Source organism: Acidovorax sp. Leaf78 (genome assembly GCF_001422735.1).
Taxonomy (GTDB): Bacteria; Pseudomonadota; Gammaproteobacteria; order Burkholderiales; family Burkholderiaceae_C; genus Acidovorax.
This window is the reverse complement of record NZ_LMLZ01000012.1, coordinates 227,856-455,192: the sequence shown is the minus strand read 5'-3', so window position 1 is coordinate 455,192 and position 227,337 is coordinate 227,856. Positions and strand designations below refer to the sequence as shown.

At 65.4% G+C, this 227,337-nt stretch carries 209 protein-coding genes and 5 pseudogenes (2 of these 214 running past the window's edge); 102 read left to right on the top strand and 112 right to left on the bottom strand.

What is annotated here, in order from left to right:
* Together paoA and ASF16_RS10490 are read right to left on the bottom strand one after the other, a co-directional pair.
* A protein-coding gene (paoA, locus tag ASF16_RS10495) for an aldehyde dehydrogenase iron-sulfur subunit PaoA (RefSeq protein ID WP_056166541.1) crosses the window boundary here: on the bottom strand, window positions 1-48 show its start. The gene continues 597 nt to the left of window position 1, outside the view; only the first 48 of its 645 coding nucleotides appear in the window; its start codon is at window positions 46-48; its stop codon lies off the left edge, out of view.
* Window positions 49-367: 319 nt separating this feature from the next.
* Window positions 368-1,084 carry a LuxR family transcriptional regulator gene (locus ASF16_RS10490; protein WP_162241068.1) on the bottom strand — a complete coding sequence of 239 codons (717 nt, stop codon included), beginning with the start codon at window positions 1,082-1,084 and terminating at the stop codon, window positions 368-370.
* A gap of 51 nt (window positions 1,085-1,135) precedes the next feature.
* Here ASF16_RS10490 and ASF16_RS10485 point away from each other — a divergent pair, with 51 nt between their 5' ends.
* Window positions 1,136-1,519 (top strand): DUF4902 domain-containing protein, encoded by a 384-nt coding sequence (locus tag ASF16_RS10485; RefSeq protein WP_056166136.1) that lies wholly within the window; start codon window positions 1,136-1,138, stop codon window positions 1,517-1,519.
* Here ASF16_RS10485 and ASF16_RS10480 read toward each other — a convergent pair whose 3' ends face one another.
* The gene (locus tag ASF16_RS10480) at window positions 1,520-2,113 is read right to left on the bottom strand and encodes an acyl-homoserine-lactone synthase (RefSeq protein WP_056166131.1); all 594 of its coding nucleotides are present in this window, start codon (window positions 2,111-2,113) and stop codon (window positions 1,520-1,522) included.
* A 423-nt stretch (window positions 2,114-2,536) separates the two neighbouring features.
* On the opposite strand from ASF16_RS10480, the gene ASF16_RS10475 reads away from it, so the two are divergent.
* A complete protein-coding gene (locus ASF16_RS10475) occupies window positions 2,537-3,136 on the top strand; it encodes a hypothetical protein (protein WP_156372019.1) in 600 nt (199 codons plus the stop codon).
* Window positions 3,137-3,181: 45 nt separating this feature from the next.
* Here the strand turns inward: ASF16_RS10475 and ASF16_RS10470 are convergent, their stop codons facing one another.
* From ASF16_RS10470 to ASF16_RS10460, 3 genes are read right to left on the bottom strand one after another with little or no spacing between them, the layout of a single operon-like run.
* Entirely contained in the window at window positions 3,182-3,604 is a 423-nt protein-coding gene (locus ASF16_RS10470; RefSeq protein WP_056166538.1) for a DUF6691 family protein, read from the bottom strand.
* A 17-nt stretch (window positions 3,605-3,621) separates the two neighbouring features.
* Window positions 3,622-4,050: a YeeE/YedE family protein gene (locus ASF16_RS10465; protein WP_056166126.1), complete on the bottom strand. Its 429-nt coding sequence runs from the start codon at window positions 4,048-4,050 to the stop codon at window positions 3,622-3,624.
* Window positions 4,051-4,052: 2 nt separating this feature from the next.
* Window positions 4,053-4,373 (bottom strand): helix-turn-helix transcriptional regulator, encoded by a 321-nt coding sequence (locus ASF16_RS10460; RefSeq protein WP_056166123.1) that lies wholly within the window; start codon window positions 4,371-4,373, stop codon window positions 4,053-4,055.
* A 75-nt stretch (window positions 4,374-4,448) separates the two neighbouring features.
* On the opposite strand from ASF16_RS10460, the gene ASF16_RS10455 reads away from it, so the two are divergent.
* Entirely contained in the window at window positions 4,449-5,327 is an 879-nt protein-coding gene (locus ASF16_RS10455; protein ID WP_056166119.1) for an MBL fold metallo-hydrolase, read from the top strand.
* Window positions 5,328-5,511: 184 nt separating this feature from the next.
* Here ASF16_RS10455 and ASF16_RS10450 read toward each other — a convergent pair whose 3' ends face one another.
* From ASF16_RS10450 to ASF16_RS10425, 6 genes are read right to left on the bottom strand one after another with little or no spacing between them, the layout of a single operon-like run.
* Window positions 5,512-7,446 carry a response regulator gene (locus ASF16_RS10450; protein WP_369817135.1) on the bottom strand — a complete coding sequence of 645 codons (1,935 nt, stop codon included), beginning with the start codon at window positions 7,444-7,446 and terminating at the stop codon, window positions 5,512-5,514.
* A 23-nt stretch (window positions 7,447-7,469) separates the two neighbouring features.
* Window positions 7,470-8,324: a sensor histidine kinase gene (locus ASF16_RS10445; protein ID WP_369817137.1), complete on the bottom strand. Its 855-nt coding sequence runs from the start codon at window positions 8,322-8,324 to the stop codon at window positions 7,470-7,472.
* A gap of 16 nt (window positions 8,325-8,340) precedes the next feature.
* Entirely contained in the window at window positions 8,341-9,312 is a 972-nt protein-coding gene (locus ASF16_RS10440) for an ATP-binding protein (RefSeq protein WP_056166534.1), read from the bottom strand.
* A 29-nt stretch (window positions 9,313-9,341) separates the two neighbouring features.
* On the bottom strand, window positions 9,342-9,746 hold the full coding sequence (locus tag ASF16_RS10435; protein WP_056166110.1) for an anti-sigma regulatory factor: 405 nt from the start codon (window positions 9,744-9,746) through the stop codon (window positions 9,342-9,344).
* Entirely contained in the window at window positions 9,736-10,110 is a 375-nt protein-coding gene (locus ASF16_RS10430; RefSeq protein ID WP_056166108.1) for an STAS domain-containing protein, read from the bottom strand. The genes ASF16_RS10435 and ASF16_RS10430 overlap by 11 nt, the downstream gene beginning before the upstream one ends.
* A gap of 18 nt (window positions 10,111-10,128) precedes the next feature.
* Window positions 10,129-10,983, bottom strand: coding sequence for an STAS domain-containing protein (locus ASF16_RS10425; RefSeq protein WP_056166105.1), 855 nt, complete (start codon window positions 10,981-10,983; stop codon window positions 10,129-10,131).
* 346 nt (window positions 10,984-11,329) lie between these two features.
* Here ASF16_RS10425 and ASF16_RS10420 point away from each other — a divergent pair, with 346 nt between their 5' ends.
* A complete protein-coding gene (locus ASF16_RS10420; protein ID WP_056166102.1) occupies window positions 11,330-13,009 on the top strand; it encodes a histidine kinase famiy protein in 1,680 nt (559 codons plus the stop codon).
* Window positions 13,010-13,125: 116 nt separating this feature from the next.
* Here ASF16_RS10420 and ASF16_RS10415 read toward each other — a convergent pair whose 3' ends face one another.
* The 4 genes from ASF16_RS10415 to ASF16_RS10400 are packed head-to-tail and all read right to left on the bottom strand — an operon-like array spanning window position 13,126 to window position 16,076.
* Window positions 13,126-13,650 (bottom strand): hypothetical protein, encoded by a 525-nt coding sequence (locus ASF16_RS10415; RefSeq protein WP_056166099.1) that lies wholly within the window; start codon window positions 13,648-13,650, stop codon window positions 13,126-13,128.
* A gap of 31 nt (window positions 13,651-13,681) precedes the next feature.
* Complete coding sequence (locus ASF16_RS10410) at window positions 13,682-14,509, bottom strand: MetQ/NlpA family ABC transporter substrate-binding protein (RefSeq protein ID WP_056166096.1); 828 nt, start codon at window positions 14,507-14,509, stop codon at window positions 13,682-13,684.
* A 33-nt stretch (window positions 14,510-14,542) separates the two neighbouring features.
* Window positions 14,543-15,205: a methionine ABC transporter permease gene (locus ASF16_RS10405; protein ID WP_056166091.1), complete on the bottom strand. Its 663-nt coding sequence runs from the start codon at window positions 15,203-15,205 to the stop codon at window positions 14,543-14,545.
* Window positions 15,198-16,076, bottom strand: coding sequence for a methionine ABC transporter ATP-binding protein (locus tag ASF16_RS10400; protein ID WP_056166086.1), 879 nt, complete (start codon window positions 16,074-16,076; stop codon window positions 15,198-15,200). Before ASF16_RS10400 ends, ASF16_RS10405 begins: the two co-directional genes overlap by 8 nt.
* Before the next feature lie 296 nt (window positions 16,077-16,372).
* On the opposite strand from ASF16_RS10400, the gene ASF16_RS10395 reads away from it, so the two are divergent.
* The 4 genes from ASF16_RS10395 to ASF16_RS10380 all read left to right on the top strand — a co-directional run bounded on the left by ASF16_RS10395 (window position 16,373) and on the right by ASF16_RS10380 (window position 19,873).
* On the top strand, window positions 16,373-17,197 hold the full coding sequence (locus tag ASF16_RS10395; RefSeq protein ID WP_056166531.1) for a MetQ/NlpA family ABC transporter substrate-binding protein: 825 nt from the start codon (window positions 16,373-16,375) through the stop codon (window positions 17,195-17,197).
* 87 nt (window positions 17,198-17,284) lie between these two features.
* Window positions 17,285-18,274: an aliphatic sulfonate ABC transporter substrate-binding protein gene (locus tag ASF16_RS10390; RefSeq protein WP_056166084.1), complete on the top strand. Its 990-nt coding sequence runs from the start codon at window positions 17,285-17,287 to the stop codon at window positions 18,272-18,274.
* 7 nt (window positions 18,275-18,281) lie between these two features.
* Window positions 18,282-19,130: an ABC transporter permease gene (locus ASF16_RS10385; RefSeq protein WP_082516839.1), complete on the top strand. Its 849-nt coding sequence runs from the start codon at window positions 18,282-18,284 to the stop codon at window positions 19,128-19,130.
* Window positions 19,127-19,873, top strand: coding sequence for an ABC transporter ATP-binding protein (locus tag ASF16_RS10380; protein ID WP_056166080.1), 747 nt, complete (start codon window positions 19,127-19,129; stop codon window positions 19,871-19,873). The genes ASF16_RS10385 and ASF16_RS10380 overlap by 4 nt, the downstream gene beginning before the upstream one ends.
* Window positions 19,874-19,912: 39 nt before the next feature.
* On the opposite strand, the gene ASF16_RS10375 is transcribed toward ASF16_RS10380, so the two are convergent.
* From ASF16_RS10375 to msuE, 5 genes are all read right to left on the bottom strand, one after another.
* The gene (locus ASF16_RS10375; protein ID WP_056166076.1) at window positions 19,913-21,334 is read right to left on the bottom strand and encodes an LLM class flavin-dependent oxidoreductase; all 1,422 of its coding nucleotides are present in this window, start codon (window positions 21,332-21,334) and stop codon (window positions 19,913-19,915) included.
* A 4-nt stretch (window positions 21,335-21,338) separates the two neighbouring features.
* Window positions 21,339-22,151 carry a MetQ/NlpA family ABC transporter substrate-binding protein gene (locus ASF16_RS10370; protein WP_369817136.1) on the bottom strand — a complete coding sequence of 271 codons (813 nt, stop codon included), beginning with the start codon at window positions 22,149-22,151 and terminating at the stop codon, window positions 21,339-21,341.
* Between the two features lie 90 nt (window positions 22,152-22,241).
* Complete coding sequence (locus ASF16_RS10365; protein ID WP_082516838.1) at window positions 22,242-23,525, bottom strand: SfnB family sulfur acquisition oxidoreductase; 1,284 nt, start codon at window positions 23,523-23,525, stop codon at window positions 22,242-22,244.
* A 155-nt stretch (window positions 23,526-23,680) separates the two neighbouring features.
* Window positions 23,681-24,934 carry an SfnB family sulfur acquisition oxidoreductase gene (locus tag ASF16_RS10360; protein ID WP_056166070.1) on the bottom strand — a complete coding sequence of 418 codons (1,254 nt, stop codon included), beginning with the start codon at window positions 24,932-24,934 and terminating at the stop codon, window positions 23,681-23,683.
* Between the two features lie 78 nt (window positions 24,935-25,012).
* The gene (msuE, locus tag ASF16_RS10355) at window positions 25,013-25,591 is read right to left on the bottom strand and encodes an FMN reductase (protein ID WP_056166068.1); all 579 of its coding nucleotides are present in this window, start codon (window positions 25,589-25,591) and stop codon (window positions 25,013-25,015) included.
* Between the two features lie 318 nt (window positions 25,592-25,909).
* Between msuE and ASF16_RS10350 the strand changes: the two genes are divergently transcribed.
* Window positions 25,910-27,154, top strand: coding sequence for an acyl-CoA dehydrogenase family protein (locus tag ASF16_RS10350; protein WP_056166523.1), 1,245 nt, complete (start codon window positions 25,910-25,912; stop codon window positions 27,152-27,154).
* A 107-nt stretch (window positions 27,155-27,261) separates the two neighbouring features.
* Here the strand turns inward: ASF16_RS10350 and bioB are convergent, their stop codons facing one another.
* The 11 genes and pseudogenes from bioB to scpA form a co-directional block, all read right to left on the bottom strand.
* Entirely contained in the window at window positions 27,262-28,317 is a 1,056-nt protein-coding gene (gene bioB / locus ASF16_RS10345) for a biotin synthase BioB (RefSeq protein WP_056166065.1), read from the bottom strand.
* 466 nt (window positions 28,318-28,783) lie between these two features.
* Window positions 28,784-29,188, bottom strand: coding sequence for a hypothetical protein (locus tag ASF16_RS10340; protein ID WP_056166062.1), 405 nt, complete (start codon window positions 29,186-29,188; stop codon window positions 28,784-28,786).
* A gap of 23 nt (window positions 29,189-29,211) precedes the next feature.
* Window positions 29,212-29,712 (bottom strand): YegJ family protein, encoded by a 501-nt coding sequence (locus tag ASF16_RS10335; RefSeq protein ID WP_056166059.1) that lies wholly within the window; start codon window positions 29,710-29,712, stop codon window positions 29,212-29,214.
* 229 nt (window positions 29,713-29,941) lie between these two features.
* Window positions 29,942-30,412, bottom strand: a complete 471-nt coding sequence (locus tag ASF16_RS10330) for a VOC family protein (protein ID WP_056166056.1) — start codon at window positions 30,410-30,412, stop codon at window positions 29,942-29,944.
* A 37-nt stretch (window positions 30,413-30,449) separates the two neighbouring features.
* A complete protein-coding gene (locus ASF16_RS10325) occupies window positions 30,450-31,208 on the bottom strand; it encodes a YdcF family protein (RefSeq protein ID WP_235507325.1) in 759 nt (252 codons plus the stop codon).
* Window positions 31,209-31,303: 95 nt separating this feature from the next.
* Window positions 31,304-33,352 (bottom strand): acetyl/propionyl/methylcrotonyl-CoA carboxylase subunit alpha, encoded by a 2,049-nt coding sequence (locus tag ASF16_RS10320; RefSeq protein ID WP_056166054.1) that lies wholly within the window; start codon window positions 33,350-33,352, stop codon window positions 31,304-31,306.
* 21 nt (window positions 33,353-33,373) lie between these two features.
* A complete protein-coding gene (locus ASF16_RS10315) occupies window positions 33,374-33,835 on the bottom strand; it encodes a PH domain-containing protein (protein ID WP_056166051.1) in 462 nt (153 codons plus the stop codon).
* Window positions 33,836-33,859: 24 nt separating this feature from the next.
* Complete coding sequence (locus ASF16_RS10310) at window positions 33,860-35,392, bottom strand: acyl-CoA carboxylase subunit beta (RefSeq protein WP_056166047.1); 1,533 nt, start codon at window positions 35,390-35,392, stop codon at window positions 33,860-33,862.
* 52 nt (window positions 35,393-35,444) lie between these two features.
* Window positions 35,445-36,464 (bottom strand): methylmalonyl Co-A mutase-associated GTPase MeaB, encoded by a 1,020-nt coding sequence (gene meaB / locus ASF16_RS10305; RefSeq protein ID WP_056166511.1) that lies wholly within the window; start codon window positions 36,462-36,464, stop codon window positions 35,445-35,447.
* A gap of 198 nt (window positions 36,465-36,662) precedes the next feature.
* Window positions 36,663-36,872 (bottom strand): annotated as a pseudogene (locus ASF16_RS26970) (GIY-YIG nuclease family protein); the annotation flags it as partial.
* Between the two features lie 161 nt (window positions 36,873-37,033).
* Window positions 37,034-39,220: a methylmalonyl-CoA mutase gene (scpA, locus tag ASF16_RS10300; RefSeq protein ID WP_056166045.1), complete on the bottom strand. Its 2,187-nt coding sequence runs from the start codon at window positions 39,218-39,220 to the stop codon at window positions 37,034-37,036.
* Between the two features lie 145 nt (window positions 39,221-39,365).
* Here scpA and ASF16_RS10295 point away from each other — a divergent pair, with 145 nt between their 5' ends.
* Window positions 39,366-40,001: a GntR family transcriptional regulator gene (locus tag ASF16_RS10295; RefSeq protein ID WP_056166040.1), complete on the top strand. Its 636-nt coding sequence runs from the start codon at window positions 39,366-39,368 to the stop codon at window positions 39,999-40,001.
* 57 nt (window positions 40,002-40,058) lie between these two features.
* Here ASF16_RS10295 and ASF16_RS10290 read toward each other — a convergent pair whose 3' ends face one another.
* Entirely contained in the window at window positions 40,059-41,222 is a 1,164-nt protein-coding gene (locus tag ASF16_RS10290; RefSeq protein WP_056166036.1) for a diguanylate cyclase, read from the bottom strand.
* 444 nt (window positions 41,223-41,666) lie between these two features.
* On the opposite strand from ASF16_RS10290, the gene ASF16_RS10285 reads away from it, so the two are divergent.
* Window positions 41,667-43,526 (top strand): long-chain fatty acid--CoA ligase, encoded by a 1,860-nt coding sequence (locus tag ASF16_RS10285; RefSeq protein ID WP_056166035.1) that lies wholly within the window; start codon window positions 41,667-41,669, stop codon window positions 43,524-43,526.
* Here the strand turns inward: ASF16_RS10285 and ASF16_RS10280 are convergent.
* Together ASF16_RS10280 and ASF16_RS10275 are read right to left on the bottom strand one after the other, a co-directional pair.
* Window positions 43,523-44,482: a GSU2403 family nucleotidyltransferase fold protein gene (locus tag ASF16_RS10280; protein WP_056166030.1), complete on the bottom strand. Its 960-nt coding sequence runs from the start codon at window positions 44,480-44,482 to the stop codon at window positions 43,523-43,525. The genes ASF16_RS10285 and ASF16_RS10280 overlap by 4 nt on opposite strands.
* A gap of 71 nt (window positions 44,483-44,553) precedes the next feature.
* The gene (locus tag ASF16_RS10275) at window positions 44,554-45,705 is read right to left on the bottom strand and encodes a saccharopine dehydrogenase family protein (RefSeq protein WP_056166027.1); all 1,152 of its coding nucleotides are present in this window, start codon (window positions 45,703-45,705) and stop codon (window positions 44,554-44,556) included.
* Window positions 45,706-45,883: 178 nt separating this feature from the next.
* Between ASF16_RS10275 and ASF16_RS10270 the strand changes: the two genes are divergently transcribed.
* Window positions 45,884-46,330: an Lrp/AsnC family transcriptional regulator gene (locus tag ASF16_RS10270; protein WP_056166024.1), complete on the top strand. Its 447-nt coding sequence runs from the start codon at window positions 45,884-45,886 to the stop codon at window positions 46,328-46,330.
* Between the two features lie 131 nt (window positions 46,331-46,461).
* On the opposite strand, the gene ASF16_RS10265 is transcribed toward ASF16_RS10270, so the two are convergent.
* From ASF16_RS10265 to ASF16_RS10255, 3 genes are all read right to left on the bottom strand, one after another.
* The gene (locus ASF16_RS10265; RefSeq protein ID WP_056166021.1) at window positions 46,462-47,049 is read right to left on the bottom strand and encodes a lysophospholipid acyltransferase family protein; all 588 of its coding nucleotides are present in this window, start codon (window positions 47,047-47,049) and stop codon (window positions 46,462-46,464) included.
* 521 nt (window positions 47,050-47,570) lie between these two features.
* Entirely contained in the window at window positions 47,571-47,870 is a 300-nt protein-coding gene (locus ASF16_RS10260; RefSeq protein ID WP_056166018.1) for a hypothetical protein, read from the bottom strand.
* Window positions 47,871-47,875: 5 nt separating this feature from the next.
* Window positions 47,876-48,586, bottom strand: coding sequence for an SOS response-associated peptidase family protein (locus ASF16_RS10255; protein ID WP_056166016.1), 711 nt, complete (start codon window positions 48,584-48,586; stop codon window positions 47,876-47,878).
* A 137-nt stretch (window positions 48,587-48,723) separates the two neighbouring features.
* On the opposite strand from ASF16_RS10255, the gene ASF16_RS10250 reads away from it, so the two are divergent.
* The 4 genes from ASF16_RS10250 (at window position 48,724) to ASF16_RS25415 (ending at window position 52,129) form a co-directional block, all read left to right on the top strand.
* Entirely contained in the window at window positions 48,724-49,104 is a 381-nt protein-coding gene (locus ASF16_RS10250; RefSeq protein WP_369817134.1) for a LexA family protein, read from the top strand.
* Window positions 49,101-49,244 (top strand): LexA family protein, encoded by a 144-nt coding sequence (locus ASF16_RS27130; protein WP_369817133.1) that lies wholly within the window; start codon window positions 49,101-49,103, stop codon window positions 49,242-49,244. The genes ASF16_RS10250 and ASF16_RS27130 overlap by 4 nt, the downstream gene beginning before the upstream one ends.
* Window positions 49,245-49,270: 26 nt before the next feature.
* Complete coding sequence (locus tag ASF16_RS10245) at window positions 49,271-50,572, top strand: Y-family DNA polymerase (protein WP_056166508.1); 1,302 nt, start codon at window positions 49,271-49,273, stop codon at window positions 50,570-50,572.
* A 69-nt stretch (window positions 50,573-50,641) separates the two neighbouring features.
* On the top strand, window positions 50,642-52,129 hold the full coding sequence (locus tag ASF16_RS25415; RefSeq protein WP_082516836.1) for a P-loop NTPase fold protein: 1,488 nt from the start codon (window positions 50,642-50,644) through the stop codon (window positions 52,127-52,129).
* On the opposite strand, the gene ASF16_RS10240 is transcribed toward ASF16_RS25415, so the two are convergent.
* The 31 genes and pseudogenes from ASF16_RS10240 to ASF16_RS10100 form a co-directional block, all read right to left on the bottom strand.
* Window positions 52,130-52,642 carry a hypothetical protein gene (locus tag ASF16_RS10240; RefSeq protein ID WP_056166013.1) on the bottom strand — a complete coding sequence of 171 codons (513 nt, stop codon included), beginning with the start codon at window positions 52,640-52,642 and terminating at the stop codon, window positions 52,130-52,132. It lies immediately after the preceding gene.
* The gene (locus tag ASF16_RS10235) at window positions 52,639-53,247 is read right to left on the bottom strand and encodes a glycoside hydrolase family protein (RefSeq protein ID WP_056166010.1); all 609 of its coding nucleotides are present in this window, start codon (window positions 53,245-53,247) and stop codon (window positions 52,639-52,641) included. The genes ASF16_RS10240 and ASF16_RS10235 overlap by 4 nt, the downstream gene beginning before the upstream one ends.
* Window positions 53,244-53,561, bottom strand: coding sequence for a hypothetical protein (locus tag ASF16_RS10230; RefSeq protein WP_056166007.1), 318 nt, complete (start codon window positions 53,559-53,561; stop codon window positions 53,244-53,246). The genes ASF16_RS10235 and ASF16_RS10230 overlap by 4 nt, the downstream gene beginning before the upstream one ends.
* A gap of 39 nt (window positions 53,562-53,600) precedes the next feature.
* Window positions 53,601-53,978 (bottom strand): hypothetical protein, encoded by a 378-nt coding sequence (locus ASF16_RS26530; protein ID WP_200926887.1) that lies wholly within the window; start codon window positions 53,976-53,978, stop codon window positions 53,601-53,603.
* Window positions 53,938-54,624, bottom strand: a complete 687-nt coding sequence (locus tag ASF16_RS10220; RefSeq protein ID WP_235507324.1) for a DUF4376 domain-containing protein — start codon at window positions 54,622-54,624, stop codon at window positions 53,938-53,940. Before ASF16_RS10220 ends, ASF16_RS26530 begins: the two co-directional genes overlap by 41 nt.
* A complete protein-coding gene (locus ASF16_RS26105) occupies window positions 54,588-55,100 on the bottom strand; it encodes a discoidin domain-containing protein (RefSeq protein ID WP_156372018.1) in 513 nt (170 codons plus the stop codon). The genes ASF16_RS10220 and ASF16_RS26105 overlap by 37 nt, the downstream gene beginning before the upstream one ends.
* Window positions 55,101-55,102: 2 nt before the next feature.
* Window positions 55,103-55,570: a hypothetical protein gene (locus tag ASF16_RS10215; protein WP_056165999.1), complete on the bottom strand. Its 468-nt coding sequence runs from the start codon at window positions 55,568-55,570 to the stop codon at window positions 55,103-55,105.
* Between the two features lie 2 nt (window positions 55,571-55,572).
* Complete coding sequence (locus tag ASF16_RS10210) at window positions 55,573-56,295, bottom strand: hypothetical protein (protein WP_056165997.1); 723 nt, start codon at window positions 56,293-56,295, stop codon at window positions 55,573-55,575.
* A 16-nt stretch (window positions 56,296-56,311) separates the two neighbouring features.
* Complete coding sequence (locus ASF16_RS10205) at window positions 56,312-56,632, bottom strand: hypothetical protein (RefSeq protein ID WP_056165994.1); 321 nt, start codon at window positions 56,630-56,632, stop codon at window positions 56,312-56,314.
* The gene (locus ASF16_RS10200; protein ID WP_056165992.1) at window positions 56,625-56,954 is read right to left on the bottom strand and encodes a hypothetical protein; all 330 of its coding nucleotides are present in this window, start codon (window positions 56,952-56,954) and stop codon (window positions 56,625-56,627) included. The genes ASF16_RS10205 and ASF16_RS10200 overlap by 8 nt, the downstream gene beginning before the upstream one ends.
* Before the next feature lie 10 nt (window positions 56,955-56,964).
* Window positions 56,965-57,585, bottom strand: a complete 621-nt coding sequence (locus tag ASF16_RS10195) for a hypothetical protein (protein WP_056165989.1) — start codon at window positions 57,583-57,585, stop codon at window positions 56,965-56,967.
* Entirely contained in the window at window positions 57,582-58,856 is a 1,275-nt protein-coding gene (locus tag ASF16_RS10190; protein WP_056165986.1) for a carboxypeptidase-like regulatory domain-containing protein, read from the bottom strand. Before ASF16_RS10190 ends, ASF16_RS10195 begins: the two co-directional genes overlap by 4 nt.
* A gap of 2 nt (window positions 58,857-58,858) precedes the next feature.
* Window positions 58,859-59,134 (bottom strand): hypothetical protein, encoded by a 276-nt coding sequence (locus ASF16_RS10185; RefSeq protein ID WP_056165983.1) that lies wholly within the window; start codon window positions 59,132-59,134, stop codon window positions 58,859-58,861.
* A 2-nt stretch (window positions 59,135-59,136) separates the two neighbouring features.
* Entirely contained in the window at window positions 59,137-62,208 is a 3,072-nt protein-coding gene (locus ASF16_RS10180; protein WP_056165980.1) for a hypothetical protein, read from the bottom strand.
* 5 nt (window positions 62,209-62,213) lie between these two features.
* Window positions 62,214-64,973, bottom strand: coding sequence for a tape measure protein (locus tag ASF16_RS10175; protein ID WP_082516835.1), 2,760 nt, complete (start codon window positions 64,971-64,973; stop codon window positions 62,214-62,216).
* A 113-nt stretch (window positions 64,974-65,086) separates the two neighbouring features.
* Window positions 65,087-65,866 carry a hypothetical protein gene (locus tag ASF16_RS10170; protein ID WP_056165972.1) on the bottom strand — a complete coding sequence of 260 codons (780 nt, stop codon included), beginning with the start codon at window positions 65,864-65,866 and terminating at the stop codon, window positions 65,087-65,089.
* A gap of 38 nt (window positions 65,867-65,904) precedes the next feature.
* Window positions 65,905-66,099, bottom strand: a complete 195-nt coding sequence (locus ASF16_RS10165) for a hypothetical protein (RefSeq protein WP_056165968.1) — start codon at window positions 66,097-66,099, stop codon at window positions 65,905-65,907.
* A gap of 18 nt (window positions 66,100-66,117) precedes the next feature.
* Window positions 66,118-66,546: a hypothetical protein gene (locus ASF16_RS10160; RefSeq protein WP_056165966.1), complete on the bottom strand. Its 429-nt coding sequence runs from the start codon at window positions 66,544-66,546 to the stop codon at window positions 66,118-66,120.
* A gap of 4 nt (window positions 66,547-66,550) precedes the next feature.
* The gene (locus ASF16_RS10155) at window positions 66,551-66,874 is read right to left on the bottom strand and encodes a hypothetical protein (protein ID WP_156372017.1); all 324 of its coding nucleotides are present in this window, start codon (window positions 66,872-66,874) and stop codon (window positions 66,551-66,553) included.
* An 8-nt stretch (window positions 66,875-66,882) separates the two neighbouring features.
* On the bottom strand, window positions 66,883-67,245 hold the full coding sequence (locus ASF16_RS10150) for a DUF2190 family protein (RefSeq protein WP_056165960.1): 363 nt from the start codon (window positions 67,243-67,245) through the stop codon (window positions 66,883-66,885).
* Between the two features lie 64 nt (window positions 67,246-67,309).
* Window positions 67,310-69,394, bottom strand: a complete 2,085-nt coding sequence (locus tag ASF16_RS10145; RefSeq protein WP_056165956.1) for a prohead protease/major capsid protein fusion protein — start codon at window positions 69,392-69,394, stop codon at window positions 67,310-67,312.
* Window positions 69,395-69,443: 49 nt separating this feature from the next.
* Window positions 69,444-70,958: a phage portal protein gene (locus ASF16_RS10140; protein WP_056165953.1), complete on the bottom strand. Its 1,515-nt coding sequence runs from the start codon at window positions 70,956-70,958 to the stop codon at window positions 69,444-69,446.
* A gap of 5 nt (window positions 70,959-70,963) precedes the next feature.
* Window positions 70,964-71,185: a phage head-tail joining protein gene (locus ASF16_RS10135; protein WP_056165952.1), complete on the bottom strand. Its 222-nt coding sequence runs from the start codon at window positions 71,183-71,185 to the stop codon at window positions 70,964-70,966.
* 45 nt (window positions 71,186-71,230) lie between these two features.
* The gene (locus ASF16_RS10130) at window positions 71,231-71,551 is read right to left on the bottom strand and encodes a helix-turn-helix domain-containing protein (RefSeq protein ID WP_056165949.1); all 321 of its coding nucleotides are present in this window, start codon (window positions 71,549-71,551) and stop codon (window positions 71,231-71,233) included.
* 3 nt (window positions 71,552-71,554) lie between these two features.
* On the bottom strand, window positions 71,555-73,573 hold the full coding sequence (locus tag ASF16_RS10125; protein WP_235507335.1) for a phage terminase large subunit family protein: 2,019 nt from the start codon (window positions 73,571-73,573) through the stop codon (window positions 71,555-71,557).
* Between the two features lie 59 nt (window positions 73,574-73,632).
* On the bottom strand, window positions 73,633-74,178 hold the full coding sequence (locus ASF16_RS10120; RefSeq protein WP_235507323.1) for a hypothetical protein: 546 nt from the start codon (window positions 74,176-74,178) through the stop codon (window positions 73,633-73,635).
* Between the two features lie 215 nt (window positions 74,179-74,393).
* On the bottom strand, window positions 74,394-74,975 hold the full coding sequence (locus tag ASF16_RS10115; protein WP_200926886.1) for a hypothetical protein: 582 nt from the start codon (window positions 74,973-74,975) through the stop codon (window positions 74,394-74,396).
* A complete protein-coding gene (locus tag ASF16_RS26730; RefSeq protein ID WP_056165937.1) occupies window positions 74,968-75,300 on the bottom strand; it encodes a hypothetical protein in 333 nt (110 codons plus the stop codon). The genes ASF16_RS10115 and ASF16_RS26730 overlap by 8 nt, the downstream gene beginning before the upstream one ends.
* 219 nt (window positions 75,301-75,519) lie before the next feature.
* Window positions 75,520-75,663, bottom strand: a pseudogene (locus tag ASF16_RS26725) (helix-turn-helix domain-containing protein); the annotation flags it as partial.
* 38 nt (window positions 75,664-75,701) lie between these two features.
* Window positions 75,702-76,400 (bottom strand): hypothetical protein, encoded by a 699-nt coding sequence (locus ASF16_RS10105; RefSeq protein ID WP_235507322.1) that lies wholly within the window; start codon window positions 76,398-76,400, stop codon window positions 75,702-75,704.
* Between the two features lie 101 nt (window positions 76,401-76,501).
* Complete coding sequence (locus tag ASF16_RS10100; protein ID WP_056165931.1) at window positions 76,502-77,005, bottom strand: phage regulatory CII family protein; 504 nt, start codon at window positions 77,003-77,005, stop codon at window positions 76,502-76,504.
* Window positions 77,006-77,057: 52 nt separating this feature from the next.
* Between ASF16_RS10100 and ASF16_RS10095 the strand changes: the two genes are divergently transcribed.
* Both ASF16_RS10095 and ASF16_RS10090 read left to right on the top strand, forming a co-directional pair.
* Window positions 77,058-77,309: a hypothetical protein gene (locus ASF16_RS10095; RefSeq protein WP_056165926.1), complete on the top strand. Its 252-nt coding sequence runs from the start codon at window positions 77,058-77,060 to the stop codon at window positions 77,307-77,309.
* 66 nt (window positions 77,310-77,375) lie between these two features.
* The gene (locus tag ASF16_RS10090; protein WP_056165923.1) at window positions 77,376-77,744 is read left to right on the top strand and encodes a hypothetical protein; all 369 of its coding nucleotides are present in this window, start codon (window positions 77,376-77,378) and stop codon (window positions 77,742-77,744) included.
* Between the two features lie 8 nt (window positions 77,745-77,752).
* On the opposite strand, the gene ASF16_RS10085 is transcribed toward ASF16_RS10090, so the two are convergent.
* Window positions 77,753-78,040, bottom strand: a complete 288-nt coding sequence (locus ASF16_RS10085) for a YdaS family helix-turn-helix protein (RefSeq protein ID WP_056165920.1) — start codon at window positions 78,038-78,040, stop codon at window positions 77,753-77,755.
* An 89-nt stretch (window positions 78,041-78,129) separates the two neighbouring features.
* Between ASF16_RS10085 and ASF16_RS10080 the strand changes: the two genes are divergently transcribed.
* From ASF16_RS10080 to ASF16_RS25405, 20 genes are all read left to right on the top strand, one after another.
* Entirely contained in the window at window positions 78,130-78,639 is a 510-nt protein-coding gene (locus ASF16_RS10080; protein WP_056165917.1) for a helix-turn-helix transcriptional regulator, read from the top strand.
* Between the two features lie 772 nt (window positions 78,640-79,411).
* Window positions 79,412-80,068 (top strand): hypothetical protein, encoded by a 657-nt coding sequence (locus ASF16_RS10075; RefSeq protein ID WP_056165914.1) that lies wholly within the window; start codon window positions 79,412-79,414, stop codon window positions 80,066-80,068.
* Window positions 80,065-80,202 (top strand): hypothetical protein, encoded by a 138-nt coding sequence (locus ASF16_RS26100; protein ID WP_156372016.1) that lies wholly within the window; start codon window positions 80,065-80,067, stop codon window positions 80,200-80,202. The genes ASF16_RS10075 and ASF16_RS26100 overlap by 4 nt, the downstream gene beginning before the upstream one ends.
* A gap of 11 nt (window positions 80,203-80,213) precedes the next feature.
* Complete coding sequence (locus tag ASF16_RS26965) at window positions 80,214-80,348, top strand: hypothetical protein (protein ID WP_255354947.1); 135 nt, start codon at window positions 80,214-80,216, stop codon at window positions 80,346-80,348.
* The gene (locus ASF16_RS10070; RefSeq protein WP_056165911.1) at window positions 80,345-80,578 is read left to right on the top strand and encodes a hypothetical protein; all 234 of its coding nucleotides are present in this window, start codon (window positions 80,345-80,347) and stop codon (window positions 80,576-80,578) included. Before ASF16_RS26965 ends, ASF16_RS10070 begins: the two co-directional genes overlap by 4 nt.
* Before the next feature lie 45 nt (window positions 80,579-80,623).
* Entirely contained in the window at window positions 80,624-81,343 is a 720-nt protein-coding gene (locus tag ASF16_RS10065) for a hypothetical protein (RefSeq protein ID WP_056165908.1), read from the top strand.
* A 50-nt stretch (window positions 81,344-81,393) separates the two neighbouring features.
* Window positions 81,394-81,714, top strand: a complete 321-nt coding sequence (locus ASF16_RS10060; RefSeq protein WP_162241067.1) for a hypothetical protein — start codon at window positions 81,394-81,396, stop codon at window positions 81,712-81,714.
* Window positions 81,715-81,772: 58 nt separating this feature from the next.
* Complete coding sequence (locus ASF16_RS10055) at window positions 81,773-82,225, top strand: DUF6378 domain-containing protein (RefSeq protein WP_056165901.1); 453 nt, start codon at window positions 81,773-81,775, stop codon at window positions 82,223-82,225.
* A 16-nt stretch (window positions 82,226-82,241) separates the two neighbouring features.
* Window positions 82,242-82,469 carry a hypothetical protein gene (locus ASF16_RS10050; RefSeq protein WP_056165899.1) on the top strand — a complete coding sequence of 76 codons (228 nt, stop codon included), beginning with the start codon at window positions 82,242-82,244 and terminating at the stop codon, window positions 82,467-82,469.
* A 2-nt stretch (window positions 82,470-82,471) separates the two neighbouring features.
* Window positions 82,472-83,107: a hypothetical protein gene (locus ASF16_RS10045; protein ID WP_056165896.1), complete on the top strand. Its 636-nt coding sequence runs from the start codon at window positions 82,472-82,474 to the stop codon at window positions 83,105-83,107.
* Complete coding sequence (locus ASF16_RS10040; RefSeq protein ID WP_056165892.1) at window positions 83,104-83,400, top strand: hypothetical protein; 297 nt, start codon at window positions 83,104-83,106, stop codon at window positions 83,398-83,400. The genes ASF16_RS10045 and ASF16_RS10040 overlap by 4 nt, the downstream gene beginning before the upstream one ends.
* A complete protein-coding gene (locus ASF16_RS10035) occupies window positions 83,397-83,933 on the top strand; it encodes a hypothetical protein (protein ID WP_056165891.1) in 537 nt (178 codons plus the stop codon). Before ASF16_RS10040 ends, ASF16_RS10035 begins: the two co-directional genes overlap by 4 nt.
* Window positions 83,934-83,998: 65 nt before the next feature.
* On the top strand, window positions 83,999-85,135 hold the full coding sequence (locus ASF16_RS10030; protein ID WP_235507321.1) for a site-specific DNA-methyltransferase: 1,137 nt from the start codon (window positions 83,999-84,001) through the stop codon (window positions 85,133-85,135).
* Window positions 85,132-87,510, top strand: a complete 2,379-nt coding sequence (locus ASF16_RS10025) for a DNA cytosine methyltransferase (RefSeq protein WP_056165886.1) — start codon at window positions 85,132-85,134, stop codon at window positions 87,508-87,510. The genes ASF16_RS10030 and ASF16_RS10025 overlap by 4 nt, the downstream gene beginning before the upstream one ends.
* A complete protein-coding gene (locus tag ASF16_RS10020) occupies window positions 87,507-87,758 on the top strand; it encodes a hypothetical protein (protein WP_056165884.1) in 252 nt (83 codons plus the stop codon). Before ASF16_RS10025 ends, ASF16_RS10020 begins: the two co-directional genes overlap by 4 nt.
* 7 nt (window positions 87,759-87,765) lie before the next feature.
* Window positions 87,766-89,139, top strand: coding sequence for a hypothetical protein (locus ASF16_RS10015; protein ID WP_056165881.1), 1,374 nt, complete (start codon window positions 87,766-87,768; stop codon window positions 89,137-89,139).
* Complete coding sequence (locus tag ASF16_RS10010; protein WP_056165878.1) at window positions 89,136-89,381, top strand: hypothetical protein; 246 nt, start codon at window positions 89,136-89,138, stop codon at window positions 89,379-89,381. The genes ASF16_RS10015 and ASF16_RS10010 overlap by 4 nt, the downstream gene beginning before the upstream one ends.
* Window positions 89,371-89,733, top strand: a complete 363-nt coding sequence (locus tag ASF16_RS10005) for a hypothetical protein (RefSeq protein WP_056165874.1) — start codon at window positions 89,371-89,373, stop codon at window positions 89,731-89,733. The genes ASF16_RS10010 and ASF16_RS10005 overlap by 11 nt, the downstream gene beginning before the upstream one ends.
* A 2-nt stretch (window positions 89,734-89,735) precedes the next feature.
* On the top strand, window positions 89,736-89,951 hold the full coding sequence (locus ASF16_RS10000) for a hypothetical protein (RefSeq protein WP_056165871.1): 216 nt from the start codon (window positions 89,736-89,738) through the stop codon (window positions 89,949-89,951).
* Entirely contained in the window at window positions 89,948-90,211 is a 264-nt protein-coding gene (locus ASF16_RS25405) for a pyocin activator PrtN family protein (RefSeq protein ID WP_082516833.1), read from the top strand. Before ASF16_RS10000 ends, ASF16_RS25405 begins: the two co-directional genes overlap by 4 nt.
* On the opposite strand, the gene ASF16_RS26095 is transcribed toward ASF16_RS25405, so the two are convergent.
* Together ASF16_RS26095 and ASF16_RS09995 are read right to left on the bottom strand one after the other, a co-directional pair.
* A complete protein-coding gene (locus ASF16_RS26095) occupies window positions 90,197-90,892 on the bottom strand; it encodes a hypothetical protein (RefSeq protein WP_156372015.1) in 696 nt (231 codons plus the stop codon). The two genes, ASF16_RS25405 and ASF16_RS26095, sit on opposite strands and share 15 nt — an antisense overlap.
* 13 nt (window positions 90,893-90,905) lie before the next feature.
* Window positions 90,906-91,967 (bottom strand): site-specific integrase, encoded by a 1,062-nt coding sequence (locus tag ASF16_RS09995; protein ID WP_056165868.1) that lies wholly within the window; start codon window positions 91,965-91,967, stop codon window positions 90,906-90,908.
* Between the two features lie 105 nt (window positions 91,968-92,072).
* On the opposite strand from ASF16_RS09995, the gene dusA reads away from it, so the two are divergent.
* The 5 genes from dusA (at window position 92,073) to rsxB (ending at window position 97,710) form a co-directional block, all read left to right on the top strand.
* Window positions 92,073-93,146: a tRNA dihydrouridine(20/20a) synthase DusA gene (gene dusA / locus ASF16_RS09990; RefSeq protein ID WP_082516832.1), complete on the top strand. Its 1,074-nt coding sequence runs from the start codon at window positions 92,073-92,075 to the stop codon at window positions 93,144-93,146.
* Between the two features lie 69 nt (window positions 93,147-93,215).
* Window positions 93,216-93,716, top strand: a complete 501-nt coding sequence (locus ASF16_RS09985; RefSeq protein ID WP_235507319.1) for a GNAT family N-acetyltransferase — start codon at window positions 93,216-93,218, stop codon at window positions 93,714-93,716.
* A gap of 191 nt (window positions 93,717-93,907) precedes the next feature.
* The gene (locus ASF16_RS09980; protein WP_056165861.1) at window positions 93,908-95,008 is read left to right on the top strand and encodes a GTP pyrophosphokinase family protein; all 1,101 of its coding nucleotides are present in this window, start codon (window positions 93,908-93,910) and stop codon (window positions 95,006-95,008) included.
* Between the two features lie 207 nt (window positions 95,009-95,215).
* Window positions 95,216-96,976: a polyhydroxyalkanoate depolymerase gene (locus ASF16_RS09975; protein WP_056165859.1), complete on the top strand. Its 1,761-nt coding sequence runs from the start codon at window positions 95,216-95,218 to the stop codon at window positions 96,974-96,976.
* Complete coding sequence (gene rsxB / locus ASF16_RS09970; RefSeq protein ID WP_056166504.1) at window positions 96,976-97,710, top strand: electron transport complex subunit RsxB; 735 nt, start codon at window positions 96,976-96,978, stop codon at window positions 97,708-97,710. Before ASF16_RS09975 ends, rsxB begins: the two co-directional genes overlap by 1 nt.
* An 87-nt stretch (window positions 97,711-97,797) precedes the next feature.
* On the opposite strand, the gene ASF16_RS09965 is transcribed toward rsxB, so the two are convergent.
* Entirely contained in the window at window positions 97,798-99,288 is a 1,491-nt protein-coding gene (locus ASF16_RS09965; protein ID WP_056165856.1) for a methyl-accepting chemotaxis protein, read from the bottom strand.
* Window positions 99,289-99,439: 151 nt separating this feature from the next.
* Between ASF16_RS09965 and dapC the strand changes: the two genes are divergently transcribed.
* The 7 genes from dapC (at window position 99,440) to ASF16_RS09930 (ending at window position 109,601) form a co-directional block, all read left to right on the top strand.
* On the top strand, window positions 99,440-100,645 hold the full coding sequence (gene dapC, locus ASF16_RS09960) for a succinyldiaminopimelate transaminase (RefSeq protein WP_056165853.1): 1,206 nt from the start codon (window positions 99,440-99,442) through the stop codon (window positions 100,643-100,645).
* 75 nt (window positions 100,646-100,720) lie between these two features.
* Entirely contained in the window at window positions 100,721-101,554 is an 834-nt protein-coding gene (gene dapD / locus ASF16_RS09955; RefSeq protein WP_056165851.1) for a 2,3,4,5-tetrahydropyridine-2,6-dicarboxylate N-succinyltransferase, read from the top strand.
* 87 nt (window positions 101,555-101,641) lie between these two features.
* A complete protein-coding gene (locus ASF16_RS09950) occupies window positions 101,642-102,805 on the top strand; it encodes a PilT/PilU family type 4a pilus ATPase (protein WP_056165847.1) in 1,164 nt (387 codons plus the stop codon).
* Window positions 102,806-102,826: 21 nt separating this feature from the next.
* A complete protein-coding gene (gene dapE / locus ASF16_RS09945) occupies window positions 102,827-104,008 on the top strand; it encodes a succinyl-diaminopimelate desuccinylase (RefSeq protein WP_056165845.1) in 1,182 nt (393 codons plus the stop codon).
* A complete protein-coding gene (gene prmB / locus ASF16_RS09940; RefSeq protein ID WP_056165842.1) occupies window positions 104,005-104,874 on the top strand; it encodes a 50S ribosomal protein L3 N(5)-glutamine methyltransferase in 870 nt (289 codons plus the stop codon). The genes dapE and prmB overlap by 4 nt, the downstream gene beginning before the upstream one ends.
* A gap of 153 nt (window positions 104,875-105,027) precedes the next feature.
* Window positions 105,028-107,553: a hypothetical protein gene (locus ASF16_RS09935; RefSeq protein ID WP_156372014.1), complete on the top strand. Its 2,526-nt coding sequence runs from the start codon at window positions 105,028-105,030 to the stop codon at window positions 107,551-107,553.
* Window positions 107,550-109,601 carry an ABC-F family ATP-binding cassette domain-containing protein gene (locus tag ASF16_RS09930; RefSeq protein ID WP_056165837.1) on the top strand — a complete coding sequence of 684 codons (2,052 nt, stop codon included), beginning with the start codon at window positions 107,550-107,552 and terminating at the stop codon, window positions 109,599-109,601. The genes ASF16_RS09935 and ASF16_RS09930 overlap by 4 nt, the downstream gene beginning before the upstream one ends.
* A 532-nt stretch (window positions 109,602-110,133) precedes the next feature.
* On the opposite strand, the gene phbB is transcribed toward ASF16_RS09930, so the two are convergent.
* From phbB to ASF16_RS09915, 3 genes are all read right to left on the bottom strand, one after another.
* Window positions 110,134-110,871: an acetoacetyl-CoA reductase gene (gene phbB / locus ASF16_RS09925; RefSeq protein WP_056165834.1), complete on the bottom strand. Its 738-nt coding sequence runs from the start codon at window positions 110,869-110,871 to the stop codon at window positions 110,134-110,136.
* 296 nt (window positions 110,872-111,167) lie between these two features.
* Entirely contained in the window at window positions 111,168-112,346 is a 1,179-nt protein-coding gene (locus ASF16_RS09920; protein WP_056165832.1) for an acetyl-CoA C-acetyltransferase, read from the bottom strand.
* Window positions 112,347-112,458: 112 nt separating this feature from the next.
* Window positions 112,459-114,171, bottom strand: coding sequence for an alpha/beta hydrolase (locus ASF16_RS09915; protein ID WP_056165828.1), 1,713 nt, complete (start codon window positions 114,169-114,171; stop codon window positions 112,459-112,461).
* Window positions 114,172-114,322: 151 nt separating this feature from the next.
* On the opposite strand from ASF16_RS09915, the gene ASF16_RS25400 reads away from it, so the two are divergent.
* Complete coding sequence (locus ASF16_RS25400; protein ID WP_082516831.1) at window positions 114,323-114,688, top strand: hypothetical protein; 366 nt, start codon at window positions 114,323-114,325, stop codon at window positions 114,686-114,688.
* On the opposite strand, the gene ASF16_RS09910 is transcribed toward ASF16_RS25400, so the two are convergent.
* The 3 genes from ASF16_RS09910 to ASF16_RS09900 all read right to left on the bottom strand — a co-directional run bounded on the left by ASF16_RS09910 (window position 114,608) and on the right by ASF16_RS09900 (window position 116,773).
* A complete protein-coding gene (locus ASF16_RS09910; protein WP_056165825.1) occupies window positions 114,608-115,501 on the bottom strand; it encodes a polyphenol oxidase family protein in 894 nt (297 codons plus the stop codon). The genes ASF16_RS25400 and ASF16_RS09910 overlap by 81 nt on opposite strands.
* A complete protein-coding gene (gene maiA, locus ASF16_RS09905; RefSeq protein ID WP_056165822.1) occupies window positions 115,498-116,166 on the bottom strand; it encodes a maleylacetoacetate isomerase in 669 nt (222 codons plus the stop codon). The genes ASF16_RS09910 and maiA overlap by 4 nt, the downstream gene beginning before the upstream one ends.
* A gap of 151 nt (window positions 116,167-116,317) precedes the next feature.
* Window positions 116,318-116,773, bottom strand: coding sequence for a MarR family winged helix-turn-helix transcriptional regulator (locus tag ASF16_RS09900; RefSeq protein ID WP_056165819.1), 456 nt, complete (start codon window positions 116,771-116,773; stop codon window positions 116,318-116,320).
* A 186-nt stretch (window positions 116,774-116,959) separates the two neighbouring features.
* Between ASF16_RS09900 and ASF16_RS09895 the strand changes: the two genes are divergently transcribed.
* From ASF16_RS09895 to ASF16_RS09885, 3 genes are all read left to right on the top strand, one after another.
* Window positions 116,960-117,655, top strand: a complete 696-nt coding sequence (locus tag ASF16_RS09895; RefSeq protein WP_056165815.1) for a fumarylacetoacetate hydrolase family protein — start codon at window positions 116,960-116,962, stop codon at window positions 117,653-117,655.
* Between the two features lie 161 nt (window positions 117,656-117,816).
* The gene (locus ASF16_RS09890; RefSeq protein WP_056165812.1) at window positions 117,817-118,368 is read left to right on the top strand and encodes an NUDIX hydrolase; all 552 of its coding nucleotides are present in this window, start codon (window positions 117,817-117,819) and stop codon (window positions 118,366-118,368) included.
* A 57-nt stretch (window positions 118,369-118,425) separates the two neighbouring features.
* A complete protein-coding gene (locus ASF16_RS09885; RefSeq protein ID WP_056165809.1) occupies window positions 118,426-118,650 on the top strand; it encodes a DUF1737 domain-containing protein in 225 nt (74 codons plus the stop codon).
* Window positions 118,651-118,717: 67 nt separating this feature from the next.
* Here ASF16_RS09885 and ASF16_RS09880 read toward each other — a convergent pair whose 3' ends face one another.
* From ASF16_RS09880 to ASF16_RS09850, 7 genes are all read right to left on the bottom strand, one after another.
* A complete protein-coding gene (locus ASF16_RS09880) occupies window positions 118,718-121,045 on the bottom strand; it encodes a penicillin-binding protein 1A (RefSeq protein WP_056165806.1) in 2,328 nt (775 codons plus the stop codon).
* Window positions 121,046-121,072: 27 nt separating this feature from the next.
* Entirely contained in the window at window positions 121,073-123,181 is a 2,109-nt protein-coding gene (gene ligA, locus ASF16_RS09875) for an NAD-dependent DNA ligase LigA (protein WP_056165803.1), read from the bottom strand.
* 14 nt (window positions 123,182-123,195) lie between these two features.
* Window positions 123,196-124,350, bottom strand: coding sequence for a hypothetical protein (locus tag ASF16_RS09870; protein ID WP_056165800.1), 1,155 nt, complete (start codon window positions 124,348-124,350; stop codon window positions 123,196-123,198).
* Window positions 124,351-124,507: 157 nt separating this feature from the next.
* Complete coding sequence (gene smc / locus ASF16_RS09865; protein WP_056165797.1) at window positions 124,508-128,032, bottom strand: chromosome segregation protein SMC; 3,525 nt, start codon at window positions 128,030-128,032, stop codon at window positions 124,508-124,510.
* 286 nt (window positions 128,033-128,318) lie between these two features.
* Entirely contained in the window at window positions 128,319-129,407 is a 1,089-nt protein-coding gene (locus ASF16_RS09860) for a diguanylate cyclase (RefSeq protein ID WP_056165794.1), read from the bottom strand.
* Window positions 129,408-129,464: 57 nt separating this feature from the next.
* On the bottom strand, window positions 129,465-132,608 hold the full coding sequence (locus ASF16_RS09855) for an EAL domain-containing protein (RefSeq protein ID WP_056165791.1): 3,144 nt from the start codon (window positions 132,606-132,608) through the stop codon (window positions 129,465-129,467).
* A gap of 249 nt (window positions 132,609-132,857) precedes the next feature.
* Window positions 132,858-134,345 carry a short-chain fatty acyl-CoA regulator family protein gene (locus tag ASF16_RS09850; protein WP_056165788.1) on the bottom strand — a complete coding sequence of 496 codons (1,488 nt, stop codon included), beginning with the start codon at window positions 134,343-134,345 and terminating at the stop codon, window positions 132,858-132,860.
* A 117-nt stretch (window positions 134,346-134,462) separates the two neighbouring features.
* Here ASF16_RS09850 and ASF16_RS09845 point away from each other — a divergent pair, with 117 nt between their 5' ends.
* The 5 genes from ASF16_RS09845 (at window position 134,463) to ASF16_RS09825 (ending at window position 141,082) form a co-directional block, all read left to right on the top strand.
* Complete coding sequence (locus ASF16_RS09845; RefSeq protein WP_056165784.1) at window positions 134,463-134,852, top strand: acyl-CoA thioesterase; 390 nt, start codon at window positions 134,463-134,465, stop codon at window positions 134,850-134,852.
* Between the two features lie 16 nt (window positions 134,853-134,868).
* On the top strand, window positions 134,869-136,032 hold the full coding sequence (gene prpC / locus ASF16_RS09840; RefSeq protein ID WP_056165780.1) for a 2-methylcitrate synthase: 1,164 nt from the start codon (window positions 134,869-134,871) through the stop codon (window positions 136,030-136,032).
* Window positions 136,033-136,154: 122 nt separating this feature from the next.
* Window positions 136,155-138,839 (top strand): Fe/S-dependent 2-methylisocitrate dehydratase AcnD, encoded by a 2,685-nt coding sequence (acnD, locus tag ASF16_RS09835; RefSeq protein WP_082516859.1) that lies wholly within the window; start codon window positions 136,155-136,157, stop codon window positions 138,837-138,839.
* 179 nt (window positions 138,840-139,018) lie between these two features.
* A complete protein-coding gene (gene prpF, locus ASF16_RS09830; RefSeq protein WP_056165777.1) occupies window positions 139,019-140,209 on the top strand; it encodes a 2-methylaconitate cis-trans isomerase PrpF in 1,191 nt (396 codons plus the stop codon).
* Between the two features lie 9 nt (window positions 140,210-140,218).
* Entirely contained in the window at window positions 140,219-141,082 is an 864-nt protein-coding gene (locus ASF16_RS09825; protein WP_056165774.1) for an oxaloacetate decarboxylase, read from the top strand.
* A gap of 236 nt (window positions 141,083-141,318) precedes the next feature.
* Here ASF16_RS09825 and ASF16_RS09820 read toward each other — a convergent pair whose 3' ends face one another.
* The 4 genes from ASF16_RS09820 to ASF16_RS09805 form a co-directional block, all read right to left on the bottom strand.
* Complete coding sequence (locus ASF16_RS09820) at window positions 141,319-142,584, bottom strand: HlyD family efflux transporter periplasmic adaptor subunit (protein WP_235507317.1); 1,266 nt, start codon at window positions 142,582-142,584, stop codon at window positions 141,319-141,321.
* A complete protein-coding gene (locus tag ASF16_RS09815; RefSeq protein ID WP_235507316.1) occupies window positions 142,581-144,584 on the bottom strand; it encodes an ATP-binding cassette domain-containing protein in 2,004 nt (667 codons plus the stop codon). Before ASF16_RS09815 ends, ASF16_RS09820 begins: the two co-directional genes overlap by 4 nt.
* Before the next feature lie 308 nt (window positions 144,585-144,892).
* Window positions 144,893-146,134, bottom strand: a complete 1,242-nt coding sequence (locus ASF16_RS09810; protein WP_162241066.1) for a TolC family protein — start codon at window positions 146,132-146,134, stop codon at window positions 144,893-144,895.
* 198 nt (window positions 146,135-146,332) lie between these two features.
* Entirely contained in the window at window positions 146,333-159,418 is a 13,086-nt protein-coding gene (locus ASF16_RS09805; RefSeq protein ID WP_162241065.1) for an Ig-like domain-containing protein, read from the bottom strand.
* Between the two features lie 1,368 nt (window positions 159,419-160,786).
* On the opposite strand from ASF16_RS09805, the gene ASF16_RS09800 reads away from it, so the two are divergent.
* The 5 genes from ASF16_RS09800 (at window position 160,787) to ASF16_RS09780 (ending at window position 166,469) form a co-directional block, all read left to right on the top strand.
* Window positions 160,787-162,151, top strand: coding sequence for a diguanylate cyclase domain-containing protein (locus tag ASF16_RS09800; RefSeq protein WP_056165762.1), 1,365 nt, complete (start codon window positions 160,787-160,789; stop codon window positions 162,149-162,151).
* Between the two features lie 272 nt (window positions 162,152-162,423).
* Window positions 162,424-162,891, top strand: coding sequence for a CopD family protein (locus ASF16_RS09795; RefSeq protein WP_056165759.1), 468 nt, complete (start codon window positions 162,424-162,426; stop codon window positions 162,889-162,891).
* A gap of 475 nt (window positions 162,892-163,366) precedes the next feature.
* Window positions 163,367-165,196 carry an ABC transporter ATP-binding protein gene (locus ASF16_RS09790; RefSeq protein ID WP_056165755.1) on the top strand — a complete coding sequence of 610 codons (1,830 nt, stop codon included), beginning with the start codon at window positions 163,367-163,369 and terminating at the stop codon, window positions 165,194-165,196.
* A 237-nt stretch (window positions 165,197-165,433) separates the two neighbouring features.
* Entirely contained in the window at window positions 165,434-165,928 is a 495-nt protein-coding gene (locus tag ASF16_RS09785; RefSeq protein WP_056165750.1) for a hypothetical protein, read from the top strand.
* Between the two features lie 211 nt (window positions 165,929-166,139).
* On the top strand, window positions 166,140-166,469 hold the full coding sequence (locus ASF16_RS09780; RefSeq protein WP_056165747.1) for an EthD family reductase: 330 nt from the start codon (window positions 166,140-166,142) through the stop codon (window positions 166,467-166,469).
* A 72-nt stretch (window positions 166,470-166,541) separates the two neighbouring features.
* Here the strand turns inward: ASF16_RS09780 and ASF16_RS09775 are convergent, their stop codons facing one another.
* Window positions 166,542-168,593: a tetratricopeptide repeat protein gene (locus ASF16_RS09775; RefSeq protein WP_056165744.1), complete on the bottom strand. Its 2,052-nt coding sequence runs from the start codon at window positions 168,591-168,593 to the stop codon at window positions 166,542-166,544.
* Between the two features lie 230 nt (window positions 168,594-168,823).
* Between ASF16_RS09775 and ASF16_RS09770 the strand changes: the two genes are divergently transcribed.
* Entirely contained in the window at window positions 168,824-169,129 is a 306-nt protein-coding gene (locus ASF16_RS09770; protein ID WP_056165741.1) for a helix-turn-helix transcriptional regulator, read from the top strand.
* A 71-nt stretch (window positions 169,130-169,200) separates the two neighbouring features.
* Here the strand turns inward: ASF16_RS09770 and ASF16_RS09765 are convergent, their stop codons facing one another.
* The 3 genes from ASF16_RS09765 to ASF16_RS09755 form a co-directional block, all read right to left on the bottom strand.
* Entirely contained in the window at window positions 169,201-170,193 is a 993-nt protein-coding gene (locus tag ASF16_RS09765; protein WP_056165738.1) for a tripartite tricarboxylate transporter substrate binding protein, read from the bottom strand.
* 86 nt (window positions 170,194-170,279) lie between these two features.
* Window positions 170,280-171,377, bottom strand: a complete 1,098-nt coding sequence (locus tag ASF16_RS09760; RefSeq protein ID WP_082516829.1) for an SMP-30/gluconolactonase/LRE family protein — start codon at window positions 171,375-171,377, stop codon at window positions 170,280-170,282.
* A 66-nt stretch (window positions 171,378-171,443) separates the two neighbouring features.
* Window positions 171,444-172,550, bottom strand: a complete 1,107-nt coding sequence (locus ASF16_RS09755) for a beta-propeller fold lactonase family protein (protein WP_056165735.1) — start codon at window positions 172,548-172,550, stop codon at window positions 171,444-171,446.
* Window positions 172,551-172,932: 382 nt separating this feature from the next.
* Between ASF16_RS09755 and ASF16_RS09750 the strand changes: the two genes are divergently transcribed.
* The 5 genes and pseudogenes from ASF16_RS09750 (at window position 172,933) to ASF16_RS09735 (ending at window position 176,594) form a co-directional block, all read left to right on the top strand.
* The gene (locus ASF16_RS09750) at window positions 172,933-173,907 is read left to right on the top strand and encodes a tripartite tricarboxylate transporter substrate binding protein (protein WP_056165732.1); all 975 of its coding nucleotides are present in this window, start codon (window positions 172,933-172,935) and stop codon (window positions 173,905-173,907) included.
* A 48-nt stretch (window positions 173,908-173,955) separates the two neighbouring features.
* Window positions 173,956-174,763 (top strand): annotated as a pseudogene (locus ASF16_RS09745) (5-dehydro-4-deoxyglucarate dehydratase).
* A pseudogene (locus ASF16_RS26090) lies at window positions 174,697-174,891 on the top strand (5-dehydro-4-deoxyglucarate dehydratase); the annotation flags it as partial. The pseudogenes ASF16_RS09745 and ASF16_RS26090, both read left to right, overlap by 67 nt.
* Window positions 174,892-175,079: 188 nt before the next feature.
* Window positions 175,080-175,541, top strand: coding sequence for a nuclear transport factor 2 family protein (locus tag ASF16_RS09740; protein ID WP_056165729.1), 462 nt, complete (start codon window positions 175,080-175,082; stop codon window positions 175,539-175,541).
* Between the two features lie 81 nt (window positions 175,542-175,622).
* Window positions 175,623-176,594: a 2-hydroxyacid dehydrogenase gene (locus ASF16_RS09735; protein ID WP_056165726.1), complete on the top strand. Its 972-nt coding sequence runs from the start codon at window positions 175,623-175,625 to the stop codon at window positions 176,592-176,594.
* 213 nt (window positions 176,595-176,807) lie between these two features.
* On the opposite strand, the gene ASF16_RS25395 is transcribed toward ASF16_RS09735, so the two are convergent.
* The 3 genes and pseudogenes from ASF16_RS25395 to ASF16_RS09725 form a co-directional block, all read right to left on the bottom strand.
* Window positions 176,808-177,593: an NPP1 family protein gene (locus ASF16_RS25395; protein ID WP_082516828.1), complete on the bottom strand. Its 786-nt coding sequence runs from the start codon at window positions 177,591-177,593 to the stop codon at window positions 176,808-176,810.
* Window positions 177,594-177,922: 329 nt separating this feature from the next.
* Window positions 177,923-179,871: pseudogene (locus ASF16_RS09730) on the bottom strand (phosphatase PAP2 family protein).
* Window positions 179,872-180,192: 321 nt separating this feature from the next.
* Window positions 180,193-181,080 (bottom strand): LysR family transcriptional regulator, encoded by an 888-nt coding sequence (locus tag ASF16_RS09725; protein WP_056165723.1) that lies wholly within the window; start codon window positions 181,078-181,080, stop codon window positions 180,193-180,195.
* 95 nt (window positions 181,081-181,175) lie between these two features.
* On the opposite strand from ASF16_RS09725, the gene ASF16_RS09720 reads away from it, so the two are divergent.
* The 10 genes from ASF16_RS09720 (at window position 181,176) to ASF16_RS25390 (ending at window position 190,071) form a co-directional block, all read left to right on the top strand.
* Window positions 181,176-181,586 (top strand): nuclear transport factor 2 family protein, encoded by a 411-nt coding sequence (locus ASF16_RS09720; RefSeq protein ID WP_056165720.1) that lies wholly within the window; start codon window positions 181,176-181,178, stop codon window positions 181,584-181,586.
* 115 nt (window positions 181,587-181,701) lie between these two features.
* On the top strand, window positions 181,702-182,043 hold the full coding sequence (locus tag ASF16_RS09715; protein ID WP_056165717.1) for a hypothetical protein: 342 nt from the start codon (window positions 181,702-181,704) through the stop codon (window positions 182,041-182,043).
* A 23-nt stretch (window positions 182,044-182,066) separates the two neighbouring features.
* Window positions 182,067-182,486, top strand: a complete 420-nt coding sequence (locus ASF16_RS26720) for a zeta toxin family protein (protein WP_235507334.1) — start codon at window positions 182,067-182,069, stop codon at window positions 182,484-182,486.
* Between the two features lie 12 nt (window positions 182,487-182,498).
* Window positions 182,499-182,705: a hypothetical protein gene (locus tag ASF16_RS26715; RefSeq protein WP_235507315.1), complete on the top strand. Its 207-nt coding sequence runs from the start codon at window positions 182,499-182,501 to the stop codon at window positions 182,703-182,705.
* Window positions 182,706-182,924: 219 nt separating this feature from the next.
* Entirely contained in the window at window positions 182,925-183,455 is a 531-nt protein-coding gene (locus ASF16_RS09705; protein WP_056165714.1) for a MarR family winged helix-turn-helix transcriptional regulator, read from the top strand.
* An 85-nt stretch (window positions 183,456-183,540) separates the two neighbouring features.
* Window positions 183,541-185,022, top strand: a complete 1,482-nt coding sequence (locus ASF16_RS09700; protein ID WP_235507314.1) for an efflux transporter outer membrane subunit — start codon at window positions 183,541-183,543, stop codon at window positions 185,020-185,022.
* 199 nt (window positions 185,023-185,221) lie between these two features.
* Entirely contained in the window at window positions 185,222-186,592 is a 1,371-nt protein-coding gene (locus ASF16_RS09695) for an HlyD family efflux transporter periplasmic adaptor subunit (RefSeq protein WP_056165711.1), read from the top strand.
* Between the two features lie 12 nt (window positions 186,593-186,604).
* Window positions 186,605-188,248 carry a DHA2 family efflux MFS transporter permease subunit gene (locus ASF16_RS09690; RefSeq protein ID WP_056165708.1) on the top strand — a complete coding sequence of 548 codons (1,644 nt, stop codon included), beginning with the start codon at window positions 186,605-186,607 and terminating at the stop codon, window positions 188,246-188,248.
* Between the two features lie 375 nt (window positions 188,249-188,623).
* Window positions 188,624-189,754: a HAMP domain-containing sensor histidine kinase gene (locus ASF16_RS09685; RefSeq protein WP_056165704.1), complete on the top strand. Its 1,131-nt coding sequence runs from the start codon at window positions 188,624-188,626 to the stop codon at window positions 189,752-189,754.
* Between the two features lie 158 nt (window positions 189,755-189,912).
* Complete coding sequence (locus ASF16_RS25390; protein WP_082516826.1) at window positions 189,913-190,071, top strand: DUF3309 family protein; 159 nt, start codon at window positions 189,913-189,915, stop codon at window positions 190,069-190,071.
* Window positions 190,072-190,306: 235 nt separating this feature from the next.
* Here ASF16_RS25390 and ASF16_RS09680 read toward each other — a convergent pair whose 3' ends face one another.
* From ASF16_RS09680 to ASF16_RS09660, 5 genes are all read right to left on the bottom strand, one after another.
* Window positions 190,307-190,879, bottom strand: coding sequence for a hypothetical protein (locus ASF16_RS09680; RefSeq protein ID WP_056166490.1), 573 nt, complete (start codon window positions 190,877-190,879; stop codon window positions 190,307-190,309).
* 141 nt (window positions 190,880-191,020) lie between these two features.
* The gene (locus tag ASF16_RS09675) at window positions 191,021-191,398 is read right to left on the bottom strand and encodes a PH domain-containing protein (protein WP_056165702.1); all 378 of its coding nucleotides are present in this window, start codon (window positions 191,396-191,398) and stop codon (window positions 191,021-191,023) included.
* A gap of 51 nt (window positions 191,399-191,449) precedes the next feature.
* Window positions 191,450-191,911 (bottom strand): YiiD C-terminal domain-containing protein, encoded by a 462-nt coding sequence (locus ASF16_RS09670; RefSeq protein WP_056165700.1) that lies wholly within the window; start codon window positions 191,909-191,911, stop codon window positions 191,450-191,452.
* Window positions 191,908-192,432 (bottom strand): NUDIX hydrolase, encoded by a 525-nt coding sequence (locus ASF16_RS09665; protein ID WP_235507313.1) that lies wholly within the window; start codon window positions 192,430-192,432, stop codon window positions 191,908-191,910. The genes ASF16_RS09670 and ASF16_RS09665 overlap by 4 nt, the downstream gene beginning before the upstream one ends.
* 79 nt (window positions 192,433-192,511) lie before the next feature.
* Window positions 192,512-193,402 carry a LysR family transcriptional regulator gene (locus ASF16_RS09660; protein WP_056165698.1) on the bottom strand — a complete coding sequence of 297 codons (891 nt, stop codon included), beginning with the start codon at window positions 193,400-193,402 and terminating at the stop codon, window positions 192,512-192,514.
* 161 nt (window positions 193,403-193,563) lie between these two features.
* On the opposite strand from ASF16_RS09660, the gene ASF16_RS09655 reads away from it, so the two are divergent.
* The 6 genes from ASF16_RS09655 (at window position 193,564) to mmsB (ending at window position 199,119) form a co-directional block, all read left to right on the top strand.
* On the top strand, window positions 193,564-195,087 hold the full coding sequence (locus ASF16_RS09655) for a CoA-acylating methylmalonate-semialdehyde dehydrogenase (RefSeq protein WP_056165697.1): 1,524 nt from the start codon (window positions 193,564-193,566) through the stop codon (window positions 195,085-195,087).
* Between the two features lie 355 nt (window positions 195,088-195,442).
* A complete protein-coding gene (locus tag ASF16_RS09650) occupies window positions 195,443-195,790 on the top strand; it encodes a lysozyme inhibitor LprI family protein (RefSeq protein ID WP_235507312.1) in 348 nt (115 codons plus the stop codon).
* A gap of 42 nt (window positions 195,791-195,832) precedes the next feature.
* On the top strand, window positions 195,833-196,999 hold the full coding sequence (locus tag ASF16_RS09645; RefSeq protein WP_056165693.1) for an acyl-CoA dehydrogenase family protein: 1,167 nt from the start codon (window positions 195,833-195,835) through the stop codon (window positions 196,997-196,999).
* A 66-nt stretch (window positions 197,000-197,065) separates the two neighbouring features.
* Window positions 197,066-197,584, top strand: a complete 519-nt coding sequence (locus tag ASF16_RS09640; protein ID WP_056165692.1) for a TfoX/Sxy family protein — start codon at window positions 197,066-197,068, stop codon at window positions 197,582-197,584.
* Window positions 197,585-197,644: 60 nt separating this feature from the next.
* Window positions 197,645-198,046, top strand: coding sequence for a DUF488 domain-containing protein (locus ASF16_RS09635; RefSeq protein ID WP_056165689.1), 402 nt, complete (start codon window positions 197,645-197,647; stop codon window positions 198,044-198,046).
* Window positions 198,047-198,225: 179 nt separating this feature from the next.
* A complete protein-coding gene (gene mmsB, locus ASF16_RS09630; protein ID WP_056165686.1) occupies window positions 198,226-199,119 on the top strand; it encodes a 3-hydroxyisobutyrate dehydrogenase in 894 nt (297 codons plus the stop codon).
* A 126-nt stretch (window positions 199,120-199,245) separates the two neighbouring features.
* On the opposite strand, the gene ASF16_RS25385 is transcribed toward mmsB, so the two are convergent.
* The gene (locus ASF16_RS25385; protein WP_082516857.1) at window positions 199,246-199,845 is read right to left on the bottom strand and encodes a hypothetical protein; all 600 of its coding nucleotides are present in this window, start codon (window positions 199,843-199,845) and stop codon (window positions 199,246-199,248) included.
* A 395-nt stretch (window positions 199,846-200,240) separates the two neighbouring features.
* Between ASF16_RS25385 and ASF16_RS27125 the strand changes: the two genes are divergently transcribed.
* The 7 genes from ASF16_RS27125 to ASF16_RS09590 all read left to right on the top strand — a co-directional run bounded on the left by ASF16_RS27125 (window position 200,241) and on the right by ASF16_RS09590 (window position 208,726).
* Window positions 200,241-200,633: a DUF2946 family protein gene (locus ASF16_RS27125; protein WP_056165683.1), complete on the top strand. Its 393-nt coding sequence runs from the start codon at window positions 200,241-200,243 to the stop codon at window positions 200,631-200,633.
* Between the two features lie 185 nt (window positions 200,634-200,818).
* Window positions 200,819-203,005 carry a TonB-dependent siderophore receptor gene (locus tag ASF16_RS09615; RefSeq protein ID WP_082516856.1) on the top strand — a complete coding sequence of 729 codons (2,187 nt, stop codon included), beginning with the start codon at window positions 200,819-200,821 and terminating at the stop codon, window positions 203,003-203,005.
* Window positions 203,006-203,009: 4 nt separating this feature from the next.
* Complete coding sequence (locus ASF16_RS09610; RefSeq protein WP_200926884.1) at window positions 203,010-204,632, top strand: ABC transporter substrate-binding protein; 1,623 nt, start codon at window positions 203,010-203,012, stop codon at window positions 204,630-204,632.
* Window positions 204,629-205,594, top strand: a complete 966-nt coding sequence (locus ASF16_RS09605) for an ABC transporter permease (RefSeq protein WP_082516824.1) — start codon at window positions 204,629-204,631, stop codon at window positions 205,592-205,594. Before ASF16_RS09610 ends, ASF16_RS09605 begins: the two co-directional genes overlap by 4 nt.
* Window positions 205,591-206,439 carry an ABC transporter permease gene (locus ASF16_RS09600; RefSeq protein WP_056165676.1) on the top strand — a complete coding sequence of 283 codons (849 nt, stop codon included), beginning with the start codon at window positions 205,591-205,593 and terminating at the stop codon, window positions 206,437-206,439. The genes ASF16_RS09605 and ASF16_RS09600 overlap by 4 nt, the downstream gene beginning before the upstream one ends.
* A complete protein-coding gene (locus tag ASF16_RS09595; RefSeq protein WP_056165673.1) occupies window positions 206,436-207,914 on the top strand; it encodes an ABC transporter ATP-binding protein in 1,479 nt (492 codons plus the stop codon). The genes ASF16_RS09600 and ASF16_RS09595 overlap by 4 nt, the downstream gene beginning before the upstream one ends.
* Window positions 207,911-208,726 (top strand): glutamine amidotransferase, encoded by an 816-nt coding sequence (locus ASF16_RS09590; protein ID WP_056165670.1) that lies wholly within the window; start codon window positions 207,911-207,913, stop codon window positions 208,724-208,726. The genes ASF16_RS09595 and ASF16_RS09590 overlap by 4 nt, the downstream gene beginning before the upstream one ends.
* Window positions 208,727-208,756: 30 nt before the next feature.
* On the opposite strand, the gene ASF16_RS09585 is transcribed toward ASF16_RS09590, so the two are convergent.
* The 4 genes from ASF16_RS09585 to icd form a co-directional block, all read right to left on the bottom strand.
* Window positions 208,757-212,392 (bottom strand): EAL domain-containing protein, encoded by a 3,636-nt coding sequence (locus ASF16_RS09585; protein WP_056165666.1) that lies wholly within the window; start codon window positions 212,390-212,392, stop codon window positions 208,757-208,759.
* Between the two features lie 15 nt (window positions 212,393-212,407).
* Complete coding sequence (locus tag ASF16_RS09580) at window positions 212,408-212,809, bottom strand: response regulator (protein ID WP_056165663.1); 402 nt, start codon at window positions 212,807-212,809, stop codon at window positions 212,408-212,410.
* The gene (locus ASF16_RS09575; protein WP_056165662.1) at window positions 212,806-214,656 is read right to left on the bottom strand and encodes a PAS domain S-box protein; all 1,851 of its coding nucleotides are present in this window, start codon (window positions 214,654-214,656) and stop codon (window positions 212,806-212,808) included. Before ASF16_RS09575 ends, ASF16_RS09580 begins: the two co-directional genes overlap by 4 nt.
* A 317-nt stretch (window positions 214,657-214,973) precedes the next feature.
* Window positions 214,974-216,233, bottom strand: coding sequence for an NADP-dependent isocitrate dehydrogenase (gene icd / locus ASF16_RS09570; protein WP_056165661.1), 1,260 nt, complete (start codon window positions 216,231-216,233; stop codon window positions 214,974-214,976).
* Between the two features lie 200 nt (window positions 216,234-216,433).
* Between icd and ASF16_RS25380 the strand changes: the two genes are divergently transcribed.
* Together ASF16_RS25380 and ASF16_RS09565 are read left to right on the top strand one after the other, a co-directional pair.
* Window positions 216,434-216,649 carry a hypothetical protein gene (locus tag ASF16_RS25380; protein WP_082516823.1) on the top strand — a complete coding sequence of 72 codons (216 nt, stop codon included), beginning with the start codon at window positions 216,434-216,436 and terminating at the stop codon, window positions 216,647-216,649.
* 273 nt (window positions 216,650-216,922) lie between these two features.
* Window positions 216,923-217,411, top strand: coding sequence for a DUF192 domain-containing protein (locus ASF16_RS09565; protein ID WP_056165659.1), 489 nt, complete (start codon window positions 216,923-216,925; stop codon window positions 217,409-217,411).
* A gap of 222 nt (window positions 217,412-217,633) precedes the next feature.
* On the opposite strand, the gene ASF16_RS09560 is transcribed toward ASF16_RS09565, so the two are convergent.
* Together ASF16_RS09560 and xseA are read right to left on the bottom strand one after the other, a co-directional pair.
* Window positions 217,634-218,215 carry a superoxide dismutase gene (locus ASF16_RS09560; protein WP_056165657.1) on the bottom strand — a complete coding sequence of 194 codons (582 nt, stop codon included), beginning with the start codon at window positions 218,213-218,215 and terminating at the stop codon, window positions 217,634-217,636.
* A gap of 231 nt (window positions 218,216-218,446) precedes the next feature.
* Complete coding sequence (gene xseA, locus ASF16_RS09555) at window positions 218,447-219,775, bottom strand: exodeoxyribonuclease VII large subunit (RefSeq protein ID WP_056165655.1); 1,329 nt, start codon at window positions 219,773-219,775, stop codon at window positions 218,447-218,449.
* A gap of 362 nt (window positions 219,776-220,137) precedes the next feature.
* Here xseA and ASF16_RS09550 point away from each other — a divergent pair, with 362 nt between their 5' ends.
* From ASF16_RS09550 to adk, 6 genes are all read left to right on the top strand, one after another.
* Window positions 220,138-220,782 (top strand): MotA/TolQ/ExbB proton channel family protein, encoded by a 645-nt coding sequence (locus ASF16_RS09550; protein WP_056165654.1) that lies wholly within the window; start codon window positions 220,138-220,140, stop codon window positions 220,780-220,782.
* 171 nt (window positions 220,783-220,953) lie between these two features.
* Window positions 220,954-221,388 carry a biopolymer transporter ExbD gene (locus tag ASF16_RS09545; protein WP_056165652.1) on the top strand — a complete coding sequence of 145 codons (435 nt, stop codon included), beginning with the start codon at window positions 220,954-220,956 and terminating at the stop codon, window positions 221,386-221,388.
* Between the two features lie 172 nt (window positions 221,389-221,560).
* Window positions 221,561-222,658 carry a tetraacyldisaccharide 4'-kinase gene (lpxK, locus tag ASF16_RS09540; protein ID WP_082516822.1) on the top strand — a complete coding sequence of 366 codons (1,098 nt, stop codon included), beginning with the start codon at window positions 221,561-221,563 and terminating at the stop codon, window positions 222,656-222,658.
* Window positions 222,659-222,756: 98 nt separating this feature from the next.
* A complete protein-coding gene (locus ASF16_RS09535; RefSeq protein WP_056165650.1) occupies window positions 222,757-222,939 on the top strand; it encodes a Trm112 family protein in 183 nt (60 codons plus the stop codon).
* Window positions 222,936-223,763, top strand: coding sequence for a 3-deoxy-manno-octulosonate cytidylyltransferase (gene kdsB, locus ASF16_RS09530; RefSeq protein WP_255354945.1), 828 nt, complete (start codon window positions 222,936-222,938; stop codon window positions 223,761-223,763). Before ASF16_RS09535 ends, kdsB begins: the two co-directional genes overlap by 4 nt.
* A 449-nt stretch (window positions 223,764-224,212) precedes the next feature.
* Window positions 224,213-224,869, top strand: a complete 657-nt coding sequence (gene adk / locus ASF16_RS09525) for an adenylate kinase (RefSeq protein WP_056165649.1) — start codon at window positions 224,213-224,215, stop codon at window positions 224,867-224,869.
* 347 nt (window positions 224,870-225,216) lie between these two features.
* Here adk and ASF16_RS09520 read toward each other — a convergent pair whose 3' ends face one another.
* From ASF16_RS09520 to ASF16_RS09510, 3 genes are all read right to left on the bottom strand, one after another.
* Window positions 225,217-225,687 carry a DUF6152 family protein gene (locus tag ASF16_RS09520; protein ID WP_056165646.1) on the bottom strand — a complete coding sequence of 157 codons (471 nt, stop codon included), beginning with the start codon at window positions 225,685-225,687 and terminating at the stop codon, window positions 225,217-225,219.
* A 61-nt stretch (window positions 225,688-225,748) separates the two neighbouring features.
* Window positions 225,749-226,174: a hypothetical protein gene (locus ASF16_RS09515; RefSeq protein ID WP_056165644.1), complete on the bottom strand. Its 426-nt coding sequence runs from the start codon at window positions 226,172-226,174 to the stop codon at window positions 225,749-225,751.
* A 37-nt stretch (window positions 226,175-226,211) separates the two neighbouring features.
* A complete protein-coding gene (locus ASF16_RS09510; RefSeq protein WP_056165642.1) occupies window positions 226,212-227,174 on the bottom strand; it encodes an asparaginase in 963 nt (320 codons plus the stop codon).
* Window positions 227,175-227,256: 82 nt separating this feature from the next.
* Between ASF16_RS09510 and lexA the strand changes: the two genes are divergently transcribed.
* Window positions 227,257-227,337, top strand: the 5' end (the start) of a protein-coding gene (gene lexA, locus ASF16_RS09505; protein WP_056165640.1) for a transcriptional repressor LexA. It continues 594 nt past the right edge of the window; only the first 81 of its 675 coding nucleotides appear in the window; it begins with the start codon at window positions 227,257-227,259; its stop codon lies beyond the right edge, outside the window.

The following is a 227,337-nucleotide window of genomic DNA, read 5'->3' as shown; positions in this document are numbered from 1 at the left end:
AATCAGCAGGCCCCTCCGCGTCACGTGAAGTTGGGAGTGGGGGTCCATGGGATGTCCATCTTGTTCGTCGCAGTCGTGGGGAATGTGCAGGCCGAGGCAAGCACACGACACAAGCATCACCCAAGGAACCAAGTTTTTGTGTAGGTCGAAAGCGCACGGTCGACTTCACAACGCGGCATGCACAGCACGATTTGCGGCCGGTTTGCCTACCGCCTTAACGCAAGACGTCTGTTCGCTGGCGGTGGATTTCTAGCTGCGAACCAGCAACACGACGCCTAGCAAAAATGATAGCCCTCTCATTCCTGATGGTGGCGCTTGCGGCGGGCGGTGCGTAAAGTCTGACCAAATGACCACGTTCGGGACAAAACTACGTCAGCAATCCCAAGCGAAATGCCACCGCAATCGCTTGCGATCGGTTTTTCACGTCGAGCTTTTCCATCACATTCTTGACGTGAAACACCACGGTGGGCTCCGCGATGGACATGATCTGACCGATCTCTGCAGATGTCTTGCCCAATGCCACCCAGTTGAGACACTGGGATTCTTGTGCCGAAATCGGTGGTTTGGCAGCCCGTGCGGCTTCGCTGGCGATCAGGCCCCGGTGCGCAAAGTGCGCGCAACTGGCCAGCACCTTGCCGATGGCCAGCAGTTGCTGTTGCTCTCGTGGGTCCGAAATGGGTTTGTCGCGTGCCAGACTGATCATGCTTTTGACGCCATGTGCTTCATGCACAGGGACGCTGAGGCCGAATCCCAGTCCGTGAGACCGCGCCTCTTCAAAAAAATCGAGCGTTCCAGACTTGGCAAAAAAATCCTCGGTCCAGACAATCGCACCCGTGCTGGTCTGACAATGGCGGACCGTGGGATCGAGCTCCGCATACTGCCGCTCGGCGTAAATGCGTTGCCAGCCAGTGGGGTAGCCGCTGGCAATCTTGTAAACGGGGGCACCGTTGTCGTCAAACCACTGGGTGCCAACCATAAATCGCTCAAACCCTATGTCACGAGAGATCGCAGCCATCGTCGAGAAAAACTCTTCATCTGTCGAGGCATCAAATATCTTCGACACGAGGTCGATGGAACCGGGCATTGAAACGCCTGTCGACATTGGATACTCCACCGCTCAGTTGGTAACAACTCCATGATAGGCGTCAACAGACCAAACCACGACTACTATGTGCGCATGTCCCTAGACGCCGTCAACGGTATAGGGCTGGAGCACCACGCGACAGAAGTCAACTGCGGATCTGCGGCTAGCGGATTTACGGAGTGGATAGCGCAGTGGAATACGGCGCTTTTAGTGGTGAGTTGGGACTGGACTCGCCTGGACGACGGCATCATCGTGCAGCCGCACCCGCGTACGGTGCTGTCCAATCTGATGCTGCTGAATGACTACGCCTTCGACCAAGGGGTCGATGCGACCGAAGCAGCCTTGATGCGCCTGGTGGATCGGCTGGATTGGAAACCTGCGGTAGCCAGGACGTGCGACTGCTTGATGGCCAGAATGCCCGCCCCGGCTGTGTAATCAATGTGCGGCTTGAGATCCGATGGCGGAAAGAGTGATGTGGTCGATCTCGACGATCAAGGCCACCGCCGAAGCGACCCCAATGCGGATGGAGGGCCCCATCCTGTGAACATGCAGGCCTTGATGGCGAAGCATTCTTTCCATGACAGGCGTCGTCACCGTCACATAGCGGCTGATGTTGTTCTCCAGCGCAAACTGGGCGGACTGGCGCATCAGGGCCATGGGCATGTCGCCAAAGGTCGCATTGGCAGTCCCCACACGGTCGGTCGCCACCGCGAAGCGGCTGAGCTCCCAACAATCGTCGCTGTGGGGCGCTGGCTGGCCGTGAAGCAGTTCAGGGAAACTGTCCCTTAGCATGTAAGCGCCAGTGGTTGGAAGGAGTCTCCAGCAGGCATCCACAGAACCGTTGGGGTGCTTGGCCAGGACATAGGCGACTTCCGGGAGGTCATCGAACTCGTCTCTTTCCATGCCGTCCTGCGATTTCACGTCCCAGCCGAGCCTTTCGTGAAATACGGAATACCGGAGTTTGAACATGGCTCGCAGGTCGCCACGGTCGATGTGCGCAGGCGTAAAAATTTTGATGTCGTAGTTCATCTGGCTTTTGCGGTGGTATGTGCAAAAGCTATTGAACCCAGCGAAGCATCGTGTAGAAACTGTCAGAAGAGGTAGCTTGTGCTTGCCTTCCGCTTGGTGCTGCAAAGCCGTTTTAACCGCTTTTCAAGTGGAGGCAGAGTGTGCTGCTGAGGTGAGAGCCGCAGTGCGAAATGCGCCTATCGACTGTTTTTCCGGAGCGCTGTAATGGCGCTGTGGTAAGGCTGCCAGGCAGTCACGACATGCACTCTCGACAGCTGCAACAACTCGCTGAATGACATCGGCTTGACGCCTCGCCGGTGTACATACAAGACCCATAACTTCGTACTTTGAGCGCCGCTGAAGAGCGCCTGACCACCTGCGCAGCGGTATGCTGGGCATCCAGCGCTCGCTGGAAGTTCTTGGATTCCCTTCACCGTCTTGACCATGTCTTTCACCAACCCGCCCCGCCGCACTGCCTTCCATCTCTTCCAGTGTCTGGCCGCCATCGCCTTATTTTTGCTTACCGCACTACCTGCTGCCCACGCTGCGCCAACGGTTATCTACAACAAGGATGGTGTGAGCTTTGAGCATCCCGTGGAGTGGAAAGTGGCCGAAGACGTTGTCGCGCAGGACGGAACCCGCCTGCGCAGCATCGATGTGGAGGGGCCCGACGAAGCCGTCGTAACCTTGATGTTCAGCCCACTGTTGGCCACCCAGGACATCGAAAAGTTTGCGGCCACGGCAGCGCGCAATCGCGAGAACGCAGCACGTGCCAACACCGCACAGCAGGTCCGAATGGGCGCCACGACTGCCACACCTGTTACCCGCCAAGTGGCGGGCCAGGACAACAAGGGCGTCTCCCAGCGCTTTGTGGTCAGCCTGTTGGGCCAGGACCTGCCGCACGAGGCGCGCTTCTTCAAAGCGAGCCTGGGCGATACCACGGTGATCGTCATGACCCAGGTGGCAGATGAAAATGCCAAAGCCGCGGAGCCCGCGTTGGTGATGGTGCTCGGGAGGCTGCGCTACAGCGGCAGCAAGCGCTGAGCTCTGGCACACAAGGCCGCACCTTGGACGGCGCCGATGGCTGGATCAGCGCGCGGCCTTCCAACGCTCCATCAGTTCGAAAATGCCCATGCCGACAAGCATCGCCGCGACAAAGATGATGGCTTTGGCCTCGCCCATTCCGACGGCCACCAGTGCGGGCCCGGGACAAAACCCCGCCACGCCCCAGCCGACGCCAAACAGCAGGCTACCGCTGACCAGGCGGCGATCGATGCCGCGGGCGTCCGGAAGCTTCATCGGCGTACCCAAAAACGACTGCGTCCTGCGCTTGGCAATGGCAAAGGCCACCAGCCCGATGCCAATGGCGCCTGCCATCACAAAACCCAATGACGGGTCCCAAGGTCCGGCCAGATCGAGAAAGCCAAGTACCTTGTTTGGATCGGCCATGCCGGACACGATGAGCCCGATGCCGAACACCAGGCCAGACACGAAGGCAGTAAGAAGAAGCATGGTGAAGACCTCCTGATTCAAAACAGGTGCCGGACAACGAACACCGTCGCAAACCCAGCGGCCATGAACAGCAACGTGGTCACCAACGACCGCAATGACAGCCGGGAGAGTCCACACACCCCGTGGCCGCTGGTGCAGCCCGCGCCGTAACGCGTACCGACGCCGACCAGGACGCCGGCCAGAACCAATGCTGCTGTGTCCGCATCTATCTGAGGCCGCGGTAGGTCACGGCACAGCGCGAACACCAGCGGCGCGGTCAGCAGGCCCGCGATAAACGTCGCCCTCCACGCCCCCTCCCCTTTTGAAGGTTTGAGCATGCCCCCCAGGATCCCGCTGATCCCGGCGATGCGCCCATTGAACAAAACCAGCAGCGCGGCTGCGGCGCCAATCAGCATGCCGCCCGCCAGCGACGACCACGGGGTGAAAGCATTCCAGTCGATGGCCATGGTCAATCCTTCGGGCAGTACAGGCGGTAGAGCACCGCCAGGATGTCAAGCAACGCCGCATCTGCGACAGAGTAGTAAATGTTCTTGCCCTGACGTCGCGTGGACACGACCTCTTCTGATCGCAGTACGCCCAGCTGCTGAGACAAGGTTGGCTGGCGAATGCCCAGGGCCTCTTCCATTTCGCTCACGCACATTTCGCCCTGCGAAAGCTGGCACAGCAAAAGCAGCCGGTCCTCGTTGGCGAGGACCTTGAGGGTGGCCACGGCCTGCCCAGCGGCGCTTCGCAATGCCTGCGGGTCAAGGGTGAGAGACTGGTTTGCCATGTGATCGCATTGGGTAGCTGGGAAACAATATATTAAAATATATAATCAAAGTCAACATACTGAAGCGAGCCGATCATGAGCCGGATCTCCATCCAATCGTTCTTCGACACCACAACCGGCACGGTCTCGTATGTGGTGACCGACGCGGCGAGCCGGCGCGCCGCCATCATCGACCCCGTTCTGGACTACGACTCCAAGTCAGGCCACACCAGCACGAAGTCCGCCGATGCATTGCTCGACTACGTTCGCGCGAACGAGATCACCGTGGAGTGGATTCTTGAAACGCATGCCCATGCGGACCACCTCTCTGGCGCCCACTATGTTCAGGAGCAGGTCGGCGGCAAGATCGCCATCGGAGAGCGCATCCGCGAGGTGCAGGCAACGTTCAAGCAGCTGTACAACCTGGGGCCCGCGTTCTTGCCCGATGGCAACCAGTTCGATCACCTGCTCAAAGACGGAGAGGTCTTCCACATCGGTGACGTGAAAGCCACTGCCCTGTGGGTGCCGGGGCATACTCCAGCCGACCTCGCGTACGTGATCGAAGACGCCGTTTTCACCGGCGACACGCTGTTCATGCCGGACGTCGGCACCGCGCGTGCAGACTTTCCAGGTGGTAACGCGCATACGCTGTATCGATCAATCCACCGCCTGCTCGAACTCCCATCGGAGACGCGCGTGTTTGTATGCCACGACTATCCCCCGGAAGTCCGCGACGCGGCGTGGGAAACAACGGTTGCGGAGCAGCGCGCGTCCAATATCCATGTGCGCGACGGAGTCAGCGAAGACGAGTTCGTAGCGCTGCGGAATGCCCGGGATGCGACGCTCGAAATGCCCACGCTCATTCTGCCGTCGATCCAGGTCAACATCCGTGCGGGGCAGTTGCCACCGGCAGAAGACAACGGCGTGGCGTATCTGCGCATCCCGCTCAATGTCCTCGCCCAGCACAGACAGTAGTAGCCGCAGCGGACCACCTGAGTGGCCGCATTGCCCTCATCTTGCCCCGACTTGCGGTGCCCGCACTTTTCGTACGCGCAATCATCCTGACTTTGGGGAACGTTCGTACGACTGTGCGGCAAGTGCACTTGCCCTGTGCGTGCCCCTGCGTCCCGCGTCAGGCTTTCTGAGGTGGTCCGGCGGCCTAGGACAGGGCCTGCAACAGCAAGTGGGGTTGCAGCGGCTTGCCCAGGTGCTGATCAAAGCCCGCCGCCAGTGCCCGGTCGCGATCCTGGGGCCGCGCAAAGGCGGTAAGCGCAATTGACCGCAAGTGCGGTCGACCAGCAGCCGCCTCAAGCTCCCGCACTTTGGCGATGAGGTCGTAGCCGTCACGGCCCGGCAGGCCGATGTCGCTCACGAACAGATCGGGCCACGCCAAGTCGAACTGGGCCAGGGCGGCCTCGTAGCTGTCGGCTACGCGCACCCGCGCCCCTTCGTCGGAGAGAACGATGCTGAGCATCTCGCTGGTGTCGGCGTTGTCGTCCACGACCAGGACGTCCTTGCCCTGCAAAATGCGAGATTCATGAACCGGTGAGGCCACTTGCCCATCGTCGGAAGCTGCCTGGGCCTCTTCGTATCCCACCATGAGCCGCGCCGTCATGGTCGTGCCATGGCCGGCGCCTTGGCTGGACGCGGAAATGGTGCCGGCATGCAAATCCACCAGATGCTTGACAATGGACAAGCCCAGGCCCAGGCCGCCGTGGGCTCGGTTTCCCGGAGCACCACTCTGCGTAAACCGCTGAAACAGATAGGGCACAAAAGCCGCGTCGATGCCCGCACCGTGGTCTTGCACGACCAATGTGAGTTCGTCTCCGTCGTGTTGCAGTCGCACCTGCACCAAGCCGCCTGATTCTGAGAACTTGATGGCATTGGTGACCAGGTTCCACACGATCTGTTGAAACCGCGTGACATCAAGCCAGGCCGGCTCATCGACGTCCCCGCTCATCACCTCCAGGGTGATCTGCTTGGCTTGCGCCTGGTCGCGCACGGCGTCGATGGAGACGCGCACCAATTCCCCCGGTTTGGCCCATTCGCGGTGCAGCCGCAACTTGCCAGAGGCAATGCGCGAGACATCCAGGATGTCCGAAATGATGCGTCCCTGCGCCTTGGCCCCTCGCTCGATCGCGTCGATACCACGCGCCAGCATTTCGGGTTTGGTGTTGGGCCGTTTGAGCATGTGCACCCAGCCCGTAATGAGCGTGAGCGGAGTGCGCAGTTCATGCGACAGCACCGCCACAAAGTCGTCCTTGGTGCGGCTGTGGCGCTCCGCCAGCACCCGCGCAGCCTGCTCGCGCTCCAGCAGTTCTTCGCGCCGGCGCTCGAAGTCGATGCGCTCGGACAGGTCCGTGGCGATGCCGATGCGCAAGCCCGGCTCGACGTGATCGGACATGCTCCAGTCAAGCAACACCTCCTTCCCGTCGCCCCGAATAAGCGGGAACTCGCCCTTCCAGTCCACCGCAGACCCGGCTTCCATGCAGCTCTGCACAAAAGCCTGCCATCCCGAGGGTGCCAGCGACGTTACCACCTGCCCGATAAGATCGCCGCGCGGGCGCTGCAGCAGCGCCTCTGCGGCGGGATTCAGGTCGGCGAAGCGGCCTGCTTCGTCGATGAGCATCATGGCCACCGGCGCTTGGTCGTAAATGGCGCGAAACCTTGTCTCGCTGCGCCGCAGCTTTTCTTCGGCCGTGCGTGCACGGATCAGCGCCTGCAGCGTGGCCACCATCAGTGCGGGCTCGGCAGGGTGCACCATGTACGCATCGGCCCCGGCATTGAGTCCCGCCACCTTGTGCTCACTCTGCACATAGGTGGCAGACAGGTGAATGATGGGCGTCAGCTCGGTCTTCGCGTCGGCGCGCAGCACTCGGCAGACTTCAAAACCGTCCATGTCCGGCAGATGCACATCCAGCACTACCGCGGAGATATCGCGCTGAGCCGCGGAAATGGCCGCCGAGCCGGTGTCCGCCTCTTCGGTATGAAACCCCGCGGCACGAATCACCCGTGCCGTCGCATACCGGGTGACGGGGTTGTCGTCGACCACAAGGACCGTGTGCAAGCTGCGGTCTATGGTCGGCGAAATCATGGCGGATGTAGGCATGTTGTGGATCAGCTCTCGATGCCGTCCTTGCCAGGGAGCATCTGGACAGGAACGATGACGGAAAAGACCGACCCCTCACCCACCACGCTGTGCACGCTGACATAGCCGCCCAGCAACACGGCCAGTTGTTTGGACAGTGCGAGGCCCAGACCCGTGCCGCGCAGCCGCTTTTGAATGGGGGCGTTGACCTGGGAGAAGTCGTTGAACAGGCTCTCCAGGTGCTCGGGCGCAATGCCGATGCCAGTATCGGACACCGAAAAGCGCACCATGTTCCCGCTTTCCAGCGTGGCCGACACCCTGACTTCGCCGCGCGCCGTGAACTTGAGGGCGTTGGAGACGAAGTTGCGCAGAATCTGTGAGAGCTTGCGGTCATCGGTAAACAGCCGCGGCAGGCCCATGGGCTCCTCGAACACCAGATTGAGTTCGTCATTGTCCAAGAGCGGCTTGAACATTCCACGCAGCGCTGCGAACAGGTCCATCATCTCGAACCAGGCTGGCGAGACGTCGAGCCGGCCAGCTTCGATCTTGGCCAGATCCAGCAGGTCGTCCACCATCACCGAAAACTCTTCGCAGGTGCTCTGGATGAAGCGCACCTGGCGCTCCTGCTCCGCGGTGAGCGGGCCGTCCACATGGTCGAGCAGCAGGCGGGCGATGCTCAGCGTGGCGCCTATGGGCGTGCGGAACTCGTGGCTCATGTACGAAAGGAAGCGGCTTTTGAGCTGCGTGGCGTGGCGCAACTGCTCGGCCTGCTCGTCCAGCTCGGCATACAGTGCCACGACGCCGCGGTTGGTTTCCTCCAGCTCGGCCCGCAGGGCCTGCACCTCGCCCTGCAGGGCCAGCGCCTCGGCCTGGCTTTGGTCCAGCCGGGTTGTCAGATCGTCACTCAAGAACATTCCCCTGTTTCACCACCAGCACGGTGGCATCGTCGCGACCACGTATCTGCCGCCACAGCAACGAGGCCGCGATCAGCGTGGGGTCGCGCTGCAGCAGCGGCACCACTTCGGCCGCCTTCCAGCGCGAGGTGATGCCATCGCTGTGCAGCACCGCCAGAGCATGCTGGGGCATGTCCTGCGTGGTGACCTCCGTCTTGCGCAACTGCACGCCCACCGTGCCGTGCTGTGTGAGCATCGAGCGGTCGTACACGCCAGACAGCACGCGCCCCACCACGTTGCCCGCCCCAGCGTAGTGCAACTGACCGGCATCCATCCGCAAGGCGAACAGCGCTGCTCCGCGGGTTGTCTGCAACCCCCGGTGCGCATCCTGAACCAAGGTCTCCAGCGGATCGAAAGGGGCCGCAGCAAACGCGGCCAGCGCAGCATCGGACGCCTGTGCAGCGTGCGGTCCATGCCCCAAGCCGTCGGACACCACGGCAGCCAGCCTGTTGCCTTCCTCCGCCACCGCCCAGCCATCCCCACACACTGTCTCGCCAGGTGCCGCGATGCTCACGGCGCCCCAGCGGCGCTCGGACGCGGGCGGCTGCCCTGAGGCACGCATCCGCACCAGGCACACCGTGCCTTCCGGCGCGGAATGGATGTCGAAATCGCTCGCCAAACGGCGTATGGCGCCCAGGCCTGTGCCTGGCGACCCCGTTCCGGTGGATATGCCGTCCAGGCTGGACCGCTGCACGTCCGCCATGCCAGGGCCCTTGTCCAGTGCGATCAGTTCCACCTCGTGCCGGGCAGGCACCACAGCAATCCACAACTGCCCCTGCTCTGCGTGCCGTACGAGGTTGGTGCCCAGCTCGGTGACCACAATGGACAGGCGCCCCGCGTCCAGCTCGCTCCATCCCCAGTCGAGCACCGTGCGTGCACAGAACCGCCGCGCGTCCCCCACGCAACTGGCGTCCGTCATGGGAAAGGGTCGATGGCTCCACCCCAGGCTCACTTCCACTTGGTGATGCTCACGCGAGTGCCTTTTCCAGGCGCAGAATCCACCGTAAAGTCGCTGACCAAGCGCTTGCTGCCCGGCAGGCCCAGTCCCATGCCACCCCCCGACGTCCAGCCGTCAGTCATGGCCAGCTTCATGTCGGCGATGCCAGGGCCATCGTCCTCGAAGTGCAGGGCAAGACCCGTCTTCGCACCGGCCTCCAGCACCTCCCAGCGCATGCGGCCGCCACCGCCGTGGATCAGCGTGTTGCGAGACAGCTCGCTGGCCGCGGTGATCATCTTGGTCTGCTCGACCAGCGAAAATTTGAGCAGTTGGCACAGCGAGCGCACGGTCTGGCGTGTGGCCACGATGTGTTGCTCGGACTCCAGCGGCAGCGTGCCGGCGCGTTCAACTGACAAAACCGGCCTCCTTGCGCGCGCGGTCGAGCAGCGCCAGGCCTCGTTCCACGTTCAGGGCGGTCTTCACGCCGTCCAGAGACAGTCCCAGTTCCACCAGGGTGATGGCCACTGCAGGCTGCATGCCCACCACCACCGTAGTGGCTGACAAGATGCGGGCAATGCCAGAGATGCTGGCCAGCATGCGGCCGACAAAGGAATCCACGATCTCCAGCGCCGAGATATCGATCATCACGCCGCTGGCGCCGGTCTTGGCAATGCGGTCTGCCAGGTCGTCCTGCAGCGCCAGTGCAGTCTGGTCCTGCATGTCCACCTGGATGGTGACCAGCAGGGTCGAGCCCATGCGCAAAATTGGTATACGGTCCATACGATTGCCGCGTCCCGATCAGGCGACCTGGCGGGCGATGCGCCAGCCGGTGCGCTGTAGCGCCAAGGCCAGCGCATCGGCCAGCGTGGCCTTGGTGCTGACGCCCTGAAGATCAATGCCCAGGTGCACGATGGTTTGCGCAATTTGCGGGCGAATGCCGCTGATGATGCAGTCCGCCCCCATGAGGCGAATGGCCGTCACGGTCTTGAGCAGATGCTGCGCTACCAGCGTATCCACGGTGGGCACGCCGGTGATGTCGATGATGGCGAGTTCGGAACCCGTGTCCACAATGGACTGCAGCAGCGTCTCCATCACGATCTGGGTGCGGTTGCTGTCCAGGGTACCGATCATCGGCACCGCCAGCACGCCGTCCCACAGCTTGACGACGGGCGTCGACAGCTCCAGCAGCTCTTCCTGCTGGCGGGTGATGATCTCTTCACGCGCACGCTGGAAGGTGGTCGCCGTGAACTGGGCCATGTTGTCCACCAATGTGGTCAGTCCCCAAAATGCCGACATGATCTGAAGACTGTCACTGCCTTGCAATTGACCGTGCAGGGCTGACAGCAGAGGCTTCTTCAGCGCCAGCACGAAAAGGCTGGTTTCCCCCGCACCTTGCCCTTGTGCCGCGCCGGACCGGGACAGCGCCGCAAGGACCTGCTGCAAAGCCGACCATTTTGGATCCGAGAAGGACTCAATGCTGGCCCCCTCGCCCAAGGACCGCGCCATGGCCGACGCCAGCTCTGCGGCATCCGTAGCGGCAGAGCGCGGAAGTCCGGCATTGCGGGTGCGCGCCTCGTCGATCCACTCGCGGATCAAAGCCTCCCGTTTGCTGTCATGCAGTGCGTCAAGGATCTGGGTCGTCAGGTTGGTCATAAATCTCTCGGCATGGGGAATCGGCCCTGCCAACAAATCTGGCAGGGTGTAAATCATTGTAGAGGGGCGGCCGTTACAACCTCAGCGACGCCCTCCAGCAACGTTTATGTCGGCGCGTTGTCCTACGTGATTAGCGGTAGGCAGCCAACAACACGACCCAGAGCCTGTTGCCTCAATGCTTCGGCGGCTGGCTCGCTGATTCAGTTCGAGGTGGTGGGGCTGGTGCACCGGCGGAGGTTGGTGACCCGCAAGGCAGTGCAATCCGTGCGTCTCGTCCATACAACGATCGGCGTTTTTCAGGCCCTTGTCCTGCATGCCGCCCGCGTCTTTTTCGGTCTAATGCCGCATGAGTTCTGAACCCGAAAAGCCGCCCATCACCGGATCCGCCGCACCCGAGGTGTCGCTGCTCGGTTCCAACGTGACCACCATATCGGATCACGACGACGATATCTTTTTCACGGCGATTGAAACCACGCGCATGCCCATGCTCGTGACGGACCCAAGGCAACCCGACAACCCTGTTGTGTTTGCCAACCGCGCGTTCCTGTCCATGAGCGGCTATTCGCGCGATGAAGTCTTGGGCGCGAATTGCCGGTTTCTGCAGGGTTCCGGTACCGACCGCGCCACAGTCGCGTCGGTACGGCAAGCGATTGCCGACCGCACAGAGATAACGACCGAAATTCTCAACTACCGCAAGGACGGCACGTCGTTCTGGAATGCGCTGTACATCTCGCCTGTCTACAACAAGAACAAAGAGCTTGTTTACTTCTTCGCCTCCCAACTCGACGTGAGTCGCCGCCGCGATGCAGAGCAGGCGCTGGCGCAGGCTCAGAAGATGGAGGCACTGGGCCAGTTGACGGGCGGTATCTCGCACGACTTCAACAACCTGCTGCAAGTGATCTCCGGCCACCTGGAAATCCTCAAGCGCCGCGTCAAGACCCACAAGGGCGATGAGTCTGTCCTGGCCAGCGCCGACAGTGCCGCAGCGGCCGTCAAGAAAGCTTCCACCCTAACCCAGCAACTGCTGGCGTTCGCACGCAAGCAACGCCTTGAGGGGCGCCCGATCAACCTGAACGCTGCAGCCGAGAACATTCGCAACCTGATCGAAGACACCGTGGACGGCGGCATCGAGTTGCACATGGACCTGGCGCCAGACCTGGCCAACTGCCAGGTCGACCCGACGCAGCTCGAACTGGCCATCCTCAACATCATCACCAATGCCAGGGACGCGATGCCGCACGGTGGACGGGTGACCGTATCCACTTCCAACGTCCAGGTCACTGGGACGGACGTCACCGCGTTCGGTGGCCTGCGGCCCGGCCTTTATGTCTCGATGACCATCACCGATACCGGAGAAGGCATTCCGCCGGAGTTGATCAAGCAGGTGGTCAACCCGTTTTTCACCACCAAACCCGAGGGCAAGGGTACCGGGCTCGGCCTGTCCATGGTGTATGGCTTTGCCAAACAGTCCGGCGGCACCGTCAACCTGTATTCCGAAGTCGGCATCGGAACCACCGTGCGGCTTTACTTCCCTGCCACCACCCAGCCGTCAAACGCTCGGGAGATTCACGACGACGAGTCGTCGGAGCGCGGGGGCACAGAGCTGATTCTGGTGGTGGACGACCGCCGCGAAGTGGCCGATCTGGCAGGCGCGATGCTGGAAAGTCTGGGCTACAGCGTCCATATCGAGACCGACGCGGCCACCGCGCTGGCGTGGATCGGAGAGCCCGGCGGCGATACACGCAACCGGCCGGACATGGTTTTCTCGGATGTGCTGATGCCTGGCGGCATGAACGGATTCATGCTGGCCCGCCAACTGCGCAGCCGCCACCCCGGCATCGCAATTTTGCTCACCACAGGATATGCCGGCGATGGAAACATGACGGACGATATCGAAGGTGTTGAATTCGACATCCTGAAGAAGCCGTACGGAATGAAAGACCTGGCACGTCGCGTACGGCTGGCACTGGATGGCCACACCGGCGCGCGTGCCAGAAGGCAGGTGCCTCAGGGGCGCCCTGCTTAGCCCGCCGAACCTCAGCCGTAGGGTGTGTGTGCGACCTCAGAATTGAAATGCAGCCTTGACAAAGCTACTAGCCACTCGCTCGCAGGCTCAACGCTGACGGCCCCCACAGCGCCCCCTTACTCGTCGTTGGCGTACCCCGTCATCTCCAGCATGGTTTCGACGAAAGCCTCGTGCGAGGGAAGACTTGACGTAGACAGCTCCTGTCGTGCTGGAGGTGCCTTCACTGCGGCCAAAAATAGCAGAAGATCGACGTCTGACGTGCCGCCAGCGTCCAACGCACAGGCCAAACCCGCAGGTATCGAAATCCATTCGCCAGCCTCGCACAGCACACCCACATAGCCATCGCTGGCCTGCAGATAGACCAGCAATGTGCCCGACAGGACCCAATGCACGGCAAGGGCATCGGGAGGCGTTTGAGGCCGCGTGCCTTCACCTGCTCCCCACCGTACCCGTTCTACTGAGCTGGTGCCCCAGAGTCGGTGCAATGGTGCCAACACGTCAATATCCAGCTGCACGCCCGCTTCAATGTATTGCCGCCCCCAGCGCACTCCCAGAGCCTGCAGGTTGTGCTCCAGCAGGTGGTCGCAGACATGGGTCTGCCCCCAGGTGCCTTCAGCATCGAAGATCGCCAGCACGCACATACCGGGACAATCGGGTGTTTACCTGCTGCGCTTACTGCAGGAACGCGGGTTTGGCGTAGCCGCGGAATTTGCTGTCCACCACGGCCTGGAATTCCTTGGAGCGGTAGGCCTCCACCAGGTCCTTGGCCCAGGCCTCGTCCTTGTCGGTGCGCTTGACGGCCACCACGTTGAGGTAATGGTCGGGCGTCTTCTCCAGCGCCACGGCTTCGGTGAGCTTGAGGCCCGAGGAGATCGCGAAGTTGCCGTTGATGATGGCGTACTCGGTGTCGCCGAGCGAGCGCGGCAGCTGGGCAGCTTCGAGCGGGATGAACTTGAACTTGCGCGGGTTCTGCTCGATGTCCTTCTCGGACGCGCGGATGGGGTCGATCCCGCCCTTGAGCGTGATCAGCTTGTTCTGCTCCAGCAGCACCAGGGCCCGCGCCAGGTTGCTCGGGTCGTTGGGCAAGGTGAAACGGTCACCGTCCTTGGCCTCGGCCAGAGTCTTGCGCTGGGTGGAGTAAACGCCCAGCGGCGCGATGGGTCCTTGCACCAGCTCGACGATGTCGAGCTTCTGGTCGGCTGCGAACTTCTTCAAGTACACCAGATGCTGGAAAAAGTTGGCATCGAGCGAGCCTTGTGCGAGAGCCAGGTTGGGCTGCACATAGTCGTTGAACTCGACCAGCTTGACCTTGTAGCCCTTCTTTTCCAGCAGCGGCACGATGCCCTGCTTGAGCTGATCGATGTTGGAGCCAGCGGTACCGCCGATGGTGAGCTCCTTCTTCGCGGCCTGGGCATTGGCTTGCAGCGGCACCAGCACACCGATGGACAGTGCCACCAACGACAGGGAAAGGACGGAACGGCGGAGCAATGCGTTTTTCATGGATGTGACTCGAAATAGGAAAAGAAACAGGGTTCAGCGCTTGTCCAGGCGACGAGCGGCCGTGGTGCCCACAAACTGCAGAATCTGCACCAGCACCACGAGCAGGGCCACGGTCAGCACCATCACGTCGGTCTGGAAGCGGTAGTACCCGTAGCGGATGGCAAGGTCGCCGATGCCGCCACCGCCCACCACGCCGGCAATGGCGGAGTAGGAAAGAAAGCTCACCGACAGCACCGTGAACGCCAGCACCAGACCGGAGCGGGCCTCGACGATCAGCACGCGCCAGATGATCTGCAGCTCGCTCGCGCCCATGGCGTGCGCGGCCTCGATCACGCCCCGGGGTACCTCGCGCAGGCACTGGTCGACCAGGCGTGCCAGATAAGGGATGGCGGCCACCGACAGCGGCACCGCGGCAGCCAGCGGGCCGATGGACGTGCCCGCAATGAGACGCGTGAACGGCACCAGCGCCACCAGCAAAATGATGAACGGGAACGAACGCACGGTGTTCACGATCCAGTTGAGCACCAAAAACACCGGCTTGTTGGCCAACGACTGGCCTGGGCTCAGCAGGAACAGCAAAATGCCCAGCGGCCCGCCGATCAGCAGCGCGGCACTCAGGCCGATGGCCAGCATCAAAAAGGTCTGGCCAATGGCCACGCCCAGCTCGGGCAGGATGGCGACGATGTTCTCAGGCATACGCCACTCCTTGCGTGCCGTTGGCGCGTGCGGCATAGCCCGCAGCCGCGGCGGCGTCCTCCCGTGCATCGCGTTCGCGGCGGCGTACCAGGGTGTCGATCTCGCGGCCCAGCGCGGTCCGGCGCTGTGCGGGCGGCGCATCCACGGCAAACTGCTCGATCAGCTCGCCCTGCTCCAGGATGGCGACCTGGCGGCACAGCAACTCGACCACCGGCAACTCGTGCGTCACGATGACGATGGTCACGCCGATCTTCTGATTGATGTCGCGCAGCGTGGCCAGCAGCTCCTGGGTGGTCTCGCTGTCCAGGGCTGAAGTCGGCTCGTCGCACAGCAGCACCTTGGGGCGCGGAGCGAGCGCGCGGGCAATGGCCACGCGCTGTTTCTGGCCGCCTGACAGCTGGGCGGGATAGGTGTCGATCTTCGCCTCCAGCCCCACCAGCCTGAGGCATTCGCGCACGCGCTCCTGGATCTCGGCGCGCGTGTGGTGACCGTGGATCTTGAGCGGAAAAGCCACGTTGTCGGCCACCGTGGCGTTCTGGATCAGGTTGAATTGCTGGAAGATCATCCCCAGGCTCTGGCGCGTGTCGCGCAGCTCGCTGCGCGACAGCGTGGTCAGGTCGCGCCCGCCCACGATCACGCGGCCAGCGTCGGGGCGCTCCAACAGGTTGATCAGTCGCAGCAGCGTGGACTTGCCCGCGCCGCTCTTGCCGATCAGGCCAAAGATGTCGCCGGCATGGATGTCCAGAGACAACGAGCGCACGGCATCAAACCGCTCGCCGTTGGGCAGCGTGAAAGACTTCTGCACGGATTCGAGCCGGATCACCGGTACAGCGTTGTGCGCAGGGGGATGCAAGGGGGTGACAGCAGTCATGGAAAAGCAATGGCCCCGCGGCACGCCCACAACAGGTGCGCATGCCGGGCAGGCCCTGAACATCGAAGCAGCCGAGTATGGGAACGGGCAGCGCTAGAGGGAACGACGCATTCGGCGCGTGCTTATGCGGATTTCAAGTAAGAGGCCATAGCGAGCCGCCCGGGGTAGCAAAAATGGCCTATTCGCACACCGCGCTTGTGTGGCAGCCGCATAAGGTTGCGCGCATTTCTTCGTTGGGGAATGTGCCGTGCACGGCCACAGTCGGCGCCTTCTTACACACTTTCATGCCGACCACCATGCTGCACACAGTCCGCCGCCGCGCCGCGATGATCACTGCGATCTCGCTGGCCTCCGCCGCCCTCCTCGCCTCCCACGGCACCTTGCACGCGCAGGACAAGAAGACGCTCAAGGTGGGTGTCTCCGTCGGCAACGGCGACCAGATCTTCGAAGTGGTCAAGAAGGTCGCGGCCCGCGACGGCCTGGCCATCGAGGTCGTGGTCTTCAACGACTACCAGCTGCCCAATGCCGCCCTGGCGGCGGGCGACCTGGATGCCAACGCCTTCCAGCACCAGCCCTTCCTGGACAACCAGAACAAGGCACGCGGCTTCGACATCGTGCCCGTGGGCCTGACCATCACCGCGCCGCTGGGCTTCTACTCGCGCAAGATCAAGAGCATCGACGCGCTGCCCGAAGGCGCTACGGTGGGTATCCAGAACGACCCCTCCAACGGCAACCGCGCCCTGCTGCTGCTGCAGGAGGCCAAGCTGATCACCCTGAAGCCCGAGGCCGTGAAGAACAACAACGCCACGCCGCTCGACGTGGTGTCCAACCCCAAAAAGCTCAAGCTGGTGCCGCTCGACGCGGCGCAACTGCCGCGCTCGCTTGATGACCTGACGATCGCCTCGATCAACAACGACTATGCCGAAAAGGCCGGCCTCACCCTGGCCAAGGACGCCGTGATCAAGGAATCGCCCCAGGGCCCCTACGCCAACCTGATCGCCGTGCGCCGCGCCGACAAGGACAAGCCCTGGGCCAAGCAACTGGTCAAGGCTTATCAGTCGGCCGAAGTGAAGAGCTTCATCGAGACCAAGTTCAACGGCTCGCTCGTTCCAGCGTTCTAAGACCCTGTCGAGTATCCCCGGGCCCACGCCGTGATCCGGCGGGGCCTGGCTTTTTCTCCCCCCTTGTTGCCCTGCCGGAGCCTTGCCATGAAACGCCGTTCCGTCCTTCACGCTGCCGCCGCCGGCGCCACCACTTTTGCCCTGCCTGCCGTGGTGCGCGCGGCCGACGCGCCCAAGGAAGTGCGCCTGGACTACGCCTACTACTCGCCCACCAGCCTGGTGCTGCGCCGCTTCGGCTGGCTGGAGCAGGAGTTCAAGAAGGACGGCATCGACGTCAAATGGGTGCTCAGCGCCGGCAGCAACCGGGCGCTCGAATACCTCAACGCCAACAGCATCGACATCGGCTCGAGCGCCGGCCTGGCCGCCGTGCTTGCGCGCGCCAACGGCAACCCCATTCGTACGCCCTATATCTTTTCCCGGCCCGAATGGACTGCGCTGGTGGTGCGCCGTGATTCGCCCATCCGCACGCTGGCCGACCTCAAGGGCAAAAAGGTCGCCGCGACCAAAGGCACGGACCCCTATCTCTTCCTGCTGCGCGCCCTGCAGACCGTCAAGCTGCGCCGCAGCGACATCGAACACGTGGGCCTGCAGCACGCCGATGGCCGCGTGGCCCTGGAACAAGGGCGCGTGGACGCGTGGGCGGGCCTCGACCCGCTGATGGCGGCCAGCGAGCTTGACGCAGGCTCGCGCCTCATCTACCGCAACGTGGCCTTCAACACCTATGGGTTTCTCAACGTGCGCGAGGACTTCCAGGCGCGCCACCCGGCCGTGCTGCTGCGCGTGATCAGTGCGTACGAACGCGCACGCAAGTGGACGCAGGCCAACACCGTCGAGGCCGCGCGCATCCTGTCAGAAGAGGCCAAGGTCAGCCTGGAAGTGGCGCTGCTGCAACTCAAGCTGCGTACCGACCTGAGCAACCCGCTGCCATCGTCCGAACACGTCAAGGCACTGCAGGCGGCCTCGCCGATCCTGCTGGAGGAGCAATTGGTCAAACCCGGCACCAACCTGAACAAGGTCATCGCCGACCTGGTGGACACACAGTTCGCACGCGCCCATCTGGCGGGCGCTGCGGCCTGAACTGCCCATGAGCGCCGTCCCCCCGCTGGAGGCAACCAACGTCACCTCCCCTACCCTAGCGCGAGACCTGCGCACACAGCGTCCTCGGTCAGTACGCGGCACGCCCTCACGCTGGCTGGGCGCCGCGCTGCCCCTGGTGTTGCTCGCCGGGCTGGAGCTGGCGGTGCGCTTGGGGTGGGTGGCACCCCATCTGCTGCCCCCACCGAGCGAGATCGCACGCACGCTGCTGGCGTTGGCCGAGCAGGGCCTGGCAGGCCATGTGCTGGTCAGCACCGCGCGGGTGCTGGCCGGCTTTGTGCTGGGCGCTGGCCTGGCCATTGCCCTGGGCGTCTGGGTGGGCCTGAGCCGGCGCGCCGAGGCGGTGCTGGACCCGAGCTTCCAGGCCCTGCGCGCGATTCCTTCGCTGGCCTGGGTGCCGCTGCTGCTGCTGTGGCTGGGCATCGACGAAGGCGCCAAACTGGCGCTGATTGCCATTGGCGCTTTCTTCCCGGTCTACATGGGCGTGGCCTCGGGCCTTCGGGACGTGGACCGCAAGCTGGTCGAGGTGGCCGAGATGGCGGGCCTCGGGCCAATCGCCCTGGCCCGCCGCGTGCTGCTGCCTGCAGCGCTGCCCGCGGTGTGGACGGGCTTGCGCAACGGGCTGTCGCTGGCCTGGATGTTCATGGTCGCGGCGGAGCTGATCGCTGCCACGCGCGGCCTGGGCTACCTGCTGACCGACGGGCGCGAAACTGGACGCGCCGACATTGTTTTGGCGGCCATCGTGCTGCTGGCACTCATGGGCAAGCTCACCGACAGCGGCATGCAGGCGCTGGAGAACCGCTGGCTTGCCTGGCGCGACACGGTGGCCACGCGATGACGACCGCAACCCACCACCCCTTGCTCGACGTGCGCGTGCGGCGCAAGGAATTCGCCGGACACGAGGTGCTGCGCGACGTGCACCTGCAACTGCAGGAAGGCGAATGCGTTGCCTTGGTCGGGGCCAGCGGCTGCGGCAAAAGCACCCTGCTGCGCATTGCCGCCGGGCTGGAGCGCGACTACGACGGCCAGGTGCGCCTGGCGGGCCGGGCCACGGCCGGGCCCACGCGGGACATCCGCTTCGTCTTTCAGGAGCCGCGCCTCTTTCCGTGGTTGACCGTCGCCGGCAATGTCGCTTTCGACGGCGAGGAATCCACCGATGCCGCGCGCGTGGCGCAGTTGCTGGACGAGGTGGGCCTGGCCGGGTTCGGCGCCCGCCTGCCCAAGGAGCTGTCTGGCGGGCAGGCCCAGCGCGTGGCCATTGCGCGCGGACTGTTCGCGCAACCGCGAGTGCTGTTGCTGGACGAACCGTTTTCAGCCGTGGACGCCTTTACGCGCCTGAAGCTGCAGGACTTGCTGCTGCGCGTGGCGCGTGCACACCGCATCGCCGTATTGATGGTGACGCACGATATCGACGAGGCCGTGTACCTAGGCGACCGCGTGCTGGTGCTGGAGGCAGGCCCGGGCCGCATCAGCGCGTCGATCGGTATCGACCTGCCGCAGCCCAGGGACCGTGACGGGCCTGAGGTCGGGGCGGCGATTGCGGCGGTGCGCAACGCGCTGGAGCGCGTCCATGCTTTTTGAATAGCCGCAGTGGCCTGGAGGGTGGTTTACACCCCTCGCTCACACACTGATAGCTGACTTCTTCTCGCTGTCACTACCAGCACTGTCGCTGCCCGGTGCGCCCGGTCGCCGGTACTGCGCCCCCGCGTGGCGTGCGGGCAGATAGTCCGCCTCGCCAAACAGCTTCTTGCGCAGGCTGCCCTGCGCATACTGAGTCTTGTAGACACCTCGCGACTGCAGCTCCGGCACGATGAAGTCCACGAAGTCCTCATAGCTTTCGGGCACCACAGTGCGGCTCACATTGAAGCCGTCCACGCCGGTCTCGTCGATCCAGGATTGCAGCTCGTCGGCCACTTGGCCCGCATCGCCGACGATAGCCGGGTAGCGGCCGCCGAGCTCGAACAGTTCGAGCAGCTGCCGGCGCGTCCAGCCGTGCTGGGCGGCGGTGCGGGCCGCCGACTCGATGGCATTGGTGGCGCCGTAGACAATGGGCTCGTCCAGGTCGTAGCGGGCATAGTCCACGCCCGTGCTGGCTGCGAAGTGAGCCAGGCCGGCCTCGCGGCTGGCGTAGCGCTTGTAGTCCTCGTACTTCTCGCGCGCTTGCTGCTGCGTGGCGCCGGTTACCACGGCGGTGCCCATGAAGACCTTCACGTCGTCCGGCCGCCGGCCGGCGCGCACCAGCTCCTCGCGCAGCGCATCGACGCTCTTGCTCGCGGCGGCCTTGTTGGGTGGGGAGATGAAGACGCACTCGGCGTGCCGCCCGGCAAAAAGCTGGCCCCGGCCTGAGCTACCGGCCTGGAACAGCACGGGCGTGCGCTGCGGCGAGGGCTCGGCCAGGTGGTAGCCGTCCACCTGGTAATAGCGGCCCTGGTGCTGCACCTTGTGCACCTTGGCCGGGTCGGCGTACACGCGCCCGGCGCGGTCGCGCCGCACGGCGCCCTCTTCCCAGCTGCCCTCCCAGAGCTTGTAGAGCACTTCGAGGAATTCATCGGCCCGGTCGTAGCGTTCGTCGTGCGGCAGCTGCTCGGCGAGGCCCATGGCCCGCGCCGCGCTGTCGAGGTAGCCGGTGACGATGTTCCAGCCGATGCGCCCGCGCGTGAGGTGGTCCAGGGTCGAGAAGCGCCGCGCCAGCAGGTAGGGCAGCTCGTAGCCGAGGTTCACCGTGACGCCAAAGCCCAGGTTCTGCGTGACCGCCGCCATGGCCGAGATCAGCATCATCGGGTCGTTCACCGGCAGCTGGATCGATTCGCGCAGGGTCACATCGACGTTGGCCTGGTAGACGTCGTACACGCCCACGATGTCGGCGATGAACAGGCCGTCGAACAGCCCGCGCTCCAGCGTGCGTGCGATGCCGGTCCAGTGCTCGATGGTGTTGTAGGCAGCCGATTCGTCGCGCGGGTGCGTCCACAGGCCGTGGTTGATGTGGCCCACGCAGTTCATGTTGAACGCGTTGAGCAGGATCTGCTTCTTCGGGGTGGCCATGGTGTCAGAACGCCGGGATCACGCCGCCGCCGAAGGTCTTCACGATGAAATCGCGCACCTCCTCGGTCTGGTAGGCCTTGACCAGTTGCTGCACCCAGGGCTGCGCCTGGTCCTGCTCGCGCACTGCGATCAGGCAGGCGTAGGGGCCGTCCTTGTCCTCGACCAGGATGCCATCCTTGGCAGGATTGAGGCCGGCCTTGATCGCATAGTCGGCATTCACGGCGGAGGCGTCGGTATCGTCCAGCGTGCGTGGCAACTGGGCGGCCTCGATCTCCACGAAGCGCAGCTTCCTGGGGTTCTCGGTCACGTCGCGCGGCGTCGCGTTGATGCCTGCTATCGGGTCGATGCCGGTGCGCAGCTTGATGTGGCCAGCCTTTTGCAACAGCAGCAGAGTACGGCTCTCGTTGGCCGGGTCGTTCGGTATGGCCACCCGGGCGCCTTCGGGCAGCTCGGCGATGGACTTGTACTTCTTGGAGTAGATGGCGATCGGCCCGATCCAGGTGCGGCCGAACCCCACGATCTTGTAGCCACGCGCGCGCACCTGGGCCGCAAGGAAAGGCCGGTGCTGGAAGCTGTTGGCATCGAGGTCGCCGGCATCGAGCGCGGCGTTGGGCCGGCTGTAGTCGGTGAAAGGCACAATCTGGATCTTGAGCCCGTAGTCGCGCTCGGCAACACGCCGGGCCACCTCGAAGGTCTGCTCGTGCGGCCCGGTGGTCACGCCCACCTTGAGTACCTTGGTGGTACCTGGCTGCTCCTTCAGCGCTGCGGCCGCAGGCACACCCAGGCCCGCGAGGGCGATGGCAGATCCCGCCTGCAGCAGGCGGCGGCGCGAGGCCGCAGGGTCAGAAAAATCGGGACGGACGATCACATGCAACTCCTGATGGCAAAAAGACGTGGTGACAGGGCCCTACAGCGCGCCGTGGCGTGGCGGCAACTGGCCGTTGAGGTAGTAGTTGCCGATGGCGTGGTACTTCCAGCGCACCGGGTCGTGCAGGGTGTGGGTGCGTGCGTTGCGCCAGAAGCGGTCCAGACCCAGGCCGTCGAGCGTGGCGCCGGTGCCGGCGAGCTCGAACAGACGGTTGCCGGCGTCCAGCGATGCGGTGGTGGTCAACACGCGGGCCTCGGCCACAGCGATGGAGGCGGCACCCACGCTGGCCTCGCCGGGCGCAGCCTGGGCCTGGTCGACAAAGTGGCCGGCGCGCCGCAGCAGTGCCTGGGCGGCGCGCAGCCGCACCGCCACATCGCCCACCTGGCGGATCGTCAGCGGGTCGTCGCTGGCGCGGTCCACGCCGGCATCGATCCAGGGCCGGGACTGCTCGCGCACGAAGGGCAGCGTGGCCTGCAAGGCGCCCTGCCCGATTCCCAGGTCGATGGCCGCATGCAGCAGCTGCGCGAACGGGCCGATGGGGGTGGGCCGCTCGAACGAGGCAAGAAAGGGCACGACCCAGGCCGGGTCGACCGCCACCGCGTCGAACGACACGGAGCCGCTGCCGGTGACGCGCTGGCCAAAGCCATCCCAGTCGTCGACGATGGCGACACCCTCGGCCCGCCGAGGGATGAAAGCCAGCAGCGTCACATCGCGCCCATCCTGCTGCGCACTGACCAGAGTGGGGATCCAGTGCGCGAACAGCGCGCCGGTGCAGTAGAACTTCTGCCCGTCCACCCGCCACCCGGCAGGGTCGTCGGTGGTCAGGCGCGTGCGGCGCTTGAAATCCTTGTGGCCGATCTCGGCCAGGGCGTTGCCAAAGCGCTCGCCGTCGAGCGCGCGGCGGTAGAAGAAGGCCTTTTGCGCATCGCTGCCGCCCACGCGCAGCACTTCGAGCGCGTAGTAGTGGTTCTGCGGAATCTGGCCCAGCGAGCCGTCGGCCGCCGAGATGGTGGCGATGACCTCGGCCAGGGTGACGTTCGACACCCCTGCCCCGCCGTAGGCGCGCGGAACCGTGATGCCCCACAGGCCGCTGGCCGTGAAGCGGTCCAGTTCGTCCCAGGGCAGGAGGCGGTCGCGGTCGCGCACCACCGCATCGCGCGCGAAGTCAGCGGCCAGCGCGCGGGCGACTTCGAGGGCGTGCGCATCGTCGCGGATGCGCTGCACGGGCTGGGCTGGCGGGTGTGCAGGTGGCTCGCCAGCGGGACGTTTTTGTGGCGGCGCGCCCTGCGCGTCTTCAGATGGGTTCAACAATTCGAGGGCCATGTCAGATATCCGTTGAGCATTGCGCAACAGGCGCGGTCCAAGAAACTGGCGCGCTACAGGCCAGCGGCCGCCGTGCAAGGGCCGCCCCGCCGCAGGGGCGGCGTCCCCCTTCCAGGGGGAAGGCGCGAAGCGACTCAGGGGGTAGCCAAATCATTTCAGTTCCAGGAGTGCCGCCGTGGGGCGATACCGTTGAGCAGGTAGTTGCCGATCAGGTGCGCCTTCCAGCGCACGGGATCGTGCAGGGTGTGAGTGCGGGCGTTGCGCCAGTGGCGTCCCAGGTTGTGCGCCTCGCGCGTGGCGGACGAACCCGCCAGCTCCAGCAGCTTCTCGGAGGCATCGAGCGCGATCTGCGTGGTCAGCACCTTGGCTTCGGCCACGGCGACCGATGCGCGGGCGCTGTCCTCGGCCGTCACCGTGCCCGCGGCGCGGATGGCGTCCAGCAACTGGCCGGCTTCGCGCAGCACCTCGTGCGCGGCATGCAGGTCCACCTGCAGTCGGCCCACTTCCTGGATGATGTAGGGGTCGTCGGTCGCCTGTTGCAGCCCGGAGTCGATCCAGGGCCGCGCGCGTTCGCGCACGAAGGCCAGGGCGTCGGCCAGCGCCGCCTGGGCAATGCCCTGGTCGATGGCGGCCTGCACCAGCTGCGACGACGGTCCGAACAGCCCCGGCCGGTCGGCCAGTTGCCAGATGGGCAGCACATCGACCGCGTCGATGGCCACGTTGTCGAAGCGCACGGTGCCGCTGGCGGTGGTGCGCTGGCCGAAGGACGACCAGTCGTCGACCACCGTGAGCCCGGGCGCGCCGCGCGGCACCCAGACCTGCACGGCGCGGCCCTCGTCGTCCAACGCGCGCGTGGGCACCCGGTGGGCGAACAATGCGCCGGTGGAATAAAAGCGTTCTCCGCTCAGCCGCAAGCCCTGCGGCGTCTGCGCCAGGCGCGTCTGGCCATGCAGGATGGTCTTGGAGCGCCGCTCGGGCCCCGCATTGCCTAAGCGGTGGCCAGCCAGCACCTCGACGTAGAAACGCGCCTTCTGGGCGTCGGTGCCGACTTCGCGCAGCACGCCCAGCACGCCGAAATGGTTCTGCGGAATCTGCCCCAGCGCCGGGTCGGCTGCCGAAAGGATCACGAACACCTCGGCCAGCGTGGTGAAGGACACGTCCGCTCCGCCATAGGCGCGCGGCACAGTGATGCCGCCCAGCCCGCTTTCGGACCAGAGATCAAGCTCGGCCCACGGCAGGCGCCTCTCGCGGTCACGCCCGGAGGCGCCCGGCGCAAACAGCGCGGCCAGCCGGTGTGCGGCGTCCAGGGCCTCCTGGTCGCTGTGCAGCCGCTGCACGCGCGATGCGTCGGGCGCTCGGGGCCGCTGATCGGGTGTGGCCTGTGGTGGTGGGGATTGGGTATCTGTCATGCGGGATCACCGTCAAAAGGAAACCGGCATGCGGGCCGCGTGTGCGCTGCCCGCATGCCTCGCTGCGCGGAGGATGGGTCAGGCCAGCGAGAGAACCGGGATTTCCACAAGCCCGTGTGCCCGCTGGCGCAAAGCCGGCAGGGCGCGCTCAACGGCCAGGGCAATGCGTGCCCGCAGCGCATCGCTGCTCACCTGGTAGTTGTCGAACTCCTTGTCGGTCGCATACACGCCGATGGGCAGCGTGTGCGCCTGGAAGAAGCTGAACAGGGGCCGCAGCTGGTGGTCGATGGCCAGTGCATGCCGGTCGCTGCCGCCCGTGGCGGCCAGCAGCACGGGCACATCGATCAGCGCTTCGTGGTGCACGAAGTCGAACAGGTGCTTGAACAGCCCGGTGTAGGAGCCGCGGTAGATCGGGCTGGCCACCAGCAACAGGTCGGCGGATTCGATATCGCGCAGCACGGCTTCGATGGCGGGAGGCAGATGGGAGCGCTGCAGCACGCTGCCGAACTGGGGCACGAGCTCGCCCAACTCGATCAGCCGCGTGTCTACGGGCAAGGCATCCGACAGGCCCTTCAGCAGCTGCTGCACCAGCGCCAGGGTGCGGGAGGGGCGCTGCAGGCCGCCGGAGACGGCGACGATCTTGGGGGTTCTGGCCATGGCGAATGCAATCTTGAATAAAAACGGTGTAGACCGCCCGAATCGCAATGCCCAGGACGGCGCAAGAAGCCGTTGACTGTGCCCCCGGTTCAGCCCGCGCAGGGCATGGTCGCTAGAAGCTTTTCAGCTATCGATATGCGCAATGACCACAAGTACCGTAAGTACCGAAAGACGATCAAGACCTGCGCCAGCCCGCTGCTTATGCACCCGCCGCATTTGCAGTCGCACATTCCTTCGTTCGGGGTGCTGGGCGCGCTGCCTAGCATGGGCGCACACCATCGTGCGGGCCCCTGCTCGCCCCATCCCGAGAAGCTGCCCATGTCCCGCAATCCCCCGACGCACGACTTTCTCGTTGAGCGTTTTCACCCGATTTTCAAACGCATTGCCGAGCATGCTGCCCAGCGCGAACATGCGCGCGAGCTGGCCCACCAGCCCATTGGCTGGCTGCGCGAAGCCGGGTTCGGCGCACTGCGTGTGCCCATCGAGCACGGCGGCTTCGGCGCCACGCCCGAGCAGCTCTACGACCTGCTGATCGAGCTGGCCGAGGCCGACTCCAACCTGCCCCAGGCCCTGCGTGCGCATTTCGGCTTTGTGGAGCGCGTGATGGCCGAGTTCGAGCCCAATCAGCGCGCGCCCTGGCTGCGGCGCGTGGCCGATGGCTCCATCTTCGGCAACGCCACCACCGAACCGGGCGACGGTGCCCTGGGCCGGCTGCAGACCCGGCTGTTCCAGCAAGAAGACGGCACCTGGCTGTTGAGCGGCGAGAAGTACTACAGCACCGGCACGCTGTACGCCGACTGGGTGGCAGTCACCGCCGAGCGCGAGGGTGCCGACCCCGCGCAGGTACGCACCATCGCGCTGGTGCCCACCGATGCACCGGGCGTGGAGTGCATCGACGACTGGCGTGGCTTCGGCCAACGCCTGACGGCCTCGGGCACCACGCGCTTTGATCGGGTGGTGGTGGCGGCCAGCGACATCATCGACTTTGCGCGCAGCGGCACGACGCTGATGACCGCCGTGTTCCAGCTGTTCCACATCGCCACGCTGGCCGGCATCGCGCGTGCCATCGAGCGCGATGCGGTCGCCTTCGTGCAGCCGCGCCAGCGAGTGTTCAGCCATGCCAGCGGCGATGTGCCGCGCGAAGACCCGCTGGTGCAGCAGGTCATAGGCCACCTGGCGAGCACTGCCTTCATCGCCACGCTGGCCGCACGCGAGGTGGCGCGCGGTTTGGGCGAGCTGGACCGCTGGCGCCTGCGCGGCGAGCCCTTGCCCGAGGATTTGCTGGTCGACGTGGAGCTGCGCGCCGCCAAAGCCCAGGTCGCCGTGACCGAGGCGGTGCTGACCGCCGCCACGCGCCTGTTCGACGTGGGCGGCGCCAGCGCGCTGCAGGAGGACCGCCGCCTGGACCGCCACTGGCGCAATGCCCGCACGCTGGCCTCGCACAACCCGGTGATCTACAAGTCGCGCGTGATCGGAGAGCATGCGCTCAACGGCACGCGCCCCACGTTCTACTGGGCCGTAGGCACGCGTGGCTCCGCCAACGGGGCGCAGACATCTGGCTGACGCATCCGCAGCCTTGTCGAAGCGGTTCGCGAACGCAATAACGCCACACTGCGCAACTCCCCCAAGCAGGCGTGTGTTTCCGGGCCCGCTGTTGATTCAGGCGCGACTCAACTGTGCGCTGGCGCTGCGGCCCCCGTGCGATGGCCGTTCAGCCCCAGCTTGGCGAGCAATTGCACGTCCGCATCGACGTCCGGGTTGCCGGTCACCAGCAGCTTGTCACCGTAGAAGATCGAATTGGCGCCCGCCAGGAAACACAGCGCCTGAACAGCCTCCCCCATCTGCTGGCGGCCCGCCGACAGGCGCACCCGGGCTTTGGGCATGGTGATGCGGGCCACGGCAATCATCCGCACAAAGTCCAAAGGGTCGATGGGCTCGCTGTCCGCCAGCGGCGTGCCGGGCACACGCACCAGGCTGTTGATGGGCACGGACTCGGGGTACGGGTTCAGGTTGGCCAGCTGTGCAATCAGCCCTGCACGGTGAACCGGCGTTTCGCCCATGCCAACGATGCCGCCACAGCACACGCTGATGCCGGCGCCGCGCACGTTCTGCAGGGTGTCCAGCCGGTCCTGGTAGGCGCGGGTGCTGACGACATCGGTGTAGTACTCGAGCGCGGTGTCCAGGTTGTGGTTGTAGTAGTCGAGCCCGGCGTCCTTAAGAGCATGGGCTTGGTGAGGTTCCAGCATGCCCAGCGTGGCGCAGGTCTGCAGGCCCAGGTCCTTGACGGCCGTGATCAGCTCGCCTATCTTCTCGATGTCGCGGTCCTTGGGTGCGCGCCAGGCCGCCCCCATGCAGAAACGGGTGGCGCCCGCATCCTTGGCGGCCTGTGCGGCGCGCACCACCTCGTCCACCTCCATGAGCTTTTGCGCCTTCACTCCTGTGTCGAACTCGGCCGCCTGAGGGCAGTAGCCGCAGTTTTCGGGACAGCCACCGGTCTTGACCGACAGCAGCGTGGCCAGTTCGATATCGCCTGCGGGCCAGTGTTGCCGGTGCACGGTCTGCGCTTCGAACAGCAGGTCCATCAGCGGCTTGTCGAGCAGTGCCTGGATGGCCTGCAGCGACCATGCGTCTGCCGAAAGCTGGGGCCCATGGGCAGACGCCGTTGGTTTGCGATGCAACTGCACCGGTTGAGCGACGGCAGGTGAAGCGATGGTGGACGTGGTCATTGGCGGTTCTTCCCTTCAGTGCGTCCGCCCTGGTGGCTGCGCCAGGCAGTCTTCCTCAGGCGGGGAGGCGGGGTTTAGCAGCGCGATCAAGTGGCCTTCACAAACAAGCTTGCGCCGCAACGGACCGCGATTTTCAAACGAAAAACGGAGCAAAAGCAGGCTGCAGGGTCACAAAAAGTGCCCTCGAAACTGCGGCGACAACGCACGGCAAGTTCGCCGCACGTTCCGGCGCAGATGCCGGATTTTGGGATGCCGTTGACGCCCATTCAACGCAAGCCCGCGGACCATGCCCGCGGCGTGTCGGCAAGTGCGCCGATCGGCCGCGAACGCGCGGCCAACATCTGCGCCACCTGCATGAAGATGCGCGGTGTTGATGCACGAAGCCAAGCGCGTTTTGCGCGTGGATGTGCACATGCGAGGCTTTCGCAAGCAACGCTGTGCACCAATGCGTCAGCGCGTCAGGCGCTCAAGGTGACGACACCGTCTTGGCCCACGCGCACAAAGCATGCTTGTCGAGCGCATAGAACTGCGCAAGGAAAGTCCGCACCTGGTCCGTGCTCGCGCCGTCTACGGTGGGGCTTGCCGCATCCCGTCCGAAGAGTCCGAGCACACCCGGTCGGGCCACCACCTGGAGCATCACCAGAAACCGGTCGTCTCCCTCGCCCGACACGCTCAGGGTCGTGGTGGGCTCGCCGATGCGAACCCACCACAGGCACGGGAACTGACCGGTGACGTTCTGCGCCTTCGCTACCTCGCGCTGCCAGTCCTGGTTCTCCCAGACTGCGATGGCTTCGAACAGGTCGTTGGCGGTGGCGAGGTCTACACGCTGGCCTTCAGCCGTCACGAAGTAGCAGCTGGCGGTAAAACCCATGGTGTCTTCCGGTCAATGGTTGATCAGCACTCGAAGCCATAGTCGCGCCGGTACCGATTGGCGTCGGCAGCAGGCATGTGGTTGAACATCACACACACGGTGTAGCTGCCCTTTTGTTTGCCGTTCAGCGTGTAGCCCCAGTCGGTGATGTCTGCGCGGGTGAATGTCACGTTCTGCCCGTTGGACAGGCGGGTCACGTAACGCGGCTCACCGGCCAGCGTGCCTTTGAATCCCGTCTTGGTGGTCTGAAAAGGCGTGACCCAGATGTGCTCGGAGTTGCCGCCGCCCGTGAACATGACCTTGAGCTTGAACTCGTCTGCGCCCTTGGGCGGGTTGGCCTGGATTTTCAGAAAGTCGTCGAGCGTGGCCCGCGCTTTGGTGATGGCCGCGTCCATCTCTGCATCCTGGGATGAGATGTTGTAGGCCTTGTCCCGGATTTTTCCAACCTGGCCCTGGGCCAGGGTGGGGGCGGACAGGGCCAGAAAAATGGAAGTCGCAGTGAAGATCAGCGAGGTGGTTTTCATGGGCAATGACATGCAGCGGACGGAAGAACCCGCGAATGTAAAGCCCGAATGCAACGCAAATTCTTCCATCGCGGCGCTTTGCGCGCGATCTTGGTAACAAGACGCAATAAGACCCCGCCCCTGCGTCCGAACGCCCTGTCACTGGTTCATCCAGCCAAGACTTGCACCTGCGACGGCTGACTTCGAGGCCCGACCAGGGCTCAGTCTGCAGGTCGATCAGGCCGCGCCGTCAGCCCAGCGCCGCAATGACGTCAGGCGGTGCCTGCACCAGCTCGATGAGCACGCCTTCGCCCGCAATCGGAAACTCGCCATTGCTCTTGGGGTGCAGAAAGGTGATGTCGTACCCCGCCGCGCCCTTGCGAATCCCGCCCGGTGCAAACCGTACGCCCTGGGCGGTGAGCCACTCCACCGCCTTGGGCAGGTCGTCGATCCACAGGCCGATGTGGTTGAGCGGCGTGGTGTGCACTGCCGGCTTCTTGTCGATGTCCAGCGGCTGCATGATGTCGACCTCGACCTTGTAAGCCCCCTGCCCCATCGCCAGGATGTCTTCGTCGACGTTCTCGCGTTCGCTCTGGAAGGTGCCGGTCTGCGTGAGGCCGAGCATGTCCACCCACAGGGTTTTCATGCGCTGCTTGTCGGTGCCGCCGATGGCGACTTGCTGGATGCCCAGCACTTTGAAGGGGCGTGTGGAAATGGTCATGGACCTGTCTACCTCGTTGCAATCTTGTGAAAACCTGTCACACCTCGCGCAGCAACCAGCTGCTGGCCATGGCGAAATATTCGCGCAGCCAGGCGTTGTAGCGGATGTAGAGCGGTGTGGGTGCAGCCACCGGGATGGCCTGGGTGAAGCCCATCTTGCGGGCGATGCGCTGGGCGCGCACGGTGTGGAAGTCGCTGGTCACCACGGCCAGGGCCGAGTCCAGGCCCACGCCCTGCGCCTGCATCAGCGGCAGGCTGTACTGCAGGTTGAGCTCGGTGCTGGTGCTGCGCTCTTCCTGCAAGATGCGGCCCGGGGCCATTCCCTGCTCGCGCAGGTAGTTGCCCATGACCTGGCCTTCGCTCAGGGTCTCGCCAAAGTCCACGCCCCCGGACACCACCACCCACGCCTGAGGATGCAGCGCTGCCAATTCGCGCGCCTTGTCCAGACGCGCGCGCAGCGCAGGTGAAGGCTGTGCACGGGGTGTGCCGCTGCCCAGCACCACGATAGCCTTCAGGGGCGCAGCATTGGCAGCGCCCTCGAACTGGCGCACCTGCTGCGCCAGCCAAGCCCAGAACACCGCCACGCTGATGACCCACGCGGCCAGCACCAGCCAGCCTGCGCGCCAGATCAACCTGCCCCAGCGCCTGCCGGACAGCCAGGCCTGAACGCGTTGCCACGACAGGGCCAGTGCACACAGCGCCAGGCCCAGCACGCCCGGCAAGGTCACGCCGAGCATGAAGAAGCCTTGGCCCATGAGCGCCAGCGCATCGGCCAGCAGCACGCCACCTGCCAGCAAGCTGGCTGCGCGCGCCCAAGGCCAACGGCGCGGGGAGCCCGTGGGGCGCCCCGGGCGCAGGCCTAGAGGGGTCCGCGTTGACGATGCAGCCTGGGTCAAGCGAACTCCAAAATGACTTGGTCCACCGCCAGCGATTCACCCTTGCCCGCCATGACCTTGCCGACCACTCCGTCCTGTGCGGCGAAGAGGATGTTCTCCATCTTCATGGCTTCGATGACCGCCAGCTTTTCGCCGGCCTGTACCTTCTGGCCGGGCTGCACCGCCACGTCCACCAGCAGGCCGGGCATGGGCGACAGCAAGAACTTGGACAGATCCGGCGGTGCCTTGAAGGGCATCAGCTGGTGCAGGCGTGCCCCCAGCGGTGACAGCACGATGGCGTCGATCTGCGTGCCGTTGTGCGCAATGCGCAGCGCCAGCGGGTTCTTGCCCGCGCCCCGCTCCACCTGCGCGGTAAAGCCCACGCCGTTGCACTGGCCCTGCACGCGAATCTGGCCCAGCGTGGCGGCGCTACTGATTTGATAGCTTTTACCGCCCACTGCGACAACGCTGGAGCCGGATTTGTCCTGAAAGTCGGTCACCGACACGGCGTGGTGTTCGTTCTGGCCCTCGGCGCCCATCACCACCACCATGAACTGCTCGCCCACCTTCACCTCATGCCCTGCCAGCTGTCCGCTGATGCCGGATGCCCGCGCGCGGTAGCGGCGGTTCATGAAGGCGGCCAGCGCCACCAGGAACAGCGGGTCTTCGTGCGGCACGTCTTCGGCATGAAAGCCCTTGCCGTAGTGCTCGGCGATGAAACCGGTGTTGAACTCGCCGGTCACGAATTTCGGGTGGGCCAGCAGCGCTGCCTGAAAGGGGATGTTGCTGCTGATGCCGCGGATCACGAAGCCGTTGAGCGCCGCACGCATCTTGGCAATGGCGTGGTTGCGGTCGGTACCGTGCACGATGAGCTTGGCGATCATCGAGTCGTAGTACATCGGGATCTCGCCGCCTTCGTACACGCCCGTGTCCACGCGCACACCCAGCTTCTTGTCGGTGTCGCCCTGGAACATCGTCTCCTCGGGCGGCTGAAAGCGCACCAGGCGGCCTGTGGAAGGCAGGAAGTTGCGGAACGGGTCTTCGGCGTTGATGCGGCACTCGATGGCCCAGCCGTCGCGCTTCACGTCAGCCTGGGTCAACGGCAGTTTTTCACCCGCAGCCACGCGGATCATCAGCTCCACCAGGTCCAGGCCGGTGATGCATTCCGTCACCGGGTGCTCCACCTGCAGGCGCGTGTTCATCTCCAGGAAGTAAAAGTCCTGATCCTTGCCGACCACGAACTCCACCGTGCCGGCCGACTGGTACTTGACCGCCTTGGCCAGCTGCACCGCCTGCTCGCCCATGGCCTTGCGCGTGGCATCAGAGATGAAAGGCGATGGTGCCTCTTCGATCACCTTCTGGTGGCGGCGCTGGATGGAGCATTCGCGCTCGTTCAGGTAGATCACGTTGCCGTGGCTGTCGCCCAGCACCTGGATCTCAATGTGGCGCGGCTCCTGCACGAACTTCTCGATGAAGATGCGGTCGTCGCCAAAGCTGTTGCGGGCCTCGTTCTGGCAGCTGGTGAAGCCCTCGAACGCTTCCTTGTCGTTGTACGCCACCCGCAGGCCCTTGCCGCCGCCGCCAGCTGAGGCCTTGATCATCACGGGGTAGCCGATGCCCTTGGCGATCTCGACTGCCTGCTCGGGCCCGGCAATGGCGTCGTTGTAGCCGGGGATGGTGTTGACCTTGGCCTCGTTGGCCAGCTTCTTGGACGCGATCTTGTCGCCCATGGCCGCGATCGAATGCGCCTTGGGGCCGATGAAGGCGATGCCCTCGTCCTCGCAGCGCTTGGCGAAGGCTTCGTTCTCGGACAGGAAGCCGTAGCCGGGATGGATGGCCTGCGCGCCGGTCTCTTTGGCAGCGGCAATGATCTTGTCGGCCAACAGGTAGGACTCGCGGCTGGGTGCGGCACCGATGTGCACGGCCTCGTCGGCCAGCTTGACGTGGCGGGCTTCACGGTCGGCGTCGGAGTAGACGGCGACGGTGGCGATGCCCATTTTCTTGGCCGTGGCGATGACCCTACACGCTATTTCGCCCCGATTCGCAATCAGGATTTTTGTGAACATGACGAGTTCCTCAAAAGAAATTCAAAAACCAGTAACTAGTACAGATGGGCAGCGCTCGCGCAGAGCATCGATAAAGCGTTGCTTCTCGCGCGGCGATATCAGAATGCTGCGGCCTTGGCCGTAGCGGATGCGCAGTCGGTCCAGCGACAGCGCGGGCGAAGACGCCCAGCTGCGGGACGGCAACACCTCGCGCACGTCGCCGAGCGCAATGCGCCAGCGCAAGGGGCCACTGCGAACCAGCAGCTCCTCCGCGGTCAAGGTGTAGCTGGTGTCCAGCAGCAACCACAGGGGCAACACCAGGGTCAGAGCAAACACCACGGCGATCAGGCTCAGCATTGTCTTGTCGTGCAACACCCCGGCATTGAACGCCAGCGGCACCACCGTCACCGCCACCGAGGTGATGGCAAACAGGCCCGCCAGCGGACCGATGGCCAGTAGCCAGGAGTCCACCCGGGAAGTGAAGAATGCGCGGGACTGGGCCATGGCCTGACTTGTGGAGGCCAGCGTTTACAAAGGGATGTTCCCGTGCTTGCGCCACGGGTTCTCGAGCTTCTTGTCGCGCAGCATGACCAGCGAACGGCAGATGCGCTTGCGCGTCTCGTGCGGCAGGATCACGTCGTCAATAAAGCCCCGCGCACCCGCCACGAACGGGTTGGCAAAGCGTTCCTTGTATTCCGACTCGCGGGCGGCCAGCTTGACGGGGTCGTTCTTGTCTTCGCGGAAGATGATCTCCACCGCGCCCTTGGCGCCCATCACCGCGATTTCTGCCTGCGGCCAAGCCAAGTTCACGTCGCCGCGCAGGTGCTTGGAGCTCATCACGTCGTACGCGCCGCCGTAGGCCTTGCGGGTGATGACGGTGATCTTGGGCACGGTGCACTCGGCGTACGCGTACAGCAGCTTGGCGCCGTGCTTGATGATGCCGCCATATTCCTGGCTGGTGCCGGGCATGAAGCCGGGCACGTCGACAAAGGTGACCACCGGGATGTTGAACGCGTCGCAAAAGCGCACGAAGCGCGCGGCCTTGATGCTGGACTTGATGTCCAGGCAGCCGGCCAGCACCAGGGGCTGGTTGGCCACGATGCCCACGGTCTGGCCTTCCATGCGGGCCAGGCCGATGACGATGTTCTTGGCATAGTCGGGCTGCAGCTCGAAGAAGTCGCCGTCGTCCACCACCTTGGCGATCAGCTCCTTCATGTCGTAGGGCTTGTTGGCGTTCTCGGGCACCAGGGTGTCGAGGCTGCGGTCCATGCGGTCGGCCGGGTCGTTGCTCGGGCGCACGGGCGGCTTTTCGCGGTTGTTCAGCGGCAGGTAGTTGTACAGGCGGCGCAGCATCATCAGCGCCTCCACGTCGTTTTCGAACGCCATGTCGGCCACGCCGCTCTTGGTGGTGTGGGTGCTGGCGCCGCCCAGTTCCTCGGCCGTGACCTCTTCGTGCGTCACGGTCTTGACCACCTCGGGGCCGGTGACGAACATGTACGAGCTGTCCTTGACCATGAAGATGAAATCCGTCATGGCCGGGGAGTACACGGCGCCGCCGGCGCAGGGGCCCATGATCATGCTGATCTGCGGGATCACGCCGCTGGCCAGCACGTTCTTCTGGAACACGTCGGCATAGCCGCCCAGGCTGGCCACGCCTTCCTGGATGCGCGCGCCGCCGGAGTCGTTCAGCCCGATGACTGGCGCGCCGACCTTCATGGCCTGGTCCATCACCTTGCAGATCTTCTCGGCATGGGTTTCGCTCAGGGCGCCGCCGAACACGGTGAAGTCCTGGCTGAAGACGAACGCCAGGCGCCCGTTGATCATGCCGTAGCCGGTGACCACGCCGTCGCCGGGGATCTTGTTGGCCTCCATGCCGAAGTCGGTGCAGCGGTGCTCGACGAACATGTCCCATTCTTCGAAGGTGCCGTCGTCCATCAGCAGCTCGATGCGTTCGCGCGCGGTGAGCTTGCCCTTGGCGTGCTGCGCATCGATGCGCTTTTGCCCGCCACCCAGGCGTGCCTGGGCGCGCTTTTTCTCCAGTTGATCCAGGATGTCTTGCATGGTCGTCCTTTGGTGAAATTTCGGTGAAATGGTCAGGGTAGCTGATTGCTATTTATTTGATAGCTGGTGGCGCTTGCTGGGCTTGCGCAAGCAGCAAATTTCTTGCTGCAGTGGACGCGGCGATGCGCCCTGCGATCACGTCGGCCCGCATCTGGGGCAGCAGCTCTTGCACGGCGGGGTGCTGGCGGAACGCGAGCTTGAGGCCCGCGTCGATGCGCTCCCACATCCAGGCCAGCGATTGTTTTTCGCGCCGCGCTGCCAAGCGGCCGTTGGTGGACTGCATATCGCGGAACAACGCCACAGTGGTCCAGAAAGCATCCACCCCTTGCCCCAGCAAAGCGCTGATCTGCAGCACGCGCGGTTGCCACAGCGCGCCGTGCGTCGCGTGGTCAGGGTTGCCGTGCATGCCGAGCAGGCGCAGGCTGGAGGTGATCTGCGCCTCGGCCCGCGTGGCGGCGTTCTTGTCGATGTCCGCCTTGTTGATGACCACCAGGTCGGCGATCTCCATGACGCCCTTCTTGATGGCCTGCAAATCGTCGCCCGCGTTGGGCAGCTGCATGAGCACGAACATGTCCGTCATGCCCGCCACGGCGATCTCGCTCTGGCCCACGCCCACGGTCTCGACGATGACCACGTCGTAGCCCGCGGCCTCGCAGACCAGCATGGCCTCGCGGGTCTTCTCTGCCACTCCGCCCAGGGTGCCGCTCGACGGGCTGGGGCGGATGTAGGCCTTGTCGTGGACGGACAGGTGCTCCATGCGCGTCTTGTCGCCCAGGATGGAGCCGCCCGACACCGTGCTGGACGGGTCGATGGTGAGCACGGCCACGCGGTGGCCCAGGCCGATGAGGTAGAGGCCGAGGGCCTCGATGAAGGTGGACTTGCCGACGCCGGGCACGCCGCTGATGCCCAGGCGGAAGGCTTGGCCGGTGTGTGGCAGCAGCGCGGTGAGCAGCTCGTCCGCCTGCGCGCGGTGGTCGGCGCGGGTGGATTCGAGCAGTGTGATGGCCTTGGACATGGCGCGGCGCTGGATGGGGCCGGCGGGGCCGGTGATTCCATCGAGCAGTGAGTGCAATGGTTTGGGCTGGCCTTCGACAGGCTCAGGCTGAACGGTTGGGGGTGTGCAGGCGCCCGCGGCGATGGGCATGCGTCCACTCAACCGTTCGGGCTGAGCTTGTCGAAGCCGGGAGACATCCGCAACCTTGCCGCGTGAGCTTGCCAGCACCTGCAGACGCTCCCAATCACCCGCCATCAGCGCTTCCTTCTTGGCCCGAGACCAGCCTTTGACCTGCTGCTCAAACGCAATGGCGCCCTCACGGGTCTCAAACTCGCCCTGCCAGACAAGCTCCACAGGCTTTCGCAGCGACGTGTAGCCGATGTCTCCATTGGCATGCTGCTGCATGCGCGGATCCATGTCATCGGTGTGGCCCACGTAATAAGACCCGTCGGCACAACGAAGGATGTAGACGTAGAAGGGGCGCATGCTTCAGTGATTGACCAGACCGGACGTTAGCACCCCGCCACGGCGTTCAGTCCCAGCCACCCAAAGCCGTTCAGCCTGAGCCTGTCGAAGGCCATCAAAGGTCTGCGCCCTGGCTTCGACGAGCTCAGCCCGAACGGATGGGGTGAAAGCGAGCAGCTTCGTCACGCCGCCACCGCCTTGCGAATCTGCTCCAGCACATCCTTGGCACTGGCCGGGATGGGCGTGCCGGGGCCGTAGATGCCCTTCACGCCCGCTTCGTACAGGTGCTCATAGTCCTGCGCCGGTATCACCCCGCCCACGAACACGATGATGTCGTCCGCACCCTGGTCCTTGAGCGACTGGATGATGGCCGGCACCAGCGTCTTGTGGCCCGCAGCCAGCGTGCTCACGCCCACGGCGTGCACGTCGTTTTCAATCGCCTGGCGCGCGCACTCCTCGGGGGTCTGGAACAGCGGGCCCATGTCCACATCGAAGCCCAAGTCGGCAAAGGCCGTGGCCACCACCTTGGCGCCGCGGTCGTGGCCGTCCTGGCCCAGCTTGGCGATCATGACGCGGGGCCGGCGGCCCTCGGTGTCGGCAAATTGGGTGATTTCAGCCTTGAGCTTGTCCCAGCCCTCGGCCGAGTCATAGGCGGCTGCGTACACACCGGTCACCTTTTGCGTATCGGCGCGGTGGCGGCCGAAGACCTTCTCCAGCGCATCGCTCACCTCGCCCACCGTGGCGCGCAGGCGCACCGCCTTGATCGCCAGGTCGAGCAGGTTGCCGCTGCCGTCTTCTGCTGCAGAAGTGAGAGCATCCAGCGCTTGCTGGACAAGCGCTGGGTCGCGGCTGGCCCTGATGTTTTTCAGGCGCTCGATCTGCCCGTCGCGCACCTTCACGTTGTCGATCTGCAGGATGTCGACCGGGTCTTCCTTAGGCAACCTGTACTTGTTGACGCCGACGATCACGTCCTTGCCACTGTCGATGCGCGCCTGCTTTTCAGCCGCAGCGGCCTCGATCTTGAGCTTGGCCCAGCCGCTGTCTACGGCCTGGGTCATGCCGCCCATGGCCTCGACCTCTTCGATGATCTTCCAGGCGGCGTCCATCATGTCCTGGGTGAGCTTTTCCATCATGTAGCTGCCGGCCCAGGGGTCCACCACATTGGTGATGTGCGTCTCTTCCTGGATGATGAGCTGCGTGTTGCGCGCGATGCGCGAGCTGAATTCGGTGGGCAGCGCGATGGCTTCATCGAGCGCGTTGGTGTGCAGGCTCTGCGTGCCGCCAAACACCGCGGCCATGGCCTCGATGGTGGTGCGCACGATGTTGTTGTACGGGTCCTGCTCCGTCAGCGACCAGCCCGAGGTCTGGCAGTGGGTGCGCAGCATCAGGCTCTTGGGGTTCTTGGCGCCGGTCTCCTTCATGATGCGGCACCACAGCAGGCGCGCGGCGCGCATCTTGGCGACTTCGAGGTAGAAGTTCATGCCGATGGCCCAGAAGAAGCTCAGCCGCCCGGCGAACTCGTCCACGTCCAGGCCCGAGGCGATGGCCGTCTTCACGTACTCCTTGCCGTCGGCCAGGGTGAATGCCAGCTCCAGCGCCTGGTTGGCGCCCGCCTCCTGCATGTGGTAACCCGAGATCGAGATCGAGTTGAACTTGGGCATGTTGCGTGCCGTGTAGCCAATGATGTCGCCAATGATGCGCATGCTCGGCTTGGGCGGGTAGATGTAGGTGTTGCGCACCATGAACTCTTTCAGAATGTCGTTCTGAATGGTTCCCGAGAGCTGGTCTTGCGACACGCCCTGCTCTTCCGCCGCCACCACGTAGCCCGCCAGCACGGGCAGCACGGCGCCGTTCATGGTCATGGAGACGCTGACCTTGTCCAGCGGGATCTGGTCGAACAGGATCTTCATGTCCTCCACCGAATCGATGGCCACGCCGGCCTTGCCCACGTCGCCCGTCACGCGGGGGTGGTCGCTGTCGTAGCCGCGGTGGGTGGCCAAGTCGAACGCCACGCTCACACCCTGCCCGCCTGCGGCCAACGCCTTGCGGTAGAAGGCGTTCGATTCCTCGGCGGTGGAAAAGCCCGCGTACTGGCGGATGGTCCACGGGCGCACGGCGTACATGGTGGCCTGCGGGCCGCGCAGGTAGGGCTCGAAGCCCGGCAGCGTGTTGGCGTACGGCAGGCCTGCGGTGTCTTCGGCGGTGTACAGCGGCTTGACGGTGATGCCGTCGGGCGTCACCCAGTTGAGCGCTTCGACATTGCCACCAGGGGCGGACTTGGCTGCGGCCTTGGCCCAGGCCTGCAGCGACGCGGGTGCAAACTCGGGCGTCGGCGTTGCGGACGGTGCGTTGTGGGGCGTGTCACTCATGGCGAAGCGGTCTCCGAAGATGGCAGTGGGCTGGGGGCGGGCTATGCGCTGCAAGCTGCGCCGGGAGCCTCCCCCGATGTGGCGGCGAGTTTACATCATTCATAATTATTGATTCAAAATATTCTGCCCGGCTTACAATCTGCCCATGTCCGCTGTCACCCTCACGCCCCGCGCCCTCTATGAAGAAGTTGCTGAGCAACTGCGCCAGCGCATCTTCCGGCGCGAGCTGGAGCCCGGCAGCTGGATCGACGAGCTCAAGATCGCCGAAGAGTTCGGCATCAGCCGCACCCCCCTGCGCGAGGCATTGAAGGTGCTGGCCGCCGAGGGCCTGGTCACGATGAAGGTGCGCCGTGGCGCCTATGTGACCGAGATGAGCGAGAAGGATCTGCGCGACGTGTACCACCTGCTGAGCCTGCTGGAGAGCGATGCCGCCGGCGTGGTGGCCACCAGTGCCGACCCGGCGCAACTGCAGGCACTGCAGGACCTGCACGCCGAGCTGGAGGCCGCCGCCACCGAGCGCGAGCGCTTCTTTGCCGTCAACGAGCGTTTTCACATGCTGCTGCTGGAGCTGGCCGACAACCGCTGGCGCAGCCAGATGGTGGCCGACCTGCGCAAGGTGATGAAGCTCAACCGCCACAACTCGCTGTTCAAGCAAGGGCGTATCGAGGATTCGCTGAACGAGCACCGCGCCATCCTGGCCGCCATGGTGGCCCGCGATGCCAAGGCGACCATGAAGGCCATGCAGGCCCACTTTGCGCACGGGCTGGAAGCCGCGACCTGAATTGATCCACCCTCCTGCCCCGCCGGCAATGCAACCCCGGCTATGGGCCGCGGCGCATCAGCCCGCCATCTCCACCCTATTGCGCCCCGCGGCCTTGGCGATGTAAAGCGCCTCGTCCGCGCGGCGCAGCAAGTCGCTGAAGCTGCGGTCGCCCTCGCCCGCAGCGGCCACGCCCATCGACACGGTCATCGGGATCAGCGCGCCGCTCGCATGCAGCGGCTCCCGGGCCACCAGCGCACGCAGACGCTCGCCAGCGGTCAGCGCGGCGGCAGCGTCCAACCCATCCCACAGCACCACGAACTCCTCGCCGCCATGGCGCGCCGCCAGGTCGCTGCCGCGGCACGCGGCGCGCAGGTGCTCGGCCACATGGCGCAACGCCACGTCGCCCACCTCGTGGCCATGGCGGTCATTCACTTGCTTGAAGTGGTCGATGTCGATCACAGCCAGCGCCAGGCTGCGCCCCTGCGGGTGCTGCCGCTCGGCAAACCGCCGCTCTCCCACCGTGACCAGCGTGCGCCGGTTGGGCAGGCCGGTCAGGTAGTCGGTGGACGCCGCCAGTTCCCATTGCCGGCCGATGCGTTCGGAGCACATCATCAAGAAGGCCGTGGTGCCCACCACGGGCAGCAGCGCCGTGACCATGGGGCTGGCGATGTTGATCCAGGCCCCGTCGCCGGTGATGTCGAACGACGGGCTGACGCCGCGCCCCACGAAATACGCCGCCCGGAACACCATGAACCCCGCCACCAGGGCGAACAGGCCGGCCACCACGCGGCGGCTGTGCACGCCATCGGGCGCCTTCTGCGAGACCAGCAGCATGAAGCTTGCGAGCAGCAGGAAGGTGCAGCAGGCCGACAGGATGAACACGCGCATCCGGGTGTCGGGCGCAACCACGGCAAACCACAGGATGCCGATGAACCCGACCAGCGCCGGGGCAAAAAGCCAGCGTGGGTCGGGCAAGCCGTAGAACTGGCGCAGTGCGCGCAGGTAGCCCGTGCAGCCCAGCATGACCAGGCCGTTGGCCAGTGGCGACGCCAAGCCCAGCGGCATCTGGTACTGGAACGCGTACAGCACAGCGCTGCCCGCCAGCAGCAGCGTTGCGGTGCGCCAGGTCTCGGTACACGGGCGCAGCGCCGCGGGAAAGTCCTTGCGCATCAGGCCCAGCACCCACCCGTTGGCCAGCATCATCAGCATGACAACAATGAAGATGGTGACGGGATCCATGGCGATGACGGGGGATGTGGGCAGGGTGCTGTGGCGTCGGATACCAATGGGCGGGCGGTCAACGTCGTGGCGGCCCGGTGGCGGTGGCGCCCAAGGTGGGGCATTGTGGCCGACCCAGGCCCAGGCCACCACAGGCATTGGCGCGTGTCCCAGGGGCCCGAGGGCTATGCCGCCACACGGCGGAGCGGCATGAGTGTGACCAGACGCACGTCTGCCCGCGTCTTAGCACGCTTGCACGGAGCCACTGGTTTAGTAGCTCTGGCCCTGTGCGGCGGCACACCATGCTGCGGTCAGCCCGGCCGATCATTCCGAGAATCGGAACGCACCATTTGCAACACAAGAGCGGTCGGCAAAGGCGTTTTACCCGGGTGTGGTGGGTATGATCCCGCGGGTTTTCACCGAGGCGGTGCGTTTTTGACGTGCGCCGCCTTCACCGCAGGTTCCATGGTTTCCATTCCTTCCGATATCGCCAGCGTCCAGACGCTGCCGCAGCTTCTGGCCTACCGCGCAGCGCGCACTCCCGACGCAGAGGCCTACCGCGCCTTCGACAACCCCACCCAGACCTGGACCAGCCTGTCGTGGTCAGACACCGCCCAGCGCGTCGACCAGTGGGCCCACGCCCTGGCGGCCATGCAGTTGCCCCCGGCTGCGCGCGTGGCCATCCTGCTGCCCAACGGCCTGAACGCCATGTGCGCAGACCAGTCCACGCTGGCCACGGGCGGCGTACCTGTGCCGCTGCACGCCATCGACAACCCCGGCAGCATTGCCTACATCCTGTCGGACTGCGAAGCCTCGATGCTGATCGTGGGCCAGGCCGAGCAGTGGGCCAAGGTGCAGGCCGTGGGTACGCCGTTTCCGGCACTGCGGGCCGTGGTCATTGCCGACGACGACGCCGCGGCCATCGCGGCCCTGCCACCCACCCAGGGCGGGCCCATCGTCGGGTCGCTGGCGCAGTGGCTGGCCGGTGCGCAACAGGCCGCCGCGCCCGCCGCATGGACGCCCCCTACCGAAGACGACCTGGCCGCCATCGTCTACACCTCTGGCACCACCGGCAAGCCCAAGGGCGTGATGCTGACCCACCGCAATGTGGTGAGCGACGTGAAAGCCGTGCTCGAGCGCATCGCGCCCACGGTGGACGATGTGTTTTTGTCGTTCCTTCCGCTGTCGCACACCTTCGAACGCACGGGCGGCTACTACCTGCCGATTGCCGCAGGCAGCTGCGTGGCCTATTCGCGGTCGGTGGGGCAGTTGGGCGAAGACCTCAAGACCGTGCGCCCCACGGTGCTGGTGTCGGTGCCGCGCATCTACGAGCGCATCCACGCCAAGCTGCTCGAAAAGCTGTCGCCATCGCCCTGGAAGATGCAGCTGTACGAGGCCGCCCAGCACAAGGGCTGGACGCAGTTTTGCGCCACGCAGGCCCTGGCCGCGCCGGCGGCCGACGAGGGCCGGGCCGCCGGCTGGATGGCCGCCCTGCCCTGGCCGCTGCTGCAGATGCTGGTGGCCAAGCCGCTGCTCGCGCAGTTCGGCGGGCGCGTGCGCGTGGCCGTGAGCGGCGGCGCACCGCTGTCGCCCACCATTGCCAAGTGCTTTCTGGGCCTGGGCCTGCCGCTCATCCAGGGCTACGGCATGACCGAGACCGCGCCCGTGGTGTCGGTGAACTCGCTGGATGACAACGACCCGGCCTGCGTGGGCAAGGCCCTGCCGGGCGTGGAGGTGCGCATCGGCGAGAACCGCGAGTTGCAGGTGCGCGGCCCCATCGTGATGAAGGGCTACTGGAAGCGGCCCGAAGACACCGCCCGCATCCTGAGCGCCGACGGCTGGCTGGGCACGGGCGACCAGGCCGACATCGTGGGCGGTCGCATTTACATCAAGGGCCGCATCAAGGAGATCATCGTCACCTCCACCGGCGAAAAGGTGCCACCCGGCGACCTGGAACTGGCCCTGCTGGCCGACCCGCTGCTGGAGCAGGCCTTTGTCGTGGGCGAGAACCGCCCCTTCATCGCCTGCGTGGCGGTGCTCAAGCGTGACGATTGGCAACGGCTGGCCGCGGACCTGGGCCTGTCCGCGCAAGATGCCGACAGCCTGAACCACCCGAGCGTGCACCGCGCGGTGCTGGCCCGCATCGAGAAGAACACCGCCAGCTTTGCCCGCTACGCCGTGCCCCGGGCCGTGCACTGTACGCTGGAGCCGTGGACGATTGAAAACACCTTCATGACACCCACGCTCAAACTCAAGCGCAACAACCTGATGGCGTATTTTGCGCAGGCGATTGACGGGATGTACTTGAAGCCGGGTGGGCGTTAGTCTGCACCTCCGGCCTGCCATTGCGGCAGGTATTGCGCCACCATCGCCTCCACCACTTCGGCCTGCAGGGCATCACGTCGACGCTTGAGCGGGTCGCGATCGCCCTGCCCACTCATCCACCGCTTGAAACGCGCGAATGACAGTGGATGCAAGGTGTTCATGCGGGCCATGGCTCCGCTGGAAGCAACGACTACCGCGCTGAATGGAGGCGCGTCCATCAGCACATGGGCCTTGCGAGCCTGGGTGACCCAGAAGTCGTCTTCATCGTCGCTCATCCGGATGGGGTGTGGATCTTCGCCCTGCTGTTCACGCCGCAAGATGTCCACTTCAAAGCCGTCTTGGTTGACGGCGGTGTATTTGTCCAGGTCCTTGATGCGAAAGGACTTGTCCACTTTTCGAAGCAGTCCGATCATCGAGCTGTCCACGCGGGCCAAGGCCGTAGCAAAGTGCAATCGCTTGCGAACGTCCCACAGCAAATCGATGTCCCGCGTGGCAACTGCATCGTCGTCCACGACGACACCGGCTGCCGCTTCGTAGGCATAGAGCGCATGGGTGCCCACGACGCGAAAGAAATCGCTCAGCCCCGATGAAGTCATGCGGTCCAGCACCTTGACCACGATGGGGTCGACGCGGCCCACCCGCAGAGCACGGTTCATGCGCTCGTGCTCCTTGCGCTTTTCTGCCAGCGCAGTCAGGCGGTCTTGCGCCAGTTGCTTGCGCTCCAGAAAGCGGGCGTAGGTCCGCTCTGTCTCGGGGGTTTTGGGGCCCAGGCTTTTTTCCGCGCCCTTGGGGCTGGTTCGCACCAGGTAGACAGCCTCCGGAGCCGATGGCGCCCCCTTGTGCCAGTACATTCCGCCGCGTACTTGAGATGCTTCGCGCTCCGCATCTTCCCAAGCTTCGAACACCGAAACCGCATCGATGTATTGGCGGGCAACGTTGGGACGGATTTCAAGCATTCGGTATAAATTTCAAAAATACGAAAATATACCGAACTATCAATTAAATCAATAGGTTATTCAACCATCTATTAAGCAGAAACTGCCGAAGGAAGTGCGAACAACCCGTCATTGGCAAACGCCACCCCAAACCGGTTCGCCAAGAAGTCCCCCAGCCGCACCGCCTCTTGCCCCACAAACCCGTGCTGCGGCAACTGTCCCAGTGCCACCAGGTCCAGCGCCGTGCAGATACCCGCCGCGGTGGTGAGCTGGATGGCGCTGAGCCTGTGCCCGGCCACCTCGGTGCCCACGATGCGGGCCGAATACGAGTCCTGCACCAGCCGCCCGCCGCGCATGCCCGCCGCCGTGGCAAAGATGACGATCACGTCTTGGTCGGTGGTGGGCACCGCCGTCTCCAGAATGTCTTTCAGCAGGTCTCGCCGCTCGCGCAGGCGCAGGTCGTTGAGCAGCAGCTTCAGGATGGCGCAGTGGCCGGGGTAGCGGATGGATTGGTAGTCCACCTGCCGCGCCCTGCCCGCCAGGGTTTCGGTCAGCGTACCCAGGCCCCCTGAGGTGTTGAAGGCCTCGTATTCAACGCCATCCAGCGCAAAAGTCTCCAGCCCTTCCAGCGCCGGGACGGTGGTGCGTACACCGTCCACAATGGCTTCGCAGGGGTTGCAGTACTCGTTGATCAAGCCTTCGGTGCTCCAGGTCAGGTTGTAGCGCAGGGCGCCCTGCGGATAGCGCGGCAGCGCCCCAACGCGCATGCGCAAGGTGTGCAGAGTGTCGAACCGGCGGGCCAGATCGTTGCCCACGATGCCGATGAACCCCGGCGCCAGGCCACACTGGGGCATGAGCACGCTGCCTGCGCCAGCAGCCGCCAGCGAGCGGATGTCCTGCGTGCTCTGCACGTCCTCGGTCAGGTCGAAGTAGTGCACCCCGGCCTTCACACACAAAGTAGCCACTGGTACGGCACGGTGGAAAGGCAGTGCGTTCAGCACCGCGAATCGGCCTGCAATGGCGGCCTCCAGACTGGCGTCATCGGAAATCGACCGCGTAGCGACACCGAGGGCGGCCACCTCGGCCAGGCGTACGGGGTCCCGGTCGGCAACCTCGATGTCGTAGTCCCCAGACTGCTGCAGCAGCAATGCCATGGCGAAGCCGATGTGACCGGCGCCCAGTATGGTCACGGCAAGGCGCCCTGCTGACGGTTGGCCCTGTGATTGGAAGGATGTGGATTGCATGGCGTACTCCTGGTGGCATTGCCCCGGCCTGCATGTGGGGCCATCAAGGGGATAGTGCATTGATGCTAGGCGGGAGCACTGTCGATGTGTAGTACCTAAAACGTCGAAAACCCTTTAGTCTTAGGTCGTATCGGCGATTCCTATCGCCTCAATGACTTATTGATAGACGAAGGCCTGCATGACCCCCTTGGACGACACCGACCGCCAGTTGCTCAGCCTGCTGCAAGCCAATGCCCGCGAAGGCACTGCCAACCTCGCGCGCAAAATAGGATTGGCGCGCACCACCGTGGTAGCGCGCATTGCCCGCTTGGAGAGATCTGGCGTGGTGGCTGGCTATGGTGTGCGCCTGGGGCCGCAGCTGGAGGCTTTGGCCGTGCGGGCGTGGTGCTCTCTGAACGTCTTGCCCAGGACCGCACCGGCCGTGCTGCGCGCGCTGCAGGCCATGCCCGAGGTGGAAGAGGTCTCGGCCGTGAGCGGGCCGTTCGACTACTTGGTGTTTCTGCGCTGCACCAGCCACGAGCAGCTCGACACCCTGCTCGACCGCCTGGGCCAGCTCGACGGGGTGCACCAGACGCAGACCAGCATCGTGCTCAGCCGCAAGATCGACCGTCGAAGCGTGGGGTGACCGATCCAGGTCAGGCACCCCGGGGTAGATTCGATTGCTATCAATAAAATAGCTGTTAGCGCTTCACTAGCAAGCGGTAGAGGCTATTTTTACGCTCATAGAGGCCAGGCAGATCAGGCAGGCCGCGCGTATCACGCATCGAACTGCGTCGGGTTCTTGCCACGAATGGGCGCATAGAACGCCTTGATGCTCGCCATGTCGCGCTCCACATCACCCGTGGGTTCGAACACCGGCCCCAGCCCGCCCACCTTGCGGCCGTAGTCCACAAACGCCAGCACGATGGGCACGCCGGCCTGCTGGGCAATGTAGTAAAAACCCGTCTTCCAATGGCGCGTCTTGCCACGCGTGCCCTCGGGCGGCACGATGAGCTGCATGGGCCCGTCCGCATCCCGCATGGCCTGGGCCGAGTTGGCCACCAGGTTGTTCGCCTGACTCCGATTCACCGGAATGCCGCCCAGCCAGCGCATCACGCCGCCAAACGGCGCCCTGAACAGGCTCTGCTTGCCCATCCAGTACACCCGCAGGCGCAGCGAAAAAGCCAGCATCAGCGTGTACGGCAGGTCCCAGTTGCTGGTGTGCGGCGCGGCGATCAGCACGCTTTTGGCAGCATGGGCGGGCAAGGCGCCCTCCACCCGCCAACCCGTCAGGCGCAAGGTGGCGCGCGACAGGGCGCGCAGCAGGGTGTTGACAACCGGCGTGTCAAAAATCGTGTGGTGCATGGGGAATACAGCGGCAAGCAGGGCCGCAGGACGCGGCGGCACGACCGGTCCTGCAGACATCACAGGTCGTACATCAGAAGAAAAGCGCCGCGAGTATCGCCGATGCCGCCTTGGCCCTGCCTTGCGGCTGGACAAGGGCTGGAGTCATTATGGCGGTGTATACGCCAAGCACTACTGTTTTGATAGCTATTGGCGCTTGCCTAGCAAGCGGTAGCACCGAATTTTTCTCATATTCACAGGCTGGCGCGGCCGGCAAGCGGGTGGGATAATCGGGCCGTCCTTACCCCTGCAGCCTTGCGCGCGCCCTGCCGGTGTGCGCCGCTACAGCCCTCTCTTTTGTCTTGCTTCTATCTCCCTTGCCTTTTGTGACTGCCGTGGAATCCCCTGCTTTGAGCCCCTGGCGCATGTCCGTCGCGCCCATGATGGATTGGACGCGCAATCCATAAATTTGATTAAAAATCAAATAGTTGCGTCTTTCGACAGATGACGCGTAGCACTACAGCAGCTTCACCCTGTCGCCTCTACACCGTCTCGACGGGCTTGAGCGACAACCAAACCAGCTCCCCCGCGGCCTTACTGGCCGCATCCTGCAGGCGGTTGAACAGCTCCAGGCGTTCATCGAGATTGTCAGCGGCCTTCCCCAACTCCGCGCGCTGCTCCGGCGGGCAGTCATCCCAAGCCGTCAGGTAGTCCATAGCGGTGAGTGCGTCCCACACGCTGTGCCGACTGCCTTCGAGCACGCGGTCCACAGCGGCCGACGCCCGGGCGCGCTGGTCCGGGGTAACCTCCCCGCCCGCGCTCTTTCTGAATATCACTTCCATCGCTCTTACTCCTGCGGATCGAGGTCGCTCACGATTACGAGCTGCACCTCTTTTGTCGGATCTTGCGGGCCGTGTTTGAACAGCTCAACCGGCGGCAGCTGAATCAGGGCCTCGGCCTGCTCGATGGTGCCGTGCAGCCAGGTGTGCCAGTCGACTTTTTCCAGCGGCACCACGGTGCGCTTGTCCTGCATGTGGGGCGGGCGCTTGGGGTCGGGCCGGTGCATCAACCTCAGCAGTGGATGCACGTCGCAGTTCTGCGTGACCATGGTGAAGTTGAGCAACACCTCGCCCGTGGCCGGGTCTGTCCACTCGTTCCACAGGCCAGCCAGGCCCCACGGCTCGCCATCGGCGCGGGAGAACTGCCACGCGGTATGCACGCCGTCTTGCCAATACGGCTCGACGTAACTCTTCGCGGGGATGATGCAGCGCTGACCACGGCGCCACGGGCCGCCGTAGGTCCACGATTTGGCCATCCCCTCGCGCCTTGCGTTGACGGTCGACAAACGCTTGCCGTCCTTGCCCTTGGGAATGCTGGTTTGCGAGTCCGGCGGGATCATGCCCCACTGGCCCACAACAAGCTCTGCAGCCTGCCCGGCGCCCCGCAAGAACGGCCCACGGTACAGCGGGCTCATCTTGTCGCGCCACTCTTCCTCAGGCAGATCACCGAAGTGCAGAACAAGCTGCTCGCGGCCGGGGACGTCGTAGAAGGTGCACATGCAGCACATTCTGCCGCGCATCGGATACACTGTAAATATGTACAGTCTTTTGGATTCCCCGCTGCCGGTGCCCTACGACGTGGCCGTGCANGGTGCACATGCAGCACATTCTGCCGCGCATCGGATACACTGTAAATATGTACAGTCTTTTGGATTCCCCGCTGCCGGTGCCCTACGACGTGGCCGTGCAGTCGCTCGCTCTGCCGATCTGCGGCGTGAGCGTGCGCGCGGGGTTTCCATCACCTGCCGACGACTTCGTGGTCGAGCGGCTGGACATCATGCAGCTGCTGGTGGTGCACCCCCAAGCCACCTACTTCTGGCGAGTCAAAGGCGACTCCATGCGCGATGCCGGCATCGAGGACGGCAGCATCATTGCCGTGGACAAGGCAGTACGGCCGAAGCATGGGCTCATCGTCGTGGCAATCGTGGACGGCGAGTGCACGGTGAAGTACCTCTACCAACGCGCAGGCCGCATCAAGCTGCGCGCGGCGCAATCGTGGACGGCGAGTGCACGGTGAAGTACCTCTACCAACGCGCAGGCCGCATCAAGCTGCGCGCGGCCAATCCCACGTATCCGGACATCATCCCCCGCGACAGCCAGACGATTGACGTGTGGGGCGTGGTGCGTGGATGCGTGAAGATTTTCCCGACCAGCTAACCGAGGGCGCCAGCGAGTGCACTGCCATGTATGCCTTGGTCGATGGGAACAACTTCTACGTTTCGTGTGAACGGGTGTTCCGGCCGTCACTGAACGGCCGGCCCGTGGTGGTGCTGAGCAACAACGATGGGTGCGCAATCGCGCGGTCCAATGAAGCCAAGGCGCTGGGCATCAAGATGGGTGCGCCGTGGTTCCAGATCCAGCACATGGAAGACACGCACGGCCTGGTGGCCCTGAGCGCGAACTTCACTCTGTACGGTGACATGAGCAACCGGATGATGAGCCTGGCCGCAGGCCTCGGGCCCACGCAGGAGATTTACTCGATCGATGAAAGCTTCATCGGGCTGGAGGGCATGCGGGGCGATCTGACCCGGCGATCACAGGCCATCCGCGACCGCATCGACAGGTGGGTGGGCATACCCTGTGGGGTGGGCATTGCGCCCACGATGACCCTGGCCAAGCTGGCCAACCACATCGCCAAGACGGCCGAGCGCAAGCCCGGTAGCTACCCCAGCGAACTGGCCCAGGTCTGCAACCTGGCCGCCCTGCCCGCGCAGGACTTCGACGACGTGCTGGCCGCGACGCTGGTGGAAGAAGTGTGGGGCGTGGGCCGCAAGATCGGCGCGCAGTTGCACGCAGGCGGCATCCACACAGTGCTGGACCTTGTGCGCATGGACCCGGCCACCGTGCGCCGGCGCTGGAGCGTCGTGCTGGAGCGCACAGTGCGCGAGCTGCAAGGCATGCAATGCATGCAGCTGGACGATGCGCCGGACCCCAAGAAAGAAATTGCATGCACTCGATCATTCGGTAGCACCGTGACGGATCTCCCCCCGCTGGTCGAGGCCGTGAGTGAGTTTGCGAGTCGGGCCGCGGAAAAGCTGCGCAAGCAGGACAGCCTGGCCAGCCAGTTGCTCGTTTTCTGCCACACCTCACCGTTCCGCGACGGGCCGCGGTTCAACAAGTCGGTTGTGGTGCCGCTGCGCAGGCCCACGGCGGACACAGGGAACCTCGTATGGGCGGCGGCCGCCGGCATGCGGCGGATGTACGAGCCAGGCTATCGGATGGCGAAGGCCGGGGTGATGCTGCTGGACCTGATGCCTGGCAACGTGCTGCAGGGCGAGCTGGATCTGGAAGACGAGGACCACCGGGACCGCAGCAAGCTGTTCGAGACCATTGACGCACTCAACACGCGTTACGGCAAGGGGACCGTGCACTCAGCCGCTACTGGTGGCAGCAACAAGGCCGAAAAGGTGTGGGGAATGAAGCAGGAGAGGCGCACGCCGCAGTACACGACACGGTGGGAGGATGTGCCTATTGCGCGGGCTTAGGTTGTAAGCTAACTTTATGCGGAACCTTGCCGATGGCGGTCAAGTAATTAGTGCACGATAAGGGAGATTATGAATAAGGACCATTGGGGTGACGACCTCATGAAGAGGGAAGCATCTGGCAACTTTCTCTACAAGCTTGTTCAGGCTAAGTACAAGGCGATTGCGGCGTCCCCAAAAAGCGCATCCCTCACGTTTGCATTGGATGGAGGTTGGGGCACAGGAAAATCATTCTTTGTAGAGCGCTGGAGCAAAGACATCGAAAATCAACAACACGCAGTTATACGATTTGATGCCTGGAAAAATGATCTTAGCGACGATCCGTTAATCGGCTTCATGGCTGAGTTGAATTCAACTCTCAAACCGTTCATTGATGAAATACCTGCATTGAGCGAAGAATCAAAAAAGAAACTTCTAGCGCAAGCCAAAAAGGTAGTATCAAACAGCCGCAAAGCCATCTTTCCAGCATTGAAGCAACTAGGCAAGGGACTGGCAACGAGGTATATGACGTTAGAAGGCGCGGAACAAGTCCAAAGCATTCTAATGGAAGATGCCGATGCAAGTATCGAAATAAAAGAGCAGAAAAAAATTACCGACAAAGCAATTGAAAATTTTTTCAATGGTGTACTAAAGAGTCACACCAGTCAAAAAATGGCGATCGCTGATTTCATTTCTGAGCTTGAACGGCTCGCTTCATATCTAGAAAGCACAAATGAAATCAATCTTCCCATATACATTTTTATTGATGAATTGGACCGTTGCAGGCCAAGCTATGCGATTCGATTGCTCGAAGGAATAAAGCATGTTTTGAACGCACGAGGCGTCTGCTTTATTATAAGTACGAATTTAACTCAGCTATCGCATTCAATAAAATCAGTTTATGGAGCGGGGTTTGATGGGCAAAACTACCTAAAAAGGTTTTTCGATTTTGAATACAAATTGCCAGCTCCAGACAATCTGGCTCACGCACGCAATTTGCACGACAACAGTTCCTTTTTACTTAGACCTAATTTAATTACCGGACTCGAAACACTGGACGTGCATGGCAGAAAACAAATTGTAGAGCCGCGCGATATTTTTTCCTATATTGCAAATACTTTTGAACTAGACCTAAGAAGTCAGAAACAAGTTTTCACACAAGCGGAGGGGGCGATTGCCTCGATACCGGATAATGAAAATGTATATCTAACATACATTTTCGCACTTGCCGCCTTGGCACACAAATCACCTCAAGACATTGATGGAATATTAGACGGTCGCCTCGGCAAATTCCCCACTGATAAGCTAATCACAATCAATTTCAAAACAAAATATCACGACTCCAATGGAAGCCTGAGGGATAAACAATACTCGTTAAGTGAGATATTAAATTTTTATCACAACAACGCTTTCAACCCAATAGAAAAAGTTCGCGAACAATTTCGAAACTCCAATCTTTATGACTATCCTCAATCTATGTTGGAAGGTATGTTGAATGACAGTAGCGGCAAGAGCTATTTGAATATTAAAAAATATGTGAAACTGATTCGCTTGGCAGGAGACATATCTGCAGCTAATTAACTACTTTGCGGGAGGACCAGGCCAGGCAAGCTGCGTTAATCCCGCATCAGCAGCGTGCCCTTCAGCTTTGCGCGCGAGCTCTCCACCACGTTCCGCCAGTCGTCCACCTGCAGCTGCCAGGTCTTCGAATACGGCTGTGCAGGCTGCGGCGTACTCGGCGAGGGCGGGCTGGGCAGCTCGCTCGATGCGGGCTGGCAGGCCGGCAAAGTCGCCCCGCAGGCCTGCAGTAGAAGTGCGCAGCTCACGCAGGCTGCGGTCGAGATCTTGCTGCGCAGCGGCGTTGCGCTGGCCCGTCGCTTGAAAATTGGCGAGTGCATCGTTCAGTCCTTTCTGGAATCCGGCCATGTCCTTCACAGCCTGGTTGGCGCCGGCCAGCTGGTTGCTGGTGGCCTGGTGCTTGAGCTTCTCGATTTCCAGGCCGTAGCGGTTGCTCTGGCTCCACCAGGCGGCGCCGAAGCCCACGGTGGCCGCGACAGCTGCGGCGATGAGGTGCGTAGTAAGCAGCGGGATCATGGGCGCGCCTCCGCAATCAACCCTGCGCTGAAATGCCCATCCCTGCCCCACTCCGCGCACAGCTCGCGCGTGGTGCCGCGGCGGTCGACCAGGCCGGGCAGCACGGTGGACTGGCCGTTGACGGTCCCGCGCACCCAGCGCGGCATCTGCTGGCACATGCCCACCAAGTCGCCCGCATTGCCCAGGCGCACCAGGGTCGTGCCGTCCAGCACCGACGGGCCCAGGTTGTAGACCATGTCAATGATGCTGGCGCGTACCCAGACGTTGTACGTGCCCCAGTGCTTCAGCGCGGCCTTGGCGCGACGCTCGGCGTCGAGGTACTTGGGCAGCTCGAGGCGGTGGCAATCGTCGGGCGTGTAGTACGTGCCGGGCACCACCTCGGGACCGGTGACGCCGTTGCACACGGTCAGCGGCTGGCCCTTGCCGAGCTTGTCGACATAGGGCGTGCCGATGTGCCGGCCACTGCTCTCAAAGTGCGCGCCCAGCTCCATGGCCAGCAGCACCTCAGCGCTGGGCTGCTGGGCCTGGTAGGTGGCGACGCCGGCGGCGCCCATGGTGATGGCAAGGGCGGCCTGGATGAGCCGCTTGCGGATGGCTTCTTTCATCGGAAAAATCCTTTCACTGCTGACCACACCCCGATGGCTGCGGCTGTTGCTGTGGCGATGGCGCCGACTGGCTTGGCCACCTTGCCGATCCAGTTCAAGACCTTGAACGCGCCCTGCACCGCCTGGAAGAACTCCACCAGGTCGGCCGTGTTGGCCGCCACCTGGCGCGTGGCCTCGGTGTTGGCGGCCAGCTCTTCGCGCACGGCGGCCACGTCGCCCTCGATGCGGCCCATGCGCTGGTCGCCCGCGTCGAGCCGGGCGCTGATGCCGATGCCCGCGGGCGGCGCCACGGCGTTTCCAAAATCGTCTTGCATCACTGATGTCCCTCTCTGGTGTTGTTGGTGTGGTGTCGATTACTCGGGCGACGCTGCGCCCTGCCCACCGCTGCGCGAGGTGTAGCGCGGCTCATTCGGCGGGTGGTACTCGGTGGGGTAGTTCTTGCGCGCGAACTCCTTCGTGTACGCGTGCATGCAGTGGTCTGGCCCCTGCCAGAAGAACAGCAGGTTGATGGGCCGCATGAACAGGCGCCCGAACACTTTGCCGTCGCGGTGGGCCCGGTAGCACCGGGCGCTGAGTGTTTCATCGGCATAGCTGACCGTGCCATCCAGGGGCGGGATCAACGCGTTGGCGAGCTGGTCGACGGCGATGAAGACCTGCTCACCGTAGGCACGGGCCAGGGCGCCCACGCGCTCATGCCGCGTTGGCGCTGTCGAATTGGAATCCTGCGTCATGTGCTTCGTCCTCGATGGATGCGGGCCAGCCCGCGGTGAAGTCGTAGGCGCCCGGGTCTGGGCTGGCCTGCATGGTCATGCGGTGGATCTCCGCCGCGGTGAAGATGGCTGTGTCGCTGGCAGCGGTGGATTGCACGATGCCCACCGCGAGCGCGGGCGTCATCGGCACGAAGACGGGCGACGGGCCGAAGGTGAGCGTTTTCCACTGCAGGCCCGCGGGCACGGCCTGGCCCAGCAACACCAGGCCGAGCTGCTGGATGCGGCTTTTCTCATCGCTGTGGAACCAGTGCGCGCCGACCTTCACGCCCATTGCTGCGCGGCGATCGCGCTCGGCTTTGATCGCCGCCCAGGCCGTGGCCGTGCGCTCGGCAAAATCCGCAGCGGTCAGAGGCACGACCGCCCAGGCCGTGCGCCATGCGCCACCAGAGAAGACAGGCGCGATCTGCACGGTTTTGAAGCCTGTCGGGGGCACGGTGGCCGGCGTTTCCAGCAACGGCTGATACCCAAGGTCCGACAGGTCAGCACCTTCTGCTGGCATCGACACCTGCGGGTGCGCGCGGCGGAGTTCATCAAGCGTCGCAACGGCGAGCGTGGTGGTGTGGACGTACCTCATAGAGCGAAGCTCCTGAAAGCTGTGTTCGACCAAGCTGTTTGGCCGGTGAAGGCCTTCACATCCGTGAAATTGGTGCCATCGTTAGCCCCCTGGATGATGAAATTTCTTGGCGCATAAATGACACTGCCGATGCTGCTCCCCTCCTCGTCTGGTTTGCCTGAAGGATGAAGGGCAACCTCCCTCACGACCTGGGGCGTTCCCAGGTCGAAGCGAGCCCATTCCGGTGATCCCGTAGACGGTGTTCCGGTACTAGCCCATGGTGCCCCGAGCAAGAAGTTGTTCACCATCTGGGTGGGGCCATAGCCAGGGGCCAGGGTTGATGACGCCAAGGAGGGAGTGCTTGGCGATGTAAGGTCGGGCCCGCCTACGGTGGCACGCAGCTCAACCTCATTGATCTGCACACCACCTGAACCACCACCTGCATCGGTCAGGGTCACATAGATGCGCCAGTACCGATAAGCAACCGCAGCGGCCACCTGTTGCGCAAGGAGTTTTTGCCAGAGCAGCATGGTCACTTCCCGTAGACGGTGGAGCCCACCTTCCACAGCACGATGACTGTGAAGCCGGTGGTCCTGAGCGTGGGGGCGTTGCCGTCCGCGGTGAGCCAAGTCACGCCGATGGTGGACCAGGTGATGGTGTAGGCCGTGCCGTCGTCGACCATCAGCGTCATGCCCGTGCCCGCGTTCCAGCCGGTGGCCGTCGGCGTGCGATTCGCACCCAGCGTCCAGGTCTGGATGCTGCCGTTGGCAGGTGTTATGTTCACGCTGCCGCCGTCGGTGATCGCCACCACAGTCTCCACCACCTCTTTCACAGTCTGCTGGCCGGTCCAGGAGTTCGCCTGCGCAACCAGCCATGCCTGCAGCGTGGCTTTGAGGTTGGCCCAAGTGAGCCTTTTGAGCGCGCCAGATGCCGCACTGTCCTCAAGGAACAGGCCATCACCATCGACCGGCGTGGACTTGGATGCACCCAGAATGCGCATGCTCAGCCTTGCACGATGGCGCGGTACTGGCCGGAGCTTGGCGCCGTCCCGAACGTGAGCTGCACGGTGTTCACGCCGTTCGCGACGTTGTCCACCAGCACCTGCGCGCCCCCGGATACCTCGCGCACAGTCACCGTCACGTCGAGGGTGTTCAGGTTGTGGGTCACGGTGATGGTGGTGGCCGAACCATCGCCCACGTTCGCCGCGTACTTGCGCGTGACCACTGCGGCATCGACGGAGATGACGCCGCCAGAGATGCCGATGCCGTTGCCCGCGGTGTAGCTGGTGCCCCCGCCCACCTGGGCCCACACCAGGGCCGTGGTGCCGATGGTGACCGGGCCATCCGTGGTCATGTTCCACTGGCTGTTGCCATTGGCAGTGCCTTCGGACACGAACACCGCGGCGCCCACGACCTCGCTGGCGGCATCGAAGTCAGCCGCGCGCGACCAGGCGCCGGCCGCGGCTACGTAGATGCCGTTGGCAGAGCCGGCGGATTGGCTCTTGACCAGCACCCGGTCGCCAGCGATCACGCTGACGCCGTCGATAGTCTGCGCGCCGGACAGGGTGATGTTGGCCGTGGTGGCAGCCCGCACGGGCTCCTTCCACTTCCAGCCCTGCACAGCGGCATCCAGCTGCGCCTTGGTGACGGCGTCCTGTGGGCTGGTGCCATCCCCCATGTTGACGATCTTGTTGCCGTTGGCGTCGAGGTTGTTGGTGATTTTCATGATGGTCGGTCCTCAGTCAGTTGCAGTAAGCGAAACCAGTGATTGCGGTGCTGTGGGCGACCTGCACCAGGTCGTCATCGAGATAGCGGACATCAGCCAGCACCAGGTTGCCCAGGTGGTCGGTGACGGCCACCGACGGGCGGCGGCCCAGGTTGTGAGCCACGGTCCACACGGCAGCCGCCACGGTCTGCGTGTGCACGTAGGTGCTACCGCCTGGCGGCCCGGGCTTGCCAGCGATGACCGCCGCGATGTCCGCCGGCAGCACATCGGGCGGCAGCACCACGCGCAGCGCCAGCACATCCGGCAGCAGCAGCTCGAGCTCGATGGTTTCAGGCACCGGTGGCCCCCTTGACGATGTGGAAGTGCACGGCGGTGGTGAGCAGCACAAAGCCGTCAGGGGCCGTCAGCCGCACATCGAACCGCGCGGGGCCGATGGGCCAGGCATCGGTATTGAGGCTGCGTAGCACGAGCACGCGGGCGGTGGCGGGGTCTTCCCACTCGACATCAAGCGTGGCGACGGGCGCATCCTTGTCGGTGACCACCTGCGAGGTGGGCACCCAGGTGGAAAAGTGCCCGTCGGCAAAGCGCGAGGGGATGCGCGCCATCAGCTGAAAACTGGCGCCGCGCGTGTGGTTGAAGCTTGGGCTTTGGCAAGTCATGGATAGGCCTTCATGCGGCAATGCGTTGCGTGGTCAGCAGCAGCACGGCGATCTGGTCCGCGCCGGAGAATGCCCGGGCGGTGAGCGTTTCGACGGCGGTCGAACCGGTATCGGTGTTCTTGGTCTCGACCACCAACGTGCCGCCGTAGGCGATAGCGCGGTGCCCGGAAGCGGCCACGCCCGGATCACCTGGCGCTGAATCCCACTCCACCGTCCATGTGCCGCCGGTGGCCAGCGCCATGAAGCACCGGCCCGGGAAAAGCTTGTAGTACGTGGTGTCGATGGTGAGTTCTTCGCAGATGAACCCCGCGCCGGGTACGGGCCGGGCGCGGTCGAGCCCATCGGCCGCGACGGGCACGCCCACCCAGATGGAAGACTTCAGCCCGCTGTAGTCGATGCTGGTGTCTTCGTCGTAGTAGTCGCTGAAGATCTCCGTGCGGTCATCACCCAGGGGGGTAACGGTCAGCGCCACCTCGGGCGCGGCGGCCAGCTCAGGCACCAGCCAGCCGGTGCACACAACGTCACCCGATGGCACCACGCCGCCCCCGCCGCTGGCGGCGGGCGCCGGCGCGGCGAGGCGCTGCATGCGCACGGTCAAGCCTAGGTTGGGCGAGGTCTGCACGATGGTCATACAACAACCTCCAGCTGCAGTGGCGCGAAGCCTGGCATGCGTACGGTGAGCGTGTGGGCACCGCGCGGCGTGCGGAACTGCACTTGCCCCAGTGGGTTGGTGTTGGCAGTGACGAGGCCATCCAGCGTGACGGCAGCGCCCGCCATGGGCTGGCCCAGGTCATCGAGGATGGTGAAGGTGGCCACCCCGTCGCGGTAGGTGATCGGCGCGGCCTGCGTTGGCGAGGGCACGAGGGCAGAGCCGCGGCGTACCAGGTCCACGCGCGGGGCGCTGGTCGAATGCATCTCGGCCTTGAGCGTGTAGGCGCCCCGCTCCCGGTCGAGCGTGACGGACGTCAGCACGGCCAGGCCAGCAGGCACGTGCGGGTGCGACACCTGCACGGTCATGCCCACCAGTAGTTCGCCCACGCGGTCGGACACGTCGCTGGCATCCAGCACCCAGCGGGCCCGGGCGGCATCGGCCAGACGGGCCGAGGCGATGGCCAGCGCATCGCGGGCTGTGCGCACGGCGGGCAGATCGATCTGCATAGGCAGGTCGCCCCACACGTTGACGGCCTGGGGCGCAGCCAGGTTCATGGACGCCCGGGCAGCACCGGCGGCCCAGTCGTAGGCGTACGTGACGCGGGCGGTGGTGAACAACCTGGTGTTGTCTGCCCGGGCGGTGATGGTCTCCACAACCGAAGGATCCAGGGTGGCGGCTGGCAGGCCCGGCGCGCGGCGTGTGGCCCAGCCCGGGCGCCACATGGCGCCCAGCGGCTCCACGACGGCCGCAATGGCCTCGCGCAGCGCAACCTCATCGCCGAACACAATGCCCAGCGTGGTCTGGCCGTAATCGGCATCGAGGCCCGCCCAGGCGTCGCGCGGCTCGGTGTGGCCGCACAGGCGCAGCAGCTCGCGCACGATGGCGGCGGGGGTGGCCAGCAGCTCGCCCGTGTCCGGGTGACGGCGGCCCGCCACCGTGACGGCCACGGCCAGGGCGGTGGTGGGCTGCGCCAGGCGCAGCACGGAGATAGGCCGGTCGGTAGCGTCGAGCTGCTGCACCAGCTGCCAGCCCTCGGTGGGCAGGCCGCCTACGGTGACGCGATCAATGCCCGCAATGGGATGGTCGGCCACCAGCCACTCGGCGCCCAGCAGGTCCAGCGGCACGGGGTTGACCGTGGCGCGGCCAAAAACCCAGGGCAGCATGCGGCCCGCGGCCTCGGTGCGGTACAGGGGCAGATCCTCCACCCGGCGCAGGGGGAGCTTGTCGGAGTACAGGAGGGGTGCGGCCATGGTCAAGACTCCAGATCCAGCACGACGGACGCGCCCAGGGCGACGGCCTGCACCGCACCGGCAAATACCAGCACTCCGTCCTGGCGCAGCTCGGCGCGGTGGCGCAGCAAGTTGGCAGCGGCCAGCACCTGGGTGAGCTCGCCCCGGGCGTTGTCCAGAGTGACGGGCATGTTCGGCAGCTCGCCATTGATGGAAGCGTTGGATGCGCCCACGGATGCGACTGCAGCGCCCTCAAACACCAGGGGCGGCACGGTGAAGATGGTCAGTTCGAACAGCATGCTCACACCATCACGGGCCGCAGGGGCAGAGACAGAGACACGGCGCGGGTGGCGGTGGACTGCCAATCGGTGTCGTCGCTGGCCTCAATCTGCTCGCTGTCGATCGTGCACAGCGATGCGTTGCCCGGGCTGTCGAGGTCCGGCACCATGGCCAGGGCTTCGGCACCCTGCCGCGCAGCGTGGTCCAGCAGCTCGAAAAGCTCGGCGTAGCTGTCGGCCAGCAGCGCAGCCTCTTCGCCATCCAGGTTCCACGACCAGCTGCCAGCCACACCGGCGCCGCGATACAGCGCGCTGGCGTTGATGCCCGTGCCCCGGGACAGCGCCCAGGTGCGCGAGCGGGTCATGCGAGGGGTGACGGTGGGCTGCCACCCTACCCCGGCCCACAGCCAGCCGATGGAGCCGCCCGCCCCGGCGCCGGTGATCGCCACGCGCAGGTAACGCACGGCGGTGCTGTGGGCCGCATCCACCTGGGTGAGGGCCAGCACAGGGTGCAGCACCAGCGGCTGGCTCCACTCAGTGGGCGCAGCCAGGCCACCGGACACGGTGACGGCAGCGCCTGGCGCGATGTCATGCAGGGCCAGCATGACCGCCTCGACCGGCACGGCGGCGCCCAGGTCGATATCGAGCGTGGCCACAGGGCCATCCCACGCAAATGCGCGGCCCACGCGCGGCTGGCGCAGGCGGTCGGTGCCGTAGGTGGCCACGGCCCTGAACTGCCACGCATCGGCTGGCAGGAAAGACGGAGCGGGCCCGGCCGCGGCGGTCAGCAAGAGGCCGTCGCCCAGGTCCAGCGGCGGGCCATACAGGTCGGCGGTGGACCAGGCCCCGCCGTCGCGGCGCCACCGCAGCTCGCCGCCCTCAATGTCGAACGCCAGGGTGTCGCCCACCTCGAAGGGGATGCCACCAGGCAGCAGCGCCACGTCGGCCGGGCCTGCGGTGTATGCGGCCGGTGAAGCGGGGTCATACAGCCAGTCGGCCAGCGCACCCAGCACGGAGCTGCGCGCCGTCCAGGTCTGCACAGGGCTGCCGTCCGTGCCACCCGTCAGCGGCGCGCTGCCGGCGGCGATGACCGGAATGGTGAATTTGTCACCCTCGGACCAGGCTGCCTGGTTGTGGGTGTTGGAGATACGGATGATGATCTGGTCGCCCACCTTCAGGCGGTGCTCGCACTGAGTGACCAGGCCGATGCCGAACTCTTGGGTGCTCACGATCTTGCCCTCCACGTCGCGGATGACGCTGACATAGGGCTGGTTTGTGAACATGGGGAGATAGATACCCTCGGAGTGTTCCCACAGGAACGCGCCTCCAGGGTCACGCCAGCAGGGACTCCCCTGTGCACCGCTGGCGTCAGATTTTGGGAGGATGCCCGCGTGCACTCGGCACACGTCCATCGCTGCGCTGTACTTCCTGAGCAGGGCCGCGTCGAAACCCGGGGTCTCGGTGAGACCCGCGTTCGACAGGTCCGCGAAGGGCAGGAATTCCGCCTTCAGCTCCACCACAACAGCATCCCATTCGGTGAGCGCGTCGGTGTCTTCAAAGACCTCCAGCAGCGCGTCCTGGCAGTTCTGCACCACGGCATTCACCAGCGCCACGTCGTTGGCGTCCATCTGCACCACGGCAGCGTCAGGGTGCACCCCGTCGTTGTCAGGTGCCAGGGCGATGTTGGAGCCCAGGAACTCGGCGCGCCACTGCATCAGGTCCAGCAGACGGCTTTTTACGTCAGCGTGCATGGCTCCCTCGTCTTCGGGCAACAGGCCCAGGCATTGAAGGCTGACGGGCAGCGCGGGCAGTTGCGCGCAGCTGCAATCAGCCGGGGGGCGTTTCTTGTAGACAAAAGTGACCTCCTTGTCGGTCGCGGCGATGCCGAGGATCTGCGGCTTGAAGCAGATGGCGGGGAGCCCCTCACCCGTGTTGCGGGTGGTGGGCACGAAGCGGGATTGAATTGACGCCTGCGAGCTGACGCTGCTGATGGGCGTGGGGATGGTGAAACCCACGGGCCCAGCCGTGTACGGCACGCCCGTGAAGGCGGGCGGCAACTGGCCGCTGACCCCACCGCGCACGCTCCAGTACTGGGCGCCGCCGGTGGCCCGGCCTTCGTTGGTGACCACGATGTTCTCGGTGGGCGCCGTGGGCGACACGTCGCCGACCACCATGGACTGCGAGCGGCGAACGGACGCGATCACCGGCAGCGCGTGCGCGTCGGTGCGCAGCGGAATGTCGGTGACAGCCTGGCCACCTGGTGCGCGGTCTTCCGCCACCACGCCCAGCACCTGCAGCAGCGCGCTGCGGGCCTGCACCTGGCTCAGGAAGTCGAACATCGTGACCGCGGTGTAGGTCTCGGTGTCGGTGCCGTCGGTCACGGTCAGCGTGTAGTTGCCGGCCACCGCGCGCACGCGGGTGTTTTCGGGCACCTCGTACGCCACGGCCGGATCCAGGCGGTAGCTGAAGCGGCCTTTTTCCCAGATCTTCCAGGCGCGCAACACCTGGGGGATGCCGGCGAAGGCGATGCGCAGGGCGCCCGGGGGCACCTCGGCACCGTTGCCGGCGGGTTGGCCCCAATCGAACTGAGCGCCCTCGAAGGCGGTGGACCCCACAGGGATGCTCTGCAGCGTGGCGTAAGGCAGATCGGTGTAGACCAGGCTGCGGGTGACTGACAGCTCGATGCTGTTGCCAACGACACCAGGCGCGCGGGCGGCCAGCTGCACGCCGAAGAAGTCCAGCAGCGCGGGGGTGGAGGCCTTGCCAGCGTCCAGCAGCGAGAACCGCAGGGTCTGCGGCACGGCGCCCACGTCGATGCCCTGCACCTCCAGCGTGCCATTGCCCACGCCCTGCAGCACCGGGCTGGAGGCGCGCAGCGCGCCGTCTGGCCCGCCCAGCACCTCAACGTCCACCACCGTGTCGGCGCCGCCGGTGTAGGCGCCCGACAGGCCCACGGATCCATTGCCCGCGCGGTTCTGCGCCAGCAGGTGCACCGTGGTGCTGGCGCGCTGGGTGGAAGCCGTGATGGCAGCCGCGCGCACCTTGTTGTGCGCGTTGCCGAGGATGCGGGTGCGGGTGTAGGGGGTAGCAGCCATGGCGATCAGGAGCGCATGCCCCGGCGGTTCAGGTTTTCGATAACGGGAATCAGCTGGCGGGCCATGCGCTCAGCGTCGGCACGGTTGGACAGGTCCGCACCGGGGTACACGTTGATCGTGATGCCCGTGGACATGCCGCTACCGCCGCCCCGGCCGCTGGAGCCGCTGCTGCTGGTGGTGGCAGTGGTGGGCGCGGCAGGCCTGCTGCTGGATGAGCTGGTGCTGGACGATCCGCCGACGCCATTGAGCAGTCGGGCCTCAAGCTCTTGCAGCTCGCGGCGCATGGCGGCGATCTCATTGCTACTGCCCTGGTCGGAGACGTTGCCGCCGATCTGGGCCATGAGCTTGAGCATGGTGGCCAGCTGGCGGGCCCGCTGGGCATCAGGGTTGTCGACGTTGTCCTTGCCGTAACGCTCGGCAATGTCTTTGTCGACGTTCTCTTTCGTCTCGCCAGCCAGCACGCGCTCGCCGGCGGTGTTGAGGGAGTAGCCCTCTTTGTCGATGTTCAGGCGCTTGTTGCGGGCTTCGTTCTGGCGCTCGATAGCAGCGGTTTCGCGCTCGATCAGTGCTATTTGACGCTCGCTCATATTCGCGGTCATGGTGAAGCGCATGAGCATTTCTGCCATGGCGTCTGATTGATCGGCCAGCGCCACACGTTGACGCCCCAGGGCAGACGTCACGGACTCCAGCCCACTGACAGCGCGTCCGGCCTCAAAACCCAGCGATCGGTGAACGTCAGCCAAGTCCTTCAAGCCCTTTGCGGTGGCCTCGGCGATCTGCGCCTCTTTGATCTTGACCTGCGCGGACTTCTCGGCCGCGTCCAGCTCCAGACGCTTCACATCGGTCAATTGGCCGGATGCGATCAGCTCTGCCCGCTTGGCCGCCACAGCAGCCAGCGCCGCCTCGCCCTCTGCGCGCTTCGCACGCGCCGACAGCTCAGCCAGCTGGATCTCCAGCTTGCGCAGTTCGTTGGCGGCGCGGATAGCACCCGCTTCGTCCCCTCTAGCCCGCGCCAGTTCATACACCGCGCGCTGCTGGGCCATGGCGAGCTGCACAGAAGCAGCTTCCAGGTCCAGGCTGGCGCGCTGCGCATCGGCTTTGGCTTTGATGGCCTTGAGCTGGTCTGACAGGGCATCCCGATACAGCAGCGCGGCGCGACCTGCAGCCAGCTCGGCCTGCTCCACCTGCTTGAGCGAGGCCATGCCGCCAGCCTGCGCCACGACCATGCTGTTGAGCTCCGCACGGGCAGAGGCCCATGCGGCTCCCAGCTCAGCCACGCGCGCAGAGTTGTCGCTCAACGCTTCGGCCTGGGCCTTGGACTGCTCGGCCACCAGGCGCGCGGCCTGGGCTTGGGCCACTGCTTTGTCGGTGTCTTGCTGCCGCAGGGCAATCTGCTTTTCGAGCTCGGCCAGCTCTTTCGAGCGCTCATTGCTGATCTTGCCCTTTTCGACCGCCTCCTGCTTCAGTGCAGCAAGTTGCGCCTGCATGGTGGCCAGCTCGGTCTGGCGCAGCTGTGACAGGTTGTCGAGGGCTACCGCCTCAGCCTCGGCCGCAGCGGCTTGCGCGGCACGCTTTTCGGCCTCGGTACCGAACGCTGCGGCCAGGGCCACCGACGCCTTCCCTTCAGCTTCACGAGCGGCTACCGCTTTCTCTGCTGCGGCGATCTGGTCGCGCAAGCTCACCAGAACCTGGCCGTAACCGACATTGAGCTTGATCCACGAATCGGCAGATGCGCCTGCCTTGGCGCCGGCCTGGCTGGCGGCATCGCCTGCTTGTTGCTGGGCAAGCGCCATCTTCAGCGCCGCATCTGACGTCTGATTCAAGGCGGCGCGGAGCGTTTCATTGTGCGAGGCGGCCTTCAGCAGCTTGTCGCGGCCTTCTGCCTCGAGGTCAGCAAAGGATTGTTGCAGCCCCGAAAAGTCCCAGTTGGCAACAGCAGCAATCAGGATGCCGATACTCTTGCCCAGCGACACCACAGTGTGATCCAGCAGCACCAGGCCAGCCTGCGCAATCTCAGCCCCGGTCTTCAGCGCAGACAACCCGCCGGCATCGCCAATGCTGGACGCCATGTCCGTAAATGCATTCTTGACGTTTGCAAACTCCTGCGCCAGAGTTTGAGCGCCGCCAGTCGAGCCATACAGATCATTCAGGCCTTTGGCCAGCGCCGGGAACAGGTCTTCTGCAGTGATCTTTCCCTGCTCCACGAGCTCGGACAATTCCTTGGTGGTAACGCCCAGCCCGGCAGCGGCAGCATTCAGGGCGCCCGGCAGCGCCTCGCCAAGCTGGCCACGGAGCTCTTCCATCTGCACCTGTCCCTTGCCGGCCATCTGCGCCAGGGCCTGCAGGGCGTTGCTGGTCTCGGCACTGCCCTTACCAGCGCGCGCCATGGCAACTGTCACAGCCTCGAAGACCTGCCGGGTGGCCGCGCCTTCGACGGCGGTGCCCTTGGTAGCAGCGCTCAGGCTCAGGAACGCGCGCCCCGTCTCGACCACATCCACCCCGGCCACACTCGCCATGCGGCGGACGAATTCCATGTCCTTACCAGCCTGCTCGGCGCTGCCGCTCACCGCTTTCAGACCAGCTTGCAGTGTCTCGATATCCGCTGCTGCCTGCGCCATGTTGCCAATGGCGAAAACTGCAGCAAGACGCCCCGCCAGACTGCTTGCAAGGTCACCGATTGAGGACAGCCCGCTCCGGACGTTCGCAAACACGGCGCTTGCACCGTCTTTAGCGTTGATCAGGATCTCAATGGGCTTGAAGGCCATGGTGGGCGGTGATGTGTGAAGGGTTCAGGCAATGCAGCGGCTTCAACTGCCGCCTTTTGGGGCGGCACTTGGAGGCGCTCAGCGCCTACGGCGCTGGCGTTGGTGGGGGTGGGTTACGGGGCGGCCAGCCAGTCAACCCGGGCGAAGGACCCATAGAGCGGATCGCCCGCCAGCTCGGGCACGTACAAGGCCTCGCCGCTGAAGGTGAGAGAGGCCTCTTCATCCTGAATCCACGAGAAATCGCCGTCCATAGCGAGGTCCAGGCGCGGAACAATCAGCCGAGCCTTTCGGCCGTCATGGTTGATTCCGCTAAACACCATCCCGCGCTCGACGGTGCTGGGCTGCGAGAACGCGGCCATGCTTTCGTATGCGCCGTAGGCATAGTCGGCAAATATCGGCTGCGCGATGCCCGCAACCGACAACAGCCGGGCGGTGCCGTGAGCGGCGCTCAGGATCTCGTAGTGCGTGCCCTCGATCAGCGTGACGGGCGTGGCGGTGCTGTCTTCCAACACGATGCTGCTGGCGTTGGGGTGCTTCAGAAAGAAAGTGTCACCCACCGACAGCGTGGCGAACTGCTCAGCGGTCACGGTGCCATCGTCGTTCTCAGCCAGCTGCGAGAACAGCGCCGCCGCGAACATGGGGCCGTTGAACTCCACCAGCTCGAGCGATACGTTCATCGTCTTGGCACCGGGAATCGTCGCCAGCGTCAGCTTATTGCCTGAGCAGGTTTCCTTAATGGGCTTCTTTTCCTGGGTGAGGCTCATGGTCAACGTGCGAGTACTACAGCCGACCTCGCGCAGCTTGGTCAGGTAGGCCATGGCAGCCCGACCATTCACGCGGTCATAAATGCCGATCTCGACGGGGCCTTGGCCGGCCCAAATCATCTTTTCCATTGCGTGCTCCTGTTGAGTTGTGGGATGGGCTGGCGGGTTCAGGCGGTAGCGTTGCCGGCGTCGGCCTGGCTGTCCGCCTTGGAATCGGCCCCCACCTCTTTGGCCACCCTGGTGCCGATGAGCCAATCGGCCTTACCTTCGGGCAGCGTGAGTTCCGCACCCTTGGGGTAGGTACGGCCTGCGTGTTCGTGTTGCTTGCGCAGCTCGACCGTTTTCGTTTGTTGCTTCTTCATGATGTGATCCTTGTGAAATCAGCAGGCGCCACAGGCGCCCACCTCAAAGCGTTTGCCGAGAGTGAAGATGAGCTGGCAGCCCACCACCGAATCGAATGGATCCAGGGCTCGCACCTGGCCCAGAATCAAAGCCGTCCACAGGTCCTTCGTCTCATTGGCCCCTGGCACCTTGAACCCATGCAGCGCCTTAATGGCTGCGGCGAAAGCCGCATGCAAATCGGCCGCAGCATCCGGGCTGCGGGCTACGCCGATGGACACGGACACCACAGGCGAGACGTTGACCGACGAAGCGCCCTTGGCATCGCCCACGGTGGCACCCTCAAAGCGCACATCCACAAACGGCACCGCGTCGCGCGGCTCTGACGTCAGCCCGTCGCGAACGGACCACGACTGAAAGTGCGGCACGTTGCGCAGGTGCGTGGCGATGCCAGCGAGTGCGAGAAACATTGCGTCAGCTCCTGCGGAAAATGACCAGGCCAGAAGCCCAGCCGCTGGAGTCCGGCTGCACGCCGACACCGACGGTGTAAACCACGCCATCAATCACCAGCTGGCCGCCTTCAGCCAGGCCAGGGGCATGGGCTGCGACGTTGAGCGATACGGTGATCTCGGGCCCGTCCACCACCCCGCCCGCCCCGCCAAAGCCGTCGGTCTGGCCTTTTTCCAACTGCACACCGAACGGCTGACCACCCTCAAAGGTGGCGGTGGCGTTTGACAGGTGCGCCTCCACCGCCCGATTCAGACGGGCAGCACGGTCGGCGAAGGGCGCAAGGGTCATGGCGGCGATCAGGCGGTGACGGTGCCAGGGTTGCCAGCGAAGCGCACCAGGCCCAAGGTGTCCGCAGAGGCAGCAACCGCCCACGCGCTGGTGCCAGCACCGTTCACGTCGCCTGTCGCGGCAGTGGCCACCGGCGCGAAAGCGCTGGCGGATGCATCCCACATTAGCGTTTGACCCTGCGTCCACGCAGAGCCTGCCGCCTTGGGCACCTCATAGACGCCGTCGAGATTCAGCTCATACGGCTGACCGATGCCGGCGGGGGTTGCCGCCACGCCGATCAGGGAGCCAACGACCACGACCTGGCCGGAGGCAACAGCAGCCGCAGCAGCAGCCACGGACAGCACGTTGCCAGCTTGACGAAAATTCTTCATGGTTTCTCTCCGAGTAAATTAAGGAAGGCAGCTGGCGCCCGCAGCGCCAGCCGGGCCCGTGTGATCAGGACGTGCCGTTGGCCTTGGCCAGGCCGCGCCAGTCGATGACCTTCGCAGCAAAGTCCAGAGTGGCGCGAACCTTCACACCGTCGATGTCTTCGCTGGCAAAGGTCTCGGTGCGCACGCCTTCGGAGCCATCCACATAGGCGTATTCGACGGTGTCAATCTGACCGGAGCGCGCGGCCATGAACCAGGCGGCGGCACTGACTTCGTCCAGCAGCGGCTCCACGATGGGCTCCACCGCAGTGCGACCGCCAGCACGGAACTCATTGACGTCGGCCATAGTGGCCGGAGCGTAGTTCGAGCTGGTGAACTGATAGGCTGCCTGCTCAAGATCGGACGGAACGATCAGGTAGGCCGGCGCCAGGTTCAGCTGAGTCTTGCCGTCCAGATCCTTCTGCTTGCGCATCAACGCCCGAACCTTGCCCATGTTTTCGAGCGTCAAGGTGCTGGTGGCGGCCAACAGGTTGCCGTGGGTCGCATGGAACAGCGCAACACCGTCCTGCATCAGCGGGTTGCTGGTGATCTGGTCGTACACCAAGCGGTTTTCCAGACGGCGGGCAGACTCACCGAAGCGCTGCAGCAGTCGGTCGAACGCGCCCAGGTCGTCGTTGACGAACATTTGGCGAGTCATGGCGATGGCGCGGCCATAGCTGAAGGCGCGGTAGCTGGTGGCGTCTTCACTGATGGTGCCGTACGTGTATTCGCCTGCCTCATTGAGCTTTTTCAACTCAGGCGCGCCACCCACCGCGAGCACGTTCGTGATGCGGAAATCAGGCAGGTTGGGCGCACGGCGAGCCCACAGCTGGAATGTGGTGGGAGCCAGCTCATAAGCAGCGCGCAGGCGGCGCGCGCCGACACCGCCCAACAGGCCGGGGAAGTCGCCAGTAGTGTGATAGCCCGTGGCCCGCACCTGAAAGGCACGCGTGGCGATCTCGTTTCGAGACAGGCCACGCGTGGAGCAACCCAGACCTTCCAGCGCCTCGCGCGCCATTTCGGTCAGCGACAGGCCACGGTACTGGCGGCCCAAGTCGGTGAGCTGGGCGCGAGGGTCCAGGCGGCTCATGATGGCTTCTTCCATGCCACTCATGCGGGTGTCGTGCTCGTCACGAACGGTCTGCACGCTTACGGTGCTACCGCCACGCCGGCCCTGGTCGGCGGCGTCCATGCGGTCGAGGATCGCGGCGCGGGCCTGGTCAACGGTGGCATTTTGACGCAGGAGGTTCTCCGCCAGTTCCGTCGCGCCGTGTCGCTGGCACAAAGCCAAAACGTCGGCGGCGCGGGTGCCGTCACCGACCACGGCAACTACTGGCGCTGCGCCAGAGTTCGGTGCGGCGCGGTTGGCCGTGTTGTCGCCAGCGTTAGCGGCGGTTTGTTGGGTGTCGGCGGTGCCGCCGTCGCCCTGCGTGTTTGCTTGGGGCATGCGTTGCTCCTGAGTTGCGGATGGATGGGCGGCTGCCCGGACGAATTCGCACGGCAGGCCGCCCGGCTGGGCGCCCTGCTGTTGCGAGGCTTGGGGGGCGGACCGCGTGCCTGCGCCGGCGTCGGCGGGTACGGTCACGAAAGAAATTTCTTGCGGCATCCAGCGCACTGCGCGGTACAGATCGATGGTGCCGCCGTCAGTGCGCTGCGTGCCTGGGGTGATGGCGTACTGCTGCACGCTATAGCCAAAGCTGATGGCGCGGATGACACCGGCACGAATGTCAGCCACGATGCCTGCCACTTCGGGACGCTGACTCAGGCGGATGGTCGCCCGGCCTTCTCCATCGGCGATCCAGCCCCGCTCGGCAATGCCCAGGATGGCATTGACGCCGCCATAGACCCGGTGCCCGTCCAGCACTTGCACGGTGCCTGCGTCAAAACGGGTCATGTCGACCGCTTCGTCGGTGACGTCGAGCGCTTCGTCGTAGGGCCGGCCTTCCCAGTAGTCGTAACGGCGAACCGTGGCGCCTTGCGTCCAAACCACCTCTACGGTGTTGTCGGCTTCATTGAATGTTGCGGGCACCAGCGTGGCCGCGCGCACCTGCACCGGCAGGTCTCGCACGTCACGCTGATGGGTGGTGGGGTTGGGTGCTGCGGCTTGAGGCATGGGCCGCAGTGTTCCGGTTTAGCTGTGCCATTTCCCGGAAAAACTGTCACTATTTTTGGCCGTCTTTCTCGCCCCCGAGACTTGCCAACAGGTCGAGCGGGTTCTGAGCACCGAGCAACGCGGCCAGCAGGGGCAGGGTGCCATCGTTTTTCAATCGCTCAAGATCGCTTTTAAGTTCAGCGTGGACCAGTTCAGGGTCGTATCCGCGCTGGCGAATCTTTTCGCTGATGGACGAAAGACCCCCCTTTATCTCGGAGAGGTCGGCAGCCACGTCCTGCACGGGGTTCACGCTGGCCCATTTGGGCGTGGTCCAGTCTGGGTAGACATCAGGCGGCGCTGGAGATCCCACCAGGTCCATAAGCGACAGCCATCGCGTAGAAATGCGATCACAGAACATGGGGACCATCAGCGTCCACTGCTCACGCTCCACGTCCCGCTTGTATTGGTTGGTGCGAACGCGCGAGCTGCTGAAGTTCACCTCGCTCATGTCGCCGGTGACGAACTCATACGGCACACCCATGCCAGCAGCGATGATCTTTTGCCGATGCTTGACATAGTCCACGTAGCCAGGCGCGGCCGTAGGCTGCACGAAAGTCGGGTTGCGCATGCCCGGTGGCAGACCCACAATGCCCCCGCCTGCAAGCTCGCCCAGGTCCAGCATTGCAGGGACAGATCCCGCGCCATTGAGATTCTCAGGAACCTTCACACCATCGAGCAGCGACTCATCCCACTCCCCGATGGCGCCCATGCGTGCTTCAAGATTCTTGCGGGCTTGCTCTGCATCTTCGTACACCTGCAGGTCGCGCACGGTGGGAATGACTGGGGCCAAGGCCGAAATGCCAGCCTGTTGGCCTGGCCGGGCTGGGTTGAAAAGGTGAATGATTTCGTCCGCTGGAACTCGCTGACTTTCGCGCAGCGCAGTACGCAGGCCCACGTCCCCGGGATGGCGATCAAAAAGCCAATAGGCCACCCGCGCCCCTCGCTTGTCGTACTCAATACCCGCGATCACTTCGCTGGTGCCGCGCACCTCACAGCGCTCCACATCGAGCCAGTCAATCTCCAGCAGTTGGATCTGCAACGGCACCACGGTAGGGCCGATGCGCCGCTCGCGGAAACGCGCCAGCACCTCACCATCCACCTTCATGGTTCCCCAGGCCTTGCCCTGGAGACCGTTGATGTCAAGCAGGCCGTCATAGTCAGCCAGCTTGCCCCAGTCCTTCCAGCGCTTTGCAACGCGTCCGTCCAGGTCGTTGACCCACCGCGGCACGATGCCCGTACCGATGGTGCAGGACACCATGACATTGACGGCCTGGGCGATCACCGGGACGTTGCTGGCCAGTGCGCGGGCGCGGTGTCGCAGCTCACGCGCGTCGGCCAAATAGTCGGCGTGTGCACTGGCACCAGCACGTCGAGGGCGCCATCCGTCAGCGCGGCTGGCACCTTCGTACGCTCGGCCAAGCATTTCACGAGCACTGGCTCTGCGCAGGCCTGCGCGCGGGCTGATCCAGCCGATGGTGCGATCCAGCCAGGTGGGCGCTGCCCGCTTTTGCTTCTTGCCTGCCATGGTGTTTAGCCTCCGCGCAGGGTGGTGAATGTGGCGCGAGCCACCATGGCCCGGCGCCGCGTACCTACGGGCGCCATCTGCGCCTCCAGATCACGCCGCGCAACCATCATTTCATCGAGGCTGCGGTAGGTGACGGAGGCGCCTTTGGCGTCGGTGATAGTGCGCTCACCAGAGTGGATGGCGGCATTGAGGAGCGCAAGGCGCTGCTGTTGTTCGGGCGTGCTCATTCCCGCACGCTACCGAGATAGGTGTGACATTTCCCGGAAAAACTGTCACTCTTTTCCAGGCTGCTTCAGGTATCGATACACCGTGCGACGCGAGACGCCGAGGCGTCGTGCCACCTCAGAGGCATTGCGCCCGTTGAAGTGGCGCAGCACCTCGCTGGCAAGGTCACGGCTGGAGCGCTTTTGGATGTAGACCTCTTCCCCAGCGAACTCAGCGCGCACCGCGGTTTGCGCCTTCTGCAAGCGGCCAGCGTCGCCAGCGAGCTGGGGGAACTCGGCTAGTAGGTATTCAAAGATGCGGTCCACCAAATCGGGTTGGTCCGCCAGCAGTGCCTGCAGTTCCTTGGGGGTGGGGTGTGGCTGGGTCATGGGCTACCAGTTGCGAGAAAGAGGTTTACGAGCAGGCGCACGCGGAGTTGATGAAGCCTGCATCTGCTGCACTGGATTGCTATCTTTTTTATAGCCATCTTCAGTTGCTGTTGGATCGGTCGGAGCTGCCTCAACCACAATCTGCACGGGCTGGCTGAATAGATCTGCGGGCGGCTGCACCGCGTCCTCCAGCCGGCTCCACTCCATATCGGTCCACTTATGCATCCGCTGCGCCATCGCCGCATGAATTGCATAGTTGCGGTTATCGAGCTGCTCATTGCGGGGACGGCGCTTTACCCACCGGTACGCGTCGCGGCCGTTGACCTTGGCCAGCACGCGCTGCTCGGCGGTGAGCTGTTCATAGAACTCCCGGGACAGCTCGTCGCTGAAGTGGACGTACCCGGGGCCCGGGTTCTGGATGGCGAGTTGGCCCAGCAGCAAGTCCTTGGCAGCATCGACGCCCACGCGCCACAGCTTGACCCCGCGCGTAACCTTTTTGCCGCGCCAGTTCACCTCCTGCAGGCTGCTGGCGCCGAGGATGTTCACGGACTCGTTGCCGTCGCCCTTGATAGCGCGCAAGTTGGGCAGCACGTGCTGCGCCTTAGTCACCCAGTTGTAGACGGCCTGCGTCTGGTCAGACGAGTCGATGCTGGTGGCGCTGATGCCCAGGCTGCCACCGTGCCATTCCTGGCTGTACCGGCGCTGCAGCTGCTGGGTGACGGCGTCCCACTCTTCATCGACCGCGGGGTTCCCCTCGATCACGATCACGTCGACCACCCAGGACTCCATACCGCGGCCCCAGGCGTACACGGTGATTTCCCAGCGGTTGCGCTGCACGTCCACCCCAGCGGTCAGGTACAGGCCACCCTTGGGCACGGTGCACAGTTTGTAGGGCTCTGCCCGGGCCTGCAGGGCGTGCTCGTCGGTGCGCTCGCCTGCGAGCTCCCAGGTTTCACCCAGGGTTTCGTTGACGAAGGTCTGAAGTGGGGCCACGTCGCCCAGATCCTTCGCCTTCACCGCCCCTTCGAACTTCTCAATGATGTGTGACCAGGCGCGCTGCGGGCTGTACGCCGCCCACACGTGCAGGCCCAGAGTGCGAGGCGGACGGCAGGGCATGCCGGCAGAGTCGCGCCAGATGCGGTCTGGGCCGAGGCGTTTGCCGGTCCGATCACACACCCAGGCGCCGGACAAGGGCACACCGCCGGGCAGGTAGTCAGCCTGGGTGATGGCCTCCCGACAATGGGGGCAGACGTGGCGCACGCTGGCCGGGTTGCCGCGATCCCACTTGAACCCGTGCGCAACTTTCTTGCCGCCCCAAATCAGCGGGTGGTCCAGGCCGCAGCGTGGGCAGTCGATGTGAAATCGCACCCGGCCTTCAGCGTCGCCGATGCCGCGTTCTACGTGGCACAGCCCTTTCGTGCCGGGGGTGGATCCGCCGACAAACTTGGGGTACGCAGCGCCTTCGAGACGGCCCTTCGCCAATTCGTCGGGCGAGCCGCGTTTTTCGACTGACTGGTCGAATGCAGACCACTCATCCAGGATCACCACGGCCACGGTGATGCGCCGATATGCGCGCGCTGCCTTGCCACCCAACAGGTGCAGCACACTATCCCGAAACGGCTTGTACTTGACGGTTTCCTGGCTGGTTCCCTTGCCTGCCTTGCGCGCGGCATGGACGGACGGCACGCCCGAGATAGGGTCCAGCAGCGGGTCGATCTCGCTCTTGACGTAGCTGTCGCGGTCGTCGTCGGTGGGCTGCCACAGTGCCTGTTTGCGGCGGCGGTGCGCGATGTTGTAGCAAATGAAAGCGGTGACCATCTTGGTGTAGCCCACGCGCTTGGACTTCATGATCGACAGTTCTTCAATCCTGTCGTCGCTCATCATGTCCAGCATGCCGACCTGAAACGGCCACGCCACCCAGGCGCCTTTCTTGTGGCTGCTCTCGCCCGCCAGTTTGAAATGCTCCTGCGCCCAGTCCCCCAGCCGCTGCGGCGCCTCGGCCCGCAGGCTTGCCAAGCCCATGCGCACTGCGGCCTTGATGGCGGCGGCAGTGTCAGGGTGGACAGCAGGCAACACGGTGGTCATGGCTGCATGGCCTCCATGTCTTCAGTCTCACCATCGTCAGCGGTCAGCATCTCATCGACCGCGGCATCGACCAGCTGCGCCGTGGATTTGATCCACTCATTGCGGGCATCGGCGATCACCGTCAACACGGCCGTCTTCGCTTCTTCTGGCAGATCCGGGCAGGACTTCGCCAGCACGCCCTCCAGATGGTCGAAGCGATCCACCACGGCACTGGATGCCGTGCCCAGCACGTCAGCCAACAGACCCACAGGGCCGAACTCCTTGCGTGCCACCCCGTTCTTGATGGACTGCCCGATACGCTGCTCACGCGCCAGGGCGGCCCGCTCCTGCACCAGGTCCAGGCCGCCCACCTCCGAGCCAGCGCGGCCTGCAGCCTGGTCGCGCAGACGTTCGCAGTACGCCACCAGCCACTCCTGCGCCGTGTCACCACGCACGATCACCCCGTCGCCGACCAGCTGCGACACGCGAGCCTCGCTCAGACCGACCATCGCGGCGAACTCAGCCTGTGAAATCTGCTGCTCAAGGACAGGGATCACCTTCACGCGGCACCCCCGAACGCTACAAAAAATGAAGCATTGAACACAGCAGCCATCTTCACTTAACCCCCTTAGGAGGGTTGCGCAACAGTCCGAGAGCACGGTGCGAATTACCCGCACTGGAGGCTCCCCGGGAGGACCCGTTGAGGGAGGGGGTTTGTTGCATCGTCGCAACACCTTCGATGCACCGAGCTGGTGCAGATCGATGCGTTGCAATGGCGCTACGCATCGCCTGCCCCTTCGACCTGACCTGCACACTCAGCACGTCGATCAACACTCATCGGCACTTTGTGCAGAGCTGCAATCGCATGGTCACGCGCACCACGAGACACCGTGCGATCACCGGCTTTGGCGCGCGCAACGATCACACGAGCCCAGTCCACGCCGTCACCCATAGCCGCAATCGAAACCTTGATCGGCTCGAACCTAGGCGCAGGCAGGCGAGGCAAACCCTCAACCTCTGCGTGGGTCTTGCGTGGTGCGGCTGCCTCGCACAGCTTCTCGAACTGGGGGAGGTTCGGCGGGAAGTCAGGGTGCGCATGCCTGATGCGGCCTGCGGCCAGCTCGACTACACCAGGCTCGAACCGAGCCAGAGCCGCATCCCACACCATCATGGCCGCCCGTATACCCTTGTCCTTGCCCGCCCCATCGACCTCGCCAGTGGCGAACTTGGAAACGAACAGGTTGCCGTACGCCCCGTGCATCACAAGGAACAGCTTGCGCACCAGCGGCGATTCAGCGCGCTGCTGTTGCTGAGCAACTTGACGAACGGTCTGCTCAGCGAGCGTTGCAAGGTCAACCATTCATCACCCCCTCGAAAAGCGCCGCGTGTGCAGCCGCGTGTTTGTTCTGATTCGGCGCCCCGCGTTGCCGCGCCCCCCCCGCCACATCAGGCTTGAACAACCCTTGCCACCCCGCGATAGCCGCACTCTCCAGCGCCTTGGCGTAGTCAACGCCCTCATCTCGCCAGGCAGCCAGCTTGTCCACCGCCAGCTGCTTTTGCTCAGCGGTGGCTTTCTTTCGCTTCAGGCACGAATGCCACGCATCCCAGTGCTGCCGGTTGATCCAGTCCGGCACCTCAAAGGATTGCGCGGACTCGCGCGGTACCTTCTTTGGTTTTAGGTTCATTGATGGTTCACTGATGGTTTGGGTGCAGGATCTGCGGGGGTGGGGTGCATCTGCTGCGGGGGTGGGGTGCAGCATCTGCGGGGGTGGGGGTGCATTTGCTGCACCCTGGGGTGCATTTGCTGCGGGGTGCATTTCCTGCGGGGGTGCATATGCTGCGGGGGTGATCTGGTACACAGTAGACGTACCGCTGCGTTCACTCGACCGCAGCACTCCAGCCTCGCAAAGCCACCGAATGGCGCCCTGCACGGCTCGTTCAGACAGGCAGGTACGGACCGATATCGTTTTGATCGACGGCCAGCAATACCCGTCATCGTTCGATTGGTCGGCCAATGAAATGAGTACTGCCTTCTGTGCGGGCGACATGCCACCCAACGGCCAGCAGGCGCCCATGATTACGGTGCTCATACCCCCAAAGCCTCCCGCAAACGAAACCGCACACGCCGGTCCAGGTAATCCTGCAGCCCAGCTCCTCGAGCCACACGCTCCATGCTGATCCGCGGCTTGTACATAGGCCTGCGCACGAACATGAGCACCGGTCGCACATCGCTACCGTGCGTGCCCGACGCTGCCCATACACCCATAGCGAGGTGATGCCCTCGAAGACGCCCGTAGCTCACAAAATAGCGGCGCCCGGTCGTCTTGGCCGTGCCCTTGTGAATCTGCTTGCGACGCTTATCCGTCATGTTGGCCCGGTAGCCCTGCTCCGAGCTGGCCTGCAGATAGCTGATTAACTGTGCGACGAACGCCCCACGGATGTTGCCTCGCCCGTCATCACTGCCGGGGTATGGGTTTTCGGGCAGCGCTGTCTGAAATCCGTTCGGCAAGATACCCGCGCGCCGCAGCGCGACCTCGCTGCGCTTGTCCATGCGTCGCCCCCCAAACTCTTGGGCCTGCAGCACATCCTGCGGGTCGACACCCACCTTGCCGCCCGTCGTGCCCAGGCGCTTGGTGTGCAGCGTCGGCGCAATCGACACACTGAGGTCATCGGCCGTTGCAGTGAACACCTTTGGACTGCTGCGCACAAACGGCGTCACCCGGTCAAACTCATCCGTCAGCTCACGCTGCATTGCACGCCGACCTTGAAAGCCGGTGTCATTCATGGCTAACGCATAGGCCGTTCGGGCCTGCCTGCCTGACAACTTGCCAAGCAATTCGACTGCCAACTCTTGGTTCCGAATCACCAAACTCAGATCAACCCCACTCACGGCGCGCCCCCTTCGTCAGGGGCCTGGCGCATCGCGCCACGCAGAGAAGCCAGCAGAAATCCCACACTGGCGTGCACCTCCTGCGCCTGATACTCGGCCCGGCGCATTTCATTGGCCGTCACCTGCCTGGTGGGCTCAGCCTGCACACGCGCCAACGGCTCACCTACAGCGCGCACCAGCCCGGCAAAGTCCGTCTGCACACGCATGAAGGCCTCGATCACATCGCCGTCCGACTGGTCCGGCGTGGCCCTGTTCACCACATAGCCCAGGTGCTCTGCCATGGCATGCAGCACCGCCACATTGCCCGTGAAGTACATCAGGTCCAGCAATTGGCGCGGGTGAAACACGTGCTGCGTGTTGTTCTTGTTCGCCTTCTGGCGCAACGTCTCCAGCGGAATGCCCATGTGCACAGCCAGCACCGCCGTGCCCTCGGTGTAGCCGTGCACCGTGTGATAGATCACATCCACGATGTCCTGCCCCGCCGGGGGTCTGTCGGGCACGGCCTCGCCGCCGACATAGGCAAGGTGGTTCGGAATTGAGACAGTAGCCCTCATGACAAATCACACCCCCAGCCGCGCTGAAGCGGCCACAAATGAAGACAGCACCGCCCTGCCCCAACGCGTCGCCGCGCTGGAGCTGCTGGTGCAAAACCTGGTGTTCGTGCTGGACGCACAGGGCGCCATGGACGCAGACGCCTTTGGGCGCTGGATGGAAACGGCCATAGGCCGCATGGTGGCGACGTGCTGCGTGCCGGCAGGCACGGTGGCTGCGCTGGGCGCACTCACCGCGCAGGTAGCGCAATGACGGGCGCCCGCCCGCCCTTGGCATACGATGGGTGCTCCTACACAACCAACGCCAAGGAGGGCGGACATGACCGAAGAACAAGCGCTCAACGCAATGTTGTCCATCGCCGAGGAAATGGATGCGGACGCACTCGACAAATTGATCTCTGCCCTTGCCGAGGTGCGATCAAAGAAACTGCCCGCGGTCTCGCAGACGCGCCCGGGAATGGGAGACCCCTCAACTTTGGACACCATCATCACCATGGAAGACGACCCCTCGATGATGGCAATCAGGCTGCGCGATGGTCGGGTGCGAGTCTGGGCGCGCAGCAGCGGCTTCGGGTGGCTGGCGTTCAACCTCCCCATGACCAACGCGCTGCTGCTGAAGGACTGGTTCAATGCCAATCTGGATGGGAATTCCGACCTCCTCAGCGACAGCGGTGGTCAAGCTCACTAAGCGCAACATCAAATCACCTCCATAGCTTCGGAATTGATAGCTGCTGGCGCTTGCGCACATTGCGCCCCATCTTTTCCAGTCTCGCGCAGATACCGCCAATCGACCTCTGGCCGCAAGAATTCACACATCACACGTCCAGCGGACTCGCGCTCGATGTTGATACAGACCTCTGCTTTCAGACGCTGACCAACAGACACTGCCTTGCGCAGGTATCCCACGGTGGTGCCGCAGCGCTGGGCAAACGTGGCTTGCTCAGCCACGGGCAGGCTGTTGAGGTAATCCAGAAGGGGCTTCATGACACCGCACTATACCTGCAGGTAAACATACAAAGCAATACCTACAGCACATTTACCCAGCGGTATCTGACTTGCAGAATCGGCGCTCAATGAGCTTTACGGAACACTGGCGCCTTCGCCTGCAGGAACTACTCGCCAGCACTGGTCTGACACAGGCAGCCTTTGCGGAGCGTGCCGACGTCACTGCCGACTATCTTTCGCGGCTGCTGTATCCACTGGATAAGCCTGGTCGGAAGAATCTGGGCGCGCTCACCATGCGCAAGATCGGGATGGCGTTTGACTTGTCCCCGGGGTGGTTCGACGCCCCGCTGGGCACAGATCTACCCGGTGCGGGAAAAAACACTTCGCCTTACGCATCTGGCAGCCCACCAGGCAGAACGACCTTAACCGCCGAAGCAAATCTCGAAGACGCGCAACGCAAACGGGAGCCCGTGGACTGGCCATTCACCATCGTGACCTATCAACGGATGAGTCGCCTTCGCCAACACTTTGGCGCACGAGGCATGCCTCCTGCCCTTTCGGAAATTGACAAGCATCTCGACGTGCTGGTCACCCGATGGGAAAACGAGATGAACAAACAGAAAAGTTCCGCCGCTTAAGCGGCACAGCAACGTGCTGCCGTTCGTGCGTCGCCCTCGCGACTAAAGAACTATTCCGACAAGCGTTTCTTCGTAGCCACGGCAATTGGCGAGCTCGGGGGCACAAGCGCGGTGCCGCCACATTGCGAGCAAGTCTTGTACTTGTTTGCAAGCCGCCAGACCGAGTAAATCAGACCTGGCAAGAACAAGCACAGCCAGAGGACAAGCTCCACGGCCGTAGAACCGCGCGTCTTCGTTTTAGCCGCCCCTTCATGGCCACAGGTGGTACAGAACCGAGCCGGGCCTGATGTGCCACCAGAGCCCTTGATTGCAAAAACTAGGCCTGTTCCGATGCCTACGATGAGCATCCATGCCAGCATGGAAAGCCCGTCATTGCTTGCGCCTGAAACAGGCACCTTTGCGGCCCCATCCGAAACCACAGGCGCCGCCACAGGCTGCTGACTTGGCGGCGGCGCTGCCGTCACGGCCTGCGCTGTAGCTGCTCCGCCGGGCGTAATTTGCACCGCATCTCGCGGGCAGCCGCCAAGCTGCTGGGTGATCACAACCCCATTTGGCATTCGACATTGCACCTGTCCAGCGGCCGACGATGCAGCCGCTGCAAGGGCTATCACCAACACCACGTCAATCACCCTCGACATAGCAGCACCCCTCAACTGTTGTGGTGGCAGTGTAAATGCCACACCGTTCAAATCATATACCCACAGGTATTGACACGTACATATACCTGCAGGTAAATTACCTCCACGCGCCACCCCGGCGCCTTGGAGGAACGATGCAGATCACCACCCACCCCGACGCCGAGCGGGGCCAACAATTCACCCTGACGGCAGAGACGGACGCTGACCGCGAGCTGGTCGACGCCATCGACATGGACGGACCGCACGCACTGGTCCGCAAGCTCACCCACCGCGCACCCAGCCCCGATGGCGCGGGCTACATCAACACCGGCCTCACGCTGCTGGCAGACCGCCAACACCCGCAGGCACTAGAAATCCAGTCGGGTCGCCAGCTTCTCCGCGCCGCGCGCGAACTGTTCCGCCTGAGCCTTGGTGAGGAGGCACTCCACAGCCATATCGGCCTGAACACCGCCAATCCAGACACGCAGGAAAAGCTCGCCGCTCTTTTCGAGAAGCTCCACATCGTGCTTGATGCTGGGGTTCGAGCGATCGGACAAGGTGAAGGGGTCGGGAAGACAGTTGACACCACCCATGGCGGGCTCCTTTGCAGTTGCAATGCTTCGCAGGATAGTGCGCCCGCAACGTTGCAGGACTTTGCCGCCGCCTTCACCGCTTGGGAGCAGCAATACCGCAACGACCCCAGCGACTTCATGACAGCCGAAGAGTGCCGCGCAGCCGAGGTGGCAGAGCACGGCGAGCGCTGCGCGATCTACTTCAACGCCCTGTTGCGCCAAGTGCGAACGCCAGCATGATCCGCGCCGTCAACCTCTACGGCGTGCGCGTGGGCACCACCACGCACCGCATCTGGGCCACCGGCGGCTGCGACGCGATCGCCCAGGCCCTGGCCCTGGGCCTGCCCGCCACCAGCGCGCGGAGGCTGCCATGACCGGCCCGCGCATGCGCACCCCCACCCCGCTGCCTAGCGTGGCCGACGAAGCCGCCGCCGCGTTCCGCGCGGGCCTGAGCAACGGCATGGTCATCGGCGCAGTCCTGGGCCTGGCCCTGGCCGTTTTGGCGGGCTGGCTGCGATGAACACCGCCAGCCACACCCCCACCACCGAGCGCCGCGCCCGCGCACGCGGCCCGCACCTGTGCAGCTGCCAAGAGTGCCGCCGCTGCCGCACCGCCTGTCCCACCCCGCAGGCCTGCGAACTGCCCGACGAAGACCCGCCCACCGCCATGGAGCTGATCGGCTATGCGCTGGTGTTGGCGCTGTTCACGTGCGTCATCCTGCTGGCGGCCTACATGGGCGCTAGCGTTTGATGGGCAAGCGGTAGCAGCTATCAATTTCATACCACCGAGAAAACCATGAACATCAATATTGAGCTGGATCTCCCCGGAATCATTGCCCAGGCCTGCGCAGCCGATCGCCTGCAGCCACTGGTCGACAAAGCCATTGCCGATGCATTGAGGTCAGCCATCGACAGCGCCACCGGCTACCGCAGCGAGTTCCGCAAGGAGCTGGAGGTGCAGCTGGCACAAGCAATGCCCCACGGATTGCGCACCTCCGATATCGCCAAGTTTCAGCACGTACTGAACGAGGCCATCACAAGTCACGTGCGCGGCGCCAACGAAGAAACAGTGGCCGCGGCCATGGCGAAGGTCATGCAAAGTGCCATGCCCTCCGTGCCCGCTGTAGTCAAGATTTCAGAACTGCTGAAGATTGCACGCGACGCCTTCAGCAAAGAAGCGCACGAGGCCTTCTACGCGTACTGGGAACCCTCCACCTATGGCACGGGTGGATGGCTTTACCTCGACAGCGACGAGAACCCGAACAAACGGCCCTACAGCCAGACGCGCGATCGCGAAGACGTCAAGTACCAGGCACAGCACCGCATTGCGGTCAACGACTACGGGGCCGTGTACGCGCTTCGCATGGACGGCAAAGACGTCACCCCCGCCAGCCGCCCCGACGTCATCGGGGAATTCGACACCACCCTCATGGCGATGTATGTCGGCCGCACCAAGGTCGACATCGACATGGATGACGACGACGTGCGCAGCGCCGCATCTGCTCAATACGACTGACCCGCCACCCCAGGTAGGAGCCCACCATGCAGCACACCGGCACCCTGTTCATGAGCAAAGCCCGAGCCGAAGTCTCGAAGGCTGAGGACGGCGCATTTCAGCTCACCCTGCAGCTCATCGACAGCCTGGGCACGCACATGAAACAGGTGTACCGCGTGCGGTGGGAAGGCCCCGAAGCGCAAGCGTTTTGGAAGGCCCACGCCAATGACATGCAGCCCGGCGCCATTGTCGATGCACGCCTGACCCGCGTGTACCAGCACACCGGCGCCACCCACCCGCCACGCCCCGAGCTGCGCGCCACCGCCGTCAGCCTGCAGTACATGCCCAAGCGCACCCCAGCAGAGCGTGCCGCGGCTGAAACGCATGCCTGACCGCCACCACCCACCCCAACCCGTGGCCCAGCCACACAACCCAGCGAAAGCAACCACCATGTCCACATCCAGCAAGCGCAGCCGCGCCGCCACCAAGCCCGCAGCACGCGGCACCACCATTGCCAAAGCCCTGCCCGGCCACGCTGCGCCTGTCGCAGCCGCGTCCAACGTCGCATCCATCCGCACCGGCCCCAAGCTGGCGCAAGAGGTGCTGCGCGATGCCGCCGAAATCATCAACCACCGCGGCCACCAGCGCGACGGCACGCAGGGCATCGCCGTCACCCCGCAGGAGCGCAGCATGGCCGCCACCGTCGCCGCGTTCAACGCCATCGAGGACACCAGCCTCACCACCCGCCAGGGCTGGGCCTTCATGCAGACGCTGAAGCTCACCCGCGCCGCCGCCAGCGCGCGCAACGGCGTGTTCCACGCTGACGACTACACCGACGGCGCGGCCTATGCAGCCTTGGGCCACGAAGCGGCAGAGGACGAAGCCGCCCACGCCGTCAGCTGAGCCCAGACACGTCGACATGACCACCGCCACCGAACTGGTCGCATGGAGCGATGCCATGGACGCAGCTGGCAAGCGCGACGCCATGGGCTACCCCTTCTCGACCTGGGACGTCGCGGTGCGTCTTCCTGACGGTACTGCAGCGCGCGACCAGCACGGCCGCCAGATCTTCGAAACGCAAGCTGAATTCAAAGCGCGGCACCAGGCCCACCCTGTCGCCACCGGCCAAACCCTGAGCCTGTTCTGACCATGACCCCCTCCCACTGGATCCTCACCGCCGACGGCACCGACCAGCACATCAACGGCCTGCAGCTGCTTGTGCAGAACAAGGCCCCGCGCATTGAGGTCATTGCCCACAGCCTGGCGCAAATCAACCGATTCACGGGCCATGCCGCCCGCCCCTACAGCGTTGCAGAGCACAGCATTCTGGTAGCCGACATCCTCGACGCGCAGGGCCACAACTGTCATGTGCAGCGCCTGGGCCTGATGCACGACGCTCACGAATGCATGACAGGCGACGCGGCCAGCCCCGTGAAATGGGTGCTCAACCTCGCCTGGATCATGTTCGAGAACCCCCTGGCGAAGCTGGTGCGCCAGCACTACCACCTGCAGACCGCGCACACGGCTTATCGCCACCTGGTCAAGCATGCCGACCTGACAGCCCTGGCCACCGAACGCCGCGACCTGATGCCCTTCAAGGCTGCGCGAAACCTGCTCTGGGACGTGATCGACAGGCCGGGCCGCGAAGTGCCTGCACTTGAAGCAGTCAGCCTCAACACCCCGGTGCGCGAGGCCATGACGTGGAAGCACCACCGGGACACCTTCCTGCAGCGGTACGAGCTGCTGACGGCCCAGTGCCAACAGATGCCGGGAGCGACAGCATGACACTGCCCACACCAGAGCCCGGCAGCTACGAAGCCCGCCACCAGACCAGTGCCGAAAAACGCGCCGCCACCCTGGCCGCCAACGCCGCCCGCGAACGCGCCAACCAGGCCCGCATCGCCCGCGAGGCGCGCGAGCGCAGCCAGATGCTGCGCGGCGGCTCCTACACCTGCCCCGAGCTGCAGCGCAACCCCGGCCTGACCGATGGACGCTTTGCCGCCTTCGCCTTGCCCAGCCGCGTGGGCAACCGCCTGCACTTCCCCGATGGACGCATTGAAAAGGTCACCCAGCCATGAACCGCCAGCAAAAACGAGAAGCCCTGTTCAAGCGCGGCCAGCGCTACGGCAACGGGGCACACGCCGACAGCGACATCCTGCACAACCGCATCGCCCAGGCCCTGGTGCGCGCCCGCATCATGGACGAAGTGCGCCAGCTGCGCACCCGCGCGGGCCTGCAGGCCTACATCGGCAACGACGCCACCCTGGTGGCCGACGCCATGGGCCGGCTGGTGTACACCGTGGCGCACGCCGCAGGCCTGCACGGCCTGGGAGACACGCCAGAGGCGCGCATCCTGCTGGGCACCGCCAACGCCCTGGCAGACGTGGCCGCCACCCCCAGCGCGTTGGAGCAGCAGCGCGCGTCCATCACCAGCGGCCTGGCCGCCATCGAGCGCCTGCTGCCCCAGCTCCACGAATACAGCCTGGCCGCCGGCGCGCTGGAGCTGGACCGCATGCTGCAGCGCGGCCACCTGGGCACGGCGAGCGTGGAGCAGGCGCTGCGGCCCGTCTCAGGCGCGTCCGTGCAGGCGCTGGAGGCTTGCGCAGCATGAGCCGGGTCGCGCATATCGGAAACGCAACCCTGCACCTGGGTGATTGCCTGGATGTGTTGAAGGGTTTGCCCGACAACACTGTCGACAGCGTGGTGTGCGATCCACCGTACGGCCTCAGCTTCATGGGCAAGCGATGGGACTACGACGTTCCGAGTGTCGACGTGTGGGCTGAGTGCCTGCGCGTGCTCAAGCCAGGCGGCCATCTGCTGGCGTTTGCTGGCACCCGCACGCAGCACCGCATGGCCGTGCGCATCGAGGATGCCGGTTTTGAAATCCGCGACATGATCGCCTGGGTGTACGGATCGGGCTTCCCCAAGTCCCACAACGGTGACTGGGGTGGCACAGCCCTCAAACCCGCGCTTGAACCGATCACCCTGGCGCGCAAGCCCTTGAATGGCACCGTGGCCGAGAACTGGGGCGCCTACGGTACCGGCGCCCTGAACATAGCCGCCTGCCGAGTGGGCGATGAGGCGCGTACAGCGGCCTTCACGTCCTTTGCGGCATGCAGTAACAACGCCCTGGGCGCGCCGGGCACGGCCGCCGCACGGCGCGGCACGCAGGGCGATGCGCAGGAGTACGTGGGCCGATGGCCGGCCAACCTCGTGCATGACGGCAGCGACGAAGTACTCGAAGCGTTTCCGGCCGCGCCAGGCCAACTGGTCGCAGCCAGTACCAGCACCACGCCGCGCGACAACCAAAACGTTTACGGCGCCATGCAGCGAGGCCGTGGAGAGGAACCCAGCGCAGCCAGCGCTAACGGCGGAGCAGTCGGATTCAAGATGAAGCCCGGCATGCGCCGCGACGCCACCACCAGCGCCGCCCGATTCTTCTATTGCGCCAAAGCCAGCCGCGAGGACCGCAACGAAGGGCTCGAGAGCTTCGCGGCGCCTGCGGTCAGAACAGACGCCACGATGGGCGACCGCGAGCGCGCCTACTCGGCAGCGCGCAACGGCAACCACCACCCCACCGTCAAGCCCACCACGCTGATGGCCTATCTCGTGCGCCTGGTGACACCCGCCGGCGGTGTTGTGCTGGACCCCTTCATGGGGAGCGGCAGCACCGGCAAAGCAGCATTGCCCGAAGGCTTCCAGTTCATCGGCATCGAGCGCGAACCCGCCTATTTCGATATCGCCTGCCGACGGGTTGAACAGTCCATCGCGCAGGGCTCGCTTTTCGCACAACCTTGCCTGGAACACGCATGAAACGCGACGCCTTCACCCTCCCCCTCGCTTTCCCCGGCGAACTCATCATCGACAACTTCGCCGGCGGTGGCGGCACCAGCACCGGGCTCGAGCGCGCCTTTGGCCGTCCCGTGGACATCGCGATCAACCACGACCCCGAGGCGCTGGCGATGCACGCCATCAACCACCCGCACACGCTGCACCTGTGCGAATCGGTGTGGGATGTGGACCCCATCAAGGTCACGCGCAACCAGCCTGTGGGGCTGGTGTGGTTGTCGCCCGACTGCAAGCACTTCAGCAAGGCCAAAGGCGGCACGCCGGTGGCTAAGAACATCCGCGGCCTGGCCTGGATCGGCGTGCGCTGGGTGGTACGCACCAAACCCCGCGGCTTCATGCTGGAGAACGTGGAAGAGTTTCAGACCTGGGGCCCCCTCATGCAGGACGAGAAAGGCGACGACTACCCCGACCCGGCAAAGAAAGGCCAGACCTTCCGCCTGTTTCGGCAGATGCTCACCACTGGCGTGCCCCTGGACGAGCGCGAAGGGAACGAATCGATTGCCGACGCTCGTGAAGCCCTGTGCACTGGCCCACTGGCATTCAGCGAGGCCGAGTTCTCCATGGCGCTCGACGGCCTGCACTACACCGTGGAGTGCGCCGAGCTCAAAGCCTGCGACTACAACACCCCCACCATCCGCAAGCGGTTCTTCATGGTGGGCCGCCGCGATGGGCGCCCTACCGTCGCCCGCCCGGCAACCACCCACGGCGCGCCGGACAATAAACAGGTGCTGGCCGGCAAGCTGGCGCCCTACCGCACGGCGGCCGAGTGCATCGACTTCAGCCTGGACGCCGCCAGCATCTTTGACCGCAAGAAGGCCCTGGCCACCAACACTCAGCGCCGAGTGGCGAAGGGCCTGTGGCGGCACGTGCTGACCAGCGCCAACCCATTCATCGTGAGCACCGGCGCCGCCACGGTAGTGACCAACACCACCGGGCACCCTGGCGCACCTGTGTCGGGTCCGCTGCCGACGGTGACGACTGGCGGACACCATGCCGTTGCCACCGCGGCGCTGACGCCCTACCTCACCGAGCACGCCAACGCCAGCAACCAGCGCACCATGGCAGCTACCGAGCCGCTGCGCACGCAGTGCGCCCAGGTCAAGGGCGGTCACTTCTCGCTGGTGGCGCCCACCATCACCCCGCTGCGCGGCACTACCGAGGCCCACCTGGGCGGCCACGACGTGCAGGGCCCGCTTTCCACCGTGGCCGCCAGCGGCACGCACCACGCGCTCACCGCCGCATCGTTAATACCAGTGGCCCACGGCCAACGTCGCGAAGGCGAATCACGCACCGCAGACCTGAGCAACCCGATGGGCACCCTACACGCCGGGGGCGGCGCGTTTGCCATGGCTGGCGCGCACCTGGTTACCATCGGCTACGGCGAGCGCCCCGGCCAGGAGGCCCGCACCCAAGACATACGCGGCCCGCTGGGCACCGCGGTGGCCGGTGGCGTAAAGCAAGGCGTGGCGGCCGTGCATCTGACGCACCTAACCCACCACGGTGAGCGCAGCGGCCACAGCCCGGCCGAACCACTGCGCACCGTCACCGGCGCGCACCGCGGCGAGCAAGCCGTGGTGGCCGCCACCCTGGTGGACATGGGCCACGGCGAAAGCTGCAGCACCGGCGCCAAACGGTGGAGCAGCGGTGTACGTTCAATTGAGACGCCACTCAACTCAGTCACAGCCAGCAGCACCCCCAGCGCCCTGGTAACGGCCTGCCTCGAGCAAGCCAACGGCGGCTTCTACGACGGTGACGGCCGCGCGGCTGACGCACCGGTGTCCACCATCACTGCCGCGGGCAGCAACCAGCGCCTGATCACCGCCTACGCAGTGAAGTACTACAGCAGCGGCGGCCAGTGGCAGGGCCTGGGCGAGCCCATGCACACCCTGCCCACCAAGGGCCGCATGGGTCTGGTGCAGGCCGTGCAGGTGCATGCCGACTGCCTGGCGCCAGAGCAGCGCGCCCGCGCCCGGCAGTGCGCCGAGCTGCTGCACACCCACCTGCCCGAACACTTCCCCGAGCCCGCCGAGCTGGTGCTGATGTGGCACGTCGGCAGCTGGTGGGCGCTGGTCGACATCACCCTGCGCATGCTCAAGCCACGCGAACTATTCCGCGCCCAAGGCTTCCCCGAGGACTACGTGATCCACGAAATCCCCGACCCGGCGCTGCTGTTCAAAGACGGCAAGCAGGCCGCCCACCCGCTGGAGGTGCCCCGCATCCCCCTGACGGCAACCGCCCAGGTCCGCATGTGCGGCAACAGCGTCTGCCCACCGATGGCCGAGGCGCTGGTGCGGGCGAACTTTGGGCACGAGGCGTTGATTTACGGGGTGGCGGCATGAAAACCCCAGCGACCCCAGCCGAGGCCGAGGACCTGGCAAAGAAGGCTGTCGGCGACTACCTGACGGCCTGCCGCATGCAATCCCCCGAGAACATAGGCAACTACCTCATGAAGCTCTGCAGCGTGGCAGGGGTTGTGATGGCACAGGCCGAGGGCTCCGAGCCAGCCGCCGACCGCCTCGAGGGGACAGCTGCATTCATCCGCAAAAACATGCCGCGCACGCCAGCAACGCTGCGGCCCATCCAGTGAGGATTTCATGACCACATCCCCCGCCCAAGGCGAACACGCCCAGCCCGCACTCAGCTACGAGCAAGTCTGCGACCTGCTGAAGACCGGCAAACCCAGCGATGAAGAGTGCCGACTGATCCAACTTGGCTACAGCGCCGCTCAACCAGCACCAGTGGCGCAGGCCGGGTGGAAGCTGGTGCCGATAGAGCCCACAGATGCGATGTTGCAAGCCGCCGAGCTGGGCGACCGAGAGTACTCTCTGAGGAACTTCGGCGAAGGCGCGACCGTCATGCAAGGCCCGTACGACCACTGGGTCGCAATGATTGATGCAGCACCCGCAAAAACCGAACACGCCCCCGCTGTCGTGTCAACGATATCTTTGTCGCAAGGTCAGTGGTTTTCCTTCAAGGACAAAAAACCGCCACTTAGTGCGGCCATTGACGACAAGAAAGTAAAAACGGCCGATCGCGTCTTGGCAACCAACAACATCGGTGCCCGAGACCGGATGGGCCGTATGTCCCATGTTTGGTTCGCCGCCCCTATCAAGTCAGGTCAAGACTGGTGTGTTTTCGACGAGTCAGATCGGAAGATCGAATTCTTGACCCACTGGTTTGATCCGTTTGCCAACGTCGTCACGCAAACCCTCCGCGCCGCATCCCATGGGCAAGCACCAGCCGGGGCGGCGGACCGGTACATCGACGGCGTGAACGTCGAGCGGTTGCGCGAGGCTCTGGTCTTCCTTGGTTGCCGGGCAGAGGGCCAAGAGGCCATGGCCGCGAACCTCTCTCAGCACATCAATACCGTGACCCGCGCTGTGCTTTCCTGCAAGGAACTGCTCCGCCCCACGGCACAGGCGGCACCAGCCGGGGTAACCGAGGTGCGCGCAGTCTGCGATCAATTGAAATCCGAACTTGCCGGGTTGCACGAGCGGTTTCCCGAGACGCGCCCCACGGCACCAGCCGCTGGCGCAATTGTGGGGCGGAGACTGCTGGACGAGATCCAGCGCCTGGCGCAGTTCGCGGATACAGCGACACGCATGGGGCCTCGGCACATGCACAACAACATGGAGACGCTGGCTCAGGAGTTGAACAACCTGCTCGCCGCCGCGCCCACCCCAGCCGCCCAGGCGGACAGCCAGCCAGCGCCCGATATCTTCTCTGTGTTGGATGCTTTCGAGGGCAAGCAACGCGGCATCCCGCAAGCCCACATTGCGGCGGCACTGGTGCAAGAACTGCGAGCCGCCATCGAAGCCCGGTCGGCGGACAGCGGGGTGCAGGAGGATGAAATTGCCATGATCGACGCAGCCATGGTCGAGATGGCAAACATCCATCCCCCGCTCAAGCGCAGCGAGTGCGCCCGCTTGATCCGCGCAGCCCTGGCCGCGAAGAGAGAAACGCCATGACCACACTGGACAAAGTGGAAGGCATCAGCGTCTTCGTGAAGATCGACGGGCAATTCTGCGTGGCGCCCATCGCGGCAGAGAGCGCGGAAGCCTTCATCGGAATGCTGTCTGCATTCCAGTCTGGCAGCCCAAAGCAAACACGCCTTATTCGCTTGCCGGATGGTGTGACCGAGCACGTCAAAGCCGCCGGCGAGGCGCTGTACGCGGTAACAAGGAAGGAGGGCAACACCCATGGCAGCTGACACCACCCGCGCCGCCCTGCTCTGGGTGCTGTGGCACCACCAGGGCGCCAGCAGCCCCGTGGGCCAGCCCATCCGCCTGGCGCTGGGCATGGGCCCCTACGACCGGCTGACCGAGCTGGACGTGGTGGCCGCCAAGGAATGGGGCCAGCTGACCCGCAAAGGCACCGACGCCCAGCCCACCCAACGCACCCCCTGGGAAGCCATCTGGTCGGCCATCAACGACTGGCGCGAGTCGCCCCCAGGCGAAGCCAGCGCCGCCGCGGCCGACCAGGTGAACCGCGCCATTCACCAGCAGGTGCTGTCCTGGGTCGAAGCCGACCGCATCACCGCCGCACTGGCAGAAGGCACCTGACCATGGCCACCACCCCCATCATCCCCACCCTGCGCGCCGGCGGCGCCCTGAAATGCAGCCCGCGCACCAACCGGTTTTTCATCGTGCAGAACAGCCGCGATATCTCCATCGACCAGGCCGAGGCCCGCAAGCTGGCCAGCACCGGCGCGCTGCGGCCAAACGGCATCGACAGCCATGGAAATTATGTGTTTGCGCTGAGCGCTGAGCCAAAAAGATGAATACTTTTTTCGCACTAATGGCTGAATACGGCACAGCCCAGATTCCCGTTGATAGATGCGCCAATTTATTTGGATTGTCTCCAAAAAAAGCGGAAGAGTATGCCTGCCGTCAAAGACTACCTATACCTGCATATCGTCTTGGATCGCAAAAAAGCCCTTGGCTAGTCGATGCAGCGAAGCTTGCAGAATATGTTGATGAAACAAAACTAAAGGCAAAGAAAGAATGGGATAAAATAAACAACCAATCAATTAGCAGTTGAGCCATTACTAAATCGACCCATTGGATGCTTATAGCAATAATTCTTTATTGCAATTTCAGCCTTTTCATGGGCAACCAATATATCGCGACAAATACTAGTAAATTGCGATGTATACTCTTGGTGTGCCACTTGCACAAGAGAATAATTACGTTGACCAATAAGTTTAGGCAAATCAACGTTTGTCCATAGGCCAACACAACGCTTAAGATAATCAATCTCCCCCCAAGCTTCCGCAAGCAAAACTCCACCAGATGATGCTGAACGCGCTATATTAAGAAATTGCGACTCGGAAGGGGGAATAATTTTACCCAATTCAGCCTCCCATTCTTCCGCAACAGCACGGTACTTAGTGCTTTCCATGCTCGAATTTAGCAGCAGATATGTTCTTTTTAGTTGAATGGTATTAATGGTTATATTTGACAGCAAATTTATCGCAGTCACATACGCCACATGTTCATCTTCACGTTGTTTTACTCTCTGCTGGTGACTTGAAAAATATATTGCTACACCAACGGCCGCTAACCCTCCAATAAACTGAAACCAAGATGCCAGATCGGATGATGAGCTGGGATAATATTTGCTTGGCAATGGAAATGCAGAAAATAGAGCATACAAAGCCAATAAAATTGAGGTGCCAACTAGCAAACAAAGGCGAATATTAATTATGAAATTCACATGCATAATAATTATCTCCTTATCTTTCAGGCACATTCTCAGGCTGCAAATGCGTATACCTTTTTAGAGTAGCCCAACTTTCATGAAGCGTAAACTGGGCCACTTCCTGAATAGAGTAACCACGTTCGAATAGTCGGCTAGTGGCTTCATGACGAAGATCGTGAAAATGCAGGCCCTCAATCCCCAGCAGCTTGCATGATCTGGTAAACGCTGCACTTACTGAGCGGGCATTGAAAGGGAACACCAGGTCAGCGCCCTCACCCTTCACCTTGGACTGGCGTTGAATAATCTCCAGCGCTGACTTCAAAAGGCGAAACTTGCGCCGGTTTCCCTTCTTATGCCGCGGGTGCTTCACATCATCCAGCCAGGCCACACCGTTTTTATCGTCCACGTCCGCCCAGCGTAGCCGGCAAATCTCATCCTGCCTGCGTGTGCTGGACAGCGCAAAGCGCACGATGTCGGCCATAGGGATATCAGCCCGGGCGTCCCTGCTCTCAAAGTGCGCAAGCAGCTTGGCCTCCTCATCGGCCAGCAACCTGCGCGATCGCTGTTTCGCCTTGGCTACCACACGCACCCGCAGCAGCTCCTCACGCGCGCGGTCGAGCGCCACCAGCGGCGCAGGCAGATCTCTCCCAATGGCCGCCTGCATCAACACCTGGCGCAGCCACACCAGATCATTCAACACCGTGGCCGGGCCCGCACCGTCCACCGAGCGTCGCAACCGTGCATGCTCCATAAAATCCAGCGCTGTCAGCTTGGTGGCGTCTTTGGCAGCCAAGCCCGAGCGCTTGAGCCGGTTGATATCCGCTGTCTTACTACGCCCCCACGCGGTCACGTTTTCAGCCGCGCTGACATAATCCGCGATCAACGTTTCCAGCGTCACCCCCTTGGCTAGAGGCCGCCCGCTGGCACGCACTGCCTCCAGTTCCGACTCCCGGCGACGCTTCCATTCATCGGCCAAAGCCCTGCGGCTGAACGTTTGCGCCTCGCTGTGGATCACCTTGCCATCCCGCTTGATGCGGATCTGCGCGGTGTAAGAAGTAGTGCCGTCGGCGCGCTTGCGCGCAGTGATAGTGCCCATGTGGTGCGGTGCTACAAGCCCAAATTTGTAGCACCCACTGTAGCACCGCCAGACTGAAAACCAGTGAAAACGGGGAGTGACGATGGAAAACCAGACAGCGTATAAATGACACCTACCACCGATCAGAGCCGCGCCCAGCAAGGAACTCGGCAGAAACACAGCCCTTGGCGCATGTCCGTCGCGCCCATGATGGATTGGACTGACCGCCACTGCCGGTACTTCCACCGCCTGCTGACGCGCCAGACCCTGCTGTACACCGAGATGGTCAACGCTGGCGCCATCATCCACGGCGGTACCGAGCGCCACCTGCGCTTCAACACCGAAGAGCACCCGGTGGCCCTGCAGTTGGGCGGCAACGAGCCCGACAAACTGGCCCACGCCGCGCGGCTGGGCGAGGAATGGGGCTACGACGAGATCAACCTGAACTGCGGCTGCCCCAGCGACCGGGTGCAGCGCGGCGCCTTTGGCGCCAGCCTGATGAAGGCGCCACAGCTGGTGGCCGACTGCGTGAAGGCCATGAAGGACGTCGTGGATGTGCCGGTGACGGTCAAGCACCGCATAGGCATCGACAAGGCAGAAGACTACGGCTTCGTGCGCGACTTCATCGGCACCGTGGCCGAGGCGGGCTGCACCGTGTTCATCGTGCACGCACGCAACGCTTGGTTGCAGGGCCTGAGCCCGAAGGAAAACCGCGACATTCCGCCCCTGCGCTACGAGGTGGTGCACCAGCTCAAGGCCGAGTTTCCGCAGTTCACCATCGCCATCAACGGCGGCATCCAGACCGACGATGTGGTGCTGCAGCAGCTGGAGCACCTGGACGGCGTGATGATCGGCCGCGAGGCGTACCACAACCCCTGGTGGATGGCGCGCTGGGACCAGCTCTACTACGGCAGTCAGGGTGGTACGCCCTGCCCCCTGACCCGCGAAGAGGTGGAGCTGGCCATGGTTGAGTACATGGAGCGCGAGGCCGCCCTGTACGGCACCCCCTGGCCCCACATCGCCCGCCACATGCTGGGCCTGCGCCACAGCCTGCCCGGCGCCCGCATCTGGCGCCAGGTGTGGAGCAACCACCTGCTCAAGGACCGCCCTGCGCGAGAGGTGCATGCGTTGGCCATGGCGTCCTATGTCAACACCGCGCCGGACGCTGCTGCAGAACCAGTGGCTCAGGCCGTAGCCTGACGCGGCGTTTTGGCGGGATGCAAGGTGCTGGAATCCGGGCTTTCCGTAACACCAGGCGCGCAGCCCGCCGTGTTTGTGCGCCCGCCCATGGTGGCCGATGCGCCCCGCTTCATCGCGCTGGCCTGCCAAAGCCGTGCGCTGCACGCGCCCTGGACCACCGCACCGTGCGATGCAAAGGCGTTCTCGGACTTCCTGGCAATAATGGACTCGCGCAGCAACCACAGCTTTCTGGTGTGCCTGCGCTCCGCTGACGGCGCCGAAGAGATGGCCGGCGTGATCAACATCACCCAGATCGTGATGTCAGCGTTTTGCAGTGGTTATCTCGGGTACTACGCGTTCGCGGGCCATGAGCGGCAAGGGCGCATGCGCGCAGGCCTGCAGCAAGTGCTGCTGCACGCGTTTGAGGTCTTGAAGCTGCACCGCCTGGAGGCCAACATCCAGCCCGGCAACCTGCGCTCCATCGCACTGGTACGGTCCTGCGGGTTCGTGCAGGAGGGGTTTTCGCCGCGCTACCTGAAAATCGACGGACACTGGCGGGACCATGAGCGCTGGGCTGTTCTGGCGGACTGAGTGCTGTGGCGGGCCGTGACAGTGTCGGCCGGCGCGCCATGATGGGCCATCGTCCGGCACGGCGCCTTTGCATTTGCGAACACACTTGGTGAAGCGATCAACAAGGACGCTGGCAGCTATGCTCTGTGGGCGGGGAACCTGTGCCTGCGATTGCACTCTTCCCCATTCAACAACAACATCCGAGACACGGCATGCCATCGCTTGATTTCGATCTGGAGGAATCCAACTTCCGCGCGTTCTATGCGCAACAGTCCGCCGCGCTGGAGGATGCTTGTGCGGCGCTGACAGCGCTGGTGGCGGCCACCGTCACTCAGGCGGGCGGGGTGGACATCACCAAGGTCGAGGGCCGGGTGAAGGATGCCGACGAGTGCATCCGCAAGTTCATTCGCAAATACCGCCCGGCGCTGGAAGAAAGCAACACCCCGTACGACATCCAGAGCTACATCACCGACCTGATCGGCGTGCGCGTGGTGTGCCTGTACGAGGACGAGTTGGAGAAGATCGCCCAGATCATGCGTGCGCACTTCGCGGTGATCGACGTGACCGACAAGGTCAGCGCGGTGGAGAGCACCGAGGCGTCGTTCGGCTACAAGGGCCTGCACCTGGATTTGCGCCTTTCTGCCGCGGAGCGCTCATTGCCGGAGCATGCTGCCTATGCGCATCTGCCCTTCGAGCTGCAGGTGCGCACCATCATCCAAGACTCCTGGAGCGTGCTGGACCACCGCATCAAGTACAAAAAATCGATCCCGGGCCAGCTCAAGCGGCGCATCAATGTGCTGTCGGCCCTGTTCGAGCTGGCCGACCGCGAGTTTCGCCAGATTCGCGACGCCACCGCCGCCGAACTGCTGCAGGCGCCGGACGAAACCGCAGAGCCCCTGCCCGACGCTGAAGCAGACGGCGACGTGGACGGCGCGCGCGCACCTGCCAAGGTGGCTGCGGGGAGCAGCGAACTCAACGCCTTCACCTTCTTGAAGATCGCGACCCATTTTTTCAAGGAATTCGAGTTCGAACCGTCCAAAGTCGATAGCTTTGTGGACGACATCCAGGTGTGGTCGCCCAGCATGACGCGCGCACGCTTCAATGCGTTGATGCGGGAGACCGTGGGGGTGGTCAAGCGCTACAAGCAGCATTTTGAAGAGCACAACCCTAAAGCGAGCTTTAACCCGTACACGGTGATCCGGCACTGCTTGTACCTGAGTAACAAAACAGCATTTCGTCCGGCATTGCGCAACTCGGCAAGGGAATCTTTTGAATCTTGGCTACAGGAGCATGGCGAGCCGAAAGCACACTGAACAGAGTAAAACTGCGTGCAGCGAAGAACCACAAAGCGCCAACAGCTATAACTACGATAGCAACCAGATGATTGAAGGTGCAGGATCAGCACCCTTGAAAGCCCACACCAGCCCTGTCGCATAGGTGACTTGAAACTGGTGGTTATCCTCCATGCGCTTGTTACCAAGTGCTGCTATATTGCACTGCAACATAACGGAGTTTCGCCCATGCTGTACCACATCTACGAGACACAGCGCTCTTTGATGGAGCCCTTCACTGATTTCGCTCAAGCAGCTGCCAAGCTTTACAGCAATCCCTTGTCGCCGTTCAGCCAGAGCCACCTGGCGCAGCGCATGTCCGCTGGCTACGACCTGCTGTACCGCCTGGGCAAGGACTACGAAAAGCCATCGTTCGACATTCCCTCGGTAGATGTGGATGGCGTCGGCGTGGCGGTGCATGAACGCATCGAGGTGGATAAGCCATTTTGCGAGCTGCGCCGCTTCAAGCGCTTCTCGGACGACCCGGCGACCCTGGTCAAGCTCAAGGCCCAGCCTGTGGTGCTGATCGTGGCGCCCCTGTCGGGCCATTACGCCACGCTGTTGCGCGACACGGTGCGCACCATGCTCAAGGACCACAAGGTCTATATCACCGACTGGAAGAACGCCCGCCTGGTGCCCCTGGCCGACGGTGAGTTCCACCTGGACGACTATGTGAACTATGTGCAGGACTTCATCCGCCACCTGCAAGGCATTTACGGCAACTGCCACGTGATCAGCGTGTGCCAGCCCACGGTGCCGGTGCTGGCCGCCGTGTCGCTGATGGCCAGCCGGGGCGAGACCACGCCGCTGACCATGACCATGATGGGCGGCCCCATCGACGCGCGCAAGTCGCCCACGGCGGTGAACAACCTGGCCACGAACCGTAGTTACGAATGGTTCGAGAACAATGTGATCTACCGCGTGCCGGACAACTTCCCTGGCGCGGGCCGCCGCGTGTACCCCGGCTTTCTGCAGTACACAGGCTTCGTGGCCATGAACCCCGACCGGCATGCCACCAGTCACTACGACTACTTCAAGGACTTGATCAAGGGCGACGACGCGAGCGCGGAAGCCCACCGCAAGTTCTACGACGAGTACAACGCCGTGCTGGACATGGACGCGGACTACTACCTCGAAACCATCGAGACGGTGTTCCAGGAATACAAGCTGGTCCACGGCACCTGGGATGTGCGCTCGCCCGACGGCAAGATCGAGCGCGTGCGTCCGGAAGACATCAAGACCACGGCGCTGTTCACGGTCGAGGGTGAGCTCGATGACATCTCGGGCTCGGGCCAGACCGAAGCCGCGCACGGCCTGTGCAGCGGCATCGTGCACAAGGAGCGCCACCTGGAGGCCAAGGGCGCTGGCCACTACGGCATTTTCAGCGGCCGCCGCTGGCGCGAGGTGGTGTACCCGCAAGTACGCACCTTCATCCGCGAGTACGAAAAGCCCCAGAAGAAGGCAGTCGCGCGCGTGATCGAAACGCCCGACGACAACCCGCCTTTGCAAGCCACGTCGGCCCCGAAGGCCGTCGCAGCGGCCAAGCCTGCAGCACCCAAAGTGGCGGAGTCCAAGGCCGCGGCCAAAGCCACAGTGAAAACAACGGCCAAGGCAACAGCGAAAGCTTCAGCAAAACCTGCTGCGAAACCAGCAGCCAAGCCGGCAGCCAAACAACTGGCGACAAAACCAGCAGCCAAGGCCACGCCCAAGCCAGCGGCCAAAACTGCTGCCAAGGTTGACGACGTGGCGACAGCTGCATCGCCGGCATCGTCAGAGCCTGCCGTGGCTACCCGGTGGGTGACGCCGCCAGCAGCCGGTCGTACCAAGGCGACCGGTGCTGCCAGCCCCGCCGCAGCAGCACCCACTGCCGAGACGCCAGCACTGGCCAAGGCCTCTGTCACGGCCGCTGCCACGCCGCGCACCCGCCCCCGTGCGGCGCGCAAGGCTTGATCGCCGCACTGACGAGCACACCCCCGCCGCCCGCCGCCATTGCCGCGCTCGCGGCGCGGATCGACGCGGCCCTGCCGCAGACGCAGTGCACGCGCTGCGGCTACCCGGACTGCGCCTCGTATGCGCAAGCCATCGCATCAGGATCGGCGCCCATCAACCAATGCCCACCGGGTGGCGCCGAAGGCATTGCGCGGCTGGCGGCCATCATGGGCCAAGTCATTGCACCCCTGAGTGCCGAACACGGCCAGGAGGCGCCGCGCGCCGTGGCGTTCATCGACGAGGCCTGGTGCATAGGCTGCACCCTGTGCATCAAGGCCTGCCCTACCGATGCCATCGTTGGGGCCAACAAGGTGATGCACACGGTGATCGAGCCGTATTGCACCGGGTGCGAGCTGTGCATTCCGGTCTGCCCGGTGGACTGCATTCAGCTGGAGAACGTGACAGGCACTGCCACTGGTTGGGCAGCGTGGTCTCAGCCTTTGGCCCGGCAGGCTAAGCAGCGCTACGCGGCGCACCGCGAACGGTTGCCGCTGGAGGCTGTGGTGGAAGACGAAGACTCTGGCGGTGCCATGACGGCGGGACCATTGGTCGGTCATGCCACTGGCACAGGTGCTGGCTTTGAAGACTCTGCACCAGCACCAAATGACGCGGGCAAAGCCCAGGCCGCGCGCCAAGCCGCCATTGCTGCTGCCATGGAACGTGCCCGCCAGCGCCGCGCTCAGGGCCCGGGCTAGTAGCCAAAAGCAAGCCCAAGAGCCCACGAGCCATCACTCGCTGCACAGAAAGGTGGCCGCCGAAGCGCGGCTCCTGAGACCGAAGGCTCAGCGTGCCGCCAGCGTCTTGTACACACCGCAGCCCAGGTACAGGTCGCCCACGCGGCTCACATACGACATCTTGGTCTGCACCGCGCCGGAGGCCGGGTTGACGATGTCGTACTCCACCCAGCCCGGTGCATGGTCGGCCTGCGCCACGATATCGCTCACCAGCTGGTCACCCGCAATGCCCGGAATGTCCTGCACCCGCGTGCCCACCTTGGCAGGGTTGCCGCCGAAGGCCCGGTAGGTTCCGCCGGTGTCGAGCGCGAACACGTACATGTCGCGGTCGTGGTAGGGCTGGCTTTTGTCCGTGATGCTGCGCAGGAACTGCTCGCGCGAGGTGCTCTTGTGCAAGGCCACGGCCCGGTGCACCAGCGCCACGGCCTCCTCGGCTGTCCCCTGCTGCAGGCGAAACGCCGACACCGCGCGCGACAGCGTGGACGCGCGGCTTTCCAGCGCCTCGGCCTGCTGCACCGCCTGGCCCACCATCTGCGCGTTGTGCTGGGTGATCTGGTCGAGCTGCTGCACGGCAGCGCTGACCTCGCGCAGGCCGGTGCTTTGCTCGGTGCTGGACCCCGATATCTCGCTCATGCTGGCCGCCACGCTGCGGATCCCGCTGGCCATGTCCGCAATGCCCTCGCCCGCGGACCGGATCAGGCCGGCGCTGGTTTCCACCTGGCTCACCGATGCCCCGATCAATTCGCGGATCTCGCGGGCGGCATCGCCCGAGCGCTTGGCCAGGGTGCGCACCTCGGCCGCCACGACGGCAAAGCCGCGCCCCTGTTCCCCCGCACGGGCCGCCTCCACGGCGGCGTTCAGGGCCAGGATGTTGGTCTGGAATGCGATGCTGTCGATGACGCCGATGATCTCGGTCATGCGCCGCGCGCCCTGCTGGATCGCCTCCACCGATTGCACAGCGCGGTCCATCGCCTGCGCGCCCTGGTCGGCAGCTTGGCGCACCTGGGCGGCGCGCGCGTCGGCGCTCTGGGCTGTCTGGGCGTTGTTCTGCACGGCGGACGACAGCTGCTCCACACTGGCCGCGGTTTGCTCCAGGTTGGCGGCCTGCTGCTCGGTGCGGTCGGCCAGCGACCGGTTTCCCTCGGCCAGGCTTTGCCCTGCATGGGCCACCAGCGCCGCGTTGCTGCGGATGTCTGCCACCATCGACGACAGCGTGATCACCATGCGGTCGAGCGACCGCGCCATCTCGGCAGCTTCGTCGCGGCCGATGCTGGTGCGGGAGCGTGCGCACAGGTCGCCGCCACGCGTGCGCTCGATGGCATCGGCCAGCGTGGCCAGGTCCGTCGACAGGCTGGCATAGAGCGCCACCAGTGCATACAGCACCACGGCAGCTGCCAGCGCCAGCAACCACCAGGGCGCCCCGGCCACGGCGGCGGCCAGTGCCAACGCCATCAGCACGCCCAGCGTCAGCAGCTTTCCTGGCAAGCGCCATCTGCGCATCCACCCAAGTCCCGGCCTCAGCGGCAGAAATGCTGACATCTTGTCTCCTCTTATCGTTCTGGTGAGTGGCCGAAATCCTAGGGGGACGCACTTACTGTGAATTGACAGCGGGCGTCGCTGCGGGTTTGCACCAATGCGTGCGCCGGGCGTTCGGAAGGTGGGCCGCACCCATCGCCCATAATGACGCCCCATGAATCCCCTGCTTTCCCATCTACAGCCCTACCCGTTCGAGCGGTTGCGGCAGCTCTTTGCCGGGGTCACGCCGCCCGCCAACTACGGCCCCATCAGTTTGGGTATGGGTGAACCGCGCCATCCTACGCCGCAGTTCATCAAGGATGCACTCAGTAACAACCTCAATGGCCTGGCCAGTTATCCGGCCACGGCGGGGGATTTGAAGCTGCGCGAAGCCTTCACCGGCTGGCTGGAGCAGCGCTACGCGCTCAAGCTAGACCCCGCCACTCAGGTGCTGCCGGTCAACGGCTCGCGCGAGGCGCTGTTCGCGTTAGCGCAGACGGTCATCGACCCATCCAAAGGCCAGCCGCTGGTGGTCTGCCCCAATCCGTTCTATCAAATCTACGAAGGCGCAGCCTTGTTGGCGGGCGCCCAGCCGTACTACGCGGCGAGCGACCCGGCGCGCAATTTCGCGGTCAACTGGGATACCGTGCCCGAGGCGGTGTGGCAGCAAACGCAACTGCTGTTTGTGTGCTCGCCCGGCAACCCCACCGGCGCGGTGATGCCACTCAGTGAATGGCAAAAACTGTTTGAACTGAGCGACCGCTACGGGTTCATCATCGCCTCGGACGAGTGCTACAGCGAAATCTACTTCCGCGACGAACCCCCGCTGGGTGGCCTGCAGGCCGCAGAGCGGCTGGGCCGGCGCGATTTCAAGAACCTGATCTCTTTTACCAGCCTGTCCAAGCGCAGCAACGTGCCGGGCATGCGCAGCGGCTTCGTGGCGGGCGACGCTGCCCTGATCAAGGCCTTCTTGCTGTACCGCACCTACCACGGCAGTGCCATGAGCCCCATCGTGCAGGCCGCCAGCATTGCCGCCTGGGGTGACGAGCAGCACGTGGTGGAAAACCGCGCGCGCTACCGCAAGAAGTTCGCCCAGGTCACCCCGCTGCTGGCGGGCGTGATGGATGTGGCGCTGCCCGACGCCGGTTTTTACCTGTGGGCCAAGGTGCCCGACGCGCTGGGCATGACGGACGCCGAGTTCGCGCGGGCCCTTCTGGCTCAATACAATGTCACGGTGCTGCCCGGCAGCTACCTGGCCCGCGAGGCCCAGGGCAGCAACCCCGGCGCCCAGCGCGTGCGCATGGCCCTGGTGGCCGAAACCGAAGAATGCGTGGAAGCCGCGCTGCGCATCGTGCAATTCATCCAATCCCGTACTGCCTGATCCAATCTCCGATCCACAGACGACCGACTTACCGACAGATCAAATAGACCAACAGATCAATAGACCGACGACACCATGACACAACAACTGCAAACCCTCATCGACAACGCCTGGGACAACCGTGCCAGCCTCTCGCCTGCCGCCGCCCCCAAAGAAATCCAGGACGCTGTCGAGCACGTGATCGCCGAGCTGAACAACGGCACGCTGCGCGTCGCCACCCGTGAAGGCGTGGGACAGTGGACCGTGCACCAATGGATCAAGAAGGCCGTGCTGCTGTCGTTCCGCCTGAAGGACAATGAACTCGTGAAGGCCGGCGACCTGGGCTTCTATGACAAGGTGCAAACCAAGTTCGCCCACCTGACGGCCGATGAGATGAAGGCCACCGGCGTGCGCGTGGTGCCGCCAGCCGTCGCCCGCCGCGGCAGCTTCATCGCCAAGGGTGCGATCCTGATGCCGTCGTACGTGAACATCGGCGCCTACGTGGGCGAAGGCACCATGGTCGACACCTGGGCCACCGTGGGCTCGTGCGCGCAGATCGGTGCCAACGTCCACCTGTCGGGCGGCGTGGGCATCGGCGGCGTGCTGGAGCCCCTGCAGGCCGGCCCCACCATCATTGAAGACAACTGCTTCATCGGCGCGCGCTCTGAAGTCGTCGAAGGCGTGGTGGTCGAAGAGCACTCGGTGCTGGGCATGGGCGTGTACCTGGGCCAGAGCACCCCCATCTTCAACCGCGCCACGGGCGAGATCAGCTACGGCCGCGTGCCCACCGGCTCGGTGGTGGTGAGCGGCAACCTGCCCAAGACCGCCGCCAATGGCACGCCGTACAGCATGTACGCCGCCATCATCGTCAAGCAGGTGGATGCGCAAACCCGCTCCAAGACCAGCATCAACGACCTGCTGCGCGACTGACCGGGCAGCGAGTTATTGACCGCAGCACCCGCCGTGCGGCACGATCAGCGCCACAGACGATAAAGACGACAACCCGAGGGACACACCATGAGCACGATGGAACGGATTCTCCGCCTGATGGCCGAGAAAAAGGCGTCCGACGTCTACCTGTCGGCCAACGCGCCGGCGCTGATCAAGATCAACGGCGAGTGCGTGCCGATCAACAACCAGATCCTGCCCGCCGACGCGCCGCGCAACTTGCTGTCCGAAGTGGTCCCCCCGGACCGCATCGAAGAGCTGGAAGAAACCGGCGAGCTCAACATGGGCGTGCCGCTCAGCGGTGTGGGCCGGTTCCGCGTCAGCGCCATGCGCCAGCGCGGCAGCTACGCGGTGGTGATCCGCTTCATCTCGCAGCACATCCCTGAATTCGACTCGCTGGGCCTGCCGCCCGTGCTGCGCGACCTGATCATGGAAAAGCGCGGCCTGGTGCTGGTGGTGGGTGCCACGGGCTCGGGCAAGAGCACGACACTGGCGTCGATGATCGACACCCGCAACGAAGCGCTCACCGGCCACATCCTCACCATCGAGGACCCGGTCGAATACCAGTTCAAAAACAAGAAATCCATCGTCAACCAGCGCGAGATCGGCAGCGACACGCAGTCCCTGCAGACCGCGCTGAAGAACGCGCTGCGCCAGGCGCCTGACGTGATCCTGATCGGCGAAATCCGCGACCGCGAGACCATGTCGGCCGCTATTGCGTACGCGCAATCAGGCCACTTATGCCTGGCCACCCTGCACGGCAACAACAGCTACCACGCGCTCAACCGCATCCTGTCGTTCTACCCCGTCGAAGTGCGCCCCACGATGCTGGGCGACCTGGCGTCGGCGCTCAAGGCCATCGTCTCGCAGCGCCTGGTGCGCAAGACCGACGGCGGCCGCGTGCCGGCGGTGGAGGTCATGCTCAACTCCAAGCTCGTCTCCGAGTTGGTGGAAAAGGGTGATTTCTCGGGCGTGAAGGAAGCCATGGAAAAGTCCATGGCCGAAGGCTCGCAGACCTTTGAAGAAGCCTTGGCCCAGCTCATCATGGACGCCAAGATCGACCGCAAGGAAGGCATTGCCTACGCAGACTCGCCCACCAACCTGATGTGGCGCCTGCAAAACGACTTTTCGCTGGCCGCCAACGCCGCCAAAGCCCAGAAAGAAGCGCGTGACGCGCCGGACGACCAGCCCTCTTTCACCGAGATCGTGCTGGACGTCAAACCCACCGCTTGAACGACACCACTCCCGCCCCCGATGTCCCGCACACTGCACCTCGCTGAACAGCTCATTGCCCTGCCCTCCATCACCCCCGAAGACGCCGGGTGCCTTGAACTGCTCGCGACCCGCCTGGCACCCCTGGGGTTCGTGTGCGAACGCATCGACAGCGGCCCGGCAGATTTCCGCGTCAGCAATTTGTGGGCAAAAAGGCCTGTACCGCTGGATGGACGTGCGCAAGCAGCTATCAAAACCATAGTATTCGCTGGCCACACGGACGTGGTACCCACCGGGCCGCTGGCCCAGTGGAGCAGCGACCCGTTCGTGCCCACGCACCGGGACGGCAAGCTCTATGGCCGCGGCGCCAGCGACATGAAGACCTCGATTGCGGCCTTTGTGGTCGCGGTCGAGGAGTTTCTGGCCACCACGCCAGAGCCGCAGATCCAGCTGGCGTTTCTCCTGACCAGCGACGAAGAAGGTCCGTCGGTGGACGGCACCAAGGTAGTGATCGAGCAGCTCACCGCGCGCGGCGAAGCGCTGCACTACTGCATCGTGGGCGAACCCACCTCGGTCGAGCGCATGGGCGACATGATCAAGAACGGCCGCCGCGGCACCTTGAGCGGCAAACTCACCGTGCGCGGCATCCAGGGCCACATCGCGTACCCACAGCTGGCGCGCAACCCCATCCACCAGGCGCTGCCGGCATTGGCAGAGTTGGCCGCGACCGAATGGGACCAGGGCAATGCGTTCTTCCCGCCCACCAGTTGGCAGATCAGCAACATGCACGGCGGCACCGGTGCCACCAACGTGATTCCGGGCGACGTGGTGATCGACTTCAACTTCCGCTTCTCCACCGAGTCCACGGCCGAAGGCCTCAAGCAGCGCGTACATGCCCTGCTGGACCGCCACGGCCTGGAGTACGACCTGCGCTGGACCCTGGGCGGCCAGCCCTTCCTCACCACGCCGGGCGAACTGGTCAGCGCGGTGCAGCAGGCCATCACCGCCGAAACCGGCCTGACCACCGAGCTGTCCACCACCGGCGGCACCAGCGACGGCCGATTCATTGCGCAGGTGTGCCCCCAGGTGATCGAGATGGGGCCGCCCAACGCCACCATTCACAAGATCGACGAACACATCGTCGTGGCCGACATCGAGCCGCTCAAGAACATCTACCGCCGCACGCTGGAAAATCTGGATGCAGCGGTGAGGTCCGCAGCATGACGACCGTGCAAGAGCTCATCGACTCCGTCGCCGCACGCCTGGATGCAGCGGGGGTTGCCTTCGGTCACGGCACCACCAACGCCTTCGACGAGGCCGCCTGGCTGGTGCTCTGGCAGCTGGGCCTGCCCATCGATGACCTCGACAGCGTCGAAAACATGCCTATCACCGGGGAGCAGCGCGCCGAAGTGGAGTCACTGCTCAGCGACCGCATCGCCACACGCAAGCCTGCCGCCTACCTCACGCAAGAGGCTTGGCTGCAAGGCATACCCTTCTATGTGGACGAACGCGCCATCGTGCCGCGCAGCTTCATTGCCGAGCTGCTGGTCGATGGCAGCGTGGACGAATTCTTGAGCGAGAACACCCGCAGGGTGCTCGACTTGTGCACCGGCAACGGCAGCCTGGCCGTGCTGGCCGCTATGGCGTGGCCCGAAGTGGTGGTGACGGGTGCGGACATCTCGTCCGATGCCCTGGCCGTCGCGCGCATCAATGTCGACAAGCATGGCCTGCAAGACCGCATCACCCTGCAGCTGTCGGACGGCCTGGCCGCCCTGCCCGGCCCATGGGACCTGATTCTTTGCAACCCACCATATGTGAACGCAGCCAGCATGGCCGCACTGCCCGCGGAATACCGCGCAGAACCCGAACTGGCGCTGGCGGGCGGCACTGACGGCATGGACTTCATACGCCAGCTGTTTGCCGCAGCACCCGCCTGCATGAGCGAAGACGCTGTGATCGTTCTGGAGATCGGCAATGAGCGCGCGAACTTCGAAGCGGCGTTTCCCACGTTGCCCGCATACTGGATTGACACCAGTGCGGGCGAAGATCAAGTACTGCTGATTCAAAGAACCAGCCTCTTGCAGCTCTGATCCGTGGCCCACAGCACTTGGCCCGTGTTATCCACGGTAGCTGGCCCTGGCCAGACGTCGCCGGGCGTCGTGCTTGCTTGTACCGCAGTCACTTGCGCGCGTCAGTGGCTCTGTGGACTGATCCGGTCAGTGGGCACGCCATGGGCGATCGCCATGTTTGCCCTCCTTGCACTCGTTGTACTGCCCGCGCTGCAGGCACAGGAGCTGCCGCGCGGCGCCAGATTGTCGGAGCCTGTCGCTCGCGGATCCGTGGACTCCGTGATCTATGACCGCGACCAACGGAAAGTTCAGATTCAGGGCTGGAGCTTCAATGCATCAAATGCTGAGCCACCCTCCTCCTTCGTCGTACGCATCGACGGGCGCGAGGTTTCGATCATCGCCAAGCATCAGGTTGCGCGCGATGACGTCAACGCCAGTTTTCCGGGCGTGTCGCCCGCAATGGCTGGGTTCGTTCTCGACGTACAAACACCGAGGGATCTGAGCTGGGGGCAACATCCAGTCTCCGTCACCGCCAAGTGGAGCCATATCGAGCAAGACCTGGCCCCGGCGTCGGATCAAGCACGAGCATTTTCAACACTTGCCATTCCCGCTCGGCATTGGTGGCTCGCTGCATTGCTGACAGCATTTTTGGTCGTGCTGTTTGTGTGCAGCCGCATTTCGAGAGCGTCCGTTTTGGTGCGGCAACTCGATGCGGCACTTGCAAAGAATACCCGCCTGATTGCACTGCTGATCTTGGGAGCCTTCGCGATGCTGGTGGCGTCGGGATGGACTGGCGTGTCTTTGCAATTGCTGGTTGGCGATCCCGACAAGGCTGGATCGCATGCCTTTTTGGCACCTGAAAGCGGTATGCGGGCTGTAGCGCTGTCCCCACGTGCCATCCGGTCGGATGAGTGGCTGGTGATCACTCCCAGCGCTCTGGCCCAGGCGCACCATCAGCCCCCTTTCCCGATGATCAATCACCATCTGGGTAACGATGGCCAAAACATGATGATCATCGGGATGACTGGGGTGCCGGTACTTCATGTATCTGCTCTTGCACGGCCGGCTACCTGGGGCTTCTTCGTGCTACCGCTCCCCAACGCGCTGGCTTGGTATTGGTTTTTCCCCTTGTTTGCCTGTTTGCTGGCGTTGTGGGGGTTTCTGAACCAACTGGCCCCTACACGTTCATCCAGAAATTTGGTGCTGTCCCTTCTGTTCTGCTTGGCACCATATGCGACGGGATGGTCCTACTGGCCCTTGTACACAGTTTTTTTCGCTGTGGGCGCACTGTGGGCCATCATGTCGATGGTGCAGGCCGTCCAAGCAATGCGCATTTGGCTGCTGTCAGTGCTATTGGGTTTGTTCGCCGCGGGATTTGCATTGGTTCTGTATCCGCCTTGGCAAATTCCACTGGCTCTGCTGTGCTGCCTCTTGCTGCTCGCCTGGTGCGCAGACCAGCGACCAAAACCCCAGCGAATCTTTCTACCAGCACTTTTGCTGTCGGTAGCCATCGCTGCTGCACTGCTCGGGGTGTGGTGGTTCGATGCCAGAGATGCCATAGCCATCATGCAAGGCACGGTCTATCCGGGCGGGCGGGCAGCTCTGCAAGGTGGTGAGTTCCCTCTGTATTGGCTGACGCGCGGATACTCCAATCTGGACACACTGACGCATCTAGGGGCAAGCGAAACCAATGCGAGCGAGTTTGGAGCCTACTTTCTTCTACCCATTCCTTTGGCGCTCCTAGCTTGGCGACTGATTACGGGCCCCACAGGTCAACACCGATGGATGGCTTGCGCGTGGAGCGTGTTCACCGCCTGGACTTTGGTTTTTATCGTTTTTGGCGTACCGCTCTGGCTATCCAAAGCGTTGCTCTGGCATATCGTGCCATCCCATAGAGTAGATCTGGCGTTGGCACTGGGCTGCACGGTATTGCTCGCACTGGTACCCAGTGGGACACCTGCCCGCAACCATCAATACCGGTCAATCCACCTCTCGTCGCTGGCGACCGCCGCAGGCAGTGCATGCCTGATCACGGTCGCATTGCTGGCGCTGCCTGACGTTCTGTATCCCTCGCTCAGTCCAGTGTTCTTGACAACGATGGCCGTTGCAGGCTTTTTGATAGCTTACTGGCTATCTCTGGGCCAAATGTGGGCCGCCTTGTCGCTCCACCTGCTGCTGTACCTGATTGCAGCCGTAAGCTTCAATCCGATCGCTCGAGGCCCGGGTCAAATACAATTGCATCCAGCGGTACGTCCTTTCTTGCAGATTTCGGAGCCAGGAACCTCCGCTTCATGGAAGCGTGTGTTAACGGTCGGCATAGATAACGGCATGCGCGCCGCCATGTCGCTGGCTTCAGCGGGTGTCCCGGTGGTGAACGGTGTTTTCTACTATCCGCAGTTTTCACTGTGGGCAGAAATGCACCTCCCGCAAGCAGATATCCCTGTCGTCAATCGTTACCAGCATCTTTTTTTCGCTCCTGGGGAGGTCGAGCCTCCGAGCACATACCGCGTAAGTACCCGTTCACAGCTTTCGGACACGGTGTTCGTGACCATTGATGCAGCGCGCTTTGATTTCAAAGCGACCGGCGCTCAAGTGGTACTCACCAAAGAAGCTGATGCCGATCAATTTTTGAACAACCCTCAACTGCGGGTGCTCGGGAGGCACGCTGGTTGGGCGTGGTTTTCAGTACATCCTCAATGATTACCCTTAAAAACGTTACCCTGCGACGCGGCGCCAAAGTCGTGCTCGACAGTGTGTCTGCCACCATCAACCCAGGCGAAAACGTCGGTCTGGTGGGGCGCAATGGCGCGGGCAAATCCAGCCTGTTTGCGCTGCTGAGTGGCAAACTGCATGAAGACGGCGGCGACTTCCACATCCCCACCAGCTGGCGGATGGCCGAGGTGGCGCAGAACATGCCCGAGACCGATCAGTCGGCGACGGATTTTGTGCTGGAGGGTGACACCCGCTTGGCCGAGGTGCAGCAGCAGTTGCTGGACGCCGAGGCCAGTGACGACGGCATGGCCATCGCCCATGCGTATTCGGACCTGCACGATGCCGGCGCGCACGACGCGGTTGCGCGAGCGCAGGCTTTGATTCTGGGCCTGGGTTTCCGCGTCAGCGAGCTCGAGAACCCGGTCGACAGCTTCTCGGGCGGCTGGCGCATGCGCCTGCAGCTGGCGCGCGCGCTGATGTGTCCGAGCGACCTGCTGCTGCTCGACGAGCCCACCAACCACTTGGACTTGGACGCCCTGGTCTGGCTGGAAGCCTGGCTCAAACGCTACGCCGGCACCATGATCGTGATCAGCCATGACCGGGAGTTCCTGGACGCCATCACCAATGTCACCCTGCAGATCCAGACGGGCCAGTTGAACCGCTACGGCGGCAACTACAGCAAGTTCGAAGAGCTGCGCGCGCAGCAGCTCGAGTTGCAACAAGCCAGCTTTTCCAAGCAGCAGGAAAAGATGGCCCACCTGCAGAAGTTCATCGACCGCTTCAAGGCCAAGGCCAGCAAGGCCAAGCAGGCGCAAAGCCGCGTCAAGCAGCTGGACCGCATGGAAAAAATTGCGCCTGTGCTGGCTGAAGCCGACTTCACCTTCGAATTCAAGGAACCGGCCAACCTGCCCAACCCGATGCTGGCCATCAGCGACGCCTCGTTCGGCTATGTAGACGAGGACGGCGTGCCGACCACCATTTTGTCGAACGTCAATCGCTCGGTGCTGGCAGGCCAGCGCATCGGCATTCTGGGTGCCAACGGCCAGGGCAAGTCGACACTGGTCAAGACCATTGCCCGCACCATGAAGGCGCTGGACGGCAGCGTGACCGAAGGCAAGGGACTGAACATCGGCTACTTTGCGCAGCAAGAGCTCGATGTGTTGCGCCCGGCGGAAAACCCGCTGGAGCACATGATTCGCTTGGCCAAGGAGCTGGGCCCAGACCTCAAGCAACCGAGCCGCGAGCAGGACCTGCGCAGCTACCTGGGCACGTTCAACTTCACGGGCGACATGGTCAAGCAGGCCGTGGGCACCATGAGCGGCGGCGAAAAGGCCCGCTTGGTACTGGCGATGATCGTCTGGCAACGTCCCAACCTGCTGCTGCTGGACGAGCCTACCAACCACCTGGACCTGGCAACCCGCGAAGCCCTGGCCATGGCGCTCAACGACTTCGACGGCACCGTCATGCTGGTCAGCCATGACCGCGCGCTGCTGCGCTCGGTCTGCGAAGACTTCTGGATGGTGGGCCGTGGCGTGGTGGGGCCGTTTGACGGGGACCTGGACGCCTACCAGCGCTACCTGCTCGACGAATCTCGGCGCCTGCGAGAGGAAGCACGTCAGGCCGACCAGGCACAGACGTCAACAGCTCGTGCCGACGCCGCGCCAGTGGCTGCAGCGCCATCGGCTGCGCCCCCCCCAGTTTCTCCTGCGACAACCCCCAATGCGGCCCCTGCGGCCGCTCAACCCCCTGCCCGGGACGGTCGGGAGCAGCGCAAGCTCGATGCGCAGGCTCGCCTACAGCAATCTGAAAAAACCAAACCGCTCAAGAAGGAATTGGAAGCCATCGACAAGCGCCTGGCGGCACTGTCGGCTGAACGGGCGGACCTAGAGCGAAAGCTGACGGAGGCGCTGCCGCCATCCGACATTGCCGACTGCGGCAAACGCCTGAAAGCGGGACACGACGAGACAGCGCAACTGGAAGAACGGTGGCTCGAAATTTCTTCGTCGATCGAAGAAATTCAGACGGCCTCGGCCTGACCAAGATGTAAAACCATGTAAATTTAGCATGGTATTTTGATACTGTAGCGCTTGTCCACCAATGACAAGCAGCTACAAATTCAATAGCAAATTGGAATGTAAAGAACAGGGGCGGAGCGGTTGCATTTTTTTGCGAAAGGCTGTCAACGCAACCCGACAGGCCCGCGTTGTTGGTACATCACAGGAGTTTTTCAGATGAATACCACCGCAATCTTGTCCGCCTGGCCCGAAGACGAACGCGACCGCAAACGCGCTCCCGCTCGCTTCTGAGACCGCCTCGGCCCTGTTCAAAATCCAAATCCTCGGATTTGAAATCATGAAAGCCCCGACCTTAATCCGCAGACCGTGTTTTTGCAGCGGTGCGCCAGAAGGCCGGGCTTCGTCCAGGAGGCATCTTCGGTTGCAAGCGACCCCATAGCTTGCCCTCATGAATGTTCTCCCCAACAAAAAACCCCGCACTGCGGGGTTTTTGCTTTTGGCGGCACGCATTGCCGTTGCATGGTGCCCCCCGCGGAAGGGGGGCAGTGGGCCATCAGCCCATGTGCAAACCGCCGTTGACGGAGAAGTCAGCACCGGTGGCGTATCCACCCTCTTCCGAAGCCAGCCAGGCAATGATCGAAGCGATTTCGCTGGGTTCGCCCAGGCGCTTGACGGGCACGGTGGCGACAATCTTCTCCAGCACGTCAGGACGGATGGCCTTGACCATGTCGGTGCCGATGTATCCAGGGCTCACGGTGTTCACGGTCACACCCTTGGTGGCGAGCTCCTGGGCCAATGCCATCGAGAAACCATGCATACCGGCCTTGGCCGCCGAATAGTTAGTCTGACCGGCCTGCCCTTTTTCGCCGTTGACGGAACTGATGTTGATGATGCGGCCCCAGCCTTTTTCCACCATGTCTGCCACCACTTGTTTGGTGACGTTGAACATGCTGTTGAGGTTGGTTTCGATGACTGCGTCCCAGTCTTCGCGCGACATCTTGAGGAACATGCGGTCGCGGGTGATGCCGGCGTTGTTCACCAGCACGTCGATGGTGCCGTGCTCGGCCTTGGTCTTGCCGAAGGCTTCCACCGTGGAATCCCAATCCCCCACATTGCCCACGGACGCGTAGAAGCTGTAGCCCTGGGCCTTTTGTTCAGCCAGCCATTTGGCATGGTCACGGGTCGGGCCGCAGCCAGCGATGACCTTGAAGCCCTCTTTGTGCAGGCGCTGGCAGATGGCGGTGCCGATGCCGCCCATGCCGCCGGTGACGTATGCAACTTTCTGGCTCATGTGATTTCTCCTTGTTGATTGTGTGATGCGCTCACCGCCACTCTAACCAAGAATTCAGGCACTGCCGTGAAGGAAAACACTGAAGCCCCTTTCGTTTTCGACATATTGGTATGCCTGCAGCAAGCGCTATCCACGTCTCCTGCTGTTCGTCACTGTTTTGGTGCGTGTCTGCGCTTAAGCGCCGGCGACAACCGGAAACAAAAAAGCCGCGCCAAAGCGCGGCTTTTTCACGGCTGTCCCAGCGACAAAGGGATCGCAGAGGCTCCTGCGCGATCCCGGTCCCCAGTGGATGCCGATCAGCGTTCGAGGGCCAAGGACACGCCCATGCCACCGCCAATGCACAGTGCGGCGATGCCTTTCTTCGCGTTACGGCGCTGCATTTCATGCAGCAGCGTGACCAGGATGCGGCAGCCAGATGCGCCGATGGGGTGGCCGATGGCAATGGCGCCGCCGTTCACATTGACCTTGGACGGATCGATCCCCAGCTCTTTGTTCACCGCGCAGGCTTGCGCAGCGAAGGCTTCGTTCAGCTCGAACAGGTCCACGTCGGCGGCGTTCCAGCCGGCGCGCTCCAGCGCCCTGCGCGTGGCCGACACGGGGCCCATGCCCATGGTGGCGGGGTCGAGGCCCGTGGTGCCAAAGGACGCGATGCGGGCCAGGGGTTTGAGGCCGAGGGCCGCCGCCTTTTTGGCACTCATCACCACCACGGCGGCTGCGCCGTCGTTCAGGCCCGATGCATTGCCAGCGGTGACGCTTCCTGCCTTGTCGAAGGCGGGGCGCAGGCCGGCCAGGGCTTCTGCATTGGTCTTGCGGTTGAGGTATTCGTCGGCGTTGAAGAGGATGGGGTCGCCCTTCTTTTGCGCCAGGCTCACGCCCACGATCTCATCGGCAAACTTGCCGGCGTCCTGCGCGGCCGCAGCCTTTTGCTGGCTGCCCAGCGCCAGGGCGTCCTGCATGTCGCGGGTGATGCCGTATTGCTTGGCCACGTTCTCGGCGGTGATGCCCATGTGGTACTGGTTGTAGACGTCCCACAGGCCGTCCACGATCATGGTGTCGACGAGCTTCCAGTCGCCCATGCGCTGGCCGTCGCGCGAGCCGGGCAGCACGTGGGGGGCCAGGCTCATGCTTTCCTGTCCGCCCGCCACCACGATCTCGCTGTCGCCCCAGGCCACGGCCTGGGCGGCCAGCATCACAGCCTTGAGGCCCGAGCCGCACACGGCGTTGATGGTGAGGGCCGGAGTTTCCTTGGCCACACCGGCCTTGATGGAGGCCTGGCGGGCGGGGTTTTGCCCCACGCCGGCGGTCAGCACCTGGCCCATGATGACTTCGCCGATCTGGTCGGACGACAGGCCCGCGCGTGCGATGGCTTCGCGGATCACGATGGCGCCCAGTTCGGTCGCCGGGGTCTTGGCCAATGCGCCACCAAACTTGCCCACAGCAGTGCGGGTGGCCGAAACGATGACGATGTCTTCCATGGAATGTCCTTCTTTGTGGTTGGGTCGGTGCAGGCCCGCTGGCGAGCTTGTCTGGTTTGCGTGAATGGCGGTCTCGCCGGGTAATTCTCTCAGGCCTTCAAGTCAGGACTTTTCAGGACTTTTGCTTAACGTAGCTGCCTGGCGCGGGCTCGATGGCTTTGAACTTGGTGCCCTTGCCGTACGCCTTGGGCGCGGCGATCTGCTTGCCGGCATGGCCCTTGAGCCAGCCGGACCAGTCGGTCCACCAACTGCCAGGGTGCTCGGTGGCACCTTCGAGCCACTGGTCCAGCGTGGCCGGGAACTTGCCGTCGGCACGTATCCAGTGGCTGCGCTTTCCCTTGGAGGGCGGGTTGATCACGCCGGCGATGTGGCCCGATGCGCCCATCACGAAGCGCTTCTTGCCCGGCAGCACCTGGGTGGAGGCATAGGCCGCGGTGGCAGGCACGATGTGGTCCTCGCGAGAGCCGTAGATGTACACGGGCATGGTCAGCTGGCCCAGGTCCATCTTCTCGCTGCACACGGTGAGCTTACCGGGTTTGACCAGGCTGTTCTCCAGGTAGAAATTGCGCAGGTACCACGCGTAGAACGGGCCCGGCAGGTTGGTGCTGTCGCTGTTCCAGTACAGCAGGTCAAACGGTGGCGGCGTTTCGCCCTTGAGGTAGTTGCCCACCACGTAGTTCCACACCAGGTCGTTGGGGCGCAAGAAGCTGAAGGTCGATGCCAGGTCCTGCCCCTTCATCAGCCCACCTTGGCCCATCTGCATCTCGCGGAACTTGACGAAGGCTTCGTCGATGAACACATCCAGAATGCCGGTGTCCGAAAAGTCGATGAGCGTGGTGAGGAAGGTGGCGCTGGCCACGGGCTCTTCACCCCGCGCTGCCAGCACCGCCAGGGCGTTGCTCAGGATGGTGCCCCCCACGCAGAAACCCAGCGCATTGATCTGCTCGGCCCCGGTGATGCTCTGCACCACGTCGATGGCCGCCATGGCGCCGTCTTCGACATAGTCGTCCCAGGCCTTGTGTGCCAGGGTGTCGTCGGGGTTGCGCCAGCTGACCACGAAAGTGCGGTGGCCCTGGTCCACTGCGTAGCGAATGAGCGAGTTCTCGGGCTGCAGGTCGAGGATGTAGAACTTGTTGATGCAAGGCGGCACCAGCAAGAATGGGCGCTCGTACACCTTGGCGGTGAGCGGCTTGTATTCGAGCAGCTGGAACAGCTCGTTCTCGAACACCACGGCCCCTTCGGTAGTGGCCACATTGCGGCCCACCTCGAACAGGCTCTCGTCCGTCATGGAGACATGGCCTTGCGTGATGTCGTGCAGCAGGTTCTGCATGCCTTTGGCAATGCTCTCGCCCTTGGTCTCGATGGCTTTCTTCTGCGCTTCGGCGTTGAAGGCCAGGAAGTTGCTGGGCGCCATGGCGGCCATCCACTGCTCCACGCCGAAGCGGATGCGCGCCTTGGTCTTCTCGTCGGACTCCACCGCGTCGGCCAGGCCCATCAGGGTGCGTGCGTTGAGCAGGTAGGCTGCGGCAGAGAATGCGGCCACCGGGTTGGCGGCCCAGCCTTCGCCGGAAAACCGCCGGTCCTTGACCTCGGGCGTGCCCTGCAGGCCTTGCGCCCACAATTGTTTGGCTTCATCCAGGTACTGCTGCTGCAAGGCCTGCAGCTTGGACGGGGAGAACTGAAGCTGGGGAGCGGTGGGTGCGGAGGCAGATGTGGATGCTCCAAGATCCATCTTCTGGAACGACTGCAATGCCTGCGACCAGCTTTGCCCGAAAATCTGTTGGAACTGCTGGGCGCTCTCGGCCCAGGGTGATTCAGAATTCATGTTCTTTCCTCGGTGGTTGGTCGTTCGCAGCGGCTGGGCTTTGTCTCTCGACTTCATTGTTGCTTACCGACTTGTGCAAGGCAACGGCTTCAACCCATCTCGGAACGTGTTCTTACATCCAACCGCTTGTTCAATTCAATACCCGCAACCAATGTACCTGATCGTCATCGTCTGGACCTACGTCACTCTCATGATGGCCGTGGCCGAAGCCACCAGCCCCGTGGGCACAGTGCTGGGCGCGATCGTCACCTTTGTGCTGTATGGCCTGCTGCCCATGAGCATCCTGGTGTACATCCTCGGGACACCGTCACGCAAACGGAAGATCAAGGCGCGCCAGGCGGCTGAGCAGGCCGCGTACGACGCACAGCAGGCGGCAGCCCAACCAGTAAATGCAGGGGTCGACGGTGGTGTTGTTGACCCGACACCTGCATCAGGCTCAGTCGCGCCAGATACAGGCGGCGAAGCGCCCGCTGCTGCCCAGGGTACCGCTGTCGCGCCGGTGCGAAAAGAACCGTGAAGCATTGGTCACCGTGCACCAGGCGGGGCTGCTGTCATTGCCGTAGATACTGGTGATGCCCAGGGCCTCCAGCCGCAACCGCGCCAGTCCTGCCAGATCACACAGGTACTTGCCTGGCAGGCCGGCACGGGGCGTGAAGCAGCCCTGCGCGGCCGCAGACACATCGCAGAACGCTGCACGCACCTCGGCACCGACCTCGAACACGGTGGGCCCGATACAAGGGCCCAGCCAAACCATGGTGTCCGGTGCGGCACCAAGGGTCGCCCCCCCAGATGCTGCCAGCACGCTTGCTTCGATATTGATAGCGCCTGGCGCTTGATGGGCAAGCGCAAGGGCACCAAAACGCTTTACCACAGCCTCCAGCACACCCTGGCCCCCCTGCCCCGCCAAGCCCCGCCACCCTGCATGCGCTGCAGCCACCACAGCCCCCGAGCGGTGGGCCAGCAGCACCGGCAGGCAGTCGGCCACCATGATGGTGCAGGCCACGCCGGCTTCCGTGGCCACGCAGGCATCGGCATCCGTGCCATCGGCTGTGGCGCTGTCAAGCTGCACCACGCCGTCACCATGCACCTGGTTCAAGAAGACAGGCCGCACGCCCGCGGACACCGCCTGCACACGGGCCTCCAGTCGCAGCCGATTGGCGCGCACCGCCGCACGGTCGTCGCCAACGTGGATGCCCAGGTTCAGGCTGTCATAAGGCGGCTGGCTGACCCCGCCAGCGCGCGTGGTGCACAGTGCGTGCACGCCCGGGGGCACAGGCCAGTCGGGCACCAGCCAGTCAGCGGCCTCTGCGGTAGCGATGGCGTCAGTCAAGCTTCGTGGTCCGGACAGGCCGAAGGCTGGGCCTTCTGGAATGCCGGCAGGGCCAGGCACGCGGCGTGTACGCCCATGGTGAGCGGCAGGCCGTCCAGGTTCACTTTGAACCGCTGGGCATTGAAGATTTGCGGCACCAGGCAGCAGTCGGCCAGCGTGGGCGTGTCGCCCCAGCACAGCTGTGATGGCGGCAGGCCCTGGCTCTCGCGCTCCCGGGCCAGCAACGCCAGCTGGCGCTCGAAGGCCTCCAGGCCGCTGCGGGCCCAGTGGTGGTACCAGGCGTTCTTGGCGTCTTCTTCCACCTTCAGTTCGCGCACCAGGTACTTGAGCACCCGCAGGTTGTTAATGGGATGGATCTCGCACGCCACCATCTGCGCCAGCGCGCGCACGCGGGCCCGAGCCAGCGGGTCGGCGGGCAGCAGCGCGGGCGTGGGATGCGTTTCGTCCAGATACTCGATGATCGCCATCGACTGCACCAGCGCGGCGCCGTCGTCGGTCACCAGCGTGGGCACCAGGGCATCGCCGACGCGGGCGGTGTAGGCGGGCTGCTGGTGCTCGCCCTTGACGAGGTGCACGGGCAGGTAGTCGTAGTCCAGGCCCTTGATCGCCAGCGCTATGCGCACACGGTAAGAGGCCGAGGAGCGAAAGTAGTTGTAGAGCTGCATGCGGTATGGATGTCTTTGATTCGGCGCACCCGGCGCCACGGGTCAGTGGGCCATGCCTGCGGCGGACTGCCGCGAAGCGATCAGCCGTCCGGCTGGCAAAGTGATCTCAGGGCTGTGTCAGAGCGGTGTCAAAACGATTTCAGCGAGCCGGTCAGGCCCCCGAGGCGCCTGCCGGGTCCTGGTGCTGGTAGACCACCTTGGTCAGCATCGCCATCAGGTCGCTGCGCTCCTGCGCATCGAGCGGGGCCATCAGGCGCTCTTGCACGCGCTGCGCGGCGTCGCGCATCTGCAAGGCGGCGACCTCGCCTTCGGGCGTGATCCACAGCAGCTTGCGGCGGCGGTCGCGGGTGTCGGGTTCGCGGCGGATCCAGCCGCGTTTCTCCAGCCGGCCGATCACCGACCCCGACGTGGCCGCATCAAATGCCACGCGCGATGCGAGGGTGACCTGGTCTTCGCCCGGCTGGGCCAGCAGCTCATGCAGGATGGCGAACTGCACAGGCGTCACATCGAACCCGGCCGTCTCTTCCATGAAAAGGGCCACGGTGCGCTGGTGTGCGCGGCGCACCAGGTGGCCTGGCGTGTTGTGGAAATCGAAGCTCTTTGCCATGGGCGCGAGTGTAGCCTCTGGCTGCACGGGCCTTGCAGCCATGGCACACTGCCACTTTCGGGCTGGCTGCGGCGCCCCCCGGGTCCACAGACCCCCTCGCCGCACCTGTCGCGGCCCCTTGCGGCCCGTGGCGGCTGACAACGGCCCGGCCCCTCATTCACATCGAGCGACACAAGAAAGGCAGACATGAGCTACGTGTTTTCTCCCGCGCCAGTGGCCAGCGTGCCCGTGGTCGGCAGCGGCGACCGTTTCCCCGTCCACCGCATCTACTGCGTGGGCCGCAATTACGAAGAGCATGCCAAGGAGATGGGCTTCACCGGCCGCGAGCCGCCCTTCTTCTTCATGAAGCCGGCCGATGCCATCGTGGTGGTCAACGCGGGCGAAACGGGCCAGCTGCCCTACCCCACCCTCACCGCCAACCTGCACCACGAGATCGAGCTGGTGGTGGCCATTGGCAAGGGCGGCAAGAACATCGCTGCCGCCGACGCGCTCTCGCACATCTACGGCTACGCCGTGGGCCTGGACATGACGCGCCGCGACCTGCAGAACGACATGAAGAAGCAAGGCCGCCCCTGGTGCATCGGCAAGGGCTTTGACGCCAGCGCACCCATCGGCCCCATCACGCCCGCAGCCCAGGCGGGCGACGTCGCCAACGCCGGCATCTGGCTGCAGGTCAACGGTGCCGACAAGCAGCGCAGCACCGTGGCGCAGCTGATCTGGAACATCGCCGAGACCATCGAGCACCTGTCTGCAGCCTGGGAGCTGCAGCCCGGCGACCTGATCTACACAGGCACCCCCGAAGGCGTGGGCGCCGTGGTACGCGGTGATGTGCTGGAAGGTGGCGTGGAAGGCCTGGGCACGCTGCGCCTGACCGTGGTGTGACCACCGACGGCGCGTGCACCGTGGCCCGCTGTGCACGGCCTTGCATTGGCCGGCCCTGCGCACAGGCCTTGGCGCCCGCGCCGCCCGCTACACTATGCTTTTCATAGCTGCTTGCGCATGCTGAACAAGCGGTAGCGGCCTATTTGAACCAAAAACCACGCATGACCTTCCGCAGCCCCATCCAACACTGCCGCGCCTGCGGCACCGCCGTGGTCTACCGCCTGCCCGACGACGGCGATACCAAGCTGCGTGCCGTCTGCCCTGCCTGCAACACCGTGCACTACGAAAACCCGCTCAATGTGGTGGGCACGGTGCCCGTCATGGCGGATGGGCGCGTGCTGCTGTGCAAGCGCAACATCGAGCCGCGCTGGGGCAAGTGGACGCTGCCGGCCGGGTTCATGGAGCTGGAAGAAACCACGGCCCAGGGCGCCGCGCGCGAGACGGATGAGGAAGCCGGTGCGCAGATCGAGATGGGCCCGCTGTTCAGCCTGCTCAATGTGCCCCGCGTGGGGCAGGTGCATTTCTTCTACCGGGCCCACTTGCTCAGCGACCAGTTCAACCCGGGTTTCGAGACCATCGAGGCGCGCCTGTTCACCGAAGACGAGATCCCGTGGGACGAGATCGCCTTTCGCACGGTCAAGGAAACGCTGGAGGCCTACTTCGCGGACCGCAAGACGGGCAGCTTCGGACTGCACTGCATCGACATCGAGTAGCGAGCCGCACAGCGACACGCTGGCGGTCGCACCCCACCCCACCCTACCCTACCCACCATGCCCTTGCCTTCTGCCCCACCCACTGCGGCGGCACCACCGGACGGGATGCCCAGCTACCGGTTGCTCACCGGCCCCGACGATGCCGCGTTCTGCCGCCGGGTGAGCGATGCGCTGGCGCTGGGCTACGTGCTGCACGGCTCGCCCGCAGCCACGTTCAACGGCCAGACCGTGATCGTGGCGCAGGCGGTCATCTGGCCGGGCGTTCGGCACACAACGCTCTAGGCAGGGATCGGCGAGGCAACGCTGCCACGACCAGAGCGATGACTCCAGCGCTGCGCATGTCTGACCGCTAACCGCCCGTGCGTTCCTCGGCAGGCACCGGCGGTGCCGTCGAACCCGGTGGGTCGTGCGTCACCGGTGGCAGCCCACCGGGCCCTTGGCCCGGCATCTGGGGCTGCGATTGCGGGTCGCTGCCAAACAGCCCGCGGATCCAGTCGCGCATGGCGCCGAGCGGAGCATCCCCCGGTGGCGGCATTTGCGACGGCGGCGGTGTGGTGTCGAACTCGTCGAAGAACCGCTCCTGCCCATCCACCACCTTGGTGCGGATGGCCTGCTGCATGAACTCGCCCACCATGGGCAGCGCACTGCGGGCACCCTGCCCCCAATGGTCGCTGCGCAGCGTGATGCGGCCGTCGTTGAAGCCGGCCCAGGCGCCCGCCACCACATGGGGCTGCATCAGGATGAACCAGCCGTCCGTGTTGTCCTGCGTGGTGCCCGTCTTGCCCGCCACGTCGGCCTGGATGCCGTAGCGCGAGCGGATCGCCGTGGCCGTGCCCCGGTCCACCGCACCGCGCATGGTGTTGCGCAGCACCTGGGCGGCGCGCGCGTCGAAGACGGCCTCGGGCACGGGCTTGGCAAAGGTCTCCAGCACCTTGCCGTGGCGGTCCTCGATGCTGGTGATGAGCACCGGCTCCACATAGCGGCCCAGGTTCACGATGCTGCTGTAGGCCGAGATCATCTCCTTGAGCGTCACCGGGCTCGTGCCGAGTGCCAGCGAGGGCACTTCTTCCAGCGGCGACTGGCGCACGCCCAGCGCCCGCGCCACCTCGGCCACGCGGGCCGGGCCCACCTGGTGCATCACCTGGGCGGTGATGGTGTTCTTGGACAGCGCCAGGCCGTCGGCCAGGCTCATCGGCTGGTCGCTCGGCGGGCCGCCGTCGGTGGGGCGCCACACGCGGCCGCCGCCCAAGGGGATTTCCACCGCAGCGTCCATCAGCATGTCGGTGGGCTGGGCGCCCTGCGCAAACGCGGCGCCGTAGACGAAGGGCTTGAAGGTGGAGCCCGGCTGGCGGCGCGCTGCCTGCACATGGTCGAACGGGTCCTGCGCGAAGTCGCGGCTGCCCACCCAGGCCAGCACGTGGCCGGTGACAGGGTCCTGCGCCAGAAAGCCGGCCTGCACGCGCGTCTTGTCGGCGCGCAGCTTCTGCAGGAAGGCCTCGTCCGCCAGCAGCGCCTTCTGGGCGTCCTCGGGCGTCTCGCCCTTGTCGACGGCCGTGCGGAACTCGGCGCTTTCGCGCACCAGCGTCTGCACCAGCTCGTTGCCCGGCCCCCAGCCGTCGCGCTTGCTCCAGGCGGCGTCGGCCACGGTTTGCAGCTGCTTGCCCTGGCGGGCGACCGCCTGGTTGGCAAAGTTCTGCAGGCGCGAGTCGATGGTGGTGCGGATCACCAGGCCATCGGCATACAGGTTGTAGCCATGGCTGTCGGCCCAGTCGATGAGCTGCTTGCGCAGCTGGATCGCAAAGTGCGGCGCCGGGCCCATGACCTCGGTCTGGCGCTCGAAGTTGACGCGCAGCGGGCGCTTTTGCAGGTCGTCGAACTGCGCCTGCTCCAGCTTGCCGCGCTTGACCATCTGCGACAGCACGGTGTTGCGCCGTGCCTGGGCGCGCTCGGGGTTGAGCACGGGGTTGTAGTAGGCCGTGCCCTTGAGCATGCCGATCAGCGTGGCGCTTTCGAGCACCGTGAGCTTGTCGGCCGACTTGTCGAAGTACGTGCGGGCCGCCATCTCGATGCCGTAGGCGTTGTACAGAAACGGTACGGTGTTGAGGTACGTCTCCAGCACCTCGTCCTTGCTGTACGAGGCCTCGATCTTGACCGCCGTGATCGCCTCCTTGAGCTTGCGCGTCAAAGCCTGCGGAAACACCCGCGAACGGCCGATCTCGTCCGGGAACAGATTGCGCGCCAGCTGCTGCGTGATGGTGGAGCCGCCCTGCGGGTCGCCGCGCAGCGTGTGCACCACCGACGACGCCGTGCGGCGCCAGTCGAGCCCGAAGTGGTTGTAGAAACGGTGGTCCTCGGTGGCGATCAGCGCGTCCACCACGTGGGGCGAGATCTTGTCGAGCTCGACCCATTCGCGGTTCGCCCAGCGGTACTCGGCCAGCAGCTTGCCGTCCACCGACATGAGCTGCGCGGGCAGCTCGCTCTTGGCCTTGCGGATGTCGGCGGTGGACGGCGTGAACGGGATCAGCGCCAGCGTGTACACCAGCACCGCCGCGGGCACCGACAGCGCCCCCCAGAACAGTGCCAGGCGCAACGGCCGGGGCATCCAGGCGAACAGGCCCGCCAGCCAGCGGAAGAACGCCGCGGCACGGGCCTTGAAGGAGAGCAGCAATGTGCGCATCAAAAACTCGAAAAAATGAAAGGTGCCTCAGGCACCAGGGCCGGACAGCAGAGCCAGCATGCCGGCTTCGTCCAGCACCGGCACGCCCAGCTCTTCGGCCTTGGCCAGCTTGCTACCCGCCTCTTCGCCGGCAACGACGTAGCTGGTCTTCTTGCTGACGGAGCCCGATACCTTGGCGCCAGCGGCCTCCAGCATGTCCTTGGCGGCATCGCGGCTGAGCGTCGGCAATGTGCCGGTGAGCACGATGGTCTTGCCCGCGAGTGTCTGCGGCGCCTTCTCGGCGCGGGCGGCTTCAGACCATGTCACGCCGCAGGCGCGCAGCTGCTCGACCACCTCGCGGTTGTGCGGCTGCTGAAAGAAGGTGTGCACGCTCTGCGCGACGATGGGGCCCACGTCGGGCACCTCCAGCAATTGCTCCACGGTGGCAGCGGTCTCTTGCGTTGCGCCCATCAGCGCGTCCAGCGTGCCGAAATGCTTGGCCAGGTCCTTGGCGGTGGATTCGCCCACCTGGCGGATGCCCAGGCCGAACAGAAAGCGCGGCAGCGTGGTCTGCTTGGACTTTTCGAGCGCGGCCAGCACGTTCTGTGCGGACTTCTCGGCCATGCGCTCCAGCGCCACCAGGGACGACAGGCCCAGGCGGTACAGGTCGGGCAGCGTGCGGATGACATTGGACTCGACCAACTGGTCCACCAGCTTGTCGCCCAGGCCCTCGATGTCCATTGCACGGCGGGCGGCGAAGTGCAGGATGGCTTCCTTGCGCTGCGCGGCGCAGAACAGGCCGCCGATGCAGCGGTGGTTAGCCTCGCCCTTCACCCGCACCACATCGCTGCCGCACACTGGGCAGGTCTTGGGCATGTGGAAGTTGGCGACATAGCCGACCCTGTTGCCCGGCATCACGCCCACCACTTCGGGGATCACGTCGCCGGCGCGCCGCACGATGACCGTGTCGCCCACGCGCACGCCCTTCTTGCGGATCTCGAACAGGTTGTGCAGCGTGGCATTGGTGACGGTAACACCGCCCACGAACACCGGCGCCAGCCGCGCCACCGGCGTGATCTTGCCGGTGCGGCCCACCTGCACGTCGATGCCTTCCACCTTGGTGGCCATCTCTTGCGCAGGGTATTTATGGGCCACCGCCCAGCGTGGCTCGCGGGTCTTGAAGCCCAGGTCGCGCTGCAGCTGCAGTGCGTTGACCTTGTAGACCACGCCGTCGATGTCGTAGGGCAAGGCGTCACGGCCGGCGCCGACCTGCTGGTGGTACGCTACCAATTCTGTAGCGCCTGTCGCAATCTGGACCTGCGCTGCGACCGGAAAACCCCAGGATTTGAGCGTCTGCAGCAGCTCGAAATGCGTGCGGAACACCGGCCCGCCCTCCGCGGCTGGCGTGATGGCGCCCAGGCCATAGGCAAAAAAGCTCAAGGGGCGCTGCAGCGTGATGTTCGAATCCAGCTGCCGCACCGCACCCGCCGCCGCATTGCGCGGGTTCACAAACGTCTTGCCTCCCTGCTCGCGCTGGCGCTCATTGAGCGCGTCGAAGTCGGCGCGGCGCATGTAGACCTCGCCGCGCACCTCCAGCAGAGGCGGCACACCGTCGGGCAGGGTCAGCGGGATCTGGCGGATGGTGCGGATGTTGTGGGTCACGTCCTCGCCCACCTCGCCATCGCCGCGTGTCGCGGCCTGTACCAAGCGGCCGTTTTCGTAGCGCAGGCTCATGGCCAGGCCGTCGAACTTGGGCTCGGCCACGTATTCGATGGCCGGGTCCGATTCGGCCAGGCCCAGCTCGCGCCGCACGCGGGCATCGAACGCCTGGGCGCCCGTGGCCTCGGTGTCGGTTTCGGTGTGGATGCTCAGCATCGGTACCACATGAACCACTTTCGGCAAGGTCACCAGAACCTGCCCACTTACGCGCTGTGTTGGAGAATCGGGAGAAATCGCTTCAGGGTAGCGAGCCTCTAGTTCCTCAAGTTCTCGGTACAGAAAATCGTACTCGGCGTCTGAAACTACAGGCGAATCTAAAAGGTAATACTGAGTCGAGTATTCACGCAACAAGTGCCGAAGAACTTCAATGCGCTTCGCTGCTCTCGTCGCATCCTCGGACTGCTCGGGATCGCCAAACAGATCAGTGTTTTCTGTCATCGCCAACCGCCGAGTCAACTAAATAACCTGCGCGCCAGCACCGACCCTGCCGACAGGTCGCGCCCGTCGAGCTGGTCATACAGCAGCTCCAGGTCGGCCGTGATCGGGTCCATGGCCATGGCGGGCAGCGGGTGGCCGTTCTGGTCGCACAGGACGCCGTCCATGGCGTCGCACAGGGCCTTGGCCACGTCGCGCAGGCGGGCAAAGGGTTGCTCGGACCGGTGCACCTGGGCCACATCCAGGCTCAGGGTGATGTCGCGGATGGCGGATTGGTCCGGGTCGTCCGCCAGTGCGGCGGCGGTGTCGAAGCCCAGGGTGAGCAGCGGCGGCAGGCCTGCGGCGCTGGTGGCGGGCAGCACCAGGCGGCCCGGCATGGCACCGGCCACAAAGCCCAGGCGGCCGGCGTTCTGTTGTATGTAGCCAGGGCTCCAGGCGGCCTGGCGTGCGCGCAGCATGAAGGCCAGTTGCGCATCGTGGTCGCTGGCGAACTGGTCCAGCTCGCGGGCGCGGGCCACCTCTTGCAGCATGTCTGGAAAGTCGGGCGCGGCATTGATGGCATCGGCAAACGCCTGCACCTTGACGACGAATTCCGAGAATTCGATCTCGTTGAGCGCACCCATGCGGTTGGCCAGTTGGACACCGGCCTGAAAGGACTGGTAGCGCTGGCCGGGAGCGGGCGTTTCCCACTGCTGGGTGGCTTCGTTCAGGCCTTCGATGGCGAACGGCTTGCTGCCGGCGCGGCGCGTGGGCGGCAGCGCGCTCAGGGCGGCATCGCCCGACACCACGTGCTCGGGCTGCAGCGGCGCGATCACGTCGATGAGCGGGTCGAGCCCGGGACGGCGCTCCACCGAGAAAGACGGCACGGGCATCTGCAGCGCTTCGGTCGGGTCCACCGCGTGTTCCGACAGTGGGTCGGTGCCGCGGTCGAGCGCCTGCAACTCGCCGGGCGTCAGCTCCACCCCGCCGCCGCCGTCAAAACCGGGATCCTGCCGCAACGCGGGCTCGGCCAGCCGGTCGGACGCGGCCCCGCTGCCCGCCGTGCCACGCTCGGCCTCCTGGGGCACCGCGCGCTTGGGGGCATTGCGGCGCGATGTCCAGGTGTTGTAGGCCACGATACCGGCAAGCAGCAGGCCACCGATGATCGCCAGACTGAGTTGAAGTGTGCTCATAAAAAGATGGTTCTAGCTATCCCGTTGCCCGGTGTGCACCACAGAGTTGCGCGATTGGCGCGGCACGCCAGCGCGCAGCATAGATTTGCCAGCGCCGGACTGCCGTAGGTCGCGCTCCCACACTGGGGCAGGCGCACAGCGACATGGGGGCAGCAGCTCATGCTTCAGCCATCGACAGTGCGCTTTCCATGTCCACCGCCACAATGCGCGAGACGCCCTGCTCCTGCATGGTCACGCCGATGAGCTGCTCGGCCATCTCCATCGCGATCTTGTTGTGGCTGATGAACAGGAACTGCGTGCCCTTGGACATGCTGGACACCAGCTTGGCGTAGCGCTCGGTGTTGGCGTCATCGAGCGGCGCGTCCACCTCGTCCAGCAGGCAGAACGGCGCAGGGTTGAGCTGAAAGATCGCGAACACCAGCGCGATGGCCGTGAGGGCCTTTTCGCCGCCGGACAGCAAGTGGATGGTCTGGTTCTTCTTGCCGGGAGGCTGCGCCATCACCTGCACGCCGGAGTCCAGGATCTCGTCGCCGGTGATGATGAGCTTGGCCTGCCCGCCGCCAAACAGCTCGGGGAACATGCGCCCGAAATGGCCGTTCACCGTCTCGAAGGTGCCCGACAGCAGCTGGCGCGTTTCGCCGTCGATCTTGCGGATCGCGTCTTCCAGCGTGTTCATGGCTTCGGTCAGGTCGGCGGTTTGCGCATCGAGGAAGATCTTGCGCTCGCTGGCGAGCTTGAGCTCGTCCAGCGCGGCCAGGTTGACCGCACCCAACGCGGTGATCTCGCGGTGCAGGCGGTCGATCTCGCTCTGCAGGCCGGTCACGCGCACATTGCCGTCCGCAATCGACTGGGCGATGGCGTCGAGGTCGGCCTGCGCATCGGCCAGCAGCGTGGTGTACTGCTCCAGGCCCAGGCGCGCGGCCTGTTCCTTGAGCTGGAATTCGGTGATGCGGGCGCGCAGCGGGTCCAGGGCCCGTTCCAGCTGCATGCGGCGCTCGTCGCTGCTGCGCAGCTTGGTGGTGAGGTCGTCGTATTCGCTGCGCTGAGCGCCCAGGGCCTTTTCGCGCTCCATCTTCACGTCCAGGGCCTGCTGCAGCCCGCCCTGCGCGGCGGCGTCGGACAGGCGGGCCAGTTCGTCACGCGCGCGCTGTTGCTCGTCGGCCAACGCGGTCGCTTGCTGGGTGGCGGTTTCGATGGATCGGTTCAGCTCGCCGCGGCGCGCCTCCAAGCTGCGCTGGGAGAACGTGGCCTCTTGCGCCTGGCGCTCCAGCGCGCGCTGCTGCTCGCGGCAGGCGGCCAGCTTGCGCTCGGCCTCGATCACGCTGTCGCCCAGCTGGGCTTCGCGCTCCTGGCTGTGGGCCAGCTGCATGTCCAGCTCTTCAAAGCGGGCTTCGGCCGCCACGCGGCGTTCCTGCAGGTCGGCCAGTTGGGCCTCGACCTCGGCCAGGTCGGTGTCGATCTGCTGGCTGCGGGCGCGGGTCTGTTCGGCCAGTTGGGTGAGGCGCATGGTTTCCACCTGCAGCTCGTGCGCGCGGCCCTGGGTCTCGGTGGCCTCGCGGCGGGCGGCAACCAGGCGCTGCGAGGCGTCGGCATACGCGGCCTCGGCACGGACCAGCGCACTGCGTGACTCGTCGGCGATCAGGGCCTGGGCGCGCAGTTCCTTGTCCAGGTGTTCGATCTCCTGCGCGCGGGCCAGCAGGCCGGACTGCTCGGAGTCCTGCGCATAGAAGCTCACGCTGTGGGCACTGACCGAATGGCCGGTGGGCACGAAGACAACCTCGCCCGGCTGCAGACTGGCGCGGAGGTTCAGGGCCTCGTCCAGCGTGGGGGCGGTGGTGCAGCCTTGCAGCCAGTCGGTCAGCACGGCACGCAGGCCGGCATCGTTCAGACGCAGCAGGTCCGACAGGCGGGGGTTCTGCGAGGGTGCGTCGGGCTGGCCGGCAGCCGGCGCGCTGTAGAACGCCAGCCGTGCGGGCGGTGCGTCGGTGCCGCCCGATCCGAGAAAGCCGCGCACCATGTCCAGCCGCCCGACTTCGAGCGCGCCCAGGCGCTCGCGCAGCGCGGCTTCCAGCGCGTTTTCCCAGCCCTTTTCGATGTGGATGCGGCTCCACAGGCCCTGCAAACCGTCCAGGCCGTGCTTGGCCAGCCAGGGGCGCAGCTTGCCGTCGGTCTTGACCTTTTCCTGCAGCGCCTTCAGGGCCTCCATGCGGGCCGACAGGTCGGCCTGGCGGGCGCTTTCGGTATTGACGGCCTGCTGGCGCGTGCGGCGGTCGTCGTCGAGCTGGGGCACGGACTCCTGCAGCTCGTGCAGGCGGGCCTCGGTGGTTTCGGCAATCTCCTGGGCTTCTTCGAGTTGCTCGCGCAGGTTGGTCAGGCGCGCTTCGTCAGGGGCGGCCAGTGCGTTGCGGTCGGTACGCAGCCGCTCGAAACGGCCATCGAGCTGGCGGCTTTGCTCGTCGATGCTGCGCTGCTCGGCGGCCAGCACGCCGATCTGCTGCTGCACCTGCACCACGCTGCCGCGCTGCTCGCTGGCACGGCTCTGGGCCTGGCGAAGGGCGTCTTCCAGGTCGGGCATCTGCATGGCCTGCTCTTCGACCTGCGCGGCCAGCATCTCGGCGCGCTCTTCGGCATCCACACCGGCACCGGCCAGATTCTCCAGTTCGATGTCGGCTTCTTCCTTGCGGGCCTGCCACTGTGCGATCTGCTCGGCCAGGGTGACGAGGCGCTGCTCCACGCGCTGGCGGCCTTCGACCACGTAGCGGATCTCGGCTTCGAGCTTGCCGACTTCGGCCGTGGCTTCATACAGCCGGCCCTGGGCCTGGTTGACCTGGTCGCCGGCCGCGTAGTGGGCCTGGCGGATGGTTTCGAGGTCGGACTCCACCGCGCGCAGGTCGGCCATGCGCGACTCGAGGTCGTTCACGGCCTGCAGGCCGTCCAGGCGCACCTTGGTCTGATCGGCTTCGGCGTCGGCGCGCTTCAGGAACCACAGTTGGTGCTGCTTGAGCGTGGCGTCGGAGTTCAGCGCGTTGTACTTGGCGGCCACTTCGGCCTGCTTTTCCAGCTTTTCGAGGTTGGCGTTCAGCTCGCGCAGGATGTCTTCGACCCGCGTGAGGTTCTCGCGCGTGTCCGACAGGCGGTTTTCGGTCTCGCGGCGGCGCTCCTTGTACTTGGAGACGCCCGCGGCCTCTTCGAGGAACAGGCGCAGCTCTTCGGGGCGCGATTCGATGATGCGGCTGATGGTGCCCTGGCCGATGATGGCGTAGGCGCGGGGCCCCAGGCCCGTTCCCAGGAACACGTCCTGCACGTCGCGGCGGCGCACGGGCTGGTTGTTCAGGTAGTAGCTGCTGGTGCCGTCGCGCGTGAGCACGCGGCGCACCGCCACTTCGCCGTACTGGCCCCACTGGCCGCCGGCGCGGTGGTCGGAGTTGTCGAACACCAGCTCCACGCTGGCGCGGCTGGCCTGCTTGCGGGTGGTGGTGCCGCTGAAGATCACGTCCTGCATGGACTCGCCGCGCAGCTCGCTCGCCTTGCTCTCGCCCAGCACCCAGCGCACCGCGTCCATGATGTTGGACTTGCCGCAGCCGTTCGGACCCACCACGCCCACCAGTTGGCCGGGCAGCATGAAGTTGGTGGGTTCAGCGAACGACTTGAAACCGGAAAGCTTGATGGAGGTAAGACGCACGGGTCAAGGGGCAGGCAATGAGGGGCGGGACTTCAGTGGCAAAAAGTGGTGCCGCAGGGGCGTTCCAGGCAAGGAGCGCACAGGCTGCGGCAAGGCCGGAATGATACCGCGCCGCCTGGGGGCGTCTCCCATGGTCGGCCGTTGGCAAGGCTGCACAGGTGCCCGGCCGGCCAATATTTGGCAAAAACAGCCTCTACCGCTTGATGGGCAAGCGCCAGCCGCTATCAATTTTGATTATCGCGGCGCCGGATCACTGCCCGGAATGCCGGCTGGCGCCAGCGGGCCATCAGGGCAGCACGCACACCTGGTTGCGCCCATCGGCCTTGGCTTGCAGCAGCGCCTGGTCGGCGCGCGCCACCGCCTCGGACAGGTGCTGCAGGCACGGTATCTCGCACACGCCAATGGACACCGACAGCGGCACCGGGTCGGTGAGGGCCGCCACGCTTTTGCGCAACTTCTCGGCCACGATGAGGGCGTCCTGCAGCGGCGTCTGCGGCAGGCACACCATGAACTCCTCCCCGCCCCAGCGCACCACCTCGTCGCCGCGGCGCAGGGCTTCCTGCAGCGTGCGGGCCACGGCCTGCAGGGCCTTGTCGCCCACGGAATGGCCGTGCTGGTCGTTGATGTTCTTGAAGCGGTCCAGGTCCAGCATCAGCAGCGAGGACGCCGGCTCGAACAGCGAGGTGCGGTACACGCGCCGGTCAATCAGGTCGAGGGCGTGGCGGTTGAGCAGGCCCGTGAGCGCATCGTGGTAGGCCGCGCGCTGCAGCTCGCTGCGCTCGGACGCCACGGTCATCAGCGATCCGAACAGCTCGGCCAGGGTGGCGAACAGGCTCACGCCCACTTCATCGAAGTAGCCGCCGCGGTCGGCGTACAGCACGAAAATGCCGCTGTAGCCGTTGAACGCAGAGCGGATGGGCAGCGCCACCACGTGGTGGATGCCGTGCTGGCGTGCCGCGTCGCGCCACGGGCCGAACAGCGAGAACTGCGACACCGTGAAAGGCTCGGCCGGTGCGCCGCTGTCCAGCGCCGAGAACGCCGGGCCGATGCGGGTGAGCAGATTGCGCTCGATGCACAGCGACTCGGCGTAGGCAGACGCCGGGCCGGCGAACACCTGCGGGCGGATGGTCTGCGTGTCGGACGGGCCGAACCAGGTCCAGGCCAGGCGGATGTGGGGCGTGATCTCCACGATGGCCTGGCAGATGCCGCGGATGATCTCCAGCTCGCCGCGGCCCAGGATCAGCTGTGCCGAGCGCTTGAGCAGCATCTCGGCGATGGCGGACTTTTCGCGCTGGGCGTCGAACGCGCCTCCCGGCGCGGGAGGCGCGGTGGATGTGGCGGACGAGGCAGCAGGCTTTTTCTTCAGCAGGAACATGGTCTGCGGATGTCTTCCTTGGCGGGCGGCTGCAGGGCTGCCGGGCGGGTGGCCCGGTCACGCAAGCTGCGATCCGGGGGCATTGGTAGTGCGCACCAGCGCTTCGAATTCGGCCGCCGGCACCGGCGGACTGAACAGGTAGCCCTGCCAGGCGTGGCATTGGTGGCGCTCCAGGAATTCGCGCTGGGCTTCCGTCTCCACCCCCTCGGCAATTACGCGCAATCCCAGGCTGGTACCCAGGGCGACCACGGTGCGCGCAATGGCGGCATCGTTGGGGTCGGTGAGCACATCGCGTACAAAACTCTGGTCGATCTTGAGCTGGTCCAGCGGCAACCGCTTGAGGTAGGCGAGCGAAGAATACCCGGTGCCGAAATCATCCAGCGAGAAACCCAGCCCATAACCCTTGAGTTGCCCCATCTTCTCGATGGTGTCTTCCACATCCTGCAGCAGCAGGCCTTCGGTCATCTCCAGCTTGAGCTGGTGGCCCGGCGCGCCCGAGCTGGCCAGCGCTGCGAGCACCTGCGCCACGAAGTCGCACTGGTGGAACTGGCGCGGGCTCACGTTCACCGCCAGGCTCAGCGCGGCCAGCTCGGGGTGCGCGGCCCAGGAAGCCAGGCGCTGGCAGGCGGCTTTGAGCACCCATTCGCCCAGCGGCAGGATAAGCCCCGTCTCTTCGGCCAGGGGGATGAAGTGCGCGGGCGAGACAAAACCGTCGCGCGGGTGGCGCCAGCGCAGCAGCGCCTCGGCCCCGGTGATGCGGCCCCGGTCGATCTGCGGCTGGTAGTACAGCTCGAACTGGCCCAGCGCCAGGCCGATGCGCATGTCGCGCTCCAGCGTGGCGCGGGCGCTCACGGCGGCCTGCATCTTGGGGTCGTAGTAGCGCAGCGTGTCGCGGCCGGCGCTCTTGGCCTGGTACAGCGCCAGGTCCGCGCGCTTGAGGAGTTCGTCCACCGTCTCGCGCGTGCCGCTGAAGACGGTCACGCCCATGCTCAGCGAGCTGTGGTGCGCGGTGCCGTGCAGCATGTAGGGCGCACGCAGCGCGGCCAGGATGCGCTGGCCTACCTCTTCACTGCGCGCGGCGGCTTCCTCGGGGTTGTCGCCCAGGTCTTCCAGCACCACCACGAACTCGTCGCCGCCCTGGCGGGCCACGGTGTCGTCCTCGTGCACGCATTCGCGCAGGCGCTGCGCCACCTGCAGCAGCAGGTGGTCCCCGCTGTCGTGGCCGCGGGTTTCGTTCAGCGTCTTGAAGTTGTCCAGGTCCAGCAGCAGCAACGCGCCGCTGCGGTGGTGCCGCGTGCTGGCGGCCAGCGCCTGCTGCAGCCGGTCCATGAGCAGGCGGCGGTTGGGCAGGCTGGTGAGCGGGTCGTAGTAGGCCAGGTTGTTGATTTCTTCCTCGGCCGCCTTGCGCTGGCTCAGGTCCTGCATGGTGACCAGGTGTCCACCCTCCACCTGCACGCCCGAGACTTCGACCGGGCGCTTGGTGCCGTCGCGGCAGGTGATGAGGTATTCGGCACCCGGAATGACGCCATCCACCCCGGCCGCGCGCTTGACCGCCGCGCGCCAGCTGTCCCGCACGCCTTCGCGCTCGGCCACGTTGGGGAAGGCGCGCTGCCACCAGAGGTCCACATCGGGCACCTCGGCCTCGGTGTACCCGCAGATTTCCACATACCGCTGGTTGCGAAAGCCGATGCGCCCGTCCGGATGGACAAGGCACAGACCCATGGGCAGGCGCTCCAGGATGCCGCGCAACCGGTGCTCGTTGGTGCGCAGCGTGTCTTCCATGAGCTTGCGCGAGGTGATGTCCTGCACCACGGCGATGTGGTTGTCGGGGGTGGCACCCGGCGACACGGTGAGGTCCGTCCAGACCACGCGGCCCTCTTTGTGCAGGTAGCGCTTTTCCAGCCGGTATTCCGGGATCTCTCCGGCCTTGAGCCGTTCGAGCTGCTGCACATCCGCCGCCAGGTCGCCCGGATGGGTGATGGATTGGAAGCTCATGGTGAGCATCTCGCCGGGCGTGTAGCCCACGATGTCCGCATAGCGCTGGTTCACGCGCAGGAACCGCCCCGTGGTGCTGTCCAGCATGGCCACGCCCACGCTGGCCTGGTTGAACAGCGCGCGAAAGCGCTCATCGCTTTCGCGCCGCGCATCGTCGGACGCCTGAGCGCGCACCAGCGCCATAGTGCGCTGGCGCACCAGCAGCCCCACGGTGGAGGCCAACAGCAGCGATACCAGCACCCCGCCGGCCCCCGCCAGGATGGGCAACCGGGCCTCGGACGCCGACAGGAACGAGCGCGCTGGCCGGAACGTGAGCCGCCAGCGGCGGTCGTGCACCAGCAAGTCGCGCACGAAGGGCTGCGAATCCGGCAGCGCCGCAGACGACTGCGTGAGCAGCGTGCGCACCGTGGCATCGGTAGAGCCCGCACGCACCGACCCGTGGTCGGCCATCGCAATGGAGATGCCATTGAGCAAGCCCTGGCTGCCCAGCGCCTGCACCAGGTCGTACACCCGGATGGTGGAGGCCACCGCGCCCACGAAGCGTGGCTCGGGCGTGCCGGCGGTGTAGTCGAACACCGGCACGCGGATCACGAAGCCTGGGCGGTGCGTTTCTTCCTGCAGCAGATCGAACGGCGCGGACGCCACGGTGTGCCCGCTGTCGCGGCTGTACTGCATGGCCGCCAGGTTGGTGGGCTGCGCGCTGATGTCGAGGCCCAGCACGCTCTCGTTGCCGGACATGGGCCAGAGGTACTCGGCCACGAAGTACTCGGCCCGCTCCCCCGGCGGGCGGATGGCGAAGTCGGGGTAGCCGTTGGCGGAGATGGACCGGTCGGCGCGCACCCGGGCCTCGTAGGCGGCGCGCTCGGAGCCCGGCACCCAGCGGGTGAACGACAGGTTGCGCACGCCGGCGTAGCGCTGGCCCACCTCCAGGTCGCTGGCGGCGCGCTCGAACTCGGCGCGCGTGAGGTGGGGGTTGGCAGTGAACAGCCCGCGCAGGCCGTTGACGACCTCGGTGTGCCCCTCGATGCGCTGGCCCAGCGCATCGGCGAACGACCGGGCCTCCTGCACGAACCGCGCCTGCCCGACCTGGGCCACGGCCTGGGACTGCTGCCAGGCCAGCCACAGGCTCAGCGCGATACCGAGCGTGGCCACACCTATCCCGGGCAACCAATGCCGGTAGCTACCTGAATAGGTGAAGGAGGACATGGTTTGCGGGCTGGGCAGGCGTGTTCGACGAGGGCTTCGCGGTGGCCGGATCGGAGGCTGGGACCTGTGGTAACAGCGCAGGATAGCTGCAATCTCACGGGCTTTTGGAGCCCGGAAAGTGATAACAACTGGTTACCGCCCATTATTGAGACAAAAGAGCGTCCACCGCAATACGGTCATGCGCAAGGCGCTATGAATTCATGAGCAAACTGCATAGACGCCGCACCAATGCATCGTCAGCCCAAGGGTCTACCCTGCCCCCGCGGTGGCAGCCACCGGGTAGGGCGCGAACCGGCTGCGGTTCTCGTTCACATCCAGCGCCCGGCCGATGGGCGGAAAGGCGCGCTGCGGGCAGGCCGGCCGCTCGCAGACCTTGCAGCCCATGCCGATGGGGACGGCCGCGTCGGGGTTGGCCAGGTCGAGCCCTTGCGAATAGACCAGCTGCGGCGCGTGCCGCACATCGCAGCCCAGCGCCACGGAAAACTCCTTGCCCGGCAAGCCCCACCCCATGCCGCCGCGCGACACGGTGCGCGCCACCCACAGGTAGGCCCGCCCGTCGGGCATGCGGGCGATTTGCGGCACGATGCGGCCCGGCTGGGCGAACGCCTCGTACACGTTCCACAGCGGGCAGGTGCCGCCGATCTTGCTGAAGTGAAAGTGGGTGGCCGACTGGCGCTTGCTGATGTTGCCCGCCCGGTCCACCCGGATGAAGAAAAACGGCACACCCCGCGCGCCGGGCCGTTGCAGGGTGGACAGCCGATGGCACACCGTCTCGAAACCCACGCCGAACTCGTGGCCCAAGCGGTCGATGTCGTAGCGCACCGCCTCGGCCGCGCGCAAGAAGGCGGTGTAGGGCAACACCAGCGCCCCGGCGAAGTAGTTGGCCAGGCCGATGCGCGCCAGCGCCCGCGCCTGGTCGCTCGACAAGCCCGCCGCGTCCGCGAGCCGCGCCAGTGGCGGGCCCATTTCCAGAAACGCCAGCTGCGTTGCCATCTGGAAAGCGCGCTGCCCGGGCTCCAGCCCGGCCGCGAGTTGCAACACGCCGGAGCCGGGCTCGAACACCCGCTGGGCCTGGCCCGGCAGATCGATCGCGCTCACCACCCGCACCCCGTGGGCCTGCAGCAGCCGCTGGGCCAGCGCCTCGCCCGCGCGGCCCGGCTGCAGGGCCCATTCGGCGGAGCAACGCTCGGCCGCATCGTCCAGCTCTGCGATGTGGTTCTGGCGCGCGAAGAAGAAGTCGCGCACTTCTTCGTACGCCATGGGCAGGTGGCCGCCCGCCAGCGGCGGCGGCGCCGCCGCGCCGCGCTCGTCGCCCAGGCCCCACTGGGCGTTCTGGGCGCTCAGCGCCTCCAGCCGCTCCAGGGCCTGGCGGTGGCGCTGGTGCAGCGCCAGCAGCGTGCGGGCCACTGCCGGCATGCCGGCGGCCAGCTCGCGGATCTCGGCCAGCGACACGGCGTCGCCCGCGCCCTCGCCGCCCAGGCCCGCGGGCAGGTCGGACAGCACCTCGCGCAGGCCGGTGATCAGGCGCGCCTCGTCATCGTCCGAAAAGCGCTGCACATCCACGCCGAACACCGCGTTGATCTTGAGCAGCACCGGCACGGTGAGCGGCCGCTGGTTCTGTTCGAGCTGGTTGAGGTAGCTCGCCGACAGGTCCAGCGCGCGCGCCAGCGCCACCTGGGTCATGCCCCGCTCCTCGCGCAGGCGGCGCAGGCGCACGCCCATGAACGTCTTTTTCATCGATTGGCCTCGGCAACAAATAACTTCGCAAAATTTGCAATCTGCAGGGATTTCATTCGCAAACATTCGCCAATTCAGCCCTTCTGCAGGGCCGCTATTGTGCGTAGATTGCGAAGCATGACAACCCCCAACGGCACCCTGGAGCTCACGGAAATCATCTTTCCCGAGCACGCCAACCACTACGGCACCCTGTTCGGCGGGCATGCGCTGCTACTCATGTCCAAGGCGGCGTTTCTGGCTGCCCGCAGCGCGGCCGGCAGCAACGTGGTGATGGCCGGCGTGAGCGACGTGCGATTCGTGGCGCCCGTGGGCGTGGGCCATGTGCTCACCCTGCGCGCCTGGGCGACGCGGCTCGGGCGCAGCTCGCTCACCGTGTGCGTGGCCGGCTTCGCGCAGGCGCTGGGCTCGCCCGCCGAAGAGGTGCTCCAGGGGGTGTTCGAGATGGTGGCGGTGGATGCCAAGGGCCGCCCCGCACCCATCGCCCATGCCTATCTGGCACCACAGTGACACCCCAGGAGACCCCATGACCATGGAAACAACGACCCCTACCGCAGGCTTCAAGCCCAAGAAATCCGTCGCGCTGTCGGGCGTGACTGCCGGCAGCACTGCGCTGTGCACCGTGGGCCGCACGGGCAACGACCTGCACTACCGGGGCTATGACATCCTCGATATCGCCGACGTCTGCGAATTCGAAGAGATCGCCCACCTGCTGGTGCACGGCAAGCTGCCCACGCGCGCCGAGCTCAAGGCTTACAAAACCAAACTCAAGGCCCTGCGCGGCCTGCCGGCCAGCGTGAAGGACGCGCTGGAAAAGCTGCCTGCCAGCAGCCACCCGATGGATGTGATGCGCACCGGCGTCTCGGCCCTGGGCTGCGTGCTGCCCGAAAAGGACGACCACAACACGCCCGGCGCCAGGGACATCGCCGACCGGCTGCTCGCCTCGCTCGGCTCCATGCTGCTGTACTGGTACCACTGGAGCACCCAGGGCAAGCGCATCGACGTCGAGACGGACGACGACTCCATCGGCGCCCACTTCCTGCACCTGCTGCATGGCACCCGGCCCGGCGCGGCCTGGGAGCGCGCGATGCACACCTCGCTCAACCTGTATGCCGAGCACGAGTTCAACGCATCGACCTTCACCGCGCGCGTCGTGGCGGGCACGGGCAGCGATGTGTATTCGTGCATCACCGGCGCCATCGGAGCACTGCGCGGCCCCAAGCACGGCGGGGCCAACGAGGTAGCCTTCGAGATCCAGAAGCGCTACGACAGCCCGGACGAGGCAGAGGCCGACGTCCGCCGGCGCGTGCAGGCCAAGGAGGTCGTGATCGGCTTCGGCCACCCGGTCTACACCGTGAGCGACCCGCGCAATGGCGTCATCAAGGGCGTGGCGCGGTCCCTGTCCGAGGAGGCGGGCAGCACCAAGATGTTCGACATCGCCGAGCGGCTCGAGTCGGTGATGTGGGAGGCCAAGAGCATGTTCCCCAACCTCGACTGGTTCAGTGCGGTGAGCTACCACATGATGGGCGTGCCCACCGCCATGTTCACGCCGCTGTTCGTGATCGCGCGCACGAGCGGCTGGGCGGCGCACATCATCGAGCAGCGCCTGGACAACAAGATCATCCGCCCCAGTGCGCATTACACCGGGCCGGACAATCTGCCGTTTGTGCGGATCGAGGACCGTGTTTGACAGCCATGAGCGCTGCATCGTCTCCCTCTCCCTCTCCCTCTCCCTCTCCCGCGAGGGGAGAGGGGAATCGAAAGACAGTGACGAACTGACAGGTATTTGAAGCCGAGCGACACAACACCATGATGAACACCCGACATCGCCGGCCCTTGCCCGGCACCGCACTGGACTACTTCGACGCCCGCGCGGCCGTCGATGCCCTCACGCCCGGCGCGTGGGCCACCCTGCCCTACACATCGCGTGTGCACGCCGAGAACATCGTGCGCCGGGCTGACCCGGCCATCGTGGACGACTGCCTGCGCCAGCTGATCGGGCGCCGGCGCGAGCGCGACTTTCCGTGGTTTCCGGCGCGTGTGGTGTGCCATGACATCCTGGGCCAGACCGCGCTGGTGGACCTGGCGGGCCTGCGCGACGCCATCGCGGCCGCGGGTGGGGACCCCGCCCAGGTGAACCCCGTGGTGCCCGTGCAACTGGTCGTGGACCATTCGCTGGCCGTGGAATGCGGCGGGTCCTACCCCGGTGCATTCGCAAGAAACCGCGCCATCGAAGACCGCCGCAACGAAGACCGCTTTCACTTCATCGAGTGGACGAAAAAGGCCTTTTCCAATGTGCAGGTCATCCCCGCAGGGAACGGAATCATGCACCAGATCAACCTGGAGAAGATGTCGCCCGTGGTCCATGCCGACAACGGCGTGGCCTACCCCGACACCTGCGTGGGCACCGACAGCCACACGCCGCACATCGATGCGCTGGGCGTCGTTGCCATCGGCGTCGGCGGCCTGGAGGCCGAGAACGTGATGCTGGGCCGCGCGTCGTGGATGCGTCTGCCGGAGATCGTGGGCGTGCAGCTCACCGGCCAGCGCCAGAGCGGCATCACCGCCACCGACGTGGTACTGGCGCTGACCGAGTTCCTGCGCCGGTCCAAGGTGGTCGGCGCCTACCTGGAGTTCTACGGCGAGGGCGCCGCTAGGCTCACCATCGGCGACCGCGCGACCATCTCGAACATGGCGCCCGAGTACGGCGCGACCGCGGCCCTGTTCAGCATCGACGACCAGACGCTCGAGTACCTGACGCTCACGGGCCGCACGCCGGTCCAGGTCCGTCTGGTGGAGACCTATGCCAAGGCCGCAGGCCTGTGGTCCGACACGCTGAGCGATGCGGTGTACGAGCGCACGCTGAGTTTCGATCTGTCCAGCGTCGTGCGCAACATGGCGGGCCCGTCCAACCCGCACGCGCGCGTGGCCACCAGCGACCTGGCGGCCCGCGGCATCGCCCGCGCATGGCAGATGCCGGCGGCCCACGAAGGCACCCTGCCCGATGGCGCCGTGGTGATTGCCGCCATCACAAGCTGCACCAACACCTCCAACCCGCGCAATGTGATCGCGGCGGCGCTGCTGGCGCGCAACGCCCGCCGCTTGCGCCTGGCGCGCAAGCCCTGGGTGAAAACATCGCTCGCCCCCGGCTCCAAGGCCGTCGAGCTGTACCTGCAGGAAGCAGGCCTGCTGCAGGACCTGGAACACCTCGGCTTCGGCATCGTGGGTTTTGCCTGCACCACCTGCAACGGCATGTCGGGCGCGCTCGACCCCGCCATAAGGCAAGAGATCATCGACCGCCAGCTGTACGCGACCGCCGTGCTGTCGGGCAACCGCAACTTCGACGGCCGCATCCACCCGTACGCCAGCCAGGCCTTCCTGGCCTCGCCGCCGCTGGTGGTGGCCTATGCGATCGCGGGCACGGTGCGCTTCGACATCGAAAACGACGTGCTGGCGGTGGTGGACGGCCGGGAGATCCGCCTCCGAGACATCTGGCCGAGCGATGCAGAGATCGACGCCGTGGTGAAAGGCGCCGTCAAGCCCGCACAGTACCGCGCCGTCTACGAGCCCATGTTCGCGATCCGCGCCGACACTGGCGACGCGGTGAGCCCGCAGTACGGCTGGCGCCCGGAGTCCACCTACATTCGCCGCCCGCCCTACTGGGACACCGACGGCGTGGGGGCCCTGGCGGCCCAACCGCGCACGCGCCAGGGCATGCGCCCGCTGGCCATCCTGCCGGACAACATCACCACCGACCACCTCTCGCCGTCGAACGCCATCCTGCGGGACAGCGCAGCCGGCGAGTACCTGCACCGCATGGGCGTGCCCGAGGAAGATTTCAACTCCTACGCCACGCACCGCGGCGACCACCTGACGGCCATGCGGGCCACGTTTGCCAACCCCACGCTCCGAAACGAGATGGTGCGCAACCCCGACGGCAGCGTGCAGCCCGGGTCGCTGGCCCGGGTGGAGCCCGAAGGCCAGATCCTGCGCATGTGGGAGGCCATGGAGACCTACCTGAACCGCCGCCAGCCCTTGATCATCATCGCCGGCGCCGACTACGGCCAGGGCTCCTCGCGCGACTGGGCCGCCAAGGGCGTGCGCCTGGCGGGTGTGGAAGTGGTGGTGGCCGAGGGCTTCGAGCGCATCCACCGCACCAACCTGATCGGCATGGGGGTGCTGCCCGTGGAGTTCCAGCCCGGCACGAACCGGCTGACGCTGGGCCTGGATGGCACCGAGGTCTATGGCGTGGAGGGGCTGTGCACGGCGCGGGCTGACTTGACGCTGGTGGTGCGGCGCCGAAGCGGCGAGGTGCTGCGGGTGCCTGTGGCCTGCCGGCTGGACACGGCGGAGGAGGTGTCGGTGTATGAAGCGGGGGGCGTGCTGCAGAGGTTTGCGCAGGATTTTCTGGAGCGGGGTGGCGGTGGTGCCTCGGCCCCCTCTCCCCAACCCCTCTCCCGCGAGGGGAGAGGGGCTTCCCTGGATAAGCACGGCTGACGATCATTGGCTGGGCGCACTTCAATCATCCGAGAGAACATCCCGAACAACACCAGCGCCATGCACCCCTCCCCTCTCCCCTCGCGGGAGAGGGGCCGGGGGAGAGGGGGCCTCAGCGCAACCACCAACCCATTGGCAAAGCCCACACGCCCTCCCCGCAAACGTAGACCCTCCACCCCATGACACCCTCCTCACCCCAACTCAAAATCCCCGCCACCTACATGCGCGGCGGCACCAGCAAAGGCCTCTTCTTCCGCCTGGACGACCTGCCCGCCCCGGCCCGCCAGCCCGGCGCCGCCCGCGACGCCATCCTGCTGCGCGCTCTGGGCAGCCCGGACCCGTACGGCAAGCAGATCGACGGCCTGGGCAATGCGTCGTCCAGCACCAGCAAGGCCGTGATCCTGTCGCGCAGCCTGCGGCCCGGGCATGATGTGGACTACCTCTTCGGCCAGGTGTCCATCGACCAGCCGTTCGTGGACTGGAGCGGCAACTGTGGCAACCTCTCGGCCGCCGTGGGCCCCTGCGCCATCCACATGGGGTTGATCGATGCAGCGCGCATCCCGAGCAACGGTGCCTTGGACGTGCGCATCTGGCAGGCCAACATCGGCAAGACCATCGTGGCGCATGTGCCGATCGCGAACGGGCAGGTGCAGGAGACCGGGGACTTCGAGTTAGACGGCGTGACCTTTGCAGCGGCCGAAATACCACTCGAATTCATGGACCCCGCCGACGGTGCGGAAGGCGCGGGATCGATGTTCCCTACCGGCAACGTGGTGGACACGCTGGAGGTACCAGGTGTCGGCAGCTTCCCCGCCACGCTGATAGACGCGGGCATTCCCACCATTTTTCTCAATGCCCACAACCTGGGCTACGCCGGTACCGAGCTGCAGGACGCGATCAACGGCGACGCCGCGGCGCTCGCACGCTTCGAAGCCATCCGCGCCCACGGCACGCTGCGCATGGGCCTGGTCCGCGAACTGGAGGATGCCGCCACCCGCCAGCACACGCCCAAGATCGCGTTCGTGGCGCCGCCCGCGGCCTACACCGCCTCCAGCGGCAAGCGCATCGAAGCACACGACATCGATCTGCTGGTGCGTGCGCTCTCCATGGGCAAGCTGCACCACGCGATGATGGGGACCGCCGCGGTGGCCATCGGCACAGCCGCCGCCATCCCTGGCACGCTGGTCAACCTGGCAGCGGGCGGTGGGGCGCGCAACGCGGTCCGCTTCGGGCACCCCTCGGGCACGCTGCGCGTGGGCGCCGAGGCCACGCATCACGGTGGCCAATGGACGGTGACCAAAGCCTTGATGAGCCGCAGCGCCCGCATTCTCATGGAAGGGTGCATTCGCATCCCCGCCGACTGCTTCTGACACACCCTTATGAACACCAAACAACAACTCAAGGCCCTGGCCGAAGCCCGCCGGGGCGTCATCGTGCCAGGCGCGTTCAATGCCCTGTCCGCCCGTGTGGTGGCCGACCTGGGGTTCGAGGCGCTCTACGTCACTGGCGCAGGCGTCACCAACATGTGGTTCGGCCTGCCCGACCAGGCGTTCATGGGCCTCACCGACATCGCCGACCACACGGCACGCATCCGCGACGCGGTGGAGCTGCCGCTCATCGTCGATGCCGACACGGGCTTCGGCAACGCGCTCAACACGTACCACGCGGTGCGCACGCTGGAGCGCGCGGGTGCCGACTGCATCCAGCTGGAAGACCAGGTCTCGCCCAAGCGCTGCGGGCATTTCAACGGCAAGGAGGTGATCCCCACCGACGAGATGCTGGGCAAGATCAAGGCCGCCGTGGACGCGCGCCGCGACCCGGGCACCCTGATCATGGCGCGCACCGACGCCTGCGCCGCCCAGGGTTTCGAGGCGGCGGTCGAGCGCGCGCAGCGGTTTGGCGAGGCGGGGGCCGACATCCTGTTCGTGGAAGCCGTCACCACGGCCGACGAGATCCGCGCCCTGCCCCGGCGCCTGGCCGACCGGCCCCAGCTCATGAACATGGTGATCGGCGGCAAGACGCCCATCTTCAGCGCCGACGAGCTGGCGGGCCTGGGCTACGGGCTGGTGCTGTACGCCAACGCGGCATTGCAGGGCGCAGTGGCCGGCATGCAGAAGGTGCTGACCGTGCTGCGCGACGAGCGCCGTGTGGATGAGGACCCCGCGATGGTGGCGCCGTTTGCCGAACGCCAGCGGCTGGTGTGCAAGCCGCAGTGGGATGCGCTGGAGAAGAAGTACGAGTAAAAATGGGCGCTATCGCTTGTCCAACAATCGCAACCAGCTACATATTTAATAGCAAACCCTACCGTACCCTGCCGCTGCCTGCAAGCCCTCTCGCGCGGTGCCGCGATGCCGCGGTGCCGCTGTGGCGGCGCATGCCCGCAGTCTCTTGAATGCGCCAGCGCGCCACACCAAAGGCAGCGCTCGGCAACCCGCCCCGGTGACGGGAGCCGCGGGAGCCGTCACCGTCACCTTCACCTTCACCGCTCACCCATCGATTGCGACAACGTCTTGGTCAGGGGCTTGGTCAGGTAGCTCAACACCGTCCGCTCCATCGCCTTGATGTCGACGGAGGCCGTCATGCCCGGCCTGATCTTGACGTCGCTGCCCTTGGTGAACTCCTTGCCCCGGATGCGGATCTGCACCCGGTAGTAGGGCTCCATCTTGCCCTGGCGGTTTTCCTCCAGCGTGTCGGGGCTCACGTAGAAGACTTCGCCCTTCATGGTGCCGAAGATCGAGTAGTCGTACGCATCGAGCTTGACGCTCGCGACCTGCCCTATTTCCACGAAGGCGATGTCGGCGGTGTTGATCTTGGCCTCCAGGATCAAATCCCCGCCGGTGGGCACGATTTCCATGATGACGTCGCCGGGCTTGACCACGGCACCTGCGGTCGTCAACTGGATGCTCTTGACCTGGCCGCCCAGCGGAGCGAACAGTTCGGTGTGCTCCATCACCTGCTTGCGGTCGCGCACCTGCTCGACCTGTGTGTTCAGTTCCTCCTGGGCCTTGGTCATCTCCGCCTGCGAGTCCTGGAAGTACTTGTTCCGCTTGTTGGCGATCTGCGCCTGGATCTCGGCGACCATGCGCTTGAGCCGCAGCACGTCGGCCAGGCTCACGTCGCCGGTGGCCACCAGTTTCTGGTTCATGTCCAGTTCCTGTTTGGCCAAGTCCATCGCGCCGCGCAGCGAGGCCACATCCTCGTCGATCGCCTGCTTGCGCCGCTCGTACAGCGCACGCTGGTTGCGCACGAATTCGGGGTATGCCAGCAGCTCTGCATCGAACTTCAAGGGTTCCCCATAGACCTCGGCGCGCAGGCGCACCAAAGCTGAGCGAAGGGCTGCCACCTTGGACTGCGCGTCGTCCACCGCGGCTTCCGCCCGGGCCTTTTCCAGGGTCACCAGCAGTTGCCCCGCTTTCACATCGTCGCCCTCGCGCACGTGTAGGCGGGTTACCACGCCCGGGTCTACCGCCTGGATGACCTGCGTGCGGGCGCTGGCGATCACCTGGGCCTGTGCGCGCGTCACCTGGTCGATCTTGGAAACTGCGGCCCAGGTCACCAGAGCCACGATGCCGACCATCGCGACGCGCAGCGTCCAGCGGGACCGGCGCTGCGGTGCCAGCAGGTCTGCGATATCTGCGTGAGCATGGGCGTGTGCGTCAGCGGCACGCTGTCGTTGTGGTTGAGGTTGTGACACCGCCATGCCACGGGCGGGTGCCTGGGCGTCCATCATGGGTTCGATCTTCATGCGGTGACCACCTGCACACCTTGCGCGGCCGCGTTGGACGGCTGTACGGACACGGGCTCTGACGCCTTCTTCAAGCGCATCAGCACGGCATCCCGGGGCCCGTCCATCACGACCTTGTGGCCGGACACGACAACGATGCGGTCCACCAGCGGGAGCACGCTCGACTTGTGGGTGACCACGATCAGCGTTTTGCCCACACCCGCCTCCTCGCCCAGTACCGACAGGCAGCGCTTTTCCTGTGCCAGATCCATGTTGGCCGTGGGCTCGTCGAGCAGCAGCACGGTAGGCTGCGTCAACAGCAGGCGCGTGAAGGCCACCAGTTGCCGCTGCCCGCCCGACAGCCCTTTGCCCCCTTCGTGGATGGGCAGGTCCAGCCCACGCGGATGGCCCGCCACGAACTGGATCAGGCCGGACCGCTGCAAGGCCATCTGCATCGCGTCGTCGCCTGGGTCGGGCATGCCGATGAGCAGGTTTTCGCGCAAGGTGCCGTGGAACAAGCGGTGCTCCTGCTGCAGGTAGCCGATGTGCTGGCTGATGACCTGCTGGTTCACCTGGGCCATGTCCAGGCTGTCGACCAGCACCCGGCCCGACGTAGGCCGGTACAGGCCGGCCAGCAGCTTGAGCAGCGACGACTTGCCCGAGCCGATGGGCCCGATCACCGCTACCTTTTCGCCGGGCTGAATCGTCAGGCTCTTGATAGAGACGGCCGGGGCATTCTTGCCATAGGCAAACGCCACATCCTGCAGCACATAGTGGCCCTGCAGCTTTTGGGGCACCAAGGGACGCGGTACGCCATGGTTGTCAGCCTCCAGCGCGTAGAGCTTTTCAAGCGAACGGGTGGCCGCCTGCGCATGGGCATGCTGGACGATCAGGCCCGGCAGCGTCACCAGCGGCGCCATGATGCGGCCACCAATGATCGAGCAGGCGATCAACGCCCCCATCGTCATGCCCCCATTGATGATGACCCAGGAGCCGAGCATCACGATGCCGACGTAGCTGAACTGCTGGAGCGTGGCTGCGAAGTACCCCGCGCCCTCGCTCACATGGCGCATGTCCAGGTCTTGCCGGATGGTGTCGCTGTTGACTGCAATCCAGCGCGAGAGGAACTTCCAACTGCCCACACCCGCCTTGATGGTCTCGGCGCCTTCCACCACCTCGACCAGCAAGCCGGTCTTGCGGCTCGCGGCCGATAACCCCTGGCTGGCCAGAGCGTTCACGCGCCGGTGCCGGCTGACACCCACCACCAAGGCCATCAACCCGCACACCAAAGGCACCAGTGCCACCAGCGGGTGCCCGATGACCATCAGCACTGCCAGGAACAACAGCGCCATCGGAAAGTCCACCAGCGCAAACAGCGTGCTTCCGGTGTAGAACCCGCGCACTTGCTCGTACCCCCGTATCTGCCCTGCCAGGCTGCCGACCGAGCTGGGCAGCTGATCGATGCGTACGCTGAGCAAACGCTGGAAGATGTCCCGGGACAAACGGCTGTCCAGGCCGGCCGTGAGGGAATCCATGACGCGGGATCGCGCGAACTTCATCGCCGTCTCCAGCAAGATGGCCAGCAGCACGCCGATGCCAAGGATGATCAGGGTGTATTCGCTGCGGGTGGGAATGACCCGGTCGTAGACCTGCATCGAAAACAGCGAGATGGCCAGTGCCAGCAGGCCCATGAACACCGACGCCAGAGCGGCCTCCACCAGCACGCCCCGGTATGGGCGCAGCGCATTCTTGAGCACGGCCTCGAACGTGTCGGACTGCGCGGCGACGCCCCGCTGGCGCATCGCCACCATCGCGGAGTGGGTCAGCGCGGCCTCGTCCACGGGGCGGGTGCCATCGGCAAACTCGACCACCCACCGCTGCTGCGGGTCGCGGTCCACCACCACGCCCCATCCATCGCTTTTCGTTTTGCACAGCAGCGGCAGCATCACCCGGTCGGGGTGGTTCATCATCACGGGCGCGGACCAATCGAGGCTGGCGCACACAGCGGTCACGCCCGACATGGAACCCGGCCGTCCATGCCGTTCCACGGCGGCACGCAAGCGCATCATATTGATGCTGACGCCCTGTAACTGGGCCAGTCGTTCTAAAGCCCACGCCAGGGAATGCTCTATGGGGTTGTTATTCATGGAAAACGCACTTGGACCTTGCCGCACACGGCATCACACGCATCACGTGCATCACGGGAACCAAAAAAAACGAGCCTGTCGCGCACACACGGAACTCGTGGGCCATGTGGCAGACAGGTTGAAAAAGGAAAAGAATGACCAACGCGCGCAGTGCCGCCGAATCTGCAGGACAGACCGCACGATCACGGCGCACTCTGCTGCCAATCCAGATCGCCACGCACCACCTGCAGGCGGTAGTAGGCTGCCAGCAAGGCCGCGCGCGCGTCCACCAGCGCCAGGCGGTTGTCGCCCCCCTCGCGCACGGTGTTGAGAACTTCCTGCCAACTGCGCTTGCCCGCGATGAACAGCCTTTCGTTCGACACCAGCACGTCCGTGGAGGACCCGACGGCGGTCGCCAAGGCATCGGCGCGCATCTGCGCACTGGCCATGTTCTCCAGATCGGTGCGCATCTGTTCGTTGAGCTCGCGCTGCGCGGTCTCCGCCGCAAACAATTGCCCCTGCGCCCGCTCAGACGCAGCCCGACTGGTGGCCAGCGAGGACAAGCCCGCGCCGGGCTGGTATCGCACACCGACGAAGACGCTGCGCTCACCCGGCACCGCCGCACCACCGGCCCTGTATTGCGCCCTCAAATACACCTCGGGCCCGAGCCCGGCCCGCTGCACGTCGGCCTGGTACTGCACCACCCGTGCCCGCTCCCGCGCTTTGCGCACCGAGGGGTGCACGTCGATGGCATCGTCGATCTGCCGGCCCAGCGCATGCCGGGTTTCCGATGCGGTCGTCGCCAGCGCCGCCAGGGGTTGCTCTGCGTCCCATGCGGCATCGCTTTCGGGCTCGTGCCCGACCAGCTGGCGCAGGCGGTTGCGGGACAGCGTGCGCGCCGTGCGCGTCTGCTGCAGATCGACCCGTGCCTGAAACGTCCGCCATTCCAGCAACGTGAATTCGATCTGGGGCGACACCTGTGCGTCGACACGCCGGCGCATCATTGCCTTGTAGCGCTCGAGCTGGTCGATGGTCCGGCCCGTCTCTTTGATGCGCTCGTCGGCCTGCACCATCGCCACCCACGAGTCCACCACCTTGGTCGCCAGCTGGTACTGGACCTCTTTCTTCTGGGCCACCTGCAGCGCCTCCTGCGCCCGGGCCATATCCCGCTGCGCATCCAGGCGCCCGCCCGTCCAGAGCGGCTGCTCCAGGCTGAGCTGTGTGGACAGGCGTGGGGTGTTGGACGAGGTCTGGGCAGCCAACGTGGGGTAACGCTGCCAATCCGCGGCAGACACATCCTCCTTGGCCGCCCGCACGAAGGCAGACTCCATCCGTACCGAAGGATGCAGTTCCACTGTCTGCCGGATCAGGTTCAGCAACACCGGCGACATGGTGGGCTGCGCGAGCGCTACTCCCCCCATGTGAAGGCACAGGGCCAGGCCCACGCCCCTGCACCCACGCAGTGCGGCTCCGGCCACCAAGGCACTACTCTTTTTCAATCCGCACTCACTTGTTTGTTGATCTGCCAATTTGCTTGTGGGCTGGCTTGCGCCCATTCGCACCGGACGGGGCGCCAGGGAATCCATGCACAGAGAAGAAATAGCCACGGACCTGGTGGCCCGTGGCTTCGGTCGCTCCCGGAATCAGAGCACCGGGTGCAGCGCGGCTTGCTGGTCGACCAGCAGATTCGCCATCGCGCTGTGCCACACGTCGGGTGTGTGGTCGTCGATGGACGCCGTCGCATCCGCGTGCTTCGCGCCAGCACCGTCCAGTCGCCCTGCATCGTTGCCGTCGACCGTCACCAACAGCGGCTTGGTGGCAAAGGCATGGACCTCCAACGGCTTCATATCCACCGTGACAGGCGATGCGTCGTCCGTGCCCGGGTTGCCGTGCGGAGCGACAGTGGCGTTTTGCACCAGGGCGTCCAGCGAATCGTGGGCGAACATGGCGTCGGCCACCAACATCGACGATCCGTCAGCCATGGTGGCCGATGTGCGCCCGAACTCGATCACGCCGTCGCCGTGCCGCACCTGTCCATCGCTGGTCAAACCGATGGACGTGATGCCCCAGTCGGCCAGCGACCGGACCTCGCCCGCATCGCTCAAACCGTTCTGGTTGGCATCGCGCCACACCGCGAACTGCGAGAACTCCTTGTCGTTCGCATCGAACACGCCATCATGGTTGGTATCGAAGCGTGCGGCCAGGCCTTGCAGGTCGGTGCTGCCGCCGTACTGGGTAAAGGCGTACTGGCTGCTGTCGTGCACCACGCCATCGCCGTGCTTGTCCCACACCAGCACGCCATCGTTGGCGCCTGTCCAGGCGGTGCGCTCCGCTACGCCGTCTCCGGTCACGTCCATCACGACATGGCCGTATTCGATGTGGCCATCGTGGTTCAGGTCCAACACCACCGGCGGCGTGAAGTTGATGGGCTTGGTCACGCTGTTGCCGGCCTTGTCGACCACGGTCGCGTACAAGGGCCTGGTGCTGTCCTGCACTTCGCTCGTCGTGATCTGCCACTGTCCCTGCGCATCCGTCACCGTCGTACCGAGGACGGTGCCTGCACCGTCTTTCAGCGTCACCGTGCTGTTCAGTTCCGCCGTGCCATTGACCACTGTCGTGGCGGGCATGTCGATGACGGCCTGGTAGACAGCGGCACCGCTGCCGTCCCTGGCATCGTCAGCCTCGGTGTTCCAGGACACCACCACCTTGCCACCGACCAACGCGGTGACGTGCAGCGGTGGCTGCTCTCCCGCGTCGCTGAGTTCCGCCCGGTAGTTGCTCACCAGAATTTCGCTGCCGACCTTCGCGCCCTGAGCGTTGAAGTACTGGCCGCGAATCACGGAATTGCCCGGGTCAGCCCAGGAATCGTCATACCAGGCAGCAAAGAATCCGCCGGTGTCCAATCCGACCATGGTCGGCGGGGACTGGTTCCCTGCCGTAGTCGTATTGACCATGGTTTGGGCACTGACCGTCACTGCACCAGCGTTGTTGCTCACCACCACCATCGCTGCCTCGTTGGTGTCCGTGGGGCCGGTGTTGTTGGTGCTGTCTTCGGTTTGCCAGCCCACGGCGACCTTGCCACCCTGGAGCGCGGTGGCCGTCAGGAAAGGCATGTCGACCTGGGTGTTTTCATTGACCACCCAGGTGCCCAGGGCCACCTCACCACCGACCTTGCTGCCGCTGGCATTGAAGTACTGGCCGCTGATCTGGCCTTGGCCGCCTTTGACGCTGCTGTCGTCGTTGAACCAGGCGATGAAGTAACCGCCATCGCTGGTCGCCACCATCACCGGCGCGCCCTGGTTGCCTGCCGTCGTGGTGTTGGCCACGGATTGCGGGCCCACCGTGCCCGTGCTGGACACCACGACCTGAGCTACTTCGGTAGACGCCGTGTTGGGGCCTGCCGGGCCGCCTTCAGCCGTCCATGCCACTGCGATGCCGCCATTGCTGAGTGTCACGGCGCTCAGCGGTGGCTGACCCACAGCCCAGGAGTCGCCATTGACCTGCCAGCTACCCAGTTGGAGCTCCCCACCGGTCTTGTTCCCATTGGCATCGAAGAACTGTCCGCGCACCACGCCTTGGGGGTCCGTGTCGTCCGCGTTGTACCAGGCCATGAAGAATCCGCCATCCTTGGTAGCCACCATGGCCGGGCCGGACTGGTTTCCAGCCAGTGTCGTGTTCGCCAACGTGGGCGCACCTGCCGAAGCCGTGCTGCCTGTCAGGGTGGCCGTTGCATAGGCCACTTCGCTGGTGGCGTTGGAGCCGCCTCCGCCCACACCGCCGTTGGAGTCCTCGGTCTGCCATGACAGCACCACCTTGCCATTGTCCAGCGCCACGGCGCTCAGCATCGGCATGTTGGCATAGCCGTTGCCGTTGACCTGCCAGTTGCCGCCACCAAAAGTCAGCTCATTGCCGATCTTGATGCCATTGGCGGTGTAGTACTGCCCGTGCACCGCGCCTGCAGGGTCGTTCAGTGCGTTGTCGTACCAGGCTGTGAAATAGCCGCCGTTGCTGGTCTTCACCGTGACAGGACCGGACTGATCGCCCGCCGTGGTGGTGTTGACCTGCTGCCCAGTCAGCACAAAGGACGGCGCGGTACCAACGAAGACGTTCTGCGCCGTTGTCTGGCTGGGCGCAGCGGTGCTCGTGTCCAGAGTGAAGGACACGGAGTTGCTGCCGCTCACATTGCCCGCTGCATCGATCTGGCGAACACTGATCGTGTTGGCCCCCTCCACCGCGGTGGGTTTGCTCGCGCTCCAGTTGGTACCGTCCTGGCTGTACTGGACGACCGCGCCTTGCTCCACGCCGCCTGCTGTGTAGCTTCCGTTCCTGGTGTAGGCGTCGCTCGACGAACCCGTCTGAGTGCCTGCAGTGTCCTGGTCCAAGGCAATCGTGGGCGCCGCCGGTGGCGTGGTGTCCACCTTGAGCACCAAGGGGCCGCTCTGGGCACTGTCCGTGCCCGCGCTGTTGGCGGACGTAAAGGTCAGGTTGTAGGTTCCGTCAGCCAGCGGAACGTTCGGCGTGAGTGTGCCCGTCGCCGCGTTGTAGGTCGCAGCCACAGCCGTGCCGTTGACATACAGCTTGGGGTTGGTCAGGCCTGTGCCGACATTGATGCCGGGCGTGGTGTCGTTGGTGGCCGGTGCCGTGCTGTTGGCATTGGTGACCGGCGCGGAATTGTCGTCGTAGCTTGTGGGTGCTGCTCCAGCCGGAGGCGCACCGGTATCCACGGTGATGTTCAATGCCGGGCTCTTGCTGCTTTCGTTGCCTGCCGCATCGGTCAGCGTGTAGCTGAACGTGTGAGCGCCGTCGGGCAGTGCCGCCGTGGGCGTGAGTGTGCCGGTGGCCGGGTCGTAGGCGGCGGCCACCGCCACGCCATCGACGTACAGCTTGGGCGTGTCGCTGAGGTTCTGCCCCACCAGGATGCCCGGGCGGGTGTCGTCCGTAGTCGGTGCCGTGCTGTTGGCGCCCTGCACCGCACCCACATCATCCTTGTAGCCTGCGGGTGGTGCCGCCGGGGTGCTCGGTGCCGTCGTGTCGACCTTGACGGTGTAGGCCGCGCTCGGCGTGCTCTCGTTGCCCTGAGGGTCGGTGGCCGTCACGGTCAGCGGATGGCTGCCTTCGGTCAGAGGCGCGGTGGGCGTGAAGCTCCAGCTGCCGTTGGCCTGCACGGTGGTGGCGCCCAGCAGAGCGCCGTTGTCGTAGACCTTGATGGTGTCGCCGGCCGTCCCGCCCGTGCCCGACAGCGTGGGCGTGGTGTCGTCGGTGCTCGCGCCGTTGGCCACCGGGCCCTGTACCGTGCCCACGTCGTCCGTGACATTGGCGATGGACGGTACCGCAGGTGCCGTGGTGTCGATCGTCAGGCTGAAGGTGGTGCTGCCCGTGGTGCCCGCCGCGTTGCGGGCCTCCACGGTGTAGTTGTGCTGGCCTTGCGCCTGCGCCGGCAGGATGAAGCTCCACGCACCGCTGGCGTCGGCCGTGGCCGTGCCCACCGTGGTGGCGCCTTCCTTGACGGTGATCGTCGCGTTGGCCGCTGCCGTACCGACCAGCGTGGGCGTGGTGTCGTCGGTGCTTGCGCCGTTGGCCAGGTCGCCCTGCTTGCTGCCCGCGTTGTCGGTGGCCTTGGCCACCGAGACGGTCACGTTGCTCGTATCCACCGTGAAATTCAGCGGGTCGCTTGTGACGCTGGTGTTGCCGGCCGCGTCCGTGGCCGTTGTGGTGATGGCGTGCGCACCGCTGGCCAGTTGCGCCGTGGGCGTGAAACTCCAGCTGCCATTGGTTTGTACGACTGCGCTGCCCAGCAGTGTGCCATTGTTGTAGACCTTGACGGTATCTCCCGGCGTGCCCGAGCCGCTGAAGGTCGGGGTGGCGTCGTCGGTCGTGCTGCCGTTGGCCACGGTGCCTTGCACGGCGCCCTGGTCGTCCGTGGCCGTGGGCGCGCTCGGCTTGGCCGGACCAGTGGTGTCCAGCACGATGGCATAGGCACCCGTCTCGGCACTGGACTGGCCCGCGCCGTCGATGGCCTTGGCCGTCAGCAGCTTGGTGCCGTCGCCAGTCAGGGCATTGCTCGTCACGCTCCAGGTGCCGTTCGGGGCCACGGTAGTGGAGCCGACTTCCACACCGTCGGCGTAGAGCTTGATGGTGGTGCCTGCCGTGCCGGTGCCGCTGACGGTGGGTGTGGTGTCGTCCGTTGTATCGCCCTTGGCGATGGTCCCCGTCACGCTGCCTGCGTTGTCGCTCACGCCGGTAATGGCCGGCTGTGCGGGGGCATCGCCCAGCAGCTTGAAGTTCCAGCCAGCGCTGGAGGGTCCTTCGTTGCCCGCGGCGTCCACCGGACGCGCGGTGAGGTTGTGGTCACCGCTGGCCAGCGGGGTGGCAGGCTCGAAGCTCCAGGCGCCGTTCGTCACGACGGCGCTGCCCAGCAGCGTGGAGCCATCGTAGACGTTGACCTTGGCTACGTCGGCGCCTACGCCGGTCCCCTTGAACGTGGGGCGTGCGTCGTCGGTCATGCCGCCACGGGCGATCTCGCCCTTGACCGAGCCTACGTCATCCAGCAGGGTCAGCGTGCCTTCGCCGCCGGCCGCCGGGCCGCTCGTGTCCACGGTAAGGCTGAACGCCGGGCTCTTGCTGCTTTCATTGCCGGCCGCGTCGGTCAGCGTGTAGCTGATGCTGTGCGGGCCTTCGGCGAGCGCAGTGGCGGGTGTGAGGGTACCGGTCGCCGGGTCGTAAGCCGCCGCCACCGCCACGCCATCGACATACAGCTTGGGCGTGTCGGTGAGGTTCTGCCCCACCAGGATGCCCGGGCGGGAGTCGTCGGTGGTCGGCGCAGTGCTGTTCGCGCTCTGCAGCGCGCCCACGTCGTCCTTGTAGGCCGCAGGTGCGACCGGTGCGGACGGGGCCGTGGTGTCGACCCTGACCGTGTAGGCCGCGCTCGGCGTGCTTTCGTTGCCCTGCGGATCGCTGGCGGTCACTGTCAGCGGGTGACTGCCTTCCGTGAGGGGTGCCGTGGGCGTGAAGCTCCAGCTGCCGTTGGACTGCACCGTCGTGCTGCCCAGCAGCGCGCCGTTGTCGTAGACCTTGATGGTGTCGCCCGCGGTGGCGCCTGAGCCGGTGAGCGTGGGCGTCGTGTCGTCCGTGGCCGCGCCGCTGGCCACCGGGCCCTGCACGGTGCCCACGTCGTCAGACACGCCGCCGATGGTCGGCACTGCGGGAGGCGTCGTGTCGATGGTCAGGGCGAAGCTGGTACTGCCCGTGGTGCCCGCGGCGTTGCGGGCCTCCACCGTGTAGTTGTGCAGGCCTTGCACCTGCGTCGGCAGCAGGAAGCTCCAGGCACCGCTGGCGTCGGCTGTGGCCGTGCCCAGCGTGGTGGCTCCTTCCTTGACGGTGATGGTGGCGCCGGCCGCTGCCGTGCCGACCAGTGTGGGCGTGGTGTCGTCGGTACTGGCGCCGTTGGCCAGGTCGCCCTGCTTGGGGCCAGCGTTGTCCATCGCTTTGCCGACGGAGACGTTCACATTGCTCGTGTCCACCGTGAAGTTCAGCGGATCGCTGGTTGCACTGGTGTTGCCGGCCGCATCGGTGGTGTTGGTGGTGATGGCGTGCGCGCCGCTGGCCAGCTGCGCGGTGGGCGTGAAACTCCAGCTGCCGTTGGCCTGCACCGATGCACTGCCCAGCAGGACGCCGTTGTCAAAGACCTTGACCGTGTCGCCCGGCGTGCCGGAGCCGCTCAGGGTGGGTGTGGAGTCGTCGGTCGTGCCGCCGTTGGACACCGGGCCCTGGACCGCGCCCTGGTCGTCATTGGCCGTGGCCACGCCTGGCTTGGCCGGTGCGGTGGTGTCCAGCACGATCGCATAGGCACCGGTTTCGGTGCTCGACTGGCCTGCGCCGTCGAAGGCCTTGGCCGTCAGCAGCTTGGTGCCGTCGCCTGTCAACGCGCTGCTCGTCACCTGCCAGGTGCCGTCCTGCGCCACGGTGGTCGAACCCACCTGCACGCCGTCGGCGTAGAGCCTGACGGTGGTGCCAGCGGCGCCCGTTCCGCTGACGGTGGGCGTCGTGTCGTCGGTGGCCGCGCCCTTTGCGATATTGCCTTGCACACCGCCAGCGTTGTCGCTCACGCCGGTGATGGCGGGCTCCCGCGGGGCGTCGCCCAGCAGCTTGAAGTTCCACGCGGTACTGGCGGGGCCTTCGTTGCCTGCAGCGTCCACAGGGCGCGCCGTGAAGTTGTGGTCTCCGCTGGCCAGCGGTGTGGCGGGCTCGAAGCTCCAGCTGCGGTTGGTCACCACGGCGCTGCCCAGCAGTGTGGCGCCGTCGTAGATATTGACCTTGGCCACGTCGGGCCCAGCGTTCATGCCCTTGAAGGTGGGCTTAGCGTCGTCGGTCATGCTGCCCGGGGTGATCTCGCCCTTGACGGCGCCCACGTCGTCCAGCAGGGTCAATGTGCCTTCGCTGCCGGAGGTCGGTGCACTGGTATCCACCGTCAGGCTCAGCGCCGGGCTCTTGCCGCTTTCGTTGCCGGCTGCGTCGGTGAGCGTGTAGCTGATGTTGTGCGCGCCATCGGCCAGCGCAGTGCTGGGGGTGAGTGTGCCCGTGACGGGGTCGTAGGCCGCAGCCACCTGCACGCCGTCCACGTACAGCTTGGGCGTGTCGGTGAGGTTCTGGCCCACCAGGATGCCCGGGCGGGTGTCGTCGGTGGCGGGAGCCGTGCTGTTGGCGCTTTGCACCGCGCCCACGTCGTCCTTGTAGCCTGCGGGTGCTGCCGTGGGGGTTGTCGGAGCCGCCGTGTCCACCCGGACCGTGTAGGCCGCGCTCTGCGTGCTTTCGTTGCCCTGCGGATCGGTGGCGGTCACCGTCAGCGGGTGGCTGCCGTCGGTCAGCGGTGTCTGCGGGGTGAAGCTCCAGCTGCCGCCCGGCCTGACCTGCGTGCTGCCCAGCAGCACGCCATTGTCAAAGACCTTGATGGTGTCGCCCGCCGTGGCACCGGTGCCCGACAGCGTGGGTGTGGTGTCGTCGGTGCTGGCGCCGTTGGCGACCGGGCCTTGCACCGTGCCGACGTCGTCAGTGATATCGCCGATGGCCGGCACGGCCGGAGCGGCGGTGTCGATGGTCAGGGCGAAGCTGGTGCTGCCGGTGGTGCCCGCCGCATTGCGCGCCTCGACGGTGTAGTTGTGCAGGCCTTGTGTCTGCGCAGGCAGCGTGAAGCTCCAGGCACCGCTGGCGTCGGCCGTGGCCGTGCCCACGGTGGTGGCGCCTTCCTTGACGGTGATCGTCGCGTTGGCGGCCGCCGTCCCCACCAGAGTCGGTGTGGTGTCGTCAGTGCTCGCACCGTTGGCCAGATCGCCCTGCTTGCTGCCGGCGTTGTCGGTGGCCTTGCCGACCGACACGCTGACGTTGCTGGTGTCCACCGTGATGTTGAGCGGGTCGCTGGCCGCACTGGTGTTGCCCGCCGTGTCGGTCGCCGTGGTGGTGATGACGTGCGCACCGCTGCCCAGCGGCGTCGTGGGGGTGAAGCTCCAGCTGCCGTTGCCTTGCACCAGCGCTGTGCCCAGCAAGGTGGCGCCGTTGCCGTTGTTGTCGTAGACCTTGACCGTGTCGCCCGGCGTGCCGGATCCGCTCAGCGTCGGGTAAGCGTCGTCGGTGGTACCGCCGTTGGGCACCGGGCCCTGCACTGAGCCCTGGTCGTCGCTGGCCGTAGCCGTAGCCGGCTTGGCGGGTGCCGTGGTGTCCAGAACGACCGCATAGGCCCCCGTCTCGGGACTGGCCTGGCCTGCGCCGTCGATGGCTTTGGCGGTAAGTTGCTTGGTGCCGTCGCCCACGAGCGCGCTGCTCGTCACCCGCCAGGTGCCGTCCTGCGCGACGGTGGTGGAGCCGACCTCCACGCCGTCGGCATACAGCTTGACGGTAGTGCCGGCCGTGCCGGTGCCACTGACGGTGGGCGTGGTGTCGTCGGTCGTGGCGCCTTTGGCGATGGAGCCGGTCACGCTGCCTGCGTCGTCGCTGACGCCGGTGATGGCGGGCGCCGCGGGTGCGTCGCCCAGCAGCTTGAAAGTCCAGGCAGCGCTGGCGGGGCCTTCATTGCCGGCTGCGTCCACCGGGCGCGCCGTCAGGTTGTGGTCGCCGCTGGCCAGTGGCGTGGCGGGCTCGAAGATCCAGCTGCCGTTGGTCACCACGGCGCTGCCCAGCAGCGTCGCGCCGTCGTACACGTTGACCTTGGCCACGTCGGCACCGGCGGCGGTGCCCTTGAAGGTGGGCCGTGCGTCATCGGTCACACTGCCGCGGGCGATTTCGCCCTTGACGGTGCCCACGTCGTCCAGCAGCGTAAGGGTTCCTTCGCTGCCGGTGGCAGGCGCGCCGGTGTCCACGGTGATGGCGAGCGCCGGGCTCTTGCCGCTCTCGTTGCCCGCCGCGTCGGTCAGCGTGTAGCTGAAGGTGTGGGCGCCGTCGGCGAGGCCCGCCACCGGGGTCAGCGTGCCGGTGGCCGGGTCGTACGCGGCAGCTACCGCCACACCGTCCACGTACAGCTTGGGTGTGTCCGTCAGGTTTTGCCCTACCAGGATGCCGGGGCGCGTGTCGTCGGTGCTTTGCGCCGTGCTGCTGGCGCTCTGCACCGCGCCCATGTCGTCTTTGTAGCCCGCAGGTGCGGCCGTCGGCGTGGCCGGGGCCGTGGTGTCGACCTTGAGGGTGTAGGCCACGCTCGGCGTGCTTTCGTTGCCCTGCGAGTCGGTGGCGGTCGCCGTCAGCGGGTGGCTGCCGTCGGTCAGCGGCGTGAGGGGCGTGAAGCTCCAGCTGCCGTTGGCCTGCACGGTGGTGCTGCCCAGCAGCGCGCCGTTGTCATAGACCTTGATGGTGTCGCCGGCTGTGGCGCCCGTGCCCGACAGCGTAGGTGTGGTGTCGTCGGTGCTCGCGCCGTTGGCGACGGGCCCCTGCACGGTGCCGACGTCGTCCGTGGCGCCGCCGATGGACGGTACTGCCGGGGGCGTGGTGTCGACGATGAGCGCGAAGCTGGTGCTGCCGGTGGTGCCGGCCGCATTGCGGGCCTCGACGGTGTAGTTGTGCTGTCCCTGTGTCTGCAAAGGCAGGATGAAGCTCCAGGCGCCGCTGGCGTCTGCCGTGGCAGTGCCCAGCGTGGCCCCGCCTTCCTTGACGGTGACGGTGGCGCCGGCCGCCGCCGTGCCCACCAACGTGGGCGTGGTGTCATCGGTGCTCGCACCGTTGGCCAGGTCGCCCTTCTTGCTGCCGGCATCGTCCACTGCCTTGCCCACCGACACAGTGACGTTGCTGGTGTCCACCGTGAAGTTCAGCGGGTCGCTGGCCGTACGGGTGTTGCCCGCCGCATCGGTCGCCGTGGTGGTGATGGCGTGCGCACCGCTGCCCAGCGGCGTCGTGGGGGTGAAGCTCCAGCTGCCATTGCCCTGCACCGCAGCGCTGCCCAGCAGCGTGCCGTTGTCGTAGACCTTGATGGTGTCGCCGGGCGTGCCCGCGCCGCTGAGCGTGGGGGTGGCGTCGTCGATGGTACCGCCGCTGGCCACCGGCCCCTGGACGGCGCCCTGGTCGTCATTGGCCGTGGCCACGCCGGGCTTGGCCGGGGCCGTGGTGTCCAGCACGATCGCGTACGCGCCGGTTTCGTTGCTGGACTGGCCCGCGCCGTCGAAGGCCTTGGCGGTGAGCAATTTGGTGCCGTCGCCGGTGAGGGTGCTGCTGGCGATCCGCCAGGTGCCGTCTTGTGCCACGGTGGCTGAGCCAACTTCCACACCATCGGCATACAGCTTGACGGTGGTGCCCGCCGTGCCCGTGCCGCTGACCGTGGGGGTGGTGTCGTCCGTGGTCGCGCCTTTGGCAATGTTGCCGGTCACGCTGCCAGCGTTGTCATTCACGCCGGTAATCGCCGGCTGCGCAGGCGCATCCCCCAGGAGCTTGAAGTTCCATCCGGTGCTGGCAGGGCCTTCATTGCCGGCCGCGTCCACCGGGCGCGCGGTCAGGTTGTGGTCGCCGCTGGCCAATGGCGTGGCGGGCTCGAAGATCCAGCTGCCGTTGGTCACCACGGCGCTGCCCAGCAGCGTAGCGCCGTCGTACACGTTGACCTTGGCCACGTCGGCGCCGGCGCCCATGCCCTTGAAGGTGGGCCGCGCGTCGTCCGTCATGCTGCCGCGCGTGATCTCGCCCTTGACCGACCCCACGTCATCCAGCAGTGTCAGCGTGCCTTCGCTGCCTGTCGCTGGTCCGCTGGTGTCCACCGAGATGTTCAGTGGGTCGCTCGCCGCACTGATGTTGCCTGCCGCATCGGTCGCGGTGGTGGTGATGGTGTGCGCGCCGCTGCCCAGCGGCGTGGCGGGTGTAAAGCTCCAGCTGCCGTTGGGCTGCACCGGTGCGCTGCCCAGCAAGGTGCCGTTGTCGTACACCTTGATGGTGTCGCCTGGCGTACCGGAGCCGCTCAGCGTGGGTGTGGTGTCATCGGTCGCACCGCCGTTGGCGATGGGGCCTGTGACGGCGCCCTGGTCGTCCGTGGCTGTTGCCACTCCCGGCTTGGTGGGCGCTGTGGTGTCCAGCACAATCGTGTAGGCCACCGTTTCCGCGCTGGACTGGCCTGCGCTATCGATCGTCTTGGCCGTCAGCAGCTTGGTGCCATCGCCCGCAAGAGCGCTGCTGGTTGCCGTCCAGGTGCCATCTGCGGCCACCGTGGTCGAGCCTACCTCCTGGCCGTTGGCGTACAGCTTGACGGTGGTGCCCGCCGTGCCAGTCCCGCTGACTGTAGGCGTGGTGTCGTCGGTCGTGCCGTTCTTGCCAATGCTGCCCGTCACGCCACCGGCGTTGTCAGTCACGCCCGTGATCGCGGGAGCGGCGGGCGTGTCGCCCTGCACCTTGAAATTCCACCCGCTGCTGGCTGGCCCCTCATTGCCCGCCGCATCCACGGGGCGCGCCGTCAGGTTGTGGTCGCCAGGGCTCATTGGCGTCGTGGGCTCGAAGCTCCAGTTGCCGTTGCTGTTGCCCGTGGCGGTGCCCACCAGGGTGTTGCCGTCATACACATTGACCTTGGCCACGTCGGCACCAGCACCGGTGCCTTTGAACGTGGGCCTTGCGTCGTCGGTCACGCCGCCGAGGGCCACCTCGCCCCTGACCGCACCCACGTCGTCCGTCAGCGTCAAAGCGCCTTCGCTGCCGGCTTTTGGCGCGGTGGTGTCCACCGTCAGGCTCAGCGCTGGGCTCTTGCCGCTTTCGTTGCCGGCTGCGTCGGTCAGCGTGTAGCTGACGGTGTGCGCGCCTTCCGTCAATGCGCTGCTGGGTGTGAGCGTGCCGGTGGCCGCGTCGTAGACCGCAGGCACCTGCACGCCGTCCACGTACAGCTTCGGCGTGTCCGTGAGGTTCTGGCCCACCAGGATGCCAGGCTTGGTGTCATCGGTTGCTGCCGCCGTGCTGCTGGAGTTTTGCACCGATCCCACGTCATCCTTGTAGCCCACAGGCGCCGTGGTGGGCGTGGCCGGTGGCGTCGTGTCCACCGTCACGACCAGGGCGTCGCTCTGCTCGCTCAGCGTGCCTGACGCGCTGGTGTTGGCGTAGGTGAGGCTGTGTTTGCCTTCGGACAATGGCACATTTGGCGTGAGGGTGCCAGTCGTGGCGTCGTACGTGGCAGGCACCTCGGTGCCGTCCACGTACAGCTTGGGGTTGCTCAGCCCGGTACCAACCTTCAGCCCGGGCGTGGTGTCATTGGTGGTCGATGCCGTGCTTTGGGCATTGACGATGGGGGCGGAGTTATCGTCGTAAACGGTGGGCGCAGGCGGTTTGACCAAGTTGGCGGTGTTCACTGCGACCGAAATAGGGTCGCTCTGGAGGCTTTCGTTACCGGCCTCGTCGCTGACGGTGTAGGTGATTTTGTGGGGGCCGTCTGCCAGCGGCTTGCTGGGCGTGAGGGTCCCTGTTTCGGCATCGTAAGTGGCAGGCACTTGTACGCCATCCACGTACAGTTTTGCACCGGTTTGACCCTTGCCGACGTTCAGCCCGGGAGTGCTGTCGTCAGTGGTGGCGGCAGTGCTGTTGGCGTTTTGCACTGCGCCCACGTTGTCGTTGTACCCCGCGGCGCTGGCCGGTTTGGCCGGTGCGGTGGTGTCCACCACCAACACCATAGGATCGCTTTGCTCACTGTAGACGCCATCGCTGTTGGCGTATGAGTAGGTCAGCTTGTAAGACCCTTCGGGCAGCGGCGCATTGGGTGTGAGTGTGCCGGTGGTCGCGTCGTAAGTCGCGGCGACTTCTTTGCCATTGACGTACAACTTTGGATTGACGAGGCCAGTGCCGATGTTCAAGCCCGGTGTGGTGTCGTTGGTGGCAGCCGCAGTGCTGCGGGCACTGGTGACCGGTGCAGAGTTGTCGTTGTAACTGGTCGGCGCGCTAGGCTTGGAAGGTGCCGCAGCGACAGGCGGGTTTGACCCATAAGTGGCAATGGCCACCGTCGAAAGTGCAGCACCGCCCAACAGCAGCATGGGCATGGCCCCGAATCCCTCGCCCACACCGCCACCCACGGCTGAGTCGCCCAGCACCTGCATGGCCCCCTCGCCGCCGTCGACTAATCCGGCCAGCCCTTGATCGGAACCGCCTGCCTGGGGGATGTAGTCGTGGACGGCCCCGTCACTTCCGTAGCCCACCAATCTGGAACCATCCTGGTCGTAAAAATCTTCGATGATCAGGTCAGAGCTGCCCGTGCCGTCTTCCAGAAAATCAACCTGCAGATCAGCACCAACACGGCGCACCTTGACTACTTCGGGAGCCTTTTGGGTGTTGGCCTGCGTCAATTCGATGGAAACACCCCCTCTGGCGCTGATTCTTGCCACACCCTGACCGGGAGTCGCCACTGTTTTGGGCGCCATCGGCCTGTCAATATTTACCGCGCCTGAAATTGCGGATTTATCAATCTTCACAACGGATGCGTAGACTTCAGCGGTCATTTTATTTCAATCAATTAATAATTATGAGTAAAAATATTTACCAGACCACGCACTAAGTGGCAGGAAAATAAATCAATACTGCAAATAGCATTCAACATGTAGACAACAAAACAAAACCCAACAGTCCAATCAAGGTGGCCGGAATGACTTCATTCAGATTTTGAACATCGCCGCGAGAGCAGACATCATCGAAACAACAAAAACTTTGGCGCGTGAGACGAAAATTTCGCCATGGGGCCGAACTATTGCCAATTGCCACCTTGGAGGTGAAGATCAATGAATCTGCAAATAATTTGATCGATTCAATACCGCCGCCGTGGTGAGATTCACACGACCACTGGCTGATGCCACGACTTAACCTGCGGCCAAATCCGCCTGATCAAAGTTCAGTATTGAACACACACTGCATAAACGCTGATTTCACGATGCATTAGCCTTCGCGGCTTTGCACTGCAGTTGTTAGTAGGCCTGCCCGGCAAGGGGGGCCTATCTACATCACACTTGGGATCTGTTCCCGAGCACGGGCACTGAACCCGCCAAGTCCTCTTTTCTATTTGCCCAATGCAAGGCTGTTGTGCGAGGTGGGCACATTCCAGATGGCAAAGTCAACTCAGAATGCTTACGGTTGCGCAAGCGAGTTACCAAAAAGTGACTGAACCGGCTGGGACGATTCAACAAGAAGGTGAATTATCTTTGTTGATGAAATCGTAAAATTTCAAAAAAATTCTTCCCACACAACAATCTGCCGATTGGAGCGATGGCAACAGGCATTTTTTTCAACAAGACATATTCCACCGAAATCTGCAGTGCTCACAACATATTATTCTGACTTGTGCAAGTCAGAATTTCGCATCTGTGTGACCGGGCGCCGCGGCCGTTTCCACTGAATTGCAGGCTGGTCTTGCTGCAAAAAACGAACGCCAGAAAGAGTGCTGCGCAATGTTCCTTCCGCGGACAGTCCCGCATAAGCGCAGGCCTGCTCTCAGGGCGCAACTCTCAACACATAGGGATGCGTCACGCCGCCCACCCCATGCAGCCCGGCACCAAGCGGCCCGCCATGGAAGCCGTCAAGCCAACGCGCGTCAGCGTGGCGTTTGCACACAGCGGGCGGCAACCCGATGCACGGCACTGCACAATGGGCTTTCTGCTTACGCCCGCGGATACGCACAGTCCATGCAAAGAATTTCCTCCGCGAACATCGTCGACCTGTTGCTGGACGCTGTCTGCGTCGTGCAGCCGGACAGCACCATTGTTTTCGTAAGCCCGGCGTTCGAACGCATCTTTGGCTACACGCCCGATGAAGCCGTAGGACTGCGCATGCTGGACCTGGTACACCCGGACGACCTGCCCGGCACACAGCAACAAGCGCAGCGGGTGATGGAGGGCCAGTTGCAGCTGCAGTTCGAAAACCGCTACCTGCGCAAGGACGGCACGGTGGCCCACATCCGCTGGACCGCGCGCTGGCTGCCCGACCGCAAGGTCCGTCTGGCTGTGGCGCACGACATCACCGAGCGCAAGTTCACCGAATCCATGCAGTCGGCCATCTACGAAATCTCCGAGGCAGCGCATGCCGCGCGCACGCTGGAGTCGCTGTTCCAGCGCATTCACGAGATCGTGGGCGTGCTGCTGCACGCAGCCCACTTTTCGGTGGCCTTGCACGACGCGGGTAGCGGCACGCTGAGCTTTCCGTACCACGCGCGCCCCGGCGACGGGTCTTTGCCGGGCGCTCCGGCGCCCGTGTCGGACGAGCAGATCCGGCTGTGCCGCGAAGTCATCCACAACGGCACCACACTGCTCATCACGCCCGAGACGATGCACCGCGTGCTGCCGCTACCGCAGGCCGCACCCGCCCCTGGCGCCCCGCTGTATTGGCTGGCCGTGCCGCTGTCCACCCAGAACGGGGTGCTGGGCGCCCTGGTGCTGCAGAGCTACACGGAGCAAGGGCGGTACACCGACAAGGACAAAGAACTGCTGCAGTTCGTCTCCACCCAGGTGGCGGCCGCCATCGAGCGCAAGCAGTTGCACGAGCGGCTGGAGCGCATGGCCCAGTACGACCAGCTCACGCAGTTGCCCAACCGCCAGCTATTCCTGGACCGCCTGAGCACGGCGCTTGCCCGCGCGCGGCGGGAGGAGCGCCTGCTGTCGTTGCTGTTCATCGACCTGGACCGGTTCAAGGACGTGAACGACACCCTGGGCCATGCGATGGGAGACCTGCTGCTGCTGCAGGTCGCGCAGCGTCTGCAAAGTTGCGTGCGAAGCTCCGATACGGTGGCGCGGCTGGGCGGGGATGAATTCGTGGTGCTGCTGGAGTCTGGCCACGTGCGCGACCACGCGGCCTCGGTGGCAGGCAAGATTCTGGCTGCGTTCAGCGAAGCCTTCGAGGTGGGCGGGCACCGTCTGGCCGTGCAGCCCAGCATCGGCGTGTCGGTCTACCCAGAGCACGGAGCCGACGCGCACCACCTGTTGACCCACGCAGACGAGGCCATGTATTTGTCCAAAAAGCACGGCGGCAATCAGGTGCGCATGGCGGCGCCGTGAAGCCCGCTCGCCCTGTCTGACGCAGCACACCGCGTCTGCTCCACATCGACAGCCGGTCTGGGAGAAAGCGGCGAAAGCAGTCGCTGGGTACGTGACTGACAGGTGTGGTCAACGGGCACGCCGATGGTGTTTCAAGCCCTGCGCCCTGTGGCCCTACGCGCCGGAGGGTCGCCGCAACAGCGCTTCGCGGCACAATCCGTGCGCAAGGCCCGCCGCCGCAAAGCGACCTCGCTCGGATCCACCGCACACCAGGCAATTTCAAATACCCCACCATGCTCTACAACGCTCTGAAACTCGCCCACATTCTCTCCATCGTCGTGTGGATCGGCGGCATGGTCTTTGCCCATTTCTTTTTACGTCCCGCCGCCCAGTCGCTGGAGCCGCCGCAGCGCCTGCGCCTGATGCACGACGTGCTGCAGCGCTTTCTGGCCGCCGTGACGGTGGCTGTGGTGGTGGTGCTGGCCAGCGGGCTCTGGATGATCGGCCGGGTGGCCAAGCAGACGGTGCAATCTGGCGGCGCCTTTGCGATGCCGCTCGACTGGACGATCATGGCCACGCTGGGCATCGTGATGATGGCCATCTTCGGCCACATCCGCTTTGCACTGTTCAAGCGCCTGCAGCGCGCAGTGGCAGCATCGGACTGGCCCGCTGGCGGCCAGGCCATGGCCAGCATCCGCCAGTGGGTGGCCGTTAATCTGGCGCTGGGCGTGGTGATCGTGGTGGTCACCGTGCTGCTGTAGCGCGGCGGCCGGCCTGCGCGACCGCGCAAAATAATGCGCGCACAAAAACGGCGCCAGCGCTGGCAGCCCCTACGGTTCACCCATGCAATCCGCGGACAAGGCCTCTTCTGACACACCCCAGTACCGCAGGTCCTCTACCATCACGGGTTCACCACCTGTTTCCTACGTCTTTCAGTGTCGCCTAGTGCCGGCCGGGACAGACGCTTGGCGGGTCGCGCAGCCGACGCTGTCGTCGTTGCCGACTGTCCACAAGCGCTGAACGCCGCCAAGCCGCCGGGCCGCGGACCGCTCGGCAACCTGGTTGCCAGAGGGGGTTGGAGTGATTTCGGGCCGATGAACTCGGCCGTGGCTCGCGCGCCTGCTGCTTTGCACGGGCAAAAGTCCCAAGGGCGCGCTACACGCGTCCCGTCATTCCAGTCCAATCCAGTGCGATCACCCCCATAGACATGGAACAGGTTCCAAGGAGCCTTGCTACGTGTTCAAGTATTTCGAAAGCCGCATTTCCCCTTATCCCCCTGCGGAACCCCATCTGCCGCCGAAGGACTTCATGGCCTTCGTCTGGGACGGCACCCGGGGCGTCCGCGGCTACGTGGTCGCGATGGCGGTCGTGTCCGCCGCGATTGCCGTGTTCGAGGCCCTGCTCTTCGCCGTGCTCGGGCATGTGGTCGACTGGCTCTCCACGGTGGCTCCAGCCGCTTTGTGGGCCGAGCGCAAGGGCGCCATCCTGGGCATTGTGGCCCTGCTGATGGGCACCTTGGTGCTGGTGTGCTTGCAGACCAGCCTCAAGCACCAGGTGCTGGCCATCAACTTTCCGCTGCGCCTGCGCTGGAACTTTCACCGCCTGATGCTCGGCCAGAGCATGGCGTTCTACGCCGACGAGTTTGCAGGCCGCATCACCACCAAGATCATGCAGACCGCACTGGCAGTGCGCGACATGATCTTCACGACCACCGATGTGGTGATCGGCATGGGTATCTACCTTGTCACCATCCTCGTGCTGCTGGCGGGTTTCGATGCGCGGTTGATCGTGCCCTTCGCCGTGTGGATCGTGGCCTACGGCTTGGCGTGCTGGTACTTCGTGCCGCGCCTTGGCAAGGTGGGCAAGGCGCAGGCCGATGCGCGCTCGGTGATGACCGGGCGCATCACCGACGCGTACACCAACATCGCCACCGTCAAGCTCTTCTCGCACACGCGGCGCGAGTCGGAATTTGCGCGGGCGGCGATGGATGCCTTCAAGCTCACGGGCTACGCGCAGATGCGTTTGGTGAGCCGCTTCGAGATCGTGAACCAGGCGCTGGTGGTGGGCATGATCCTGGGCGCCTGCGGCACCGCGCTGTGGCTCTGGACGCTGGGCGAGGTGGGCGCTGGCGCCGTCGCCGCCGTCATTGCCATGACGCTGCGTGTGTCCGGCCACGCCCATTGGGTGATGTGGGAGATGACCACGCTGTTCGAGAGTGTGGGCACGATCCAGGACGGCATCAACACGCTGACCAAGCCGCGCACCGTGGTGGATGCACCCGACGCGCAGCCCCTGCAGGTGACCCAAGGCGAGGTCCACTTCGACAATGTGAGCTTTGCCTACGGCAATGGCCGCCCCGTCATCGACCAGTTGCAGCTCACCATTCGGCCCGGCGAGAAGATCGGCCTCATCGGCCGCTCGGGCGCGGGCAAGTCCACCCTGGTCAACTTGCTGCTGCGCTTTCATGACGTGCGCTCGGGCCGGGTACTGATCGACGGGCAGGACATCGCACTCGTGACGCAAGACAGCCTGCGCCGCAACATCGGCATGGTCACGCAGGACACGTCGCTGCTGCACCGCTCGATGCGCGACAACATTTTGTATGGCCGCCCGGACGCGACCGAGGAAGACATGCACGCCGCAGCGCAGCGCGCCGAGGCCTCGGAGTTCATCGACAACCTGAACGATCTGCAGGGCCGATCCGGCTACGACGCCCAGGTGGGCGAGCGCGGTGTGAAGCTGTCGGGTGGACAGCGCCAGCGCGTGGCCATTGCGCGCGTGATGCTCAAGGACGCGCCCATCCTGCTGCTGGACGAAGCCACCAGCGCGCTCGACTCCGAAGTGGAAGCCGCCATCCAGCAAAGCCTGGACACCCTGATGGAGGGCAAGACCGTGATCGCCATTGCGCACCGTCTGTCCACCATCGCGGCCATGGACCGGCTCATCGTGCTGGATGCCGGCCGCATTGTCGAGGAAGGCACCCACGCGCAACTGCTGGCGCAAGGCGGCGTCTACGCACGGCTGTGGGGCCACCAGAGCGGCGGGTTCCTGGGCGAGGAGGAGTAGGCCCCTCAAGGCGCTGAGGGCCTCCCCCACCTGGGGGTCGCACCTGTGGCGCGGGAAAGTGCGATCCACGGGTGCGCTCGCGATGGGGCTTTTGAGATTGCCGCGCGCTGGTTGGCGCGGTGACCGGGTCATTCAGGCTTTCACCGCCCTCCTCCAGCAGCGTCGCGCCGGGGTTCGGCGTGTGGCGGCACAAGGCCACGCAGTGCTAGGCTCGCGGCATCCCCTTGTCAAAGCGCCATGCTCCAATCCCTGCTCCCCGTGTACTACGTGCAGCTCTCGCCGGCCGAGGTCAGCGTGCTCAATGTGAAGTCCAACGTGCGGGTCCGCGACCTGCCGGAGGTGGCGTTGTCTCCGGGCGCGACGCCGAGCGTCCTGGCGGTAGGCCGCGCAGCCAGGCAGGCTGCGGCGCAGTCGGGCGGGTCGTGGGCCAACCCGTTCGGGCATCCGCGGTCCCTGGTGTCCGACTTCGTGCTGGCGGAAGCGGTGCTCAAGCACTTCGTCATCCAGGCCGCTCCCGCTGGCTGGAAGCGCCTGATGACCCCGTCGCCGCGCATGGTGATCCACCCCCTCGGAGACCCGGAGGGCGGATACACCCAGGTGGAGATTCGTGCCTTGCGCGAGCTGGGGGTTGCGACGGGCGCCGCGCACGCCACCGTGTGGCAGGGCCGACCTTTGACCCGCGAAGAACTGCAGTCAGGCGCCTTTCCTGCCGAGGGTCGGGTGCTGTTGTAGCACCTGTTCGACGCCGCGCTTTTCCTTCGAAAGAGGCTGCGTGCACGCACCAAGAAGGTTTGGCGGCACCGAGCAATGCACTCCCATGACGCCCATCATCGGCCCCGTCGCCGTGCACTGTCGCGCAAGCGGCTGCAGACACGGGCTGCGCGCCCTTACCGTTCAAGCCGCAGGCGGCCATGGCGGCGGCCTTTGACGGGAGACACGCTGCATGATCAAGATCACAGCCCTGTACCGCTGGCGCGAGGGCGCCAGCTTCGACCACGACTACTACCACAGCGAGCATATGCTCATTGCCCGTGCGGCCCTGCAGCCGCTAGGCCTGGTGCGGCTGGAGAGCGATCGCGTGCTCTACCCCGGCGAGCCCCGCCCCGGGCAGGTGGTGGCACTGACCAACGCCTTCTTCAGCGACCTCGCACAGGCGCAAGCAGCAGCGCGCCAGACGGCCGCGGAGCTGACGGCGGACATCCCGAACTACACCAACATCACGCCCGAGTCCTACTTTGCGCAGATGCTGCAGCACGAGGTGTCGGCCGCTTGACGGCAATGCCTGGTCTGCCCGGTTGGCTTCGGCAGGCACCGGGAGGGGTTCCGCCGCGGTCATGGTGCCGGATCACCCGCGCTCTCGCACGGCCTTGAAGAGCAAACTCAGGCACACGGCCATGCCCAAGATGGGCACGGCCGCCAACACCGCCGCCACAGCGCGCGCAGGCACCGACCAGTCGAAATCGCGCGCGGTGCGCCAGGCACCGAAGGCTGCGACCAACCCCAGCGCCGCCATCGCCATCCGAAAACTCGCGCCAGGCTTCACGAACGCAATGAGCAACACCACATTGGCCACACCGATGGCCAGCGCCACATGGCCCAAGTGCAACGAAAAACCCGAAGTGGCGGCCGGGCTGTTTCGCCCTCGGCGGCCTGCGCTCCCCGGCAGCGCTTCGCTCTCGCCGTCGTCCAACGTGGCTGGAGGGCGCGGCCTGGCGGTAGAGGTAGCAGGTGCAGCGGGTGTATTGCGCGGACTCCCGGCGGTCTGTGCCGCGGCCTCGCCCGTGCGGCCCCACTCCGTGGCAGACAGGCCTGCTGCCGCAGTGGCCGCCAGGGGCTTGCCGGCTGACGGCAGAGGCGCCACAGGTGCAACAACCGCCACTGGTGCCAAAAGGCTCCGCTCCTTCAGCACTGCGCAGAGGCGTCCCGGCTCGCGCAGCGCGGCCACCAGGGCGCGCACGGGGCTCTGCTCTTCACGCCGGATACGCAGGTCGGCTACCTGCATGGTGGTGCCGCGCGTGTTGGCCAGCATGAACAGCGCCTTGGACATCAGCACGTCCTTGGCGCCTCCCTTTCCGCTCTCGATGAAGTTCCCCAGGTTGTAGGTGGCATCGGCATGGCCCGCCTCTGCCGCATGGGCGTACCAGGCACGGGCCTGGGCCAGGTTGACAGGTGCGCCATAGCGGCCGTGCTCGTCACTCGTCCCCAGGTGAAAGGCGGCATGGGGGTTGCCTTCGCGCGCATACCAGCCTGGCAGGTCGCGCAGCACGTTGCCGGTCCAGGCTACAGGTGCTGCTGGGCCAGGCGCAGGTGAGGCGGGCGCCATGGGCACGAGGCTCAGGCCGCCGGGCGATTCGGCCTCCTCCATTGCCCGCTGCTTTGTCTGCGCCCGTTGCCGTTGCTCTTGCGCGGCGGCGCTCCACTTCATGGCTTGCTGCGTGTCCACCGTGCCGCCCCAGCCCCGCTCGTGCATCACGGCCAGCAGGCGCTTGGCGGGCTCGTGGTCCCACTCGGCCGCGCGCTGGCACCAGTAGCGGGCGCTTTCGTAGTTGGGCTGCTCCCAGCCGATCACGGTATCCAGCGCATGCAGGAAGGCTGCGACCTCGTGGCCCTGGGCCGCAGCAGGCTGCAGGGCATCAGTGGCTTCGATGTGTTTGCGCGAGTACAGGGCCAATTGCTCGCTGCGGGCCACAGCGGCGTCCACCGCTTTGCGATCGTGGTCGATGATTTGCAGCAGTTGCTCGCCTGGCGCCGACTTCAGGCGCGCCATCAACACCTGTATGCGCGACTTGGCTTCGTCGGGAAACCGCTGGAAAAACGTCTGGGCATCCTGACGAGTTTCCGCATCGTGTGCGCCCATGAGCTGCAGCGCGGCTGCCAGGTCAAAGTGCCTGCGCTGGCCCATGGTGCCAAAGCGCAAGGCCCGGCCCAGCGCGTAGACGGCATGCGGGTTGCCCCGCGCAGCCCAGCGGCGGTACTCCGCCCAGGCTCCGGCATCGTCGCCAGCCTCGCGAAAGCGCGCCGCACGCCGCACCGGCAGATCCGGCTCTTCGGGCGCATCGCCGTTGGCCAAGTAATGCACACCGCTTTGCGGGTCATACAAGTTCAGACCCAACCGGACTGCCTGCTCCCAGCCATCGTCAAACGGCTGGCCCCAGTCCGAAGAACGGGTGTTGATACCCACACCCCAGGTGGGATCGGTCAACTCCGGGCCACCGAGGTAGACGTCCCAGAACCCCGGAAACCGCTGCTCGACGGCCTGGGCCCAGGCTGCGAACTTAGGGTTCATGGGCAGCTGGGGAGCAGCCTCCGCACGCTCGTACTGCGCGTCCGCTTCGGCCTTGGTGGTGGGCCAAGGCCAATCCGCGGGCTTTTCCCAGATCTGGATGGTGTAACTCACGAATCCCTCCTCGGATGCCGCTGGGTGCGCGGCTTGTTGTCAGTGTTGACGCTCGTCAAGTGAGAATAATTCTAGGAGCTGCCCACGTCGACAGGCATCGCGGCCGTTCCTCTATCTTCTCCAATGACGCGCCTGCGCCACACCCATATGTCGGCGGGGTATTTTGACTAAAAATGGCCTCTGACGCGCCCCCCTGCAGCGCAAAAAGCTCTCATTTTCATAGCAAAACCATGCCCGAGATTCCACGCCCTGCCATCCCCATTGCCATGCCCATCCCCACCGGCGACCAGCTCAAGGCCAGCCGCACCGCCGCCGGCCTCAGCCAGGCCCAGGCCGCGGAGCTGATGGGTTATCCACTACAGACCGGCAGCCGCGGCGGCGTGCAGTCGCGCACCTGGCAGGCGCTCGAGAGCAATACCGATGAACGCAACATGCAGGGGCCCGCGTACGCCATGTTCCTGCTGCTCACCGGGCAGCACCCCCACTACGTGCTGGCCCGGCGCCCCGGCGCGGCCCTCTCTGCCGACGCTCCATAAAAAAAGCGGAATGGCCCGAAGACCATTCCGCAACCTACTTACAGGGAGATCACTGGAAAAAAGCTGGTGGCTCAGTCCACCTTGATATTGGCGGCTTTGATCACCTGGGCCCACTTGTCCACTTCGGCCTTCTGGAACGTCGCGATCTGGGCGGTGGTCATGTCGGCAGGCTCCATGCCGAAGCCCTTCAGGCGCGTCTGCATGTCGGGCTGGGCCAGAATCTTGCGGATCTCGTCATGCAGGCGCGTGACGATGGGTGCCGGCGTGTTGGCCGGCACGAAAATGGCCTGCCACGACTGCACCTGAAAGTCCGCCAGGCCGTTCACGCCCGACTCTGCCACCGTGGGCACGTCGGGCATCGACGCCAGGCGCTTGGGCGAGGTCACCGCGATGGCGCGAAGCTTGCCGCTCTGGATGTGCGGGGCCGCGACCACGGTGGTGTCGAACATCATGTCGACCTGGCCGCTGATCACGTCCTGGATGGCCGGGCCGCTGCCCTTGTACGGGATGTGCGTGAATTTCACGCCCGACTTGAAGGCCAGCAATTCGACCGCCAGATGCTGCGAGCTGCCCGTACCGGCCGATGCCGACGACAGGCCGCCCTCTTTACCCTTGGCCGCAGCCAGCACGTCCTTGAGCGTCTTGTGCGGGCTGTTGGCAGACACCACCAGCACCACCGGGTTGGTGCCGATCAGCGTGACCGGGCTGAACGACTTGATGGGGTCGTAGCCCAGCTTGGGGTAGAGGCTCACGTTGATGGCGTGCGAGCTCACGGTGCCGCCCAGCAGCGTGTAGCCGTCGGGCGCGGCACGGGCCGCGGCTTCGGAGCCGATGCTGCCAGCCGCGCCGCCCTTGTTCTCGACCACCACGGTGGTCCCGAGGGCCGTGCCCAGCTGCTGGCCGATCAGGCGGCCCAGCGTGTCGGTGGTGCCGCCTGCGGCAAACGGCACGACGTAGCTGATGGTCTTGCCGGTGGGCCAGGTGCCCTGGGCCGCAGCCGGCAGGGCGGCGAGGCCCACAGCGGCGGCCAGAGCGGCCGTGTGGATGAGGGTTCTGCGTTGCATGGAAAGTCTCCTGGTTTGTGGATGATGGGATGAAACGGGTGGAATGAGGGGGCTAGGCCCAGGGCCAGGTAGGCGTGCGATGGCGCCTAGACGGCGCCCCGCGTCTCCACGTACAGCGCGTAGACGGAATGGCTGCTGGCCATGAACAGGCGGTTCTTCTTGAGCCCGCCGAACACCAGGTTGGCGCAGCGCTCGGGCAGGCGGATGTGGCCGATGGGCTTGCCCGCGGGGTTGAACACCATCACGCCGTCGAGGTCGGCCGCACTGGCGCTGGGCGAGCCATTGCTGCCCCAGCCGCACCACAGGTTGCCGTCCTCGTCGCACTTGATGCCGTCGAGGGCGCCCGGTCCACCCGCGTCGATGTGCACGCGCTTGTTGGCAAGGCGTGCGCCGGTGCCCACGTCAAACGCCCAGACCAGTCGGTTCGGTTGCGCGCGGCCTTCGACGATGTACAGGCGTTTTTCGTCGGGCGAGAAGCACAGGCCGTTGGGGCCGGCCAGGTCATTCAGCACCAGCTCGGTCTTGCCGCTGCTCGGGTCGATGCGGTAGACGGAATGCGGCAGCTCGGACGTGGCCTTGTCGCCCTCCCAATGGCCGCCGATGCCGAACGGCGGGTCGGTGAACCAGATGGAGCCGTCGCTCTTGCAGACGATGTCGTTGGGAGAGTTCAGGCGCTTGCCGTTGAAGCCGTCGGACAGCACGGTGATGCTGCCGTCGTATTCGGTGCGGGTCACGCGGCGCGTGAGGTGCTCGCACACCAGAAGGCGGCCCTGCCGGTCGCGCGCCAGGCCGTTCGAGAAATTGGCCGGGTGGCGGAACACGCCCGTCTGGCCCGTGGCCTCGTCCCAGCGGACGATGCGGTTGTTGGGGATGTCCGAGAACAGCAGGTAGCGGCCGTCGCCCACCCACACAGGCCCCTCTACCCACCGAAAGCCGGTGGCGATCTGCTCCACGCTGCTGCTGAACAGGCGGTACTTGGCAAACGACGGGTCGAGCACCTGCACGGCCGGATCGGGGTAGCGCTGGTTGGGCTTGAAGTCAAAGGACTGGGCCTGCGCCAGGCCGCCGGTGCCTGCGGCGGCGATGGCGCCGGCCATGAAGGCACGGCGCGAGGCCGGCGCTGCGGTGGGGGCCGTTGAGGCTGTGGGGTTGGAGGCCTGGTCGGTCGGTGGCTGCGGGCTCATGCGGCGGTGTCTCCTCGGGTTGTCATCGGGTTCGCTTCGGTGCCAGTGCGTTGTCGGACGCCGGGCTCAGGGCAGGTCGACGATCTCGACCCAGTTGGGGTTCTTGCCCGCGGGCACGCGCGTGGGCGCACCGGGGATGCCGGTGGCGGGGTCGATGGGGTGCAGCGACACCTGGTGCGACTCCTGCCCTGCGGCGATGAGGAAGCGGCCGGACGAGTCCACCGCAAAGCCGCGCGGGGATTTTTCGGTGGGCACCTGGCCCAGCGGCTGCAACTGGCCCGTGGCCGCATCGACCCGGAAGCTGCTGAGCGTGCTGGAGGTGCGCTCGGACGCATACAGGGTGCGGCCATCGTGCGACAGGTGCAGGTCGGCCGCCCAGGGCTTGCCGGTAAAGCCCGTTGGCAGTGCACTGGCGCGCTGCACCGAGCGCAGGCCACCGCGCGCAGCGTCGTAGGCCATCACGTGCACGGCGGCGTCCAGTTCGTTCAGCACGTACATGAAGCGCTGGCCCTTGTCCCACACAAAGTGGCGCGGGCCCGATTTTTCAGGTGCCACCGTGGTGAGGGCGGGTTCGTTCGCAGAAAGCTTGCCGGTTTCGGCATCGAAGCGCCAGGCCGACAGGTTGTCGCCGCCCAGGCTGGTGGCGAACACAAAGCGGTTGGTCGCGTCGGCGTGAATGGCGTGCGCGTTCGGCGCCGTAGGGATGAGTTGCTGCACCGCCCCCACCGCGCCGTCCTTGCCAATGCTATTGACCGTGATCTTGTGACCGGGGTACGAGGCCGCAAACAGCCAGCGCCCCGTGGCATCGGTGTCGATATTGGCCATGCTGTCGGCCAGCGGGGCCTCGCCCAACTTGCGCAGCTTGCCGCTGGCGGGGTCGATCGCCAGGCTCACCACGCGGAACGGCTGCGAGCGCAATGCAACGTACAGCACCTTCTTGTCCGGGCTCACGGCCATGGGCATGGCCATGCCGCCGACTGCGGTCGTGTCCACCGGCTTGAGCGCCGCGGCGCTGCGGTCCAGTTCGAACACCGACACATCCTGGCTATCGGCGTTGGAGACATACACCCAGGTGGCGGCCCACGCGCCAGGCGTGGCGAATGCGGTGCCTGCGGCAAGCGCCAGCTGTGCCAGTCGTGCGCCGCGGCGCGAAGTGCGAAGTGCTGCGATCATCCCTGTCCCCTTGGTTTTAAACGGCTTGAAAGTTGCCTCTGCGCTGGTTGATGACGGCCGCCGGCTCCGGCGCGTGGGTCAGCAGTCACCGCACAACGACGCCACAATGCCGGCCCTGCACGCGGATCGTGATATGTCGTCATACAACATGGGCGCCATTGTGTCTCGACTGATCACAGGCGTGGCAAAGGGATTACCCGAGGTTTTGAAAGAACCTCCAAGCCGCCTTTTCCCTATGAGAACACAGAGAATTCCTACCTAAAATATCAGTGATTACCCTGATTTTTTGAGGGTAAACCCGCGCTTTTAGCCTTGAGTGATTGCGCTGTCCCTCGCTTAGTTGTACGATGACTAACAACAACCCAAGCAAAGGAGACATTCCATGACTTTCAACCGCCGCGCCATTCTTCTGGCCTGCACCGCCGCCCTGGCAGCAGCCTCCGCTACGGCACAGACCGCCACCGACTGGCCTGCCAAGACCCTGCGCATCGTGGTGCCCTACCCTCCAGGTGGCAGCTCCGACATCATTGCGCGCTCCATCAGCCAGTCGCTGTCCGAAGCACTCAAGCAAAGCGTCATTGTCGAGAACAAGCCCGGTGCCAACGGCAACCTGGGTGCAGACTTCGTGTCCAAGGCAGAGCCGGACGGCTACACCGTTCTGCTGTGCGACGTGGGCGCACTGGCCATCAGCCCCTCGGTCTATACCAAGCTGTCGTTCGACCCTTCCAAAGACCTGCGTGGCGTGACCATGCTGGCCTACTCGCCCCACCTGCTGGTGGTGCACCCTTCCGTGCCGGTGAGCAACCTCAAGGAGTTGGTCGCCTACTCCAAGAAGAACGACCTGAACTTTGCGGTCACGGCCACCGGCAGCGCCCCCCACCTGGCGGGCGTGGCGCTGGAGCGCGCGAGCGGCGCGCGCTGGCAGTACATCCCCTACAAGGGTGGCGTGACCGCCATCCAGGACACAGTGGCAGGCCAGACCCAGGTGCTGATGAACGGCATGCTGGCCACCCTGCCCCAGGTGCAGAACGGCAAGCTCAAGGTGCTGGGCGTGTCCAAGGCCACGCGCATGCCGCTGATCGGCGACGTGCCCACCATTGCCGAACAGGGCGTGGCGGGGTACGAGTCGGGCACATGGCAGGGCATCCTGGTGCCACGCGGCACGCCCGAAGCCGTGGTGCAAAAGCTCAACAAGGCCCTCATCACCGCCATCCGCGCGCCTGAAATCCGCTCGCGCCTGGCCGGCCAGGGTGCTGAAGTAGTCACGATGACCCCCACCGAGCAAGACCAGTTCTTTGCCAAAGAACGCGCGCGCTGGGCCGCCGTGGTGAAGGCCGCCAACATCAAGCTCGACTGAGTACGTCCCCACTTTTTTTCATTCACCTTCCTCCTCGTTGCAATGACCATGAACCCGCAAGAACTCAAATCCATCATGGGCTCCGGCCTGCTGTCGTTCCCCATCACCGACTTCGACGAGCAGGGAGTACTTCTCGCTGTCGGGCCCCGAGTACGGCCAGGTGGTCAAGACCGCGGTGGACACCTGCCGCGGCAAGGTGCCGATCATTGCCGGTGCCGGTGGCCCCACCCGTACCGCCATCGCCCATGCACAAGAAGCCGAGCGCCTGGGCGCCCACGGCATCCTGCTGCTACCCCACTACCTGACCGAAGCCGGCCAGGAAGGCTTGATCGAGCATGTGGCCCAGGTGTGCGCCAGCGTGAAGTTYGGYGTCATCGTCTACAACCGCGACCGCACCAAGCTGACYGCCAACTCCCTGGCCATCCTRGCYGACCGCTGCCCCAACCTGATCGGCTTCAAGGACGGCGTGGGCAACATCGAGACCATGTCYTCGATCTTCATGAAGATGGGCGACCGCTTCTCCTACCTGGGCGGGCTGCCCACGGCCGAGGTCTATGCGGCTGCCTACAAGGCGCTGGGCACGCCGGTGTATTCGTCGGCGGTGTTCAACTTCATCCCCAAGACGGCGATGGAGTTCTACAAGGCCGTGGCGGCAGACGACAYCGCCACSCAGCACAAGCTGCTCAAGGAGTTCTTCATGCCCTACCTGGCGATTCGCAACCGGGTGGAAGGCTACGGCGTGAGCATCATCAAGGCGGGCGCCAAGATCGTGGGCCACGACGGTGGGCCAAGCTGCTCAAGGAGTTCTTCATGCCCTACCTGGCGATTCGCAACCGGGTGGAAGGCTACGGCGTGAGCATCATCAAGGCGGGCGCCAAGATCGTGGGCCACGACGGTGGCCCGGTGCGCGCACCGCTGACGGACCTCAAGCCCGCCGAGGTGGAAGAGCTCAAGGCGCTGATCGACAAGCTCGGCCCTCAATAAGCAAGGGCTACGCCCTCCGGGGCGTTGCGGCGGCCGCACGGCTTGCCCCGCAAAAAGGCTTTGCGCGATATCGAAGATCTCGACATGAATACCCCGCGACCGGCCGTGCACGGGCGCGGTGGTCTACCTGTGGCACGCAACGCTCTTCATTTCGTCATCCATCACACACAACAAAGGAGACAGACAAGATGTTCAGGAAACTCGTTCTCGCCACGGCGGCCATCGTGACCGTGGCAGCTCTTTCGGGCTGCGCAACCCGCACCACCGCCGCTTCATCGGCGTCATCCGAGCAGGCCGTGGCCGCTGCGGCCGAGCGCCTGCGCGTGGCCATGATAGACCCGACGCCTGCGGCCCTGGCCCAGCTGGTGGCTGATGACCTGAGCTACGGTCACTCTGGCGGCCGCGTGGACACCAAGGACAGCTTCATCGGCGACCTGGTGGCCGGCAAGTCGGACTTCGTGACCATCGCCATCACCGAGCAGACCATCAAGGTCGTGGGCAACACCGCCATCGTGCGCCACACGCTCACGGCCGACACCAACGACTCAGGCAAGCCCGGCAAGGTGCAGATCAAGATCCTGGGCGTGTGGCAGGATCAAGGCGGCAGCTGGAAGCTGCTGGCCCGCCAGGCCGTGCGCGTCGCGGCTTGAAGCCCATTCCCGACCAAGGGCCGCCGATGCGGCCCTTTTTTCTTTGAGGGCCATTCGCGCCCACCATTCTTTTCCGCACCCATGACCACCACCGCCCTGCCCCGCATCCTGCAAATCGGCCGCCTGCCACTTCCTGCGCTGGAGACAGAACTGGCCGCCCGCTACCACGTCACCTGCCTGGCGGACCAGGCCGACCCGGCCGGTTATCTGGCGTTGCATGGGGCGGAGTTTTCGGGCGTGGTGACCACTGCATCCATCGGCCTCAAGGGCGACGTGATTGCCGCCCTGCCCCACCTGCAGGTCATCAGCAGCTTCGGTGTGGGCTTCGACGCGCTGGACATTGACGCCGCCAAGGCGCGCGGCGTGCAGGTGGGCTACACGCCCGGCGTGCTCAACGACTGCGTGGCCGACATGGCCTTTGCGCTGATGCTGGACGTGTCGCGCGGCATTGCCGCCAGCGACCGCTTCGTGCGGCGCGGCGCATGGACGCAGGGCCGCTTCGCCCTGGGCAGCCGCGTCTCGGGCAAGCGCCTGGGCATCGTCGGCATGGGCCGCATCGGCCAGGCCGTGGCCGAGCGCGCCAGCGGCTTCCGCATGGAGGTCGGCTACCACAACCGCCGCCGCGACCCCGACATCGCGCAGCAGTACTTCGAGTCGCTGGTCGAGCTGGCGCGCTGGGCAGACTACCTGGTGCTCACCGTCGCCGGTGGACCGGCCACGCGCCATCTGGTGGACAGCACCGTGCTGCAAGCGCTGGGCCCGCAAGGTTTCCTCATCAACGTGGCGCGCGGTAGCGTGGTGGATGAAGCCGCGTTGATCGATGCGCTGACCCACCGCCAAATCGCCGGCGCAGGCCTGGATGTCTTCGAGGACGAGCCTCTTGTACCGCCGCACCTGATGGCGCTGGACAACGTTGTGCTCACCCCGCACACAGCCAGCGCCACCCACGAAACCCGCCGGGCCATGGCGGACCTGGTGCTGGAGAATCTTGACGCGTTTTACACACAGGGCGCGGTGAGCGTGCCCGTGCCTGGGACCACTCGGCCTCAGTAGGGAATTGCCACATCAAGTCATAGCATGGGACACTCAATGACATCGTCGCCGAGTTCAAACTCGCCGCAGCTCCAACCGACCGCGTACTTGAAAATAACTGGCAGCAATCGCCGAAGCCACGCCACAGCGGCCCGCCAGCAAACGCAAATGGTCGCAACCAAATCAAAATTTGGTTGATATTAAATATTCATTAATATGAATTTATTATAACGACTAATTGACCTCGAGCGGTTGCAATCGACTTTCCCACGCCTTGTCAAGACTGTGTTGAAAGGTACTATCTTTGAACGGAACAATCGCCGCCCCGAAATCAGCATCGGAGAGGGCTTGGCGAGCAGCTGGTGTCAGTCGAGACCACGCAATGGCGGGTTGAGAGCCGCCCAGATGGTCCGTATAGGTCAAGCTGTGGTTGAAAGGGAAATCTGTCTCTGTGTATTTCACCAGTGGCCTCGACCCGTAAAGAGGTGGACGGAAAAGCGTTTGATACCCGCCATGTGCCGAGTAAGAAACTGCATTGATTTGGGCTTGCGGAGAACATTGGCTCAACCAAACGACGACGGCCTCCCAATCATGGGTATGTCCCTGACCGAGAACAACGATATCCTTGGGAAAATACCATGCATACATGACAGCACATTCATTGTGGTAAGGCTCCGCCCGAACATATACCTGGCCAATGCTTTGTGAACACCCTCCATTGACGGGATAGGTAGGACGCAAACCCCGGCCTACATTGCCGTAGGCATCCACGGCAGGGTACGGTACACAGCCTCCATCCACAAAAAGCCTGGGCTTGAAAGTGGCTTCAAAATCATCCACGCTCTCCGGAAAGTTCACAATTTGGTTATGGGGCAGGCTATGAAAATAGACCGATGCTCCACCGTCTTCAGAAAATTCGTCGGCTTCGTTCAATCCACTTTGCGCGTGCGCGGCTCCACAACACATCGCCGCGATACATGCAGAAAATATAATTTGGGTAAAATTGCGATTTTTGACCATGATCCGCCTCCAAATGAAGTGGTGTAGGAAAATTCAGGGCTCAAGCATCCCGCATAAAAACCGTCCAAATCTTATAAGCAATACATCAATATTTAATATTCAAAATTAACCTACCCATACCATTAAATACTCTTTTCAAGCCCGACGACAGCTACATTAACCATACGTCCCGCATCGCAATGCGCTGCGCTGCGCGGCTGGTCCATAGCAGGTCACCACCCGCCTACCAACGGATTCGTCCCACTGTGCGTGGGCCCTGAAGCAACTCACTTTCGAACTACAACCATCCCGCCGATCAGGCTGCGCGCGAGATGGTGATAGCGAAAAACTCAGGATATGGCGTCTATGTGCAGCTGCACCGAATCATTCAGGTACACGGGCGTCACCTTGAAGCCCTTGACCGTGACCGAGCCGAACGTGCCACGCACCATGCTGCCCCGCACGATGGTGATGGTGGGGCCCACTGCGGGGGTGTAGCCCGCCTGGAAGCTGACCACCAGCGAACCTGCAAGCGTCGCCGGGCCGCTGGCGTTCAATTGGCCCGCGCCGTTGGCGCCCAGTCGCAGGTCCAGCGTGCTGCTGGCGCCCTGGGTATACGCACCGCCAATGACCACCGCGGAGGCTGCGTTGCTGATGAAGGTGCCGCCGCTCAGGTACACGTCGCCCTTGCCTGCTGCATTGGCGGAGTCCGCCTGCAAGGCGCCAGCCGCGACCTCGGTGCCACCGGTGTAGTTGTTGGCTCCTGACAGCGCCAGCGTGCCGCTGCCGCGCTTGGTCAGCTTGCCGGCGCCGGCAATGTTGTTGCGCCAGGTGTCGAGGGCGTGGAAGCCGCCTTGCGCGGCGTCCATCGCCACTGCCACATCGCCGTTGAAGTTGCCGTAGCCGTCGCCTGCCGCAAACAGGTTCAGGCGCCCCCAGCCTTCGGCGTCGTCCATCACCGGGTAGCCCGAGGCGATGGCCGTCGTCTTGAGCACCACGCGGCGCTGGCTGGCATCCAGGTACGGGAAGCGGGTTTCGAGCAGCACTTCTGCGCCCTTGGGCACTACGGCAGCGCGCGTGGTGTCGCCGATCGGCGCGAAGCCGAAGGTCATGCGGCGCAGGTACTCGGCCTTGTTCGTGGCGCGGTCGGCAAAGCGGTCGGTGCCCACGGGCTGCGAGTGTGCGAACTGCTGGAACTCGGCGGGCGTTTTCGCGCCCACGGCGGCCATCAACGTGCCGCGCGCCTGGGCCAGCGCGGCGGCCTTGCGCGGAGCGTTCACGCCGGTGGCGATGCTGGCGGCAGCCACGGCCTGGCCGTGGATGCGGCCGCTGATCACGTCCAGGGGCGAATGCATGCCGGCCAGGATGCGGCTTTCGCCCAGTTCCAGCCCACGGGCTAGCATTTCCTGGAAGCGCTCGGGCACCACATAAGCCATTGCGATGGCGTCGCGCACACCTTCGGCGGTGTGGCCGCTGGTGAAGCCGCCGTCGGTAGCGGCGGCGGTGCCCTTCGCGGGCACCAGGGCGGGCACGACCTGAACGCTGGCACTCCAGCGCCAGGGGCGTGCGTATTTGTAGAACCGCTTGGCAGGCTCGGTAGAGCCGTTGTCGCCGATGCCCCCCAAAAAGTCCACCACCGTGCCGAAGCTGGTATTGGCGCTGCCTCCCACGCCCACGTTGTTGCCGGTGTCGTTGTACACGACGCTGGTAGCGTCGGTCGGGACGTTGGTGATGGATGTGGTCTGCTGCGCGGCCGTACGCCATGCGCTGGTGAGCGGGCCCAGGCCGTCGGTCACGCTGTAGCCTTTGCCGCGCCGGTCATCCAGGTAGGCCGACTGCGCCTGCGCGGCGGTTCGGCGTGTGGTGGCGTCCACCACGTACTGGATGTTGCGGGCATGCACGTCCCGGTTCAGCACCGTGCCGTCGGTGGCGTCGCCGGGGATGCCGCTCCAGCTCGATGGGGCAATGGCCGGGAAGGTGCCGTTGGCCGAGGCAATCACGCCGGCGTCCACCAGCTGGGTGCTGGGCTTCCAGATGTCGAGGAACCCGCCCAGCACGCGCACCCCGGCGTTGGTGGCGAGCGTGGCGTAGCGCGCGTCGCCGCGCTGGTTGGTGAATGCGAAGTCGACGAACGGAGGGGTGGTGGCCTCGTTGGGCACGGGGCGGTATCGGCACGGCCCAGGCCGACGGGTGCTTGCGGGGCGGCCGGCTCTGCGTCGCCTCCCCCTCCGCAGGCGGACAGGGCCAGGGCGGCGGCAAGGGCAATGATGAGGGGGCGGTAGGTGGGAGGCTGCAACATGACGGAGGACACGGGTTGGACGGGCAAAGGCGGTCACTGCGAACAGCGCCGGTGCAGGCCCACGCGGGCCGGCTGCGTGGCACTGTAGAAACGGCCCATGACATTTGCGTGACGCCTGCTGGACGGTCAAACGGGTGTCACGTGCAGCTGAAACCCACGCCTGCAGAGCGCTGCCGGGGCGCGCGCCTGTACCCGTGCTTCTTCGATGGCCTACAAAGCGCTTTTGGTGCGCCCAATAAAGAATAAATCCCCGCAAGTCGCGACGACTGCGGGGTTTTCAGCGGCAGGCCGACAGACCTGCATCGCGGCCGCAGAGTTACTTCACGGCACCGGTTCGCCGGCCGCCACAAGGTCGGCCAACAGCTGCGGGCCGATGCGCGGCGCATGGTGGCGCAACTCGAACAGCCACATGGCATACAGCGGCAAGGCTTCGGCCAGCCGAAGCGCTGCCACCTGCGGCGCGGCGCCGCCCAGCAATGCAGGGTGCGGCACCACGGCCAGCAGGTCCGACGTTGCCACCAGGTTCAGCAGGCTGGCGAAATCAGGGCAGCGCACCGCCATGCGCGGCGCGGGCATGCGCCGCACGCGGTGTGCCTCGGTCAGCACATCCACCGGCCCGCTGACGCTCGGCCCCACGCAGGCCCAGGCCGCGCCCTGGAGCTGCCCGAGCGACCGGGCTTGGACCAATGGATGGCGGCGGCGCGCGTAGACCAGCGGCTGCAGGTCGTACAGCCGCCGGGCGGACACGTCCGCATGGTCGAACTTGCGCGGCCGGGGCGCAATGACCGCGTCGAACCGCCCCTGCAGCAATCCGGCCAGCAAGCTGCCCTCATCTGCCGTCGCCATGGCCAGGGACCGCCTGCCTTGCGGCACGCACCAGCCCCGGTACAACACCGGCCCGCACACCATGGCTGCAGACGAGGTGAGCCCCACACGCAGCTGGTGGCGTTCCGCCGCGCCTGTGCCCAGCCGAGGCAGCGCGTCGATACGCTCTCCGACTGACGCCGCCTCGGCCGACACCGCTCGGGCCAGGTCGGTGGGCAGGTAGCGGCGCCCCTGCCGCACGAGCAGCGGGGCGGCAAAGTGCGCCTGCAGCGACTTCATGCCCTGGCTGATCGCCGGTTGCGACACGCCGCAGGCCAGCGCGGCCCTTGCAAAGCTGCCGTGTTCGATGATGGAGCGCAGGTACTCAAGGTGGCGAAGATACATAAGCCGCATTTATGTATGGAGCGCCATTGTCGCTTGCCGGACGGCGCAGACGGCGCGAAGCTCAGGCATCCATCCACATCAGCGAGATACACCCAGTGACCCAGCAACCGATTGACACCGTACGCACCTACCTCGGCCACCTGCATGCGAGCAACACCGACGGACTGATCGCGTGCTTCGAGCCCGATGGCGTGGTGCACTCACCCTTCCTGGGCACGATGCGCGCCAGCGACTTTTTCAAGAAGCTGGCCCAGGCCTCCAGCGGCAGCGTGATCACCGTGCTGGACCTCTTTGGCTCCGTGCTGCCTGCCGCTGACGGGGGCGCCGTGCGCGTTGCCGCGTACTTCCGCTATGACTGGACATTGAACGACGGACGCGAAGTGACCTTCACCTGCGTGGACGTGTTCACCTTCGACGCGGGCAGCGCGCTCATCCGCGACATGAACATCGTCTACGACACCCACCCCCTGCGCGAAGAGGTGGGCGACAAATACGCGCCCGACTGATGCGCGCGCGTGGGCCCAAGCTCGGGCGATGGCCGCTGCGCACCGCGCGCGGCGTGCTGGGCGGCATTGCGGCTTTAGCCTGATTGGCGCAAAATGCGCCAATCAGGAGATCACCATGACCGCCACCGCCTTTTCATCCGTCAAACTTCCCGCGCACCTGGTGGAGCAGGCCCGCCAGGCCGCGCAGCCCATGCGCCGCTCGGTGGCCAGCCAGATCGAATACTGGGCCACGCTGGGGCAAATCGTGGAACACACGGGTTTGAGCGTCTCCGAAGCCCGCAGCGCCATCGAACAGTACGAGGCTGCCGCCTCGCGGCACAACCCCCTGGCGGCCCCGGCGTCGGTGGACGCCCTTACCGCCCGTCTGCTGGCTGCACAAACGCGCGGCACGTTGGCCCAGCGGGTGCGTGAGGTGGTTCAGGAAAACCAGGCCAAGGTCGGCGCCACCGCCGCTTGACGGCCGGATGGCGTGATGGCTTGATGACATCTTCGCAGTCTCGCTCTTCACCACCCGGCATCGCCACCCCACCCCGCTGGTTCCACCTGCTGGCCGGCCCCAACGGCGCAGGCAAATCCACGCTGTACCGCGCGCTGGTGCGCGAAGGCATCCTGGGCCCGCCGCTGGAATTCGTGAACGCCGACCTGCATGAACAGGCGCACTTGCAGCACATCGCCGACCCTGAGGACCGGTCCGAAGCCGCCCGGCAATGGGCCGATGCGCGCCGGGCCACGCTGCTGCGCGAAGGTGCTGATTTCTCCAGCGAGACCGTGTTTTCGCACCCCTCCAAACTCACGCTGATTGAAGACGCCCAGCGATGCGGCTACACAGTGGCCCTGTACATCGTGGCGCTGGACGACCCGGCGCGGCTGCTGCCCCGCGTGGCGCAGCGCGTGCGCTAAGGCGGGCACGCCGTGCCGCCAGACCGCATCCTGGCGCGCTACCCCCGCACCATGGACAACCTGGCCCTGGCCGTGCGCAGGGCCGACGTGTCGTACCTGTATGACGCTGCCGAAGCCATGGACACCGGGCCACAACTGGTGGCGATGTGCTCCCCCACGCAGACCACGCCGCTGGTCCCACCGCTGCCCGCATGGGCCCGGCGCCTGGTCGGGCACTGACTAGCTGGTTGAGGCGCTGGCTTCTGGGGCGTCAACGGCGGACTGCGCCGAGCGTGGGCGGCCAACATCAGGCTAAAAATCTGCCCCTACCGCTTGACCACATTGCGCTAGCCGCTATCCATTTCATAGCAAACCCGCCGCACAAAAAATCCCTGATGCCGTTGTGGGTGTTTCTCATTGCCAAGACAATCATTGTCTAGTCAATTAAATTCCCTACCCATGACATCTCAGCCTTCCGATTCTTCCGCCCAAGGTTTCTACAGCCCCAGCCACCTGGAGCCTGAGGAAAGCGTGGGCTACCTGATGCGCAAGGTGATGTCGTCGATCCGCACGCAGGCCGACGCGCAGCTGTCTACGCACGACCTCACGTATGCGCAGTGGCTGCCGCTGTTCAAGATCTCGCGCTGCGACCAGACCACCGTGGCCAGCCTGGCGCGGGACCTGGAGACCGACCCGGCCTCGATGACCCGCGCGATGGACCGCCTGGAGGCCAAGGGCCTGGTGGTGCGCGAGCGGTCCACCACCGACCGCCGCGTCGTCCGCCTGACGCTCACGCCCGATGGCGACCAGGTCGCATCGCGCGTGCCGGCGGTGCTGGCCGACGTGCTCAACGTCCACCTCAGCGACTTCAGCCATGCGGAGTGGCAACTGCTGCTGAGCCTGCTGCGCCGCATGCTGGTGAACGGCAAGCCGCCTTCAGCGGCGTCAACGCCTTCAACGCCGGCTGCATCTTCGGCGCCGTCAGCATGAAGGAACGCCCGGGGCCTTGGCCCCACCGATGCAACCGCCTTCGTCCTCCTCCATACAACACACCAAAACCATTCTGGAGAACCCCGTGACCACCACCGCCACCACTCCCCTGCCCTCGGTCCGCTCTGCCTTTGCCGCCCATTTCGCCGTGTCGGCACTGGCCCTGGCCGCCGCCATCCTGCTGGTCGGCTGCGCCAGCCCCGGCGCGCCGCACACCCCGCTGGCGCAGACCACGCCCGCCGCCGTGGGCCTGAATGCATCCACCGCCAGCGACACCGCCGCACCCAGCCAGTGGTGGACCACCCTCGGCGATGCACAGCTCAATACGCTGATCGAACAAGCCCTGCAAGGCAGCCCCAGCCTGGCCGTCAGCCGCGCCCGGCTGGAGCAGGCGGTTGCCCTGAGCCAAGTGCGCGAAGCGGCCAACGGCCCGCAGGCCAACCTGGGTGTGGATGTGACCCGCCAGCGCTACACCGCCAACGGCCTGGTGCCCGCGCCCATCGCCGGCAACACCTACAACAGCGGCACGGTGCAGGCCACGCTGTCGTGGTCGCCGGACTTCTTCGGCCAGCATGCGGCCGAGCTGCAGGCCGCGCTGGGCCAAGCCCGCGCTGCACAGGCCGATGCGGCCGCCGCCGCCAACACTCTGGCCGCGCAGGTGGGCCGCAGCTATGTGGCGCTGGCCCGGCTGGTATCCCAACGCGACGTGGCCGCCCGCGCCCTGGCGCAGCGCGAAGAGCAGCAGCGCCTGACGCAGGAACGCGTGTCCGCCGGCCTGGACAGCCAGGTCGAGCTGACGCAGGCCCAGGCCGCCGTGCCCGACGCCCGCACCCAGATCGAAGCGCTGGAAGAGCAGATCACCCTGGCCCGCCGCCAGATCGCGGTGCTGAGCGGACAGGCGCCCGATGCGCTGCCGACGCTGGCCCCGCAGCTCGCCCAGCTGCAGCGCAACACGGTGCCGGACGTGCTGGGCGCCGACCTGCTGGGCCGCCGCCCCGACGTGGTGGCCGCGCGCTGGCGCGTCGAAGCCGCCACGCAAGGCGTGAACAGCGCGCGCAGCGAGTTCTATCCCAACATCAACATCGCCGCCTTCATCGGCCTGAACTCGCTGGGCCTGGACAACCTGTTCAATGCCGGCTCGCGCCAGATGGGCGTGACCCCTGCCCTGCGCCTGCCCATCTTTGACGGCGGCCGTCTGCGCGCGCAGCTGGGTGGCCGCCAGGCCGAGCTGGACGCCGCCATCGCCCAATACAACGGCGCGGTGCTCGATGCCGTGAAGGAAGCCGGCGACGCCATGGCCTCCATCCAGTCGCTCACCCGCCAGCAAGCGCTGCAGGACGACGCCGTGGCCAGCGCCGAGAAGGCCTACCGCTTTGCGCAAGAGCGCTACCGGGCGGGTCTGGGCAATTACCTGGTGGTGCTCTCCACCGAAAACCAGGTCCTGGCCCAGCGCCGTCTGGCCGTTGATTTGCGCGCCCGCCAGCTCGATACCCGCCTGCAGTTGATGAAGGCCTTGGGTGGCGGCTGGACGGATGACACGGCAGTACTGCAGACCGCGACGCGATAGACATCCACTGAGGCTGCACACATGCCGATCCGCCACCCGTTCACGCTGAGCCTGTCGAAGCGCCGCGCAAGGCTTCGACAGGCTCAGCCCGAACAGTCGGGATGACGCCTGAACGCTGACCAGTGCGACAGCCCCGAGCCTGCCCCGAGCCAGCCCCCTACAAAAACCACATAACAAGCATTCCTGAAAGACCACTGCCATGAGCGAACCCCTTGCCACCCCCAAAGAAGCCACCAACCCCGCCCGCCGCCGCGGCCTGACCGTGATCGCCGCTGCCGTGGCGATCGCCGCCATCGGCTGGGGCGCCTGGCACTGGGCCAATGGCCGCCACCTTGAAACCACCGACAACGCCTACGTGGCGGGCAACGTGGTGCAGATCACGCCCCAGGTGGGCGGCACCGTCGTCTCCATCGGCGCGGACGACACCGACTACGTCAAGGCCGGCCAGTTGCTGGTCAAGCTCGACCCCGCCGACGCCCGCGTGGCGCTGGAGCAGGCCGAGGCCCAGCTGGCGCAGGCGGTGCGCGAGGTGCGCACGCTGTTCGCCAACAACTCCACGCTGAAGGCCCAGGTCAGCCTGCGCAGTGCCGACCTGGCCCGCGCCCAGGCCGAAGCCGCACGCCTGCAAGACGACGTGACCCGCCGCGCACCGCTGATGGCCAGCGGCGCCGTGGGCAAGGAAGAGTTCCAGCACGCCACTGCCCAGGTCACGGCCGCCAAGAGCACCGTGGCCGCCGCACAGTCGGCCGTGGTGGCCGCGCAAGAGCAACTGGCCGCCAGCCAGACGCAGACCGAAGGCACCTCCATCGAGCAGCACCCCAACGTGCAGCGCGCCTCGGCCCGCGTGCGCGAAGCCTACCTGGCCGTGCAACGCGCCCAACTGGTCGCGCCGCTGGACGGCCACGTCGCCAAGCGCGGCGTGCAGGTGGGCCAGCGCGTGCAGGCCGGCGCACCGCTGATGACGCTGGTGGCCCTGAATGATCTGTGGGTGGACGCGAACTTCAAGGAAAGCCAGCTGCAGAGCCTGCGCATCGGCCAACCCGCCGAGCTGGAAGCCGATGTGTACGGCACCAAGGTCAAGTACCACGGCACTGTCACCGGCCTGGGTGCCGGCACCGGCGCAGCGTTTGCGCTGCTGCCCGCACAGAACGCCACGGGCAACTGGATCAAGGTGGTGCAGCGCGTGCCCGTGCGCATCGCGCTGGACGCCAAGCAGGTGGCCGAGCACCCGCTGCGTGTGGGCCTGTCGATGGAAGTCAAGGTGGACACGGCCGACCAGAGCGGCAAGACCCTGGCCGACACGCAGCGCTCCACCCCCGTGGCCGCCACCGCCGTGTTCGACGAGCAGTTCAAGGCAGCCGACGATGAAGTCGCGCAGATCATCGCCGCCAACCTGGGCCGCAGCAGCAAGGCCGCCGTGGCCGCGGCGTCGCCCAAAGTGGGCGCTGCAGGCACAGGCACTGCAAAGGCTCCGGCACTCGCCACGACGCTCCCTGCGCCCCGTGTCGAAAAACATGCGTCAGCCCCCGCAGCGTCGTCACAGTCCCTGCAGTCGCCAGCGGTGCAGTAAGCCGGGGTTCGCATGACTGCCGCCAACCCCACTGCAGACACCGCAGGCCAGGCCCCCGCCGCGCCAGCGGCCCCTGCTGCCGCGCCACCTTCGGCCCCCTCGGGCCCACCGGCCGCCTACGCGCCACTGCAGGGCACCGCCCTGCTGCTGGGCACGCTGTCGCTGTCGCTGGCCACGTTCATGAACGTGCTGGACTCGTCCATCGCCAACGTCTCCATCCCCGCCATTGCCGGCGACCTGGGCGTGAGCCCCGGCCAGGGCACCTGGGTCATCACCAGCTTTGGCGTGGCCAATGCCATCTCGGTGCCGCTCACCGGCTGGCTCACGCAGCGCTTTGGCGCGGTGCGCCTGTTCACCATGAGCGTGCTGCTCTTCGTGCTCACGTCCTGGCTGTGCGGCTTTGCGTCGTCGCTGGAGATGCTGGTGTTCTTTCGCGTGCTGCAGGGCTTGGTGGCCGGGCCGATGATTCCGCTCAGCCAGACGCTGCTGCTCGCCAGCTACCCCAAGGCGCTGGCGGGCACCGCCCTTGCCCTGTGGGGGGTGACCACGCTGGTCGCGCCAGTGGTCGGGCCGCTGCTGGGCGGATGGATCACGGACAACATCTCCTGGCCCTGGATCTTCTACATCAACGTGCCCGTGGGCCTGCTGGCCGGCCTGCTCACCTGGGGCATCTACCGCAAGCGTGAGACGCCGATCCGCAAGCTGCCCATCGACACGGTGGGGCTGTCCCTGCTGGTGCTGTGGGTCGGTGCGCTGCAGCTCATGCTCGACAAGGGCAAGGAGCTCGACTGGTTCGCCTCCGGCGAGATCGTCATCATGGCCGTGGTGGCCGTGGTCGCGTTTGCGGTGTTCCTGGTGTGGGAGCTGACCGAGAAGCACCCGGTGGTGGACTTGAAGCTCTTCAAGGGCCGCAACTTCACCTTCGGTGCACTCGCGCTGTCGGTGGCGTATGCCCTCTTCTTCGGCAACGTGGTGCTGTTGCCGCTGTGGCTGCAGCAGTGGATGGGCTACACCGCCACATCGGCCGGCATGGCGCTGGCGCCGGTGGGCGTGTTCGCCATCTTGCTCACCCCGCTGGTGGGCAAGAAGGTCGGCCAGTGGGACCCGCGCCGCATGGCCACGGGCGCGTTCATCGTGTTCAGCACGGTGCTGTGGATGCGCTCGCAGTTCACGGTGCAGACGGACTTCATCCACATCCTGATCCCCACCCTGCTGCAGGGCGCGGCCATGGCCTTCTTCTTCATCCCGTTGACCACGCTGACCTTGGCGGGTATCCCGCCCGAGCGCATACCGGCCGCTGCGGGGTTGTCGAACTTCGTGCGGATCACCGCGGGCGCCATGGGCACGTCGATCGCCACCACGCTGTGGGAGAGCCGCGCCGCCATGCACCACGCCCACCTGACCGAAGGACTGGTGCAGGGCCAGGGTGTGTTCGGGCAGACGCTGGACAACCTGACTGCCTCGGGCCTCACGCAGATGCAGGCGCTGGCGCAGATCAACCGGCTGATCGACCAGCAGGCCTTCACGCGGGCTGCCAACGACATCTTCCTCGGGTCGGCGTTTTTGTTCCTGCTGCTCATCGGGCTGATCTGGCTGACCAAGCGGCCGCCACGGGCCGCAGGCGGCGGCGCGGCCGATGCGGGTGGAGCGCACTGACAGCGGCATTTTCGAAGAATGACAACGCACGAGAGACCGGCCTTGCGCCGGTTTTTCTCTTTGTGTTTTTGCATCGCCCTGCAGCGCACGGAGATTAGAGTCCAAATAGCCGCTACCTCTTGACTGCGAAGCGCCGATAGCTATAATTTTCATAGCATCTACTACAAAGAGCACAGCCAGCGAAGGCGAGCGCAAGCCCAACATCCAACATATGCGCATCCGTGCGGAGAAGCACGTCCGCGCGCACGGCGGTGTAGGAAAACACCGCGTACTCGCCATAGGGGCATACTGTCTCGTTATTCAGGCGACGCGAGACGATTCCGCCACGACCCCGCTGCGACCGGCGCCACGCCGCAGCCCGATACAGCCATTGCCATGCGCAGCTTCATACTGAACAACCGCAACCAACTCATTCAACGGTGCAAAGACAAGGTAGCCATGCGGCCTTTGCGCGGCGCCACCCACACCCAGCTGTTGCACGGCGTCCCGATGTTTCTTGACCAGTTGACGCGCACGCTGGAGGCCGAGGGTCACGGCGACATGGTGGGCGGGCTGCAGATTTCAGGGGTCTCCGGAGGAAATGCGTCAGCGCTGTCGGAAATGGGCGTTTCGGCGACGGTGCACGGAGGCGAACTGCTGGGGCTAGGCTACACGGTAGATCAGGTCGTTCATGACTACGGCGATTTGTGCCAGGCGATCACCGACTTGGCCGTCGAACGTGATGCCCATTTTTCGGTCGATCAGTTCCGCACACTGAACCGCTGCCTGGACAACGCCATTGCCGACGCCGTGACTGAGTTCGCGGCCCAGCGCGACGTCGAAGTGGCCAGACGCCAGGCAGAGGAAGAGAACGAACGGCTGGGCTTTTTGGCGCACGAGCTGCGCAACCACCTGCACGTCGCCAAACTGGCGTTCGCCGCGCTGGAGTCGGGCAGGCTTCCCGTCGGCGGCTCGACCGGTGCAGTGCTCAAACGCAGCCTGGCCTCCATGGAAGGATTGATCCAACATTCCTTGGCGGCGGTTCGCGATGCAGCGATCGCACCCTTGCACCCTCGCGTGTTCTCGCTCGCCATCTTTCTGGCGGATGCAGGCCGCGTGGCCGAACTGTATGCCGCCGACACCGGCTGCACCCTGCGCATCGTGGAGGTGGACGCCCAACTCGCGATCGAAGGCAATCGCGAACTACTGCTGGCGGCGCTCGGCAACCTGCTGCAGAACGCCTTCAAGTTCACCCGGCCTGGCAGCGAGGTGACCTTGCACGCGCACACGTCCGTGGATTCGATCCTCATCGAGGTGGAGGACTGCTGCGGCGGGCTTGCCGCGGGTAGCGCCGACACAGTGTTCGAGCCTTTCCAGCAAGGGTTTGACGACAAGCGGGGCCTGGGGCTGGGCCTGTCCATTGCGCGGCGAAGCGTCGAAGCCGACCAAGGGCGCCTGACCGTGCAAGACTTGCCGGGCAAGGGGTGCGTCTTCAAGATCAATGTGCCGCTGCGAAAGCTGGCGTAGCGGACTGCATGCAGACCCACTCCGCGCGTGCCCACCACCCCGTCAATCCCACACCCCCTGTCGGAAATTCCTGACCCTGGAGCAGGCGCAGCACCTGCGGTCACACCCCGGCACTGGGCCCAACAATGCAGTCACCGTAACGATAACAAGGAACTGCCATGTCGCTCTCGCTGATTCTGCTGATTGTCCTGATCCTCATCCTCGTTGGCGCACTGCCAACCTGGGGCCACAGCCGCTCGTGGGGCTACGGACCCAGCGGTGGTATCGGCCTCGTGGTGCTTATCCTGGTGGTCCTGCTGCTGATGGGCAGGATATAAATATAAAAGTGCGGCATCGGGGTGATGTGGGCAGCTAACGCCCGCAGCATCCAGGTGTCACAACTTCCAGAGAAAAGCGGCCTTCGGGCCGCTTTTTCTATGGGGGCTCCGCAGTCCTGTCATGCCTTTGCACGTTTTGGCACGCCCTGTGTCTCGTGCCCAGCGCGCCCACGCGCCGATCCACCCACATTCCACTCGCGCCATATGCAGCGTACGGCGTACGGCCCGCCGAAAATCACACCGCGGCCACGCCCTTTTCCGCGTGGGCAAACGCCGTGGTGAACGCCGCAAATTCTTTCTGGTTCACCACCCCATTGGTGTCCCCACCCTTGTCCATCAACTGAAGCACCGATTGCGAAAAATCGGTGCCTTGTTTCTGGATCGATGTGCTGGCCATGCCCTTCAAGAACTCGTCGTGCGAGATGCTGCCGTCCTTGTTGGCATCAAAGCCCGCCGTGATCTGCTGCTTTTGTGCATCGTCGGCGCCAAAGCGGGTCAGGATCTCCTGAAAGTCCTGCACCGACACGGACGAGCCATTGCCGGCAAGACCTGCACTGCCCCCGCTCTGCGCGCCACCGCGCTGGACGGCACCCAAGGCACCATCGAGCTTGCCTTGCGACACCAGAATGCCCTTGCCGGCAAACCCGGCCAGCGCTTCGGCCTGCGGGCTGAGCGTGACGACCGCAGAGGGCTCCGCATCGGCCGTCTCGCTGCTGCGACGTGTGGCCGCTGACTTGGAGGATCCGCCCGAGGCGGCGTTGAAGACCATCGACGCGACGGACGCCAGGCCAGAGATAAGAGGTGACATCGCCATGAGCTCCTGTGTGGCGACACCCCGGTGCCGTGGGACGACCATCGACGGGCCACCGTTTCGCCTTGTCCCGCCAGGGTACCCGGCCCGTGCACCTCGCAAAGGCCTGAAAAGCGGCGACATCGCCCCCCACCTTGCCTACTTGAGCACGTAGCCCGCCAGCACCGACTGCACCTCGTAGATGCTGAGCCGCTTGTTGAACTGCTTTTGAAACGGCGCGGCGCTGCCCGAGATCCAGATTTTCAACTCGGCGTCCAGATCGAAGGTCCCGCCTGTTTCGATGCTGAAGTGCGTGATGCTCTTGTAGGGCAGCGAGTGGTATTCCACCTTGCTTCCCGTCATGCCCTGCTTGTCCACCAGCACCAGCCGCTTGTTGGTGAACACGAAGTAATCGCGGATCAGCTGGTAGGCATGCTCCACCACCTCGCCGGGCGCGAGAATGCGCCCGAACTCTTCCTGGATCTTCGCTGCATCGATCTTGGATGCATTGCCCAAGACGCCGTCAAAAAGTCCCATCGTGTGCTCCTGCTGTTGTGATGTCCCGGTGGCCCGTCAAGCCCCGGCCCTTCAGGCCAGCGACTGGTAGCCCGGCCCGAAGGCGACGAACTCGCCCTCCAGCCGCCCGGCGGGCTGGCCCTCGTAGTGCAGCACCGACGTCTGCACGATGCGCCCGATGCCCTTGCGCTGCAGCATGCGGGTGAAGGAACTCCACACCGCGGCCGACGGGGCGTCGGCCACGGCAGTGAAGGTGCCGGCCATGGGCGCCAGGTAGTCCATGGTGTTGCGCTGGATGACCAGCCGGCTGCCCAGCCCTTCGGCCGACAGCCGCACATGCAGCATGCTCCACGCGGCCAGGATCGCCACGGCCGACGCGCTGCCGCCAAACACCGTGTCGCGGTGGTTGATGTTGGGCGCCAGCGGCGCAGTCAGCACCACACGTTGCGGTGATGCGTCCACCACCGACACGCCCATGGCACGGGCCAGGGGGATGTGGTCGTGCAGATAGGACTCCAGGTCGCGAGGATTCATGCAGGGGCTTTCGGGTCGGTGGGTGCGGGGGCCGGGTCGCGGTGCACGAAGTGAGGCACAGGGCCAGGCACGTCACCCAGCGTTGCCAAGGCTTCGCCAAGGAAGGCCGGGCGCAGGTCCAGTTGGGCCAGGCTGGCACGGGCAAACCACGCAAACTCCAGCCCGCGATGGCCTTCGGCGCCCACATACGGGCCGGGCGTCTGGTCCAGCAGGCTGCCGGGCCGCGGCTGGGCGTGCAGGTACAGGCCCATCTCGTGGTAGTCCACGCCGCCATAGGCGTAGAAGTTCTCCACCACGCAGGCCAGCGCGCCCGGCTCCACCGCCACGCCCAGTTCTTCGTGCATCTCGCGCACCAGCGCTTGGGCGGCGCTCTCGCCCGGCTCGATGCCGCCGCCGGGCAGTGCCCAGAACAGATCGCCTTCGGCACGGTGCAGCAAGACCTGCCCGGGCCGGGTGATGACCGCCGCTGCCCGCAGGCGAATGCGCGGCGCGATGGGGATGGACGGTGCCATGGGGTTCATGCTGCCGATCCTATCGCGGCATGGTGACAGGCACCGTCTGCGCGATGCAGGCCGGGCCCGACCGCGACGTGCGCCCGGCTCAGTCGGGCAGCAGCAAGCCCTGCTGGGCGGCCACCGTCTCGCGCAGAAAGGCCCAGGTGGCCTGCATACGGGCCACGTGCTTGTTCTCTTCAGGCATCGACATCCAGAACGTGCGGGTAAAACGCGCCGTGCCGGGCAGCACCGCCGTGAGTGCCGGGTCTTGCGCCGCCACGAAGGCCGGCAGCACCGCCAGCCCGGCACCGGCGCGCACCGCCTCGTACTGCGCCAGGATGCTGGTGCTGCGCAGCGCAAAACGCGCGGGGCGGTGCAGCTCGTCCAATATCTGCAGCTCCTTGGTGAACAGCAGGTCGTCCACATAGCTGATGAAGCTGTGCCCGCGCAGGTCGTCCGCCGTGCGGATGGGCGCATGGCGGGCCAGGTAGCTGCGCGTGCCGTACAACTGCAGCACGTAGTCGGTGAGCTTGACCACCAGCACCGCGCCGCGGGCGGGGCGCTCCAGCGATATGACGATGTCCGCCTCGCGCCGCGACAGGTGCACCAGGCGCGGCAAGGCCAGCAGGTCCAGCACCAGGCCCGGGTGCTCCAGCGCAAAGTGCGCCAGCTGCGGCGCCAGCACCAGATTGCCGAAGCCTTCGGTCGTACCGATGCGCACCAGGCCCTGCAGGCCCTGGCGCACGCCCGGCGCGGCGTTCTCCACAGCCAGAAAGGCGGCCTCCATGGCCTCGACCTGTGGCAGCAGTGCGCGGCCCGCCTCGGTCAGCCGGTGGCCCCCGGCCTCGCGGGCGAACAGGGCCGAGCCGACCTGCTTTTCCAGCGCCTGGATGCGCCGCGCCACCGTGGTGTGGTCCACGGCCAGGCGGCGCGCAGCGGCCACCAGCGTGCCGGCGCGGGCCAACTCCAGGAAGTAGCGCAGGTTGTCCCAGTCCATAAGCCCTCTCTGTACGGCGTCTCGCGAGCCCATCGCTCGCGATCGATCTGCATTTTTGCAAACCTTGTGCGCAGTATTGTCTATTGTCTTCACAAATTTGCACAGCTACCATGCGCTGGTTACCCGCTGCGGCGCCCTATTCCATTCAGGAGACAACACCCATGAACGCACCCACCTCGCAGGCCGTGCTGGCCCCCACCGTCAAGCTGCTGATCGGCGGCCAGTTCGTCGAGTCCAAGACCACCGAGTGGCGCGATGTGGTGAACCCCGCCACACAAGAAGTGCTGGCGCGCGTGCCGTTTGCCACGGCCGACGAGATCGATGCCGCAGTCGCCTCGGCCAAGGAAGCCTTCAAGACCTGGAAGAAGACGCCCATCGGCACGCGTGCCCGCATCTTCCTCAAGTACCAGCAACTGATCCGCGAGAACATGGCCGAGCTGGCCGCCATCCTCACCGCCGAGCAGGGCAAGACGCTGCCGGACGCCGAAGGCGACGTGTTCCGCGGCCTGGAAGTGGTCGAGCATGCCGCGAGCATCGGCAACCTGCAGTTGGGCGAGCTGGCCAACAACGTGGCCGGTGGCGTCGACACCTACACCCTGCTGCAGCCGCTGGGCGTGTGTGCGGGCATCACGCCCTTCAATTTCCCGGCCATGATCCCGTTGTGGATGTTCCCGATGGCGATCGCCACCGGCAACACCTTCGTGCTCAAGCCCTCCGAGCAGGACCCGATGGTCACCATGCGCCTGGTGGAGCTGGCGCTCGAAGCCGGCGTGCCTGCGGGCGTGCTCAACGTGATACACGGCGGCGAGATGGCCGTGAACGCGATCTGCGACCACAAGGACATCAAGGCGATCAGCTTCGTGGGCTCCACCAAGGTCGGCACCCACGTCTACAACCGCGCCAGCCTGGCCGGCAAGCGCGTGCAATGCATGATGGGCGCCAAGAACCACGCCATCGTGCTGCCCGATGCGAACAAGGAGCAGACCCTGAACGCCCTGGCCGGTGCGGCCTTTGGCGCTGCAGGCCAGCGCTGCATGGCGCTGTCGGTGGTGGTGCTGGTGGGCGAGGCGCAAAGCTGGATCCCCGACCTGGTGGCCAAGGCCAAGACGCTGAAGATCAGCGCCGGCACCGAAAAGGGTACGGACGTGGGCCCCGTGGTCTCGTGCGCTGCCAAGGACCGTGTCGAAGGCCTGATCGCGCGCGGCGTGGCCGATGGCGCGAAGCTGGAGCTCGATGGCCGCAACCCCGTGGTGGCCGGCTTCGAGAAGGGCAACTTCGTGGGCCCCACGGTGTTCAGCGGCGTCAAGCCCGGCATGAGCATCTATGAGCAAGAGGTCTTCGGCCCCGTGCTGTGCCTGTCGGCCGCGGCAGACATCGACGAAGCCATCGATTTCATCAACGACAACCCCAACGGCAACGGCACCGCTATCTTCACCCAGTCGGGCGCCGCGGCGCGCAAGTTCCAGGAAGAGATCGATGTGGGCCAGGTCGGCATCAACGTGCCGATCCCTGTGCCGGTGCCGCTGTTCTCGTTCTCGGGCTCGCGCGCGTCCAAGCTGGGAGACCTGGGCCCGTACGGCAAGCAGGTCGTGCTGTTCTACACGCAGACCAAGACGGTGACGGCGCGCTGGTTTGACGACAGCACCGTGTCGCACGGTGTGAACACCACGATCAGCTTGAAGTAGGTGCTGCCGGGGGCTGGTACATGCCACGTGCCATGCTGGCCGCGACCGAAACATCCATTCACGCTGATTGGGGGTCGAAGCGTTGAGCAGGGCTTCGACAAGCTCAGCCCGAACGGGTGGGGAGGCACCACCCCGGCTTCGACAGGCTCAGCCCGAACGGGCGTGTGATGGCGGCCGGCGCGACAACACCCGGACCAACCCCAACCCAACCCCGACCGTTCAGCCTGAGCTTGTCGAAGGCCCCCACGCTGCACAACGACGGTGTTAAAACCAGGCCATGCAACTCCACCCGCCAAAGACGAAATTGCCTGCCTGGGCCGTCGCTCTTGTGCTGCCCTGCGCAGTACTGTTGACCATGCCGCAAGCCCACGCCCAGGCCGGCGCTGCCTGCAACCCCGCCGGCACAGTGCCAGAAACCAATGCCTGCGCCGTGCAAGCCTTCCAGGCGGCAGACACCGAGATCGCCATCCTCTACGGCGACGTGATGCGCGCCCTGTCGGCCCACGAGCGGCCCCAGCTGCGCCAGGAGCATTCGGCCTGGCTGCGCGAGCGCACCACGCGCTGCAAGCAGTCCACGCGCAGTGCCGAGTCCCAGCCTACCGGGCCCCGGGTCTACCACGAGTGTTTGATCGCAGAAACCCAGGCGCGCCGCAAAGGCGTGATGCGCTGGCTGACGCTCGACCACCCGTCGGCCAAGCCCTGACGCACCATTCAGAACAACAAGAACTGACGAGACAGACACACCATGGACTTTGAACTCACCGAAGAGCAGCGCGCCTTTGCCCAGACCGCCCGCGACTTCGCCCAGGCGGAGCTGGCGCCCCACGCCGCGCACTGGGACGAGGAAGGCATCTTCCCGCGCGAGGCCATCGCCAAGGCCGGCGAACTGGGCTTTTGCGGCCTGTACGCGCCCGAGGCAGCCGGCGGCCTGGCCCTGCCCCGCTTGGACGCCACGCTGGTGTTCGAAGAGATGGCAGCGGTCGACCCATCGACCACCGCCTTCATCACCATCCACAACATGGCCACCTGGATACTGGGCACCTGGGCTACCCCTGCGGTGCGCGACCACTGGGGCCCGCTGCTGACCACCGGCGAAAAGCTCGCGTCGTACTGCCTGACCGAACCCGGCGCGGGCTCCGACGCGGCCTCGCTCAAGACCCGCGCCGAGCTGGTGGGCCACGACTACGTCATCAACGGCAGCAAGGCCTTCATCAGCGGCGCGGGCGCCACCGACGTGCTGGTGCTCATGGCCCGCACGGGCGATGCAGCATCGGGCGCAGGCGGCATCAGCGCCTTTGTGGTGCCGGCCGACGCGCCGGGCATCAGCTACGGCAAGAAGGAACAGAAGATGGGCTGGAACAGCCAGCCCACGCGCACCATCAGCTTCGACAACGTGCGCATCCCCGCCGACCACCTGTTGGGCCGCGAAGGCGAAGGCTTCAAGATCGCGATGAAGGGCCTGGACGGCGGCCGCATCAACATCGCCACCTGCTCGGTGGGCGCCGCGCAAGGCGCGCTGAACGCCGCCCAGCAGTACATGCAGGACCGCAAGCAGTTCGGAAAGCCGATCGCGAGCTTTCAGGCGCTGCAGTTCAAGCTGGCCGACATGGCCACCGAACTCGTCGCCGCGCGCCAGATGGTGCGCCTGGCTGCAGCCAAACTGGACGCCGGTGCGCGAGACGCATCCACCTACTGCGCCATGGCCAAGCGCTTTGCCACCGACGCGGGCTTCACCGTCATCAACGACGCCCTGCAGCTGCACGGCGGCTACGGCTACATCCGCGAATACCCGCTGGAGCGCCTGCTGCGCGACGCCCGCGTGCACCAGATCCTGGAAGGCACGAACGAGATCATGCGGGTCATCATTGCGCGGCGCATGCTGGATGGGGATGCGACGGAGGCGATTCGCTGACACTATATTTTTGATAGCTGCTCGCGCTTGTCCAACAAGCGGTAGCCGCCCATTTTTATCAAAACCATGCCTGCCCGCCCCCTCTCTGACGAAACCCTGCACCTGATCGACGCCATGCGCACGGCGCTCTCGCAATGCAGCGATGTTGAAGAACACCCGCTGTTCGGCACCCATGCCTTCTTCGTGGACGGCAAGATGTGCATCGCGGTCAAGGGCGAGGAGCTGCTGGTGCGCCTGCCACCCGAGCGCCATGGCGAGGTGCAGGAGATGCAGAACACGCGAGAACTGTCGCCCGGCGGAGGGATGAAGGGTTACTTCTGGGTGGAGCCCAATGGCTACTCCACGCGGGCGCAGTGGAGCTTTTGGGTCGGCGAAGCCCTGGCGTACAACCCGCTGGCCAAGGCAAGTCCGCGCAAGAAACGCGCGCCCGTCGCAGCAGCCGGCAAGGCGGCAACCACCGCTGGCAAGAAGCCAGCCGCCAAATCGTCCGCCAAGAGTGCGGGCGCGAACAAGCCGCCAACGAAGACCGCGGCAACGAGGACAGCTGCAGCCAAGAAGCACAGCATCTTCGAAGCCGACGACTGAGCCGCCCTCGCCCCGCGCAAGCACACGCCATCACCTCCAGCCCACCCCGGAGCCACCACCATGCCCATCCGCATCGTCCGCCTCGGCACCCCGCGCGCCACCGGGGAAGGCACCCGCATCGGCACCGTGCGCCGCCCGCCGCGCGGCGTGCCCAAGGCCGAGTTCGCCAGCCGCGACTATTACGACGTGTGGTACCCGCTGCTCGCCCCCGCGCAAGAGCTGATGACCCAGGGCCAGCAGGTCCCCGCAGGCCCCGAGGGCGACAAGGACTGGCAGGCGTTCGTCCAACATTTCCGCAAGGAGCTGGCCCAGCCCGAGGCCAGCCGCACATTGGACCTGCTGGCCGCGCTGTCGCAGCACAGCGCGATGTCGGTGGGCTGCTACTGCGAGGACGAGTCGCGCTGCCACCGCTCGGTGTTGCGGGCCGAGCTGCTGACGCGCGGCGCCCGTGTGGAGGGCTGAGTTTGAAGCTTTTTCGGCCCCTACCGCTGGATAGGCAAGCGCTACCAGCTACAAATTTAATAGCAATCCTTTTCTAACCGATCACACTGTTGTGCAAGGCCCCGACATCCCGGGCGTTGCCAGCATCACCCTCACCCCCTCACCCCCCTCATCACAACGACATCAAGGAGCAACACAGCATGAAGATCGCATTCATCGGCCTGGGCAACATGGGCGGCCCCATGGCCCTGAACCTGCACAAGGCGGGCCACGACGTGGGCGCCTTCGACCTCTCCAAACCCGCCTGCGACAAGTTGGCCGCTGACGGCGTGCGCATTGCCGCCGACGCCGCCACCTGCGTGCTGGGCGCCGAAGTGGTCATCAGCATGCTGCCCGCCAGCCAGCACGTGGAGGCGCTCTACCTCGGCAACGACAAGCAAACCGGCCTGCTGCCCCAGCTGGCAGAGGGCGCGCTGGTGATCGACTGCTCCACCATAGCGGCAGCCACATCGCGCAAGGTGGCCGATGCCGCCAAGGCCCGCGGCCTGGCCTTCATCGACGCGCCCGTCTCGGGCGGCACCGGCGGCGCCATCGCCGGCACGCTCACCTTCATGGTGGGCGGCGACACCGCAGCGCTGGAGCGCGCCCGCCCCATCCTCGAAAAGATGGGCGCCAACATCTTCCACGCAGGCGACGTGGGCGCCGGCCAGACCGCCAAGATCTGCAACAACATGCTGCTGGGAATCCTGATGGCCGGCACCAGCGAAGCCATCGCCCTGGGCGTGGCCAACGGCCTGGACCCGAAGGTACTGAGCGAAATCATGCGCCGCAGCTCGGGCGGCAACTGGGCGCTGGAGAAGTACAACCCCTACCCCGGCGTGATGGAGACTGCGCCAGCGAGCAAGGGCTATGCGGGTGGTTTTGGGACGGATCTGATGCTCAAGGACCTGGGCTTGGCGCAAGAGAACGCCGCGGCGGTGAAAGCGGCCACACCGCTGGGTGGGCTGGCGCGCAGCCTGTATGCGGCGCACAGCCTGGCGGGGCATGGGGGGCTGGATTTCTCCAGCATCATCAAGCTGGTGCAAAAGCACTGACCGCAGCACGCTGGCCGCCCAACGAGGACTGCCCACCTGCCAACCCACGCCAGCACCGTGCTGGCGTTTCTTATCGCCACCACGAGCTCTCAGATACCGGCCACTGGAGCTTTCGGCTGGACAGCTTTATATATTTGGCCAAAGAGATGCAACATACGCCAACTCTGCATCAACCATGGATTTTGTTTGAGCAATTGGAGCGGTAACTCGGAAAAATTTGCCTTGCCTCACATCCAGCACACCAATAATATCCCCCTCCTTACATAAATCTCGTAAAGCAACCTCCATTAACACTGTAGCCAAATCTATGCGCAACTTGCTAAGCGGCTCATCTTTCAAATATAGTTTAATAATATATCTTTGATCATCTATTACCAGACCCAGCTCCGGATTGATAGAAACATCGACCCCAGAATTTCCATAAGTGTTTTTTGGCGGATCAAACCAGAAAATATTCTTCTTCCCCCACCATTTGCTATATCCATTTAATGCATTGTTATAGTTGGCCACTTTCTTAGGATCCCTTATTGCGGATCTGATATTCACAAGAAAACTCCTTTCCAATCCTTCTTTGTGAATTTTTATCAATCCGTCCCGCAAAGGCTTATAAAAATCAGTTGCCGGATGGTAAGCTTTTCTGTTCTTTATTTGATTTACCTTTGTCGCTTTTGGACTACCCGATTTTGAAACAATATCAACAAGATCAGTAAGTGAGATACCGTACATTTTCCGCTTTCTAATGTTTGACATGAGACATTGAGAGCCCGCAAACCGAAAATCGACCTGTATATTGATGATTTAGCGGGCACTCGAACCATTGACTCTTCAACCTTGGTCACATCCATGCGCGTAGCTTGATTGAATTGAAGAACCCCTTGCACCGATGTAAGTGTTGAGCCTAGTAGTCCAACTCCATCCGCCACCGGTCTTGCTCGGTACCTTATTGGGACAGCGGCGCTAACTGATGACAAGCTTAAATTTGCCATTAGGCTGAGTATCAACATCTACGGGCCGCGGCTCCCCTACCACCCGGGTTGATTGTTCTCGGTATGCATCATTTCAAGGCACGGCGACCTTCCTACAAAGCCACAATCTGCTGTTGAGTATGATTCGCACCCCTCATGCTGCGCCGCACCATCCCCGCCCTGCCTTTCCACATCGTGCTTCTGCTCGTGGCGTTGTTCAACGCCCTGGCGGGTGTGCCGCTGCATGAGGCACGGCACATCAGGGAGGGAGTAGCTAGCGCCACAGCCTCGACAGCCGCAGGCGATGTGGATGCATATGCCACAGACACCCCAGCCAGGGGCGAGCACGGCGAAAGCACGCATACCACCTGCGCCTGGTGCCTGACCCACGCGCTGGAGGCGGGCCTGGCACATGCACCGGTGGCCGGCCAGCTACCGCTTCCCGCAACACCCAGCACCCTCGCGCCGCAAATCACAGACCCCTTCACGGTCCAGCAAGTGCGATGGCCGTTTGCCGCACGCGATCCTCCGCCAGCCCATCGGGCCTGACGCGCGTCAGGTCCTAGCCAGCCTGCGCTCTCCAGCGCAACCCCCTCTTTTTTCAGCCTTGTAGTCACCCCGCCGGGGTGGGTACGGGCACGCGGCTTTGTGCGCCCGCCTTGACCACTTGAATCAGGCAGGTGTGGGCCACGCTGCTCGTGGCTTTGCATTCATCGCTTTTGGACTGGTTTGCCATGCGTTCTTCGTCTTTGTCATCTTCTCTTTCGTCTTCACGCCCAGCGGCGTTGCCGCGCCCCACGTTGTCGGCCGTGGCGGTTGCGTCGCTCTTCGCCTCCATCAACCCCGCCTTCGCCGCAGACGGCGATGTGATCACCCCACCCACCCTGTCCGCCGTCGACGTCGTCGGCCGCAGCGCCTCCGGCGCCTACTACGCCGACGAGGCCGAGGGCGCCAAGACCACCCTGCCGCTGCGCGAGCTGCCGCAATCCGTGCGCGTGATGTCGCGCCAGACGCTCGATGACCTGGGCGCCACGCGCCTGGACGATGTGCTCGACTACGTGGGCGGCGTCTCGCGGCAGAACAGCTTTGGCGGGCTGTGGGACAACATCGCCATCCGGGGCCTGCCCGGCAACGAGAACACGGGCATGGCGACCTTGCTCAACGGCTTTTCGTCCAACCGGGGCTTCAACGCGCCGCGCGATCTGGCGGGTGTGGAGCGCATCGAGTTCCTCAAGGGGCCAGCCGCTGCGCTGTACGGCAGCAGCGAGCCGGGCGGCACGCTCAACATCGTGAGCAAGAAGCCGCTGTGGAAGGCCGCGCACTCGGTAGAGGCCTACGCCGGCAGCAACCGCCTGGGCCGCGCGGCGCTCGATACCACTGGCCCCATCAACGACCGGCTGGCCTACCGCCTGAACGTGGCGGTGGAAGACCGCGGCAGCTTTCGCGACCATGTGGATGCGCAGCGCCAGGTGGTGGCCCCCGCGCTCACCTGGAAGCTCACGCCCGACACGGTGCTGGAGTACACGGCCGAGTTTCTGCGCCACGCAACACCGCTTGACCGGGGCGTGGTGGCGGTCAACAACCGCCTGGGCGCCATCCCCGTGAACCGCTTTCTGGGCGAGCCGGCCGATGGCGACGTGACGGTGCGCAACCAGACGCACCAGCTGGTGTTGTCCCACGAATGGAACCCCGACTGGCGCAGCCGCGCCGGGCTGTCGTACCGCGAGACGGGGCTGGAGGGCTTTTCGACCGAGCCCACCGCGCTGCGGCCGGACAACCGCACGCTCACGCGCCAGCGCCGCTACCGCGACTTCCAGTCCGACGACATTGCGCTGCAGGCCGAGCTGCAAGGCACCGTGCGTGCCGGTGCGCTGGAGCACGAGGTGCTGGCGGGTGTGGAGAGCTTTCGTTTCAGCATGGATTCGCTGATGCTGCGGGCCAGCCCCAGCACGGCAGCGCCCTATGCCATCGACATCCTGAACCCGGTGTACGGCCAACCCCAGCCCACACCCGGCCGCAATACCGACACGCTGGAAAAGCAGCGCAACACCGCCCTGTACCTGCAGGACACCATCAAGCTGGGCGCGCAGTGGCGCGTGATGGCGGGCCTGCGCGCCGACAATTACGACCAGTCGCTGAACAACCGCCTCACGCAGCGCACCACGGCGCAGAGCCCCTCGGCCGTGTCACCCCGCCTGGGCGTGAGCTGGCTGCCCACCGATGCGTGGACGGTGTACGCCAATGCGGGCCGCTCGTTCCGCCCCAACACGGGCTCCGACGTGGCCGGCAGCGGCTTCGACCCTGAAAAAGCCCGCGCACTGGAGCTGGGCGCCAAGTGGGAGAGCAGCGACAAGCGCATCGGCGCCACCGCCGCCCTCTTTGACATCCGCAAGCGCAATGTGCTGACCAGCGACCCGGCCAACGCCGGGTTCTCGGTGGCCGCCGGCGAGGTGCGCAGCCGCGGGCTGGAGCTGGACCTGGCCGGCCGGCTCGATTCCCACTGGCGCGTGAACGCCAGCCTGGTGCTCAACGACGTGAGCATCGCCCGCGACAACCTGCTCGAAGTCGGCGGCCGGCTGTTGAACGTGCCCCGCGTCAACGGCAGCGTGCTGGCCGTGTACGAAGACACCCTGGCCAACGGCCAGCGCTACGGCGTGGGCGGCGGCATCACCCACATGGGCCAGCGCCTGGGCCAGGCGCGCACGCAGGCCGAGGGCAATGCGGGCGCGGCCAGCTTCGATCTGCCCAGCTACACCACCGCCAAGCTGGTGGCGTACTGGCGCCTGAGCCCCACGCTGAGCGTCACGCTCGACGTGGACAACCTGTTCAACGCCAAGCACTACACCAGCTCGTACAGCCGGGTGTGGGTCACGCCGGGTACGGCGCGCACTCTCACCGCAGGGCTGCAAGCCAAGTTCTGACGACATGCCATTGCCACACCCTTCCCTTCACCGCCACCCGGCCACACAAGCCGCCTCCACCGCAGGCCTGACCCGGCGCAGCACGCTGCAATGGCCCGCCGCCGCACTGGCCGCTGCAGCGCTGCCCGCAAAGGCCCAGCCGCAGCCCGCTGACAGTACCAGTACCAGTACCCCGCTGCGCATCGTGGGCCCGTGGGAGATCAGCGGGCTGGCGCCTGCCCAAAGCGGCTACATGTTCACCCGCCTGCAGGTCACCGAGACACTGATGGGCGCGGGCGACGATGGCCGCCCCGAAGGTGCGCTGGCCCAGCGCTGGCGCACCTCGGCAGACGGGTTGGTGTGGCAGTTTGACCTGCGCCCGGGTGCGCGGTTTCACGACGGCAGCCCGGTGACGGCGGCTGCCGTGGTGCGCTGCCTGCAGGACGCGCAGGTGCCGCCCGCGCTGCTCAGCCACGCGCCCATTGCCGGCATTGCGGCGCAGGGCGATCACACCGTGGTGGTGCGGCTCAACCGCCCCCACGCCGCCCTGCCCGCCCTGCTGGCGCACAGCAGCACCATGGTGCTGGCACCAGCCAGCTACGGGCGCGGCGGCAAGGTGCAGTCCATCGTGGGCAGCGGGCCGTACCGCATTGCGGCCCTGGTGCCGCCCCAGCAGGTCGAGACGGTGGTGTTCGACGGCTTCGACGGCCCCCGGCCCGCCATCGCCGCCGTGCAGTACCTGGCCGCCAGCCGGCCCGAAACCCGCGCGCTGATGGCCGAAGGCGGTCAGGCCGACCTGGGTTACGGGCTGGACCCGGCCAGCCTGCGGCGGCTGCGGCGCCACCAGAAGGTGGGGCTGGCGTCGGTCACGCTGCCGCGCACCGTCATCATCAAGCTCAACGCAGGGCTGCCCGCGCTGCGCGATGTGCGCGTGCGGCGGGCACTCAGCCTGGCCATCGACCGCGGCGGCATCGCCCATGCGCTGATGGGCGACGAGAACCTGGCCGCCACCCAACTGCTGCCGCCCACGCTGGCCGCCTGGCACAACCCGGCGCTGGCGCCGCTGCAGCACGACCCCGAAGCCGCTGCGCGTCTGTTGCAGGCTGCCGGCTGGCAGCGCCATGCCGACGGCCTGCGCAGCCCCGACGGCCAGCCACTGGCGCTGACCATCCGCACCTTTCTCGACCGGCCCGAGCTGCCGCTGATCGCCACTGCGCTGCAAGAGCAGTGGCGGCTGGCCGGCATTGCCGTCAAGGTGAGCATCGGCAACTCTGGCGACGTGCCGCTGGGCCACCGCGACGGCAGCCTGCAGCTGGCGCTGGCCGCGCGCAACTACGCCAACGTGCCCGACCCCACGGGCACGCTGGCGCAGGACTTTTCGGCCCAGGGCGGCGACTGGGGCGCCATGGGCTGGCACAGCGACGCCGTGGTGCAGTCGCTGCAAGAGCTGGCCCGCACCGCCACCACGCCCGAGCGCGCAGCGCTGCTGCGCCAGCGCATCACCCACACCCTGCAGGACGAGCTGCCCGTGATCCCCGTGGCCTGGTACCGCCAGCACGTGGCCGTGAACCCCCGCGTGCGCGGCGTCACGCTGGACCCGCTGGAGCGCTCCTACCGCATCACTTCCATGGAATGGCAAACGACATGACCCGCCCGTTCAACCCCTTGTGGACCCTGGCCGCGCGCCGCCTGGTGCAGGTGGTGGCCCTGGCGCTCATCATCGGCACGCTGTGCTTTTTGATGGTGCGCTCGCTGCCCGGGGACCTGGCCACGCGCATCGCGGCCGGCCGCTACGGCTACGACCTGGTGAGCAATGCCGCCGCCGACACGGTGCGCGCCGAGCTGGGGCTGAACCAGCCCGCCGCCTGGGCCCTGCTGCACTGGTGGCGCGACATCGCGACGCTGAACCTGGGGCTATCGCTGGTCACCCAGGCCCCCGTGTGGGAAGAAGTGGCGCACCACCTGGCGGCCACCCTGCGGCTGTCGGCGGCCGCGCTGGGCGTGGCCTTCGTCCTGGGCGTACCCATGGGCCTGTGGGCCGGCCTGCGGCCAGGCGGCTGGGTGGACAAGACCAGTTGGGTACTGAGCGTGGTGCTGCGCGCCACGCCGCCGTTTTTGCTGTCGGTGCTGCTGATGCTGCTGGTGGCCGTGCACTGGGGCTTTCTGCCCGTGGCGGGCGATGAAAGCCATGCCAGCCTGGTTCTGCCCGCGCTGACGCTGGGCCTGGGTCTGGCCGCCGGGCTGGCCCGCGTGACGCGCGCGGCCATGCAGGACGTGGTGCAGTCGCCGTCCTTCGAGTTTGCCCGCACCAAGGGCCTGTCGGACCTGCAGGCGCTGGTGCGCCATGGCCTGCGCAATGCCGCGGTGCCCGTGGCGGCCTACCTGGGCGTCCAGGCGCTGTTTCTGGTGGAGGGCGCGGTGGTGGTGGAGACGCTGTTTGCCTGGCCTGGCATCGGCCACGCGCTGGTGCATGCCGTCTTCGGGCGCGACATTCCGATGATCCAGGGCGCGGCCCTGTGCATGGGGCTGCTGTTCGTCACGTTCAACCTGGTGGTGGATGCAGCCTGCGTGGCGCTCGATCCGCGCCATGCCAAGGGGGTGTCGGCATGAGCGCGATCCCCACGCCTTCCACGATGCCGCTGGCACCTGCGCCGGGCCTGCCCCGCCCCCGCGTCCGCTGGCGCACGGCCCTGGGCTTGGTGCTGCTCGGGCTGCTGGCTGCGTTTGCAGCGTTGGGCCCCTGGCTCATCGGTGCCAGCCCGGTGGCGCAAGACCTGCGCCACCAGCTGGCGCCGCCCAGCGCCCAGCACTGGCTGGGCACCGACGTGCTGGGCCGCTCGGGCCTGGCGCGGCTGGCGCATGCGGCGCAGCTGTCGCTGGGCATGGCCCTGCTGGCGGCCTTCAGCGCGGCCATTCCCGGCACGCTGCTGGGCATTGCGGCCGCGTGGCGCGGAGGCCGCACCGAGCGGGCGCTGGTCATGCTGTCGGACGCGGCGCTGGCCATACCGGGCCTGCTGCTGGTGCTGCTGATCGCCGCCATCGCGCCGGGCCAGCTGGCTGCGCTGTACGTGGGGCTGGCCCTCGCGCTGTGGGTGGAGTACTTCCGCGTGAGCCGCGCCGTGGCGCGCCCCGTGCTGGCGGGCGACGCGGTACAGGCGTCGCGCCTGCTGGGCTTTGGGCGCGGCTACGTGCTGCGCCGCCACCTGCTGCCGGCCCTGGCGCCCACGCTGGGCACGCTGCTGGCCTTCAGCACGGCGCAGGCCGTGCTGTCGCTGGCGGCCCTGGGATTCGTGGGCGTGGGCATTCAGCCGCCCACGCCGGAGCTGGGTTTGATGATGACCGAGTCGATGCCCTACTACCAGGAAGCGCCATGGCTCATCGCCGCGCCGGTGGCACTGCTGGTGTGCCTGGTGGCCGCCATGATGCTGCTGCAACCCGAGCGGGAGACTGCATGACAACCACTACCTCCTCATCACCCGCCCTGCTGGCCGTGGACGGCCTGGGCATTCAGGTCAACGGCAGGCACCTGCTGCGGGACATCGCGTTCACGCTCCAGCCCGGCGAAGCGCTGGCCCTGGTGGGCGAAAGCGGCGCGGGCAAGTCGCTGCTGGCCCAGGCCATCATGGGCAACCTGCCGCCCGCGCTCAAAGCCACTGGCAGCATCACCATCGAGGGCACCACCACCCGGGCCGACGACGCTGCGGCGCGGCGTGCGCTGTGGGGCCGGCGGCTGGCGCTGCTGCCGCAGGAGCCGTCGCTGGCGCTGAACCCGCTGACCCGGCTGGCGCCGCAGCTGGCCGAGGTGCATGCGCTGCTGCATGGCCACAGCAGGCCGCAGGCGCAGGGGCTGGCCCAGGCACAGTTGACCGCAGCGGGGCTGGGCGAGGCTACGCAGCACTACCCCTGGCAGCTATCGGGCGGTATGGCCCAGCGCGCGGTGGCGGCCATCACCCTGGCCGGCGGTGCGCAGGTGCTGATGGTGGACGAGCCCACCAAGGGCCTGGATGCGCATTGGCGCGACCGCACCATCGACCTCTTCCGCGGCGTGCTGGCCGCGGGTGGCTGCCTGCTGACCATCACGCACGACCTGGCAGTAGCCCAGGCGCTGGGCGGCAAGGTGATCGTGCTGCGCGAAGGCCAGGTGGTGGAGCATGGCGACATCGCCACCGTGGCCACCCGGCCATCGCACCCCTTCACCCGGCAGTTGCTGGCGGCAGATCCCGCGCGGTGGGATGCCTTTGCGGCGCCCACGCTTGGCGACACCGTGGTGCAGGCGCGCGGCATTGCCAAGTCCTACGGTGGCCGCAGCCTGTTCGCCGCCATGGACCTGGACCTGCGCGCTGGCGAACGCATCGCCGTGCAGGGCCCGAGCGGCACCGGCAAGAGCACACTGGGCAATGTGCTGCTGGGCCTGCTGGCGCCGGACACCGGCAGCGTGCAGCGCGCGCCGCAGCTGCGGCCGCATGCTTTTCAAAAGCTCTACCAGGACCCGGTGTCGTCGTTTGCGCCGCACGCCAGCCTGGCGCAGTCGCTGCGCGACGCGGCCCGCCTGCACGGCCACGCCTGGGCTGCGGTGCTGCAGCGGCTGCAGCAGCTGCGCATTCCCGAAAGCCTGCTCGCGCGCAGGCCCGAGCAGGTCTCTGGCGGCGAGCTGCAGCGCATTGCGTTAGCGCGCGTGCTGCTGGCACAACCCGCACTGCTGTTCGCCGACGAGCCGACGTCGCGGCTGGACCCCATCACCCAGCAGGAGGCCTTGGGCGTGCTGTTGGCGGCGGTGCGGGAGACCGGCGCCGCGCTGATGCTGGTGACGCACGACGAGCACATTGCCGCGGCGGTCGGCACGCGGACGCTGGATTTTTCCGCGAACGCCAGGGCAGCGATGCCGCGCGCACCTGCGGCTGCCGGGGTGCTTCACAATGCAGCGCCATGAGCCACCCTATACAAGCATCCCCTGTGCCAGCGTCCACCGCCCCTGCGCTGTGGATCATCAAGACCGGCGCGGCCCCGGCGCCGCTGCGCGCGGCGCATGGGGACTTTGAAGACTGGATCGCACAGGGCCTGCGCGCGGGCCCCGGAGGCAGTGCGCTGCAGATCCGCACCCTCGACGCGCGGGCGCTGCCCGAATGGCCTGCGCAGGACGAGATCGCCGGGGTGGTCGTCACGGGCTCTCCGGCCATGGTGACCGACCGGGAGGCCTGGAGCGAACGCACGGCGCAGTGGCTGGTCCGGCTGATGCAAGGCGCCACCCCGCTGCTGGGCATCTGCTACGGGCACCAGCTGCTGGCGCACGCGCTGGGCGGCGAAGTGGCGCACCACCCGGCGGGCCTGGAGATCGGCAGCGTGGCCGTGCAGTGCCTGCCCGCAGCCGCAGGCGACCCGTTGCTGGGCGGGCTGCCCCGGGAGTTTGCGGCCCACACCGTCCACGAGCAATCGGTGCGGCGCCTGCCGGCTGGCGCAGTGCCGCTGGCCGCCAACGCCCATGAGGCGCACCACGCCTTTCGCGCCGGGCCCTGTGCCTGGGGCGTGCAGTTCCACCCCGAGTTCAGCCAGACGGTGATGCAGGACTATGTGCGGCTGTTCGCGCCGTCGCTGCACCGCGGCGGGGTCGATGTGCAGGCGCTGCACGCCGCGGTGGCTGCCACCCCGGCCGCCAACGGCCTGCTGGCGCGGTTTGCGAGCCTGACACAGGGCTCTGGCTCTGGCTCTGGCTCTGGCTCCGCGTCGCAGAGTCAGGCGGGCTGAGCCACACCCCTCACCAGGGGCGGCGTCAGGTCAGAGCGACGGCGCCGCCGGGTGCGCGCCCAGGAACTGCTGCTCGAACGCCTCGACCGGCAGGGGGCGGCTCAGCAGGTAGCCCTGGATTTCATCGCAACCCAGCAGTGCCAGGCGGCGCAGTTGGTCCTGCGTCTCGACCCCTTCGGCCACCACGTTGAGCGCCAGCGAGTGCGCCAGGTTGATGATGGTGGACACCAGCACGTGGCCTTGCGAGGTGGTGTCCATGCCCATGACGAAGGACCGGTCGATCTTGAGCGTGTCCGCGGGCAGCGTGGCCAGGTAGCTCAGCGACGAGAAGCCCGTGCCGAAGTCGTCGATGGCCACGGTGATGCCCATCTCGCGCAGCGCGTGCAGGCTGCGGCGGCTGTGCTCCACATCGTCCATCACCATGCTTTCGGTGAGCTCGAGCTCCAGCCCCGCACCGGCGCCGGAATCGAACGCTAGGGCCTGCCGCACTTCGGCGATGAAGTTGCGGTGGCGCAACTGCAGGGCCGACACATTGACCGCCACGCGCAGCGCCGTGTGGCCCGCGTGGCGCCAGCGCTGGTTGTCCTGCAGCGCCTGCTGCAGGGCCCAGCGGCCCACGTCGTAGATGAGGCCGGTCTCCTCCAGCACCGGGATGAAGAGCCCCGGCGGCACCAGGCCGCGGCGCGGATCGTTCCAGCGGATCAGGGCTTCGGCGCCCACGATCTGGCCGTCCGCCAGGCGCTGCTTGGGCTGGTAGTGCAGCACGAACTGGCCCTCTTCCAGGGCCTGGCGCAGGCGCCCTTCCAGGCTCAGTGTCTCGGCCACGCGGGTGTTCATGCCCGCGGTGTAGAACAGCAGACTTTCTGCCGATGCCTTGGCCTTGTTCGCCGCCGCCTCGGCGTTGCGCAGCAAGGCCTCTGCATCGGCGCCGTCCAGCGGGTACAAGGCCACGCCGGCCTTGGCGGCCATGCGCAGTTCGGTGTCGCCCAGAACGAAGGGCGCATCAAAGCAGCTGCGCATCAGGTGGTCCACCGCCAGGGCCACGGCATCGGCGTCGCGGGCGTCGGTGACCGAGATGCCAAAGCTGTTGATGCCGATGCGCGCCACGCAATAGGCCTCGCCAGCGGCTTTCTGCAGCCGCTCGCCCACCTGCCGCAGCAGCTCATCGCCCCGCTGGCGCCCCAGCGTGTCGTTGACGAAGCGAAACCGGCTGATGTCCATCAGTGCCAGGCCCTGCAGGGCCCGGGAGCCTTCGCGCGAGCGCAGGTGCTGGGCGCTGCGCTCCAGGAACAGCGTGCGGTTGGGCAGGCCGGTGATCTCGTCGTAGAAGGCCAGGTAGCTCAGGCGCTCTTCCTTGTCGAGGTGGTCGAGCGCAAAGCCGATGTCGCCGGCCAGCTCCATCAGCAGCTTGACCTCGACCGCGTCAAAGAAACCCACTTCTTCGGAGAACAGCGCGAGCACGCCCACCACCTTGTTCGCCACCATCAGCGGCAGCATGGCCAGCGATGCCACGCCGTTCTGCGCGAGCAGATCAGGCAGCACGATGCGCGGGTCGCCGCGCACGTCGTCGCACACCGCCGGCTGCCCGGTGCGGGCCACCTCGGCGCTCAGCGCCTCGCCCGCGGTGGGCTGTGCGTACAGGCCCAGCCGTTCCCGCACGCGCACCAGAAACTCGGGCTCGGCGCCAGCCAGCGCCACCGGCACGAGCTTCATCTGGGCCTCGTCCACGCGACCCACCCAGGCGATCTTGAACTGCCCGGCCTCCACGGCCACGCGGCAGGCGCCCTGAAAAAGCTCTTCACGGTTGCGAACGCGCACGATCAAGGTGTTGATGCCGCTGAGCATGGCGTACACGCGGTTGAGGCGCTTGATCTTGCGCTCGGCCTCCTTGCGCTCGGTGATGTCCTCGCCCAGTGCCGCGACGCCCGTGACCTGGCCGCCCACGGAGCGCAGGACGGTGTTGTTCCAGTGCACCAGCCGACGCTCGCCCGAGCGGGTGACGATTTCGTTGTCGTAGTGCCAGGTCGAGGACCGCCCCGCCAGCACGTCGGCAAACACCTGGCGGATGTGCGTCTGCTCGGGCGGCAGGAACAGCGCGAACCAGCTTTGGCCCGCCACCTCCTCGTGCTGCCAGCCGGTGAGCTTGAGCAGGTAGTCGTTGCAGTAGGTGACGCGGCCTTCGTTGTCGAGCATGACGGAGATCATCTCGACCTTGTCCAGCATGTCGTTGAAGCGCCGGTCGCTCTCGCGCAGGGCCTCTTCGGCGCGCTTTTGTACGCTGATGTCCTGGATGGTGTTGAACCAGCGGAACTTCTCGGGCGCACCGTCTTCGGGAGGCAGGGGCTCCATCACCTGGCGCAGGTGGAGCAGCGCGCCATCGGCACGCACCAGCCGGTAGGTGAAATCCATGCGCACGCGTTGCCGCCCGGCCTGCTGGGCCCGTGCGCGGTACAGGGGCTGGTCGTCGGGGTAGACCCGGGCCAGCCACTCGCGGGCCGACTGCGGCATGGCCTCGGGCGTGACGCCCAGCATGGCAGGACAGGTATCGGGCCAGCTTTCGAAGACGCCATCGCGCCCGCTGATCACGTGCGTGATCTTGGCCAGCACCTGCGCGCGGTGCAGGCCGGCCTCGCTGGCCCGCAGTTCCTCGATGACGCGCTTGCGCTCCAGCACCTCCAGCTGCAGCCGGTCCGCGTGCCGCTGCACCTCGGCGTAGAGACTGCCGTTTTCATAGATGCGGCCCACCTGCGCGCCCAGGATGGAGAGGATCTTTTCATCCTCGGCACTGAACTCCGCTGCGCCCAGCTTGTTGACCAGGCACAGCCAGCCATACGAAAACGACAGTGAGGTGATGGGCGCGATCACCGCGGTGTGCAGGGCCGGGTAGCCCGCAGGCAGCCCCACGGACCGCGGGTCGCCGCCAGCTTGCACGAACCGCTGGGCGCGGCGCTGGGCGCGCACCTGCCCGAGCAGGCCGTGCGAGACCACCGGCAGATCCGGCGCACCGGTGGTGGCGGCCTCGATGCCGCTGGTGCACACGAGCGATGCGTGGATGTCCTTGCGCACCACGCACAGCACCACATACTGCGCCCCCACCAGCTCCCGCGCGCCACGGCAGACGTTGGCCAGCAGCACCTGGGGGTCGCGCTCGGAGGCCAGTTGCAGGTTCAGGTCGGTAAGCGCCGCCAGGCGGCGGTTCATGGCTTCGAGCTCGGCCACGTTGCCGTTGAGCTTGTCGGTCATCAACTGCAGGTGCTGCGTCTGGAAGCTGCGCTCCAGATGTGGTGCCGGCGGGGCCACCTCGGTCAGCGCCTGCTCGATGGCCGCCAGGATGTCCTGCGGCTCGCAGGGCTTGGCCAGCACCTGGCGCACGCCGCAGGCTGCCGCGAGGTTGCGGGCCTCCTGCTCGCGGTAGTGCGCGCTGTAGAAGATCACCTGCGTGCCGGCCAGTTCGGGGTCGGCACGCATCTGCCGCACGAACTCGAAGCCGTCCATCGTGGGCATCAGGATGTCGGAGATCACCAGATCGGGCCGCTCCGCGCGCACCATGGCCAACGCCTGGGCGCCATCGGACGCCTCCAGCGCCTGGTGGCCGCTGTGCCCCACCAGCGTCACCACCAGCGCCCGGTTCACCGGGATGTCGTCGACGACGAGAATCTTGGCCATGCGCGCTCCGCCGTGTCAGGCCGCGCCTGGCGGTGAGTGGAAGGACGGGCCGAGAAACGCCTCGATCTGGCGCACGAAGGTCTCGGGCGTGATGGGTTTGGAGAGGTGGTCGTCAAAGCCCACCTCCAGCGCCTTCTCGCGGTCGCCGGGCATGGAGAACGCCGTCACCGCGACCAGGGGCACCACGCGCCAACTGGAGTTGGAACGCAGGTTGTGCGCCACCTCGTAGCCGTTCATCACGGGCATCTGCAGGTCGCACAGAATCACGTCCGGCCCCTCGGCCAGGGCCATCGCCAGGCCCAGCGCACCGTTTTCTGCGGCCAGCACGCGGTGGCCCGCGTCCTCCAGCAGGTAGATGACCAACTGGCGGCTGGCCTCATCGTCCTCGATGACCAAAATCGTGGCTCTCTGTGTCATGCGCTGCTCTCCGGAATTTCCACGGTAAAGAGGCTGCCCTGCCCTTGCGTGCTTTCAAAGTCCACGCTCCCGCCCAGCGCCTCGGCCAGCTTGCGGCTCAGGTGCAGGCCCAGGCCCGTGCCCTCCTGGTGCCTGCGCTCCGCCGTCTCCACCCGGGAAAAAGCCTCAAACAGGCGCGACTGCTCTTGCACAGGGATGCCGGGCCCGGTGTCCCGCACGCTGACACGGACCATGCGCCTCGTGGCCTGGGTGGCGGTCTCCAGCGTCACGTCCACGCTGCCCCCGGACGTGAACTTGATCGCATTGCCCACCAGGTTGATGAGGATCTGGCTGACCGCCCTGCGGTCGGTGTACAGCGGCACGGCACCCGGGGGCAGGTGCACGGCAAAGGCCAGGCCCTTGCGCCGGGCCTCGGGCTCGAGCGTGGCGGCGACTTCTTCGACCAGGCTGCGGCCGTCGAGCGCCTCCAGGTTGAACGATGCCTTGTTGGCGCTGAGCTTGGCCACGTCCAGCAGGTCGTTGATGAGCGACAGCAGGTGGCGCGCTCCGGTCTGCACGATGCGCAGCTGCTTGTCCTGCTCGGGGTTGAGCGGGCCGGGCAGCTGCATGATCAATGTGCCGGTGAAGCCGATGATGGCGTTGAGCGGGGTGCGCAGCTCGTGGGACATGCTGGCCAGGAAGCGGTCTTTGACCAGCGCCGCATTTTCAAGCTCCAGATTCTTGTCGCGCAGCGCCCGCTCGATGAGCTTGCGCTCGGTGACATCGCGGATCGCGCTCGACACGAACAGGCCCTCCTCCGTGTCGAGCGGGCTCAGGCTGATCTCCACCGGGAATTCGCTGCCGTCCTTGCGCAGGCCGTACAGGTCGAGCCCCGCGCCCATGGAGCGGGCGCGCGGCTCGGCGAAGAAGCCGTGGCGGTGCTCGGGGTGGCGCTGCGCGAACCGGCGGGGAACCAGGAGTTCGACCGGCTGGCCCAGCAGTTCCTCGCGGCTCCAGCCGAACAGCTTCACGGCCTGCGAGTTGACCAGCACGATGCGCCCGTCCCGGTTGACGATGACCATGGCGTCCGGCGCCGCTTCCAGCAGGTCCTTGAACTTCTGGTCGGCCCGCTTGCGGTCGGTGATGTCGCGGATGGCCGTCATCGCCATCGTGCCTTCCTCGGTGACGAGCGGGCTCAGGCTGATCTCCACCGGGAACTCGTCCCCGCCCTTGCGCAGCCCGTACAGCTCCAGCCCCGCGCCCATGGTGCGCGTGCGCGGCTGGGCAAAGAAGCCGCTGCGGTGGCCCAGGTGCGCTCCGCGGTAGCGGTGGGGCAGCAGCGTCTCGATCGACTGCCCGATCAGCTCTGACCGCACATAGCCGAACAGGCGCTCGGCCTGCGAGTTCACGAGCACGATGCGGCCGGTCACGTTGACCATGACGATCGCGTCGGGGGTGGATTCGAGCAGGTCGCGAAAACGCGCTTCCAGCAGCTTGGCATCCCGCTGCACCTTGAGCTGAGTGACGTCCTTCTTGCTCGACAGGAAATAAAGCACCTCTCCGTCCGCATCGCGCACCGCCTTGGTCGAGACGTTGACGTGCACGAGCGAGCCATCCTTGCGCCGGCGCACCGACTCGTGCACGGTGGTCGAGCCGCGCAGCGCCTGGGCGCGGATGCTTTCTTCCTCCCGCACCTGGTCGGCGGGCACGATGAGCTCGGCAATGGGCCGGCCCCGGGCCTCGGACTCGGTGTAGCCAAAGATCGCCTCGGCCGCCGCGTTCCAGTGGAGCACTGCGCCCTGCGGGGACAGCACCAGCAACGCATCGGGGTTCTGTTCCCAGTATCCGACCGAAAAATCAGATCCCATTGAGCCCTCCGGGCGATCGGTCCGTCATTTGCAGGCAGGTCGTGCCAGCAGGTGCGCTGGCAGCCATGAACGGCCGTCGAAATGTTCGTTGTGTGCACGGCCTGCCGGGGTGCATGCGCAGGCCGTGCCCCTGCCGAAGCGGCAGGTCGAAATCATCTTAGAAGCATGCCGCAGAAATGCCAACCCGCAAATGTCCATGCCAGCGTGTCACGGGGCAGGGATTGCCTGGCTTGCGCCCACCCGAAAAAAGCCCCTGTGGCCGGCGACGGCAACAGGGGCTCATCGGCATGTGGCACCCACGCAGGGCGTGCGGCTGCCTACATATGGTCGATCATCACCTGCCCGAAGCCGGAGCAGCTCACCTGCGTGGCGCCCTCCATCAGGCGGGCGAAGTCGTAGGTAACCTTCTTGGAACCGATGGATTTTTCGAGCGAACTCAAAATCAGGTTGGCGGCCTCGACCCAGCCCATGTGGCGCAGCATCATCTCGGCCGACAAAATTTCGGAGCCAGGGTTCACGTAGTCCTTGCCCGCGTACTTGGGTGCCGTGCCGTGCGTGGCCTCGAAGCACGCCACCGAATCGGACATGTTGGCGCCGGGCGCAATGCCGATGCCGCCCACCTGCGCCGCAAGTGCGTCGGAGATGTAGTCGCCATTGAGGTTGAGCGTGGCTACCACCGAATACTCGGCGGGCCGCAGCAGGATTTGCTGCAGGAAGGCATCGGCGATGCTGTCCTTGATGGTGATGTCCTTGCCCGTCTTGGGGCTCTTGAGCCTGCACCAGGGGCCGCCGTCGATCAGCTCGGCACCGAACTCCTTTTGCGCCAGGGCGTAGGCCCAGTCGCGGAAGCTCCCTTCGGTGTACTTCATGATGTTGCCCTTGTGCACGATGGTCACGCTGGGCTTTTCATTGTCGATGGCGTACTGGATGGCCTTGCGCACCAGGCGCTCGGTGCCTTCACGCGAGACGGGCTTCACGCCCAGGCCCGAGGTGTTGGGAAAGCGGATCTTCTTGACGCCCAGCTCCTCGCTCAAAAACTTGATGAGCTTCTTGGCCTTGTCGGATTCGGCTTCGAACTCGATGCCGGCGTAGATGTCTTCGGAGTTCTCGCGGAAGATCACCATGTTGGTCTTCTCGGGTTCCTTCAGCGGCGAAGGCACACCCTTGAAATACTGCACCGGTCGCAGGCAGACGTACAGGTCGAGCTCCTGGCGCAACGCCACGTTGAGCGAACGGATGCCGCCGCCCACGGGCGTGGTCAGCGGGCCCTTGATGGAGACCACGTACTCCCGCAGCACCTGCAGCGTTTCTTCCGGCAGCCACACGTCCGGGCCATAGACCTTGGTGGCCTTTTCACCGGCAAAGACCTCCATCCACTGGATCTTGCGTTGGCCGCCGTAGGCCTTGGCCACGGCGGCGTCCACCACCTTGATCATCACCGGCGTGATGTCGCGCCCGGTGCCGTCGCCTTCGATGAACGGGATGATGGGCTGGTGCGGCACATTGAGCGACATGTCGGCGTTGACCGTGATCTTCTGCCCTTCGGCGGGCACCTTGATGTGCTGGTAGCTGGTCATGAAACGGTGGTCTCCAGTGGAAGCTGACATGAGTCGGCAGGTGATGCCATGCAGGCAATCAAAACCAAACAATTCTAATGACAAAAAAAATCGCAAAAGACCCTGTCAACGGGCGCGCCACTGCTATCGTTGCGAGTGGAGCTGTGCGGTTTTGCGCATGGCCCTCAACCCTCGGTTCAACAACACTGGAAACGGCATATATGAAAAAACTCCTCGCTGTCCTGGTGGCTGGCCTGTTCGCTGCAGGTGCTTTTGCACAGGCACCCGCAACGGCTCCCGCCCCCGCTCCTGCTCCCGTCGCTGCCCCCGCAGCTGCAGCACCCGCTCCTGTAGCGAAGACCAAGGCCACCCACACTGCCAAGAAGAAGACCGGCAAGAAGGTTGCCAAGAAGAAAACCGCCCACAAGGCAGCCTGATCTGGGCGTTCAGGGCCTCTCCGGTCCTGACCACCGCCTCGAAATCGCCCGCATTTGCGGGCGTTTTGCTTGGTGGGCGCTCAAAGTACTGTGAGCTCGCCGCCGGTCGCTGGAATTTTTGCGGCGCGAGCGGCTCCATAGCCTGACGGGCTGCAAACCCGCTGCAGACCGGCACAGCATCCTGCAGCGAACACCTGCAACCACTGCGCCATACTTGCTGCCGTCCAGCCGCCCTGCCACCCTGGCGTCCCCGATGAACCGAAAGCCTCGCCCATGAAGATTTCCGCTCTTGCATTCGTCTCCCCCGCTCGCCAAACCCTGGCGGCCTCCCTGTTGATCGCCTTGGGGCTGCTGGGCGGTGCGGCCCATTCCCAGGACGGGCCGCAGCTCAATCTGCAGCGTGTGGAGCTGACATCCGGCATGCACCGCATCGACGCCCAGGTGGCCGCCACGCCGGACCAGCGCCAGACCGGGCTCATGCACCGCAAGGAGATGCCCCAGCACGAAGGCATGCTGTTCGTTTTCGAACAACCGGCCCAGCAATGCTTCTGGATGAAGAACACCCTGCTGCCGCTTACGGCGGCGTTCGTGGACGATGACGGCACTGTCGTGAACCTGGCCGACATGAAGCCGCAGACTCTGGACTCGCACTGCTCGGCCAAGCCGGTGCGCTATGTGCTGGAGATGAACCAGGGCTGGTTCGCGCAGAAGGGCATCAAGGCTGGCGCCAAGCTCGGCGGGGCGCCGTTTCGCCGCAAGTGACCTCTGGCGCCGACCACCTGACGGGGTCGGCACTGGAGCTTCGGTCGGTAGCTCAACCGATCAATTGCTATACTTTCAATAGCAATAAAACCTTGCAGTAAAAGCGGAAGGCATCCCAAAATTCTGCCTACCCGCTGGATGCGACCATAAAAAAAGCGGCCCTGCAGCCGCTTTTTTCGTGCACCCGCCGCGTAACGCAACGGGTGGACGGACCGCCGAGGATCAGGCGAAGTTGGCTTCAGCGAACTTCCAGTTGACCAGCTTGTCGAGGAAGGTCTCGACGAACTTGGGGCGCATATTGCGGTAGTCGATGTAGTACGCGTGCTCCCACACGTCGACCGTCAGCAGCGCCTTGTCAGCGGTGGTCAGCGGCGTGCCGGCAGCGCCGGTGTTGACGATGTCCACGCTGCCGTCGGCCTTCTTCACCAGCCAGGTCCAGCCCGAACCGAAGTTGCCCACGGCGCTCTTGACGAAGGCTTCCTTGAACGCGGCGTAGCTGCCCCACTTGGCGTTGATGGCTGCTGCCAGCGCGCCCGATGGCTCGCCGCCGCCTTGGGGGGCCATGCAGTTCCAGAAGAAGGTGTGGTTCCAGATTTGCGCAGCGTTGTTGTAGATGCCGCCGCTGGACTTCTTGACGATCTCTTCGAGCGTCAGGTTTTCAAACTCGGTGCCCTTTTGCAGGTTGTTGAGGTTCACCACATACGCGTTGTGGTGCTTGCCGTGGTGGTACTCCAGGGTTTCCTGGCTGTAGTGCGGCGCCAGGGCGTCGATGGCGTAGGGCAGCGGGGGAAGGGTATGTTCCATGGTGTTTTCCTCGTGGTTTGAAATTCTGGGATGCATGCCATCTGCAGCGCTTACCTCGGCAATGCAGTCGGACACAGCGCGAAAGGGGCATTGTAGGAACATCGGATGACCTGTGCAGGCTCGCGTCAAGCCCTGCCGTCAAAAACCTGTCGATGGCGCGCCAGTCCTACAGCCACGTTCCATGCCCGGTGCCTTGAATGCCACTAGCCACGTGCAGCGTGCAACAAGCCGCTACAGCAGCCGGGGCTGGGCGGTCACGGTCACATCTACCGCACCATCGGCCAGCGTGGCGCGCAACGCATCGCCAGGATGGGTTTGCTGCGCGCTGGTCACGGCGTGCCCCTGGGCGTCCGTCAGCAATGCATACCCGCGCTGCAGCACCAGCCGCGGGTCGAGCAATTGCAGACGCAGGGCCGCACGGTCCAGCCGCTCTGCCTGGTGGGCCAGGCGGCGCTGTATTTTGACGGGCAGATCTGCCTGTAGCGCTTGCTGCGTATGCGCCAGCCGCTGCAATTTCAGGAGCATACCGTGGCGCATGTGCTGCGACAGCCGCGCCAGTTGTAGCTGTTGGCGCGCGACCAAGCCCGACGGGCGCCCCAGTCGCGCAGCGGCCTGGTCCAGCCGCTGGTGCCGGCTGTCCAATTGGCGCTGCAGGCTGTCCTCCAGGCGCTCGGCCATCAGGTCCAGTGCCCCCAGCCACACGGCGCGCGGCTGGGACACGAGCTCGGCGGCGGCCGTGGGTGTCGGGGCACGCAGGTCGGCGCAGAAGTCGGCAATGGTGAAGTCGGTCTCATGGCCCACGCCGGAGACCAGCGGCACCGGGCTCTGCACGATGGTGCGCGCCAGTTGCTCGTCGTTGAACGACCAGAGGTCTTCCATGGAGCCCCCACCGCGCACCAGCAAGATGGTGTCGATGGGTGGCGTGGTGCTGTGATCAGCCCCTGCCGTTTTTCCCGCCTGCGCGAGCCGATACAGTTTTGATAGCGCCGCCACCAGCGATGCAGGCGCTGCACCGCCCTGCACCTGGGCTGCGACCAGCACCACCGGAATGTGCGGCACGCGGCGGCGCAGCGCGGTGACCACGTCGTGCAGCGCCGCCGCGCCCAGCGACGTGACCAGCCCGATGCCGCGGGGCATCAGGGGCAGCGGTCGCTTGCGGGCAGCGTCGAACAGGCCCTCGGCCTCCAGCTGGGCCTTCAGGCGCAGGAACTGCTCGAACAGGGCACCCTGCCCTGCACGCTGCATGCTTTCGACAATGAACTGCAGGTCGCCACGTGCCTCGTACACGCCGAGGCGCCCGCGCAGTTCGACCAACTCACCATCCCGCGGCGAAAAGTCAAGCAGGCTGGCAGCGCGCCGAAACATCGCGCAGCGCAACTGCCCGTTCGCGTCTTTGACCGAGAAGTAGCAATGACCGCTGGATGCCCGCGAGAAGCCCGTAATCTCGCCGCGCACCGCGACAGGATTGAACCTTGCCTCCAGCGCATCAGCAATGGCGCGGCATAGCGCGCCAACTTCCCACACGCGGGGCGTCGCAGCGAGGCCCGGGCGCTCAAGCATCGGCCACCGCAGGGTTTGACGGCGCTTGCGCCAGTGGAGTACTCCACAGAACGGCGCCAGCGACCGTAACGGCGCACGCACGGGTCAAAAGTGGCTGCACAGCACGTTTGCACGTGCAAGCTGTTGATTTATAAGGATTTTTCACTGCACAATTTTTCATCAATCTGTTGCAACCACGCAGCGACGCCACTTTGCGGGCTGCCTGAGACGGGTTTCCCACAAAGTTATCCACAGATTTTGTGGGTGAGCGGCAGGCCATGAAGGGCGCGCAGCAAGGTAACTGTTTGTGACGCAAACTGGCGCCGGAGGAGGCGGGAAGCTGGGCCATAATCGCCGATTGCTTCATCTGCGCGGAGAGAGATTTGCTGTCCATCATACAAGCCGCAGGCTGGCCGATCTGGCCCCTGATTGCGTGTTCCGTCCTGGGACTGGCGCTGATTTTCGAACGTTTCCTGGCCCTGAAAACGGCCCGCGTCGCCCCGCCCAAGCTGCTGGATGAAGCGATCACCGTATCCTCCAAAGCGATCCCCACGCCCGACGTGGTGAACCAGCTGGCGCAGAACTCTGCGCTGGGCGAGGTGCTGGCCAGCGGCCTGCGCACCGTCAACAGCAACCCCCAATGCAGCGAAGCGGACCTGCGCGCCGCCATGGAAGGCACGGGCCGCGCCGTGGCGCACCGGCTGGAAAAGTACCTGGCAGCTCTGGCCACCATCGCTTCTGCCGCGCCCTTGCTGGGCCTGCTGGGCACGGTCATCGGCATGATCGAAATCTTCGGCTCGCAGTCTGGCGGCGGCGGTGTCGGCCAAGCGATGGGCGGTGGCAACCCTGCTCAGCTGGCGCACGGCATCTCGATTGCGCTGTACAACACGGCGTTCGGCCTGATCGTGGCCATCCCGGCACTGATCTTCTGGCGCTACTTCCGCGCCCGCGTCGATGCCTATCTGCTCACGCTGGAGCTGGCCTCCGAGCAGTTCGTGCGCCACATCCTGCGCCTGCGCAAGAAGTGAACTCCCCCTTGAGACGCCATCGTTCCATTCCCCCATTGTTCAGCGCTGCGCGCCAGGGGCCTATGGATGCCGCCTGTGCGGCGGGGCGGCCATTGAACGGCGGCCGCTCGCAAGGGCCGCGCCGGTTTCCAAAGCCCGCTGTCACAGCGTGCAGCAGATTGGATCGTTGACATGAACTTTCGCCCCCGCACCAAGGAAGAGCCCGAGATCAACCTGATCCCGTTCATCGACGTGCTGCTGGTGGTTCTCATCTTCCTGATGCTGACCACCACCTACAGCAAGTTCACCGAGCTGCAGCTCACGCTGCCGGTGGCCGACGCCGAGCAGCAGCGCGACCACCCCAAGGAAGTCATCGTGTCCGTGGCGTCGGACGGGCGCTACGCCGTCAACAAGACCGGCGTCGAAGGCAAGAGCGTGGACAACATTGCGCAGGCGATGCGCGCCGCTGCCACTGCGGGCCCGGGCAGCGTAGTGATCATCAGTGCGGATGCGATGGCGCCGCACCAGTCCGTGGTGACCGTGATGGAAGCGGCCCGCCGTGTCGGGCTGACGCAGATCACGTTTGCCACCCAGTCTTCTGCCGCAGGGCGCGCGGCCAACCGCTGAGCCGCATGGCGGGCTTGTTGCCACCTGCTAGATATCCCGCAGCGGTCCAGCGTCATCGGCTGAAGTCGATGCAACACGCGCGATGCGTGGGAGCCTCTCCAACCCGGCATCCTGGCAGTCACAGCGCCAAGGCGCAGGCTTGGAGCTGCTGTAGCCCGGTCGCGGTCAGGCCATGAACCGGTCACCCGGGCCGCCAGCGCCGGCCCCCTCCTCTCCGCCCACGCCGCCCCTGACGTCCGCACAGGGCCTGCAAAAGGTTTGGCAGACTCGCGGCCCCGCTGCCTGGGCGCTGTGGCCGGTGTCGCTGGTGTACCGGGCCCTGGTGGCAGTGCGGCGCGGTTTGTACCGCGCGGGTGTGTTGGCCTCCAGCCACCCAGGTCGCCCCGTGATCGTGGTGGGCAACGTGATTGCCGGCGGTGCGGGCAAGACGCCGGTGGTGATCGAGCTGGTGCGGCACCTGCAGGCGCGCGGGCTGCGGGCGGGGATCATCTCGCGCGGTTACGGCCGGCGGACCACCGACTGCCGCGAGGTGCGGGCGGACAGCGTAGCGGCCGACGTGGGCGACGAACCGGCACTTATCGCGCGCCATCTGGCTGCAAGCACCATGGCGCCGCTGACGGAGCCGACAACAACGCCGAGCACAGTGCAGACCACGGTGCCGATTTTCGTGGCCCGTCAACGCACGGAAGCGGCAGCCGCCCTTCTGGCGGCCTATCCAGACACCCAGGTGATCGTCTGCGACGACGGCCTGCAGCACCTCGCTTTGCGCCGCGATGTGGAGGTCTGCATCTTCAATGACCAGGGCATCGGCAACGGTTTTCTGCTGCCTGCAGGCCCCTTGCGCGAACTCTGGCCCCGGGCTGTGGACATGGTGCTGTACGCCGGCCATGCGCCACCCCGCAGCGACGCGCCCGGCTTCCGCCTGGACCGTCGCCTGGCCGACTACGCGCTGCGTGCCGATGGCAGCCGGGTGCCTTTGCAGGACCTGCAAGGCAAACCCCTGCATGCGGTTGCCGCAGTGGCACGCCCCGCGGACTTCTTTGCCATGCTGCAAGCCCAGGGACTGGCGCTGGCCCATGCCGAGGCTCTACCCGATCACTATGATTTTGATAGCTGGCAGCGCTTGCAGTACAAGCGGTACGTGCTCATTTGCACTGAAAAAGATGCTGTAAAACTGTGGCGACACCACCCTGACGCGCTGGCGGTGCCGCTGCAACTGCACATCGACCCGGCATTCTTCAGTGCCCTCGATGCACGCCTGCCGGTCTGAGCCGCAGCCTTGATTCAATACCCTGATCCACGGCACTGCCCCACAGCTATCATCCCCGGCTGCCTGCCTGACGACCGCACTTTTTCTGAGAGCCCCCCATGGACCCCAAACTGCTTGAACTGCTGGTCTGCCCCGTCACCAAGGGCCCCCTGACGTACGACCGCGAGGCGCAAGAACTTGTCTCGCGCAGCGCGCGCCTGGCCTACCCGGTACGCGACGGCATCCCGGTGCTGCTCGAAAACGAGGCCCGCACGCTGACCGACGAGGAACTGGAGCGGTGAGCGCGCTGCCCGCCACGCTGCTTGGGCGTGACGACGCCTTCACGGTGCTGATCCCGGCACGCATGGCGTCCAGCCGCCTGCCCGACAAGCCCCTGGCAGACATCGGCGGGCTGCCCATGGTGGTGCGCGTGGCGCAGCGCGCCGCCCAGAGCGCCGCCAGCCGCGTGGTGGTGGCGGCCGACGACCTGTGCATCCTGCAGGCTTGTGCAGAGCATGGTGTCGAGGCCATCCTCACCCGGGCAGACCATGCCAGCGGCAGCGACCGCCTGGCCGAAGCCTGCAGCCAACTGGGGCTGGACGGCGACGACATCGTGGTCAACGTGCAGGGTGACGAACCCCTGATGGACCCGGCCCTCATCGACGCAGTGGCAGCCCTGCTGCCCGCGCGGCCCGAAGCCAGCATGGGCACTGCGGCCCATGCGCTGGCCACGTTGGCCGACTACACCAACCCCAACGTGGTCAAGGTGGTGATCGATGCCCGAGGCCTGGCGCACTACTTCAGCCGCGCGCCCATCCCGTTTGCACGCGACCACGCAGGCACTGCCTGGTGGCAGGATGGCGCCGCGCAAGCGGCAGCACCCAACGTGGCAGCACTGGCAGTTTTTGCGCCGCTGCGGCATGTGGGCATCTACAGCTACCGCGCCGGTTTTCTGCGGCAGTTTCCGACCCTTGCGCCCGCTCCCACCGAGGCCGTGGAGGCACTGGAGCAGTTGCGTGCGCTCTGGCACGGCTACCGCATTGCCGTGTACTTGGCCGACGCGGCACCGGGCCCCGGCGTGGACACACCTCAGGATCTGGAGCGTGTGCGGGACCTTTTCCGCTGACCCACGGCGCGCTCGCTGCGCTGACCCGTTGGCGACAGCCGCAGCGCCGTGAGCAGCAAGCAGCGGGGTGTATTGGCACGCTGCCACAGTGACGGCCGTCGACAGCTGACGCAAAAGGCAAGCGTTGGAGCCTGCAGGTTGAGCCAGGGCCCTTTGCGCCTTGCAGGGGCGCAGCCAATGCAGGGCGTACGCCGCATCCATGCCGCCAGACGACCACCGCGCAATTGCCGCCCAGATCGTGAACAGGTGATCATGCCGGGCCCCAGGAAAACACGCCCATAAACGGTGCGCCGTGTAAGTCAGGGCAAGGTTGTCACATGCTATCCTCGACTGTAACGAGAGAGAGCATCGCACCCCGGGAATACCTCTGGCCACCGCTGCCTGCACGCGGTGGCCTTGGCGCGCCCCGGCCAGCGGCGCCACCCGATTTCTAAACTTCGAGGACTTCCATGAGACTGATTCTGTTGGGCGCGCCTGGCGCCGGAAAGGGCACGCAAGCCACGTTCATCTGCCAGAAGTACGGCATCCCGCAAATCTCCACAGGCGACATGCTGCGCGCCGCCGTCAAAGCCGGCACGCCCCTGGGCCTGCAGGCCAAGGCCGTGATGGATTCGGGTGCCCTGGTCAGTGACGACATCATCATCGGTCTCGTGAAGGAACGCATTACACAGCCCGACTGTGCCAAGGGTTTCCTGTTCGACGGCTTCCCGCGCACCATTCCGCAGGCCGACGCCATGAAGGCGGCTGGCGTCAAGCTCGACTACGTGCTCGAGATCGATGTGCCTTTCGACGCCATCATCGAACGCATGAGCGGCCGCCGCTCGCACCCCGCCAGCGGCCGCACCTACCATGTCAAGTTCAACCCGCCCAAGGCTGAAGGCAAAGACGACGTGACGGGCGAAGAGCTGATTCAGCGCGAAGACGACAAGGAAGAGACCGTCAAGAAGCGCCTGCAGGTCTACAGCGACCAGACCCGCCCGCTGGTGGACTACTACAGCAACTGGGCCAAGTCGGAGCCCGATGCCGCCCCCAAGTACCGCGCCATCAGCGGCACTGGCAGCGTGGACGAGATCACCACGCGCGCTCTGCAGGCCCTTGCCAGCTGATAGAGCGTCAAAGTTACAGCGCAGCGGGCACGGCACGCGGTCGATAACGCATCGCCGAGCCTGACCGCACAGTCGCTGAACAGCTTTGACAACAGCGTTGACTGAGCACCGGACGGCGCCTTGCCATCAAGGCGCCGTTTTTATTGGGGCCGCCTTTTGTCTATATGCCGCCCCGCGCCTTGTGCGCAGATAAGCTGCATCCGCTGCATCCGCTGCATCCGCTGCATCCGCTGCATCGTGCATGTCGTGCCGTGTTGCGCTGTGCTCCATCCATGGTCGCACGGCGGGGCGCCCTCCCACTTACTCGCGCCAATGGCACGCAGGCAGAGCGCGTGGCGGCGTGGCGGCTATGCCGGGCTGGAGCGCAGGCCGTACGCCTTGCCGCCCACAAACAGATACTCGGCACGCACCACCGCGTCACCCTTTTCGTCCCGCAGGGTAAAGCCCACCACCGACACGGCCGCGCCGGGCTTGATCGGCTGCACCTGCCACGCCTGCATCCGCGTCAAAGGGGCGAGTTCGATCTCCCACTGGCGGTCTTTGCGCGTCGGCAGAACGGCCTTGGCCAGCAAGGCCTTGCCGTCGACAGGCGCCGTCTGGGCCGGCACCGCGCGTTGCGCCAGGTTGGCAGGCAGTTGCAGGTCCGCAGCAACTTCCAGTTGCAATTCAGCATGCGGGTTCTGCCACCGCACGGACTTCACCGTGCCTTCCAGGTAGATCGGGCGGTCCGCATCGAAACTGCTCCACCCGTGGTGCGCGTGCGCGGCCAGGGGCAAGGCAGAGGCGGCCAGCAGCAAATGGCGGCGTTCCAGGTTCATCGGTACTCCTTTGCGGGTGAGGGGCTATAACGAAGCGGCCATCCATGGCATGGACGAACAGCTACAGGTAAGCGATCCAGCGGCCGCAGACCACCGCAGCCAGCCAGATCACAGTGGAGACCAGCATCTGCACCTTGGCCACACCATCCAGACGCGCCAGCGAACCCCGGCCATGGAACCACGCCGCGTTGCAACCCGCAAGCATTAACAACAGCATCTTCAAGGTGAATGCCCGGTTGGTGAGCAATTCTGCAGGCTGAGTGGCGAACATCAGCAGGCCAGAAGCCGCAGCCAGCATGAAACCACACAAGGCCACCGACAGGCTCAGCCGGGCCAGGTCCTTGACCGGCAGCCCGGCGCCGCGGCCGAACACCCGCAGTTCCAGCAGGACCAGGTTTCCCAGCAGCAGTGCAATGCCCATGATGTGCGCCACCTCCAATGCTGGATACGCCCAGGCGTGGGTTTTGAGGGAGGCGAAGAAGAACATGGCAGTGGCGACCCGGACGTGCGGCGGTAACGAAGGACTACTGCGCCAGCAGGTCCAGCATCAGGGTGATGCGGGCCTTGACCGGGGACAAGCCTTGCGAGTCCGGCAAGGCATCGCCCGGCTTGGATAGCACCTGGCCCTCCGGGCAGCGGGTGGAGCGCACCACGCGCACTCCAACATCCTGCGCCTTGATGAGCGCAGCTTCGAGCACGTGGTGCACCGTACCGTTGCCGGTGCATGCCACCACCAAGCCCTGAACGCCGTCGCGCACCAGCGCATCCACCATGGAGCCACTCGCACCCGCGTGATTCAGGATGATCTCCACCCGGGGCCAAGCAGCCGCATTCGCTATCTTTTCAATAGCTATTGGCGCTTTTGCATCAAGCGCTGGCGGCCAATTCTGGGCCAAGCGGACATGGCCCTCCTCCACCCATCCCAGCGGCCCCGCGTCGCCTGAACTGAAGGCGTTGACGCGGTACGGGTGCACCTTCTGCACATGCCGGGCCCCGTGGACCTCACCCGCCGCCACCGACACCACGCCGCGCGCGCCGGGCATCGCGGCGACGGCCACTGCATCCAGCAGATTCTGCGGCCCGTCGGGCGTGAGTGCACTGGCAGGCCGCATCGCGCATGTCAGCACCACCGGCTTGACGCGGGTGTCGAGCACCAGATGCAAGAACCAGGCTGTCTCTTCCAGGGTGTCCGTGCCGTGGGTGATGACCACGCCCTGTACCTCGGGGTCTTGCAACAGCCCGGCGCAGCGCAAGGCCAACGCCTGCCAGACCGGCGTGTCCATGTCCTTGCTGTCGATCTGCGCTACCTGCTCGGCCAGCAGCCGTGCGCCTCCAGCGGCCTGCTCCAGCCCCGGCACGGCGCCCAGCAATTGCTCCACACCGACCTGTGCGGCGGTGTAGCCTATGTTGTCGCCAGGCTGCGCAGAAGTGCCTGCGATGGTTCCACCTGTGCCCAAAACCACAATTTTTTGCCGACTCACTTGCATACTCCGAAAAACTGGTGAAAAATACAGTTACTGGATTAAAAAACAGTTGTTCGCCACTGTAGCGTCTCCACCGGAAAGCACCATGCTCGACAACCCGAAACTGACAGCCCGCCAGCAGCAGATCCTGGACCTCATCCAGACCGCCATTGCCCGTACCGGTGCG

Excerpts from the sequence above, each read along its gene's own strand:
- ASF16_RS10065 (WP_056165908.1), top strand. The coding sequence starts at position 80,624 with ATGAACATCAATATTGAGCTGGATCTCCCCGGAATCATTGCCCAGGCC.
- ASF16_RS09780 (WP_056165747.1), top strand. The coding sequence starts at position 166,140 with ATGATCAAGATCACAGCCCTGTACCGCTGGCGCGAGGGCGCCAGCTTC.
- xseA (WP_056165655.1), bottom strand. The coding sequence starts at position 219,775 with ATGCTTGAGCGCCCGGGCCTCGCTGCGACGCCCCGCGTGTGGGAAGTT.
- ASF16_RS09695 (WP_056165711.1), top strand. The coding sequence starts at position 185,222 with ATGAGCGAACCCCTTGCCACCCCCAAAGAAGCCACCAACCCCGCCCGC.
- ASF16_RS10255 (WP_056166016.1), bottom strand. The coding sequence starts at position 48,586 with ATGTGCACCTTCTACGACGTCCCCGGCCGCGAGCAGCTTGTTCTGCAC.
- ASF16_RS26105 (WP_156372018.1), bottom strand. The coding sequence starts at position 55,100 with ATGCTGCTCTGGCAAAAACTCCTTGCGCAACAGGTGGCCGCTGCGGTT.
- prpF (WP_056165777.1), top strand. The coding sequence starts at position 139,019 with ATGACACCCTCCTCACCCCAACTCAAAATCCCCGCCACCTACATGCGC.
- lpxK (WP_082516822.1), top strand. The coding sequence starts at position 221,561 with ATGAACCGGTCACCCGGGCCGCCAGCGCCGGCCCCCTCCTCTCCGCCC.
- ASF16_RS10310 (WP_056166047.1), bottom strand. The coding sequence starts at position 35,392 with ATGCAAGACATCCTGGATCAACTGGAGAAAAAGCGCGCCCAGGCACGC.
- ASF16_RS09715 (WP_056165717.1), top strand. The coding sequence starts at position 181,702 with ATGACCGCCACCGCCTTTTCATCCGTCAAACTTCCCGCGCACCTGGTG.
- dapD (WP_056165851.1), top strand. The coding sequence starts at position 100,721 with ATGACACAACAACTGCAAACCCTCATCGACAACGCCTGGGACAACCGT.
- ASF16_RS10010 (WP_056165878.1), top strand. The coding sequence starts at position 89,136 with ATGACCACACTGGACAAAGTGGAAGGCATCAGCGTCTTCGTGAAGATC.
- ASF16_RS10335 (WP_056166059.1), bottom strand. The coding sequence starts at position 29,712 with ATGAAAACCACCTCGCTGATCTTCACTGCGACTTCCATTTTTCTGGCC.
- ASF16_RS10395 (WP_056166531.1), top strand. The coding sequence starts at position 16,373 with ATGCTGCACACAGTCCGCCGCCGCGCCGCGATGATCACTGCGATCTCG.
- ASF16_RS09785 (WP_056165750.1), top strand. The coding sequence starts at position 165,434 with ATGCTCCAATCCCTGCTCCCCGTGTACTACGTGCAGCTCTCGCCGGCC.
- scpA (WP_056166045.1), bottom strand. The coding sequence starts at position 39,220 with ATGAGTGACACGCCCCACAACGCACCGTCCGCAACGCCGACGCCCGAG.
- ASF16_RS10200 (WP_056165992.1), bottom strand. The coding sequence starts at position 56,954 with ATGACTTGCCAAAGCCCAAGCTTCAACCACACGCGCGGCGCCAGTTTT.
- ASF16_RS10485 (WP_056166136.1), top strand. The coding sequence starts at position 1,136 with ATGATAGGCGTCAACAGACCAAACCACGACTACTATGTGCGCATGTCC.
- ASF16_RS10140 (WP_056165953.1), bottom strand. The coding sequence starts at position 70,958 with ATGGCAGGCAAGAAGCAAAAGCGGGCAGCGCCCACCTGGCTGGATCGC.
- ASF16_RS10040 (WP_056165892.1), top strand. The coding sequence starts at position 83,104 with ATGACACTGCCCACACCAGAGCCCGGCAGCTACGAAGCCCGCCACCAG.
- acnD (WP_082516859.1), top strand. The coding sequence starts at position 136,155 with ATGAACACCCGACATCGCCGGCCCTTGCCCGGCACCGCACTGGACTAC.
- ASF16_RS10015 (WP_056165881.1), top strand. The coding sequence starts at position 87,766 with ATGACCACATCCCCCGCCCAAGGCGAACACGCCCAGCCCGCACTCAGC.
- ASF16_RS09995 (WP_056165868.1), bottom strand. The coding sequence starts at position 91,967 with ATGGGCACTATCACTGCGCGCAAGCGCGCCGACGGCACTACTTCTTAC.
- ASF16_RS10230 (WP_056166007.1), bottom strand. The coding sequence starts at position 53,561 with ATGCAAGACGATTTTGGAAACGCCGTGGCGCCGCCCGCGGGCATCGGC.
- ASF16_RS09535 (WP_056165650.1), top strand. The coding sequence starts at position 222,757 with ATGGACCCCAAACTGCTTGAACTGCTGGTCTGCCCCGTCACCAAGGGC.
- ASF16_RS10460 (WP_056166123.1), bottom strand. The coding sequence starts at position 4,373 with ATGGCAAACCAGTCTCTCACCCTTGACCCGCAGGCATTGCGAAGCGCC.
- ASF16_RS09690 (WP_056165708.1), top strand. The coding sequence starts at position 186,605 with ATGACTGCCGCCAACCCCACTGCAGACACCGCAGGCCAGGCCCCCGCC.
- ASF16_RS09765 (WP_056165738.1), bottom strand. The coding sequence starts at position 170,193 with ATGCAACGCAGAACCCTCATCCACACGGCCGCTCTGGCCGCCGCTGTG.
- ASF16_RS25405 (WP_082516833.1), top strand. The coding sequence starts at position 89,948 with ATGAATACTTTTTTCGCACTAATGGCTGAATACGGCACAGCCCAGATT.
- ASF16_RS09735 (WP_056165726.1), top strand. The coding sequence starts at position 175,623 with ATGACCACCACCGCCCTGCCCCGCATCCTGCAAATCGGCCGCCTGCCA.
- msuE (WP_056166068.1), bottom strand. The coding sequence starts at position 25,591 with ATGGCCAGAACCCCCAAGATCGTCGCCGTCTCCGGCGGCCTGCAGCGC.
- dapE (WP_056165845.1), top strand. The coding sequence starts at position 102,827 with ATGTCCCGCACACTGCACCTCGCTGAACAGCTCATTGCCCTGCCCTCC.
- ASF16_RS09980 (WP_056165861.1), top strand. The coding sequence starts at position 93,908 with ATGCCATCGCTTGATTTCGATCTGGAGGAATCCAACTTCCGCGCGTTC.
- ASF16_RS09935 (WP_156372014.1), top strand. The coding sequence starts at position 105,028 with ATGTTTGCCCTCCTTGCACTCGTTGTACTGCCCGCGCTGCAGGCACAG.
- ASF16_RS10380 (WP_056166080.1), top strand. The coding sequence starts at position 19,127 with ATGACGACCGCAACCCACCACCCCTTGCTCGACGTGCGCGTGCGGCGC.
- ASF16_RS27125 (WP_056165683.1), top strand. The coding sequence starts at position 200,241 with ATGCTGCGCCGCACCATCCCCGCCCTGCCTTTCCACATCGTGCTTCTG.
- ASF16_RS09665 (WP_235507313.1), bottom strand. The coding sequence starts at position 192,432 with ATGAACCCCATGGCACCGTCCATCCCCATCGCGCCGCGCATTCGCCTG.
- ASF16_RS09760 (WP_082516829.1), bottom strand. The coding sequence starts at position 171,377 with ATGAGCCCGCAGCCACCGACCGACCAGGCCTCCAACCCCACAGCCTCA.
- ASF16_RS10090 (WP_056165923.1), top strand. The coding sequence starts at position 77,376 with ATGACCGAAGAACAAGCGCTCAACGCAATGTTGTCCATCGCCGAGGAA.
- ASF16_RS10210 (WP_056165997.1), bottom strand. The coding sequence starts at position 56,295 with ATGAAAATCACCAACAACCTCGACGCCAACGGCAACAAGATCGTCAAC.
- ASF16_RS09650 (WP_235507312.1), top strand. The coding sequence starts at position 195,443 with ATGCCGCAAGCCCACGCCCAGGCCGGCGCTGCCTGCAACCCCGCCGGC.
- ASF16_RS10130 (WP_056165949.1), bottom strand. The coding sequence starts at position 71,551 with ATGACCCAGCCACACCCCACCCCCAAGGAACTGCAGGCACTGCTGGCG.
- ASF16_RS10185 (WP_056165983.1), bottom strand. The coding sequence starts at position 59,134 with ATGCTGTTCGAACTGACCATCTTCACCGTGCCGCCCCTGGTGTTTGAG.
- ASF16_RS10330 (WP_056166056.1), bottom strand. The coding sequence starts at position 30,412 with ATGACCATTTCCACACGCCCCTTCAAAGTGCTGGGCATCCAGCAAGTC.
- ASF16_RS09740 (WP_056165729.1), top strand. The coding sequence starts at position 175,080 with ATGTTCAGGAAACTCGTTCTCGCCACGGCGGCCATCGTGACCGTGGCA.
- ASF16_RS09605 (WP_082516824.1), top strand. The coding sequence starts at position 204,629 with ATGACCCGCCCGTTCAACCCCTTGTGGACCCTGGCCGCGCGCCGCCTG.
- ASF16_RS10465 (WP_056166126.1), bottom strand. The coding sequence starts at position 4,050 with ATGGCCATCGACTGGAATGCTTTCACCCCGTGGTCGTCGCTGGCGGGC.
- ASF16_RS10020 (WP_056165884.1), top strand. The coding sequence starts at position 87,507 with ATGAAAACCCCAGCGACCCCAGCCGAGGCCGAGGACCTGGCAAAGAAG.
- ASF16_RS09610 (WP_200926884.1), top strand. The coding sequence starts at position 203,010 with ATGCCATTGCCACACCCTTCCCTTCACCGCCACCCGGCCACACAAGCC.
- ASF16_RS10385 (WP_082516839.1), top strand. The coding sequence starts at position 18,282 with ATGAGCGCCGTCCCCCCGCTGGAGGCAACCAACGTCACCTCCCCTACC.
- ASF16_RS09510 (WP_056165642.1), bottom strand. The coding sequence starts at position 227,174 with ATGCAAGTGAGTCGGCAAAAAATTGTGGTTTTGGGCACAGGTGGAACC.
- ASF16_RS10145 (WP_056165956.1), bottom strand. The coding sequence starts at position 69,394 with ATGCCTCAAGCCGCAGCACCCAACCCCACCACCCATCAGCGTGACGTG.
- ASF16_RS09640 (WP_056165692.1), top strand. The coding sequence starts at position 197,066 with ATGCCTGCCCGCCCCCTCTCTGACGAAACCCTGCACCTGATCGACGCC.
- ASF16_RS09895 (WP_056165815.1), top strand. The coding sequence starts at position 116,960 with ATGAGCTACGTGTTTTCTCCCGCGCCAGTGGCCAGCGTGCCCGTGGTC.
- ASF16_RS10165 (WP_056165968.1), bottom strand. The coding sequence starts at position 66,099 with ATGAAGAAGCAACAAACGAAAACGGTCGAGCTGCGCAAGCAACACGAA.
- ASF16_RS10430 (WP_056166108.1), bottom strand. The coding sequence starts at position 10,110 with ATGGACCGTATACCAATTTTGCGCATGGGCTCGACCCTGCTGGTCACC.
- ASF16_RS09820 (WP_235507317.1), bottom strand. The coding sequence starts at position 142,584 with ATGAAGATCGAACCCATGATGGACGCCCAGGCACCCGCCCGTGGCATG.
- ASF16_RS10080 (WP_056165917.1), top strand. The coding sequence starts at position 78,130 with ATGAGCTTTACGGAACACTGGCGCCTTCGCCTGCAGGAACTACTCGCC.
- ASF16_RS09890 (WP_056165812.1), top strand. The coding sequence starts at position 117,817 with ATGACCTTCCGCAGCCCCATCCAACACTGCCGCGCCTGCGGCACCGCC.
- ASF16_RS10195 (WP_056165989.1), bottom strand. The coding sequence starts at position 57,585 with ATGACCATCGTGCAGACCTCGCCCAACCTAGGCTTGACCGTGCGCATG.
- ASF16_RS10425 (WP_056166105.1), bottom strand. The coding sequence starts at position 10,983 with ATGACCAACCTGACGACCCAGATCCTTGACGCACTGCATGACAGCAAA.
- ASF16_RS26720 (WP_235507334.1), top strand. The coding sequence starts at position 182,067 with ATGACATCTTCGCAGTCTCGCTCTTCACCACCCGGCATCGCCACCCCA.
- ASF16_RS09975 (WP_056165859.1), top strand. The coding sequence starts at position 95,216 with ATGCTGTACCACATCTACGAGACACAGCGCTCTTTGATGGAGCCCTTC.
- ASF16_RS10235 (WP_056166010.1), bottom strand. The coding sequence starts at position 53,247 with ATGAAAGAAGCCATCCGCAAGCGGCTCATCCAGGCCGCCCTTGCCATC.
- ASF16_RS09655 (WP_056165697.1), top strand. The coding sequence starts at position 193,564 with ATGAACGCACCCACCTCGCAGGCCGTGCTGGCCCCCACCGTCAAGCTG.
- ASF16_RS10000 (WP_056165871.1), top strand. The coding sequence starts at position 89,736 with ATGGCCACCACCCCCATCATCCCCACCCTGCGCGCCGGCGGCGCCCTG.
- ASF16_RS09675 (WP_056165702.1), bottom strand. The coding sequence starts at position 191,398 with ATGGGACTTTTTGACGGCGTCTTGGGCAATGCATCCAAGATCGATGCA.
- ASF16_RS09885 (WP_056165809.1), top strand. The coding sequence starts at position 118,426 with ATGCCCTTGCCTTCTGCCCCACCCACTGCGGCGGCACCACCGGACGGG.
- ASF16_RS10050 (WP_056165899.1), top strand. The coding sequence starts at position 82,242 with ATGACCACCGCCACCGAACTGGTCGCATGGAGCGATGCCATGGACGCA.
- ASF16_RS26965 (WP_255354947.1), top strand. The coding sequence starts at position 80,214 with ATGCGCACCCCCACCCCGCTGCCTAGCGTGGCCGACGAAGCCGCCGCC.
- ASF16_RS10265 (WP_056166021.1), bottom strand. The coding sequence starts at position 47,049 with ATGCACCACACGATTTTTGACACGCCGGTTGTCAACACCCTGCTGCGC.
- ASF16_RS10085 (WP_056165920.1), bottom strand. The coding sequence starts at position 78,040 with ATGAAGCCCCTTCTGGATTACCTCAACAGCCTGCCCGTGGCTGAGCAA.
- ASF16_RS10275 (WP_056166027.1), bottom strand. The coding sequence starts at position 45,705 with ATGCAATCCACATCCTTCCAATCACAGGGCCAACCGTCAGCAGGGCGC.
- ASF16_RS09870 (WP_056165800.1), bottom strand. The coding sequence starts at position 124,350 with ATGAGCACACTTCAACTCAGTCTGGCGATCATCGGTGGCCTGCTGCTT.
- ASF16_RS10155 (WP_156372017.1), bottom strand. The coding sequence starts at position 66,874 with ATGACCCTTGCGCCCTTCGCCGACCGTGCTGCCCGTCTGAATCGGGCG.
- ASF16_RS26095 (WP_156372015.1), bottom strand. The coding sequence starts at position 90,892 with ATGCATGTGAATTTCATAATTAATATTCGCCTTTGTTTGCTAGTTGGC.
- ASF16_RS10360 (WP_056166070.1), bottom strand. The coding sequence starts at position 24,934 with ATGACAGATACCCAATCCCCACCACCACAGGCCACACCCGATCAGCGG.
- ASF16_RS09670 (WP_056165700.1), bottom strand. The coding sequence starts at position 191,911 with ATGAATCCTCGCGACCTGGAGTCCTATCTGCACGACCACATCCCCCTG.
- ASF16_RS10150 (WP_056165960.1), bottom strand. The coding sequence starts at position 67,245 with ATGAAGAATTTTCGTCAAGCTGGCAACGTGCTGTCCGTGGCTGCTGCT.
- ASF16_RS09575 (WP_056165662.1), bottom strand. The coding sequence starts at position 214,656 with ATGGGATCTGATTTTTCGGTCGGATACTGGGAACAGAACCCCGATGCG.
- ASF16_RS10245 (WP_056166508.1), top strand. The coding sequence starts at position 49,271 with ATGTATGCCTTGGTCGATGGGAACAACTTCTACGTTTCGTGTGAACGG.
- prpC (WP_056165780.1), top strand. The coding sequence starts at position 134,869 with ATGACCATGGAAACAACGACCCCTACCGCAGGCTTCAAGCCCAAGAAA.
- icd (WP_056165661.1), bottom strand. The coding sequence starts at position 216,233 with ATGACCAGCTACCAGCACATCAAGGTGCCCGCCGAAGGGCAGAAGATC.
- mmsB (WP_056165686.1), top strand. The coding sequence starts at position 198,226 with ATGAAGATCGCATTCATCGGCCTGGGCAACATGGGCGGCCCCATGGCC.
- ASF16_RS10290 (WP_056166036.1), bottom strand. The coding sequence starts at position 41,222 with ATGGATCCCGTCACCATCTTCATTGTTGTCATGCTGATGATGCTGGCC.
- ASF16_RS09515 (WP_056165644.1), bottom strand. The coding sequence starts at position 226,174 with ATGTTCTTCTTCGCCTCCCTCAAAACCCACGCCTGGGCGTATCCAGCA.
- ASF16_RS10340 (WP_056166062.1), bottom strand. The coding sequence starts at position 29,188 with ATGGGTTTTACCGCCAGCTGCTACTTCGTGACGGCTGAAGGCCAGCGT.
- ASF16_RS10035 (WP_056165891.1), top strand. The coding sequence starts at position 83,397 with ATGAACCGCCAGCAAAAACGAGAAGCCCTGTTCAAGCGCGGCCAGCGC.
- ASF16_RS09815 (WP_235507316.1), bottom strand. The coding sequence starts at position 144,584 with ATGTCGGGCGTGACCGCTGTGTGCGCCAGCCTCGATTGGTCCGCGCCC.
- ASF16_RS25395 (WP_082516828.1), bottom strand. The coding sequence starts at position 177,593 with ATGGTCAAAAATCGCAATTTTACCCAAATTATATTTTCTGCATGTATC.
- ASF16_RS10365 (WP_082516838.1), bottom strand. The coding sequence starts at position 23,525 with ATGGCCCTCGAATTGTTGAACCCATCTGAAGACGCGCAGGGCGCGCCG.
- ASF16_RS10005 (WP_056165874.1), top strand. The coding sequence starts at position 89,371 with ATGGCAGCTGACACCACCCGCGCCGCCCTGCTCTGGGTGCTGTGGCAC.
- ASF16_RS09950 (WP_056165847.1), top strand. The coding sequence starts at position 101,642 with ATGAGCACGATGGAACGGATTCTCCGCCTGATGGCCGAGAAAAAGGCG.
- ASF16_RS10440 (WP_056166534.1), bottom strand. The coding sequence starts at position 9,312 with ATGACGGACGCCAGTTGCGTGGGGGACGCGCGGCGGTTCTGTGCACGC.
- ASF16_RS10135 (WP_056165952.1), bottom strand. The coding sequence starts at position 71,185 with ATGAGCACGCCCGAACAACAGCAGCGCCTTGCGCTCCTCAATGCCGCC.
- ASF16_RS10070 (WP_056165911.1), top strand. The coding sequence starts at position 80,345 with ATGAACACCGCCAGCCACACCCCCACCACCGAGCGCCGCGCCCGCGCA.
- ASF16_RS25385 (WP_082516857.1), bottom strand. The coding sequence starts at position 199,845 with ATGTACGGTATCTCACTTACTGATCTTGTTGATATTGTTTCAAAATCG.
- ASF16_RS09660 (WP_056165698.1), bottom strand. The coding sequence starts at position 193,402 with ATGGACTGGGACAACCTGCGCTACTTCCTGGAGTTGGCCCGCGCCGGC.
- ASF16_RS10455 (WP_056166119.1), top strand. The coding sequence starts at position 4,449 with ATGAGCCGGATCTCCATCCAATCGTTCTTCGACACCACAACCGGCACG.
- adk (WP_056165649.1), top strand. The coding sequence starts at position 224,213 with ATGAGACTGATTCTGTTGGGCGCGCCTGGCGCCGGAAAGGGCACGCAA.
- ASF16_RS09855 (WP_056165791.1), bottom strand. The coding sequence starts at position 132,608 with ATGTCCTCCTTCACCTATTCAGGTAGCTACCGGCATTGGTTGCCCGGG.
- ASF16_RS09725 (WP_056165723.1), bottom strand. The coding sequence starts at position 181,080 with ATGTATCTTCGCCACCTTGAGTACCTGCGCTCCATCATCGAACACGGC.
- ASF16_RS10280 (WP_056166030.1), bottom strand. The coding sequence starts at position 44,482 with ATGCTTGAAATCCGTCCCAACGTTGCCCGCCAATACATCGATGCGGTT.
- ASF16_RS09520 (WP_056165646.1), bottom strand. The coding sequence starts at position 225,687 with ATGAACCTGGAACGCCGCCATTTGCTGCTGGCCGCCTCTGCCTTGCCC.
- ASF16_RS10105 (WP_235507322.1), bottom strand. The coding sequence starts at position 76,400 with ATGAATGACACCGGCTTTCAAGGTCGGCGTGCAATGCAGCGTGAGCTG.
- ASF16_RS09685 (WP_056165704.1), top strand. The coding sequence starts at position 188,624 with ATGCGCAGCTTCATACTGAACAACCGCAACCAACTCATTCAACGGTGC.
- ASF16_RS10315 (WP_056166051.1), bottom strand. The coding sequence starts at position 33,835 with ATGGCCCAGTCCCGCGCATTCTTCACTTCCCGGGTGGACTCCTGGCTA.
- ASF16_RS10410 (WP_056166096.1), bottom strand. The coding sequence starts at position 14,509 with ATGAAAAACGCATTGCTCCGCCGTTCCGTCCTTTCCCTGTCGTTGGTG.
- ASF16_RS10095 (WP_056165926.1), top strand. The coding sequence starts at position 77,058 with ATGACAAATCACACCCCCAGCCGCGCTGAAGCGGCCACAAATGAAGAC.
- ASF16_RS10215 (WP_056165999.1), bottom strand. The coding sequence starts at position 55,570 with ATGCGCATTCTGGGTGCATCCAAGTCCACGCCGGTCGATGGTGATGGC.
- phbB (WP_056165834.1), bottom strand. The coding sequence starts at position 110,871 with ATGAGCCAGAAAGTTGCATACGTCACCGGCGGCATGGGCGGCATCGGC.
- ASF16_RS10405 (WP_056166091.1), bottom strand. The coding sequence starts at position 15,205 with ATGCCTGAGAACATCGTCGCCATCCTGCCCGAGCTGGGCGTGGCCATT.
- ASF16_RS10320 (WP_056166054.1), bottom strand. The coding sequence starts at position 33,352 with ATGTTCACAAAAATCCTGATTGCGAATCGGGGCGAAATAGCGTGTAGG.
- ASF16_RS10115 (WP_200926886.1), bottom strand. The coding sequence starts at position 74,975 with ATGGTTGACCTTGCAACGCTCGCTGAGCAGACCGTTCGTCAAGTTGCT.
- ASF16_RS10285 (WP_056166035.1), top strand. The coding sequence starts at position 41,667 with ATGGTTTCCATTCCTTCCGATATCGCCAGCGTCCAGACGCTGCCGCAG.
- ASF16_RS09545 (WP_056165652.1), top strand. The coding sequence starts at position 220,954 with ATGAACTTTCGCCCCCGCACCAAGGAAGAGCCCGAGATCAACCTGATC.
- ASF16_RS10295 (WP_056166040.1), top strand. The coding sequence starts at position 39,366 with ATGTCCGCTGTCACCCTCACGCCCCGCGCCCTCTATGAAGAAGTTGCT.
- ASF16_RS10240 (WP_056166013.1), bottom strand. The coding sequence starts at position 52,642 with ATGATCCCGCTGCTTACTACGCACCTCATCGCCGCAGCTGTCGCGGCC.
- ASF16_RS26530 (WP_200926887.1), bottom strand. The coding sequence starts at position 53,978 with ATGACGCAGGATTCCAATTCGACAGCGCCAACGCGGCATGAGCGCGTG.
- ASF16_RS25380 (WP_082516823.1), top strand. The coding sequence starts at position 216,434 with ATGAAAAAACTCCTCGCTGTCCTGGTGGCTGGCCTGTTCGCTGCAGGT.
- ASF16_RS09580 (WP_056165663.1), bottom strand. The coding sequence starts at position 212,809 with ATGACACAGAGAGCCACGATTTTGGTCATCGAGGACGATGAGGCCAGC.
- ASF16_RS10375 (WP_056166076.1), bottom strand. The coding sequence starts at position 21,334 with ATGGCCACCCCGAAGAAGCAGATCCTGCTCAACGCGTTCAACATGAAC.
- ASF16_RS10420 (WP_056166102.1), top strand. The coding sequence starts at position 11,330 with ATGAGTTCTGAACCCGAAAAGCCGCCCATCACCGGATCCGCCGCACCC.
- ASF16_RS10060 (WP_162241067.1), top strand. The coding sequence starts at position 81,394 with ATGAGCAAAGCCCGAGCCGAAGTCTCGAAGGCTGAGGACGGCGCATTT.
- ASF16_RS09565 (WP_056165659.1), top strand. The coding sequence starts at position 216,923 with ATGAAGATTTCCGCTCTTGCATTCGTCTCCCCCGCTCGCCAAACCCTG.
- ASF16_RS09600 (WP_056165676.1), top strand. The coding sequence starts at position 205,591 with ATGAGCGCGATCCCCACGCCTTCCACGATGCCGCTGGCACCTGCGCCG.
- ASF16_RS09965 (WP_056165856.1), bottom strand. The coding sequence starts at position 99,288 with ATGTCAGCATTTCTGCCGCTGAGGCCGGGACTTGGGTGGATGCGCAGA.
- ASF16_RS10125 (WP_235507335.1), bottom strand. The coding sequence starts at position 73,573 with ATGGGCTTGGCAAGCCTGCGGGCCGAGGCGCCGCAGCGGCTGGGGGAC.
- ASF16_RS09770 (WP_056165741.1), top strand. The coding sequence starts at position 168,824 with ATGCCCGAGATTCCACGCCCTGCCATCCCCATTGCCATGCCCATCCCC.
- ASF16_RS10025 (WP_056165886.1), top strand. The coding sequence starts at position 85,132 with ATGAAACGCGACGCCTTCACCCTCCCCCTCGCTTTCCCCGGCGAACTC.
- ASF16_RS26730 (WP_056165937.1), bottom strand. The coding sequence starts at position 75,300 with ATGAACCTAAAACCAAAGAAGGTACCGCGCGAGTCCGCGCAATCCTTT.
- ASF16_RS10490 (WP_162241068.1), bottom strand. The coding sequence starts at position 1,084 with ATGCCCGGTTCCATCGACCTCGTGTCGAAGATATTTGATGCCTCGACA.
- ASF16_RS09860 (WP_056165794.1), bottom strand. The coding sequence starts at position 129,407 with ATGTTCCTGCTGAAGAAAAAGCCTGCTGCCTCGTCCGCCACATCCACC.
- ASF16_RS09795 (WP_056165759.1), top strand. The coding sequence starts at position 162,424 with ATGCTCTACAACGCTCTGAAACTCGCCCACATTCTCTCCATCGTCGTG.
- ASF16_RS10055 (WP_056165901.1), top strand. The coding sequence starts at position 81,773 with ATGTCCACATCCAGCAAGCGCAGCCGCGCCGCCACCAAGCCCGCAGCA.
- ASF16_RS09920 (WP_056165832.1), bottom strand. The coding sequence starts at position 112,346 with ATGGAAGACATCGTCATCGTTTCGGCCACCCGCACTGCTGTGGGCAAG.
- ASF16_RS10160 (WP_056165966.1), bottom strand. The coding sequence starts at position 66,546 with ATGTTTCTCGCACTCGCTGGCATCGCCACGCACCTGCGCAACGTGCCG.
- ASF16_RS10180 (WP_056165980.1), bottom strand. The coding sequence starts at position 62,208 with ATGGCTGCTACCCCCTACACCCGCACCCGCATCCTCGGCAACGCGCAC.
- ASF16_RS10075 (WP_056165914.1), top strand. The coding sequence starts at position 79,412 with ATGCAGATCACCACCCACCCCGACGCCGAGCGGGGCCAACAATTCACC.
- ASF16_RS25415 (WP_082516836.1), top strand. The coding sequence starts at position 50,642 with ATGAATAAGGACCATTGGGGTGACGACCTCATGAAGAGGGAAGCATCT.
- ASF16_RS09615 (WP_082516856.1), top strand. The coding sequence starts at position 200,819 with ATGCGTTCTTCGTCTTTGTCATCTTCTCTTTCGTCTTCACGCCCAGCG.
- maiA (WP_056165822.1), bottom strand. The coding sequence starts at position 116,166 with ATGCAGCTCTACAACTACTTTCGCTCCTCGGCCTCTTACCGTGTGCGC.
- ASF16_RS09705 (WP_056165714.1), top strand. The coding sequence starts at position 182,925 with ATGACATCTCAGCCTTCCGATTCTTCCGCCCAAGGTTTCTACAGCCCC.
- dusA (WP_082516832.1), top strand. The coding sequence starts at position 92,073 with ATGACACCTACCACCGATCAGAGCCGCGCCCAGCAAGGAACTCGGCAG.
- ASF16_RS09930 (WP_056165837.1), top strand. The coding sequence starts at position 107,550 with ATGATTACCCTTAAAAACGTTACCCTGCGACGCGGCGCCAAAGTCGTG.
- ASF16_RS25400 (WP_082516831.1), top strand. The coding sequence starts at position 114,323 with ATGTACCTGATCGTCATCGTCTGGACCTACGTCACTCTCATGATGGCC.
- ASF16_RS10260 (WP_056166018.1), bottom strand. The coding sequence starts at position 47,870 with ATGGAAGTGATATTCAGAAAGAGCGCGGGCGGGGAGGTTACCCCGGAC.
- ASF16_RS09800 (WP_056165762.1), top strand. The coding sequence starts at position 160,787 with ATGCAAAGAATTTCCTCCGCGAACATCGTCGACCTGTTGCTGGACGCT.
- ASF16_RS10270 (WP_056166024.1), top strand. The coding sequence starts at position 45,884 with ATGACCCCCTTGGACGACACCGACCGCCAGTTGCTCAGCCTGCTGCAA.
- ASF16_RS10400 (WP_056166086.1), bottom strand. The coding sequence starts at position 16,076 with ATGACTGCTGTCACCCCCTTGCATCCCCCTGCGCACAACGCTGTACCG.
- ASF16_RS25390 (WP_082516826.1), top strand. The coding sequence starts at position 189,913 with ATGTCGCTCTCGCTGATTCTGCTGATTGTCCTGATCCTCATCCTCGTT.
- ASF16_RS10045 (WP_056165896.1), top strand. The coding sequence starts at position 82,472 with ATGACCCCCTCCCACTGGATCCTCACCGCCGACGGCACCGACCAGCAC.
- ASF16_RS09880 (WP_056165806.1), bottom strand. The coding sequence starts at position 121,045 with ATGCGCACATTGCTGCTCTCCTTCAAGGCCCGTGCCGCGGCGTTCTTC.
- ligA (WP_056165803.1), bottom strand. The coding sequence starts at position 123,181 with ATGACAGAAAACACTGATCTGTTTGGCGATCCCGAGCAGTCCGAGGAT.
- bioB (WP_056166065.1), bottom strand. The coding sequence starts at position 28,317 with ATGACCACGTCCACCATCGCTTCACCTGCCGTCGCTCAACCGGTGCAG.
- ASF16_RS09900 (WP_056165819.1), bottom strand. The coding sequence starts at position 116,773 with ATGGCAAAGAGCTTCGATTTCCACAACACGCCAGGCCACCTGGTGCGC.
- ASF16_RS09645 (WP_056165693.1), top strand. The coding sequence starts at position 195,833 with ATGGACTTTGAACTCACCGAAGAGCAGCGCGCCTTTGCCCAGACCGCC.
- ASF16_RS10390 (WP_056166084.1), top strand. The coding sequence starts at position 17,285 with ATGAAACGCCGTTCCGTCCTTCACGCTGCCGCCGCCGGCGCCACCACT.
- ASF16_RS09750 (WP_056165732.1), top strand. The coding sequence starts at position 172,933 with ATGACTTTCAACCGCCGCGCCATTCTTCTGGCCTGCACCGCCGCCCTG.
- ASF16_RS26100 (WP_156372016.1), top strand. The coding sequence starts at position 80,065 with ATGATCCGCGCCGTCAACCTCTACGGCGTGCGCGTGGGCACCACCACG.
- ASF16_RS09755 (WP_056165735.1), bottom strand. The coding sequence starts at position 172,550 with ATGATCGCAGCACTTCGCACTTCGCGCCGCGGCGCACGACTGGCACAG.
- ASF16_RS09825 (WP_056165774.1), top strand. The coding sequence starts at position 140,219 with ATGAACACCAAACAACAACTCAAGGCCCTGGCCGAAGCCCGCCGGGGC.
- ASF16_RS10415 (WP_056166099.1), bottom strand. The coding sequence starts at position 13,650 with ATGTGCGTGCTGGCGATCTTCGATGCTGAAGGCACCTGGGGGCAGACC.
- ASF16_RS09595 (WP_056165673.1), top strand. The coding sequence starts at position 206,436 with ATGACAACCACTACCTCCTCATCACCCGCCCTGCTGGCCGTGGACGGC.
- ASF16_RS10250 (WP_369817134.1), top strand. The coding sequence starts at position 48,724 with ATGTACAGTCTTTTGGATTCCCCGCTGCCGGTGCCCTACGACGTGGCC.
- ASF16_RS09850 (WP_056165788.1), bottom strand. The coding sequence starts at position 134,345 with ATGAAAAAGACGTTCATGGGCGTGCGCCTGCGCCGCCTGCGCGAGGAG.
- prmB (WP_056165842.1), top strand. The coding sequence starts at position 104,005 with ATGACGACCGTGCAAGAGCTCATCGACTCCGTCGCCGCACGCCTGGAT.
- ASF16_RS10350 (WP_056166523.1), top strand. The coding sequence starts at position 25,910 with ATGTCCCGCAATCCCCCGACGCACGACTTTCTCGTTGAGCGTTTTCAC.
- ASF16_RS10450 (WP_369817135.1), bottom strand. The coding sequence starts at position 7,446 with ATGATTTCGCCGACCATAGACCGCAGCTTGCACACGGTCCTTGTGGTC.
- ASF16_RS09915 (WP_056165828.1), bottom strand. The coding sequence starts at position 114,171 with ATGAATTCTGAATCACCCTGGGCCGAGAGCGCCCAGCAGTTCCAACAG.
- ASF16_RS10170 (WP_056165972.1), bottom strand. The coding sequence starts at position 65,866 with ATGGAAAAGATGATTTGGGCCGGCCAAGGCCCCGTCGAGATCGGCATT.
- ASF16_RS09845 (WP_056165784.1), top strand. The coding sequence starts at position 134,463 with ATGACAACCCCCAACGGCACCCTGGAGCTCACGGAAATCATCTTTCCC.
- ASF16_RS10475 (WP_156372019.1), top strand. The coding sequence starts at position 2,537 with ATGTCTTTCACCAACCCGCCCCGCCGCACTGCCTTCCATCTCTTCCAG.
- ASF16_RS09585 (WP_056165666.1), bottom strand. The coding sequence starts at position 212,392 with ATGGCCAAGATTCTCGTCGTCGACGACATCCCGGTGAACCGGGCGCTG.
- ASF16_RS09635 (WP_056165689.1), top strand. The coding sequence starts at position 197,645 with ATGCCCATCCGCATCGTCCGCCTCGGCACCCCGCGCGCCACCGGGGAA.
- dapC (WP_056165853.1), top strand. The coding sequence starts at position 99,440 with ATGAATCCCCTGCTTTCCCATCTACAGCCCTACCCGTTCGAGCGGTTG.
- ASF16_RS10480 (WP_056166131.1), bottom strand. The coding sequence starts at position 2,113 with ATGAACTACGACATCAAAATTTTTACGCCTGCGCACATCGACCGTGGC.
- ASF16_RS10175 (WP_082516835.1), bottom strand. The coding sequence starts at position 64,973 with ATGGCCTTCAAGCCCATTGAGATCCTGATCAACGCTAAAGACGGTGCA.
- ASF16_RS09680 (WP_056166490.1), bottom strand. The coding sequence starts at position 190,879 with ATGTCACCTCTTATCTCTGGCCTGGCGTCCGTCGCGTCGATGGTCTTC.
- ASF16_RS09590 (WP_056165670.1), top strand. The coding sequence starts at position 207,911 with ATGAGCCACCCTATACAAGCATCCCCTGTGCCAGCGTCCACCGCCCCT.
- ASF16_RS10190 (WP_056165986.1), bottom strand. The coding sequence starts at position 58,856 with ATGGCCGCACCCCTCCTGTACTCCGACAAGCTCCCCCTGCGCCGGGTG.
- ASF16_RS10470 (WP_056166538.1), bottom strand. The coding sequence starts at position 3,604 with ATGCTTCTTCTTACTGCCTTCGTGTCTGGCCTGGTGTTCGGCATCGGG.
- ASF16_RS09560 (WP_056165657.1), bottom strand. The coding sequence starts at position 218,215 with ATGGAACATACCCTTCCCCCGCTGCCCTACGCCATCGACGCCCTGGCG.